The 230,686-nt window shown below is 40.1% G+C and carries 183 protein-coding genes, 1 tRNA gene and 1 pseudogene (1 of these 185 cut by a window edge); 118 read left to right on the plus strand and 67 right to left on the minus strand.

Annotated features, from left to right (window positions below):
* Window positions 1-138: 138 nt before the first annotated feature.
* The 5 genes from ABJV04_RS07290 to ABJV04_RS07310 all read right to left on the minus strand — a co-directional run bounded on the left by ABJV04_RS07290 (window position 139) and on the right by ABJV04_RS07310 (window position 9,658).
* Window positions 139-882, minus strand: a complete 744-nt coding sequence (locus ABJV04_RS07290; protein WP_348490712.1) for an HNH endonuclease — start codon at window positions 880-882, stop codon at window positions 139-141.
* Entirely contained in the window at window positions 879-2,051 is a 1,173-nt protein-coding gene (locus ABJV04_RS07295) for an AAA family ATPase (protein WP_348490713.1), read from the minus strand. The genes ABJV04_RS07290 and ABJV04_RS07295 overlap by 4 nt, the downstream gene beginning before the upstream one ends.
* Before the next feature lie 29 nt (window positions 2,052-2,080).
* On the minus strand, window positions 2,081-3,433 hold the full coding sequence (locus tag ABJV04_RS07300; RefSeq protein WP_348490715.1) for a hypothetical protein: 1,353 nt from the start codon (window positions 3,431-3,433) through the stop codon (window positions 2,081-2,083).
* A gap of 127 nt (window positions 3,434-3,560) precedes the next feature.
* Window positions 3,561-4,415 (minus strand): hypothetical protein, encoded by an 855-nt coding sequence (locus ABJV04_RS07305; protein WP_348490717.1) that lies wholly within the window; start codon window positions 4,413-4,415, stop codon window positions 3,561-3,563.
* A 1,673-nt stretch (window positions 4,416-6,088) separates the two neighbouring features.
* Complete coding sequence (locus ABJV04_RS07310) at window positions 6,089-9,658, minus strand: response regulator (protein WP_348490719.1); 3,570 nt, start codon at window positions 9,656-9,658, stop codon at window positions 6,089-6,091.
* 334 nt (window positions 9,659-9,992) lie between these two features.
* Between ABJV04_RS07310 and ABJV04_RS07315 the strand changes: the two genes are divergently transcribed.
* The 3 genes from ABJV04_RS07315 to ABJV04_RS07325 all read left to right on the plus strand — a co-directional run bounded on the left by ABJV04_RS07315 (window position 9,993) and on the right by ABJV04_RS07325 (window position 13,248).
* Window positions 9,993-11,519, plus strand: a complete 1,527-nt coding sequence (locus ABJV04_RS07315) for a M20/M25/M40 family metallo-hydrolase (protein WP_348490720.1) — start codon at window positions 9,993-9,995, stop codon at window positions 11,517-11,519.
* A 155-nt stretch (window positions 11,520-11,674) separates the two neighbouring features.
* Window positions 11,675-12,607 (plus strand): LpxL/LpxP family Kdo(2)-lipid IV(A) lauroyl/palmitoleoyl acyltransferase, encoded by a 933-nt coding sequence (lpxL, locus tag ABJV04_RS07320; RefSeq protein WP_348490722.1) that lies wholly within the window; start codon window positions 11,675-11,677, stop codon window positions 12,605-12,607.
* Between the two features lie 29 nt (window positions 12,608-12,636).
* Window positions 12,637-13,248 (plus strand): TcpQ domain-containing protein, encoded by a 612-nt coding sequence (locus ABJV04_RS07325; RefSeq protein ID WP_348490724.1) that lies wholly within the window; start codon window positions 12,637-12,639, stop codon window positions 13,246-13,248.
* Window positions 13,249-13,300: 52 nt separating this feature from the next.
* Here ABJV04_RS07325 and glnE read toward each other — a convergent pair whose 3' ends face one another.
* Window positions 13,301-16,177 carry a bifunctional [glutamate--ammonia ligase]-adenylyl-L-tyrosine phosphorylase/[glutamate--ammonia-ligase] adenylyltransferase gene (gene glnE, locus ABJV04_RS07330; protein ID WP_348490726.1) on the minus strand — a complete coding sequence of 959 codons (2,877 nt, stop codon included), beginning with the start codon at window positions 16,175-16,177 and terminating at the stop codon, window positions 13,301-13,303.
* A gap of 177 nt (window positions 16,178-16,354) precedes the next feature.
* Between glnE and ABJV04_RS07335 the strand changes: the two genes are divergently transcribed.
* Complete coding sequence (locus ABJV04_RS07335) at window positions 16,355-17,257, plus strand: DUF350 domain-containing protein (RefSeq protein WP_348490727.1); 903 nt, start codon at window positions 16,355-16,357, stop codon at window positions 17,255-17,257.
* A 34-nt stretch (window positions 17,258-17,291) separates the two neighbouring features.
* Here the strand turns inward: ABJV04_RS07335 and ABJV04_RS07340 are convergent, their stop codons facing one another.
* Entirely contained in the window at window positions 17,292-17,636 is a 345-nt protein-coding gene (locus tag ABJV04_RS07340; RefSeq protein ID WP_348490729.1) for a GIY-YIG nuclease family protein, read from the minus strand.
* An 85-nt stretch (window positions 17,637-17,721) separates the two neighbouring features.
* On the opposite strand from ABJV04_RS07340, the gene ABJV04_RS07345 reads away from it, so the two are divergent.
* Window positions 17,722-18,372 (plus strand): hemolysin III family protein, encoded by a 651-nt coding sequence (locus ABJV04_RS07345; protein WP_348490731.1) that lies wholly within the window; start codon window positions 17,722-17,724, stop codon window positions 18,370-18,372.
* Between the two features lie 65 nt (window positions 18,373-18,437).
* Window positions 18,438-19,865 (plus strand): bifunctional D-glycero-beta-D-manno-heptose-7-phosphate kinase/D-glycero-beta-D-manno-heptose 1-phosphate adenylyltransferase HldE, encoded by a 1,428-nt coding sequence (gene hldE, locus ABJV04_RS07350; RefSeq protein ID WP_348490733.1) that lies wholly within the window; start codon window positions 18,438-18,440, stop codon window positions 19,863-19,865.
* Window positions 19,866-19,913: 48 nt separating this feature from the next.
* On the opposite strand, the gene ABJV04_RS07355 is transcribed toward hldE, so the two are convergent.
* A complete protein-coding gene (locus tag ABJV04_RS07355) occupies window positions 19,914-20,756 on the minus strand; it encodes a mechanosensitive ion channel domain-containing protein (protein WP_348490735.1) in 843 nt (280 codons plus the stop codon).
* Between the two features lie 202 nt (window positions 20,757-20,958).
* Here ABJV04_RS07355 and ABJV04_RS07360 point away from each other — a divergent pair, with 202 nt between their 5' ends.
* A complete protein-coding gene (locus tag ABJV04_RS07360) occupies window positions 20,959-22,050 on the plus strand; it encodes an XrtA/PEP-CTERM system-associated ATPase (RefSeq protein WP_348490736.1) in 1,092 nt (363 codons plus the stop codon).
* A gap of 556 nt (window positions 22,051-22,606) precedes the next feature.
* Here the strand turns inward: ABJV04_RS07360 and ABJV04_RS07365 are convergent.
* Genes ABJV04_RS07365 through ABJV04_RS07380 form a run of 4 tightly spaced genes read right to left on the minus strand, consistent with a single transcriptional unit; the run spans window position 22,607 to window position 27,497 of the window.
* Window positions 22,607-24,226, minus strand: coding sequence for a hypothetical protein (locus ABJV04_RS07365; RefSeq protein WP_348490737.1), 1,620 nt, complete (start codon window positions 24,224-24,226; stop codon window positions 22,607-22,609).
* A gap of 12 nt (window positions 24,227-24,238) precedes the next feature.
* Complete coding sequence (locus ABJV04_RS07370; protein WP_348490739.1) at window positions 24,239-25,210, minus strand: XrtA-associated tyrosine autokinase; 972 nt, start codon at window positions 25,208-25,210, stop codon at window positions 24,239-24,241.
* Complete coding sequence (locus ABJV04_RS07375; protein WP_348490740.1) at window positions 25,207-26,811, minus strand: XrtA system polysaccharide chain length determinant; 1,605 nt, start codon at window positions 26,809-26,811, stop codon at window positions 25,207-25,209. Before ABJV04_RS07375 ends, ABJV04_RS07370 begins: the two co-directional genes overlap by 4 nt.
* A gap of 50 nt (window positions 26,812-26,861) precedes the next feature.
* Window positions 26,862-27,497 carry an XrtA/PEP-CTERM system exopolysaccharide export protein gene (locus tag ABJV04_RS07380; RefSeq protein WP_348490741.1) on the minus strand — a complete coding sequence of 212 codons (636 nt, stop codon included), beginning with the start codon at window positions 27,495-27,497 and terminating at the stop codon, window positions 26,862-26,864.
* A gap of 158 nt (window positions 27,498-27,655) precedes the next feature.
* Between ABJV04_RS07380 and ABJV04_RS07385 the strand changes: the two genes are divergently transcribed.
* The 18 genes from ABJV04_RS07385 (at window position 27,656) to ABJV04_RS07470 (ending at window position 50,136) form a co-directional block, all read left to right on the plus strand.
* Window positions 27,656-29,065: a TIGR03013 family XrtA/PEP-CTERM system glycosyltransferase gene (locus tag ABJV04_RS07385; RefSeq protein WP_348490743.1), complete on the plus strand. Its 1,410-nt coding sequence runs from the start codon at window positions 27,656-27,658 to the stop codon at window positions 29,063-29,065.
* A gap of 28 nt (window positions 29,066-29,093) precedes the next feature.
* Window positions 29,094-29,906, plus strand: coding sequence for an XrtA system polysaccharide deacetylase (locus ABJV04_RS07390; RefSeq protein WP_348491036.1), 813 nt, complete (start codon window positions 29,094-29,096; stop codon window positions 29,904-29,906).
* On the plus strand, window positions 29,907-30,953 hold the full coding sequence (locus ABJV04_RS07395; RefSeq protein WP_348490745.1) for a FemAB family XrtA/PEP-CTERM system-associated protein: 1,047 nt from the start codon (window positions 29,907-29,909) through the stop codon (window positions 30,951-30,953). It abuts the gene before it with no gap.
* Window positions 30,954-30,959: 6 nt separating this feature from the next.
* Window positions 30,960-32,147, plus strand: a complete 1,188-nt coding sequence (locus ABJV04_RS07400) for a TIGR03087 family PEP-CTERM/XrtA system glycosyltransferase (RefSeq protein ID WP_348490747.1) — start codon at window positions 30,960-30,962, stop codon at window positions 32,145-32,147.
* A gap of 2 nt (window positions 32,148-32,149) precedes the next feature.
* Complete coding sequence (gene xrtA, locus ABJV04_RS07405; protein WP_348490748.1) at window positions 32,150-33,604, plus strand: exosortase A; 1,455 nt, start codon at window positions 32,150-32,152, stop codon at window positions 33,602-33,604.
* A gap of 66 nt (window positions 33,605-33,670) precedes the next feature.
* Complete coding sequence (locus ABJV04_RS07410) at window positions 33,671-34,813, plus strand: TIGR03088 family PEP-CTERM/XrtA system glycosyltransferase (RefSeq protein WP_348490750.1); 1,143 nt, start codon at window positions 33,671-33,673, stop codon at window positions 34,811-34,813.
* Window positions 34,814-34,823: 10 nt separating this feature from the next.
* Window positions 34,824-36,722, plus strand: a complete 1,899-nt coding sequence (locus ABJV04_RS07415; protein ID WP_348490752.1) for an XrtA/PEP-CTERM system amidotransferase — start codon at window positions 34,824-34,826, stop codon at window positions 36,720-36,722.
* A 12-nt stretch (window positions 36,723-36,734) separates the two neighbouring features.
* Window positions 36,735-37,931: a TIGR04063 family PEP-CTERM/XrtA system glycosyltransferase gene (locus ABJV04_RS07420; protein WP_348491037.1), complete on the plus strand. Its 1,197-nt coding sequence runs from the start codon at window positions 36,735-36,737 to the stop codon at window positions 37,929-37,931.
* 2 nt (window positions 37,932-37,933) lie between these two features.
* Window positions 37,934-39,142 carry a glycosyltransferase gene (locus ABJV04_RS07425; RefSeq protein WP_348490753.1) on the plus strand — a complete coding sequence of 403 codons (1,209 nt, stop codon included), beginning with the start codon at window positions 37,934-37,936 and terminating at the stop codon, window positions 39,140-39,142.
* 3 nt (window positions 39,143-39,145) lie between these two features.
* Entirely contained in the window at window positions 39,146-40,504 is a 1,359-nt protein-coding gene (locus ABJV04_RS07430; RefSeq protein WP_348490755.1) for an AMP-binding protein, read from the plus strand.
* 79 nt (window positions 40,505-40,583) lie between these two features.
* Window positions 40,584-41,915 carry a putative O-glycosylation ligase, exosortase A system-associated gene (locus ABJV04_RS07435; RefSeq protein ID WP_348490757.1) on the plus strand — a complete coding sequence of 444 codons (1,332 nt, stop codon included), beginning with the start codon at window positions 40,584-40,586 and terminating at the stop codon, window positions 41,913-41,915.
* Window positions 41,916-41,925: 10 nt separating this feature from the next.
* Window positions 41,926-42,624 (plus strand): hypothetical protein, encoded by a 699-nt coding sequence (locus ABJV04_RS07440; RefSeq protein WP_348490759.1) that lies wholly within the window; start codon window positions 41,926-41,928, stop codon window positions 42,622-42,624.
* A 9-nt stretch (window positions 42,625-42,633) separates the two neighbouring features.
* Complete coding sequence (locus tag ABJV04_RS07445) at window positions 42,634-43,626, plus strand: hypothetical protein (RefSeq protein ID WP_348490760.1); 993 nt, start codon at window positions 42,634-42,636, stop codon at window positions 43,624-43,626.
* Window positions 43,619-45,073, plus strand: a complete 1,455-nt coding sequence (locus ABJV04_RS07450) for an oligosaccharide flippase family protein (protein ID WP_348490762.1) — start codon at window positions 43,619-43,621, stop codon at window positions 45,071-45,073. Before ABJV04_RS07445 ends, ABJV04_RS07450 begins: the two co-directional genes overlap by 8 nt.
* Before the next feature lie 32 nt (window positions 45,074-45,105).
* Window positions 45,106-46,857 carry an asparagine synthase C-terminal domain-containing protein gene (locus ABJV04_RS07455; protein WP_348490764.1) on the plus strand — a complete coding sequence of 584 codons (1,752 nt, stop codon included), beginning with the start codon at window positions 45,106-45,108 and terminating at the stop codon, window positions 46,855-46,857.
* On the plus strand, window positions 46,850-47,776 hold the full coding sequence (locus tag ABJV04_RS07460; RefSeq protein ID WP_348490765.1) for a polysaccharide deacetylase family protein: 927 nt from the start codon (window positions 46,850-46,852) through the stop codon (window positions 47,774-47,776). Before ABJV04_RS07455 ends, ABJV04_RS07460 begins: the two co-directional genes overlap by 8 nt.
* A gap of 24 nt (window positions 47,777-47,800) precedes the next feature.
* Window positions 47,801-49,342 (plus strand): hypothetical protein, encoded by a 1,542-nt coding sequence (locus ABJV04_RS07465; protein WP_348490766.1) that lies wholly within the window; start codon window positions 47,801-47,803, stop codon window positions 49,340-49,342.
* Between the two features lie 41 nt (window positions 49,343-49,383).
* The gene (locus tag ABJV04_RS07470; protein WP_348490768.1) at window positions 49,384-50,136 is read left to right on the plus strand and encodes a glycosyltransferase family 2 protein; all 753 of its coding nucleotides are present in this window, start codon (window positions 49,384-49,386) and stop codon (window positions 50,134-50,136) included.
* A gap of 60 nt (window positions 50,137-50,196) precedes the next feature.
* On the opposite strand, the gene ABJV04_RS07475 is transcribed toward ABJV04_RS07470, so the two are convergent.
* The 10 genes from ABJV04_RS07475 to ABJV04_RS07520 all read right to left on the minus strand — a co-directional run bounded on the left by ABJV04_RS07475 (window position 50,197) and on the right by ABJV04_RS07520 (window position 61,535).
* Window positions 50,197-51,369, minus strand: a complete 1,173-nt coding sequence (locus tag ABJV04_RS07475) for a glycosyltransferase (protein WP_348490769.1) — start codon at window positions 51,367-51,369, stop codon at window positions 50,197-50,199.
* A gap of 26 nt (window positions 51,370-51,395) precedes the next feature.
* Complete coding sequence (locus ABJV04_RS07480; RefSeq protein WP_348490770.1) at window positions 51,396-52,577, minus strand: polysaccharide pyruvyl transferase family protein; 1,182 nt, start codon at window positions 52,575-52,577, stop codon at window positions 51,396-51,398.
* 1 nt (window position 52,578) lies between these two features.
* Window positions 52,579-53,373: a nitroreductase family protein gene (locus ABJV04_RS07485; RefSeq protein ID WP_348490772.1), complete on the minus strand. Its 795-nt coding sequence runs from the start codon at window positions 53,371-53,373 to the stop codon at window positions 52,579-52,581.
* A gap of 289 nt (window positions 53,374-53,662) precedes the next feature.
* On the minus strand, window positions 53,663-54,961 hold the full coding sequence (locus ABJV04_RS07490) for a flippase (protein ID WP_348490773.1): 1,299 nt from the start codon (window positions 54,959-54,961) through the stop codon (window positions 53,663-53,665).
* Between the two features lie 28 nt (window positions 54,962-54,989).
* Window positions 54,990-56,063, minus strand: a complete 1,074-nt coding sequence (locus ABJV04_RS07495; protein ID WP_348490774.1) for a hypothetical protein — start codon at window positions 56,061-56,063, stop codon at window positions 54,990-54,992.
* Between the two features lie 86 nt (window positions 56,064-56,149).
* A complete protein-coding gene (locus ABJV04_RS07500) occupies window positions 56,150-57,376 on the minus strand; it encodes a glycosyltransferase family 4 protein (protein ID WP_348490776.1) in 1,227 nt (408 codons plus the stop codon).
* Window positions 57,373-58,338 (minus strand): glycosyltransferase family 2 protein, encoded by a 966-nt coding sequence (locus ABJV04_RS07505; protein WP_348490778.1) that lies wholly within the window; start codon window positions 58,336-58,338, stop codon window positions 57,373-57,375. Before ABJV04_RS07505 ends, ABJV04_RS07500 begins: the two co-directional genes overlap by 4 nt.
* Window positions 58,339-58,393: 55 nt before the next feature.
* Window positions 58,394-59,347 carry a glycosyltransferase family 2 protein gene (locus ABJV04_RS07510; protein WP_348490780.1) on the minus strand — a complete coding sequence of 318 codons (954 nt, stop codon included), beginning with the start codon at window positions 59,345-59,347 and terminating at the stop codon, window positions 58,394-58,396.
* A gap of 10 nt (window positions 59,348-59,357) precedes the next feature.
* Window positions 59,358-60,380, minus strand: a complete 1,023-nt coding sequence (locus ABJV04_RS07515; protein ID WP_348490782.1) for a GNAT family N-acetyltransferase — start codon at window positions 60,378-60,380, stop codon at window positions 59,358-59,360.
* 9 nt (window positions 60,381-60,389) lie between these two features.
* Window positions 60,390-61,535, minus strand: coding sequence for a DegT/DnrJ/EryC1/StrS aminotransferase family protein (locus ABJV04_RS07520; protein WP_348490784.1), 1,146 nt, complete (start codon window positions 61,533-61,535; stop codon window positions 60,390-60,392).
* A gap of 251 nt (window positions 61,536-61,786) precedes the next feature.
* Between ABJV04_RS07520 and ABJV04_RS07525 the strand changes: the two genes are divergently transcribed.
* The 3 genes from ABJV04_RS07525 (at window position 61,787) to ABJV04_RS07535 (ending at window position 65,637) form a co-directional block, all read left to right on the plus strand.
* Window positions 61,787-62,578: a hypothetical protein gene (locus ABJV04_RS07525; RefSeq protein ID WP_348490785.1), complete on the plus strand. Its 792-nt coding sequence runs from the start codon at window positions 61,787-61,789 to the stop codon at window positions 62,576-62,578.
* A 2-nt stretch (window positions 62,579-62,580) separates the two neighbouring features.
* Window positions 62,581-63,429 (plus strand): hydrolase 1, exosortase A system-associated, encoded by an 849-nt coding sequence (locus tag ABJV04_RS07530; RefSeq protein ID WP_348490787.1) that lies wholly within the window; start codon window positions 62,581-62,583, stop codon window positions 63,427-63,429.
* Window positions 63,430-63,519: 90 nt separating this feature from the next.
* Entirely contained in the window at window positions 63,520-65,637 is a 2,118-nt protein-coding gene (locus ABJV04_RS07535; RefSeq protein ID WP_348490788.1) for a PQQ-dependent sugar dehydrogenase, read from the plus strand.
* Window positions 65,638-65,736: 99 nt separating this feature from the next.
* Here ABJV04_RS07535 and fghA read toward each other — a convergent pair whose 3' ends face one another.
* Genes fghA through ABJV04_RS07550 form a run of 3 tightly spaced genes read right to left on the minus strand, consistent with a single transcriptional unit; the run spans window position 65,737 to window position 68,156 of the window.
* On the minus strand, window positions 65,737-66,591 hold the full coding sequence (fghA, locus tag ABJV04_RS07540) for an S-formylglutathione hydrolase (RefSeq protein ID WP_348490789.1): 855 nt from the start codon (window positions 66,589-66,591) through the stop codon (window positions 65,737-65,739).
* Window positions 66,591-67,709 (minus strand): S-(hydroxymethyl)glutathione dehydrogenase/class III alcohol dehydrogenase, encoded by a 1,119-nt coding sequence (locus tag ABJV04_RS07545; protein WP_348490791.1) that lies wholly within the window; start codon window positions 67,707-67,709, stop codon window positions 66,591-66,593. Before ABJV04_RS07545 ends, fghA begins: the two co-directional genes overlap by 1 nt.
* 39 nt (window positions 67,710-67,748) lie before the next feature.
* Window positions 67,749-68,156, minus strand: coding sequence for a hypothetical protein (locus ABJV04_RS07550; RefSeq protein ID WP_348490792.1), 408 nt, complete (start codon window positions 68,154-68,156; stop codon window positions 67,749-67,751).
* Between the two features lie 372 nt (window positions 68,157-68,528).
* Between ABJV04_RS07550 and ABJV04_RS07555 the strand changes: the two genes are divergently transcribed.
* Together ABJV04_RS07555 and ABJV04_RS07560 are read left to right on the plus strand one after the other, a co-directional pair.
* Window positions 68,529-69,146 carry a hypothetical protein gene (locus ABJV04_RS07555; RefSeq protein ID WP_348490793.1) on the plus strand — a complete coding sequence of 206 codons (618 nt, stop codon included), beginning with the start codon at window positions 68,529-68,531 and terminating at the stop codon, window positions 69,144-69,146.
* A gap of 88 nt (window positions 69,147-69,234) precedes the next feature.
* Entirely contained in the window at window positions 69,235-69,492 is a 258-nt protein-coding gene (locus tag ABJV04_RS07560) for a DUF3081 domain-containing protein (RefSeq protein ID WP_348490795.1), read from the plus strand.
* Window positions 69,493-69,527: 35 nt separating this feature from the next.
* On the opposite strand, the gene ABJV04_RS07565 is transcribed toward ABJV04_RS07560, so the two are convergent.
* Complete coding sequence (locus tag ABJV04_RS07565) at window positions 69,528-70,103, minus strand: GspH/FimT family pseudopilin (RefSeq protein WP_348490797.1); 576 nt, start codon at window positions 70,101-70,103, stop codon at window positions 69,528-69,530.
* 227 nt (window positions 70,104-70,330) lie between these two features.
* Here ABJV04_RS07565 and nadE point away from each other — a divergent pair, with 227 nt between their 5' ends.
* Together nadE and ABJV04_RS07575 are read left to right on the plus strand one after the other, a co-directional pair.
* On the plus strand, window positions 70,331-71,161 hold the full coding sequence (gene nadE, locus ABJV04_RS07570; protein WP_348490799.1) for an ammonia-dependent NAD(+) synthetase: 831 nt from the start codon (window positions 70,331-70,333) through the stop codon (window positions 71,159-71,161).
* A 228-nt stretch (window positions 71,162-71,389) separates the two neighbouring features.
* Window positions 71,390-71,728 carry a P-II family nitrogen regulator gene (locus ABJV04_RS07575; RefSeq protein ID WP_348490800.1) on the plus strand — a complete coding sequence of 113 codons (339 nt, stop codon included), beginning with the start codon at window positions 71,390-71,392 and terminating at the stop codon, window positions 71,726-71,728.
* Between the two features lie 67 nt (window positions 71,729-71,795).
* Here the strand turns inward: ABJV04_RS07575 and ABJV04_RS07580 are convergent, their stop codons facing one another.
* A complete protein-coding gene (locus tag ABJV04_RS07580) occupies window positions 71,796-72,281 on the minus strand; it encodes a peptidylprolyl isomerase (RefSeq protein ID WP_348490802.1) in 486 nt (161 codons plus the stop codon).
* Window positions 72,282-72,325: 44 nt separating this feature from the next.
* Window positions 72,326-73,273 carry a tRNA-modifying protein YgfZ gene (gene ygfZ / locus ABJV04_RS07585; protein WP_348490803.1) on the minus strand — a complete coding sequence of 316 codons (948 nt, stop codon included), beginning with the start codon at window positions 73,271-73,273 and terminating at the stop codon, window positions 72,326-72,328.
* A 194-nt stretch (window positions 73,274-73,467) separates the two neighbouring features.
* Between ygfZ and ABJV04_RS07590 the strand changes: the two genes are divergently transcribed.
* From ABJV04_RS07590 to ABJV04_RS07600, 3 genes are all read left to right on the plus strand, one after another.
* Window positions 73,468-73,719 carry a succinate dehydrogenase assembly factor 2 gene (locus tag ABJV04_RS07590; protein ID WP_348490805.1) on the plus strand — a complete coding sequence of 84 codons (252 nt, stop codon included), beginning with the start codon at window positions 73,468-73,470 and terminating at the stop codon, window positions 73,717-73,719.
* A 25-nt stretch (window positions 73,720-73,744) separates the two neighbouring features.
* The gene (locus ABJV04_RS07595) at window positions 73,745-74,152 is read left to right on the plus strand and encodes a protein YgfX (RefSeq protein ID WP_348490806.1); all 408 of its coding nucleotides are present in this window, start codon (window positions 73,745-73,747) and stop codon (window positions 74,150-74,152) included.
* Window positions 74,153-74,238: 86 nt separating this feature from the next.
* Window positions 74,239-75,078 (plus strand): MaoC/PaaZ C-terminal domain-containing protein, encoded by an 840-nt coding sequence (locus ABJV04_RS07600; RefSeq protein WP_348490808.1) that lies wholly within the window; start codon window positions 74,239-74,241, stop codon window positions 75,076-75,078.
* Window positions 75,079-75,148: 70 nt separating this feature from the next.
* Here the strand turns inward: ABJV04_RS07600 and nadB are convergent, their stop codons facing one another.
* Window positions 75,149-76,771 (minus strand): L-aspartate oxidase, encoded by a 1,623-nt coding sequence (gene nadB / locus ABJV04_RS07605; RefSeq protein ID WP_348490810.1) that lies wholly within the window; start codon window positions 76,769-76,771, stop codon window positions 75,149-75,151.
* Window positions 76,772-76,954: 183 nt separating this feature from the next.
* On the opposite strand from nadB, the gene rpoE reads away from it, so the two are divergent.
* The 10 genes from rpoE (at window position 76,955) to ABJV04_RS07655 (ending at window position 85,734) form a co-directional block, all read left to right on the plus strand.
* On the plus strand, window positions 76,955-77,533 hold the full coding sequence (gene rpoE, locus ABJV04_RS07610) for an RNA polymerase sigma factor RpoE (protein WP_348490812.1): 579 nt from the start codon (window positions 76,955-76,957) through the stop codon (window positions 77,531-77,533).
* Between the two features lie 57 nt (window positions 77,534-77,590).
* Window positions 77,591-78,214: an RseA family anti-sigma factor gene (locus ABJV04_RS07615; protein ID WP_348490813.1), complete on the plus strand. Its 624-nt coding sequence runs from the start codon at window positions 77,591-77,593 to the stop codon at window positions 78,212-78,214.
* Entirely contained in the window at window positions 78,195-79,193 is a 999-nt protein-coding gene (locus ABJV04_RS07620; RefSeq protein ID WP_348490815.1) for a MucB/RseB C-terminal domain-containing protein, read from the plus strand. The genes ABJV04_RS07615 and ABJV04_RS07620 overlap by 20 nt, the downstream gene beginning before the upstream one ends.
* Before the next feature lies 1 nt (window position 79,194).
* Window positions 79,195-79,671, plus strand: coding sequence for a SoxR reducing system RseC family protein (locus ABJV04_RS07625; protein WP_348490817.1), 477 nt, complete (start codon window positions 79,195-79,197; stop codon window positions 79,669-79,671).
* Window positions 79,672-79,957: 286 nt separating this feature from the next.
* A complete protein-coding gene (gene lepA, locus ABJV04_RS07630) occupies window positions 79,958-81,754 on the plus strand; it encodes a translation elongation factor 4 (protein WP_348490819.1) in 1,797 nt (598 codons plus the stop codon).
* Window positions 81,755-82,651 (plus strand): signal peptidase I, encoded by an 897-nt coding sequence (gene lepB, locus ABJV04_RS07635; protein WP_348490820.1) that lies wholly within the window; start codon window positions 81,755-81,757, stop codon window positions 82,649-82,651.
* Window positions 82,652-83,329, plus strand: a complete 678-nt coding sequence (rnc, locus tag ABJV04_RS07640; RefSeq protein WP_348490822.1) for a ribonuclease III — start codon at window positions 82,652-82,654, stop codon at window positions 83,327-83,329.
* Between the two features lie 23 nt (window positions 83,330-83,352).
* Entirely contained in the window at window positions 83,353-84,234 is an 882-nt protein-coding gene (gene era, locus ABJV04_RS07645; protein ID WP_348491039.1) for a GTPase Era, read from the plus strand.
* Between the two features lie 47 nt (window positions 84,235-84,281).
* Window positions 84,282-84,947, plus strand: a complete 666-nt coding sequence (gene pdxH / locus ABJV04_RS07650) for a pyridoxamine 5'-phosphate oxidase (protein ID WP_348490824.1) — start codon at window positions 84,282-84,284, stop codon at window positions 84,945-84,947.
* Between the two features lie 16 nt (window positions 84,948-84,963).
* On the plus strand, window positions 84,964-85,734 hold the full coding sequence (locus ABJV04_RS07655; RefSeq protein ID WP_348490825.1) for a TatD family hydrolase: 771 nt from the start codon (window positions 84,964-84,966) through the stop codon (window positions 85,732-85,734).
* Between the two features lie 41 nt (window positions 85,735-85,775).
* Here the strand turns inward: ABJV04_RS07655 and ABJV04_RS07660 are convergent, their stop codons facing one another.
* Window positions 85,776-86,390 (minus strand): AhpA/YtjB family protein, encoded by a 615-nt coding sequence (locus tag ABJV04_RS07660; RefSeq protein ID WP_348490827.1) that lies wholly within the window; start codon window positions 86,388-86,390, stop codon window positions 85,776-85,778.
* Window positions 86,391-86,563: 173 nt separating this feature from the next.
* Here ABJV04_RS07660 and serB point away from each other — a divergent pair, with 173 nt between their 5' ends.
* The 10 genes from serB (at window position 86,564) to fdx (ending at window position 94,727) form a co-directional block, all read left to right on the plus strand.
* On the plus strand, window positions 86,564-87,568 hold the full coding sequence (serB, locus tag ABJV04_RS07665) for a phosphoserine phosphatase SerB (RefSeq protein ID WP_348490829.1): 1,005 nt from the start codon (window positions 86,564-86,566) through the stop codon (window positions 87,566-87,568).
* Window positions 87,569-87,667: 99 nt separating this feature from the next.
* Window positions 87,668-88,432: a tRNA (cytosine(32)/uridine(32)-2'-O)-methyltransferase TrmJ gene (gene trmJ / locus ABJV04_RS07670; protein WP_348490831.1), complete on the plus strand. Its 765-nt coding sequence runs from the start codon at window positions 87,668-87,670 to the stop codon at window positions 88,430-88,432.
* A 19-nt stretch (window positions 88,433-88,451) separates the two neighbouring features.
* Complete coding sequence (gene cysE / locus ABJV04_RS07675) at window positions 88,452-89,261, plus strand: serine O-acetyltransferase (RefSeq protein WP_348490833.1); 810 nt, start codon at window positions 88,452-88,454, stop codon at window positions 89,259-89,261.
* A 106-nt stretch (window positions 89,262-89,367) separates the two neighbouring features.
* A complete protein-coding gene (gene iscR / locus ABJV04_RS07680) occupies window positions 89,368-89,856 on the plus strand; it encodes a Fe-S cluster assembly transcriptional regulator IscR (RefSeq protein ID WP_348490835.1) in 489 nt (162 codons plus the stop codon).
* A gap of 12 nt (window positions 89,857-89,868) precedes the next feature.
* Window positions 89,869-91,092 carry an IscS subfamily cysteine desulfurase gene (locus ABJV04_RS07685; RefSeq protein ID WP_348490837.1) on the plus strand — a complete coding sequence of 408 codons (1,224 nt, stop codon included), beginning with the start codon at window positions 89,869-89,871 and terminating at the stop codon, window positions 91,090-91,092.
* A gap of 59 nt (window positions 91,093-91,151) precedes the next feature.
* A complete protein-coding gene (gene iscU / locus ABJV04_RS07690; protein ID WP_216048147.1) occupies window positions 91,152-91,538 on the plus strand; it encodes a Fe-S cluster assembly scaffold IscU in 387 nt (128 codons plus the stop codon).
* 24 nt (window positions 91,539-91,562) lie between these two features.
* Window positions 91,563-91,886, plus strand: a complete 324-nt coding sequence (iscA, locus tag ABJV04_RS07695; protein WP_348490839.1) for an iron-sulfur cluster assembly protein IscA — start codon at window positions 91,563-91,565, stop codon at window positions 91,884-91,886.
* 53 nt (window positions 91,887-91,939) lie between these two features.
* Window positions 91,940-92,467 (plus strand): co-chaperone HscB, encoded by a 528-nt coding sequence (gene hscB, locus ABJV04_RS07700; protein ID WP_348490841.1) that lies wholly within the window; start codon window positions 91,940-91,942, stop codon window positions 92,465-92,467.
* 46 nt (window positions 92,468-92,513) lie between these two features.
* On the plus strand, window positions 92,514-94,379 hold the full coding sequence (hscA, locus tag ABJV04_RS07705) for a Fe-S protein assembly chaperone HscA (protein ID WP_348490842.1): 1,866 nt from the start codon (window positions 92,514-92,516) through the stop codon (window positions 94,377-94,379).
* A gap of 9 nt (window positions 94,380-94,388) precedes the next feature.
* Complete coding sequence (gene fdx, locus ABJV04_RS07710; protein WP_348490844.1) at window positions 94,389-94,727, plus strand: ISC system 2Fe-2S type ferredoxin; 339 nt, start codon at window positions 94,389-94,391, stop codon at window positions 94,725-94,727.
* 94 nt (window positions 94,728-94,821) lie between these two features.
* Here the strand turns inward: fdx and ABJV04_RS07715 are convergent, their stop codons facing one another.
* On the minus strand, window positions 94,822-96,708 hold the full coding sequence (locus ABJV04_RS07715; protein ID WP_348490846.1) for a choice-of-anchor I family protein: 1,887 nt from the start codon (window positions 96,706-96,708) through the stop codon (window positions 94,822-94,824).
* Window positions 96,709-97,007: 299 nt separating this feature from the next.
* Here ABJV04_RS07715 and ndk point away from each other — a divergent pair, with 299 nt between their 5' ends.
* The 9 genes from ndk (at window position 97,008) to der (ending at window position 106,975) form a co-directional block, all read left to right on the plus strand.
* Window positions 97,008-97,439: a nucleoside-diphosphate kinase gene (ndk, locus tag ABJV04_RS07720; RefSeq protein ID WP_303470406.1), complete on the plus strand. Its 432-nt coding sequence runs from the start codon at window positions 97,008-97,010 to the stop codon at window positions 97,437-97,439.
* A gap of 105 nt (window positions 97,440-97,544) precedes the next feature.
* Window positions 97,545-98,681 carry a bifunctional tRNA (adenosine(37)-C2)-methyltransferase TrmG/ribosomal RNA large subunit methyltransferase RlmN gene (locus ABJV04_RS07725; RefSeq protein ID WP_348490848.1) on the plus strand — a complete coding sequence of 379 codons (1,137 nt, stop codon included), beginning with the start codon at window positions 97,545-97,547 and terminating at the stop codon, window positions 98,679-98,681.
* Window positions 98,682-98,748: 67 nt separating this feature from the next.
* The gene (gene pilW / locus ABJV04_RS07730; protein WP_348490849.1) at window positions 98,749-99,996 is read left to right on the plus strand and encodes a type IV pilus biogenesis/stability protein PilW; all 1,248 of its coding nucleotides are present in this window, start codon (window positions 98,749-98,751) and stop codon (window positions 99,994-99,996) included.
* A complete protein-coding gene (locus ABJV04_RS07735) occupies window positions 99,993-100,928 on the plus strand; it encodes a RodZ domain-containing protein (protein WP_348490850.1) in 936 nt (311 codons plus the stop codon). Before pilW ends, ABJV04_RS07735 begins: the two co-directional genes overlap by 4 nt.
* Before the next feature lie 14 nt (window positions 100,929-100,942).
* Window positions 100,943-102,061, plus strand: a complete 1,119-nt coding sequence (ispG, locus tag ABJV04_RS07740) for a flavodoxin-dependent (E)-4-hydroxy-3-methylbut-2-enyl-diphosphate synthase (RefSeq protein ID WP_348490852.1) — start codon at window positions 100,943-100,945, stop codon at window positions 102,059-102,061.
* Window positions 102,062-102,175: 114 nt separating this feature from the next.
* Window positions 102,176-103,456, plus strand: a complete 1,281-nt coding sequence (gene hisS / locus ABJV04_RS07745; RefSeq protein WP_348490853.1) for a histidine--tRNA ligase — start codon at window positions 102,176-102,178, stop codon at window positions 103,454-103,456.
* 44 nt (window positions 103,457-103,500) lie between these two features.
* Entirely contained in the window at window positions 103,501-104,115 is a 615-nt protein-coding gene (locus ABJV04_RS07750) for a tetratricopeptide repeat protein (protein WP_348490855.1), read from the plus strand.
* Window positions 104,116-104,122: 7 nt separating this feature from the next.
* Entirely contained in the window at window positions 104,123-105,361 is a 1,239-nt protein-coding gene (gene bamB / locus ABJV04_RS07755) for an outer membrane protein assembly factor BamB (protein ID WP_348491040.1), read from the plus strand.
* A 168-nt stretch (window positions 105,362-105,529) separates the two neighbouring features.
* Entirely contained in the window at window positions 105,530-106,975 is a 1,446-nt protein-coding gene (gene der / locus ABJV04_RS07760; RefSeq protein ID WP_348490857.1) for a ribosome biogenesis GTPase Der, read from the plus strand.
* Between the two features lie 72 nt (window positions 106,976-107,047).
* On the opposite strand, the gene xseA is transcribed toward der, so the two are convergent.
* Window positions 107,048-108,391 carry an exodeoxyribonuclease VII large subunit gene (gene xseA, locus ABJV04_RS07765; protein ID WP_348490859.1) on the minus strand — a complete coding sequence of 448 codons (1,344 nt, stop codon included), beginning with the start codon at window positions 108,389-108,391 and terminating at the stop codon, window positions 107,048-107,050.
* Window positions 108,392-108,679: 288 nt separating this feature from the next.
* Between xseA and guaB the strand changes: the two genes are divergently transcribed.
* Together guaB and guaA are read left to right on the plus strand one after the other, a co-directional pair.
* A complete protein-coding gene (guaB, locus tag ABJV04_RS07770; protein ID WP_348490861.1) occupies window positions 108,680-110,149 on the plus strand; it encodes an IMP dehydrogenase in 1,470 nt (489 codons plus the stop codon).
* 75 nt (window positions 110,150-110,224) lie between these two features.
* Window positions 110,225-111,802: a glutamine-hydrolyzing GMP synthase gene (gene guaA, locus ABJV04_RS07775; protein ID WP_348490862.1), complete on the plus strand. Its 1,578-nt coding sequence runs from the start codon at window positions 110,225-110,227 to the stop codon at window positions 111,800-111,802.
* A gap of 265 nt (window positions 111,803-112,067) precedes the next feature.
* Here the strand turns inward: guaA and ABJV04_RS07780 are convergent, their stop codons facing one another.
* The 4 genes from ABJV04_RS07780 to ABJV04_RS07795 all read right to left on the minus strand — a co-directional run bounded on the left by ABJV04_RS07780 (window position 112,068) and on the right by ABJV04_RS07795 (window position 115,506).
* Window positions 112,068-113,243: an MFS transporter gene (locus tag ABJV04_RS07780; protein ID WP_348490864.1), complete on the minus strand. Its 1,176-nt coding sequence runs from the start codon at window positions 113,241-113,243 to the stop codon at window positions 112,068-112,070.
* Between the two features lie 85 nt (window positions 113,244-113,328).
* Window positions 113,329-114,591, minus strand: a complete 1,263-nt coding sequence (locus tag ABJV04_RS07785; protein ID WP_348490865.1) for an NAD(P)-binding domain-containing protein — start codon at window positions 114,589-114,591, stop codon at window positions 113,329-113,331.
* Between the two features lie 55 nt (window positions 114,592-114,646).
* Complete coding sequence (locus ABJV04_RS07790; protein ID WP_348490867.1) at window positions 114,647-115,093, minus strand: MarR family transcriptional regulator; 447 nt, start codon at window positions 115,091-115,093, stop codon at window positions 114,647-114,649.
* 176 nt (window positions 115,094-115,269) lie between these two features.
* Entirely contained in the window at window positions 115,270-115,506 is a 237-nt protein-coding gene (locus ABJV04_RS07795; protein WP_348490868.1) for a hypothetical protein, read from the minus strand.
* Between the two features lie 201 nt (window positions 115,507-115,707).
* Between ABJV04_RS07795 and tadA the strand changes: the two genes are divergently transcribed.
* On the plus strand, window positions 115,708-116,238 hold the full coding sequence (gene tadA, locus ABJV04_RS07800) for a tRNA adenosine(34) deaminase TadA (RefSeq protein ID WP_348490869.1): 531 nt from the start codon (window positions 115,708-115,710) through the stop codon (window positions 116,236-116,238).
* 180 nt (window positions 116,239-116,418) lie between these two features.
* On the opposite strand, the gene ABJV04_RS07805 is transcribed toward tadA, so the two are convergent.
* Together ABJV04_RS07805 and mltF are read right to left on the minus strand one after the other, a co-directional pair.
* Entirely contained in the window at window positions 116,419-116,571 is a 153-nt protein-coding gene (locus tag ABJV04_RS07805) for a hypothetical protein (protein WP_348490871.1), read from the minus strand.
* A 190-nt stretch (window positions 116,572-116,761) separates the two neighbouring features.
* Window positions 116,762-118,159, minus strand: coding sequence for a membrane-bound lytic murein transglycosylase MltF (gene mltF, locus ABJV04_RS07810; protein ID WP_348490873.1), 1,398 nt, complete (start codon window positions 118,157-118,159; stop codon window positions 116,762-116,764).
* A 220-nt stretch (window positions 118,160-118,379) separates the two neighbouring features.
* Between mltF and purL the strand changes: the two genes are divergently transcribed.
* Both purL and ABJV04_RS07820 read left to right on the plus strand, forming a co-directional pair.
* Entirely contained in the window at window positions 118,380-122,285 is a 3,906-nt protein-coding gene (gene purL, locus ABJV04_RS07815) for a phosphoribosylformylglycinamidine synthase (RefSeq protein ID WP_348490875.1), read from the plus strand.
* A gap of 259 nt (window positions 122,286-122,544) precedes the next feature.
* Window positions 122,545-122,679, plus strand: coding sequence for a hypothetical protein (locus ABJV04_RS07820; RefSeq protein WP_348490877.1), 135 nt, complete (start codon window positions 122,545-122,547; stop codon window positions 122,677-122,679).
* Between the two features lie 423 nt (window positions 122,680-123,102).
* On the opposite strand, the gene ABJV04_RS07825 is transcribed toward ABJV04_RS07820, so the two are convergent.
* From ABJV04_RS07825 to ABJV04_RS07850, 6 genes are read right to left on the minus strand one after another with little or no spacing between them, the layout of a single operon-like run.
* Entirely contained in the window at window positions 123,103-123,954 is an 852-nt protein-coding gene (locus tag ABJV04_RS07825; protein WP_348490878.1) for a fumarylacetoacetate hydrolase family protein, read from the minus strand.
* Between the two features lie 57 nt (window positions 123,955-124,011).
* Window positions 124,012-124,788: a glucose 1-dehydrogenase gene (locus tag ABJV04_RS07830; protein WP_348490880.1), complete on the minus strand. Its 777-nt coding sequence runs from the start codon at window positions 124,786-124,788 to the stop codon at window positions 124,012-124,014.
* A 37-nt stretch (window positions 124,789-124,825) separates the two neighbouring features.
* The gene (locus tag ABJV04_RS07835; RefSeq protein WP_348490882.1) at window positions 124,826-125,662 is read right to left on the minus strand and encodes an amidohydrolase family protein; all 837 of its coding nucleotides are present in this window, start codon (window positions 125,660-125,662) and stop codon (window positions 124,826-124,828) included.
* The gene (locus ABJV04_RS07840; protein ID WP_348490883.1) at window positions 125,652-126,722 is read right to left on the minus strand and encodes an aldo/keto reductase; all 1,071 of its coding nucleotides are present in this window, start codon (window positions 126,720-126,722) and stop codon (window positions 125,652-125,654) included. Before ABJV04_RS07840 ends, ABJV04_RS07835 begins: the two co-directional genes overlap by 11 nt.
* A 4-nt stretch (window positions 126,723-126,726) precedes the next feature.
* On the minus strand, window positions 126,727-127,878 hold the full coding sequence (locus ABJV04_RS07845) for an alpha-hydroxy acid oxidase (RefSeq protein WP_348490885.1): 1,152 nt from the start codon (window positions 127,876-127,878) through the stop codon (window positions 126,727-126,729).
* A complete protein-coding gene (locus ABJV04_RS07850) occupies window positions 127,878-129,224 on the minus strand; it encodes an L-fuconate dehydratase (RefSeq protein WP_348490886.1) in 1,347 nt (448 codons plus the stop codon). Before ABJV04_RS07850 ends, ABJV04_RS07845 begins: the two co-directional genes overlap by 1 nt.
* Window positions 129,225-129,645: 421 nt before the next feature.
* Between ABJV04_RS07850 and ABJV04_RS07855 the strand changes: the two genes are divergently transcribed.
* Together ABJV04_RS07855 and ABJV04_RS07860 are read left to right on the plus strand one after the other, a co-directional pair.
* Window positions 129,646-132,411 carry a TonB-dependent receptor gene (locus ABJV04_RS07855; RefSeq protein ID WP_348490888.1) on the plus strand — a complete coding sequence of 922 codons (2,766 nt, stop codon included), beginning with the start codon at window positions 129,646-129,648 and terminating at the stop codon, window positions 132,409-132,411.
* Window positions 132,412-132,478: 67 nt separating this feature from the next.
* Window positions 132,479-134,377: an arylsulfatase gene (locus ABJV04_RS07860; RefSeq protein WP_348490890.1), complete on the plus strand. Its 1,899-nt coding sequence runs from the start codon at window positions 132,479-132,481 to the stop codon at window positions 134,375-134,377.
* 580 nt (window positions 134,378-134,957) lie between these two features.
* Here the strand turns inward: ABJV04_RS07860 and ABJV04_RS07865 are convergent.
* Window positions 134,958-136,535, minus strand: a complete 1,578-nt coding sequence (locus ABJV04_RS07865; protein ID WP_348490891.1) for an arylsulfatase — start codon at window positions 136,533-136,535, stop codon at window positions 134,958-134,960.
* Between the two features lie 491 nt (window positions 136,536-137,026).
* Between ABJV04_RS07865 and ABJV04_RS07870 the strand changes: the two genes are divergently transcribed.
* The 6 genes from ABJV04_RS07870 (at window position 137,027) to ABJV04_RS07895 (ending at window position 145,163) form a co-directional block, all read left to right on the plus strand.
* The gene (locus ABJV04_RS07870) at window positions 137,027-137,302 is read left to right on the plus strand and encodes a hypothetical protein (protein WP_348490892.1); all 276 of its coding nucleotides are present in this window, start codon (window positions 137,027-137,029) and stop codon (window positions 137,300-137,302) included.
* Between the two features lie 92 nt (window positions 137,303-137,394).
* Window positions 137,395-138,798 (plus strand): sulfatase-like hydrolase/transferase, encoded by a 1,404-nt coding sequence (locus ABJV04_RS07875; protein WP_348490894.1) that lies wholly within the window; start codon window positions 137,395-137,397, stop codon window positions 138,796-138,798.
* 129 nt (window positions 138,799-138,927) lie between these two features.
* On the plus strand, window positions 138,928-140,829 hold the full coding sequence (locus tag ABJV04_RS07880) for an alpha-L-fucosidase (protein WP_348490895.1): 1,902 nt from the start codon (window positions 138,928-138,930) through the stop codon (window positions 140,827-140,829).
* A 9-nt stretch (window positions 140,830-140,838) separates the two neighbouring features.
* Entirely contained in the window at window positions 140,839-142,710 is a 1,872-nt protein-coding gene (locus ABJV04_RS07885) for a sulfatase (RefSeq protein WP_348490897.1), read from the plus strand.
* A gap of 154 nt (window positions 142,711-142,864) precedes the next feature.
* Window positions 142,865-144,505 carry a sulfatase-like hydrolase/transferase gene (locus ABJV04_RS07890; protein WP_348490899.1) on the plus strand — a complete coding sequence of 547 codons (1,641 nt, stop codon included), beginning with the start codon at window positions 142,865-142,867 and terminating at the stop codon, window positions 144,503-144,505.
* Between the two features lie 274 nt (window positions 144,506-144,779).
* Window positions 144,780-145,163: a hypothetical protein gene (locus tag ABJV04_RS07895; protein ID WP_348490900.1), complete on the plus strand. Its 384-nt coding sequence runs from the start codon at window positions 144,780-144,782 to the stop codon at window positions 145,161-145,163.
* A gap of 45 nt (window positions 145,164-145,208) precedes the next feature.
* Here ABJV04_RS07895 and ABJV04_RS07900 read toward each other — a convergent pair whose 3' ends face one another.
* The 4 genes from ABJV04_RS07900 to ABJV04_RS07915 all read right to left on the minus strand — a co-directional run bounded on the left by ABJV04_RS07900 (window position 145,209) and on the right by ABJV04_RS07915 (window position 153,388).
* Window positions 145,209-147,665, minus strand: a complete 2,457-nt coding sequence (locus ABJV04_RS07900; RefSeq protein ID WP_348490901.1) for a LamG domain-containing protein — start codon at window positions 147,663-147,665, stop codon at window positions 145,209-145,211.
* 252 nt (window positions 147,666-147,917) lie between these two features.
* Window positions 147,918-148,544, minus strand: a complete 627-nt coding sequence (locus ABJV04_RS07905) for a PEP-CTERM sorting domain-containing protein (RefSeq protein WP_348490903.1) — start codon at window positions 148,542-148,544, stop codon at window positions 147,918-147,920.
* 95 nt (window positions 148,545-148,639) lie between these two features.
* Window positions 148,640-151,024 carry a LamG-like jellyroll fold domain-containing protein gene (locus ABJV04_RS07910; protein ID WP_348490904.1) on the minus strand — a complete coding sequence of 795 codons (2,385 nt, stop codon included), beginning with the start codon at window positions 151,022-151,024 and terminating at the stop codon, window positions 148,640-148,642.
* A gap of 726 nt (window positions 151,025-151,750) precedes the next feature.
* The gene (locus tag ABJV04_RS07915) at window positions 151,751-153,388 is read right to left on the minus strand and encodes an arylsulfatase (RefSeq protein WP_348490906.1); all 1,638 of its coding nucleotides are present in this window, start codon (window positions 153,386-153,388) and stop codon (window positions 151,751-151,753) included.
* Window positions 153,389-153,804: 416 nt separating this feature from the next.
* On the opposite strand from ABJV04_RS07915, the gene ABJV04_RS07920 reads away from it, so the two are divergent.
* The 4 genes from ABJV04_RS07920 (at window position 153,805) to ABJV04_RS07935 (ending at window position 161,501) form a co-directional block, all read left to right on the plus strand.
* Entirely contained in the window at window positions 153,805-155,184 is a 1,380-nt protein-coding gene (locus tag ABJV04_RS07920; protein ID WP_348490907.1) for a sulfatase-like hydrolase/transferase, read from the plus strand.
* Between the two features lie 662 nt (window positions 155,185-155,846).
* A complete protein-coding gene (locus ABJV04_RS07925; RefSeq protein ID WP_348490909.1) occupies window positions 155,847-157,700 on the plus strand; it encodes a sulfatase in 1,854 nt (617 codons plus the stop codon).
* 87 nt (window positions 157,701-157,787) lie between these two features.
* On the plus strand, window positions 157,788-159,629 hold the full coding sequence (locus ABJV04_RS07930) for a sulfatase (protein ID WP_348490910.1): 1,842 nt from the start codon (window positions 157,788-157,790) through the stop codon (window positions 159,627-159,629).
* 297 nt (window positions 159,630-159,926) lie between these two features.
* Complete coding sequence (locus tag ABJV04_RS07935) at window positions 159,927-161,501, plus strand: alpha-L-fucosidase (protein ID WP_348490912.1); 1,575 nt, start codon at window positions 159,927-159,929, stop codon at window positions 161,499-161,501.
* Between the two features lie 53 nt (window positions 161,502-161,554).
* Here the strand turns inward: ABJV04_RS07935 and ABJV04_RS07940 are convergent, their stop codons facing one another.
* A complete protein-coding gene (locus ABJV04_RS07940) occupies window positions 161,555-162,337 on the minus strand; it encodes an IclR family transcriptional regulator (RefSeq protein ID WP_348490914.1) in 783 nt (260 codons plus the stop codon).
* A gap of 333 nt (window positions 162,338-162,670) precedes the next feature.
* On the opposite strand from ABJV04_RS07940, the gene ABJV04_RS07945 reads away from it, so the two are divergent.
* The 6 genes from ABJV04_RS07945 (at window position 162,671) to ABJV04_RS07970 (ending at window position 173,656) form a co-directional block, all read left to right on the plus strand.
* Window positions 162,671-165,439 carry a TonB-dependent receptor gene (locus tag ABJV04_RS07945; protein ID WP_348490915.1) on the plus strand — a complete coding sequence of 923 codons (2,769 nt, stop codon included), beginning with the start codon at window positions 162,671-162,673 and terminating at the stop codon, window positions 165,437-165,439.
* A 63-nt stretch (window positions 165,440-165,502) separates the two neighbouring features.
* A complete protein-coding gene (locus tag ABJV04_RS07950; protein WP_348490917.1) occupies window positions 165,503-167,920 on the plus strand; it encodes a VCBS domain-containing protein in 2,418 nt (805 codons plus the stop codon).
* Between the two features lie 121 nt (window positions 167,921-168,041).
* A complete protein-coding gene (locus ABJV04_RS07955; protein ID WP_348490918.1) occupies window positions 168,042-169,961 on the plus strand; it encodes a sulfatase in 1,920 nt (639 codons plus the stop codon).
* 348 nt (window positions 169,962-170,309) lie between these two features.
* Window positions 170,310-171,797: a sulfatase-like hydrolase/transferase gene (locus ABJV04_RS07960; protein WP_348490919.1), complete on the plus strand. Its 1,488-nt coding sequence runs from the start codon at window positions 170,310-170,312 to the stop codon at window positions 171,795-171,797.
* Window positions 171,798-171,799: 2 nt separating this feature from the next.
* A complete protein-coding gene (locus tag ABJV04_RS07965; protein ID WP_348490921.1) occupies window positions 171,800-173,281 on the plus strand; it encodes an arylsulfatase in 1,482 nt (493 codons plus the stop codon).
* 117 nt (window positions 173,282-173,398) lie between these two features.
* Entirely contained in the window at window positions 173,399-173,656 is a 258-nt protein-coding gene (locus tag ABJV04_RS07970; RefSeq protein ID WP_348490922.1) for a hypothetical protein, read from the plus strand.
* A gap of 27 nt (window positions 173,657-173,683) precedes the next feature.
* Here the strand turns inward: ABJV04_RS07970 and ABJV04_RS07975 are convergent.
* The 3 genes and pseudogenes from ABJV04_RS07975 to ABJV04_RS07985 all read right to left on the minus strand — a co-directional run.
* Window positions 173,684-173,758 (minus strand): annotated as a pseudogene (locus ABJV04_RS07975) (type II toxin-antitoxin system prevent-host-death family antitoxin); the annotation flags it as partial.
* A complete protein-coding gene (locus ABJV04_RS07980) occupies window positions 173,755-174,240 on the minus strand; it encodes a sulfatase-like hydrolase/transferase (protein ID WP_348491042.1) in 486 nt (161 codons plus the stop codon). The gene ABJV04_RS07980 and the pseudogene ABJV04_RS07975, both read right to left, overlap by 4 nt.
* Before the next feature lie 12 nt (window positions 174,241-174,252).
* Window positions 174,253-174,453, minus strand: a complete 201-nt coding sequence (locus tag ABJV04_RS07985; protein WP_348490923.1) for a hypothetical protein — start codon at window positions 174,451-174,453, stop codon at window positions 174,253-174,255.
* Window positions 174,454-174,779: 326 nt separating this feature from the next.
* Here ABJV04_RS07985 and ABJV04_RS07990 point away from each other — a divergent pair, with 326 nt between their 5' ends.
* Together ABJV04_RS07990 and ABJV04_RS07995 are read left to right on the plus strand one after the other, a co-directional pair.
* The gene (locus tag ABJV04_RS07990) at window positions 174,780-177,527 is read left to right on the plus strand and encodes a TonB-dependent receptor (RefSeq protein ID WP_348490925.1); all 2,748 of its coding nucleotides are present in this window, start codon (window positions 174,780-174,782) and stop codon (window positions 177,525-177,527) included.
* A gap of 104 nt (window positions 177,528-177,631) precedes the next feature.
* The gene (locus ABJV04_RS07995; protein ID WP_348490927.1) at window positions 177,632-179,029 is read left to right on the plus strand and encodes a Gfo/Idh/MocA family oxidoreductase; all 1,398 of its coding nucleotides are present in this window, start codon (window positions 177,632-177,634) and stop codon (window positions 179,027-179,029) included.
* Window positions 179,030-179,675: 646 nt separating this feature from the next.
* Here ABJV04_RS07995 and ABJV04_RS08000 read toward each other — a convergent pair.
* A complete protein-coding gene (locus ABJV04_RS08000; RefSeq protein WP_348490929.1) occupies window positions 179,676-179,975 on the minus strand; it encodes a sulfatase-like hydrolase/transferase in 300 nt (99 codons plus the stop codon).
* A gap of 10 nt (window positions 179,976-179,985) precedes the next feature.
* Window positions 179,986-180,456, minus strand: a complete 471-nt coding sequence (locus tag ABJV04_RS08005) for a sulfatase-like hydrolase/transferase (protein WP_348490931.1) — start codon at window positions 180,454-180,456, stop codon at window positions 179,986-179,988.
* Window positions 180,457-180,661: 205 nt separating this feature from the next.
* Between ABJV04_RS08005 and ABJV04_RS08010 the strand changes: the two genes are divergently transcribed.
* From ABJV04_RS08010 to ABJV04_RS08040, 7 genes are all read left to right on the plus strand, one after another.
* Window positions 180,662-182,287, plus strand: coding sequence for an arylsulfatase (locus ABJV04_RS08010; RefSeq protein ID WP_348490933.1), 1,626 nt, complete (start codon window positions 180,662-180,664; stop codon window positions 182,285-182,287).
* 330 nt (window positions 182,288-182,617) lie between these two features.
* Window positions 182,618-185,053 (plus strand): hypothetical protein, encoded by a 2,436-nt coding sequence (locus tag ABJV04_RS08015; RefSeq protein ID WP_348490934.1) that lies wholly within the window; start codon window positions 182,618-182,620, stop codon window positions 185,051-185,053.
* A 96-nt stretch (window positions 185,054-185,149) separates the two neighbouring features.
* The gene (locus ABJV04_RS08020; protein ID WP_348490936.1) at window positions 185,150-187,633 is read left to right on the plus strand and encodes a hypothetical protein; all 2,484 of its coding nucleotides are present in this window, start codon (window positions 185,150-185,152) and stop codon (window positions 187,631-187,633) included.
* A gap of 20 nt (window positions 187,634-187,653) precedes the next feature.
* Window positions 187,654-189,555 carry a sulfatase gene (locus tag ABJV04_RS08025; RefSeq protein ID WP_348490938.1) on the plus strand — a complete coding sequence of 634 codons (1,902 nt, stop codon included), beginning with the start codon at window positions 187,654-187,656 and terminating at the stop codon, window positions 189,553-189,555.
* Window positions 189,556-189,604: 49 nt separating this feature from the next.
* Window positions 189,605-189,796, plus strand: a complete 192-nt coding sequence (locus ABJV04_RS08030) for a hypothetical protein (protein ID WP_348490939.1) — start codon at window positions 189,605-189,607, stop codon at window positions 189,794-189,796.
* A 324-nt stretch (window positions 189,797-190,120) separates the two neighbouring features.
* Window positions 190,121-190,429: an EF-hand domain-containing protein gene (locus ABJV04_RS08035; protein WP_348490941.1), complete on the plus strand. Its 309-nt coding sequence runs from the start codon at window positions 190,121-190,123 to the stop codon at window positions 190,427-190,429.
* A gap of 97 nt (window positions 190,430-190,526) precedes the next feature.
* Window positions 190,527-191,999 (plus strand): hypothetical protein, encoded by a 1,473-nt coding sequence (locus tag ABJV04_RS08040; RefSeq protein WP_348490943.1) that lies wholly within the window; start codon window positions 190,527-190,529, stop codon window positions 191,997-191,999.
* A gap of 397 nt (window positions 192,000-192,396) precedes the next feature.
* Here ABJV04_RS08040 and ABJV04_RS08045 read toward each other — a convergent pair whose 3' ends face one another.
* From ABJV04_RS08045 to ABJV04_RS08060, 4 genes are all read right to left on the minus strand, one after another.
* Window positions 192,397-194,784 (minus strand): PDZ domain-containing protein, encoded by a 2,388-nt coding sequence (locus ABJV04_RS08045; RefSeq protein ID WP_348490945.1) that lies wholly within the window; start codon window positions 194,782-194,784, stop codon window positions 192,397-192,399.
* 143 nt (window positions 194,785-194,927) lie between these two features.
* The gene (locus ABJV04_RS08050; protein WP_348490946.1) at window positions 194,928-196,439 is read right to left on the minus strand and encodes a sulfatase-like hydrolase/transferase; all 1,512 of its coding nucleotides are present in this window, start codon (window positions 196,437-196,439) and stop codon (window positions 194,928-194,930) included.
* Window positions 196,440-196,582: 143 nt separating this feature from the next.
* The gene (locus tag ABJV04_RS08055; RefSeq protein ID WP_348490948.1) at window positions 196,583-198,409 is read right to left on the minus strand and encodes an alpha-L-fucosidase; all 1,827 of its coding nucleotides are present in this window, start codon (window positions 198,407-198,409) and stop codon (window positions 196,583-196,585) included.
* 50 nt (window positions 198,410-198,459) lie between these two features.
* The gene (locus ABJV04_RS08060; protein ID WP_348490950.1) at window positions 198,460-199,998 is read right to left on the minus strand and encodes a sulfatase-like hydrolase/transferase; all 1,539 of its coding nucleotides are present in this window, start codon (window positions 199,996-199,998) and stop codon (window positions 198,460-198,462) included.
* A gap of 525 nt (window positions 199,999-200,523) precedes the next feature.
* On the opposite strand from ABJV04_RS08060, the gene ABJV04_RS08065 reads away from it, so the two are divergent.
* The 5 genes from ABJV04_RS08065 to ABJV04_RS08085 all read left to right on the plus strand — a co-directional run bounded on the left by ABJV04_RS08065 (window position 200,524) and on the right by ABJV04_RS08085 (window position 206,252).
* Window positions 200,524-201,723: a putative glycoside hydrolase gene (locus ABJV04_RS08065; protein ID WP_348490951.1), complete on the plus strand. Its 1,200-nt coding sequence runs from the start codon at window positions 200,524-200,526 to the stop codon at window positions 201,721-201,723.
* An 18-nt stretch (window positions 201,724-201,741) separates the two neighbouring features.
* Complete coding sequence (locus ABJV04_RS08070) at window positions 201,742-203,106, plus strand: acetylxylan esterase (protein WP_348490953.1); 1,365 nt, start codon at window positions 201,742-201,744, stop codon at window positions 203,104-203,106.
* A 236-nt stretch (window positions 203,107-203,342) separates the two neighbouring features.
* Window positions 203,343-204,140, plus strand: coding sequence for an IclR family transcriptional regulator (locus ABJV04_RS08075; protein WP_348490954.1), 798 nt, complete (start codon window positions 203,343-203,345; stop codon window positions 204,138-204,140).
* Between the two features lie 289 nt (window positions 204,141-204,429).
* Window positions 204,430-205,854, plus strand: coding sequence for an L-fucose:H+ symporter permease (gene fucP / locus ABJV04_RS08080; RefSeq protein ID WP_348490956.1), 1,425 nt, complete (start codon window positions 204,430-204,432; stop codon window positions 205,852-205,854).
* A gap of 47 nt (window positions 205,855-205,901) precedes the next feature.
* Complete coding sequence (locus ABJV04_RS08085) at window positions 205,902-206,252, plus strand: L-rhamnose mutarotase (protein WP_348490958.1); 351 nt, start codon at window positions 205,902-205,904, stop codon at window positions 206,250-206,252.
* 146 nt (window positions 206,253-206,398) lie between these two features.
* Here ABJV04_RS08085 and smrA read toward each other — a convergent pair whose 3' ends face one another.
* Window positions 206,399-206,983, minus strand: a complete 585-nt coding sequence (gene smrA, locus ABJV04_RS08090) for a DNA endonuclease SmrA (RefSeq protein WP_348490960.1) — start codon at window positions 206,981-206,983, stop codon at window positions 206,399-206,401.
* A gap of 116 nt (window positions 206,984-207,099) precedes the next feature.
* Between smrA and ABJV04_RS08095 the strand changes: the two genes are divergently transcribed.
* Entirely contained in the window at window positions 207,100-208,983 is a 1,884-nt protein-coding gene (locus ABJV04_RS08095; RefSeq protein WP_348490961.1) for a M1 family metallopeptidase, read from the plus strand.
* Between the two features lie 73 nt (window positions 208,984-209,056).
* Here ABJV04_RS08095 and ABJV04_RS08100 read toward each other — a convergent pair whose 3' ends face one another.
* Entirely contained in the window at window positions 209,057-209,671 is a 615-nt protein-coding gene (locus tag ABJV04_RS08100) for a MarC family protein (RefSeq protein ID WP_348490963.1), read from the minus strand.
* Window positions 209,672-210,062: 391 nt separating this feature from the next.
* Here ABJV04_RS08100 and ABJV04_RS08105 point away from each other — a divergent pair, with 391 nt between their 5' ends.
* Window positions 210,063-211,889 (plus strand): sodium:proton antiporter, encoded by a 1,827-nt coding sequence (locus tag ABJV04_RS08105; protein WP_348490964.1) that lies wholly within the window; start codon window positions 210,063-210,065, stop codon window positions 211,887-211,889.
* A gap of 398 nt (window positions 211,890-212,287) precedes the next feature.
* On the plus strand, window positions 212,288-212,737 hold the full coding sequence (locus ABJV04_RS08110) for a response regulator (protein ID WP_348490966.1): 450 nt from the start codon (window positions 212,288-212,290) through the stop codon (window positions 212,735-212,737).
* Window positions 212,738-212,809: 72 nt separating this feature from the next.
* On the opposite strand, the gene ABJV04_RS08115 is transcribed toward ABJV04_RS08110, so the two are convergent.
* Together ABJV04_RS08115 and ABJV04_RS08120 are read right to left on the minus strand one after the other, a co-directional pair.
* Window positions 212,810-212,886 (minus strand) — tRNA-Arg (locus ABJV04_RS08115).
* A gap of 165 nt (window positions 212,887-213,051) precedes the next feature.
* Window positions 213,052-214,230 carry a flagellar assembly protein T N-terminal domain-containing protein gene (locus tag ABJV04_RS08120; RefSeq protein ID WP_348490968.1) on the minus strand — a complete coding sequence of 393 codons (1,179 nt, stop codon included), beginning with the start codon at window positions 214,228-214,230 and terminating at the stop codon, window positions 213,052-213,054.
* A 417-nt stretch (window positions 214,231-214,647) separates the two neighbouring features.
* Here ABJV04_RS08120 and ABJV04_RS08125 point away from each other — a divergent pair, with 417 nt between their 5' ends.
* Window positions 214,648-215,112, plus strand: coding sequence for a flagellar biosynthesis protein FlgP (locus ABJV04_RS08125; protein WP_348490969.1), 465 nt, complete (start codon window positions 214,648-214,650; stop codon window positions 215,110-215,112).
* 108 nt (window positions 215,113-215,220) lie between these two features.
* Here the strand turns inward: ABJV04_RS08125 and ABJV04_RS08130 are convergent, their stop codons facing one another.
* The 3 genes from ABJV04_RS08130 to flgA all read right to left on the minus strand — a co-directional run bounded on the left by ABJV04_RS08130 (window position 215,221) and on the right by flgA (window position 216,909).
* On the minus strand, window positions 215,221-215,646 hold the full coding sequence (locus tag ABJV04_RS08130) for a flagellar protein FlgN (RefSeq protein WP_348490970.1): 426 nt from the start codon (window positions 215,644-215,646) through the stop codon (window positions 215,221-215,223).
* A gap of 48 nt (window positions 215,647-215,694) precedes the next feature.
* Entirely contained in the window at window positions 215,695-216,027 is a 333-nt protein-coding gene (gene flgM, locus ABJV04_RS08135; RefSeq protein ID WP_348490972.1) for a flagellar biosynthesis anti-sigma factor FlgM, read from the minus strand.
* Between the two features lie 150 nt (window positions 216,028-216,177).
* Window positions 216,178-216,909 (minus strand): flagellar basal body P-ring formation chaperone FlgA, encoded by a 732-nt coding sequence (gene flgA, locus ABJV04_RS08140; RefSeq protein ID WP_348490973.1) that lies wholly within the window; start codon window positions 216,907-216,909, stop codon window positions 216,178-216,180.
* 170 nt (window positions 216,910-217,079) lie between these two features.
* On the opposite strand from flgA, the gene ABJV04_RS08145 reads away from it, so the two are divergent.
* The 13 genes from ABJV04_RS08145 (at window position 217,080) to flgL (ending at window position 229,921) form a co-directional block, all read left to right on the plus strand.
* The gene (locus ABJV04_RS08145; protein ID WP_348490974.1) at window positions 217,080-218,006 is read left to right on the plus strand and encodes a chemotaxis protein CheV; all 927 of its coding nucleotides are present in this window, start codon (window positions 217,080-217,082) and stop codon (window positions 218,004-218,006) included.
* 28 nt (window positions 218,007-218,034) lie between these two features.
* A complete protein-coding gene (locus ABJV04_RS08150; protein ID WP_348490976.1) occupies window positions 218,035-218,871 on the plus strand; it encodes a protein-glutamate O-methyltransferase CheR in 837 nt (278 codons plus the stop codon).
* A gap of 105 nt (window positions 218,872-218,976) precedes the next feature.
* Window positions 218,977-219,381 carry a flagellar basal body rod protein FlgB gene (gene flgB / locus ABJV04_RS08155; RefSeq protein ID WP_348490977.1) on the plus strand — a complete coding sequence of 135 codons (405 nt, stop codon included), beginning with the start codon at window positions 218,977-218,979 and terminating at the stop codon, window positions 219,379-219,381.
* Window positions 219,378-219,800, plus strand: coding sequence for a flagellar basal body rod protein FlgC (gene flgC / locus ABJV04_RS08160; protein WP_348490979.1), 423 nt, complete (start codon window positions 219,378-219,380; stop codon window positions 219,798-219,800). The genes flgB and flgC overlap by 4 nt, the downstream gene beginning before the upstream one ends.
* 26 nt (window positions 219,801-219,826) lie before the next feature.
* The gene (locus ABJV04_RS08165; RefSeq protein WP_348490980.1) at window positions 219,827-220,513 is read left to right on the plus strand and encodes a flagellar hook assembly protein FlgD; all 687 of its coding nucleotides are present in this window, start codon (window positions 219,827-219,829) and stop codon (window positions 220,511-220,513) included.
* A gap of 39 nt (window positions 220,514-220,552) precedes the next feature.
* Window positions 220,553-221,935, plus strand: a complete 1,383-nt coding sequence (gene flgE / locus ABJV04_RS08170; protein ID WP_348490982.1) for a flagellar hook protein FlgE — start codon at window positions 220,553-220,555, stop codon at window positions 221,933-221,935.
* Window positions 221,936-222,115: 180 nt separating this feature from the next.
* The gene (locus ABJV04_RS08175; protein ID WP_348490984.1) at window positions 222,116-222,859 is read left to right on the plus strand and encodes a flagellar basal body rod protein FlgF; all 744 of its coding nucleotides are present in this window, start codon (window positions 222,116-222,118) and stop codon (window positions 222,857-222,859) included.
* Between the two features lie 29 nt (window positions 222,860-222,888).
* Complete coding sequence (gene flgG / locus ABJV04_RS08180; RefSeq protein WP_348490985.1) at window positions 222,889-223,677, plus strand: flagellar basal-body rod protein FlgG; 789 nt, start codon at window positions 222,889-222,891, stop codon at window positions 223,675-223,677.
* An 11-nt stretch (window positions 223,678-223,688) separates the two neighbouring features.
* Entirely contained in the window at window positions 223,689-224,378 is a 690-nt protein-coding gene (flgH, locus tag ABJV04_RS08185; protein WP_348490987.1) for a flagellar basal body L-ring protein FlgH, read from the plus strand.
* Window positions 224,378-225,502: a flagellar basal body P-ring protein FlgI gene (locus ABJV04_RS08190; protein ID WP_348490988.1), complete on the plus strand. Its 1,125-nt coding sequence runs from the start codon at window positions 224,378-224,380 to the stop codon at window positions 225,500-225,502. The genes flgH and ABJV04_RS08190 overlap by 1 nt, the downstream gene beginning before the upstream one ends.
* Window positions 225,503-225,527: 25 nt before the next feature.
* Entirely contained in the window at window positions 225,528-226,565 is a 1,038-nt protein-coding gene (flgJ, locus tag ABJV04_RS08195; RefSeq protein WP_348490990.1) for a flagellar assembly peptidoglycan hydrolase FlgJ, read from the plus strand.
* Window positions 226,566-226,589: 24 nt separating this feature from the next.
* Complete coding sequence (gene flgK / locus ABJV04_RS08200) at window positions 226,590-228,686, plus strand: flagellar hook-associated protein FlgK (protein ID WP_348490992.1); 2,097 nt, start codon at window positions 226,590-226,592, stop codon at window positions 228,684-228,686.
* An 8-nt stretch (window positions 228,687-228,694) separates the two neighbouring features.
* Window positions 228,695-229,921, plus strand: coding sequence for a flagellar hook-associated protein FlgL (gene flgL / locus ABJV04_RS08205; protein ID WP_348490994.1), 1,227 nt, complete (start codon window positions 228,695-228,697; stop codon window positions 229,919-229,921).
* 7 nt (window positions 229,922-229,928) lie between these two features.
* Here the strand turns inward: flgL and ABJV04_RS08210 are convergent, their stop codons facing one another.
* Window positions 229,929-230,686 carry the 3' portion of a hypothetical protein gene (locus ABJV04_RS08210; protein ID WP_348490995.1) on the minus strand. The gene runs 172 nt beyond the window's last position, so only the last 758 of its 930 coding nucleotides appear in the window; the start codon falls outside the window, past its right edge — the gene reads right to left on this strand; its stop codon occupies window positions 229,929-229,931.

Below are 230,686 nucleotides of genomic sequence, written 5' to 3' on the forward strand. Positions count from 1 at the left end.
TATGTGTTTGCTGTAGGCGATTGCCTAATAGTCACAAAGACAGATGAAGTAAACCGCTTAGCTCAGAGATTTGGATTGATCTGAAAGAAAGATCAAAAGCACACTAATACCTATTGACTAACCTGAGGCTCATATGTGTTAAGCGCATCTGAGTGCCAAGCTCTGTGCGATTGTATGTAAGTCTTCTAAATCTTCGCTCCATAAGCCATCAATCTTCATGGTATCTATAAGCGCAAGAAAATTAGAATCAGTCAACACAACGGTTGCAGTCGTAGCGGCATAGATTGCGCTAGGTTGACACTCTAAAAGAATACCCTCTAAAAGGCTAATCAGCCGATTTTTAGACTGAGTTCGTTCATTAGACTTAAAAGTACGATACCTTTCCCAAGCGACTTCGATTGAATCGGCAGCTTGGCTTCCGATTTCAAATCGCTTCAGAACAAGTCTTTCTTGGTTATTTAGTCCGACCACATCAATACTATCTCGTCCAATTTGAGTTAATCCTCTCATACGAAATAGCCTGATAGCTAAATGTTCTCTTGGGTCTTGCAGGTAAGGATTTAATATCGGGTCAGAAATAACATTGTGAGTGCTCTTAGAGCCATTGCACTTCTTACATGATGGCAGTAGATTTTCCCACTCAACCACTTTATCTGGATTATGTTTTTTGTCCTCAAAGTGTTCAACTTCCATATATTTACTTTCTTCGGTTAAGTCACATTCGCAATAAGAACATTTACCATAACTTGAAGTAAGAAGCTGTTTTTTTATTGGGTCAGCGTTCCACACACTCGAACCAGATTTTTTGAACTCTTCAATTAGCTCTTTTACTTTTTCGGAGGTGAGAAACTTAGGCTTTGGGGATCTTTCTAACTTGATCATGAATTACCCTTTACCGCTGCCAATTGGAACTTTAGTAGCTTTCTGAGATGGTTTTCAGGATGAAGTAAAAGTTCAATCTCTTGAAAAGCCCTTTGTGATCTATCATAGTCATCGTTGTCTATTGCTGATTCAAATTCTGACATAAGTTCGTAGTAGCTATCTGTGCGAGTATCTGACATACCCATAACATCAACTAAAATTTCTTCAACAGTCCAGCCTTGGTAGCCATATTTAGTCTGTGATAGATCTTTTCGAAAAACTTTCCCATTGTCTGTAGCTAAAGCGATAATTTCTGTTGGTTTGGCACCTTGAAGTATGTGGGGGCTGTGAGTTGAGGTTATGAATTGAGCTTTGGGAAAAACACTTAATAAAATTTCCGCAATTTTCCCTTGCCACTCAGGGTGCAGATGAAGCTCAAGCTCATCGATTAGGATTACACCATCAAAGTCTTTAGCATTAATGCAAGGCTCCTTAAACCTTAATTCAATTTCCTTAATTATCCCGAATATAATTGATAGGCAAGATTTGAAACCAGAAGACAAATACTCATAATATATTTCACCATTAGGAGTATGAATCATAATCTCGTTAGAAGACGCCAAAACTTTACTAAATGAAAAGTCGTCATTTAAAAGTGAAAAGCTTATCTTAGCCAGTTCCAAATTGTTTAGTTGCTGCTCTGTCAAAGTATCTTCGTGCGCCGAATACAAATACCTATTAACGAACCAGTTCTTAACTTCATTGACATCAACGCCATTCATCGCCTCTTGGTACGAAGTGTCTCTATTTTTAATAGCATCTTTTCGTACAGCATCTAAAGACTGATACCCAAAGGTTCTAGTGACTTTTAGGGAAATAAGTTTCGGAGAATGATCTAGCAGACCTCTCATTGTTGAAGGCTTATTAGGATCGAAGTCTACTACGGAAATATTTGATGGCGTATCCACCCCGTCGATTTCAACAATAGACTTAACACTACCATTTTCCGAAGATACGTTTCTTTTAAGTATGTTGGATCTGTTAAAAGAAAATAAATGCGCAACGCATTCAAGCAAAGTTGTTTTCCCAATCCCATTTGGTCCACAAATAAAATTCATACTTTCATTGAAATCAATATCTAGGATTTCTATGCCGCCTATCCCTCTAATTTCAATTGATTTCACCTTCATGTCTATTTCCTAAATTAAGTGGAGTATCGCTATTTTTTGGCGCTTGTGCCGTCCGCGTTACTTGACTTGTTAAGCCTTGTATTTACTTTAATTGAAATATTTCTTCCCAATTCATTATTCGTAGTAGTAGCAGAAGATGACATGCCCTTTGCTACCACTTTTTTATTTAACCAACCTCCATATTTAATAAGGTATTCACTCTCATACAGGACATTGGAAACTGCAATTGCTCGATTGGTAGAAAGTAAAATGTTGTTTTTATATGCGTCAACATCATCTTCCGAGTTTTTCCATTCTCTACTTGCGGAACCAATAATTTCAATAGATTCAATGAGTTCATCATTCTTTATTAATGTTGGCAATATTTCTTTAAAGGTTCCTTCCAATACAGCATTGAACCGTTCAGATACCTTATACTCGCCAACCCCATACAATCCATAAGAGTGATTGAATGTAAAGACCATGGAGTCGGGGTTAAACCCTACTTTAAGTTCATCCAACAACGTTGAATGTAGTGACAATATATCCTTAGATAAATCAGAGAACTCTGCTTTTTTCGAATCTTTTTTCACAATAACTGACTCGGAAGGCAAGTTAAAAATTGTACTTTTTTCTCCGTATGATATTTGCAGGTAACTAAATTCGCCAACCCCTTGAAATAGTATGTTTACATTATCCAGACGGATGAATTCGTTGCCGACCGGAATAATTACATGTTTTTTTGAATCAATCTTGTTTATAGCATCAGAAACTATATCTCTGTATTTATGATCCACATAGGCTGTTACTGCTGTTTCTCTAATACCCAAATACTTCATTGATGCGCTGACTGAATTCTTGAAAAAACCCTTTATGACTACAAAAGGAACAATGAACAACATTAAGAAGGTGACAACATAGAATAGCTTTTTAGGTGCTTCATCTCTTTCCTCAAGCAAAGCAGAAAGTATAAAGCCATTCATTAATAAAGCAGCACACCAAGAAACAACTAACATAAAGTCTATCTGTTTCCAGCTAAACTCTATGTCGCTAATAAAAAAAGCTATCAAGGTAATTAAAATTACAAATGAACCAAAAATGTAAATGGAGGAATACCCCTTGAAATCATTAATCTTGGGTAACGGAGCAAATTTCTTTAAAAATAGATACAAAGGCGTGTAGAGCGTATAACCCACTGACGTGAAAACGAAATTAGCTAAAGTACATACGAAGCCAAACACAAGTGTCGACCAAATAAAAAATAGTCCGTCACCAATTTGAATGTTTTTGGGGTAAAAGCCAATGCTCGTGCAGTAGATTAATACTATTACCGCCCCTACAGCAATGCTAGCTTTTGCGACTAGGCTAGAAATGCTATTTGCCAATTCAACTTTTTTTTCCATGTTCTACTACAGTTCCAATTTAGTTAATTAGGGTTTAACGCCTTGCTAAGAGGCGAGTAATAATTGGTTAAAATGTGTAGCGAAGCGGAACTGAGCCAACTGTTACGAGTCCTGCTTGAGCAACTTGTTAGCAGTTTTTACAACTTTCCTGTTGCTTGTTATATTCCGCAATCTTCGCTTCATCTGCTTTACGCTGAGCCTCACGGTCTTTAGATGTGTAAGTATTAACGTGTAATTTTTTAGATGAAGAGTTAGTCATTCTTTCAAATTGTTCTCTGAGCTTCTTTAAATCTTCAGCCATTTTATGCAGAGGATCGCCGCCTCCAATTTCTGTAATTCCTTTTAATTCTGCAAAATCAATGGTTAACTCATTGGAATAGTTATTACCTTCAACATCGGTATAAGAAACAACTACTTCGAAAAATGGAGTGAAAATATCATCACCTTCTAGTTTTCCTTTTAGCTCAAAAAGATTAAACAAAAAGCTATTTACTTTTTGACTAATTCCTAGCGAGTGCATGCCGTTAGAAAATATATGAAGCTTTAAAAAATGATCTACGATTACATTTTCACCTTCGCGAATTTGAGCTCCGTTTTTATCGATAAACTTGAAATTTACATTTCGAGCAATGCCTTTTCCTAGGTTGCTCACATTAATCATCATCAAATTAAATGATATATCACTATTTTTAAGAGTTACTGCAACACTAGGTCGAATATTTTCTTTTCTAAGGGAATTAACTTGCTCTATTTGGGCTTCCCTTAAGTACCAAGTTTCTTTAGCTAAGATGAATGTTAAAACAGCTATAGCAACAGTAGCTAAAGCAGATACCCATGACGATAATGAGTCAGCAGTTAGAAATGAGGATAATTGAATTTGGCTACCTGCCACCATTCCAAGTATGAAAATTAGCGGAGCACTTACAAGCCCAATAACTGATACTAGAGGAATCAAACTTCTCTCATTTTTCCGTTTACTCATAGCTATCCTTAAACTGCTAACGCTTATTATCGAGCATGTCGTATATGCAATTGCTCGTTTTGTTTTTAATTGCTGTCAATTACGGCTCTTACCTTTTGATTTAATTAAGTATTTACTACCTTCATTCCCTCAAAATAATAAGAGATCCAAAAAGCAAAAGGAGACCTGACTTTAACGCGACTTTTATGCTTCCTATTAAAAACTATGTGAAGAATATTTTCCATAGTTAAATTATTAACTTATCGATTTTATGAAAAGCAAAGTGAGACTTGAAGAATTTACATAATAGGAAGCAATCTTAGCATTAATTTAGAATATGTATTATTACTGTATATAAATGCAGTTGTATTTGCAGTGGGTAATATTATGTCAAAGTCACCTTTTTATAGAATCTATTCGAATTATTTTACGGACCAAAAGGTATAGCATAAAAACTGAAAAGGCTTACCTTCATTGGATTAGGCTATTTATTTCAACGGTAAGCGTGATCCTAAAGATATTGGTGAATTAGAGGTTGATCAGTTTTTATCACAACTTGCTATAGCGTTAAAAGTCTCGCCAACCACTTAAAATCAAGCCTTGTGTGCCTTGATTTTTATGTATGCCCTCATCACCTTCATCAAACAGGGGGTCGAAAGGCCCTAAAGAAAGCAGTGCAAGAATTACTAGGGCATGATGATGTAAAAACTACGCAAATTTACACTCACGCTTTAGGTAAGCATAAATCTGGAGCAATAAGTCCAATGGATGCGAGATGAAATATCAAAAGTTGTTGCACTCCGCTTCAGCGACACTCTACGACCGACCGCTTTTAGGCTCAAAGCTGACAGTCAGAGAGCTTATGCACAACGACTGCAAATGGCTGTCACTCAACTTTCAGCTGAATATGTACTATCCCCGTAAACAAAAAAGCTTTACGTGAGAGAATTAGAGAAGATAACCTGTAGTTTGTTGCCAGACTACATATTGGCTTTCAAGAGTAAGTAAACTTGAAGAGTAGTTAATTCTTGAACGAGATTCTCGTTTCGAGTGACGATTGCCACATTACTCCTCCTTAAACTAATTAGCCCTAAATTGAGGGGTAAGATTAAAGCTATTTTATTTGTGCGATATCTCGTACATGACTGTAAGTCTTAAGCGGAATAAACCCCTAGAGTAATGCTTACCATTTATTTAACTATATGAATATATTGAATTAATTTTCATAATGTAGACTTTAGTATAATGGCTTACAAAAAAAGCGTGCTCGGGGTACTGGTACAAACTTTTAATTCCTTTATCTTATATCTCGTCACAGGGAAATACGACGGGTCAGGAAGACTTAAGGATAGCCAAAGGGACACTTTCAATGGATGAAAGTAAATGTTCAAGGTGAACATTAAGTAAAGGACAACATACACAGGGATAGTTAAGGAAGAACAGGGACAATCTTAAGGAAGAGAAATACTGTAAGTAAGGATGTACAGTTATTTAAGGATTCATGGAAAGGGACTCACTCAGGGAGAGTGACTCACTTAAGGATGAGCGAGATTAGAAGGAAAGGGGTGTATATGGATGTTGACCGGGATGGTTTAATAGCGAAGGATAGCTGAGAGGGATTCTCAAAATTTCTAAGGTGTGTCTAATTTATTAGACACACCTTTTTTATTTGTAGCGTGTTTAAACTCTAAGATTTAATGTAGTTTATTGTGCCACTGAAGCAAACCCTGTTTTAATTCTTCAATAACTATGGGTTTACTAAGGTAGCCATCCATTCCAGCATCTAAACATCTCTCTTTATCCCCCTTCATCGCATTTGCCGTTAATGCAATAATTGGAATATTTGGATCAAACTTACCCCCTTTATGAGCGCGAATTATTCTGCTGGCTTCATAACCATCCATAACGGGCATTTGGCAGTCCATCAAAACAATATCAAAGGCTGTGGATGCGCGCGTTAGATGTTCTATAGCCTCTAATCCGTTATTTGCTACTTCTGTTATACACTCTAAATTATTAAGCATTTCATTGGCTACAGTCTGATTAATTTGATTGTCCTCAACTAACAATATGCGTGGCTTTCCAATTAAATTATGACTGGCATTGTGGCGTGTTATAAGCTCATAGTCTTGGTGCGATTTTTGTTCTTTTTCACTTTTATGATTAGCTATTTGGCTTATTGCCGAGAATAAATCGTCGTTTTTAATGGGTTTATGGAAAAACGCATCAAAACCAATACTTTTGAATTTCTGAGCATCTCCCCGCTTTGCAACTGATGTCATCAAAATCATATTTAAATATGCGAATCTTTCGTCACTCTTGATTGCTTTTCCTAATTCCATACCATTTATGCCTGGCATATCAGCATCGATAATTGCAATATCTATATTGTTTTTCATTTCACAGTGTTTACGCAGTAACTTTAACGCTTCAGGAGAATTCTTCGCTTGCATCACTGTTATATTTTCAGAAACTAGAATAGATGATAAAACTTCTCTATTGGTTTGATTATCGTCTACTACCAATACACTCAGGTTGGCTAAATTAGCACAAGATAAGTCGTAATTTTGGTCGCTGTGATCATTTTTAGCGGGCTCAAACTCGAGGGTAAACCAAAACTCGGAACCTTTTTGCCATTCGCTGTTAACGCCTATTTCTCCAGATAATAATTCAACAAGTTCTTTGGCGATGGATAAGCCTAAACCTGTACCACCAAATTTACGGGTGGTAGATGCATCTACTTGGCTAAACTTATGGAATAACTGCTGTTGCTTCTCTTGTGAAATTCCAATTCCAGAATCGACGACACAAAATATTAGTTTGTTTTCGCTAAGCAAGTTTACTTTAATGACTATTTCGCCTTTTTGGGTAAATTTGATAGCGTTACTTGTAAGATTGGTCAGTATTTGTCTTATTCTTCCAGGATCACCTTGAATCCATCTTGGTACATTCGGGTGCATAGAAAATATAAGTTCTAACTGTTTTTCTTGAGCTCGGATGGAGAAGCTTTCAACAAATTTATTTAGCATCTCATGTAAATCAAACTCAATAACTTCAATTTCTAATTTGCCAGCTTCAATCTTTGAAAAATCTAAAATATCATTAATCAAGGTCAGTAAAATGTGTCCGCTGTTTTGCGCAAGCTCTGCATACTTCAGCTGTTGTTCCGACAAAGGCGTATTTAGCAATAGATCATTCATTCCAATAATGCCGTTTATCGGTGTTCGAATCTCATGGCTCATGTTTGCTAAGAAATCACTTTTGGCCTGACTGGCAACTTTAGCCTTTTCTTCAGCCTCTTTAAGCTCCGTTATGTCTTGGAAAGCGCCACGCAGTATCACATCCCCATTTTGGTTATGTTCTCTAAAGCCAAATGATTTAACCCATATTTTATTGTTTTTTGCTGTGACAAATGGCAACTGGAAATTGAATGGAATATTATTTATGGTCGCTTCGCTTAATGCATCTTTAACTTTTTGTCGATGTTCAGGTAGGTAAAAGTTAATTGCATTTTCGACATCAACTTTGCTACCAATAGGAAGCTCGTGGATACGGTAAACCTCATCAGACCAATATACATCGTTAGTGCTCATATTTACTTCCCAAGCACCCAACTTAGCAACTCTTCCAGTCGCCCTTAATAACGACGCGCTTCGTTCTTTTTCCTCTTCAATATGCTTAAATTCAGAAATATCACGTCCAATTAGCAAAAATCCTTCAACGTCTTTATCTGCATTCATCACCGCCGTTACCGCTAACTGGATTGGAATTGTCTTGCCATTTTTGTTTACAAATTGAGTTTCATATTCATCAGCAATACCCTGTCTGGCTGAGTAGGTTATAGACTCTATACCTGGAGGAATAAGGGTACCTATTTTTTTACTGAGCTGCTTAGCGTGGTCATTCAAAGCTTCTGGAGTGAAAAATAACTCTGGTCTCAACCGGCCCACTACTTCTTGACGATCGTACTCCAACGTTTTCTCTGCAAAACTATTGTAAGTAATAATGTGGCCAGTTAAGTCTGTGGACATAACAATTAGGTTTGCGCTATTTAAAATAGCTTCCTGCATATTGCTGTAATTTACTAACTCTAGCTCTTGTTGTTTGGGTTTTGAAATATCTGTGGCAACAACAATAATTCGTTCAACGGCATTATTTTCCTTTATGGGTTTTATATTTGCACGTAACCAAACCGTCTGTTTTTGCTTATTGTAATGAATCAACTCATAGCTATAACTTTTACCTTCTGCAATCGCTAGTTTGATTTCCTGTACTGTTGAGGTGTCTGTCTTAGGACCAAAAAGAAAGTTCCTTGGTGATTGACCTTTAATTTCTTCCAGTGAGTATCCACTTAATTTAACAAAAGCGGGATTTACCCACTCAATAATCATATTAGCGTTGCACACCATGATTGCATTTTCAGCTTCTTGAACAATAGTCGCTAGAAATTCGTTTTCCGCTTTACTTTCTAATAACTTTTGCTGTGTTTCATATTGTTCCGTTAAGTCAATATTGATGCCGGTAAACTTCAAGGCGTTATTATCAGCTGTTTGAATAACTTGCCCAAAACTTTGGATGTATTTGTTACTACCCGAAGATGTTTTGATCCTAAACTCGGCTTCGTATTTGCAATTTAAGGCATCTGCTTGCTGAAATTCGTTGATTGCCATTTCACGATCTTCGGGATGAATAAATGAAAACCAATCTTGCAAATCGGTAGAGTAATGCTCTGCATTCACACCATACAAGCGGCACATCTGTTCGTCCCATATAACTTTCTGCGATGAGAAGTCATATTGCCAAACGCCAATACCAGATTGTTTGGCTACCTCGTACCTAGCTAATAAATTGTTGACAACGGTTTGTGCCGATACTAACTTTTTAGCTGGACTAAAAGAGATGATCCATCCTTCAAATTGCTCTTTTGGTAATTGATCGATTACAGCAGTGACATAATGGATGGCAAACGTGGGTGTGGAAATAGCGATTGGCTCACCCGCATTTAATTCTGTATGAACCCTGGGCAGGCGAGTGTTAGCTGTTTGTTCAAAAAACTCATCAAAGATAGATTTGCTATGATTTAAGGTGAAGAGATCGCAAACCTGTTTTCCTATTAACGAGGGGGTATCAACATCGAATAGTTGCCCAGCAGCATGGTTTGAGTTTGCGATCTTACCTTCTAAATCACAAACTATCATTGCGATGGAACTTTGCTCATATAAGGATTGAGCAACAGCCTGGTTCCAATTGTCTTGTTTTGCCACGATCAAATATCCTAATAATAGAGTTCTCTACCTCTTATAAGTATAGATAAATAACTCTTTTTATACGGTCAATTTTATAACTTCCGTAAACCACTAAATAAGCTAAAAGCGGAAACATGTTTAGCTCAAACTGCATTAGTACTTAGATCTGCTAATTTATTGAAAACACCGAACTATGGCAAATCGAATTACAGCAAGCATATTGGCTTAAAGTTTGCCTTAAAAAAACAGAAACTTTGCAATCCACCTAAATTTAGTTAAATAAGTTGAAAAAAAGGTCGGATTGCGTCAAATAAGTGCATCTCAATACAGTCAGATAGCAAAAAGGATCAAAATGACAACTAAAGCCAGTGGAAACTTTACCCAATTTTTAAGCCTACTCCTTGTTTGTATATCAATGACGGTAGTTGCGAAAAGCGAGTTTGATGTTTTAGTTGATAAAAACTTCAAGGAAACAATTTTATTGCATAAAGAACTGGTCAGTATTCCCAATTTACCTGCGAATACCGAACAAATGCTTGAAAATATCCACTGGGCAGAAAATCAATACAAAACCTTGGACTTCCAAACGACATTGTTAGAAAGCGATTCTTTGCCAATTCTGATGGCCGAAAAGGTTTTTGATCCGAATTATAAAACTATCTTGTTTTACTTCCATATTGATGGACAACCTGTATATCCAAAAGCTTGGGAACAAGCTGATCCATTTATTCCTGAGTTAAAAGAAAAAGATGCTAACGGAGAATGGCATACAATCGATTGGCAAAAGCTAGATGATAAAATTGATGATGAGTGGCGTATTTTTGCACGGGCTGCTGCGGATGATAAAGCCCCTATAACAATGTTTATAACCGCACTTAAAACCCTTAGGCTGAGAGGGGAGCAACCTAAAATAAACGTTAAAGTGATTTTCGATCCTGAGGAGGAATATGGATCTGCGGGGTTGAAGTCAACCTTAACTAAATACAAACAGCGTTATAAGGCAGACTATTTTATTGTGATGGATGGGCCTGCCCATGATTCCAACAAACCAACGGTCACTTTTGGATGTAGAGGTATAGTCAGTGCAAGTATCACTACATTTGGTGCTAAATCACCGCAACATAGCGGACATTTTGGCAATTTTTCTCCTAATCCGGTGTTTGGCTTAGCTAATATTTTATCTTCGATGAAAGATGAACAGGGCAGGGTGTTGATTGAAGATTATTATGAAGGAATTTCATTTAATCCAAAAACACAAAAACTACTCGACTCTGTCCCATTTAAAAGTGAAGAAGTTAATCGTCAGTTAGGCATACATTCTGCTGAAAAAGTAGGTGCAAACTATCAACAAGCTTTGCAATATCCGTCATTAAATGTACGTCAAATCGGTACATCATGGAAAGGAGAGGGCCTTAAAACGGTTATTCCAGAATTTGCTACTGCAAACCTAGATATTCGGTTAGTGCCTGAAACAAGTGCCAAAGTGCAATTAGGTAAAATTAAAAAACACATCGAAGGATTAAGCTATTACGTCATTGACAAGGAACCTAGTGACGCTGAGCGCCGTCAATATAAACATATCGTTAAATTCAACGGGTCAAATGGCTTAAGTGCATTTCGAACGGATCCTGAATCGCATTTTGGACTACAAGTACGAGCAAGCCTAGCTAATGGGCTAGGGGAGGAACCTGTTGTTATTCGGATGATGGGCGGTACAGTGCCAATTGTACCGATAATCAATGCTTTGAATATTCCAACGGTTATTGTACCTATGGTGAATATGGACAATAACCAACACAGCCCAAATGAAAATATTCGTATCGGTAATATTCGCCAAGGTATTCATATCTCATTGTCTTTATTAAACTCAACTTTCTAGCATTTATTGAGGTGATAAAGTCACCTCATTGCTCATTTTCTTTAATTCATTTAGCGAGTTTGACTTTAGGTTTAACGCACTTTTACAGTGACATTATTGGCAACTGTGTCGTTTGTTAATTACAATAGCGAAAATTTCTTATTAGAGGTTAACGCTTGTCAAACGCTCGGGTTAAAGCCCCACCATTTAAAATGTCTTTCTTATTGCCTCAATATTGGCCTGTTTGGTTGAGTGTCGGTCTACTTTATAGCATTTCATGGCTACCTTACCGATTGCAGTTAGTTATCGGTAAAGGCCTCAGCTTTTTATTAAAAGTATTCGGTAAGAAGCGTGTTGCTGTTGCCAAGCGTAACCTAGAACTGTGTTTTCCTGAAAAAACTGAAGCCCAGCGGGAAGCGTTATTAGCAAAAAATATTGAGTATGCTGGAATGGCTGTTCTTGAGTCTAGCATGGGCTGGTGGTGGCCAGATTGGCGGGTTAGACGTCATTCAGAAATTGAGGGTTATGAACACGTTCAAGCGATATTAGATAAAGGCAAAGGGGTTTTTGGTTTAGCCATTCATAATATGAATTTGGAACTTGGCTGTCGAATTGCAGGTCTAAAAAATCCATCAGTGGCATTTTATCGCAAACATAATAATGCGTTGATGGAATACATGCAGTATCACGGTAGAGCTCGTTCTAATAAGTACATGATCCATAAACGCAATGCTAAAGGGTTAATCAAGGCATTAAATCAAAAGGAAGTGTGTTTTTATTTACCGGATCAAGACTATGGGCGTCAATTTAGTGAATTTGTACCTTTTTTTGCAGTACAAGAAGTGGCTTCAACTAAAGGAACCATGTTGTTTGCTAAGAACTCTAATAGTGAGATGGTGTTTATTGTTTCAGTGCGCACTCAAGACGGTTACAAAGTTAAATTTGTACCAGGTCTTAATCATTTTCCGTCTGGAGACGATAAACAAGATATAGCTAGAATAAATCAAAAAATTGAAGAGTTAGTTAATATCGCTCCTGAGCAATATCTTTGGATGCATAAGAGGTTCAAAACTCGTCCTAATGAGGATGAACCTTCACTTTATGATTAACCATTCAATTGCGAAATGAGGCTCTTAAAATGAGCAAAAGAACATCTAACTTTTTATTTTGGGCGAAGCACATTGGCTTAGCCATAGCGTTGATTATTATTGCGGCCATCGTCTTAAACCTGCAACGTTTTAATATGTCGAGCCCAAAGCCTGAGGGGCAATCGGAACAAAAAAGTGTATCTCAGGGTATGACGGATTTCTATGCTGCGTATAGAATGTCATCTTCCAAACCCTTTGAAGACGACATCGGTGATTTTGTTCTACCTGTTAACCCTCCCAAAGAGCCATTAGAGCAACGTTTGCGGAAAATGGTAAGTATTCAAAGTAATATTAATTCTAGATGGGTAGGAGAGCATAAGTATCGGAGCTTCCGCGCGGGTAGTACGCTTCGAGAAGCTATCACAAATTATGCCCAATCAGAGGGGATGCAAGTATTATGGGAGTTGGATAAAGACTTTATTATCAAAAGTCAGTTTCAATTGGACGATACCATTACAGGTTCTGTGGCAGAAATCGCCAGTGCAGTGAATGGCAGTTTCGAGGGTGAAGTGAAAGCCTATATTTGTCCTAAACAACGTTCAATGATTGTCACTCAAGAAATCAATGACTATGTTCGTAAGAATTGTTATTTACTTGAGTAACCATCTCATACAAATAGGCTTTACGGTTTAAACTGTTAACCTAAACCAGCAATTAAGTGGGCTGATTAAAGGTTGCGTCCCAAATCGCTTTTACGTTTTTTTGGTGCTCTGAATACTGACTTTTATCAACTAAATTGTCTTTTTCTAATAGGGTTAATCGGTGTGAGCGGTTACGGTAATCTAAATAAGCCTCTGTTAGTTGAGCCTTATCATCAGCACTAATGCAGTTAGCAACACACAACTGTTCTAGTAGTCGAATATTATCTGACCAATCTACCATCTTAGGAAAATGTTGCGCATTTTTCAGGACCCAAAACTGCACTAAAAACTCTATATCCGCCATTGCCCCAGCATCTTGCTTAACATCTAACCAGTTTTCGTTTCCTTTGTTTAAATGATCACGCATTTTTTGCCGCATGTTTGCAACATCTTGTTGTAGGGTATTGATATCTCTGGAGCGGCACAAAATATCCCGTCTGATGGCCTCAATGCGTTGGGTGAAATCTGGACTTCCAATAACCACTCTTGCACGCACTAGAGCTTGATGCTCCCAGGTCCAAGCTTCTTGTAATTGATATTGTTCAAAACCATTTACATGGCATACTAATAGACCCGCGTTGCCCGAGGGGCGCAAGCGCATATCTATTTCATACAATTGACCTGATGGGGTTTTGGTCATAAATAAATGCATAATACGTTGCGCAAGTTTGGTATAAAACTGGTTTGCTTCAATGGATTTTTTTCCATTTGTCATGGTTTGTGAATCACATTCGTGGACAAATACTAAATCTAGATCTGAACCATAACCGAGCTCTATTCCGCCTAGTTTTCCGTAGCCGATAACGGCAAATTTTTTGTCTTGCTCAGAACTGCCTTCAGGAATACCGTATTTTTCCTTCATTTGATCCCAAGCCATATTCACCACTTCACGGATAATTGCTTCGGCCAAAAACGTTAGGTGATCACTAACTTTCATTATCGGTAAAACACCGGTAACATCTGCAGCCGCAATTTTAAGTTGCTGAATTTGTTTAAACTGTCTGAGGGTTTCCATTTGTAGCTCAAGATCATCAGGCTCAACACGCAATAATGATTGACGTAATTCATCTGGATAATCGTTTAACTCTGTAGGATGATAGAGCAATACGGGATTGAGCAATTCATCTAACAAAATGGGATACTTGGCTATCTGTTCTGCTATCCATGGACTGGCGTGACATAACCTTACAAGTTGGTGTTGAGCGCCCTGGTTTTCAACGAGTAACTGTAGGTAGGTTGTCCTTCTTATCACGGTCAACAGAATATGCGCAATTCGTTCTAGCAATATTGATAATTCGCTGCCGTCCAAGTTGGTTTGATTTAACGAGATAATATTGGCTAACAACTGCGGGACTAGTGTGTTCAACGCCACTATTGCTTTTGGCGATGGGTGTTTTTTAACGACCTGACTTTTTAGTTCAATGATGTGTTTGGCGAGCAATTCAGCGGTTTCATTAGAGGCTAGTTGAGCAAATAGGTCGGAAATTTCTTGAGGTGTTAGATCTAATTTCCAAGCATCTACAAAGGCACTGATATGAGTGGTTTCTTGGGTCTCACTTTCATTCGGATTATCGCCGATTAACATTTGAAACTGTTGATTGATCCACGCGCTATGTTCATTCAACTGTTGTTGCAACAAAGAATAGTCTTCACAATTCATGACTTTAGCTAAGCGTTCTTGATCTAACGGCGTATCTGGTAATACTTGGGTTTGTTTATCTGCAAATTGTTGTAAGCAATGCTCTACCTTTCGTAAGAACAAATAGCTTTGTCGAAGGTGTACGTATTCGTCCTCAGGCAGTAAATCTAACTCGGTCAGTTGTTCAAGGGTATAGAGTATACTGGGAAATTGTAAACGTGGCTCTCGTCCACCTTTTATTAATTGAAAGCTCTGTGCAATGAATTCCACTTCACGGATCCCACCTGACCCTAGCTTTATATTATTGGTTAAACCTCGGCGTCTGACTTCTTGGTTAATTAAGGATTTCATTTCTCTGAGGGAGTCGATAGCACTGTAATCTAAGTAACGACGATATATAAATGGCTTGAGTATGTTATGTAACTCTTCGGCATATTCAGAATGGTCATTCAGAATACGTGCTTTTACCATGGCATAACGTTCCCACTCACGACCTTGTTCTTGATAATAATCTTCAAAGGCGGCCATATGCATGACCAGTGGACCACTTTCACCTAAAGGGCGCAGTCTCATATCAACACGGAACACCTGACCTTGTTGATTTGTATGATGTAAAGCGTGGATCAGGCGTTGTGCCAGGCGGCTGAAAAATTGTTGATGCTCTAAGGTTTTTTTACCGTTTACGATTTCACCTTTGCTTGGGTAGCAAAAAATCAGGTCGATATCAGAAGAAAAGTTAAGTTCTTTACCGCCAAGTTTGCCCATGCCTAAAATTAACAGAGGTTGGGGGCCGAACTCACCCATAGGCGTACCGTAACGTTGACACAGGTTTTCATAAAGCCAAAAGTAGGCACCATTTATAAGTGCATCAGCTAATTCAGAAGTGTGTATTAACGAGTGCTCAATTGATTGTAAGTTTAATAAGTCCAGTGCTGCGATAGCGACCATATGTTGTTTCCGAAATATCCGCAAACAATCCAACAACTCAGCCTCTGTTGAAACTTTCTCAAGTTGCGCACTTAACTCTGCTTGGTAATTAATTGTTTGTGTTGGATTTTCTAGGGTATCTAGCAAAGCAGGGAGTTTTAACGGATCTGATAGTAAGGTATCACGTATGAAGTCACTCAATCCTAATAGCTGTTTTAATTGGGTTTTGATCCCTTCTGGTTGGGTTTCCACTGATGAGATTTCAGATAATTGCAGCCAGTATTTATCAGCAGTTTTATTGAGTATTGAAAAAGAAGTATTCATAGTGATATTAACCAAATTTGAGTCGTCTTGCGTGATCTTAAACAACAATGCTATATCATGTGTCGGTACAATCAATAGGTTAAATCAATTCGTTGTTAAATCTGAACTTTTAATTTGTTTTTAGCGTTTAACTGTTAATATTAACTTTAGAATACCTGAAGTTTGGAAGGCTTATTTATGCAAGATTTGGTGAATTTGGTGCCGTTGTTACCTGAAACTTGGTTTTACCTTGGCATTGATATTTGCATTGCCATTTGTTTGCTATTTGCATTGCGTTTAATGTCAGGGCGAATGGCGTCGGTTAGTACAACGGAAGAATTGGGGTCTCAGGATAATATCGCTTTTGGCATCAGTGTTGCTGGACGTATGTTAGCGCTTTGTCTTGTATTATCAGCAGCGGCAGCAAGTTCCGATACTAATGGCTTTGAAGAAGCCGCAATGAGTATGTTGTTATACGGTTTAGTTGGTATCTTTTTGATAAAAATTGGCCGGATATTACACGACAAGATTATTCTAAATCGCATTAACAAAGAAGCGATGATTAAAGATCGTAACACCAGCGTTGCCATAGTTGACGCTGCCAGTTCCGTTTCTACCGCTCTGATAGTCAGCAATGTTATGTTGTGGGTCATAGGTACTGATTTGAATGCATTATTCGCCGTCATATCAGGGTTTATTGTCACCCAAGCCATTTTATTATTGAGAACAAGAATTTATGAACGGCGCTTTTTAGCGTTAAGCCAAAGTAATACATTCCAACAAACCATTGCCAAGGGCCAATTGGCAGTTGCTATTCAACATTCAGGAAATTTACTTGCCACGGCAATAGTGGTTTCTGCTAGCAGCAGTCTTTTAATTTATAGCCCTCAAGGTTATGTCAGTAATTTAACTGGTTGGCTCATTGTGGGAATGGGATTGACTTTAATGTTGCTTGTTTTGGTGATAGTGGCTAAGAAGATCATTTTAGCCGGATTAAATTTAGCCCAAGAGGTAGAGCAGCAGCATAATATTGGTGTAGCTAGCATTGAAATGGTGCTTAGTGTAGGTATTGCGTTAATTGTTAGTGGCTTATTTACTTAATTCCATAGAAGCAATATTACGTTTTCTGATTGGACTATTTTGCGATTCTATCAGTTACTTCTAGTTGTAGGTTATTAAGTTGGGTTGGCTCAATTTTTATGGGGTTTGTGGGGAGGTTTTGCTGACCTTGGATAATCTTTAACTTTGTCGCTTTCGTTTGTTTCTTGAACCAATATTCGGATTTTAGAGCCGATGACTGATCTTCCATTATTGCAGCAAATTTCAATTTTAGGGGACCTTTTCCTCTAAGTGCTTTAGCACAACGTTTTGAGTTGCTAGCATGTTCATAAAAGCGTCGTGCTAAATCAGTACAAATTCCACAATAGGTCATTCCTAGGCGGTTTTCGAGAACGTAAATAAACCATTTTGTGTCAGCCATATAACCCCTATTTAGCTTTTTCAGTGTACAAGTGTACGCTCAGTGGGTAGACTTAAATACCCATTAATTTTGTGCAGAATCTAAAGTGAAACCCGTCCAACAAGTTAATACTTCCAATCAGGCTTATTCCGTTGAAGAAGAAGTCATGAATGTCGTCAGTCACGGTCTTGGCTTAATTTTCGCTGTGATTGGCCTAGTATATCTTGTCTTACGAAGTGACACAGTTACATCTATCACTTCAACTGCTGTTTATGGCGCTAGTTTAACCATTATGTTTTTGTCTTCCACCATTTATCATTGGGTGAGAGGTTCTCACGCTAAACAATTTTTTAAGTTGTTAGATCATAGTGCCATCTATTTACTGATAGCGGGCACTTACACGCCTATTTTGGCAGTGAGCATTGGTGGCTGGATCGGTTGGGTGTCTTTAAGCGTTATCTGGGCAATCGCAATATTTGGGGTGGTTTTTAAGTGTTTTGTACGCCACCGGTTCCCTAGAGTGTCTGTGATCACCTATTTGGTAATGGGCTGGTTGTCGATTATTTTAATTTACCCGTTATATCAGAGTTTGCCTGCCTACGGTTTATTGTTGTTGGTTGCTGGTGGTCTGTTTTTTAGTATTGGGGTGATTTTCTATGTTAAAAAACACTTAGCGTTTACCCATGCGATTTGGCATCTATTTGTCATCGCGGGTTGTGCTTGTCATTATTTCGCAATTTACTATTTTGTTATTTAGATTAAAGCATTTCCGTCTAACTTCAGTATAATTCAGGTAATTCATTTTAAGTACGGAATAGGTTTATGCTGTTACCTGATTTTTCACAATGTCGCATCCTAGTCGTGGGCGATGTCATGCTCGACCGATATTGGACTGGTCCTACAGGACGGATTTCACCAGAAGCGCCAGTGCCTGTAGTGGCAATACGCGATATCGAAGATAGACCTGGCGGAGCTGCAAACGTTGCAATGAATGTGGCCGCGTTGGGGGCAAAGGTGACATTGCTAGGAATGACAGGACAGGATGAGTCAGCACAGATTTTGCAGCGCTCGTTGAACTCATTGGGGGTTCTGTGTGATTTTTGCCAAATATCTGAATTTGATACTATTACCAAACTTCGCGTTTTAAGCCGAAACCAACAGTTAATTCGTCTGGATTTTGAAAAGAACTTTGCACAAGTCGATAAAACCCCATTACAAGAACGTTTTATTCAGCACCTTGAAAACGCAGACCTTGTTATCTTATCCGATTATGCCAAAGGAGCATTGAGCGACGTAAAAAACCTCATAGAGCTGGCTAAAAAGCATAATGTTCCAGTGGTTGTTGATCCTAAAGGGGATGATTTCAAAAAGTATTCTGGAGCAACCTTATTAACACCCAACATGGGGGAGTTCGAAGCTATAGTGGGCCCGTGTAATGATGAAAGTGTGTTAGTGGAAAAAGCTCAGCAATTGATCACTAACCTGGACTTAGATGCATTTTTACTGACACGTTCAGAAAATGGCATGACGTTACTGCAATCCGCTCAAGATGAAACTCACTTCCCCGCTAAAGCGAAGGAAGTGTATGACGTTACTGGCGCCGGCGATACTGTCATTTCAACTTTGTCAGTAGCGATTGCTGCAGGTTGTAGTTTTTCAGAAGCAAGTTTTCTAGCCAATACCGCAGCTAGTATTGTTGTTGGTAAGTTAGGAACATCCACAGTGAGTAGCTCAGAATTACGTCAAGCCGTGGAGAAAGTTGAGCATTATGGTCGAGGCGTAATGACACAACAACAGCTTTCTATTGCCGTTCAAAGCGCTAAACGGGGAGGCGATAAAATCGTTATGACCAATGGCTGCTTTGATATTCTCCATGCAGGTCATGTTTCATATTTAGAAAACGCAGCATCACTCGGTGATAAGTTAATTGTTGCCGTAAACTCCGATGAATCTGTTCGCGCGTTAAAAGGCTCAGGTAGACCAGTAAACAATGTTAATCGTCGCATGTCAGTTTTAGCTGGCTTAGCATCGGTATATTGGGTGGTTGAGTTTAATGAAGATACTCCGGAGCGATTGATTAGTGAATTGTTACCTGATGTACTCGTTAAAGGAGGCGACTATAAGGTTTCTGAAATTGCTGGTGGTAAACAAGTTATTGCCAACGGTGGGGAAGTGAAAGTGCTTAATTTTGAAGATGGTGTATCGACAACAAGTATTATTAATACCATTGTAAAATCTACGGATACTTAGTTAAGTATCCGTAAATTGTTAGTGTAGGTTTAAATCGCACTCATTATTTTATTTGGCTTGGAATAAATGCACGTCCCTTTGTGGGAAAGGAATGGTGATATCGTTCTCATCAAACGCGTATTTCACTTTTTCATGTAATCCGAAATGTACAGGCCAATAATCTTCACTTTTAACCCAACAACGGGTCAAAATATTTATCGAGCTATCAGCATGTGCAGATACATAAATCTCCATTTCTGGATCAGTTAAAATACGTTCGTCCGAGCTTATTACATCTTTTAATATCTGTTTTACTTTGCCAATATCATCATCGTAGCTGATCCCAAAAGTGACATCTACACGGCGATTTTCTTCACAAAACAAGTTTGTAACGCAACCATTAGACAGCAATGAATTAGGGATAACCACTCTTCTATTATCCAAAGTCAGCATAATAGTATTAAAAATTTGTATCTCTTTAACTGTTCCTAAATAACCCTGAGCTTCAATCACATCCCCAGACTTAAAAGGTTTAAATAATAATATCAGCACCCCGCCAGCGAAATTAGCTAAGCTGCCTTGAAGCGCAAGCCCTATAGCTAGACCAGCTGCGCCAAGCATGGCGATTAATGATGCTGTTTCCACTCCTATCATGGATGCAAATACTATTATCAACATTAATTTAAGAGTGACACTTATTATGCTGTGTAAAAACTTATTTAATGTTTCATCAACTTTAGCGCCAGCTAATGCTCTATCAATTCCTTTTAAAATGATGCCAATGACCCAAAAACCGACAACTAATACCACCAAGGCTAGTATGAGCTTTGGTCCGTAGGTCATCGATAACTCTATTCCTGTCTCAGTGATCATATCAATCGTATCTGAGCCATTTTGTATAGTTTCGTCCATTTTCTGTACCGTTTGATATTTTAATGAATCAAAAGTATGGCAAAATTTATGAACAAACGCTTAAGTTTTATTTTCATATATTGAAATTGGCCTAAGCACACTCAGAAATCTAGTCAATTTGTATAAAAAATTTGCGACTTGCAGCGCACCCCGCTAAGCTACTCACCTCAAATATAATCAGTATCTCAGGTAATTTTGCACTATGTATGAAAATTATTATGGACTCACGTCAAAGCCTTTCCAACTGACACCAGACCCGAGCTTCTTTTTTGCTAGTAAATGGCATAAAAGAGCGATGTCTTACCTTCAGTACGGCTTGTCGCAAGCAGAAGGATTTATCGTAATTACCGGAGATATTGGCACAGGTAAAACGACAATCGCTAATAGCCTTCTCGATAACATTGAAGATGATATTGTGGCAGCGCAAATTGTTACGCCAAAGTTATCTCCAGATGAATTGGTCAAAATGGTTGCCAGCAAATTCGAAGTCGGCACCCTAAACAAAACCAAGGCTGATATTCTTAAAGACTTGGAAGCGTACCTGTTTGATTTGCATAAATTGGGCAAACGGGCGTTATTAATTGTGGACGAGGCACAAAACTTACCTTTAGAAACCATTGAAGAGTTGCGCATGCTTTCGAACTTTCAGCAGCAAGGTAAACCACTATTACAGAGCTTTTTACTTGGTCAGGAAGAACTTCAGCCAATATTACGCGCTCCCAATATGGAGCAGTTTCGCCAGCGTATAGTAGCCTCATGTCACCTGGCACCTTTAAACGAAGGTGAGTGCAGAGAATATATCGAATATCGTTTAAAGCATGCTGGCTTGGAAAATGAGTCGTTATTCGCAGATGGTGCGTTCGACAAAATCTACCAATTTACTAATGGTGTGCCACGACGAATCAATACTCTAATGGATCGCATTCTGCTGTACGGTTTTTTAGAAGAGTTAACGTTATTAGATGAAAGCGCGGTTGATACTGTTACAGCTGAAGTAGCAGATGAAATGTTTCGACCAGAGGAGGGGACAGGTGCAACGCCTTTGCCCGCAGCGGGACAACCTCAACCTAAGGTTAATACTACTGAGCCGCAAACCGACGGTGGTGCAGATGTCATGTCAGAATTGACACCCGATGGCAGGGTTAAAGATGTGCAATATTACAAAACCATGCTGAATGAATTAACGGATGCATTAGACGACGCTATTAGCCATAAAATAAAGTTAACTCGCTATATAGACAATTTATTAAAGAAAAAATATAAAACCTATGTTCGCCTAAAATCTGATGATTAAAAACTAGACCTTAAATTAACACTAATTAATTGAATTAATTAACAAATTAGTTGAAACTAAGAGTAAGTTAGAAATAACAGTTAAATTAATTGGTTGAAAAATGAACTAATTGTGTGTATAGATCTCTAATAGCACAAGAGTATATATTTTACCGGAGTTTAAGGGGGAGTTATGAGACCGTTAAAAAGTTCAGGTAGTAGCGAAAGCAGATTTCATGAGCAATTCAGGAATAGAAGAAAAGCCTATTTTCACGGCAAATATAATAGAGAAATATTTACCGTGTTAATTGCTATATCTATTCTAAGTTGGATTTTGGATAGTGCTAAGGTTATTTAAAGCTGGTCTAATTCAGAAAGGTTTGTTAACTAACATATAATTTGCTAACAATTTTTCCGTGTTAAAAGCTAATGCATAACCAATGGCTATTAGCTGCTAATTTTGGTTCTTATCCCTATTGCTATCTCTTCACTCAAATATAAATCTGCAAGCTGTGTGAGCATCCATCTTTAAATGTTTTCATTTTAAACCTGCAGAATCAAATCAACGAAACTGCCATTTAAAATAATGTATAAACTACTTCGAAGGTGATACGGTCGGAGTCGTAATCTCTATTTTCTACAGGAGAACGACGAGTGGTATGTTGATAGCCTATTGTCGCGTTAAGATCGCGATTTAGCTTCCTAGTGTAATTAAGTGTTGCTGTAAAAACGTCATCATTGTCAGCACTTAATCTATCATCGTCTACGGTATTATCATAACTCGTAATTATAATAGAGCCGCTGAGGCTGGTTTTTCGATTTATTTGTAAACTTGAATCTAGGGATATTGTTTGTGTTTTTTGTTCTCTTGAGCCATCAATGTATTCTGTATTTGTATTTCTATACGTTAGGCTACTTTGTACTTTCCGAAAACTGTATCCAATATTGGTAGATAAGCTTTTTCTTATTATGTCGGACTCTGTAATATCAGGAATGATAAAATTAAAGTTAGAAAACTCTTCGCCTGGCTGCAGAACATAATCTATGGTTGCGGGTTGGAAACATTGAAGAATTTGGTCAGCACCAATAGGGCATACAAACGAACCTGTGACTGTATCTCCCGCAACTAAACGAGTATAGTTAGTAATGTTTTCTTCGTATGTTACTTGTGTTTGAAATTTTCTAATTTTATGAGTTAGATTTAAGTTTCCACTCTCCCCATAAAAACGTCTGCCATATTCACCAGCTATTGATGTACGAGAGGTAAAACGCCAATCAAATTTCAAACCTAAAAAGTTTTCTGATTCATCTTCATTTTCAGTAGAGCGATTGTAAGTTACATCTATAAAGCGTTGAGCAGACTGATACCACGACAACCCCACTCCATAACTGGTATAATTAAAATCACTGCTTACGTCAGAACCTCCACTTTCACTGCTCAATTCATTTCTTTCATTTTGCCCAGTAAAAACTAAGCTGAATTCATTTATTAAGCCTATACGAAAGTCTCCACTATATAGCTCCGACCTAGAATCATTAAAGCCTGAACCTAAAGTTTCATTATACGTACCGGATATATTCCAGTTAACACGTTTAACTTCATCACCTGAGTAAATTTGCGAAGTGACTGAAGTATTACTAGTGTCTAAATCACTATCTAAAAAAACCTGTCTATCACTTTTAACCTTAGAATAACTGCCTTCTACGGCCATTCTCACCCAGTCTCCTTGGGACAAACTAAAGTTAAATCCTGCCGAGTTGGTTTGTGTCTTTGAAAGCTCCTGACTACCATATAATTCATCGTTTACTAGTGCGTTTCCTGCGATAGTGTTGCGATACGACTGTGATCCTCTTGCCGTAAACGAAAGCACGTTATCAATAGCTGTGAGTCTGCCGTTGTAATTGAAACTAGTGAAGTTGTAATTTTGATCTAGGTTTAAATCTGTCGAGTCGCTGCTTGCATTGTTACTGACTTGCAGATATCGAACCGTAGCTGCCCCTTGAATTTTGTTGGCTTCGTAAGTCGCCCCCAAAGAGGGTTCAAAGGTGAATATATCAGAATCCCGTCGACTGAAGGCTTCTGAGTCAGATGAGTGTCTCACGTACGAAGAAGTAACATCAGAATTAAATTTGAGTTCGGCATTTGCTAATGATGAAAGTATTAGCGTTCCGGATGCAAAAACATAAACTAGTCTCAAAATTCTTCCCTACTACTTTTTATCGTCACTACCATAGTAATAACCGTAATATCCAGCGCCATCACTATTATTTTGCTTAGACTTGTTAAGTACAAATCCTTTTGCCATATCAGGATTTAGATGCTCAACAGCTTGGGATACTCTGTTTAACGAAGTTTTACCTTCTTGAACTACTACAACAGCCTGTCCGGCTAGGTTAGCCAAAATTGCAGTTTCATTAATACCCAATAGAGGAGGGCTATCAATGATTACAACACGGTCTGGGTAGCGGTTAGCAAACTCGCTAACAGACTCCAGCATTTTCTCACTGGCTAACAGTTCAGTTGACAGGTGGTGAGATTTTCCGGCAGGGATTATCCTAAGGGTATCTAAACTAGTGTGATGAATTACATCTGACAAATCATCTACTTCACCTAATAAGTATTCCATCAGGCCACTCTCGAAAGGTTGGTCAATGGTTTTCATAACACTAGGTCTTAAAACATCAGCATCCACTAACAAAACTGTCTTATCTTGCTCCAGAGCGATACTTAAGGCTAAATTAATAGCGGTGAAGGTTTTACCCTCATTTGGATTCGGACTGGTAACCATGACAATATTGGCGTTGCTCAAGGTTTTAGATAAAGGCCCAAACGCATTACTAAGAACTTTTCGTTTTATTGCCCGATATTCCTCGTTGATGGTGTTTCTACCCATATTCGAGACAAAACCTTCTTTTTGGATATGGGTCAAAGGAATAAACTTTTCTTTAGATGTTTCGTAAGAGAGCGTTTCTGGCTCTTCTGTTGAAATCACCGGCTCTTGTTTAACCTTTACTTGAGTTTCCATTCCACTAGGTTCGGGTTTTGTTACTTTCGCTGGCGTATCTGCACCACTGTCAGCAATTTCTTGTGCTTTTTCTTGCGCAGCTTCCAAAGTAGACTTCTCTGAACTTTCAGCCTTCAATTGCTTATTCTTTTGCAGTGCCTTTTCTATAGTACTCATATTAAATTCCCCAAAAGATAAATAGGCAATCTACCGTAGACAATATCGGCATAGACTAAACCAACGAAAATCAAAAATAATGCGAGACTAGATGCGCTGAATACCAACATTCTGCGTCTATCTACTTTAGCTATGGCCTTCGCATCAATATGAGATACTTTACCAAATACAGGAATACCAAAATTGCTTACCAGTTGACTTGGGCTTAATACAACAGGGTTGATCTGACTAACTAAAAATGCAATTCCAAGACCAGTACCAAATCCTACAAATAAAATCATTGAATAAAACAGAACACGATTAGGTCCAGACGGTTTAGTCGGTAAGGTGGGCGGATCTATGACTCTAAATTGCACATCATCGGATGTCGCTTCAGCCTTACGAGACAATTCTGCTTGCTCGCGTCTGCTAATTAACTCTAAATATTTTTCTTTAGTGATTTGGTAATCACGGTTTAGGCCCTGAGCTTCAGCTTCAATTTGTGGTACTAAATCCACAATTTTTTCTAACTCTGCTATTTTTGCTCTAATATTATCAGCCCTTACATTTAACTGTGATAATTGGCCTTCATACTGAGCAACAGACAGCTTTAACTCTTGATAAACAGGGTTTTGATTAATATTTCCAAATTGACTATATGAGCCAGTTTCTTCTGCAACGTCGCTTAAACTTTTAATATGAGCTTCACGCTCATCATATAAGTTTTCAAGTAAGTTTTTAGTTTTAACAACTTCGGGATGAATTTCCGTATATTGGATAAGTAGATCATCGATACTGCTTTCCAGTGCGGCAATACGATTATCATATTTTGTCGATATGGACGGAGCGACTCGTGAGTCTGGAGCAGCTAAACCGAAAACTGGAGCCTCACCAATCATTTGTGCTTTTGCGGCTTCTAATTGGGAGGTTAGTTCAAGAATACGTAATTCAGTTGATTGCAACTCACCGATTTGACGTTGCAATTGACTGTAATAATCGCGGCTTGAACCTGGAGCTCGGTCTATTCGACTGACCTTAAAGGCAGCTAATCGCTGTTCCGCCTCTTCAAGGCGCTGTTCGTATTCTTCAATTTGTCGGTTAATGAATTCTTCTGCGGAGTCACTACTCTGTCTATTGTTACCTAAGGAGTTTTCAACAAATTCATTAAGGGTAATTTGCACAATTTTCTGTGCTAGTTCAGGAGATTGAGAATTATATCTAATATTGTAAATATTCTGCTCAGCAGTACTGTTGAGCTTAATATCTCTACGCATGTTGTTTATTAGATCGTCCATTTCGGCTTGCGTGGTGACGGTAATATCTAAATCCGCTTCCCTTGCAATTTTTTCTAAATTGGGACGACTTAATAACGTTCGAGCGACAAGATTAACCTGCTCACTGGGATTGTTATAAACAGCTAAGCCTCTTAAAAGAGGACGCAACAAACTACTAGTGTCAACAAATAAACGTGCTGATGAAGCATATTGGTCTGGTAAATTAGCCACATATGCCCAACCGAGAGGGCATATTAGCCAAGTTGATATAATGATATAGCGTTTCTTTATCCAAACACCTTTAACATAGGTTTGGATTTGATCTATCGCTTCCTGAATTCCTAACATAGATACGTCTTCTTACCTTTAAATTATTAATTATTGCTAAGTGTCAAAGCCTAAAACCAAGCTTCTGGAATAATTAATATGTCACCGGGAAGTATGTCTACATTGTCTGAAATATTCCCTTCTTTGACCAGTGAGTCTAATCTCACTGAAAATTCCTTTTGTTCACCGTTAACGACTCTAATTAGTTTTGCACCGTCGCCATCTGCAAACTCAGTTAAACCACCAACCTGAATCATTAAATCTAATAATGTCATGTCTTCTGAGTAACTTATTGCTCTAGGTGATGAAGCTTCACCTACCACTCTAACTTGTTCGCTAAAAGGGCCGTTAAAGCCACTAACGCTCACTGTCACGATAGGATCTCGAATATATTTACCTAACTCTTGCTCTAAATCTCGCGCTAAAGCTGTTGGGGTTTTACCTGAAACGGGGATGTCTTCAACCAAAGATGTAGTAATCATACCATCTGGACGCACTAAAAATGATCCGGATACATCAGGGTTACGCCATACAAAGATTGAAAGGTTATCTCCTGGACCAATCAAATAGCTGTAGTCATCGATATTAGTGGTTAAAGATGCTCTTGTTGTTGCCTGAGGCAACGAACTGCCTGAGCTAGTACATGCATTTATTGCCGTAAATGCAGCTGCTGCAATCAGTAACTGAGCTATTCTACTTGCTTTCATATTATGTCTTTCCTATCCAAACAGAAACAAATGTAGCAAATCAGCCATTTACCCGAGCGTTTTAATCTCTATAATAGCTGACCAGAAAAGTTAGTCTATCTCAAATAATTCGTTTAGCATATGATAAATTTATCAAATAAATCCATAGGTAAGAGCTAATGGCAGCGACCAACAAACAAAATAAAAGGTCCAATGCTCTTGTTATAGCAGAAGCAGTGATCGTTTCATACTCAGCTTACTTAGCAAACTTTTTAGTTGTAAGTATTCTGGAAGTCGAGTCCCCGAGCTTTTTGAAGCTAGCGGCCAATATCTCTCTCATGACTTTTTTGGTCTTGGTGTCATCCCTTTCTGTTGGATTGTATGAAGCTAAATTAAGAGAAACCTTCCGCGGCATAATCAGACGGATTTTTGTCAGTTTAGCCTTGACGTATTTCGTGGTCGAGGTCATCACCAGTACCTTTATGGAAGAACTAAGGATGCACCCTTACTTCTTACCAGTCGCTTCAGGTGTGGTAATTCTATCTTTGGTGACATTTCGTTATTTTACAAATCGATTGGGACTATTAGGGCTAGGGCGGACTCGAATTGTGGTAATCGGTGCTGGTGAAAGAGCCTCTATTATTGAGAAGCGTATGCGTCGTGATGTCGATAGATTAGGCTTCGAATTATTAGGCTTTATTCCAATTCCAGGAGATAACCGCGAGGACGGTATTCGTAACGAGCGCCTAGTACACGTAAAAATTGACGATAATTTTCGTAACTACGTCATCGACAATGAAATAGATGAAATTATTATCGCTTGTGATCAGCGCAGAGGTACGCTGCCGATTGAAGTGCTATTTGATTGTAGGCTGCGTGGAGTAGAAATTACCGACTTACTTGATTTCATGGAACGGGAAACAGGTCAGATAGTAGTGAACCTGATGTATCCTAGTTGGGTGGTGTATTCAAACGGGTTCAATTCTCAAAACTATTTAAGAGATATTCTTGAATATGGCATTAATGCTTTTGTTGCTGTTTTTGTAATGCTGTTTACTTGGCCATTTATGCTGTTAACCGCCGTTATTATCTATTTGGATGATGGAAGACGAACAGGCACCTCGGTTTTCTATAAACAAGAACGTGTAGGTTTAAATGGCAAACTGTTTAAAATTATTAAGTTTCGCAGTATGCGTCCTGATGCTGAGAAAGACGGCGCGAAATGGGCGTCGGCAAATGATAACCGGGTAACTCGCATAGGTGCGTTTATACGTAAGTATCGTATTGATGAATTACCTCAGTTAATTAATGTGCTAAAAGGTGAAATGGCTTTCATTGGTCCGCGCCCAGAAAGACCACAGTTCGTTGAGCAATTAATCAGGGAAATTCCCTATTACAACCAGCGTCATAACGTGAAACCCGGTTTAGCGGGTTGGGCTCAACTTAATTATCCTTATGGTGCAAGTGTCGAAGATTCAATGGAAAAATTGAAATTTGACCTTTATTGCGTAAAACATCAAAGTTTGTTGTTAGATATGCTTATTTTTATCCGAACAGTTGAAGTAGTCTTGTTCGGAAAGGGACGATGAAGTGGTAAAAAATACAGCTCTAAATGCAATGACAGTTGATGTTGAAGATTTTTTTCACGTTTCTGCATTCGATTCAATTATCAAGCCAGAGGATTGGGATCAATACAAACCCCGTGTTGATGCTAATACCCGAAGATTGCTCGATGTGTTTGCTAAAGCTGATGTGAAATCGACATTTTTTGTGCTTGGCTGGGTTGCTGAACTTTACCCTCAACTTATAAAAGATATTCATGCCCAAGGTCATGAGATCGCCAGCCATGGATATGCGCATAGAAGAGCTTATCAGCAGACTCGTGAAGAATTAACGGCTGATATAATCCGCTCTAAAACCCATTTAGAAGATTTAATTGGTGAACCTGTTATTGGTTATCGTGCGCCAAGTTTTTCCATTGGTTACGACAACGAGTGGGCATTTGAAGTACTGGCAGAGCTTAAGTTTAAATATAGTTCTAGTACTTATCCGGTTAAACACGATTTGTATGGTACCCCTGACTGGCCGAGATTTGCCTATCAACGTCCAGAAAATATTATTGAGATTCCTATTCCAACCTTGAAACTAATGGGAAAGCAGGTTCCAATCGGTGGCGGTGGTTATTTTCGTTTATATCCTTATAAGATGACGCGAATGTTAGTTAACCGTTATTTGAATCAGGAAAAACAGCCTTATTCTTTTTATTTTCATCCTTGGGAAATTGATGGTGAGCAGCCTCGGTTGACTAACGCACCCTTAAAGTCGCGTTTTAGACACTATATAAATTTAGATAAAACTGAGGCAAAATTAGAGCGATTATTGGCTGATTTTAATTGGTCAACTATGAAAGATGTATATGGAGTAGCATAAGTGACGGACAACTACCAACTCTGTAGGTTAGGTGATGGCGCGCAAGAGTCGCAAAAATGGGACGATTTTGTAGATAGTATTGATACCGGCACTTTTTTCCACTTAACCGGTTGGAAGCGAGTGATTGAGTCAGTTTACGGCCATTCTTGTCATTATCTTTATGCCACATTAAACAATAATATTGTTGGTGTTCTTCCTTTAGTTGAACAGAAAAGTTTACTTTTTGGTCATGCTCTAATTTCTACCCCCTTTTGTGTTTACGGTGGTGTCGCGTCTAACTCAGATGATGCTACTTTGTTTTTAGAAAATGAAGCTATCGCCCTTGCCCATAAGTTGGGCGTTGACTATTTAGAAATGCGCTATCCATTTACGCGCAATAACCCAGAGTTGACTGAAAAATGTGCTCACTCTTCTTTTGGCTGGGAAATTGCTGATACACCAGAGGCAATTTTAGCTGGTATTAAAAAGAAGCAGAGAGCGGTGGTTAGGCACTCACTGAAAAATGAGCTTAATTTTCGGATCGAAGAAGATACCAAAACAGCCTACGATGTCTATTCTGAAAGTGTACGAAATCTAGGTACGCCAGTCTTTCCCAAAAAATACTTTGCATCATTAAAACAAGAGTTTGGTGATAATTGCGATGTATTAACCGTGGAAAAAGATCAAAAAGCGGTCTCATCGGTTCTCAGTTTTTATTACAAGAATCAAGTGCTACCTTTTTACGGTGGCGGATTATTTGATGCTAGAGCGTTAAAAAGCAATGACTTCATGTATTATCAGTTGATGTGTCATGCTCAAGAGAACAAGGAATGCACTTATTTCGACTTTGGTCGAAGTAAAGATGATTCTGGCGCATTCAAATACAAACGAACGTGGGGAATGGAGCCGGTCGCCCTGCATTATCAATTCCATTTGGTGAAAGCTGAAGCTTTACCTAATTTAAGTCCTAATAATCCTAAGTATCAGTTCTTTATCAAAATGTGGCAAAAGCTACCCGTTTGGTTAAGCCGACGTATCGGTCCCTTTCTATCCAAATTTTTGGGATAGAAGTGAATGACTAAGCCACCACTGCTGTTTTTGTGTCACCGTATTCCTTTTCCGCCCAACAAAGGTGACAAAATTCGATCGTTCAATATGCTCAAGGTATTAAGCCAACGGTTCGATATTTACTTAGGCAGTTTCGTTGATGACCCCTATGATTGGCAGTATGCGTCTAAGTTAGATAAATATTGCAAACAGGTGTTTTTACTCGGTCAAAATAAAACATGGTCTAAAGTAAAAGGACTAACGGCTTTTCTAACGGGGAAGTCCATTTCTGAACCCTATTATGCTAATGCTAAAATGCAACAATGGGTTGATAAAACCCTTCATCAACAAACCATTACTCAGGTATTTATATATTCTTCAGTGATGGCAATGTTCACCTCTGCTCATCATAAAACCATTCATCAAGTTGTTGATTATGTGGATGTCGACTCCGATAAATGGCGACAATACGCAGAAAATAAGTCTGGTATTGGCAGATGGGTTTACAATCGCGAACATCATAAATTACAAGCATTTGAAACTCAGGTATGTGAGCGCTCGCAACATGCTTTATTTGTATCTGATCCGGAAGCTGAATTATTCAAACAACAACTGCCTGCTAATCAATATAGAAAAGTTCAGGGCTTGTTAAATGGCGTTGATGTCGATTACTTTTCACCAAACTCAGAGATGGAAACAATCTCAGCGCAAATTGATGTGGTGTTCACTGGTGCAATGGATTATTGGGCCAACGTAGATGCAGTAATGTGGTTTGCTAAACATGTATGGCCTAGCATCCGAACACAATATCCTGAAGCCAATTTTTATGTGGTTGGGGGAAATCCAACTGCCCAAGTTCTAGCTTTAAACAATATAGATGGAATCGTGGTTACAGGTCGAGTGAAAGATGTTAGACCTTATATTCGTAACGCTAAAGTCTCTGTGGCCCCATTACAGATTGCCAGAGGTATTCAAAATAAAGTCTTAGAAGCGTTAGCAATGGCAAAACCTGTTGTTGCAACAAATATGGCGATTGAAGGCATTGATGCTAAGAATACGCATATAAAAGTGACTGATGATGCGGAGCAGTTTTGTTCAGCAGTTTGTTATTATTTAGAGTCGACAACTGAAGTGCCTGAGAGCCGTCAGTGGATTATGGACAATTTACAGTGGACTGCCACTATGAGCAAGTTACCTGCATTATTTAAGGTTTAATTATGACATTTTGGAAAAGTAGCATCTTCAAATATTTAATATCGATATTTATAGTCTGGGGGGCTGTTTTCTACGACAGCATAGCGTCAACTGTTGCCATCTGGACTCGCTCTGAAACTTTTACCCATTGTTTTATTATCCTGCCTATTTGTATCTACTTGATTAAACTCAAATGGACTAAATTAAACAACGCTAGTCTTCAACCATCATATATATCGTTAATCTTTGTTGTCGGGACTCTGTTTGTTTGGCTGTTTGGCAGTATGGCCCAGGTGTTAGTGATAGAGCAGTTAGCCAGTTTTGCTATGTTGCCTATGATGATTTGGTGCGTGATGGGTAACCAAGTTGCCCGAATAATGTTGTTTACATCGTTTTTCTGGTTATTCAGTGTGCCTGCTGGCGAGTTCTTAATTCCGCAATTACAGGAATTGACTGCAGATATAACTGTATTTGCGATTCAACTAACGGGTATCCCCGTTTTCCGCGAAGGGCTTTATATTGCTATTCCAGGTGGATTATTTGAAGTCGCTGTAGCTTGCTCGGGAATTCGTTATTTAATTGCGTCATTTACCTTAGGTACGTTGTTTGCGTATTTGAATTATAACGGCATTAAAAAACGCGCAATTTTTATCTTGTTTTCTATCTTCTTACCACTAATTGCTAATGGCATTCGAGCATACGGTATAGTTATGATTGCTCATCTGTCAGATATGGAGTACGCCACAGGTGTTGACCATCTTATTTACGGATGGTTATTTTTTGGCTTGGTGATTTTAATTATGTTTACGGTTGGTGGACGCTGGGCGGATCCTTTGCCGAAAGCTGAAAAATTAGAAAATGAATTTGGGCCTAAATACCCAGTTTCCTCAATTATTAAACCAGTAGGCGTATTAGTTGTTATTTTATCGCTGAGCATTACTTATAAGTCAGCTTTCGAAAATCCTGTGAGCCCTGTTAACCCTGACTTTGCTAAAGCTTTTAATTTAAAAGGAACAAGTAGCAATGCCACTTGGCTGCCAATTTTTCATAACCCAACGAGTGTCTACCGTGGCAGCAAAGATGGCGTTGAGTTTTATATAGCCTATTACAATGCAAATATTCAGGGACAAGAACTGATTAACGGCCGCAATAAGCTGTATAACATCGAGCAATGGTCAATTGTATCTGAAGATAGTAATCCAACTTATCGTTCAATGCAGATAATTGATAACTATGGAAATAAACGTTTATTAACCTATACCTATGTTTCTCCGTGGCGGGTGACACATAAATCCTTAGAGATTAAATTGGTACAGGCAATCCAAGCATTGTTAGGGCAGGCACAAAATGGTTATTTAATTGTGTTGTCAGTACCAGATAGTAAAAAAGAACAAACTAAGCAGGCGTTGGAAGAAATGTCTAAAGACATCTTTAGCGGTGATCTGCAATCAATACTGAGTGAAAGTAAAGGTGGATAAAACAAACTTCCACTGTACGCAAGGTTGACCAAAAGCAAATAGCATTAAGTGGGGAATAACGCCGATATGGATTTCAAGAAAACGCACATCATGCATATCATTTACCGGTTTGATACTGGTGGATTAGAAAATGGCGTGGTAAACCTGATAAACCGTTTAGATTCGCAAAAGTATCAGCATACTATTGTGACCTTAAAAGGTTATTCAGAGCTTTTTTGTCAGCGTATTGAAACCCAAAACGTTCAATTTTTTGATTTGGCCAAAAAAGATGGTAATGACATTAGTATCTTTTTTAAATTGCGTAAATTATTAAAACAACTCAAGCCAGATATCTTACATACCCGTAATACTGCAACTATTGAAAATCAATTAGTGGGATGGTGGTGCCGTGTGCCTTACCGTATACACGGTGAACACGGTTGGGATGTGAATGATATGCATGGTCAAAACAAAAAATATCAGATGCTTAGACGCTTTATGAAAACCTATATTCATAAATATGTGGCGTTATCTACCGAAGCCTTTGATTATCTGCGGGACACCATAGGTGTTTACGTTGGTGACATCAAACATATTTGTAACGGCGTAGATATTGATAAGTTTAGCCCTAAACAAGCTGATTTTAGCTTATATCCCGACAATTTCGTTACCGACAATATGCTGGTTTTTGGTACGGTTGGGCGTTTGGCTGAAGTCAAAAATCAACCCTTTTTAGTTGAAGCCTTTATTCGTTTAACCACACAGTTTCCCGAGCACAAAGATCGCCTTCGTTTAATCATTGTTGGTGATGGTGTGTTACTAGAAAAAATGCAAGCACGGGTAAATGAAGCCAAGTTGTCAGCACAGGTTTGGTTCGCTGGAAATCGTTCCGATGTGGCGCAATTGATGAACTGTATGGATATTTTTGTATTGCCTTCTTTAGCCGAGGGGATTTCTAACACCATACTTGAGGCATCGGCAAGCGGCTTACCTGTAATTGCGACCAATGTGGGCGGTAACCCTGAGTTGATTGCCACACAGATACAAAGCGGCCATTTAGTTGAAGTGAATAACGTCAACGAACTGGTTGAGGCAATGAGTCAATATGTTACTTCACCTGACTTAAAGCAAAAAAACAGCCTATTGGTAAGAAACCATTGCGTGGAAAACTTTAGTATAGATACAATGGTAGAGAAATATAATGAGCTTTATCAAACCTTTAGTAATTAAGGATTAACAAATGTGCGGAATAGCCGGTATTTTTCACCTATCAGATCAATCCCGTATTGATGCAGATTTGATTGCAAAGATGAATGATCGTCAAATTCATCGAGGACCCGATGCGGGGGACTATTTTTTCGACCCCGGTGTAGCCCTAGCACACAGACGCCTTTCGATTATTGATTTAGAAGGTAGCCCTCAGCCTATGTTAAGCGCTGATAAGCGGGCCTGTGTTGTGTTTAACGGTGAAATATATAACTTTAAAGAGTTACATAAAGAGCTTTCTGCAAAAGGTTATACATTCAATACCCACGGCGATACTGAAACTATTCTAAACGCTTGGTTAGAGTGGGGTGAAGATTGTGTGCACAAATTAAGAGGGATGTTTGCTTTTGCTATATGGGATCGGCAAAAAGAGTGTTTGTTTATTGCCCGTGATCGTCTAGGTATCAAACCATTTTTCTATAGTTTATTGCCCAGTGGCGAATTTATATTTGGTTCTGAATTAAAAGTCATTACCGCTCATCCTGCTTTTAATCGTGACCTTAGAAATACCACAATTGAAGACTATTTCAGCTTAGGGTACGTGCCTGAACCGAATACCATTTATCAAAATGCATTTAAGTTATCCCCAGGTCACACATTGATGCTGCATAAAGGTGATAAAGGTATAGCAGAACCGAAAGAATATTGGGATGTGCCACTTAATTATGAGCAGCCTATTGATCCAAAAGAAATAGACGAACAACTTATTGAGCGCCTAAAAGAAGCCGTCGATATTCGTATGGTAGCCGATGTGCCCTTAGGTTCATTTTTATCTGGTGGCGTAGATTCAAGTGCCGTGGTTGCTATGATGTCTCAGTTGCAATCGGATCCTGTCAATACTTGTGCCATCGGGTTTGATGTTAAAGAATTCAATGAAACAGAATATGCACAGTCAGTTGCAGACCGTTATCAAACTAACCATCGTGTTGAGGTGGTGGGGCAAGATGACTTCGACCTAGTCGATCAATTAGCCCATTTATACGATGAGCCCTACGCAGATAGTTCAGCCATTCCCACTTTTCGAGTCTGTGAACTTGCTAGAAAGCACGTCACTGTGGCGTTATCAGGTGATGGCGGTGATGAACTCTTTGCTGGTTATAGTCGCTACCGAATGCATCAGGGCGAAGAAAAAATCCGTAATTTATTACCCTTAGGATTACGCAAGCCAATCTTTGGTCCTTTAGGAAAGTTGTACCCTAAAGCTGATTGGGCACCTAAGTTTTTGCGCGCTAAAACTACCTTCCAGTCTATGGCTATGGATACCGTCGAAGGGTATCACAACACCATGAGTATTCTGCGTACGGGTGATAGAGCCAAGTTGTTTTCCGAAGATTATAAACGCAGCCTTAACGGCTATACCTCGCTGGAAATTTTTAGAAAATACGGTGACAAAGTTAAACATCTGGATGAAACCAAAATAGCCCAATATATAGATATGAAAACCTATTTGGTTGGGGATATTTTAACTAAAGTGGATAGGGCATCTATGGCCCATTCTTTAGAAGTCCGTGTGCCTATTATCGATCACAAATTTGTTGAATGGGCGTTTAATGTTCCCACCAATAAAAACCTTGCCAATGGGGTAGGGAAGCTGTCTTTTAAAAAGGCATTAGAACCTCATCTTCCCCACGATGTTCTTTATCGTAAAAAAATGGGATTTGCTGTGCCTTTAGCTAATTGGTTCAGAGGGCCTCTAAAAGAGCGACTCTATGAAGGTGTGCTATCTAAACAGATGACAGAGTCAGGTTATTTCAACAAATCTCAATTACAACGATTGATTAATGATCATATTTCAGGGCGACGAGACAACAGTGCGTCATTATGGACATTAATGATGTTTGAGTCGTTTTTACGTCAACAAAAGGCGCAGTAAGTCGTGAAAATAATGCACATTTTGGATCATTCTATTCCCTTGCATAGCGGATATACTTTTCGTACTCGCTCTATCTTGAATCAACAGCGTGCACGAGGCTGGGAAACCTGTCACGTCACGAGTGCAAAACAGGGTGTATGTGAAGCCGCTATTGAGGAAGTTGATGGTCTGAAGTTTTATCGAACAACTCCTCCTGATAGCCTTGCCAGTAAATTGCCGGTATTGAATCAATTGTCCTTAGTTAACCCGTTGCGGGATCGAATTTTAGAAGCGATTGAAATCGAAAAGCCTGATATTTTGCATGCTCATTCTCCAGCCCTAAACGGCTTGGCGGCAATCAAAGCGGCTAAAAAAACCGGCTTACCTTTAGTCTATGAAATTCGCGCATTTTGGGAAGATGCTGCCGTTGACCACGGTACCTGTAAAGAAGGGGATTTACGCTACCGCCTGACCCAAAAAATGGAAACTCACGTGGTACACAAAGCAGATGCTGTGACCACTATTTGTGAGGGACTTCGACAAGATCTGCTTGGTCGTGGCATTGCAGACAGCAAGATTACCGTTATACCAAATGCAGTGAATATTGAACAATTCAATATTATTACTCAGCGTAATCAATCCTTAGAAAAACAGTACAATTTGCATGACAAAGTGGTGTTAGGTTTTCTAGGATCTTTTTATGGTTATGAAGGCTTAGAGTTAATCGTTTCAGCTTTGCCCAAAATTCTTAAATCCATACCCAATGCCGTCTTTTTATTAGTCGGTGGCGGTCCTCAAGAACAGAATTTAAAAAATCAGATCAAGCAACTTGGTTTGCAAGATCATGTCATTATGCCCGGTCGCGTTCCCCATTCTGAAGTGGACAAATATTACAGTCTGGTAGATTTACTTATTTATCCTCGTAAGCCTATGCGTTTAACCGAACTAGTAACGCCCCTCAAGCCCTTGGAGGCTATGGCGCAAGGTAAACTGGTTCTGGCGTCTGATGTAGGTGGACACAAAGAACTTATTGAAGACGGTAAAACAGGTTGGTTGTTTGACAGTGGCAATATTGATGAATTAGCAAGTACCGCAGTGAAGGTGCTATCGAATCGAGGTTCTTGGCCTGAAATGGTTGAAAATGGTCGCAATTTTGTGATGCAAGTACGCAACTGGAAAAATTCCGTGGCAAATTATCAGTCCATCTATGAAAATTTACTGAGTAAATAGTCATGAAACGCCTTCGAATTGTCGTATTGAGTTCATTATTTCCTAACTCAGTACGAGCACAATCAGGTTTGTTTGTACGCGAAAGAATGTTTCGTGTAGCAGAGTATGCTGACATTGAAGTGATAAGCCCTGTTCCTTGGTTTCCTGGACAAGGTTTGATTAGGTTATTCAAACCTAATTATCGTCCTATGCCGGAAAAAAAGGAGATTCAACAGGGGATAACCGTTCATTTTCCCCGATTTTTATCTATTCCTAAGTTTTTTCGAAAGTTAGACGGTGCGATGATGGCGCGAGCGGCTTATAAAGTCGCTAAGCAATTAGAGCAACAGCAAACAATTGATATTCTTGATAGTCACTTTACGTATCCCGATGGTTTAGCTGCCACCAAAGTTGGCCATCGCCTAAATAAAAAAGTGACAATTACTCTACGTGGCACCGAGTTGTCTCATAGTAAAGATCCAGAAAAACTGAAGTTAATGTTACAAGCTTGGCAGGATGCCGACCACATGATTTGTGTGGCTAATTCATTGAAGCAACTTGCGGTCTCATTAGGGGCGCAAAAAGATAAATTCACTGTCGTGGGAAATGGCGTTGATACTCATAAGTTTTCGGCTATCGCGCCTAATCAGGCTCGACAACAAATGGGAATTGATGAAGATGCCAAGGTGCTGATTACGGTAGGTGGTTTAGTTAGGCGAAAAGGCTTCCACCGTGTCATTGACTGTCTTCCTGAATTATTAAAACGCTATCCTAAGCTTGTATATTTAATTGTTGGCGGCGCGAGTGCCGAGGGCAATATTGAAGCTGAACTGCGTGCTCAAGTTAAAAGCTTGAATTTAGAGGAGCATGTTAAGTTTTTAGGCTCTCTATCACAAGATAAACTCAGCGCCCCATTATCGTCTGCTGATTTGTTTGTACTTTCAACCGCCAATGAGGGATGGGCAAATGTTATTCTTGAAAGTATGGCCTGTGGTACGCCTGTTGTTGCTAGTGATGTAGGCGGTAATAGCGAAGTGATAAACAGTGACGATGTTGGCGAGATTGTACCATTTGATGACCATCCCGCATTGTTCGCGTCATTAAACAAAGGCTTAAACAAAGAGTGGGAGCGTCAGGCTATAATTGACTATGCCCAACAAAATCATTGGGACACCAGAATGGCTAAAATTATGGATATTTATAACAATTTAGTAAGTTCAAGGGAGCATTAGTGGATGTCTGGTCTATATACTCAAATCGTCTCAAAATTACTTTTTCCCTTACATGAAAGGCTTAAGAAGCACGATACCGTAAAAATTCGCAAGTCTTTAGAAAAGTCTCAATGGTTGGATCCAGAAACATTAAAGCAGCAGCAGTCACTTCGTTTGCAAAAATTCATGCAAACAGTCTACAAAAATGTGCCTTATTACCGTCAATTGTTTGATTCAGCGAACATCAGCCCTAATGACATCACCTGCGCTGAAGATTTAGTTAAGTTGCCATTTTTAGACAAAAGTAAGATTTCTGCTAACTTTGACCAACTAAAATCAGATGCAGCTGGCCCGTTAGCCCGGTTTAATACTGGTGGCTCAAGCGGCCAACCGCTAATATTTCTATTGGGTAATGAACGTGTGTCTCACGATGTCGCTGAAAAATGGCGTGCTACGCGCTGGTGGGATGTCGATATCGGTGATAAAGAAATCGTCGCTTGGGGCTCTCCCATTGAGCTAGGAGCGCAAGATAAAGTGCGCTTGATCCGCGACGGCCTGTTTCGTTCCGAATTAATTCCCGCATTTGATATGACAGAACAAAAGCTGTTGTCATTTTTGAAAACCATTCGAGATACTAAACCTAAAATGTTATTTGGTTATCCATCTGTATTTGATTTGTTGGCTAAAACTGCCAAACAGCAGGGTATGGAAATGAACAATTTAGGTATCAAGGTGGCTTTTGTTACGTCAGAAAGATTGTATCCATACCAACGAGAGAGTATTGAAGAGGTGTTTGGTTGCCCTGTAGCTAACGGCTATGGAGGCAGAGATGCTGGGTTTATTGCTCATCAATGCCCAGAAGGGGGCATGCACCTGTCTTACGAAGACATAGTGGTGGAGATTGTCGATACCCATGGTAATCCCCTTCCGCCTGGCCAATCGGGTGAAATTGTTGTGACACATATGGGCACATCTGAATTTCCATTTATTCGTTATCGTACCGGTGATATTGCTGTTATGTCGGATAAAAAATGTGCCTGCGGTCGTGGCCTACCAATGCTAGAATCTATCGAAGGGCGCAGCACAGATTTTGTCGTCGCGGCAGATGGCACGATTTTACATGGGCTTTCACTGATTTATATTTTACGAGATATAAAAAGTATTGAAGCTTTTAAAATCGTTCAGGAAACTAAGCAACATACCCACGTACAAGTAGTCTCAAAAACGGGTGAAGTTGATAAACAGACACAGAATATTATTGTTACTGGGATTCAAGCAAGACTTGGAGAAGAGGTATCTGTTACTGTAGAATCTTTAACCGAAATTGCACCGGAAAAATCGGGCAAATATCGATATGTCATAAGTAAAGTGAGCGTAACATGATAGATAGTTTGTATCTTATGGCTGATATTGCAGCTATTTGTTATATGTTTTGGTGGTCCAGCATGCAGGACGATGATTAATGCGTGATCTGCTCCTTGTTGGCTTCCTTTTTGTTGCCATTTATTACAGTTTTAAACGTCCTTATATAGGTACGGCTGCATGGGTGTGGATTGCTCTAACAGCGCCTGCAAAATGGGCTTTCGGTTTTTCCAGTCACTTTCGTTTGAATTTAACCATAGTGGTTATCACCGCGCTTTCATACATCATCGTCCAAAAATATAAACAATGGAAATTTAATGGACTAACCTTTTGGATGTTGATTTTTGCAATATGGACATTAATTTCTACTGCAACAAATCAAACCTCTTACTCCGCTTATGTTTGGGATTACTGGAATCAATTTATAAAAGTCATTTTACTGTTTTTATTTATTACGTTGACTATTTATAAAAGATTACATTTTAACACTATGGTTTGGGCTATAGTTTTGGCTATTTCCTCTTTTGCTGCAATGGAAGCCGTAAAATTCATGTTATCTGGAGGTAGTCATAGAATCGTCGGTAAAGCCGGTATTATACGGGATAGAAATGACCTGGCGGTTGCTATTAATATGTGTATTCCACTGGTTATTTATTTAATCTCAGTGACTGAGAATTTTTTAATAAAACGTGGTTTGAAAATCATTTTAGTACTAAACATATTGGCTATTATCGGAACATATTCTCGAGGCGGGTTTATTGGTTTAGTTATTCTAGGCGCGGCATTCTGGTGGACGTCTAAACGCAAGGTGCTATACGGTGTTGTTGCAGCAATCATTATCCCGTTATTTTTTGCATTTGCGCCAGGGGAGTGGAAAGAGCGACAAAATACTGTGTCCACAGCAGCAAGTGAAGATGGCTCGTTTATTGGTCGGTTGTGGGCTTGGAAAATTTCCACTCTGATTGCACTTGATTACCCAATGACTGGTGGGGGCTTCCACGCAGTTAAAAACCAACCACTTTGGCGCTACTACGCACCTATGACGCCACATTTTGGTCCAATTGAAACGCCTCCTATTCCACCTACTCTCGGAGCGAAGGCGGCTCATAATATTTACATGCAGGTGTTAGGTGACCATGGTTTTGGCGGCTTATTTATTTTTATGATGATACTATTAGGTACCCTCAGGCTTAATTTTAAAAATAAAAAGTGGGCCGAACAAAACGAGCAGGTTTGGTTAGTTAATTTAAGTAAAGCTCTAACGCTCACGCTTGTTGGTTATTGTATTACCGGCGGGAATGTGAGTTTGGCTTACTTTGATTTATTTTATACCATAGTGGGTATAGTGTGTGCGATTTCTATTCATATTGTGAATCCCAAGAAAGTGATAGAAAATCATGCTCTTGGAAGACAACCTATTAAGCAAATATAAGAAGTTAACTATGGTTAAAATTAATTTATTGAAAACCTCACTGACATATTCAGTACTTTTTACTTTGTTATCCTTTGGAGCAATAGGTGATGCTTTTGCTAAATCTGATTGTATGGAAATGAAATGGCGAAGAGGTAAGCCATTCGATTATTATGCAGCAGAGACGCGGCAAAGCACAGGGACTTATCGAGGCGGTTTACTATATTTGGTAGAGTCTGCACATTTCCCTAGAAAAGTTAGGCGTCTTACCGAAGGAAACACGGGTAAACAACCTGGTGATTTATTATTTGTTTTAGGTTCAATTCCCAATCACCCTGCAGCCTTAGACGCGTATGCTAGGTATGAATATCAATGGGAGAATTCTCGCTCATTTAAGGCCAACCTAAATACAGGTGCACCTAAATATGAGGCAGGTTGCTTTTTCGAACGAGCAGCTAAAATTTACCCTGGTCAAGCTTCAACATATTTAACGTGGGGAATTTATCATTACCGTCGTGGTGAACACCAAAGCGCATTAGAAAAGTTTTTGGAAGCTGACAAACTATCACCAGGTTCAGCAGAAACAAAATATAATGTTGGGCTAGCGTATGCTGAAGTAAATGATATTGCTAATGCAAAAAAATATGCTGAGGCGGCTTACAAATTAGGTTACCCCTTACCGGGTCTAAAAATGAAAATTGCAGAGCTAGAAAAAGCTAAAAATAACTAGGAGTTTAGGGTGTCTAAGAAGCTGATGTTGTCTGGCGGTTGCCTACGCCCGAATGGGTTTGAGTTAGGGGAAGGTAAATATTATGGAAAAGCCAGTTTAGTATTATTAGATTTAGAATCTGGTGAGTTTTCTCAACTTCTAACGAAAACCGAAGGTGGTGAGAACTATCCTGATGAGCATCCAAATTTACAATTTACAGCAGGATGTGTTGATGGGGATAAATTATGGTTACCCACTGATACAGAGGTTCACTGTTACCAGTTACCTGAATTAACGCTTTTATCTGTTTATTCTCACCCTTGTTTTCATAACATTCATTCTGTGCATGTGTTAGATGGTGATCTCGTGGTTACCTCTACAGGTTTAGATAATGTCGTGGTTATGGATATAACCAATGGTGAAATTAAGTCAATTTTAAATACGGAAGGTAAAGACCCTTGGCACCGATTTGATAAAAATGTTGACTACAGGCTAGTACATTCCACAAGGCCCCATGATAGTCATCCTAATTTTGTTTTTAAAATCGGGCATGATCTCTGGGCAACGCGCTGTCCTCAAGAAGACGCTGTTAATTTAAATAAGCCTACTGAGATTATCGATATCAGTTTAGGTGGCGAAGTAAGCGTTCATGATGGCATATGGTGGGATAATAAGATCGTGTTTACACGGGTCGATGGTTATCTTGTTTTTAGTGACCCAAAATCGAAAAAGACACTGGATACTTTTGACCCATTCGGTGGTGCACTAAATCGTCCAATGGGATGGTGCCGTGGATTGCATATTGATGGCGATATTTTTTACATAGGTTACTCTAAATTACGAAAAACTAATTTGAAATCTAAAATTAAGTTTTTAACCAAAGGTAATTTTAAATATTCGTCCGGTAATAATTCGCTAATCGTTGCTTTGAATATCCGAACTAAAAAAGTTGAAAAAATTTACTCAACCCCAGAAGGCTTAATAGACGCAATCTACGGTATTTTGCCGTTCAATTATGACTGAGCAAGTAAAGACCAATACACTTTTTAGTATCATCTGGTCAATTCTTTCTAAATGGGGCTCCAAGCTCATTGGTATGGTAAGTACATTTGTACTTGCCAGGCTTCTTACACCTGCTGATTTCGGAATAATAGCGATGGCCACTATCGTCGTTGCATTGTTGGAATCACTAACCCAAGCAGGGTTAAATCTCTATATTTTAAGATATAAAGAACATGATAATCGTGTTTTTAACGCAGCTTGGACTGTAGGCATAATTCAATCTTTTGTCATTGCCGTACCATTGGTTGTACTTGCCCCTTTTATCGCTGATTTCTATAGCCAGCCAGTATTAACCGATGTGATTTATTGTTTAGCTTTAGTTCGAGTGATTCAGGGGTTGAATAATTTCGGGATTATCATTGCGCAAAAGGAAATGAACTTTAAGGTCGATTTTGTTCTGACCATTTGGACGCGGTTAAGTTACCTTGCGGCTACTATCGGCTTTGCTTGGTATTTGCAGAGTTTTTGGGCATTAGTCATTGGTCAATTAGTGTCGTCAATTATTGGCTGTTTATTAAGTTACTTTATACACCCTTTTAGACCTAAGCTGAGTTTGTATAACTGGCAGGATATGCTCAAATATTCTAAAGCTACTGTACCACTTAGTATCGCTAGGTATATTAACAACCAAGCTGATGTCGCTATCGTCGGTCGCGTCGCTTCCGCTCAATTCTTAGGTGTTTATCACATTGCGGTAAATCTCGCGGGGCTATTCACAAAAGAGCTTTTGATGCCTGTAATCCGCGGGTTGATTCCTAATTTATCGGTGTTGAGAGAAAGTGCAAACTTTAAAGATATTTTATTGATTACGTTTGCAGCTGCGGTGTATGTCTTTTTGCCCGTTGGGATAGGTTTATCCCTTGTGGCAGAAGAGTTTGTCCCTGTTTTTTTAGGGGACAAGTGGCTCGCCGCCATTCCCATGCTTCAATGGTTTAGCTTATACGCTATGATTGGCGGTATAATGATGTTTTTTAGTGAACAATTTTTGGTCATGATGGAGAAGGAAGTTGTTTCTAACCGTTTGATGTGGGCCCGAAATGTTATTTTAATCACCACTATTCTAATTACACTTGTGTATTTAGATGTTTCTCATTTGCCTAAAATGTTGTTTTTCAGCGTACTTTTGGCGCTGCCAATGGTTTTAGTGAGCATTAGTCGTGAATTAGAGATATCGTTGCAACGTATTTTAGGTAGTTGGTGGCCTGCTTTAACTGGTGCAGTTGTCATGTTTGTTGTATTGACGTTTTTCCCACAACTCCATTGGCCCTTGTTTTTTGTTTTACTGCTGAAAGTCGCCATTGGAGGGATTTGTTATTTGGCCACCATCATATTGCTTTTTGTGGTGCGGGGAAGACCAGAAAATACTCTTGAAAGCCTAGTAATAAATAAAGCTTTTGGTTATAAATAAATTTGTTTTGTACTTAGAAAGGATAAATCAGCGTGCAATTAGCCGATTGGTATCAGATAACCGATAACAGCGAGTTAAAGCTGTTTGTTCATCATCATAAACAGACAAGTGCTTACACTTCTGAAGAAGGAAGCATAATTGTTCATGGTTATGTACTGCTAAACGGACGTCGAGTAGAGCCGAAATCGGTGCAAGATGCATATCTTACGAGTGCTTCATTAACTGATTTTTATCAACAACTATCAGGTCAGTTTTGGATAGTGATTAGTAGAAAGGGCTTGCCTGCAATTGTTTTGACTGACCATCTAGCCACTAAGCCTTGTTTTTACTATCAGTCGGGAAACCAGCTTTTTATTAGTGATTCGTTGCGTGCAATAAAGGCTATCGACACTGTAACATTACAGATAAGCAAACAAGCTTTATATAACTATATCTATTTTCACTGTATTCCAGCACCGAAAACCGTTTACCAAGGCGCATTTAAAATGGAACCGGGTAAAGCGGTATATTTTGGAGTGGATGGTGTCGTAAATAGTGAATTACTTTATTGCCCTGAGTTTGCCTCACAAATTGACGATCCTAACGGTGCTTTAAAAACATGTTTAAGTACTATTGAAACCGCAGTTGAGTCTCATTCTAGCGACAATGTAGGGGCTTTTTTAAGTGGTGGATTGGATAGTTCCACAGTGGCTGGAATGTTGGCAAAAATTCAGGGTAGAAAAGAACAGCCTGAAAAAGCCAAAACCTTTTCCATAGGTTTTGAAGTGCCCGGATACGACGAAACTGAATATGCTCTTATCACGGCTAAACACTTCGACACAGATCATGAGGTATTGTATTTAAAACCGGAAGAAGCAGCTAAAGAATTTGTTAAAGTTGCCCAATATTTTGATGAGCCATTTGGTAACTCCTCGGCGATGGCTGCATATTTTTGTGCAACATTTGCAAAAAACCAAGGAATTGATGTTTTGTTGGCGGGAGACGGTGGTGATGAGTTCTTTGCCGGAAACGAGCGCTATGCAAAACAAAAAGTATTTGAACACTATACTAAGTTGCCAACATGGTTAGCGAATAGTTTGGATGCCTTATTGAATAACGGGGTAACCCGTAAATTACCGTTATTTAAGAAAGTAGCAAGTTATATTGCCCAGGCAAAAGTGGCTTTACCAGGTCGGCTACAAACTCATAATTTTGTGAATCAATTAGGTAATGACGCTATTTTTACTCGGGGAATTCTTGACGAAGTCGATGTTGAACAACCTGCGCAACAATTAATGAGTCGTTTTAAAGATTGTAAAAGTGAGCACCCAGTTGATGGTATGTTATATCTAGATTGGAAGTTTACCCTTGCTGATAATGACTTGGTTAAAGTTAATAAAATGTGTGAGCTTGCTGGTGTTGAAGTACGTTATCCATTGATAGATAAAAATATAGTCGATTTCAGTTGCACTATTCCTGCAGATCTTAAATTACCTGGAAATAAATTACGCGACTTTTATAAAAAGACCTGTAAAGGGTTTCTACCCGATGAAACACTTAATAAAAGCAAACATGGTTTCGGTTTGCCCTTTGGTGTTTGGATGAATGAAAACCAAACATTAAAAGATTTGACCATAAACGCACTAAACAGTTTTAAAAAACGAAATATTGTTAAACAAAGTCTAGTGGAGCAGGCTCTGGAGTCCCATGGGAGCGTCCACGCCGGTTACTTTGGCGAGCTGATTTGGATCATGGTGGTGTTAGAGTTGTGGTTGCAAAAAGAAGCTGAGGATTTTCGTGCATAGTATTTTAGGGGCGGTAAACAAATTAATTGGTGGTAACAAGCTCAGTATTTTGATCTATCATCAGGTTTTAGAACAGTTCGATCCAATGCGTCCCTATGAAGTTACCGCTGATATTTTTAATTGGCATATGCAACTGATATCCAAGCACTTTTCGCCTATTAGTTTATCTGAAGCCGCTGACCACATAAAAAACAATACTCTGCCTAAACGAGCCATATGTGTCACTTTCGATGATGGATATTTGAATAACCTCACTGTTGCCCAGCCTATTTTAGCAAAGTACAAAATTCCAGCTACTGTTTATGTAGCCACAGCCTTTACTGAAGGCGCAGATATGTGGAATGACAGGGTGTTGGATTTATTTAAAGACGCTAACTTAACTAGTTTAATTATTGAGAATAAATCGGTGCTGTTAGGTGATTGGGATAATCGTAATCGATTAGCTGAAGAGCAATTGATGCGGCTAAAGTACCTGTCGATTGAAGAGCGTCTTGCCGGTGTTCAACAACTTTATGATGACAACAACTTACCAGATCCAACTCCTCGGATGATGAATGCACAGCAAATCAAACAACTTTCTGAGACTGGTGTTGAAATTGGTGGACATACAGTTAACCATCCTATCCTCAAAGTACTTTCTAAAGAGCTACAGTTTGAAGAAATAAATCGCTGTAAAGCACAGTTAGAGGGATGGACTGGTAAAGCTGTAAAACATTTTGCTTATCCTAATGGCTCCTATGGCAAAGACTTAACCGATGAAACTGTACAGCTAGTTAAAGACGCGGGCTATGAAACCGCTGTAGTGACAGATTGGGGGACATCAAGTTATGGGGACGACTTACACCGATTAAAGCGCTTTACTCCTTGGGATACCTCACCACTTAAGTTTCATGCGCGGTTACTCAAGTCGAGATTATAATAAATAAAATGTTGAATAAAAATTATGGATAATTCCCCTCAGTTAAAAAAAATTGAAATAGTTAACTTTCTTTTTGTTGTTATTGCTGTGATTGCATATGCAGCATTTGCAACTAATTTCACTTTTGATTTTTTCCAGCCGCAATTTCTATGGCGGGCCTATAACTTTTATACATTGGCAATTATTGATGGTCGCTTAGATATACCTGCTTTTAGTATTGGACAAGAAGGTAATTACATCGATTCGAAAGTCTACATGTATTACGGGATGCTTCCCACGTTGCCTAGGCTTATACTGAGCCCCTTTATTGACCTTCAGTCCACACCACTTTCTACCTTGGTAGTTTTTCTGTTTTCGACGTTTGGGCAGGTGATTTTACATTTTAGTATATGGAAACGATTTGTTAAGTTTGGTGATTTTTCAATTACCAATCTGATTATGGTGTTTGGACTTTTATGTGTTCTTTGGTTCGGTTCAGGCACATTTATTATTTTACAGAATTCAGTGATATACCATGAGCCCTACGCTGCAGCATTGTGTTTGAGTAACATATTTTTAGGTTTATTAATCAAAGACAACTTTTTTATAGATTCACAAAAAAACTATAGTTTTGTAAAGTATGCAGTGGTTGCTGGCTTATGTGTTCATACTCGAATGCCAACTGCGTTAGCCTTGTATAGTGTAACTTGCTTCTTAATGCTAATTTGTATTTTAAGAACGATGCAAAGTGAGGGAGTGAAACAAAATTATATACTAAATATTGTAACTACCGCTTTCCGTAATCATACAGTTTCGCTCTTGATAATGTTTGCTTTTGGTCTAAGTGTATTGCTAATAAACTACTTGAAGTTTGGTGATGCCATAGAGTTCATGGGTCACAATTATGGTTACAACTTTTTAGAAGGGTTCACGGAGAGGCGTTGTCCAGTTCTGCCTGTAGGGGAGTTTGCTAAGGCTTTCAGAATCATTCCAAATCTCTATGTTTATTTTACCGCCGACATGGAAACCTATAAATATTTAAGGTTGAATTTAGAAACGGGTTTCGGAAGAATTGAAGATCCGGTTGTTCCGATTTATCAGTTGTGGTCACTATCTTGTCTTTGTTATTTGATTGTTTTAGTGCAAGGGATTGTAAAAAGTAGAAAAGGTAACCCTTTATTACTGATCGGAATACTTTTATTGAGTTCGATTGGCGCATTTTTCCAATTAACCTATCCAACTATTGCTCACCGTTATATTACAGAGTTTTGGCCACCTTTGGCCCTAGCAACCATTATAGTGGTCTATGTCAATGCAATCGAAGGGAAACGTTACAATAAAGGTGTTCTAGCGCTTATGGCGTTTTTAGGCGCTTTCGGCATACTAAATATGTTGAATCTAAGCCTGACTAATCGTTATTACTTGGAAGATGGTCCTGTGTTTAATCATAATGATTATCACTATTCTGACTCAGATAATGCGTTCTTATCTGAATTAACAGAGGATAAAATTGAACAGTTCATGATTCAATATCACAAAGATAAAGAAGCAGCATGTGCGAAGTATTTAGTTGAAGGAGCACAATAAATGTTAATTCACTCAATTAACTTTTCATGGGCGTTAATTTGATGACCCAATATTTACCTAAAATTTCTGTTGTAACAGCTGTATATAACGGTGAAAAATATGTTGAACACTGCATAAAAAGTATTGTTGAACAAACATATAGTAATATTGAATATGTATTTATTGATGGGGGATCTTCTGACAATACGCTAAATATTGCTAACAAATACGCCGATAAAATAGATATTTTAGTCTCTGAACCTGATAACGGTATCTCTGATGCAATGAACAAAGGCATCAAAGCCTGTACCGGTGACTACATTATCGTTATTCACTCAGATGATTACCTTTATGAGCCTGAAACAATTAGTCGATTGGTTTCTCAAATGGAAGAGTCTGATGATGTAGTGCTATGCAATGTTAAATATGGCAGAAATAACTCTACATTAATTGCTCGTCCTTTAAGTTGGAAAACTAATTTCAAAGGTGTTCACCATCAGGGCTCTGTGTGTAAGCGAGCTTTGTTTGAAAAATACGGACATTTTGATGAAACTTTTAAAATTTGCATGGATTACGATTTCTTTCTCAGAATTTATAGAAAAGGAATACGCTCTAAAACAGTCAATATCACTTTGTCTTTTATGCGAGATACAGGAGTTAGCTCCCAACAAGATTGGCAGTCTTTAAAAGCCCGATTCGATGAAGAGAGGAGGGTACAGGCCACTAACCCATCAACCCTACTAAATACGTTTATTCATAAATTATATTGGCTTGTTTATCTTCCGTATAGACGACTCAAATATTTAATTAACTAATTGTTTAGTAATTTGTTTATTGAATATCAGTCACAAAGAGTGTTGAAGCTTAGTGAAAAATTAGCCTGAGGTAATCTCTACATATTTAGATTCGTATAATTTTGCTATGGTTTCTAGACTAAATTTATTTTTAGCGTTGAGGCTTAATTTTTCAGGCGACTTTTGTGCACTTAAATCAAGTTTTGAAACACCATCCCAAATAAAACCACCTTCTGTTGCTAATATCAACTCTTCAGGAGCACCTCCTGCGAGGGTGATAACTGGGGTTCCACAGGACAAGGATTCAACAATTGTTTTACCAAAACCCTCTTGAATAGAACACATTAAAAAGTAATCAGCGATGTTGTAGAGTTTAGCTAAGGAGGGCTCATCTTGAAATCCAACAAGTTGAATATTCTCAACATCTAAACCACTGGTTAATGTTTCAGCGTTTTGTCCAAAAATAATAAAATAGAACTCATCTGAATGTAATTTGATAAATTCACGCACGAAGCCCGGACCTTTATAGGTATCCATTACATCTTGAGCCCCAGTAAGTATAATTTTTTTGGTGGTTTTAATATTAAACTTCTTTTTTAAACTCTCTATAGCAGCGATATCATTTATGACAGTAAATTCGGAAACATCTACTGAATTATAAATAGTATCAATTGATGAGTTATTTAAAATGGTGCTAGATAAAGCTTCAGTCTTTAGCCAATCAGATATGGCTATGAATTGGATATTCTTAAAAGCTAATTGTTTTTTTAAAAGAAGGGAGTTAGAAATATCTGTCTCTGAATTCGATTTTAACTTCGGGCAATACCCACACACTTTTTTATAACCGATACAGTCCAGGGAGTAATGGCATCCTCCCGTAAACGGCCACATGTCCCTTAACGTCCAAACTAGCTTCGTTTGAGTTTTTAAGTACCCTATAAAATCAATATTTATTGAGTAATTTACCCAGTGTAAATTGACTATATCGTAGTCACTAAAGTTAATATGTTTGAAACAATTAAACGGGTCTTTGCCGACACTGAATATTTCATCACTTTTGTCATTATATCGACTTAGGTCAAGGGTGTTTTTTTTACGATTTATCGAATATTTAACTTTATCAAGAAAACTCAATTCTATTAAATTTTCTATGTTCTCTAGAGTGTTGTTATTACCGCATAGGTGAGATTCTACGCCAATATCAAGTAAACCTTTATGTAAGCGCAAAGCTCCTTTTGAGGCTCCGCCAGACAACTTTCCAGATGTTAAGTGGAGTACTTTCACCGGGAGTTGCCTTGCAACACCTCTACAACGTCTGCCCACATATGTTTATTGATATCTTTCTGCTTTTCGAAATTGGTTTTAACAATATTTCGTTTTAAAAGATTTTGATTTTCATCCGCAAGAATATTGATTAATGAAGATAGCTCTTTTTCCCCATGTTGCTCTGAAATTAAAAACTCGCTTAATCCAAAATCACTTAACAATTCAGCATATTTATGAGACCAGCCTATAGATATAACGGGTACATCGTTGGATAAGGCTGCAACTAAACCATGAAATCTTGAACCTACAACAAATTGCATAGTGCTTAACATTGATTTCAATTCCCAAGGATCATCGATTTGAAGCACTTGAATTTCATCTGCTCTTTCTAATAGCGCTTTTTGGGCAACCTTAATATCTTCTCCAGCTTGGTCGTGAATAACAAAAATCGGGTCTAAGCCTTTATCAATACAAGTATCAATAGTCATATTTAAATACTGAACGTAGTTTTCTTTCCAGAACTCACTTCCTTGATCTAGCATTCGCATATTAGGGATTATTGCTACTTTATTGCTTACTATCTGACTTTCGCTACTATTTGCTTTTACAAATAGCGTTATATCAGGCGCTTTTTTTACTACATCTGTGTTATTGGTTATTTCTAAAAGATGTTTAAATGAGGAGGAGTCTCTAGCATAAATTAAATTTGCGTTATTAATGATTTTTTCAATTGCATTGATTATTTGAGGTTGAGTAAAAGTTCCAAATGCTTGTGGAAGCATAACGACCTTCTTACCTTTTTGGCGATAATAACCAGCTAGCTTAGCGAAGTCTTCGCTTGGTTTATAACCCCATTGGTCTGTGTACGCAAAACCCGCAACATCAATTACTCCATCAATCTTATTTAAAGTAAATACATCCTTAAACAAGAATGGAAAAGCTGACGCCACAGCAGCTATGATTCGCTGTATAAAAAGACCAATAGTAAATCGTTTAGAGCCCATCCACCCGCGTTTAAATAAAAGTTTTTTTAAGTTTAGGGAGTCTAATTGCTGGTCGTTGCCAACACATCCATCGACAACAAAAGTAACATTGGGAATTCGTTGCTCTAGCTGTTTTATGCATGTGACGAGCATCTTCATCGCGCCTTTATTTTGAAATTGGCCACCGTGAATTTCGAAAATCATTTTGGACATCTTAGTTATACTTCCTTAATTGACTTAGAGACTTTTTATGAGAAAAGGGGACTTTCTCGTTTTTGTCGGGATAGCCAACAGCTATACACATGATAACTCTTTCGTCTCCATCTAGGTCAAGGGCCTTGCTCATTTGCTTTTCCCGCTCTGGTACATCTGGCCAATTTATAGCACAGCTACTCAATCCTAAAGTTTCTAGAGCAAATAAAAAAGACATACTTGCTAAGGATGCATCAATATATATCACGTGTCTGTCACGTTCATCAAAATAAGCACGCAGTTGACCAATCACGGCAATAAATACAGGAAAGTTATGACTGAACCCTGCGGTACCACCGGGAATGTTAGATACTTCTTGAACTAAGGATGGGTCGTCAAAAATATGAAACCTAAAAGGTTGACGGTTACAAGCACTTGGTGATTGCGAAGAAGCCAAAATCGCTTGATCAATAAGCTCTCTAGGCACAGCTCTATCCTCAAACCATCGAACAGAGCGTCTTCTAAGGCTTAGATTTTCAAATTGCTCGAAACTAGGGATATCGTTGGAAAAGTCTCTAACATATGGAATCTTGTCAGTAATTTTGAGATTTTTGGTCTTAATGGTAACGTCAAATAAACGTTTTGCTTCATCAATGACGGGATCATTTTTCACGGCTAAAAAATAGGTCATTAGGACATCGCAAAACCAGTTGAGTTCATCAGCCTCCGTCTCAGGGTTTTCAGTAACAACTTTGTGCAAGAAGTCGACAGTTTCGGTTATATAGTCTTTTGCAAATATGGGTCTACGTGGTTTCATTATAAGACCCTTCTCAATCCGGTGCACATTTCGGCGAAGTAGGGTTAATCCTGCAGTGCCATGTCTTATATCATTGGCATACCGCTTTTTTCCATGCAAAACCGAGTAATGTTCTCTGTCAAATGCGCGAGAGAATAAAAAATAATAAGTAGTAGAAAGAAACATGTTTTTACTACATTGGAAAGCAATGGCTTCTTTTAATTCCCCAAGTTTCGTAAATATAGACTGTATTAAAGTAATTATTGGACGGGGCAAAATACTCTTGATCAACTTTAAACTCATTACAGTCCTACTTTTTTTTATTGATGAGGCTTAAACAATGCTTTGGAAATACGAAAGGCGCGCATGTCATGATAATGGCTATTTTAACTGTTTTTTTAGTGAAAAAGAATGAAAACCAACTTGCTATAGCAAGTGATATGATTGTCGCCCAAGCGGCCCCAATCCCTCCGTATTGAGGTATTAGTATTAGGTTTAGAAGAATATTGACTATAGCGCCAGTTCCTTGAGTCACTAATGAGAAGTACAAAAGATCTTCGATGATTAACCACTTACTCAATAGTGCTCTCATATAGACAAAAACACCCCCCCAAACATGAACAGCTAGAATTGATGCTGACGCATCATACTCTGTCCCGTACAGTATTTTTATAAGGTAAGTAGCTATTAAGGTAACAACAATCGCAACGCTAATGCCCAACCAGCACAAACCGCCAAGAAATATCGCTAAGGTTTTGTTATATGCAGTGAAGCTTGCTTGTTTACGCTCAATTAGGAATGGGAAAAATGCTGTAACAATGGCAACAGGAAGAAAGTAAGACATCTCTGAAAAGCGAACCGCTACTGAGTAAATCCCCACTTCAGATTTTGTTGCGATTGTGCCAAGCATAACCTGATCTATTTTCATATATAAAGCTGCTGCGAGCCCAGAAAAAATTAACCACCAGCATTTTTTAATTATTTGTTTTCCGTAGGCATAGGAAGGCTGCCATTTAAAATGACATTGGTAAATCTTCGCCAACAAATAATAAAGTAGGTAGCCAACTATTAACTCAGTGGCTTGAACTAGCAAAAGCAAGTTTAATGATTCAAACTTTATGACTACTGTGACTTTTAAAATACTAAACAGTAGTAAGGTTAAAACTCTTGTAATTGCTACTGGGCGATTGTTTTTCTTCGACTCAAACCAGAAATTAAAAATATCGAATGCGGAGAAGGTATAAGAAAAAAGTAGTAAAACGAATAGCACAAGGTAACGTTCATCAATCCAGTTGAATAAGACCGCTGAGGCTACACCAACTATAAATGTGAATATCGAAGCTAATAATCGAATCGATAATGCAGTAGATAGTATTTCATTGGTTTTATCGGTAAGACTAACCAATTCTTTGGTTAAAACTGAGTTTAAACCGAATTGCATAAGCGGGAGGAAAATATAGACGGCTGATATTAGAAAACTAAACACTCCAAAATACTCTGGCCCTAAGTATCTAGCCAGAAATATACTAGTGATTAATCCAATGGGTAAACTAATTAACTTTTCAATAATTAGCCAATTAGCATTATAAAAATAAGTTGTTAGCTTCATGCTGAAAAGTGAGTTAAGTGATTCAAAATTAGTGGATTCTCTCTAGTTTTTTTTGCAAACGTTTTGCTAAATACAGCCAGTCATACTTTTTACTATTTTGCCTAACAGATGAAGATGGCATATCTAGTGCTTTTTCTAGATCACTGGCATAAATATTCATATCAAAGGATGATTCGTAACCAGACGATATATTACGTACCGTTTTATTCATTGGTGTGTAAATGTAATTTGCTTCACATCCTTCATATTCCATTAATTTGCTTGGAAAACAATACTTCGTAAATTCATCATGTCGATTTGGAATTAACATTATATCAGCAGAATTAATGAGCAACGGTATTTGAGTCATTGCCATTTTCCCTAAAAATAAAACATTGCTTCGGTCTACGAACTCTGGGACTGAGGAATTACTTGCTACTACGAATAAGCAGTTCTCAAATTTAGGTGATTTAAATAAATACTCAAGATTGCTATTTACTCTTTGATCAAGAGAGCCTGCAAAACCTATGACTTTAGCGTCTAATGGTATATTTAGTTGTTGTCTAGATAAAACTTTATCCATTTTAGTGAAAATTGTAGGGTCGTAACCATTTATATTTACGTGTCTTTTAGTTGTTTTATTTTTATCTAATTTTGCCAGTTCTGCTGTTACATAGATGCAAAGCATCGCTGATTTCCTAATGTACTTATCAACTAAAGTTATTGGAAAAAGTAACTTGGGATAGTACGTATCGTAATTATCCAATACTTCATAAATAATTTTTTTCTTGAATATATTTAGAAATATCATGGAAATAAATGCGACTATTGGACCATTAGTAAACCAATAAATATCAGGTTTTTGATCACCTAAAAATATTTTTAATAGACTTCGGCTTTTGAATAGTTTTAAAGGATGAGCACTTAATACACATAATTTTTTATCGTCAGAAATGTAGCATTTTGTACTTTTATAGTTAATTAATAGCAATTTAACGTCTACACCTAGTGCAGAGAATGCTTCTTGTATTTTATAACTGCGATATTGGCTATTTTGAGAAATATCCATATTAGATGAAAAGCAATTTCCAACTAAAAGTATGCGCTTATATTTATTAGCCATTAACTAAATTACCTTAAATTGAATACATCCACATTTTTATGGTAAACAGTAAGTTCGATAAGTGTTCCATGCATTTAAATAGTTTGTTAATCATCTACTTTGTCGCTATTTATTGAGCTAATAAATTTATCTGCAACATGTTCTACTAAATAATTTTCATTAGCGAATTTTCGTGCGTTTTGAATAATGTTAGCAACGTCGTCTTGGTGAAATAATACATTTTCTATGGCTTTGGCTAAATCTTCTGCATTATTTGGTTCACACAGCCAACCTGTTTTACCTGGCTGAACGGCATCAGGTATACCGCCACTTTTAGTACCAATAACTGCGCATTCAGCAAGCATCGCCTCTACAAAAGTGAGACCTTGAGCTTCTATCCAACCTGAAGAACTTTGTTTAGATGGGCCAATAAAAACATCAGAAGATTTGAAGTAAGTGTATATTTGGTTGCTATCAACCCATCCTTCAAACTGAACATGTTGAGTTAATTGATGCTCGTCAACTAAGTCTAAGAATTTTTGTTTATCATGTCCTTCGCCAGCGACTATCAGGCGTATATCCAAACCTTTATCGACTAATAGTTTAGTCGCTAAAATAGCGTCTCCAACGCCCTTTTCTTCACTCAACCTACCTACGAACAAAACTAATTTTTGTTTTGGTGATTGACGTAACTTAGCTTGAAGCTTTTTGACATCTTCGATTTCGATTGGAGGTAAAGGTAATATCCCTGTAGGCAATCGGAATAATTTATCGTTAATATTCGGCGCTAAATCTAGTACTTTCTGTTCAGTTACGCTGCTATTTACACTTACGTAATTTGCTTGTTTAATCGCGAACGTTTTTACTTTTTTCATTATGCCGCTATTTAAAGCAAAAACGTCACCGCCATGCACAGTAGCTACATGTTTAGTGCGAGTTAAAATAGCAACAATAGAGCATAAAAAGCTCTGAGGGACTAGCCAATGTGAATTGATAACTTCCGGTCGCCAGAGCAAGGTTTGCACTAAGATACTTAACCATTCAAACATCAATAAGAAAGGAAGTTTATATTTATTAGTGGAATTCTTTTCTAAATTACCTAAAGCACCACCTTGGTAACAAACTGTCTGAGCTGATTGGGGAAGTAAGTATTGAAAACGTCTAATTTCTACGTTATCTAAAGTTTCTTTTTTTAAAGCGCCTTCGAAATGTGGAGCGATCACTCTTACCTGATGACCTTTTTCAACCAACTGTTTCGCAAAGTTATGTACAAAAGGTGTTGTACTATCCCCTTTCCATCTGGGGTAGTTCGAGCTAACGACTAATATTTTCACTTTTTATCTTTCGTTTGATCGTTAATTTCGAGCTCAAGACGTCTAACTTTTTCCAAAGTTTGCTCAACCAATTGTCGATTAAAGTTTATGAGATCAGCTAACAACGCAATTAAGAACGTTATAAAACCTAAAATGGTTAAAGCACCACCTAAAATTAACGATTGGATGTGTCCGCTACCATCACCGGTAAAATAAAAGTACAAAAAGCGAATGATCGGAATTATACCTAATACGGATAAGGTGACCGCTATAATAAAAAACACCTTTAATGGCTGATACATGGTGTACATACGTACAATAGTCGTCAACTGTCGCTCGATAAACTTGGGGATACTGGTAAATAAGCGGGACTCGCGAGTTTTTTCGTTCGTATCAACAGGAACAGATGTTACGGCCATATGTTTTTTGCCAGCTTGAATCAGCGCTTCAATGGTATAACTAAATGGTGAAACAATATTAAGTTGTAAGGCTGCTTCGCGGCTATATGCGCGAAAACCACTGACGGCATCGGGGACATCTACGCCTGAGAGCTGTCTAACCACAAAACTTCCTAGGCGCTGAAGGAATTTTTTGAAACCAGAAAAATGATCGATTTGCCCTGTACGACGATCACCCACTACAACATCTGATGTTCCATCTAGTATAGGCTGAATTAATTTGGGAATATCCCAACCTGCATATTGATTATCACCGTCGGTGTTAACAATAATATCTGCCCCTCGCTTAAGACATTCATCGATACCTTTGCGAAATGTTCGAGCCAAACCTCTGTTATTTTTATTAATAACGATGTGATCTACGCCAAGTTCTTTAGCAACTTCGATGGTTCGATCTTTGGAACCATCATCAATTATCATGATTTCTACCTGATCAACCCCTTCAATTGTTTTAGGAATATCGTGAAAAGTTGCAGGTAAAGTGTGCTCTTCGTTGTAGCAGGGAATTTGTACTATTAGTTTCAAAGTTTATTCCTAATACTAATTATTGTAACCGTCGCAGTGAAAATTGACTGAAACATTAATTCAATCGTTTTAATAAAGTGTCTCGAAAAGGTTTATTTTGCGTAAAGTGCTTATATAGCAGCTTTAAAGCTGAGAGTTTAAGTCTTTTCAGCATAGATTGTAAGTTGCCGATGTATGCTTTACGGTTGTCATACAGCATATTTTTTACGATTTTACGGTTTGCATCTGTCATGTTTATGTTATGAAGCAAAAAGTACCGATAATTTATTTCATCAAACAACCTTTCGCACATATGTTTACTACCCCATTTAGCCCCAGAAAATAGATTTATACCTTCGCCATATTTTACCGTAATGGAGTTTGTAAACGTAATTTTTTGGGCATGCTCTAGTATTGATAACCACATTAAATAATCTTCGCCAGCAAATTTAAACTTTTCATCAAAACGTAAATGAGGCGTTTTCGTGAACCGGTAAAATACGGTGGATGTACCAATAATATTTGCTGTTGTAGTTTGTAGAACCATGTCGCCAATGTACTCGTGAATATTGTCATCAACAACAACTGGGTGTTGAGAAGGATCAATATAGCCTGCTCTTTCAAAGGCTCCTATTGTTACTCCCATGTGGGTGAAATTAGAAAAGTGAAAATCGCTTCCCAAATCCAGCCCTTTTAGGGACAGTTCTACATGTTGAGGTTGCCAAAAGTCATCAGGATCTAGAAAAGCGACATACTCGCTGTTATCAGTAACTGCATCTAACCCCACATTTCTAGCTCGTGATACTCCCGCATTATTTTGTTCAATTAGGATGATTTTTTGGTAAAAATCCGAATTTGACTTAAACGCATCTATTTCAGGCTTAGCGGGGGTAGGGGACCCATCATCAACAACAATAATATTTGCAATTCGCGACACTGCAGTTTGGGCTTCAATACCTTTCAAAGCATTGCTTAGCAGCCCTTTGCTTCTTTGATAAAATGGGATAATTATCGATACTGAGTTATTCATAGTTAATAAATTACTTTTTCACTTTTTTAATTAGGTTTATGGCACTTTTAAGCAATTTATTCGGGAAATAGGTGACATGCTCTATTTCTCTTAATGTCGAATCTAACCGCTTGTGCCATTCCATCGCTTTTCCGTAAAACTCGATATTGTTAATGCCTTCAAGTTCTCGTTGTTGAGAATAGTGTTTAATCATTTCAATTTTAAGCATTAACGCCGGAGATTGTTTATTAAATTGCTCGTTGTAGGTGGTTTTCAAAATAATTAAGCAATCATCTTGCTGTATACACAAATCCACAGCGACTATTTCATCGTTAATTAAATAGTACCAACAACAGGCTTTGTTATTTTCAGCTAAGCTGCCCAAGGCTTGTTGATAAAATTTCCCTTGGGTGTTGTCAGGGGATATGGCCGTGCCTTCTTCACCTTTCCAGCCACTACTTTCTAATTCACCGTATTTAATAATTGCTTGTTTAACCTCAGCAGGCTTAGTAACTTTCTGCCAAGATAATGTATCTTCTGCTCGGGCGGCGCGATTAATTACTTTGTTGTAATTTTGCCGCATATTTTTGCCCAGAGATTGAAAATACTTGTCAAAATCTTCAGGAATGGGACGGTTCCCAGAAGTAATGTAAGGCATGATTTCAAATTCGTCTGCTGGGGTAAACTGGCTATATTTTGAATCCATTTGCAGCATATCTAACATCGCCACGTTACCGGGAAGGGCACTGCATAACGACTTCATCACGCTACTACTGATTTGTGGTTCTCGATGTAAGAATAATCCAAGCGGACATTGCGAGGGCATAGCTGTTGCCCAACGACCTTTACCATGGGGCTTAAAGAAGCCTGCGAATTGCAATTCATCGTTTGCATACGCTACAACTAATTTTTCATTTCCATCAAAAAAGTGAGCAATGAGTCCTTGTACGAATTCAGGCTCAAAAAACGCTAGATTCATGGTTTTACGATTGAGATCTGCCCAAGCTTTTTGATGGGTAGAAAATTCAGAACAACTTAAAACTGACCAATTCATTAAACTATCCTAGGGGCGTAATTGATTAAAAGTGTCGACAATAAAATTTAACTGACTAGTAGAAAGTTGCTGGTGACAAGGTATCTGGATCAGTCGAGATCGGTAATCTTGACTTACACTGCAGTCACTAACCGCAACTTCTTCCCAACGGAGAATTTGAATGCCTTTTTTACGCAAATCAAAAAAGTATTTTTCGTCTTGTAATAAAAACGGAATGACATAAGGAATGTCTTCATTTTCTAATTGCTGGAATAAAGCATTACCTACTTCTGGATTATCAATGTTTTTCACAATGAATTCGAAATTATCTCGTCTTTGTTTTCGAATATCCGTTAAATTGCTGTGGCAAAAAATGGTTTTAGTGTGCCTATAACTAGCAGAGGCTAAATCGATTGGCTGAAAATAGCGCAAATGCATGTCTTCTTCAGACGGGTCTGCATTGTGCTGGGTAGGTTCCACTTCAGTCTTTTTAAATAGCGCTTTTATTTTTGCCACTCGTTGCGGTATACCAACAATAAATGCACAGGCTTTAGCTTCTTCAACCCAACCAACATGGGTTAATTCAGCTTCATATTTATGTTTTAGATAAAGTGCACCACCGTCAATGGTGGGCAGTATCTTGTTAATGCTACATATACTCGCACTAACATCTGGAACTTGCTTGCCGGAGTCTGCAAAATGATCTACAAATCGAAACAACGAGTGAGCACAATCTTCAATAATTTCTACCGGCTGGCTGTGTAAAAATTGAATAACGTCATTGTTATTTTGACCGAATCCAAAATACCTGACAACTACGCAGTGGGTCACATCGCCTGACGAAATTTCTTTCTCTAATAGATTAAGATCTATGGATAAATCCGATCGCACGGGATAAAAACGGATTTCGTAATCTAACCAAATGAAAGGTTCGACTAGCGCAGGACAATGATAAGCAGGGATCAAAATGACGTTTTTACGATTTTCTTTTCTAAGCGCGGTCCCTGCGATACCTATGGCACCACGACCATTTCGAGTAAAAATGGTTTCCCTCACATCTCCTTTGGTGTGTTGAGCTATATCTAAATCGCTCAACCTAAATTTAGGAGTCGCTGTGACGCTAGGAGTTGGAAATTGACTTGCATCGGCAAGGGGTTTTAAAAATTTTACTGCCATGTGATTCCGCTTAACTATGCCTGATATCGCTTTTCTTCATGAAAAACAGAGAATTCCTAAGCTTATGCTAAGGTATGTTCGGCAAAATTGCTATATTGTTGATTGAAGTATGGGGAAAGTGATAAAAAAGTATTATTCTTGAAGATGTGTTTGGGCTGTTCATTGGAGTTTTTTTATCATCTAGGTGCCTTTTCATATGGAGTAAGATATTATTATCTTTGTTAAAAAACATGTACCTATAGGAAGCAAAAGTGATCAAAGGTTATTTCCTACCTAGTGCCGAAGGTAACTTGTTTGTTAGTCAATACGGACAAACAAATCCACAAAAAACAGTTTTACTGCTTCCATCTATTTTCGAAGAGCTAAACCTGAGTCGAGCGATAATCACCAAACAAGCGTTATTTTTAGCTAAACAGGGATATTGCGTATTTGCATTAGATTATCTTGGTACCGGCGACAGTGAAAAAGATATTGAACACGTCAATGTCTCGATTTGGCGCGATAATATTATTACCCTGGCTCATTGGTTAAAATCTAAAGATATCGATAGCATTGACCTCTGGGGAGTACGTTTTGGCGGGTTGATGGCCTTAACATCATGGGAAAGCATCGAAGCAATCTTATCCATTAAGCACATTCTGTTGTGGAAACCCGTTATGAAGGGTAAGCAGTTTATGACTCAGTTTTTACGTTTAAAGCAGGCCAATTCAATGATGCAGGGGGAGCAAAAAGTAAATTGGCGTGAACGAATTCTGTCAGGCACTAACGTTGAGGTAGCTGGTTACGAAATTACTGCAGACTTGCTGGCATCCATCGATGGCATAGAGGTCTCTAAATCATTAGCCCTGACGTGCCCATTAACTTGGTTTGAATTGGCAACTGAATCAATCACGCCAGCGGTATCGATACAGACTAAAAATTGGGATCCACAGCTTCTCAAAATAGCCTGTTTTGAGGGTTCTGCATTCTGGCAAATACCAGAAATATTCGAACAAAGTCAGTTGCACACACCCACTCTGAACGCCTTGCAGGGAGAATTATGATTATGCCTGAATCTATTGAGTCAGCAGTGGTGTTTAACAGTAATGGTGCTGAATTGATGGGGATACTACACCGTCCAACACAAGCCGTTAAAACTGCCGTACTTATTGTTGTTGGAGGGCCTCAATATCGTGTAGGCAGTCATCGACAATTTGTACAGCTTTCTCGGGCTTTAGCTAAAGAAAACATAGCTTCATTGCGCTTTGATTACACCGGCATGGGTGATAGCGAAGGAGACAAAAAATCCTTTGAGAACATCAGTGATGATATTCATGCTGCTTGTGATCTACTTTGTGACGAGCTCGGTATAGATTCCATTGTTATATGGGGACTTTGTGATGCAGCCTCGGCTGCGCTGATATATGTTCCGCAAGACAAACGAGTTAAAGGTTTATTTTTATTAAACCCTTGGCTGAGAAGTGATGCTGCCATGGGCAAAACCATGCTGAAATACTATTATGTGCAGCGTTTACTTTCGAAAGAGTTTTGGTCTAAATTAATTCGCGGTAAAGTGAATGTGGCTAATAGCATCGGTGATGCAAAAGGTTTTGTGAGCGATAGTGTTTCTAGCCAAGATAATCAACAGCAAAGTTATCAAGCTCAAATGCAAAAAGGTTTGCAAACATTCTCGGGCAAGGTTTGTTTAGTTTTAAGTGGTGTCGATTTGACCGCAAAGGAATTTGAACAGCAAACGCTGAATAACAAAGCGTGGAAAAAGTTGAAAAGTAGCGATAGCACGGTTCACCGAATTGCTAAAGCAGACCATACTTTTTCAAGCAAAGCGTTTAAACAAGAAGTCGAAAAATACACCATTGCATTCGTCAAAAACAACGAATTTTCTGGAATTGGGTAGAAGGGCGCTTTTAATATTGTTAGATTGCTGCTGCAGCCTAACTACCTGCTACAACGCCTTTTAGATTTAAAAAATTTTATAGGATTGAATGTGTCAAACACTAGTCGTCAGTATTTTATTTTAAGCACAGTCGTACAGCTTATTTTAGTCGCCTTAACCGTATCGTTAAGTTTTAGCTTTACTAAGCACTTTGAAATAATTCCAGATAGTATTTTACATTTGCCCGATGTCTACGTAAGTCATGGGGACATGCTGCAAATAGTGAAAATATTTGTCATTACCTATGCTATTCAGATAGGTCTAGCGTGCTGGCGAAACGGCAGTAGTGCTTTTTCAAGTGCTAAACGTTTTGCAAATGAATACATTTGGTTCTTATATGCTTATACAACTGCATCGCTGTATTTATTTCTTGCTACCACTATCAATTATGATCCTCAACTAATTGCAGCTATCGGTTTGTTTGCAACTGTTTTCTATCTTATTGCATTTATGTTGATTAATAGCCTGCTATTTGGCGGCACAATTTTAGGCAGTTTAGGAACAGGGATTGCAGCCACCTTCAAACGAGTGTTCAGTGTTACAGGCATCTTAGCCCTAATATACTTTTTGGTTCCCCTTGCGATGGGAAAAGCATTCACTTCCGACCGAGATATTGCTAATGCAATTACCCAAGTCCGTATTTGGTTCAACCCTGTTGAGACCTCGGATTGGGGGTTCAAGAATTACTTACCTAAGCTCAAGTTTGCGCAGCCTGTTTTAGTGCGCGAGGGACCTGAAAATGACGGCACGGTTTATGTGTTAGAGCGAGGCGGTAAAATCAAAAAGATATCCCCATTAACTTCTGAAAATGCACAGGTAGTGGTGAATGTGTCAGAATTCATGGGTGAAGTGGAAATGGAGAATGGCGCTATTGGTTTCGATTTTCATCCTAATTTTGCCAACCAGAACGAACCTAAACCTTATTTATACCTGTATTACACAGATACACGGGAAGAAAATATTCAACACAATAGAATTTCTCGGTTTGAAATTACGTCACCGGACGCTTTGGTAAACACGGCTTCAGAAACTATTTTATTTGATTTAATTCGTAATGATTCAGGGTTTCACAATGGTGGTGCTTTAGAGTTTGGAGCTGATGGATTTCTATATATTGGATTGGGAGAAGGTGTGCATCCACCTGAAGCGAAAACCTCTTCGCAGGTTTTACGCTCTGGGATTTTACGTATTGATGTAGATATGGATCCTCAAAAAAGTCAGCCTATTAGTCAGCCTATGGAATATGGTGTAGTACAAAATTACTATATTCCTAAGGATAATCCGTTTTTAGATAAAGACGACATACGTAATGAATATTATGCGTTAGGTTTACGCAATCCCTTTCGATTCAAGTTCGATCCTCTAACAAACGATCTTTGGTTAGGTGATGTAGGCTCTACTATTTGGGAAGAAGTAAACAAAATTGAAGCCGGTAAACACTACCAGTTTCCAGTGATAGAAGGGCGCAGCAAAAGTGGTGTAGATGCATGGGAAGAATTAGATATTCCTCAACAAGGTCCTGTTTATACCTATGAACATAATGCCTACGACAGAGCGGTAATTGGCGGCATTGTTAATCGTTCTGATATGTATCCAGAATTAAAAGATAAGTATGTTTTTGCAGATAATTATTCAGCCAAAGTATTTGTGATGGACTCGGATAAAGCTCAAGTTGAAAGCGTTAAATTGATAGCCAGAGCCAATCAATATGCGCAACGAGGAATCAGTTCAGTGGTGCAATTGAGCGGTGGAGAAATACTGGTTACAACGTTAGGGGCAGCATCTGAACCTAGCGGAGAAGTATTGCAATTAGTTCATGCTGATCAAGCGAATGTTTTTCGAGAAGAAGTAGATAACACACCAGAGGGTTATGACCAAACTGCCACTGCCGGCTTGTTTGCGGTTAACTGCGCCCGTTGTCATGGAGTGAAAGGGGATGGAAAAGGACCTGATGCAGCGCTGTTAGGTGTTCCAATGCCAGATTTCACATCCCCTTTGTATCATCACAATACTGATACCTCAGCAATAAAATCTATTATTGTTGAAGGTGGTGGAGCGGTTGGTAAAAGTCCGCTTATGCCGCCGTGGGGAGGATTCTTAAAACCAAAAGAAATAGATCACCTGGTGACTTATTTAGAAACTTTGCCAGACCAACATCATCAACATTAGCCATTAGATGTGCGCGTTTAAAAACAAAAATCCCCTGTAAAACAGGGGATTTTTTATTAATAAGCACCTTTGGAAAACTAAAGGCATTGATTTTGTGAGTTAATCCGTAGCAGTTAAAAATTTATGGTGAAAACGCAAATGTTCTTCAATAAAACTAGCAATAAAAAAGTAACTATGATCATACCCAGAATGGTAATTCACTATGGCGGGGTACTTTAGTTTTTGAGCGAGTTCGTCAAATGGTTTGGTCAATTTCTGACTTTGATAAAAATCATCGTTCAACCCTTGGTCAATTAATATGGGAATTTGCAAAAATTGACCTTGCTGCTGCAGTAATTTACAAGCGTCATATTGTTCCCATTCACTCACATCATCCCCTAAATAGGCATGCAATGCTTTTTTACCCCAAGGACAATCTAACGGGTTTACAATAGGTGCAAATGCAGAAATAGATGTGTATTTCTGGATATTTGATAAACCTATTGTTAGTGCGCCATGCCCTCCCATAGAATGTCCAGCAAGTGCGACTTTAGGGATGCAATTAAACGATTGGTTTATTAGGTCGGGCAACTCATCAACAATGTAATCATACATATAATAATGGCTATTCCAAGGGGGCTGAGTTGCATTGACATAAAACCCAGCTCCTTGGCCTAAATCGTAACCGTCGTCATCAGCAACATTGTCTCCTCTGGGGCTAGTATCAGAGCATACGATAATGAGACCTAGTTCAGCCGCAACTCTTGCCGCGCCGGCTTTGGTTACGAAGTTTTCATCCGTACAAGTCAGCCCGCTTAACCAATATACCACTGGGAGCGGCTTGTTTTGCTCAACTTGCGGTGGGACAAAAACACTGACGTTCATTTCACAATTAAGCACCTTTGACTGGTGTTTAAAGCGCTGTTGCTGACCACCAAAGCTTTTAACTGAAGAGGTGAGTTCCAAGACAGACATCAGTAATGTACTACCGATCTAATGGATTTACCTTCATGCATTAGGTCGAAGGCCTGATTAATATCTTCCAAGCCCATAGTATGGGTAATGAAGGTGTCGAGTTCGAATTCACCATCCATGTACCTCTGTACATAATCTGGTAATTGGCTGCGACCTTTCACACCACCAAAGGCGGTGCCACGCCAAACTCTGCCAGTAACAAGTTGAAAAGGGCGTGTGGAGATTTCTTGGCCCGCGCCTGCTACACCAATTATCACCGACTCTCCCCAACCTTTGTGGCAACACTCTAGTGCGGAGCGCATAACATTGACGTTACCGATACATTCAAATGAATATTCAACACCACCGTCTGTCATGTCTACGATGACTTCTTGAATAGGCTTATCGTAATCTTTTGGATTAATCACGTCTGTTGCGCCAAGTTGTTTGGCTATTTCAAATTTATCTTCATTAATATCAATGGCGATAATGCGACCGGCTTTGGCCATTCTGGCACCAATGAGCACCGACAGGCCAATTCCGCCTAATCCGAACACGGCAACAGTGTCGCCTTCTTGCACTTTTGCGGCATTTGTAACCGCACCCATACCTGTAGTGACTCCACACCCTAATAAACACACTTTTTCCAAAGGGGCTTCTTTAGGGATTTTAGCCAACGCAATTTCGGGGACCACTGTGTGTTCAGCAAAAGTGGAAGTGCCCATATAATGATAAATTGGCTTACCGTCTTTAGAAAAACGTGTACTGCCATCGGGCATTAAGCCTTGGCCTTGGGTTGCCCGTATCGCCTGACATAAATTGGTTTTACCAGAAAGGCAATATTTGCACTTGCCACATTCAGCGGTATACAAAGGAATAACATGATCGCCTACTTCAACTAAGGTCACACCTTCACCCACAGCTTCAACAATTCCTGCACCTTCATGACCTAAAATCGCTGGGAAAAGACCTTCAGGATCATCTCCTGACAAAGTGTATGCATCAGTGTGACAAACACCTGTGGCGACTATTTTCACTAGCACTTCCCCTTTTTGCGGGGGCATTAAATCAACTTCTTCGATGCTAAGCGGTTTGCCTGCTTCCCAAGCTACGGCGGCGCGTGTCTTAATGGTTTGCATATTTATATCCTTTATTTAGGCTAGTGGCTTTAATTTGCATTACTGGCATTCTCCAATAAATCCAATGGAACGTTCAAGCCATTTAATTTGTTCAATTGTATATCCATGCGGGCACATTTGATTAGATTCAAGCTCAGTTTCTAATCGTTGAATTGCAATGTCTTCCAATTTGAGACGAGTCTCATTGTTTATAGAGAATCGCGAAACTTGAGCACTTTTCGATGCAACCCCGGTCTTTGCAATCAGACTGTTTTGTTGGCGACGAACCAACTCAGAAGGCGGTAAATACCAAATCAAAACAAACTCGAAGCCAGCACTATCATGTGTCATTTGTTTGTCGAAAACGTGACGAATTTGAAGTTGCGAATCGTCATTGGCAACGCAGCCTGTTAAGCAGGCAAGAGCAATCCATATTGTGCATTTTAGTGTAGAAAAAACTATTTTCAAAAGTGTAAACCCGCCAATCAATATCTTATTTTACGATTTTCATAACGAACGTGTCGGTTTACCCCTTGGTAAACTAAGCACATTCTATAGTCTTATCTATTCGGAAAAGTGGAAGCTAGTTCTTAACATCGCCTCTTTCGCAATGCAGACAAATATTTACTTATCTAGAATATACAGCATGTGGCTGCTAATTTTACTTTATTTGTTGGATAGATTAAAACCTAGCTTGAGTCGATTTTGCCTGAAAAAATAAGCACATCCTTAAAAAATTGGGGTAACATTAGGTTTCAAATTAGCTTGGTTTTTTACCAATCAAGCTAAATTAATGTATACAGTCTCACTGTGTTTTTAGCTCAATTTGAAGGATTATGTGTGAAAATCTCTCGTTGTCTTTTTATTACCTCTTCATTAATTCTAAGCGGTCATGCTGTTGCAACAGACAATATGTATGGTGTTACGACTCTGGGATACGGCAAAACCGACCTAGAATCCACTAGCGCCAGTACAATCAGTTACAAATTAGCTGTGGGCTACCAGTTTGCTGAACAATGGTATGCAGAATTTGGATTCCATCAGCTTTCGGACCAGTCTCAAGTTGAGCAAATGCCCACCACCATAGATGGCCTTAATTCGACTGAGTTTGGGCTTAATGCTGAAGCATTGGGCATTTCTGTACTTGGAAAAGCGACTAACAATTATGGTGAGCTCTATTATCGATTAGGGATTTTGAACGTGGATATCGAAGGTCAAAATCTATCTTCAGGGGAGGGTTGCGAATTTGGCGCGGCAACCCCATTTAGTTTAAGTAGCGAAGAAAGTTTCACCTTGTGTGAGTTTGATGAAGGTGTGGCTGCTGGGCAAATTGGTATAGGCTTCGATTTTTATCTTGGGGTTAACTTACTATTACGCACGGAAGTTGAACATATTCGTGGCGAGCACGGTTTCGAACATAATGGGGCTTATATCGGCTTACGTTACAATTTCAATTAAGTTAAGGTACGTTAAAGCGTTTAGGTGCAGTTTCCAGCTTGCACTATAGGTATGTTTTTAAATGTATTTGCAGAATACGGAGGTTTATATGAAAAATGAATTAGACAGTCGTTTTATTTTAAATGTGTTTGAAAAAATCCGTGATAAAGGCGAGGCAGTAAAAGGTGGATATCTTTTTCAAGGTGTTAAAGCCTATACAGACCATGATGGTTATACAGTCTTTCTAGAAGATGCATTGGTTAGTTTACGTTTTGGTTTCCACAATCAATACCATTTTGATTATGAAAAAGCCGAACACTTAGAGCAGTTTGAAAAAAAATTAAAAGCGATAAGCGAAATAGAGTGATTAGCGCTGAAATAAACATTCAGCGCAGTTAAAGCTTAGCTACAACTTAACGCGCTACCAGTGATACTTTCATGAACGCCGTCTTTGTCTGAGTCTTGACTTATTTTAACTCTACCCTGTGGGGTAACCGCAAGTTGCCGTGCGTAAGTGGCCTCTTTACCATCGTGACAAATGAGTATTGTAGATAGTGCATTAGCCGAGCCATTGGGGTTAAATTGAATGGCTTGGGCCGGGCCAGTAACGTAATTATTATTGGAAGTAAGTGAGGTGGCCACCAAAAGATCTTCATCGTCCCCTCTAGATCCATTACCATCTTCATCACCAAACACCATTTTTACTTGACTCCAATTGGTCGTACAGGTCGCAAAATCTGTAGTGGGGCATACGATTGTGGTAAGTTGCTCATCCACGGCGTTAGCCCTAGCAAACTGAATTACGCCACTGATTTCATTCACTTCTGATACAATACGGTTTTTGATAATGATCCCTTGGGCAGAAGGAACGGCGATAGTTAACACTATGCCAACTAAGGCAATGCCAATCATTAATTCGACAAGTGTAACGCCTTTTTGTAAAGTATTGGACATCAAAGAGATGTTTACGCTTTTCAAAGATACTCCATATGTTATTAGCTTATTTACTGAACTGAAAATAACCTGATTAGACAGTACAATAACGTATTTAAACTACTTTTAGGTATACAATTACACATCAAAGTATCTGAGAATATTTAATTTTAAAGGCATAACGTTTATTTCAAAAACGATTGCCAAACTAAGTTTAACCGTTCGTTACTGAACGTCGTACCCAGCCTAACAACCTAAAAACGAGAACTGAGATGCACAAAAAAGCCATTTTAGAAGAAATGCACGTACTTCCAGAAATTAATCCGCAAAAAGAAGTAGAAAGACGAGTCGCATTTATTCAGAACCAACTTACGCTTTCTGGAATGAAAACGTTAGTGTTGGGGATCAGTGGGGGGATTGACTCTTGCACTTTAGGTCGATTAGCACAGTTGGCTGTTGATGGATTGAATAAACAGTCTAACGGTGGATATCAGTTTGTTGCTGTGCGTTTGCCATACAGTGTTCAGGCCGACGAAGAAGATGCGCAAATCAGTATCGATTTTATACAGCCAAGTCATGCGGTTAGTGTAAATATTCAACCAGGCGCAGATGCAATTCACGATCAAACATGTGGTTCATTAGCCGCAGCTGGGTTACTGCCCGATGATGCCCACAAACAAGATTTTGTGAAAGGGAATGTAAAAGCACGCTCACGAATGGTTGTACAGTATGAGATTGCCGGAATGATGGATGGGCTAGTGCTTGGCACCGATCATTCTGCTGAAAACATTACGGGGTTCTACACCAAATATGGTGATGGTGCATGTGATCTAGTTCCTCTATTTGGTTTAAACAAACGTCAAGTTAGACAAATCGCCGCTCACCTTGGTGCGCCTGATAAAATTGTTTATAAAGCACCAACCGCTGATTTAGAAACATTGTCACCCCAAAAGGCAGATGAACAAGCTTTGGGCATGACCTATGACCAGATAGATGACTTTCTGGAAGGTAAAGAGGTTTCACAAGATGTAGAGCTAAAACTCATCGAAATATTCACCAAGACTCAGCACAAAAGGGTACCTATACCGACGCTTTATGATTAAGGATGATTTGCTAGTTAAAGAAGTAAGCAACAATGAGTACGACTTTTTAAAAAACTTAGGGATCTTTATCCGGATAGGGTAATTGCAGATGGTATATTTTATTAACCTGATGTAAATTAAATGTAAATATAAGTGGCAGCTAGAATGTAAGGTTGTTACTACGACTAAAAGTAACAACTTAAATGCTCTGAAATAGGCATGAAGTAAGCTAGACCCTAAGGATATTTGATGAAAAAAGTCGAAGCAATTATTAAACCTTTCAAAATGGAAGATGTGCGTTCAGCGCTTTCAGGCATAGGGGTTACGGGTATGACAGTCACCGAAGTCAAAGGCTTTGGTCGACAAAAAGGACATTCAGAGTTATATCGCGGCGCAGAGTATCACATTGGTTTTCTGCCAAAGCATAAAATAGAAGTTATCGTTGCCGATGACATGGTTGATCGGGTGATTGAAGTGATAATGGATAACGCGCGAACGGGGAAAATTGGTGATGGCAAAATTTTTGTTTCAACTATCGACCGAGCGATTCGAATCCGTACCGGTGAAGAAAACGAAGAAGCCGTTTAGTCTCACTGATATACGGAAAATCAACCTTAATAGCTGATTTTCCGTTCTAGGGAATCTTCGTTAGCTCTTAATGATGATGACCACAACCGCCTTCGGCATGTGGATGGCCATGGGCTATTTCATCATCCGTTGCTTCTCTTACTTCTAGAATTTCAACGTCAAAATTCAGTGGCACACCAGAAAGAGGGTGATTGCCATCGATCACAACCTCATCATCAGTTTCATCAATTACCATGACGGATTGCTCACCATTGTCCGTTGTCGCTCTAAACGTCATACCAACTTCAACTTCCATTCCTTCAAACATGGTTTTTGGTACCATTTGTACAAGTTCATCATGACGTTCACCATAAGCTAGTTCAGGCGGCACATCGAGAGCAAACTTATCGCCTTTTTGGCGACCTTCTAAGGCATCTTCTAAGCCTTTAATAAGGTATTGGCTACCTTGCATGTAGATCATTGGTTCACCGTCTCGAGATGAATCAATTTGCGTTCCATCTTGGGTTTTTACGGTAAAGTGCATTGTCACAATGGCATTTTCTGAAATTAGCATAAAACGTTATTCTCTATATTGTTTGGTTAATCACACCGGATAAATTAATCAAGGCTGTAGGGTAAAGGCGCTACCGTAAATAGTTGCTCTGGGTTCTCTTTGGATCTAAATATTTGCTCTGCTGTTGTATCATTTGGCAGTATGGCTAATACGCAGGTGCCAGTTTCTAACGAGGCGCTACGCAATACAGTACCACTTCGTCGCCAGTTATCTCCCATTTTAGCCTCTAAAATATCACCTGCAAGTAAGGAAGAGCTATTGTCTGATTTTAGAATGAAGGCGGCTCTTTTGTTTTTACCTAGATATTTAGTGCGGGCAACAACTTCTTGCCCCATGTAACAACCTTTATCAAAGCTGATGGCCTGAAGTGCTTGCAAATTCATCATTTGCGGGACAAATTGCTCTGAGGTGGCCCCTTGAATGTTTGCTAAACCACTTAATATATCCGCGGCTTCCCAATACGCTTCTGCCATTTTTGATGTTGTTAGTTGTTGATTCAATTGCTGCGCTAGAGCGGGTTTAGCTAACACTAGATAACGTGTAAAAGGCGCATCGAAGCGAATAACTTTACCATCTTCATTCGAGATAACCTGCAAATGTTCAGTTGGGAGTTGTTCGAAGATACCTTCTAATGATTGTTCTGATTCTGCGCCACTTAACGCAAAATACTGCCAGTTAGCTGTAGTGTCGTTGAATTCTACTTTAGAAAACACGCCATATTTTTTTAGCTCAGCCAATGATGCAGGGATACTTTCGCGATGACACAGTAAATCTACTCCCTCAGGAGTTTTGATGGCGTGAAAAATATTCCAGGTTTTGCCTTTAAAATCACAATGGCAACCAAGTTGTATCTTTTCTTCGCCTAATGAATCCATGTCGTTGGTGACTTTTCCTTGCAGATAACTGACTGCTTCTTCCCCTTCGACGGAAATAATCCCTAGGTTAGTTAATTCACCATAAAAACTGTCTGGTGTTGAAAAACTAGACTGCATATTCGCTAATACCTTGTTAATCTATCTATCATGACCACTATAATGGGGTTTTGCGACTCAGATGCAAGTGTCTCGTGAATTTGTCTGAGATTTTTTAGCATAATCAGAATACAATTAGCCTCGGCTAATTATTCAATAATGCGTTGACTAAAATAGCTATCCCATAATGTTTAATATTTTTACCTGGAGCCAGGATGTTTGATAAAAAAAGATTGTCTAGATTGAAGTGGGCGTGTCGACGAGGCATGCTTGAACTTGACGTCCTTTTTATGCCGTTTGTTGATGAAGCGTTTGAGGATTTGGATGAATCTCAACAATTGGTCTTTGAACGTTTACTCACCAGTGATGATCCTGACCTGTTTGCTTGGTTTATGGGGCATCAAGAATGCGAAGATCCCGAGCTTGCGCAAATGGTCGAGTATATTTTGAGCCGTGTCAAAGTATAGGATCAGCATTGCAAAAAGCCGTCTAATGCTTTGTTTACAAATCAGTTGGATTAGCTTTTTAATAATGACCTTTTGGCTGTGGAAAGAGTCCGTTATTCCAGGCCAATTGTTATTACAAAGTGGTTGCAGTCTTCTCACCTTAATATTCGGTCTTGGCTGGATATTCAAACTGAAGCAAAAGTATTCTCCAAGTGTAATGAGCTTAACCCCCACAGGGGAAGTTAATTGGTTGCAAGGTGCTCATCACGGATATTGTAAACTTAGCCATCAAAGTAAAATTTGTGGTGCTTTTATCTGTTTGTTCTTCGAAAAAACGGTGTTTGATAACCAACCACGTTTTTTGTGGTTAGCAAAAGATCAAGTTTCTGAACAAGATTTCAGACGTCTTTGTCGAATTATATTGCGATGCCAGCAGCAGCCAATGGATTGTTAACGGCCTCGTATACTTGTACTCCCTTTTGGATAATGGCCGTTAAGGTATTACTAGTCCGATTTTGGTCAAAAAGGATTAAGGTGTTTATGCTGGATTTTTTAAGAGCAGGTCTAAAAAGAAATCACCCTTTAGTGTTCGACTCAGCTCTGTTGCCTAGACTGGACCTGAATATTCGACAAAAAATTAATGAAGTCGATGGGGCTAAAATCAAGGCATATCACAATGTTGTTCAATGGCAAGAGACCCAGCACGATGACATTCATCCGTGCTTTTTACATTTGTATGCTTTCAAGCAACATATGCAATTAATGCTCAATGAGCAGTTTCCGTTCGCATTGTTAGGCATTGTTCATTTAAGCAATCAAATCGAAGTGTTAATGCCGTTAGACCGCTCCAGTGAATTAGAACTTGAAAGTAAGCTTGTTAGTTTCGAGCGACATGTAAAAGGTATTAGTTTTAAAATTGAGTCTACATTTTATCAGCATCAGCAAGTGATATGGCAGTCTGTAAGTGAGCTATTAGCCGTTAATAAGTCATGTTTTACTGGCAAGTCCCAATCTTCACCCTATCAATTTGATACTAACTTAGATTTTATGAGTCAATGGCATTGTGATACCGGTATAGGTCGTCGTTACGGCAAAGTATCTGGTGACCTTAATCCCATACACTTGAGTCAAACTAGCGCCAAATTATTCGGCTTTAAATCTGCTATTGCACACGGAATGTGGAGTAAGGCAAGAAGTGTGTCTGAGTTCCAACAGCAAATTTCTGATAGGTTTTTTGTGAAGGTTAACTTTTTGAAGCCTTTATTTTTGCCGTCGGATGTGATTTTGTGGAGGGCGTCTAACAGCGCTTCTGAAACACAATTTGTGCTTACCAGTGAAGATAAACAAATTTGTCACTGCAAAGGACAGATAAGGCTTTAGTAGGACTTCGAGTTAACGTTTAGAGCAGGGGAGATGGAAATCTCCCTTGCTCACAAATAACCTAGGGCGTTTACGAGTCAAGCCGTTGAGATGGCGAACTGCTGCGGCCACTAAGTACTGTGACTTCAGCTTTATCAAGGGTATCTGGATAATCAAGATTATAGTGTAAACCACGACTTTCTTTACGTTTCATTGCACAACGTACGATGAGTTCAGCCACTGTAACTAAGTTTCTTAATTCCAATATGTTGTTGCAAACACGAAAGTTAGCATAGTACTCGTGAATTTCCTGTTGCAATAACTCTATTCTGCGCAACGCTCTTTCTAATCGTTTATTGGTGCGCACTATGCCAACATAATCCCACATAAATAGGCGTAGCTCATGCCAGTTATGTTGTATCACGACCTCTTCATCTGAATCACCCACTTGGCTTTCATCCCAAGGTGGAATTGATTGTTCGAAAGTTGGTCTATCAGATTTGGCTAAAATATCATTCGCTGCTGCATGGGCAAACACAACACATTCCAATAATGAATTGCTGGCCATGCGGTTAGCACCATGCAACCCTGTGTACGCTACTTCACCTATGGCATACAAGTTATCTAAATCTGTCTTAGCGTTAAAATCGGTTTTTACTCCACCACAACTATAGTGGGCAGCTGGCACTACGGGAATAGGGTGGCGTGTAATATCAATGCCAAGGGAGCGACATTTACGATAAATATTTGGGAAATGCTTAACAATGAAATCGGCAGATTTATGACTAATGTCCAAATACATACAGTCTTTTCCAAGACGCTTCATTTCAAAATCGATTGCGCGGGCAACAATATCTCGCGGCGCTAAATCACCTCTAGGGTCAAATTTATGCATAAATTTACTGCCATCAGCGTGGCATAAAAATGCACCTTCTCCACGTAATGCTTCGGTGATTAGGAAGTTTTTGGCTTCTGGATGAAACAGACAGGTTGGGTGAAATTGATTAAATTCCATATTCGCTACTGAACAACCAGCGCGCCACGCCATTGCAATGCCATCGCCACTGGAAACATCCGGATTTGAGGTGTACTGATAAACTTTGCTTGCTCCGCCAGTTGCCAAAGCAGTAAATCGACTGCGTATAAGTTCTACGTGTTCTTTTTTGCGGTTCCAAACATAGGCACCTAAACACTGATTTGGCGCATCTTCGTGACGCACTAAATCAATGGCATTATATCGTTCAAATAGGTGAATATTAGGATGTTGCATCACCGCTTCTTGTAAAGAGGTTTGAACTGCGAAGCCTGTGGCATCGGCTGCATGTAAAATTCTGCGGTGACTGTGTCCGCCTTCTCTGGTTAGGTGGTAGCGGGAGTTACCTTGTTCATCTTTTTCTTGATCAAAGGGAACGCCATAATTGATAAGCCATTCCATACAGGACTTTGCTTGATTAGCTGTAAAGCGAACGGCTTGTTCTTCGCATAGGCCTGCGCCGGCTTCAAGGGTATCTTTAACATGTGACTCAATAGAGTCTTGTTCATCAAAAACCGCGGCGATCCCACCCTGAGCATATCGAGTGGATCCCTCTGATAAGGTACTTTTACTTAGCACGATGACGTTATATTTTTCAGCTAACTTCAATGCTAATGAAAGACCTGCTGCGCCACTTCCAATAATCAAAACGTCACAACGATGTTCAACAGTAGAGCTCATATAGTATAATAGCCAATTGGAATGAATTTGCAGACCCTATCAGAATTGACAGCTTGTGAAAATAAGCCTTTTAATAGAAAGTTTGTAATAATTTAATTTAAATCGAACTTTTCGCAAAACGTACAGTCTATATTTGTGCTTGCGAGAGCCGTGGTAGTATTTGTATTAGGAGTGATGGCTCGAATGAGCGAGCAGATAACGGATCAACAAATTGTTGAAAAAGTACAACGCGGAGATAAAAACGCGTTTGGTTTGTTGGTAACTAAGTATCAACACAAAGTCGCGCATTTGGTATCACGTTATGTGAAAAACTCAGGTGATGTAGCAGATGTGACCCAAGAAGCTTTTATTAAAGCTTATAAGGCTTTACCTAATTTTCGCGGTGACAGTGCCTTTTACACTTGGCTTTACAGAATTGCGGTTAATAGTGCAAAGAATTATTTAGTTTCGCAGGGGAGAAAGCCTCCTGCCAGTGATGTGGATGCAGAAGAAGCAGATTATTATGACGGAAGTGACGCGTTAAAGGAACAAAACTCCCCTGAACGTAGTCTGATGTCAGAAGAGCTTGAAAAAGTGTTATTTGATGCACTTGATAAATTGCCCGAAGATTTACGCATGGCTATTACATTACGTGAATTGGAAGGGTTGAGCTATGAAGACATAGCAAATGTGATGGACTGCCCTGTAGGGACAGTACGTTCAAGAATTTTTAGAGCGAGAGAGGCGATAGATAAAGTCTTAAACCCGCTCTTAGAAAGATAAATAAATGACATTTGTAAAAAAATGTTGAAGAATGAAGCGTTAATTCAGGAACCTTTTATGACGCATAAGCATGAAAATTTGTCCGCATTTGTTGACGGTGAGAGTCAAGACGATAACTTTGTCTCCGATATCCTCAATGATGATGAAATGGCTGCTAAGTGGCAGCGTTATCACATTATTCGTCAATCTATGCGTAAAGAAATGCCAATAAGCGCGGATTTTGATGTAAGCGCATCTATTGCGGCTGCATTGGAGTCTGAACCCGCTATATTAGCTCCTAAGCGCACTTGGCGTGATCTACCGGTTATCAGTAATGTGGTACCTTTAGTTCGCTCTGGTGGTCAATTAGCGATAGCCGCCTCTGTTGCAGTTGCAGTAGTTGTTGGTGTTCAACAATTGAATCAAGATGAGCAACAGGTGTTCAACCCAGCTCCAGCTTCATACCCTGGTATCCAAGGTGGATTATCACCAGTTAGCCTAGAGCAAACACAGGTGACACCAGCGGTAAGTGTTCGTGACCATCAACGTCGTATCAACGCGTTTATCAACGACCACATGGAGCAAGTTTTGCTAAAAGATAGCCAACGTTATCTTGAAGACGAAAGTGCTTTGGTAGATGAAGTTAAATCTGAAGCTAATCAACCAGAAGTAAACCAAGAACGTGAGAAACTTCCTGAATAAATACTTTCTGCAGCTCAATTATCTTTGGGCTGCATTACTCTTTTTTAGTTGTATCAAATTGGCTAGTGCGCAGGTTGGATTAATACAAGATCCAAACGTGTTAATGTGGCTAGACAAAATGGCGAACGCTAAAACCCAGCTCAATTACACAGTTTCATTTGTTTTATCCAAACCAGGATCGGATCCTCAGCCTTACCTTTGGCGTCATGGCGTGAATGAACATGGCATTGAAATGGAGCAGCTCGATCAATTAAATGGTCCAGGACGCGAAGTTGTGAGGGTAGGGGATAAAGTCAGTTATTTTGAGTCTCACCGTGCACCCTATAGTTTGGCTTCAGGTTACATTATTGGTCCTATGCCGAATGTGTTGCTAACAGATCCTAAATCACTTTTGAGTTCCTACGACTTTGTCATCATCGGAAAGAGCCGGATCTCTGGTAAAATTGCTCAACAAATTCGGATGATAAGTAAAGATAAAAGCCGTTATGGATATAACCTTTGGTTAGATCAGGAAACGGGCTTACCGTTAAAAATTAATGTAATGGAATTGAACGGTCAAAAAGTTGAACAAATTCAAGTTACTGAATTAAACGTAACGGAACAACCTGATCCTTATTTCGCTAAATTAGAAGCGGCAACAATGCCAGCTGTTATTCAATTAGAAGCAACTGAGGAAGTAGAGAAGCTGTGGCAAGTTGATTATGTCCCTGTGGGCATGAAACAGATAAAACATAGTGTGCGCCAATTACCTGATAATGCAGGATCTTTAGAATATTTAATGTTAAGCGATGGCTTGGTTGATATCTCTGTGTATATGCAACAAGCCACTGCGTCTGCAGCAGAAAGCGACATAGTCGCTCGCTTTGGTTCAGATATTTATTTTTCAAGAAAGCAGGGGCCAGTTCTGGTCACGGTAATTGGAAAAATTCCCGCTAATACCGCAAATTCTATCGCCGCTTCAGTAACTAAGGTGCAATAACGTGATTGAAGAGATTGGGGTTATTACCGCAGTGGATAAAGATCATATTTGGGTTGAAACCGAAATTAAATCTACCTGCGGTGGTTGTCAGGCGCAAGATAACTGCGGCACCGGCGTGGTTGCTAAAGCGTTTACCCCAAAAAAAGAGCAATTAATTTTACGCTGTCATCACAGCGCCAAAGTTGGTCAAAAAGTTAAGCTTGGGGTTGCAGAAAACCAGCTGTTGACGGCTTCTGCAATGATATATTTATTGCCACTGTTGGTGATGATTGTTACTGCGTTAAGTGCACAATATTTGTTACCTTTAATTGATTTACAACATGAACTCTGGATTGTTGGAGCTGCTTTTTTTACCACATTTATCACGTTTAAATTTCTTAAAAAGTACGCAAATCAACCGAATAAGAATCGATTCCAACCTAAGCTATTGGCTATTTTACCCGCTCAAGATGACTCTTTAGTCGTTAACTCTAAATAATCTGTTCAATTATCAACGATGCTATCCAGCTGGCCAGTCGGAGGGAATGTTTTTGCAATAACGCCTACGACCCCGTCAATACGAAATTTGCGCCACGATAAGTGAGGAGCTAACCTTAAAAATCGTTTTATTAACAAGTATTAAATCAATTGTCTGAGTATTCGTCAGAACATTATCGCAATGTGCTCCAGAACACTGTAAAATCCCCGCCAAATTATTTTTTATTCGTTCCTGCGTCATCACTTTTGATAGCAAGGGCACTAGCTGTAGGTAACAGTCTTAAACTATGCAACATAAGCACATTCGTAACTTTTCCATAATAGCCCATATTGATCATGGTAAATCGACTCTTTCAGATCGACTTATTCAACATTGTGGCGGTTTGACCCAACGTGAGATGTCTGAGCAAGTCTTAGACTCGATGGACATTGAGCGTGAGCGCGGGATTACGATTAAAGCCCAAAGTGTCACCCTAAATTACACTGCCAAAGATGGTGAAACTTATCAGTTGAATTTCATTGATACACCAGGGCATGTTGACTTTACCTATGAAGTGTCACGTTCTTTAGCTGCATGTGAAGGGGCCTTGTTAGTCGTTGATGCAGGACAAGGTGTTGAAGCGCAAACCTTAGCCAACTGTTATACCGCCATCGATTTAGATATGGAAGTGGTTCCAGTTTTGAATAAAATTGACCTTCCACAAGCCGAACCTGACCGTGTTGCCGAAGAAATTGAAGACATAGTCGGTATCGATGCCATTGATGCGGTGCGTTGTTCTGCTAAAACCGGAATTGGAATCGAAGATGTTTTAGAAGTGATTGTTCGTCAAGTTCCTCCTCCTGAAGGCGATCCTGACGCACCTTTAAAAGCACTTATTGTCGACTCTTGGTTCGACAACTACCAAGGAGTGGTTTCCTTAGTACGAGTGATGGAAGGAACTCTCAACGCCAAAGATAAAATACAAATCATGTCAAATGGTGCAGTACACCAAGCGGATAATGTGGGTATCTTTACACCTAAACAAACCAAAACCGGTGAGCTTAAAACCGGTGAAGTGGGTTATGTCATTGCCGGTATTAAAGATATTCAAGGGGCGCCGGTTGGCGATACTATTACGTTAGCAAAAGCGCCTGCTGAAACTGCACTTCCGGGTTTTCAAAAAATTAAGCCGCAAGTGTATGCAGGTTTATTCCCGGTCAGCTCTGATGAATACGAAGATTTCCGCGATGCGTTAGCAAAACTTACCTTAAACGATGCATCGTTGTTTTATGAGCCAGAAAGCTCTTCTGCACTGGGCTTTGGATTCCGAATTGGATTCTTAGGTATGTTGCACATGGAAATCATCCAAGAGCGTTTGGAAAGAGAATACGACTTAGATTTGATCACTACTGCGCCAACCGTGGTGTATGAAGTAGAAACCACTAAAGGTGAATTACTCAAAGTAGACAACCCGTCCAAATTACCTCCTATAAATGACATTGCTGAAATTCGTGAGCCTATTGTCGAAGCCCACATCTTGGTACCACAAGACTATTTAGGTAATGTAATTACACTGTGTATCGAAAAACGTGGTGTACAAACTAATATGACCTACCACGGTAAGCAGGTTGCAGTGGTTTATGAATTACCAATGGCTGAAGTTGTCATGGACTTTTTCGACCGTTTGAAATCAACTAGCCGCGGTTTTGCTTCTCTGGATTATAACTTTATTAAGTTTAATGCTGCTGACATGGTGCGTTTAGATATCTTGATTAATGGAGAGCGAGTAGACGCCCTTGCGGTTATTACCCATAAGGATAACGCTCAAGGTCGTGGTCGTGATTTAGTCGAAAAATTGCGGGAATTAATCCCCAGACAAATGTTCGATATTGCGATTCAAGCCGCTATTGGAAATCATGTTATTGCCAGAAGTACTATAAAGCAGCTTCGTAAAAACGTAATTGCAAAATGTTATGGTGGTGACGTGAGTCGTAAGAAAAAGCTGCTACAGAAGCAGAAAGAAGGTAAAAAACGTATGAAACAAGTGGGTAATGTTGAGTTACCGCAGGATGCATTTTTAGCCGTACTCAAGGTAGGAAAATAAATGGCCAATTACTTTTCATTATTTCTAGTTTTTATAACAGTAGCATCAGGTTTGATTTGGTTAATCGATGCCAAGGTGTTCGCGCCAAAACGTCGGCAGAAAGTAATTGCTGCTAACGGCGGCAACGCTTTACCCGAGGGTACCGAACTACCTATTCCTTATGTAGTGGATACTGCACAGCAAATTTTTCCGGTAATTGCATTTGTATTGGTTTTACGTTCTTTTTTATATGAACCATTTCAGATCCCATCAGGTTCAATGATGCCAACTTTATTAGTGGGCGATTTTATTCTGGTAGAAAAGTTTTCTTATGGTTTAAAAGATCCTGTCACTCGCACTAAGTTTTTTGAAACGGGTGAGCCAGAGCGTGGCGATGTCGTTGTTTTTAAATATCCAGAAAATACTAAGTTAGATTATATTAAACGAGTCGTTGGGTTACCTGGCGATACTATTAGTTATTCGTCTAAAGATCTGTATATCAAACCTGCATGTCCTTCAAGGCAAGGTTGTTTGCCAGAGTACAAAGTAGAAAGAGACTTTTTGGGACAATATAACTATCAAGGTTATCAGATTAATAAATTTAGTGAAAAATTGGGCGATGTGAATCATGAGATCCTTATTTTCCCAAGAAGATTAGATGATATTAGTCGTTACCATGAGCAGCCAGGTACCAAAATTGGTGAATGGGTAGTGCCACAAGGACATTATTTTGTTATGGGCGATAACCGTGACAATAGTGAAGATGGCCGCTTTTGGGGATTTGTTTCAGACGATCATTTAGTCGGTAAAGCGGTTGCTATTTGGATTAGTTTTGAATTTGAACGTGTTCCTGAAGATATATTGCCAACGTGGATACCTACAGGTGTGCGATTTGAGCGTGTGGGTGGCATTGAATAAATGGCGCTAAACCCATCCTACAAAAAATTATATAAACGCATTGGTTACCAATTTTTAGATGCAGATAATCTAACCTTGGCACTGACTCATCGCAGTTATAAAAATGTTCACAATGAACGTTTGGAATATTTGGGTGATGCAGTCTTAGGGCTGGTGGTCGCGGAAGAGTTGTTCAAACGTTTTCCAATGCAACCCGAAGGTAAACTCACTAGAATGCGAGCGACTTTAGTAAAAGGGGAAACCCTAGCTGAAGTCGGCAGAGAGTTTGAGCTAGGGGACATTCTATTACTTGGCTCAGGAGAGCTAAAAAGTGGCGGTTATCGACGCAGCTCAATACTTGCTGATGCCGTTGAAGCGATCATTGGTGCAATTTATTTAGAATCAGGTTTAGATTGCTGTAAGCAGTTGATTTTGAATTGGTTCGCTTCGCGATTTAATGATTTAGATCCCACTGCACACCCCAAAGACAATAAAACTCAATTGCAGGAATTTCTCCAAGGCCGTAAGTTGCCTTTGCCAGAATACGAAGTAGTGGAAGTGCTTGGTAAAGATCATGACCAAATATTCGTGGTTAACTGTTCGGTTGAAGGCTTATCGGAAAAAGTGTCGGGTCGAGGTAGTTCACGTCGAAAAGCAGAGCAAGAAGCAGCCAAACAGGTATTGGAGAAATTAACGTGACAGAGGCAAAAACATTTTGTGGCATGGTTGCCATCGTAGGTCGTCCTAATGTTGGAAAATCAACGCTACTGAATAAGCTGTTGGGGCAAAAAGTGAGTATCACTTCTAGAAAGCCCCAGACTACACGTCACCGAATCATGGGAATCGATACAGAAGGTCATCACCAAGCTATTTTTGTTGATACGCCGGGATTACACGTGGAAGAAAAGCGTGCAATCAATAAACTCATGAATCGTGCTGCATCAAGTTCTCTAGCAGAAGTCGGACTGGTTTTGTTCTTAGTTGAAGGCACAAAGTGGACCGATGATGATCAAATGGTACTGACTAAGGTTAAGCAGTCCGGATTGCCCTGTTGGTTGTTAATCAACAAAAGTGACAACGTAAAAGATAAAACCCAATTGATGACACATATGCAATGGCTTCAGGAGCAACATGATTTTGAAAAAATCATGCCGGTTTCCGCTAAGTTAGGGCGCAATGTCGAAGAACTTCGGGAAATGGTCCATTACACCTTGCCAGAAAGTGAGTTTTATTTTCCTGAGGATTACATAACCGATAGATCAAGTCGGTTTATGGCAGCTGAAATTGTACGTGAAAAGCTCATGCGCTTTACCGGTGACGAATTACCTTATTCTGTGACAGTTGAAATTGAACAATTTTTGCTTGCTGAGAATGGCGTATATCGAATCAATGGCTTGATTTTAGTCGAGCGTGAGACGCAAAAGCGCATGGTAATAGGTAAGGGCGGTCAACGACTAAAAACTATCGGCGCAGAGGCAAGAAAAGATCTAGAAAGTTTGTTCGAAAACAAAGTGTTTTTGGAGCTTTGGGTTAAAGTTAAGTCAGGCTGGGCAGATGACGAACGTGCCCTTAGAAGCCTGGGTTACGGAGATAACAATTATTAAACGCGCCTATCATTATGAGCGTGAGTGAATTAACAAAGGTGAGTGAGATGGCAAATATCCATGGTCTGCGAAGAAATTACAACCTGGGTGAGTTACGTCAAGAGGATCTCGATTCAAACCCAATAAACCAATTTAACCATTGGCTCAAACAGGTTATTGATTCGGACTCACCAGATCCAACGGCCATGACCGTGGCCACAGTATCTCCTGATGGTCAGCCGTCTCAACGAATTGTGTTGCTCAAAGATGTCGATGACAGAGGTTTTGTATTCTACACAAACTTAGGTAGTCGAAAAGCAACAGAGTTGGCCAATAACCCTAAAGTATCCCTGCATTTTCCATGGTATTTTATGGAGCGACAAGTCAAAGTCTGTGGTACTGCTCAGCCCCTTAGTACTGCTGAAGTGGCCAAGTACTTTCTCTCTCGACCGAAGGAAAGTCAGCTAGCTGCATGGGCATCGAAACAAAGCCAACCCATCTCTACTCGTCAAATGTTAATGAGTAAATTTGATGAAGTGAAAAAGAAATTCTCTGCAGGGGAAATTCCCCTTCCTAAGTTTTGGGGTGGCTACCGTGTTGTTCCCCATGAAATCGAGTTCTGGCAGGGGGGAGAGCATCGTCTGCACAATCGCTTTGTTTATACCTTAGGGGATACACAACAAACAGCAGATTCGAATAGTCAGAACTGGCAAATACAACGTTTAATGCCTTAATGGAAGACTGGCTGTAATGATTGATAGCCACTGCCATTTAGATTTTGATGCCTTTGATATAGATAGAAATGAGGTGCTAAATCGTTGTTCACAACTGGGTATTAAAAAAATTATCATCCCAGGGACTCAAGCTAGCCGCTGGCAGTCCCTTATTGAACTGTGTGAAAGCTCATCAATGTTAGAGTATGGATTAGGCATACATCCATATTTTATTAACCAAAGTGAACAAGCCCATATTGATAACCTGATTACTTTAATTGAGCAGCATTCAATGGTCAGAGCGATTGGGGAGATTGGTCTCGACTTTCATGATACTGACCAGCACAACGAAAACAAACAACAAGACTTCTTTACTCAGCAACTCACTATAGCCAAGCATTACAAACTACCTGTTATTGTCCATCACCGCCGTTCACACAATGAAATTATTCGCACCTTAAAGCAGCAAAAATTTCAGCAGTCAGGGGTGATACACGCTTTTTCTGGCAGTTATCAGCAAGCTAAAAGTTATTTAGATTTGGGCTTCAAACTGGGGTTTGGTGGCGTTATTACCTACCCCAGAGCTGGCAAGACCAGAGATGTCCTAAAACAGCTCCCACTGAGTGCAATTGTATTGGAAACTGATGCACCGGACATGCCCATTTGCGGCAAGCAAGGACAACGGAATAGCCCAGAGTATTTACCTGAAATAGCGCAGCATATTGCCGTTATTAAGAATGTTGGCGTTGAAGAGGTGATTGAACAGACTAGCGTTAACAGTTGCGAGCTCTTTGCTTTGAATGACTAGACAAAAACACCAGGGCCTAGCTTTGTGAGTTTTTGATTCCCTTAGGTTCTGTTGGATTTGCTTACTTTTTCATAATGCCGAAAGCGCAATTTATAGTAAGCTCGAGTGAGCAATAACCCCACCAAACCCGCTACCAACATTAGCATCAAAAGCTGTTTATAAATTTGATTCTGATATTCTAGGTGGTAGAGCATTACTTGTTGTTTATCTAGTAACAATCTTACGTAACCTAACAATTTATCTTCTAAAAAAACTTCTTCCACAAACACTAAAGGAAATTCATCTTCAATTAGATAACTTGCTAGTACAGAAGCATTTTGCTCATTACTTTCAACCACTTCACCTAAACGGTTATAAACTGAAACCCCTGCGACATGCTGGTCTTGAGATAATAAATTGATATACCGAAGAATTTTATCATTTTGCTGTTCTTGTAAATGGGGAGCAATAATATCGGCTGTGAATTTGGCCAAGCTGCGACCTAGTTGTGACGATTGATTGTTGTGCCAATTTTGTGACTGTTCGGTATTTAACAACCATATGTTCACACAAATAGCTGCCGCTACCACTAATAAGGTGAGGTTCGCTACTCGTTTGAAAATTGAGTAATTGCTGGGGACTTTTTGGGCTGAATCAGCCAATCCGAACTTTGTCATATCCATGGCGTAGACAATAAGACAATTTGCCACGTTTGCCAATATTAGTTGTTGTTTTATTTATTAATTTGAACTCAGTTAGTTAATTGTTCTAAGTCATAGGGATATCTTATTGCGTCACCTATTGAAATCGGTAAAATCCCTGTCCTAATTAATAATCCGGTGGGTTAATTGTGCTTTCGACCAAATTATCAAACGAAGAATGGCTATCGGCCAAATATTTGACCAATCTTCACCATAAAAATGTGAGTTTCACCTTATCTGACGAACAGCAAATTGAATTAGCTGAGAGCAGCGAGATCTGTACACAACAACTTATCCTTTTTTCAGAGAGTTTGAATTTGGAAAAGTTGTATCAAGTGCAAACTGCATTGGCGGATGTGATAAATATTTTGGTATTTCAACCAGGCTACGAAGGAAATAGCGGTTGCGTTTATGAAGCAGAAGTGGAAGTTACAAGTTCTGCAGACTTAGCGGCTGTTATCGAATCCGCTGCTGTGAAGTTTCAAGTGGATATTAGTTTCCTGAAACAACGTCCCACGCTAGCTGAGCCAGGTTTGTTATTGATGGATATGGATAGCACAGTCATCGGTATTGAATGCATTGATGAAATTGCAAAGCTGGCAGGGGTTGGCAAGCAAGTATCAGAAGTGACTGAATTAGCCATGCAAGGTAAGCTTGATTTTGCGCAAAGCTTGAATAGCCGTGTAGCGTGTTTAAAAGGAGCCAATGAATCTATTCTTAAACAGGTACGCGATGGAGTTCCAATTAACCCTGGGATCAGCCGTTTGTTAGCTAAACTTAAAAAAGCTAACTGGAAACTGGCTATAGCGTCAGGAGGCTTTACCTTCTTTGCTGATTATTTAGCAGAACGTTTGAATTTAGATTATGCCATTTCCAATCAACTCGAGATTGTCGACGGTAAGTTAACGGGCAAGGTAGACGGGGAAATTATTGGTGCTCAAAGTAAAGCCGATACCCTGAACCTATTGGCACAGCGCTATCAAATTGATGCTTCACAAACCATTGCTTTAGGTGATGGCGCCAATGATTTGGTAATGATGGAGCAGGCAGCATTGGGTGTGGCTTATCATGCTAAACCCGTTGTTCGTCAGCAAGCTGATGCAGCTCTAAGATTCTGTGCTGCTGATGGGCTGTTAGCCTTGTTGAAGAGTTAGCCTTGAGAATAAAGTAATCTGTTAATCCATTAACTTAACAGACGTTTAGAACTTACTTTGATCCCTTTAATACATCGTGACCAACAAAAGAAAATAATTATGTCTAACTCTGAAAATACCGCCGCTAACCTTGACACTTCGCTACTGGCGAATGTGCGAATTGTGTTGGTGAATACATCTCATACTGGCAATATCGGTTCTACCGCTAGAGCTATGAAAACCATGGGGTTAAGTCAATTAGTTTTAGTTGATCCTATCGATAAGCCCGATGGCAAAGCGAGCGCTCTTGCAGCAGGAGCGGGTGATGTATTAGCTAATGCAAAAATAGTCTCTACCCTTGAAGAAGCCGTGCAAGACTGTGGTTTAGTGGTGGGCACAAGTGCCCGTTCAAGAACCTTGCCTTGGCCAATGCTTGAGCCAAGAGAGTGCGGCGAAAAGCTCATTGGCGAAGTGCAGAAATACCCAGTAGCCTTGGTTTTTGGACGTGAGAATAATGGCCTAAGTAATGAGGAATTGCAGCAATGTCATTTCCATGTATGTATTCCTGCTAATCCAGAGTATAGCTCTCTCAACTTAGCCGCGGCAGTGCAAACCCTGTGTTACGAAATTAGAATGGCTTTTTTAAATCAGTCACGTATTAAAAGTGAACCAAATGAATACCCTTTGGCTGATGACCTAGAGCGTTTTTATAGTCATTTGGAACAAACCCTTTCAAAAACGAATTTCATCATTCCCCAACATCCCGGTATGGTGATGACCAAATTAAGACGTCTGTTTAATCGTGCCCGTCCCGAAACCCAAGAACTGAATATTTTAAGGGGTATTTTGGCTTCAGTGGATAAATCGATTAAAGCCAAAGATTAGGAAATCTCTAAGTAAAACTATGTTTGAGCGAATAAAAGAAGATATTCAAAGTGTATTTCATCGCGATCCAGCAGCACGTACAACCTTTGAAGTACTGACTAACTATCCGGGTTTGCACGCAATCTGGTTGCATCGTCTCGCTCATAAATTATGGAAATCTAATTGGTTGTGGCTTGCACGCAGCATTTCAACATTTTCACGCTGGTTGACGGGCATAGAAATCCATCCAGGAGCCACACTAGGACGTCGTTTTTTTATTGACCACGGTATGGGAGTAGTCATTGGTGAGACGGCAGAGATTGGTAACGATGTCACCCTATATCATAGTGTTACTTTAGGCGGAACAAGCTGGAACGGTGGAAAACGCCATCCTACCTTAGAAGACAATGTGGTGGTGGGAGCGGGCGCTAAAGTCCTTGGACCTATTACTATGCATAAAGGCGCAAAAGTTGGCTCTAACTCAGTGGTGGTTAAAGATGTACCCGAAAATGCCACAGTAATCGGTATTCCTGGCAGAATAGTCGTACAAAAACAGCAAAAAGATCAGGATAAACATCAGCGCCGTGATAAAATCGCGCGCAAATATGGCTTTGATGCTTACGCGGTCGCCCCAGATAACCCAGATCCCGTGGCGAATGCCATTGGTGTTATGTTAGATCATGTGCATTTGATTGACACCAAAGTGGAAGAAATGTGTAAAGAAATTAATAAAATGGGCGGCACTGTGTGTGGAGATTCATTACCTTCTATTAATTTAGATAACTTTCAAGACTCTGATCTTGTTGATGATTTTCAAAAAGAAAAGGATGCATTTGATCCATCCATCTAAACATTACTTTTTCTAAGTAATACCTGACTAAATTACTAGGTCTAATACTTGACTAAATTAGTCAGGTATGTGAAAATTCACAGTATCTTGTTAACTGGTATTTTCTATGAAACTAACTTCCAAAGGCCGATATGCCGTAACTGCTATGTTAGATGTTGCATTACATTCTCGTAGAGGGCCGGTCTCGTTAGCCGATATTTCGGAGCGTCAGGAAATTTCATTGTCATATTTAGAGCAATTGTTTTCGCGCTTAAGAAAAGAAAATCTTGTACAAAGTGTTCGTGGACCAGGCGGTGGCTACAAATTAGGTCGTGTACCTGAAGAAATCGCAGTAGGTGAAGTTATACGTGCTGTAGACGAATCAGTGGATGCAACACGATGCCAAGGCAATTCAGATTGCCAAGGCGGAGAGCGATGCCTTACTCATAGCCTGTGGCATGATTTAAGTGAGCGAATCAGTCAATTCCTGAACAATATTACGTTAGGTGAACTTATGGACAAACAAGACGTAAAAACGGTTGCAGGAAGACAAGACAGAACTAAACAACTTAATACTGTTGTTGCAAATGAAATTGAAATTAGCTTGCAACTATAAGTGGAGCCAAAAATGAGCAATATTAATTTACCTATCTACTTGGATTATTCGGCAACCACTCCGGTTGACCCTCGTGTAGCCCAGAAAATGATGGAATGTTTAACCCTTGAAGGGAATTTCGGTAATCCGGCCTCTCGGTCCCATAAATATGGATGGATTGCTGAAGAAGCCATCGACTTGGCTAGAAATCAAATTGCTGAATTGGTGAATGCTGATCCGCGCGAAATTGTATTCACTTCAGGTGCTACAGAGTCAAATAACTTAGCTATCAAAGGTGCGGCTCACTTTTATAGTAAAAAAGGTAAGCACATTATTACCCTTAAAACTGAACACAAAGCAGTGTTAGATACCTGTCGTCAGTTAGAGCGTGAAGGGTTTGAAGTAACTTACATGGATCCAAAACCAAATGGTCTGTTGGATTTAGAAGAGTTTAAGGCAAATTTACGTCCTGATACTGTATTGGTCAGTGTTATGCACGTGAATAATGAAATCGGGGTGATTCAGGATATTCAACAAATTGGTGAAATTTGTCGAGAAAACAAAACCTTGTTTCATGTAGATGCCGCCCAAAGTGCAGGTAAAATTGAAATTGATTTACAGGCATTGAAAGTCGATTTAATGTCGTTTTCAGCTCACAAAATATATGGTCCAAAAGGCATAGGCGCTTTGTATGTTCGTCGTAAGCCTCGGGTAAGAATTGAAGCCCAAATGCATGGCGGTGGACACGAACGTGGTATGCGTTCAGGTACCTTGGCGACTCATCAAATCGTGGGTATGGGTGAAGCTTTCCGTATTGCTAAAGAAGAAATGGTTGAAGAAAATGCGCGCATTTTGAAACTGCGTGACCGTTTGTGGAATGGTTTAAAAGACATCGAAGAAGTTTATTTAAACGGTGACCTTGAACAGCGTATTACAGGTAACTTAAATGTGAGTTTTGCCTATGTTGAAGGTGAGTCATTAATTATGGCGCTTAAAGATATGGCCGTGTCTTCTGGTTCAGCTTGTACGTCAGCAAGTTTAGAGCCGTCTTATGTGCTTCGAGCATTGGGACTAAACGATGAGTTAGCTCACAGCTCTATTCGATTCAGCATTGGTAGATTTACCACTGAAGAAGAAATTGATCACGTGGTTAGTGTGGTGCAAAACGCCATTGATAAACTACGTGAAATGTCACCGCTTTGGGATATGTTTAAAGACGGTGTGGATCTGACTAAAGTTGAATGGGTTCACCACTAGTTGGTGAATCGTTTAAATTGGAATTAACGCGAGAAATCGTAATTTAAGAGGTAAGTAACATGGCTTACAGTGAAAAAGTAATCGATCATTACGAAAATCCACGCAACGTTGGTGGATTTGATAAAAACGACCCAACTATTGCTACTGGAATGGTGGGTGCGCCTGCCTGTGGTGATGTGATGAAATTGCAACTTAAAGTAGGTGAAAACGGTTTAATCGAAGACGCCAAATTTAAAACTTATGGTTGTGGTTCTGCTATCGCATCAAGCTCATTGGTAACAGAATGGGTTAAAGGTAAGACTTTAGATGAAGCTGTAACCATTAAAAATACAGACATCGCTGAAGAGCTTGCTTTACCGCCGGTAAAAATCCACTGTTCTATTTTAGCGGAAGATGCAATTAAAGCCGCTGTGGAAGATTACAAATCTAAGCATTCTAAAGCTTAATACACGAAGTGATAGGAGCCAGTTTTGGGAATTAAAGTGTCAGACGCCGCTGCAAAGCGAGCTAGAACATTCTTAGAAAGCCGTGGAAAAGGAGTTGGTTTGCGCCTTGGTGTAAAAACGACTGGTTGTTCCGGCCTCGCTTATGTTTTGGAGTTTGTCGACGAACTAAATGCTGATGATGAAGTATTTGAAGACAATGGTGTTAAAATTATCATTGATGGAAAAAGCTTGGTTTATCTTGACGGTACAGAACTAGACTTCGCGAAAGAAGGGCTTAATGAAGGATTTTTATTCAATAACCCGAATGCGAACGGTGAATGTGGTTGCGGCGAAAGCTTTAATGTTTAGAGCGTTTATTCTCAACTTTTGTACTAATCAATTGATAGAAAGAAAATAAAGCTATGAATTTCTTTACGCTTTTTGGTCTTCCAGAAACATATCATATTGATACCGTTAAATTAGCCAACGTTTATCAATCGTTGGCTAAAGTGACCCACCCAGATAGATTTTCCAATGCGGGTGGTCAAGAAAAACTCATGGCCGTGCAAAAGAATGCACAGGTCAATGACGGGTATCAAATTCTCAAAAATCCTCTATCTCGCGCTGAACATATGTTGGAACTTCGAGGGATTTCGCTGCAACATGAAACCCAAACAATGCAAGATTCAGCATTTTTAATGCAACAAATGGAATGGCGCGAACAATTATCCGAAATTGAAACTGCCGGCGACCCCGAGCAAGTTTTAGAAGCTTTGGATGAAGACGTTGCGATACATACCAAGCAGCATTTTAAGGCGTTACAAGAATTACTCGATCAACAAACAGACGACGCGAATAATCTAGCCGCAGCTGAAGTCAGAAAACTAAAGTTTTTGAATAAGTTACATAAAGAAATTGAACTGAAAGAAGATGCGTTGTTTGACGATTAGCGCGACTGCGATTCACTAAACATTAAAAAGCGAGTTAGAATCAATTATGGCATTATTGCAAATTGCTGAGCCGGGTCAGGCGGCTGCACCACATCAACGTAAACTAGCCGTTGGAATTGATCTGGGGACCACCAATTCTTTAGTTGCCACTGTACGCAGTGGTTCTGCCGAAACATTACCAGATCAATTAGGACAACACATTTTACCTTCGGTTGTTCAGTACACCAACGATGGAATTGTCGTCGGTGAGCAAGCCAAACTTTCAGCAAACTTAGATCCAGCCAACACCATAATATCCATCAAGCGTTTGATGGGAAGAAGCTTACAAGATATTCAAAGTCAGTATGCAAATTTACCCTATGAATTTGTTCCTAATAATGAGCAGGTATCTATCCAAGTACCTGGCGCGACAGTTAATCCTATCCAAGTTTCAGCGCAAATATTAGCTAATTTAAAAGCCCGTGCCGAAGACTCCTTAGGTGATGAGCTAACAGGGGCAGTGGTAACCGTGCCCGCTTATTTTGATGATGCCCAAAGGCAAGGTACAAAAGACGCAGCACAATTGGCTGGTTTACACGTTTTACGCTTATTAAATGAACCTACCGCTGCCGCAATCGCCTATGGTTTAGATTCCGGGCAAGAAGGTGTGATCGCCATCTATGATCTAGGTGGCGGTACCTTTGATATTTCTATTTTGCGTTTATCAAAAGGTGTCTTTGAGGTTTTAGCCACTGGTGGCGATACGGCATTGGGCGGCGACGATTTCGACCAACTGTTGTTTGAACATATTTGTCAGCAAGCAAACTTGCCTAAGGATATATCCAAAGGATTAAGGCGTCGTTTACTTGATGATGCGAAACAAGCGAAAGAAGCCCTAAGCAACGACTCGGCGGTTGATATTGAATTTAGTGATGATAATGGGGAGTCCCATCAAGTTGTCATAAGTTGTATGACGTTCGAGGCATTAATTGAACCCTTGATTAAAAAGTCATTGCGCGCTTGTAAGCGAGCAGTCAAAGATGCGGAAATCGACATCGATGAAGTACTGCAAGTTGTGATGGTCGGCGGCTCAACTCGTGTGCCTATGGTTCGACATAAAGTGGGTGAGTTTTTTGGTAAAACGCCTTTAACCTCTATCGATCCAGACAAAGTCGTTGCCATAGGTGCTGCTATTCAGGCAGATATTTTAGCTGGCAACAAACCTGATAGCGAAATGTTGTTATTAGATGTGTTACCCCTTTCTTTGGGGATAGAAACTATGGGTGGATTGACGGAAAAAATCGTTGCTAGGAATACCACCATACCCGTTGCAAAAGCGCAGGAATTTACTACCTTCAAAGACGGTCAAACGGCGATGATGGTGCATGTATTACAAGGAGAGCGAGAGTTAGTGAAAGATTGCCGCTCCTTGGCTAAATTTAACCTAACAGGCATTCCGTCAATGACTGCTGGTGCGGCGCATATTCGGGTAACTTTCCAGGTAGATGCCGATGGTTTACTAAATGTAACTGCCATGGAAAAGTCCACGGGTGTTAAGGCGGAGATTCAAGTTAAACCCTCATACGGTCTCAAAGACGAAGAAGTAGCAGAAATGCTCAAAGATTCAATGCAATATGCCAAACAAGACATGCAAGCTAGAATGCTGAAAGAGCAGCAAGTGGAAGCGACTAGGGTTGCTGAAACTCTGAATAGCGCACTGCAAAAAGACGGTGACGAACTGCTAAGTGAAGAAGAAAACGCAGCAATTAATAGTGCATTGTCTTATATGCTCAAACTGGCCCAAGGTGAGGATATTGAAGCCATTAAACAGGCCATAGAAAAAGTCGACAGCATTAGTCAAGCATTTGCCGCTAGACGAATGGACAAGTCAATTAATCAAGCACTGACTGGTCATTCAGTTAACGATATTTAAGGAGCAGTAATGCCACAAATTATATTTTTACCCCACGCAGAATTGTGTCCAGATGGCGCTGTTTTAGAAGGCGACAAAGGAACCTCAGTTTTAGATGTTGCCCTGAAAAATGGCATTGGAATTGAACATGCTTGTGAAAAAGTTTGTGCATGCACCACTTGCCATGTGCTTATCCGAGAAGGATTAGATTCATTAGGTGAAGCTGATGATCTAGAAGAAGATATGTTAGATAAAGCTTGGGGTCTTGAACCTGAATCTCGTTTAGGCTGTCAGGCTGTTATCCAAGATGAAGATTTGGTTGTAGAAATACCTAAATACACAGTTAATCAGGTTAGTGAAGGGCATTAATTTCACTCGCTAGATTTACAGCAAAAACCCGGAATTCAATTCCGGGTTTTTTCGTTTTAAAGGCTGCCAACGACAGCCATTATTTTTAGGGGCTTTATATTTCAGTGACTTGGTAAACCGTTACTGTTCCACTGACTTCATTGCCGATAATTAATAAGGCGTTGCCATTTGGACTTTGTTCGGCGGACACAAACTTGATGCTCTCTGGACCAAGGTCGCCAGATTCGGCTACCTCAGAACAGTCCATGCCTTCGGCTGTATCACATGGATTATCCAAATCGTCATCTAATTCAAAATCAGTGTCAAAATCACGGTTATTGTAATGGGCAACAAACGCCACGTTGAATGGGTTAGTAACATCGTAGGTGAATAAGTCACCGGAGCGCTCTAAACCAATAAACGCATAAGTACGTCCATTTATTTCGCCCACAGCTATAGCTTCAGGCTCACCACCTTTATCATCGGAGCGATTATCTCCTTTGTTTTCAGTATGGGCGCTATTAAAATCATCACCCAAAATAGCAGCTGAGATTTTTTCGAAGTCATCACCCGAGTCGAAGACTTGATTGACATTTTGGTCCCAAATTGAAAACGAACGGCCGCCATAAGCATAAAGAGCTTCGTACACACCATCTTGGTTTGCATCACCCAATACTGTGGTGACTTTTAGACGACCTAAACCATCATCTGCACCACTGGCGTCATAGATTGCTTGTAGCTCATCGGACAGCAACATATTCATCTCATCAGGATCAACGATATCTTCTACACGCACTTCTTCAGAGTATTCGTCCCAATCCCGTGAGTCACCTTCATTTGCCGATAAAATAAAAGTCGCGCCATTCCATTGGTAACTGGCGATGGTGTCGGGTTGGTACATGCCATATAAACCCGCTACGCTGCTGAAACTTGGCAATTCATCTTTGTTAGTGAAGTCTAATTCAAATTGGCTCCAATCTTTAAAGCCCAATGCTTTGACTTCGATGGTCATATCATCTAAATCGATAATGCCAATTCCATTCGCTTCTTGTAAGGAAACATAAGCCGTTTTGCCATCGTCACTTATGGTTATGTACTCGGGCTCTATATCTTGAGCCACGGTCGTACCTTCTGGACTTGAGAACTTGATGCCCATAGCACTAAGTAGCGCCCTGCGTTCTGCATCGGTATCGAAGTCTTCTTCATCTAAGGTATCATTTGAAAACACCATATCTGTGGATAAATTGATGACGTCAGCCACATCTGCGGGCACTCCATCTGCAATATTAACCACTGAGATACTGCCTTCAGGATCTACTGCATAATCTGTGTCTGGCTCACCTTCGTTGGCAACGAGGACTAGACTGCCATCTTCACTGAATGTCACCATGTCCGGCAGCGCGCCTGCTAAAACGGCTTTGACAAAGCTAGCCTGGCCTAGGGCATCTAAGCTATAAAACAATATCGCTCCGTTATCTGTTTTGGATTCACCTTCTACTGCAAGGGCCAACATATCACCGTTTATGGCAACAGAGTTCGCTACACCAAGTGCGACGGTTTGCTCAACCCCGTCAGTATCTTTAACGGTGACACTACTAGGGAAGGTGAAAGCTTGTGAGGTTAAACTGCTATCTGTAATCGGATTGCCTACAGCTGCGGTCGGCAAACTACCTAGGGATATCACTTCAACTTGGTTTAGTGCGGCATTAATGGCAAAGGCGGATTGAGAACTTGCATGGAATTGCACAATTTCTGCAGCACTCTTACCGTATATCTCTTCGCCGCCGGCTGAAAATCTGCCAACTACTTCAATGGCTAATTCACGGGGTAAGCTTTGACCGTCTAGTCCGTCAGAACCATCAGTTCCATCTATACCTGCGGTACCTTGGGCACCTGTTGCGCCATCTTGACCATCTTCACCATCAAGAGTACATCCACCTAAAGCGGTTACTACCGCTAATGCAACTAGACCTAGTTTTAATTTTTTTAGCTGATCTTTCATTATTATTCCAAGTTAGACATCTGTGTTTAAAATCAGCCGATTACCTTAAGAGTTGGAAATTAAATATTTGCGACACTTGTGTGAAGTAATTGTGACGATTTACCACGGGATTGCCCAAACCGTTCTGTTTTGTAAGGCTTTTTGGGTAGTTTTTTGCAGCACTGTTGATCTTTTGTTACAGCTTAAATAAAAATATTTAATCAAATTGTCAGATAAATTAGTCATTGAGGGCAAAGTTGCATATAATCCGCGCGGAAATTTTAGCAAATACTTTTTTATATGTAATCGGAGACCTGTCAATGGCCTTAGAACGTACTTTTTCAATCATCAAACCAGACGCTGTAGCAAAAAATGTTATCGGTGCGATCTATAATCGTTTCGAGTCAGCGGGTTTACGCATCGTTGCTTCAAAAATGGTGCACTTAAGCAAAGAACAAGCAGAAGGTTTTTACGCTGAACATAGTGAGCGTCCTTTCTTTAATGCTTTGGTATCTTTCATGACATCTGGCCCAGTTATGGTTCAGGTTTTAGAAGGTGAAAACGCAGTTTTACGTCATCGTGAAATCATGGGTGCAACTAACCCAGCAGAAGCATTAGCTGGTACTTTACGTGCTGATTATGCTGCTTCTATCGACGAAAATGCAGTTCACGGTTCTGACGCAACAGAATCAGCTGCTCGCGAAATTGCATACTTCTTCTCTGACGAAGAAATCTGCCCACGCACTCGATAAGCTAATTGCTTTATTCAAAAGGGGAGCTTTGCTCCCCTTTTGTCGTAGTAAAGTTAGCTTATAAAATGTACAATCTAGTTAGTTTGAATTGAGGTTATTTGTTTTATGTCTGTAGTCCATCAAGTGGCTAAAACCAATTTGTTAGATTTTAATCGTCAAGGTATGCGAGAGTTTTTTGCGTCCATGGGCGAGAAACCATTTCGTGCCGATCAAATGATGAAATGGATTTATCAGCAAGGTGAAACAGACTTTGAAAAAATGACGAACCTGAATAAATCCTTGCGGGCGAAATTGATTGAACGCTGTGAAATACGCGCACCAGAAATTGCTTACCAGCAAAATGCCACTGATGGCACTATTAAGTTCGCGTTAAAATTAGAAGGCGGTCAGGAAGTTGAAACGGTTTGGATACCTGATGGAGACCGCGCAACCTTATGCGTATCTTCTCAAGTAGGCTGTGCGTTAGAATGTACATTTTGTTCCACCGCTCAACAAGGTTTCAACCGTAACTTGACTGTAGCTGAGATTATCGGGCAAGTTTGGCGGGTAGCGATCACCATAGGTTTATCCAAAGATACGGCTAAACGACCTATTACCAATGTGGTGATGATGGGCATGGGTGAGCCACTGTTGAATTTAAAACATGTGGTACCAGCAATGGAAATTATGTTAGATGACCTTGGTTTTGGTCTATCTAAACGTAGGGTGACATTAAGCACTTCCGGTGTCGTTCCAGCACTTGATAAGTTAGGTGATATGATTGACGTGGCATTAGCCATATCCTTACATGCACCAACCAATGATTTACGAGACGAAATTGTACCGGTTAATAAGAAGTATCCCATTGAAGAGTTTTTAGCGGGTGTGCGACGTTATTTGGCGAAGTCGAATGCGAATCAAGGTAAAGTAACCGTGGAGTATGTCATGCTAAATGGCATTAACGACAGTACTGACCAAGCTCACTTGTTAGCTAAAGTGCTGAAAGAAACCCCATGTAAAATTAACCTGATACCCTTTAATCCTTACCCTGGGTCGCCTTATACCTGCTCAAGTAATTCTCGAATTGATCGTTTTGCTAAAGTGTTGATGGAATACGGCATAACGGTAGTGGTTCGCCGTACACGTGGCGATGATATCGATGCCGCTTGTGGCCAATTAGTCGGGGACGTTGTTGATCGCACTAAGCGTATGTTGAAAAAACAGCAAAAAGGTCAACAAATTTCAGTAAAAATGGCTAACTAGTTGGATTAGTACCTAACAAGCAGTTAGCATAGGTCAATCTACATAATCCCTAACGTAAGTGAGTTATATGCGTAGTTTTTTGATTATCGCAATGATATTTCTCTCCGCTTGTGTAAGCGAGCCTTTGCCAGAAGGTTTTAAAGCAAGTGATGATTTTGATCCAATCGCAGCGGCAAAAAATAGAATTTCATTGGGTTTAACTTACCTAAAAAATGGCAACTTCAGCCAAGCTAAGTTTAATTTAGATAAAGCCCTAAAATTTGCTCCTCGTCTTGCTGATGCGCATTTTAGTATGGCCTATTATTATCAACAGGTGGATGAAAATGAGTTAGCCGATGAGGCCTACCAAAAAGCCTTAGACTTTGATCCTAAAAATCCAGATATCGCAAACTCCTACGGTGCATTTTTATGTGAAAATGGCCAGTACGAAGAAGCCAAAACCTATTTTCTGAAAGCCGTTAATAGCACGAACTATATTTCCACTGCAGAAACGTATGAAAACCTAGCTTTGTGTAGTCAGAGTCAAGGAGAAATAGACGATGCCCTCACTTATTTACAAAGCTCACTAAACCATCAACCTTCCCGAGCTAAAACGTTGAAGTTATTAGTTGAATTGCAAATGCAACAACAACAATGGGAAGAGGCTAAACTAAACTTACGTCGCTTGGAGAAAACCTCTAGAGTGACCCCTGATACTTTGTGGATGTCGATTATTATCGAACAGGCGTTAAATAATGATGACGTAGCTAAAGGCTATGGCGACATGTTAATTGGTATGTACCCAGCGCACCCTAATACGGTAAAATATATCCAAAATAGACAAAACCTAGCCAATTTAGTGGCCCCCAAAAAGGTCGCTAAAAAATTGACTCCTGAGACCAGCAAAACAAAAAGTAATAGCAATCAGGATACGCTTACAGAGCAACTAAACACTAATCAAAATGTTGAAGTTGACTCTCAAACGCAAACATTAAAAGCAACCACTATGGTTGAACAAAACAAACAAGCCCCTGTGGTGGAAGATTATCCGGTTGACGATTCTCAGGTTCAAGATGACCTCAAAAAAAGCAAGAAAGTCGAGTCGGAACAAGAGGTAGTGGCACAACTAGAACAACAAGAGTCTTTAGAGACTAACCAAGACGCGGTGCAGAAATACCATATTGTAAGCAAAGGCGAAAATTTATATCGTATTTCTTTGAAGTATAATGTCAAAATGCAGCGCCTGATAGATTGGAATAATCTCTCTGATGGCGCATCTATATACGTAGGAAAAAAGTTGATAGTGATTGACCCCCAAGCGGTAGAAAATAAATGACAGTAGAACAGCAAGAACAACCCGTAAATGTGAAAGGACCTGGTGCGATTCTAAAGGAAGCGCGGGAAAAGTTAGGCCTAAAATCTTTGGATATTGCCAATAAATTACACCTTAAAGTGAATATTATTGAATCAATTGAATCAGATGAATACGACCCCAAAATCTCCATGACATTTACCAAGGGGTATTTGAAGCTATATGCAAAACAAGTAAATGTGGATGAACAGGTTATTGTTGAAGCATTTGCGTCTCAAACTGAAATAGAAAAAGAACCCGCTAAATTACAAAGTTTTTCAAAGCGTGTAGCTAAACAAGCCAGTGACGACCGATTAATGTTAATTACTTACGGTATTATCGCTGCGCTACTAGCTTTAGTCGTGATTTGGTGGTTACAACAAGACTCTTCTGATAATACAAATATCGAAACTACTCAGCTTGCGGAGCCTATTGCAGAACAAGTGGCGACAGATGTATCAACTGAAGATAACCTGCCTGATAGCGCCCTAGAGACAGAACTTTCTGAAGAACCTACAGCCGATGATTTGATTATTAGTGCCCAAATTAGCGAAGAAGTTGACGATGCCTCTGAGCAAAATGAAATCAACGAAGATGATGTTGTTGTTGCTGACCTTGCGCAACAAGCTGATGTTGAAATAGCGACGGACGAGCCGCAAAATCCGGCGAACCAAATAGAATTGGTATTTGAATTTTCTGACAATTGCTGGATGAACCTTAAAGATGCGACGGGTGAAGCCATTGCATATGGTGTTAAAAAGCAAGGTCGGGTGATGACTGTTTCTGGGGTTGCACCTTTCGAGGTTACTTTAGGTGCGCCAAGTGTTGTACAGATTCGTTATGATGGCGTGTTAGTTGATATGTCGCGTTTTGAAGCGGGCAAGTCAGCTAAATTCTCATTGCCATTTGCTTCATAGGTTAAGGTACTTATATGTTTTCTGAATCTCCCATAAAACGTCGTAAATCGACCCGTATTAACGTTGGCAATGTTCCCATTGGCGACGGTGCACCTATTGCCGTGCAATCAATGACCAATACGCACACCACAGATGTTGATGCCACAGTGGCACAAATTAATCGTATCGTTGCAGTGGGTGGCGAAATCGTTAGAGTATCGGTGCCTACCATGGATGCGGCTGAAGCATTTAAACTCATCAAAGAACAAGTGAATGTGCCGCTGATTGCCGACATTCATTTTGATTATCGTATTGCCTTAAAAGTGGCAGAATACGGTGTAGATTGCTTACGTATTAATCCTGGTAATATCGGTAGTATGGAGCGTGTTCGTTCTGTGGTCGACTGCGCTAGAGATAAGAATATTCCTATTCGTATTGGCGTAAATGGCGGCTCTTTGGAAAAAGAGTTGCAAGAAAAATACGGAGAACCAACACCAGAAGCACTAGTTGAGTCTGCCATGCGTCATGTGGATATTTTAGATAAGCTGAACTTTGATCAATTTAAAGTCAGTGTAAAAGCCTCTGATGTGTTTTTGGCCGTGGGCGCATATCGCGAATTAGCGAAAAAGATTGATCAACCTTTGCATTTAGGGATCACCGAGGCGGGTGGATTCCGTTCTGGTGCGGTGAAAAGCTCAGTTGGTTTGGGGATGTTATTAGCCGAGGGGATTGGTGATACCATTCGTATCTCACTGGCGGCAGATCCTATCGAAGAAATAAAAGTTGGCTTCGATATCTTGAAGTCCCTGCGGATCCGTTCCAGAGGCATAAACTTTATTGCTTGTCCAAGTTGCTCACGCCAAGAGTTTGATGTGATTGCTACGGTAAATGCCCTCGAGCAAAGAGTGGAAGATATTTTAACGCCCATGGATGTATCAATTATTGGTTGTGTAGTAAATGGCCCTGGTGAAGCTGAAGTGTCCGATTTAGGGCTAACAGGTGCCCGCAACATGAGTGGTTTTTATTTGGATGGACAACGTCAAAAAGAACGCTTATCAAATGATGATTTAGTTGATCAATTAGAGAAACGAATTAGAGCAAAGGCGTCACAACTTGACGCCAGTCGAAAAATTGATGTGAAGCAGGTAGGTTAAATATTTTTAGCACTTGTAACACCACTATCAAAGCCCCTATAATACGGGGCTTTTTTATTAGGGTATTGGCAAATTGAGAGCCAATACAGAATCGAATTTCAGAGTACGTATTTAGTGACAAAACAAATTCAAGCAGTTCGCGGGATGAATGATTGCTTACCCGCTGATTCAGGTATTTGGCAATGGGTAGAAAATAAAATTCGCAGTGTTGTTAGCTCATACGGCTATCAAGAGTTGCGCACTCCCATTGTAGAAAGTACCGACTTATTCAAGCGCTCCATCGGTGAAGTAACTGATATCGTTGAAAAAGAGATGTACACTTTTGAAGATCGCAATGGTGACAGCTTAACTCTTCGTCCAGAAAACACCGCAAGTTGTGTTCGCGCGGGCAATCAACATGGTCTTATCTACAACCAACAGCAACGTATTTGGTATATGGGGCCTATGTTCCGGCACGAGCGCCCGCAAAAGGGACGTTACCGTCAGTTTCATCAATTTGGTATTGAGACCTTTGGACTTGAAGGCCCGGATATTGATGTTGAAGTGATTCTACTAAGTGCTCGCCTTTGGAAAGCCTTCGGAATCAGTGATCAAGTTACTTTGGAATTAAATTCATTAGGTTCGAATCAAGCCAGAGCCAATTACCGTGATGCCTTAGTCGAGTACTTAACGGCACGTAAATCTCAGTTAGATGAGGACAGTTTACGCCGTTTGGAGTCAAATCCACTGCGAGTATTAGACAGCAAGAATCCTGATGTTCAGGCGGCTATCAAAGATGCGCCAACCTTACTAGAGTATTTGGATGACGAGTCTAAAGTGCATTTCGAGACCCTGTGCTCGAAGTTAACGGATATGGGAATTGATTATCGAATTAATCCTCGTTTGGTTCGCGGTTTAGATTATTATAACCGTACCGTTTTTGAGTGGGTTACTGACAGTCTAGGTGCACAAGGTACAGTGTGTGCTGGAGGTCGTTATGATGGCTTAATTGAGCAATTAGGTGGTAAACCTAGTTCGGCTGTAGGCTTCGCAATGGGCATCGAGCGACTAGTTTTGATGTTACAAACATTAGAGTTAACCTCAGATGTTCCTGATCCCGTTGATATTTATGTGACCGCACTTGGTGATTCTACGGAACTTTACGCCATGAAATTGTCTGAGCAATTGAGAGATTCCTCTCCACAGCTTCGAGTGCAATTACATTGTGGTGGCGGAAACTTAAAAAAACAGATGAAACGCGCTGACAAGAGCGGTGCACCAATAGTGTTAGTGATTGGTGAAAACGAAATGAATGAACATAAAGTAGTGGTTAAATATCTGCGTGAAGACATTCCGCAGGTAACACTAGCCAGTGCTGAATTGGACACAGTTTTAGCTCAATATTTTACAAAATAAGATAAAGTACAATTACCTATTACAGTTTGTACGAGGAAAATTAAATGGAAGAGTTTGCAACAGAAGAACAACAAGTCGAAGCGATTAAGCGTTTTTGGCGTGAGAATGGCTTGGCAATTGCGGTTGGCGTAGTGTTAGGTGTAGGTGGTTTGTATGGTTGGAGATATTACAACGATACACAAATTGCAGCAAAAGAAGCGGCATCAATATCTTACGAACAATTAAGCACTACGTTAACTTCTGAAAATACGCAAAAAGCAGAAGCTTTTGTTGAAAGTAACGAAGGTGGATATTCTATTTTAACCGCCTTGCAGTTGGCTAAAATAGCCGTTGACAGTGGTGAATTAGAAAAAGCTGTCGACCATTTAAAATTTGCAGCAAACAATGCTCAAGACGCAGCACTAAAAAGCGTTGCTAATTTGCGCTTGGCAAGAGTACAGAATTCGTTAAATCAATTCGATCAAGCTTTAGCAAGTTTAGATTTAGTGACTCAACCTGCCTTCATTGCTCAAGTAGAAGAAATTAAAGGCGATATCTACTTCAACCAATCTAATTTTGACGCTGCCAAAGAAGCTTACACGGCGTCGTTAGAAGCGAATGCCGGTAATCAGCCAGTTAAAATGAAGTTAGATAATTTAGCGGTTGTTATAAATGGGTAATATCAGTATGGGTTTAAGTTGGATTAAAGTGGTTACATTTGTAAGTGTAATGACACTAGCAGGTTGTTCAACTATTTCTGGCTGGTTCATGGACGACGAAGAAATTGAAATCCGCACCCTAAAACCAATTGATGCTAAGTTTACTGCTACCCAGCTTTGGTCAAAAGATCTTACTGGGGGAATCGATAAATTCTATTCAAGATTACGTCCAGCGGTTGCCTATGACAAAGTCTTTGCAGCAAGTCGACAAGGTACTGTTGCAGCCTTCGAACTAGAATCAGGTAAGCAGGTTTGGAAGCGTGATTTTGCCGAATACCCTAACGATAGCTGGTACAGTTTCATCACCAATTTATGGTCTGATGGTGTCACGGCTAAAATTTCCGGCGGTCTCACGGTTATATACGAAACTGTGTTTTTGGGCTCTGAAAACGGCGAAGTTTATGCGTTAGATGCAAACACTGGTGAAACCAAATGGGTTACCCAAGTTCGCGGTGAAATTATTGCCTCTCCCGCCGTTGATGAAAACGTAGTCTTGGTTAATACCGGTTCAGGAACTCTTTTTGCGCTAGATGCCAATACTGGCGAACAAATGTGGATGTTTGAATCTGATGTGCCAGCATTGAGCTTAAGAGGTATTTCTGCCCCTGTCGCTGTAAATGGCGGTGCGTTAGTTGGTACTGCTACTGGTAAGTTGGTTGTGAACATTCTAGGTAGTGGCCAAACTGCTTGGGAACAAACCATTTCAGCTCCCTCAGGAGCAACGGAGTTGGAACGTATCGTTGATATCGATAGCCAACCCTTAGTTGTTGGACCCAACGTTTATGTTATTTCCTTTGATGGGACCTTAGCTGCTGTCGAGTTGCGCAGTGGAAGAATTATTTGGAAACGCGAATATAATTCCTACCGACGTTTAGGTATTGATGGCAATAGCCTATTTGTGACTGACAAGAATAGTAATATCTATGCCATCGACAGACGTAATGGCGTTGAGTTGTGGAGTCAAGGCGGCCTTAAAAAACGCAATCTTACATCACCTGAACCTATCGGCAAATACATGGTAGTAGGTGATAAGTATGGTTATTTACATTGGTTAGATAAAACCGATGGCACCATAGTGTCGCGTATGGATGTAGGTGGTGATGATGTAGATGAAGGGATTTATGTCGCCCCAGTTGCTTTTGGCGATAAAATTTATACCCAGACCAGAGATGGTGAACTAGTTGCCATTGAAGTCCCTATAATCTAATTAACTTTTGTTGATTTGACTTCATCGATTGTGTAAGTTCAAAGATATTAACTAGCAAGGAATAGGTTGCTAGCAAGAAACTGGACTTCATAGCCTAAGTACAAACTAATAACGGCTCAACTATCTAATTTAGATACTTGAGCCGTAACTTTTTATTGGAATGAAAATATGTTACCTGTCATCGCTCTCGTTGGTCGCCCTAACGTGGGAAAATCTACTCTATTTAATCGACTAACCAATAGTCGAGATGCCTTGGTTGCTGACTATCCAGGATTAACTCGTGACCGTAAATATGGTCAAGCCAAATATGAAGGCTTACAGTTTATAGTGGTAGATACCGGCGGTATCAGTGGTGATGAGCAGGGTATTGATGCAGAGATGGCCGAGCAATCCTTGTTAGCCATAGATGAAGCCCATGTGGTGTTGTTTTTGGTGGATGCTAGAGCTGGTTTAACACCTGCCGATATTGGTATTGCTAATCATTTGCGTAAACAAGAAAAAACCGTTTATGTGGTCGCTAACAAAGTGGATGGCATTGACGGTGACAGTGAAACTGCAGAGTTCTATTCTTTAGGGTTAGGTGATGTTTCACAAGTAGCAGCGGCTCACGGTCGAGGGGTTACTCAACTCCTTGAAAAGTCGTTAAAGCCCATTGAAAAGCTGTATCCTGATATGCACATCCCCGAAGTTGCTCGCGATGATGATGGGGAAAATGCAGAAGCTGAATTACTTCGTTTACAAAGCTTACCCATCAAGCTGGCAATTGTCGGCAAACCTAACGTGGGTAAGTCCACATTAACTAACCGCATTTTAGGTGAAGAACGGGTTGTGGTATTTGATATGCCAGGTACTACCCGAGACAGTATTTTCATTCCAATGGAGCGAGACGATCGCGAATATGTATTGATTGATACTGCCGGGGTTAGAAAGCGTAAAAAAGTGTCTGATGCGGTAGAAAAGTTCTCCATCATTAAAACCTTACAAGCCATTGAAGAGGCTAATGTTGTTTTATTGTGTATCGACGCCAGAGAAGGTATTGCTGATCAAGACTTGAGCTTACTTGGCTTTGTACTCAATGCAGGGCGCTCGTTGGTGATAGCGGTAAATAAGTGGGATGGTTTATCGAAAGATGTTAAGGACGATATTAAACGAGAATTAGACCGTCGTTTAGGTTTTGTCGACTTTGCCAGAATTCACTTTATCTCTGCATTACATGGCACTGGAGTAGGGCACTTATTCGAATCTGTGCAAGAAGCTTACGCATCTGCAACTAAACGTATCAACACCTCTATGCTGACCCGCATTATGGAAATGGCTCAAGAAGATCATCAGCCGCCTATGGTTCGTGGTCGCAGAGTGAAAATGAAATATGCCCATGCTGGAGGATATAACCCACCGGTGATCATTATTCACGGTAACCAAGTTGAAGATTTACCATCAGCCTATAAACGCTATATGATGAATTACTATCGTAAATCTCTACAAACCATGGGAACACCAATTCGGGTCGAGTTCAAAGAGGGTGCTAATCCATTTGAAGGTAAAACCAACAAACTTACCCTATCACAACAGCGCAAACGTAAACGTTTAATGACCCATCACAAAAAGCCTTAATGGCTTCAATATTTGAATTTGTCAGTCACAGATAGTCAAAAAGCACTGTCTGTGACTGTTGCTTTTTCCCTGCTAGTTTTTACCTATAACTTTGCTACTAACTGAACCATCATGAAACTGAGTGGTAATCTCATCATTTGGTTGTAATTGCGCACTGCTTTTGACAATTTCATTGTCTTTATAGGTAATGCTATAGCCGCGGGATAGGGTTGAAAGCGGGCTGACACTATCTAGCAACTCAGACGCTTTGGCTAATTGAAGTTGTTTATTTACCAACAGGTTGGTTGTGGACTTTTTCAATTGTTTAATCAGGTTTTGGTTCGTTTCCGTTAACCTTTCCAATCGATTTATAGGTGAACGATTATGCAATCGTTGGGTTATGCCATTTACACTGTTCGCGCTTTCTTCTAACCTGCGTTTCATTCGATGGGTCAGTAATATTTGCATCTGATCTAAATGTTGCGTTTGTTGCTTGATTCGGTTTTCTGGGTGCAGGGCTTTTAACTGCTGGCTAGCGATTTGCGATCTGTGCTTGTGAAATTGAGTTTGACCGACCATGCTTCGATGCAGTCGAGACTTTAGGCTCTGTAAGCTTTGCAGCACTTCTAACATGTCAGTACTGACCAACTCAGCCGCCGCTGAGGGAGTGGGAGCGCGAACGTCGGCAACAAAGTCAGCGATGGTTACATCCACTTCATGACCTACGGCACTAATGGTTGGGATCCCACATGAAAAGAGCCGACGAGCGACCGTCTCATCGTTAAAGCACCATAAATCCTCTAAAGAACCACCACCACGACCTATCACTAGTACGTCTATTTCATTACGTTGAACGGCTTTGTCTATGGCTTGGCACAGCTGATATGGGGCTAACTCCCCTTGTACTTGTGATGGGTAAACAATCACTGAAATTAGAGGGTTACGGCGCTTTAATACGGTTAATATGTCGTGCAGTGCCGCCCCTGTGGCAGAGGTGATGACCCCTACACGTTGAATGGTCTCTGGCAATGACTTTTTGTGTTCAGTAGAAAATAGACCTTCTGCGGCCAGTTTGACTTTAAGCATTTCAAATTGTTGTTTTAATTGCCCTTCGCCTTCAGGCTCCATGAAATCAACAATAATCTGATAATCTCCACGGGCTTCATATAAACCCACTGAAGCACGAACCAATATTTTGTCACCCTCTTTAGGACGCACTTTAATCCGTGAATTTGCACCACGAAACATCGCTGCTTTTACTTGAGAGCGAGCATCTTTTAGGGTGAAGTACCAATGCCCAGACGCTGCTGCGACAAAATTTGATATCTCTGCAGACAACCAAATTTGACCAATTTGAGACTCTAACACAGAGCGCGCAAGTCGATTTAATTGGCTAACAGTAAAGATATTTTTGGAGGGATTAGATTGGTTTGGCATAAAATCCTTAACGATAATGCTGAATTGCTTTCACTCCAGCTACTTATAATATTCTTAAGCATTGAGCTTCACTAAAAATAAACACAACAGTAAAGTTTTGCACCTATTTTTACTACGTTTTAATGGCACTATTTTGAGTAGAATGGGAGATAATGCAAATAAATCTATACGTTAACCAGATTAACCGCAAAAACTTTTGAAATTTTACTACAAATTCAGTTTACCTGATAACGCAAAACCGCTACAATCACGCCGCAATTAAAACCCGCTAAATATAGGTGTAATTGCATGTTGAGGATTGCTAAAGAAGCCCTGACTTTTGATGATGTACTCTTAGTTCCTGGGCACTCCACTGTGTTACCTCACACTGCCGATCTGCGCACCAGATTAACCAGCAGTGTATCATTGAATATCCCATTAATCTCTGCCGCCATGGATACAGTTTCTGAGGCACGGTTAGCTATTGCCCTTGCTCAAGAAGGCGGAATGGGATTCATCCACAAAAATATGGCCATTGAAGAGCAGGCCAACCATGTTCGTGCCGTTAAAAAGTACGAAAGTGGTGTGGTATCTGACCCTGTAACGGTAAGTTCACAAGCCACTCTAGGTGAAATCAATGCACTGAGTAAACATCATGGTTTCTCAGGTTTTCCAGTGGTTGATGACGATAATAACCTTATCGGCATTGTAACTGGCCGTGACTTACGTTTCGAAAATAAACTTGATCAACCAGTATCTAGCGTAATGACACCCAAGGAACGCTTAGTAACAGTGCCTGAAGGTGCTGCATCTGATGAAGTTTTAGAGTTGATGCATGAACACCGAGTTGAAAAAATTCTGGTTGTAGATGATGCATTCAAACTCAAAGGCATGATCACGGTTAAAGATTTCCAAAAAGCAGAAAATAAACCGAATGCGTGTAAAGATGAGTTAGGTCGTTTGCGAGTCGGTGCAGCCGTTGGCGTAGGACCAGGTACGGAAGACCGTATTCAAGCCTTAGTCGAAGCTGGTGTGGATGTGTTATTGATTGATACATCTCATGGTCATTCACAAGGTGTGCTTGATCGTGTCGCAACCACTCGTAAAACATTTCCTGATTTACAAATTATTGCTGGTAATGTGGCAACCGCTGATGGTGCATTAGCCTTAGCTGACGCAGGCGTTAATGCGGTGAAAGTAGGTATCGGACCTGGTTCAATATGTACTACACGAATTGTTACCGGTTGTGGTGTTCCACAAATCACTGCAGTTGCAGACGCAGTAGAAGCCCTTGAGGGAAGAGACATACCGGTAATTGCTGACGGTGGTATTCGTTTTTCTGGGGATATTGCCAAAGCATTAGTGGCCGGTGCAAGTTGTGTCATGGTGGGTAGTATGCTGGCTGGAACTGAAGAAGCGCCAGGGGAAGTAGAGTTGTACCAAGGACGTTATTATAAGTCTTATCGCGGTATGGGCTCACTTGGCGCAATGAATCAAAGTCATGGTTCTTCTGACCGTTATTTCCAAGATACTAAATCGGAAGAAAAAATGGTGCCAGAGGGGATTGAAGGTCGTGTTGCTTATAAAGGCCCAATTTCCAATATTATCCATCAACAAATGGGTGGCTTGCGCTCAGCAATGGGACTCACTGGTAGTGCTACCATTGACATTTTGCGCACTAAACCACAATTTGTGAAGGTAACAGCTGCAGGTATGGGTGAATCCCATGTGCATGATGTTAGCATCACTAAAGAAGCACCTAATTACCGCTTAGGTTAAGCTAACGATTCGTTCAATCTTAGGTATTGGCTTTCTGCCAATACCTGCTTTTATATTATTAACACGAGACTTTCCATGACCACTAATATTCATGATCAACGTATTTTAATTCTTGATTTTGGTTCTCAATATACCCAACTTATTGCCCGCCGCGTCCGTGAAATCGGCGTATATTGTGAGCTTTGGGCGTGGGACGTAAGCGAAGAGCAAATTAGAGAATTTAATCCCAATGGGATTATTCTATCTGGTGGTCCAGAGTCCGTTACTGAAGCTAATTCGCCTCGCGCACCTGAGTATGTATTCGAAGCCGGTGTCCCAGTATTTGGTATTTGTTACGGTATGCAAACCATGGCGGCCCAATTGGGTGGAAAGGTACTAGGTTCAGATAAACGTGAATTTGGTTATGCCCAAGTTGAAGTGATTGACAATATTCCGTTGTTAGCAAATATTGAAGATCATATTGGCAGTAACGGCAATGGTTTGTTGGATGTTTGGATGAGCCATGGTGACAAGGTGTTAGAAATACCTGAAGGTTTTGTCACCGGAGCACAAACTCCAAGTTGTCCCCATGCGGCAATGTTTGATGTATCTCGTCAATTTTACGGTGTGCAATTTCACCCTGAAGTAACCCATACTCGTCAGGGTATGCGTATTTTATCTCACTTTGTGATGGATATTTGTGGTTGCCAAAAGTTATGGACTGCGGCGAGTATTATTGAAGATGCCGTTGAACGTATTAAACGAAAAGTAGGCGATGACCAAGTTATTCTTGGCTTATCCGGTGGTGTTGATTCCTCGGTTACGGCAATGTTGTTACATCAAGCCATTGGTAAAAACCTCACCTGTGTGTTTGTTGATAACGGTTTGTTACGTCTCAATGAAGGTGAGCAGGTAATGGAAATGTTTGGTGATCACTTTGGTCTAAACATTATCAAAGTTGATGCTGAACCCCGCTTTTTAGCTGCTCTTGAAGGGGAAGACGATCCGGAAGCGAAACGGAAAATCATTGGTCGTGAGTTTGTTGCAGTGTTCGATGAAGAATCGAAAAAACTAAGTAATGCAAAGTGGCTTGCTCAAGGCACCATTTATCCTGATGTCATCGAATCTGCAGGCTCAGCAACCGGTAAAGCACATGTTATCAAGTCGCACCATAATGTGGGTGGTTTACCCGATGACATGGAAATGGGGTTAGTGGAACCTTTGCGTGAATTATTTAAAGATGAAGTACGTAAAATTGGTCTAGAGCTGGGCTTACCTTACGACATGTTATATCGTCATCCTTTCCCTGGTCCAGGTCTAGGGGTGCGAGTGTTAGGCGAAGTGAAAAAAGAGTATTGTGATTTACTACGCCGAGCAGATGCTATTTTTATTGAAGAGCTTCATAACGCCGATTTGTATCATAAAGTCAGTCAGGCCTTTACCGTATTTTTACCAGTACGTTCCGTCGGTGTAATGGGCGATGCTCGAAAGTATGATTGGGTGGTCTCATTGCGTGCAGTTGAAACCATTGATTTTATGACTGCCCATTGGGCGCATTTACCTTATGAGTTTTTAGGTAAGGTCTCTAATCGTATTATTAACGAAATTGATGGCATTTCTCGTGTGGTTTACGATATTTCAGGAAAACCCCCTGCAACCATTGAATGGGAGTAAAAGCTAAGGTCAGTAACATCTGACAATAGTTAGCACTACCAGAATAAACCTCAAAGCCCAGCGTTCGCGTTGGGCTTTTTGTTTGTGTAAGAGACAAACCTGATTATTGAGCTAGTTATTGAGTTTGACTAGGTAGATGCAACCGTTCCATAGGTTACAGACCAATTGGCCCAGAGAAGTATTGGGCAACTCAAACATATATCCGCTGCAGGAGAGGTCGAAATTTTATTTTTCCATAGACACTCGCCGCCTAACGTTTCATACATTACCTTTGTCGATCTAGTCTGTGCATTGCCCAAAGCCCAATAACCGGCCCCGGGAGTAACCACCATACTACCCACAACCCTTGCCATTGCCATAGCGCTGTAGTCAAGGCTATGGATGGAATGGTCAAAGCAAAGCCTATCGCATTTAACATGGCCAAGGTTGAACCGATTCGCTCTCTTGGCGCTGTTTCAGCGGCCAGAGCCGATAGCTGAGGAGAGTCCGCAATGACTGTTAGGCCCCAGATAGCCAGCAACGCTAACATTATTTCGGGGGACAAAAAGGTGACCAGTGGATAAACCAAACAGATAAGCCCCGAGGACCCCAGAGCCAAGCGCGCCACAGACAGGCTTCCTAAACGTCTGCTTAGTGCCCCACCGCCCACACAACCCAATAGGCCAAGGGCGATGATGCTAAATGATAACAAAGGGGTTGAGAAACCCTGTATATCGAGACGCCCCATTTCCCGGGATACCATAAATGGGATAAGTGTCCACATTGCATAAAGCTCCCAACTATGACCAAAGTAGCCCATAGCAACTGCGCGGAAACGCGGTTCTTTTAAGGCTGCAAGCCCTTCTCGGAGTCGAACCTTGTTACTTGAGGCTGGTAAGTGTGGGCCATCACCCAAAATGAAGATAACCGCTCCACCTAGCAATGCTAAAGCAGAAGCGCCTAAAAGCGTCCATTCCCAAGGAAGCCCTAAGGTCACGCCGCGCAGAAGATGGGGCAGGGCAGTGCCCAAAGTTAACATCCCTACTAACCATGCCAGAGCGGCTCCAACATATTTAGGTGTCCACCCAATCACTAGCTTCATACCTAGTGGGTAGATACCGGCTAGGCACAGGCCTGTAAAAAAACGTAACAGCAAATCGAATGGCTGATGAGCTGCTACAAACACAAAGCTGGCATTTGCCAGTGCACCGGCTAGGCAGGAAATTGCGAAAATGCGGCTGGCAGGTAATCGGTCAGCCAGACCTGTGGTGGCAATAAATAGCGTGCCAGTAATAAAGCCTGCCTGAACAGTGAGAGTTAACCATCCAAGATATTTTTCAGTTAGCCCAGTATCATGAATGAGAGCCAAGCCCACCCCATTAACTGAGAACCAAAGGGAAGTACCACATAGCTGAGCGAGCACGACAATGAATAACGGATGACTTCGAATAAAGTATGTCATTTCTCTCACCATATCCAACAAAAGAAAAATGCCCTCCAATTAACCTTAAGCCTGTTAATAATGTTAGGAGTAGAGGGTGAGACGCTTATCCTGCGCAGCTTTGTTTAAGACCACAGTTATTATGGGAAAAGGAGGTGTTAACATCAGGAAAATCTTTGAATTCCTGACTAGCTAACATAGACGTTACTGACTTAACCTGTTTATAGCCAGTTTTTAGCAAAAAGGTTGGTGCACGGCCGTAGCTTTTAATGCCAACAATATAAAGCCCCAACTCTGGGTGAGATAGTTCAGCCGAACCGTGCTCAGGGACAGAACCACAACTGTGAAGATTAGGATCAATAAGTGGGCCGAGTTTAACCGGGCTTTGTGTTGCAGGATCAATTGAGGTGCGTAACTCAGATAGCAGTTGAAGGTCGGGGCGAAACCCTGTTGCTGCAATGATCTGATCAACTGGCGGTAGTTCATATGAATGGTTTTTTACAATCAATTTGCCATTTTCAGAGTTGATTTTTTCTATGGCTATATCAGTAAATACCTCGATTTTGCCTGCTTCCAATAGTGTCTGAATATACACTTCGAGTCTTCTACGTTCTTGCAGCTCATCGTTTTCTGGTGAGCGCACAATGTTATCTACGCAAGAGCCGCGTATTCCCCATAAAATACGCATGCCATCCGTTTGTTCAGAGAGTTTGACTAAATCCTGTAATGCGTTAAATGCCGAATGGCCACCACCGATGACAAGTACTGACTTGCCTGCGTACTGTTTACTGCTAGCGCCAAGAATATTAGGCACTCCGTAAGAAATTGATTGTCCCGCGGCAAGCTCTCCAATAGCCGGAATACCATGTGCCCCAAGCCAGTTAGGTGTTTGATAAGTGCCAGAGGCATCGATTACAGCTTGAACAAGGATGTCGCGTTCACCTTCAGCGTCAGAAACACGTACCACGAATGGCGCGCTTTCCCGTCCATTGTTACGCAGAATATCGTGATATTGACGGCTGACGTTTTCAACCCGGGTATTCAAATGCAGGTGCGGAGCAATCGTCTCGTGGGATGCCAAAGGCAGTATATAGCGCTCAAGCAGTTCGCTTCCGGTTGGAAACTCGGTCAGAACCGGTTCGACCCAAGCTTTTTTCTTAAGTAACGAGACCGCTGTGGGATCCATATTGTATGACCAGGGCGAAAACATACGCACATGACCCCATTTCGCTAGGTTGGAACCAGCACAATCACCAGATTCAAAAACAATGGGGGTAAGCCCCGCGTCGAGCAAGTTTACTGCTGCACTCAAACCGATAGGGCCTGCGCCAATGACAGCGATGGGCAAGTTTTCGATAGTGTTATTCATAAATAAACCTCCAAAAAAGTGTTGTTAGTAACAACAATATGGTTAAAAAAATAGTTTAATTGCCGAGTCGGACCCGTGCTGCGACAGTTAGTTTTCCCAAGAGAGCAAGGGCCGCATCGACAACTTCATCAGGGATATCAGATATCATTGATGCCTCTTCTGCGATCAGGCTTTTGTGTATGGTTGCATATAATTCTTGGCCTGCAGGGGTCAGCGACAACTGAACGGCGCGCTGATCAAGGGGATCTAAGGTCTTGAGCGCATAGCCTTTACGTAGTAATGAATCTATTACACGGCTAGTGGTACTTTTATCAAGACACATTTCTTCAGCTAAATCTTTAAGCCTTAAAGGACCACGTTTTACCAGCGTCTCCAACGCATAGCACTGTGCTACCGACACGTTATGACTACATATGCTTTCACGATCACGAAACTGATGGACGCGGATTAGCTGGTTAACCGCTTCGTAAAGTGCTTCTGCGCGCTTGAGTTTTGAATCCATCGGAAAGTCTCTGATTTATGTTGTTAGTAACAACAATATCCTAGAGATCAATTTTCTGCAAGCCTTGGGCTTGTTCAATTACAATTGTATTCTGTTTTTGTCGACTGTAGACAGAGAGTCGTAGCTGATCTGCAAGCTACAAAAAAGGCGATATTCCTATCGCCTTTTAGGGGGGATTAAGCCGCTTTGTTACGGGCTAAGTTGTCAAACTCGCGCTTGAGCACATATTTTTCATCAGTAACAATGGCTTCGAGCACTGCAATTCTTTCCTGCATTGCGGCAAGTCGCTGTTTTAGAGCGTCATTTTCATGCTCAGGTGCAGATACTTGTTTCAGGTCTTTTTTATCTTTCCCTGTTAGTTTAATAATGGTCCAGCAAATGATTGCGATAATGGCGATGGCGGTTAAATTCATAGCGTAGTCTCCTTTGACTGGCATAGTGTTAGCGTATTAGTATGTTTTGCCGTTATAATCTTGTTTTGCATATTCTTAACCAACTTTTATTTTTGTTTAATATCAATTAGTTATGATTTTTGCTGACTGTTGATAAGTATTTATATTAGTTAAAAAAACAACTTTTTGAGCAAATTAACCAATGTTTTGTGTGACCAATAAATGACAACGCTAAATTCGCCAAATGAAATTCAATTACAAGATGAATATTGGATGGATTACGCTCTCACTTTAGCTGACAACGCCTGGGAAATTGGCGAAGTACCCGTAGGTGCGGTGCTGGTTAAGGATAATAAAATAGTTTCCCAAGGTTGGAATCAATCGATTAGTTTAAATGATCCCTCAGCTCATGCTGAAATGATAGCCATTCGAGAAGGGGGGAAGTCGCTAAATAACTATCGCATGTTGGACTGTACCCTCTATGTCACCTTAGAGCCTTGCCCAATGTGTGCTGGTTTGCTTGTGCATTCTCGGATCAAACGTTTAGTTTTTGGCGCAAAGGATTATAAAACAGGCTTCGCAGGTAGTTTAATGAACCTGCTAAACGATGAAAGACTAAATCATCAAATTGAGGTGCAAGGGGATGTTTTGGCTGAACAATGTGCCAGCAAAATATCGGACTTTTTTAAGATGCGACGAGAGCAGAAAAAAGCCCTTAAACAAATAGCGAAAAGCGGCAGTAGTTTAAAGTGATCTCTAGTAAATGTGCCGAACACTAGATCCAATCATTGGTTGTGAGGTTTGTCATTGTGGATAGGGGAATAAACAAAGTGACGAAAATGAATGTGGATTTATAAGTGGACAGTCGTTTGTGAGATATTTACTCGTTATAAAATCAAGCTAAACAACACCGCCGTTTAGCTGAAGCTTTATTTAACTAGCTTCAGCAAAGGACTCTTGTAAGTCAAACTGTTGGAAATTTTGACGTCTATCTAACACTTTTTGATGTACTTTTTTCAACAGTAATCTTCTTCTGCTACTGTTATTGGTCTTCATCTTTTTGGTAAATGTATTTCTTTTTCTCATGGTAACTCCTTAAAGGATTTTTCTCCTATTTCAATTATTAAAACGGGTTAACTAATCTAGACAGCTAACCTCGCCATTAGTTTCAAATTTATTTCAATTGAAACAAATGAATCATGTACACGTGGTTAGCTTGGCATGCAAATGTGACTGCTTTATGACAAGTCAATAAACAGCGAAAACTTCGGATGGTTTAATTTTCTTGCGCTTGAGCTGCGTCTTCAGCTTCATCGAGGGTCTCGGCATCCTGCCCGTCTAGCCAGACTAATGTATCATAATAACGCCTTATGTTGTCAACATAAGTTACAGCTTCGTCACCCCGTGCGTATCCGTAACGGGTAGTTTTATAATATTTTTTCTGACGTAATTGCGGCAAACGTTTCTTTACGTCTATCCACATGTCAGGATTGCCACCTTGTTTTTGAGTCAGTACCCGAGCATCTTCCAGGTGACCTAGTCCTATGTTGTAAGCAGCTAATGCAAACCAAATTCGATCCGGTTCTTGAATGCGAGCGGGGATTCGCGTTAATAAGTTGGCGAAATATTCCGCGCCTCCGCGAATACTTTGTTCGGGATCGAGTCTAGATTCAATGCCCAGATCTTCAGCCGTGGCTAAGGTTAACATCATCATGCCACGCACACCGGTTGGTGATTTGGCGTTTGGATTCCAATGGCTTTCCTGGTAGCTCATAGCAGCTAACAAACGCCAATCTAAACTTTGCGCATGTTGTTCAAACCATTGTCTAAAATTGGGTAAATTGCTTCGTGCAGAGCGGATAAACTCACGCGTATCCACATAGTTAAATTGTCGAACATGACCAAAGTATTTGTCTTCCAATGCCGCCAAAGTGCCATTAGATTGAATTAAACCAAAGTATTCAATCAGCGCTGCCAACAAAGAGTCATCTTGGCTTTTATCTAATGCCCAGGCTACCCCTTGTTCTTTACTGATTGTAAAACCAATGCTTAACTCTGGGTGTCTTCTGCGTAGCACAGCTAAAATATTTGAGTCTACTATGGTGTAGGCAAGTTCGTCGCTTAGCACCATTTCCATTAGTTCTTCTGCGTCTTTGTCGTCCGTTTCCCGCCAAACTAGTTGTGGATGAAATGGTTTGAATTCACGTAATGTTTCAGCATGGCTACTTCCTGCAATAACTAACATTTCTTCGGTTAAATCAGTAGCGCTTCGAGGGCGTTCATTCCCTTGTTTAAACACCACTTTTTGGCTGATGTTTTGATACGCTGGACCAAAACGGAATAAATCTGCACGATCATTGGTGACACTAATCCCTGCCGCGATTAAATCTAAGTGATGATTAGCAAGCTGAGGAAATAGTTCATTCAAGGTGTAGTAGGGGAAGACTTCCAGACGCACGCCAAGATAGTTAGCAAAACCGCTAGCTAATTCATATTCAAAGCCCTCAGGTCCAACAGGACCATTGTAATAGGTTGTCAAACCATAATTGGTTCCAACTTTGAGTACACCTTGGTCTAAGATGCGGGCTAACGTGCTGGATTGTTGCGGTTTTTCACATGCACTGAGTACGAGTAATAGATTCAGTAATAAAAACCGTAAAACTGTCTTCTTCACAGATTCCCTTTAAAAGTGGCTTAATTAGGCCATTGTGACGAAATTGTTTGGATTCATCTAGAGGAATAATGCAATTGACCATTAAAAACTTTCAAATCGAGTGGATTGATGCTTATAAATCGATTGGTTTTACACTATAATTCGCGCCTCAAAACTTCCTAAAAATCGTGAACTTAGCCAGACTAAATGGTCAAGTTCCAGTAACTTTGGTAATAGCCCTATGCTCGTCCTTCGTGGTGCTCCTGCGTTATCTGATTTTCGTGTTGAAAAATTACTTCAACGTTTTACTTCTGCTCAACTTCCCATTACTGAAATTTACGCTGAATATGTACATTTTGCGCAAATTGAATCGGAAATAACCCCACAGCAGAATCAAGTATTATCTCAATTACTCACTTACGGCCCGGCAATTCCTGCCCATGAGCCAGAAGGTGAGCTGATTTTGGTAGTACCAAGACCAGGAACTATTTCACCTTGGTCCTCTAAAGCAACTGATATTGCGCATAATTGTGGATTAAGCGAGGTGAAACGAATAGAGCGAGGCTGTGCATATTATTTAAAATTTGCTGCACAGTTAAATCAAACTCAACATGCCGAGTTACAACAAATTTTACATGATCGTATGACCGAAGCGGTAATGTCTGATTTTGATCAGGTACAAAGTTTGTTCGTGGAAGAGTCTCCCAAGCCATACAGCAGTGTGGATGTGATTGAAGGTGGAAGAGAAGCCTTGAGTACTGCCAATGTAGAAATGGGGTTGGCGCTTGCGGATGATGAAATTGATTATTTGGTGGAAAATTTCCAGCGTTTAGGTCGCAATCCAAACGATATTGAACTTTATATGTTTGCCCAAGCCAACTCAGAGCATTGCCGACATAAAATTTTCAATGCCGATTGGACAATTGATGGTGCTGAGCAGCCTAAATCATTGTTCAAAATGATTAAAAATACCTTTGAGTTAAATCCAGATTATGTGCATTCGGCTTATAGTGACAACGCCGCTGTAATGGAGGGGTGGAAAGCCGGTCGTTTCTTCCCTAACCCAGAATCCCATGAATACGAATATCATCATGAAAATATTGATATTTTGATGAAGGTAGAAACCCACAATCACCCAACCGCTATCTCTCCTTTTTCCGGTGCGGCAACAGGTTCTGGCGGTGAGATCCGTGATGAAGGTGCTACCGGCAGAGGTTCTAAGCCTAAAGCTGGGCTGGTGGGTTTTAGTGTTTCAAACCTCAATATTCCAGGCTATGCGTTGCCTTGGGAAACCGCCTACGGTAAACCAGAGCGAATTGTTAATGCATTAGAAATTATGCAACAAGGTCCATTAGGTGGAGCGGCCTTTAATAACGAATTTGGTCGCCCTAATATTCTCGGCTATTTCCGTACCTATGAGCAACAGGTGAATAGTTTTAATGGCATGGAAGTGCGTGGTTACCATAAACCTATTATGCTAGCCGGTGGACTTGGAAATATTCGTCAATCTCACACTCAAAAGGGTGAGATCACCGTAGGTGCTAAGTTAATTGCCTTAGGTGGACCAGCAATGAACATCGGATTAGGCGGCGGCGCTGCGTCGTCAATGACATCCGGTGAGTCTAATGAAGATTTAGATTTTGCTTCTGTGCAACGGGGTAATCCAGAAATGGAAAGACGTTGTCAGGAAGTGATAGATCGCTGTTGGCAGTTAGGTGACGACAACCCCATTCAGTTTATTCATGATGTGGGCGCTGGTGGGTTATCAAATGCCTTCCCTGAACTTGTTAATGATGGCGGCCGTGGTGGTAAATTTGAGCTTAGAAATGTGCCTAATGACGAACCAGGCATGGCCCCTCATGAAATTTGGTGTAACGAATCTCAAGAACGTTATGTGTTATCTGTAGCGCCAGATAAACTGCCCCTATTTGAATCTATTTGTCGCCGTGAAAGAGCGCCTTTTGCGGTTGTTGGTGAAGCCACTCAAGAGCCACATTTAGCATTACACGACGAACACTTTAACGACTTACCCATAGATTTACCCCTTGATGTATTGTTAGGTAAACCACCCAAAATGCATCGTGATGTGGCATCTAAAACCTCAGTTGGCGATGATTTTAAGGCTGACTCTGTCGACATTAATGAAGCGGCCGTACGTCTTTTACGTTTACCCACGGTGGCAGAAAAAACCTTTTTGATCACCATTGGTGATCGCAGTGTTACCGGTCTCGTTAATCGCGACCAAATGGTAGGTCCGTGGCAAATACCAGTGGCCGATGTTGCTGTTACCGCATCATCCTTCGATAGTTACCAAGGTGAAGCTATGGCTGTGGGTGAACGCACTCCTATTGCTTTATTGAATCACGGTGCGTCAGCGCGAATGGCTGTTGGCGAGTCCTTAACCAATATTGCCGCTGCAGATATTGGTTCACTAAATCGTATCAAATTGTCCGCTAACTGGATGGCAGCAGCAGGACACCCAGGTGAAGATGCCGGTTTGTACGAAGCGGTTAAAGCCGTAGGTGAAGAGCTTTGTCCAGAACTCGGCTTGACCATACCCGTTGGTAAAGATTCCATGTCGATGAAATCCCAATGGCAAGAAGAGCAAGCCGAAGGACAGCAAGATAAATCGGTAACCTCACCGCTATCGTTAATTATTACTGCATTTGGTGCGGTGAAAGATATTCGTAATACCTTGACGCCGCAGTTACGCAGCGACAAAGGTGAATCGGTTTTATTATGTTTAGATTTGGGTGAAGGACGTAATCGCATTGGCGGTTCTTGTTTAGCTCAGGTATACAGCCAGTTGGGTAGTCAAGCCCCTGATGTTTCAAAGCCTAAGCTACTCAAAGGATTTTTTGAGGCTATACAATCTTTAGTCCATCAGAATTTACTATTGGCTTATCATGACAGGTCTGATGGTGGTTTATTCACCACGTTAGTCGAAATGGCCTTTGCTGGACACACAGGTATCGATGTTGAATTAGATAGCCTGAACGGCAATGCACAGTCTGTATTGTTTAACGAAGAACTCGGTGCAGTGGTTCAGGTGACGAAAGCTGACTTGGAGAAAGTAAACCAAGTGCTTAGTCAGCATGGACTTACAGAGGTGACCCATCAGATCGGCACGCTCAACCAATCAGATAGAATAGAAATTAGTTATCAACAACAGAAGGTCATCTCTCAGGAGCGCGGCTACTATCGTTTAATTTGGGCTGAAACCACAGATAAAATGCAGCGTTTACGGGATAACCCTGAATGTGTTGACCAAGAATGGGCAGCCAAGGGTAATCCACAAGATCCAGGTTTGCATTGTGAATTGAGTTACGACATCAATGAAGATGTTGCTGCTCCATATATTTCCAAAGGGCTTAAACCACAAATCGCGATTTTACGTGAGCAAGGTGTTAATTCACAAAACGAAATGGCTGCAGCGTTTAATCGAGCCGGCTTTAATGCCATCGATGTGCATATGAGTGATATTATTGGTCAGAACCTAGGGTTAGATCAGTTTGCCGGATTAGTTGCCTGTGGCGGTTTCTCCTACGGTGATGTGTTAGGTGCAGGTGAGGGCTGGGCTAAGTCCATTCTGTTTAATAACTATGCCCGTGATCAATTTGAACAATTTTTCCATCGTGACGACACCTTTAGTTTAGGGGTTTGTAACGGTTGCCAAATGCTTTCAAACTTAAAGTCACTGATACCAGGTGCCGATTTATGGCCACACTTTGTGACTAACCAATCGGAACGTTTTGAAGCACGGGTTTCCATGTTAGAAGTGCAAGAAAGTAAATCTATTTTCTTTGCTGGCATGCAAGGGTCTCGTTTACCCATAGCGGTATCCCATGGTGAGGGAAGGGCGGAGTTCAAACATACTGGTCATCTTAGACAAGTTCAAAATAATCAGCATGTTGCACTGAAATATGTGGATAACTGGGGCAATGTTACTCAGCAATATCCAGCTAACCCGAATGGCTCACCAGACGGCATTTCAGGGCTTACTTCCAGCGATGGTCGCGCCACTATTATGATGCCGCATCCTGAGCGGGTATTTAGAGCGGTGGCAAACTCTTGGCAAGCAGATGACTGGCAGGAAGATGGTCCTTGGATGAGAATGTTTAGAAATGCACGGGTGTTTGCTGGTTAATTACCCAAAAGCTGGCTGATAAATAATCTTAAAAAGTTGAAAATAAAAGCGCCTAATTTTTTGGGCGCTTTTTTTATTTATGGTAATGGTTCGTTAGATCCTTGATTTAATTAAATAAACCCTTGTCAATTAGAAAAAACGGGTTTAGACTAAAGTCTAATCTAGGTATAGTTATCAGAGATGATCTTTTTACCAAATGGACTTTACATAAACTTACCGACAACAATTACAATTTCAAAATAATAATAAGAGAAATAAAATGAATCGTTCGTCAAAAGGGTTTGGTTTAACTGGTGTTTTTGCCACCGTACTTTTCCTTGTAGTTTTAGCTGTAGTAAGCACCCCCGCAAGTTCACAAACTATTTCTGATCAGAGTAGCATTAGCCAAATTTAGATAGCTTCAAAAATCTTCTGCAGCAACTTCGTTGTTAGCTTCTATGTCATACGTTTTTCAGAAAGTTCTGTAAAAACCTGTCTGCTCGTGTATAAAAACTTAGTCTATTTTTAAATCTAAATTTCCATAAAAATCAATTTATTTCAATATGTTACATATTGGCAATATGATTCAATTCAGCAAGTGAATGGGGGAGTATTGTGTTGTTTTAATGCATAGTGAAGGTAATGACTGAGCTATCAATACTTCTGTGACTGATGTTTTAATTGTGGCTTTATGAACTTCGTAAGCTAGGTTACAAAAGTGTTAGAGAGAATATCTACTTGAGAGAGAGCAATAATCCAACGCCTAAATGCCATTGTGTAAATGCACCTAAGGCGTTGGATTATCGTTGCGTTGACTTAATATTTGCCAACCTTTGGTTTATGGTTTTTTATAGTCAACCACAACCTGTTGTTGTGTTCCAAGGCGTTCAATTCCTAGAGTTATTTTATCACCAGCATTCAAATATACCGGTGGCTTTTGACCCAAACCTACTCCTGGAGGCGTGCCAGTAGAAATGATATCACCAGGTTGCAAACTCATAAATTGGCTTAAATAACTGACAATAAATGCAGGTTTAAAGACCATGGTGCAACTATTGCCGTCTTGGTAACGGCGGCCATTTACTTCTAACCACATGTCTAATTCGTTAGGGTTTCCTACTTCATCACTGGTGACTAACCATGGGCCAATAGGACCGAAAGTATCACAGCCTTTACCTTTATCCCATTGATTGCCACGTTCTAGCTGAAAGCTTCGTTCTGATACGTCATTACACACACAGTAACCCGCGATATGCGCTGGGGCTTCTTCCTCAGTAACATAACTGGCTTCTTTACCAATGACTAATGCTAGTTCTACTTCCCAATCCAATTTAGTACTATTTTTAGGTTTAATGATATCGTCATCTGGCCCACAAATAGCGCTGGTGGCTTTGGTAAATACTTCTGGCTCATCAGGTAGCGGCATACCCGATTCAGCAGCATGATCACTATAGTTAAGACCTATACATATAAACTTGCCCACTTTGCCTACACAAGGGCCAATACGCGCATCTTCAGGCGCTAAAGGCAAGCTACTAAGATCTAAGCCTTTTAGTTTTGCTAAACTTTCTTCACTGAGTGCATGTCCATCAATGTCGTCAACTATGCCTTCAAGACTACGAATTTGATTATTGCTATCTACAATCCCTGGTTTTTCATGTCCGTTTTTGCCAAAGCGTACTAATTTCATTTATTACTCCAATTCATTTTTAACTTTTTCTAATTCTTTATTTGTATTATTTCAGGTTTAGTTATTTAAGGTTACGAAACCACCATCGATGGGGAAGTTAGAGCCGGTGATAAAGGCCGCTTCATCAGAACATAAATAATTTATTAGACCTGCAATTTCTTCTGCATTACCCATGCGTCCAATTGGTTGGCTTTTGGATAATTTATCGAACATTTCATCACGATTATCGGGGTAGTTTTTATCTAAAAAGTTATCCACAAATGGTGTGTGGACTCGACCAGGGGCGATACAATTACAGCGAATACCATCGTTAATGTAGTCCTTAGCAACGGAATATGTCATGGTCAATACCGCGCCTTTGGTCATCGAGTAGGCAAATCTATCTGCGATACCAACCGAGGATGCTACCGATGCTAAATTAATGATCACACCATATTTTCTGGCTTTCATGGCAGGAACAATAGCGGACATTGCGTTGTATACACCTTTAACGTTGACTTGGTATAGCCTGTCTAAGTCTGATTCACTGGTGTTTTCAAGATTTCCAACATGGGCAATACCCGCGTTGTTGATCAAGATATCGATAGCTTGCTCGTCTAGGATAGATTTCGCTACTTGTTGCACATTGGCGTGGTCTGCCACGTTACATTCATGTGCACTTGCTAAACCTTGTTCTGCTTCAATCAGGTTAACGGTTTCCAACGCTGCTTTTTGATCTAAGTCGAGAACAAATACATGGGCTCCAGCAGCAGCTAGACGTAGACATACGCTTCTGCCAATGCCACTTCCGCCGCCAGTTACCAATGCTGTTTTTCCGATTAAATTCTTGTTCATAGTTTGCCCTTTACAATCTCAATAGTGCTAACAGTACCTAGTCTAGGTATTGCAAACGATAAAATTTACTAGCCGTTTTTGACCAAATCTGCTCTTGCTGTTCACTAGTTAGTGAGTCTAGAAAAGCTTCGGTCAAAGCTACCCACTGGGTATAGTCCGTGGCTAGATTAAGTACTGGCCAATCACTTCCCCACATAAGCCGTGAAGCACCAAAGCATTCAAGTAGATGTTGCATGTATGGCACTAACACATCGAAATTGGGGTTATTGCCAGCTTCTGTCACTAAACCCGATAATTTGCAATAGACGTTGGGTCGTTTCGATAAAGCTTTAATATCTTCCGCCCACTGTGCAAACTGTGCTTCAGCGATATTCGGTTTGGCGGCATGATCAATAGCTATTTTCAACTTAGGATATCGATCAACTAAGGTGAGTAATTGCTTTAAATGACGCGGCTTAACTAATGCATCGAAACTTAAATTTAGTTTCATTAAGGCTTCGAATGCAGGGTTAAGCTCCGGTTTCAACATCCAATCATCATCCACGATGTCTTGGATCATGGGTCTTATCCCTTTGAATAAAGGGTTTTTTGATAACCTGACGATATGATAGGGGGCATCTTCGTGTTGCATATCCACCCAGCCCACCACTCCGGCAATGAAGTCGGCATTTTGTGCCAAAGACAACATGTATTTTGTTTCAACCATATCTGGTGCGGCTTGAATAAGTACGGTCTTATCAATGCCTGATTTTTTTAACTCGGGAAGTAAGTCTTCTGGTAAAAAATCCCGATAAATTGCCCCCAGATCTTCTGTTAGCCAATTGTAATGACCCAGTTCACGCTTCCAGAAGTGTTGGTGGCTATCAATACGCATGAGCTAACTCTTCCGTTGATTGGCTTGTGGGGATTGGAGCATTTTGATCTAACAAGTTAGCTGATTTAAGGCTTTGCCAAAACTCATTGGGGATAGCTTGTTTGAACAAACTAATGGTTTTGTCGATTCTGCCAATGTTGCCCAATCCAGGAATCACTGAAACTACACTTGGGTGAGCAAGGGGAAACTGCAAAGCAGCTGCAGCTAGAGTAACTTGGTATTGATCACATAACTCTTCGATTTTGCGCACCCGCTCAATTATTTCTGCTGGGGCAGGAGCATAATTGTAATATGCTGTTCTTTCACCTCTGACACCTGTAGCTAAAATCCCTGAATTATAAGGGCCGCCAATAATAATAGAGGTGTTACGTTCCTGACATTTAGGTAAAAATGTCTGTAATGATTGTTGCTCAAGTAAACTATAACGACCGGCAAGTAAAAAGCAGTCCCAGTCGCCGTGATCCATAGCTTGTTCGCAGACTTGATATTCGTTAACACCTAAACCTATTGCTTTGATAGAGCCTTCACTACGCAACTGATCCATGGCTTTATAGCCACCTTTCATTGCTATAGGAAAGTGTCTGTCGTTGTCGTCACCATGGGTATCTCGGCCAATATCGTGCATATATAGAATATCGATTCTATCCAGTCCAGTACGCTGCAAACTATCTTCAAATGAGCGCATAATACCGTCATAACTGTAGTCGTAGTGTATGTCGAAAGGCATAGGAGACATAAAACCATGTCGCTCTTTGGCATAGCCTGCAGGTTTTAGTATGCGTCCTACTTTAGTGGACAAAACGTAATCTTTACCCTGTAAAGGGCGCAGTGCATCGCCAGTGCGTCTCTCGCTCAGACCTTGGCCATAATGAGGGGCCGTATCAAAATGACGAAAACCTGCCTGCCATGCGGCGCTTAATACTGCTTTAGCATCTTCTTCACTAATGGGTTGATAAAGATTACCCATGGGCGCACAGCCAAAACCTAACGTATCTACCTCAAGTTCAGTGTTGCCAACCCGTCTTTTGGGGATAACAGGGGAGTTGTGCGTAGTATTCATCGGTTTAGTCCTTCACTAAAAACGTCGAAAGATCTGCGACATTTGCGCAGCCCAATTGGTTCATAACTTGTTCAAGTTGAATTTTAAGACAGTTAATAGTGTGTATACCACCTTTATTGCCTAAAGCGCCTACACCATAAACAAAAGGTCGTCCTAAAAAGGTAAAGTCTGCCCCGCATGCTAAAGCCGACGCAATGTTAGTACCTGAACGTAAACCACTATCCATAAATATTTTGATATTCTTGGCATATTTTTCAGCCGCTTTTTGTAGCGGCACTACAGGAGACTCCCCAACGTCTAATTGACGAGCACCATGATTAGACATAACGACTGCATCAGCACCTAGTGTTATGGCAGCCTCAACATCTTCTTGGTTGATCAAGCCTTTTATTACCAAAGGCCCTTTCCAAAAATCGCGAATCGGTTTTAAGCCTTCGATATCGACTCTACCCATAACCGTTTTGTTCATAAATGCCGCCAATTGATCTGTCGGCATATTTTTAGGCATATAAGGTTTGAGCGTCTGCATCTCAGGTTTGCCAGCCAATGCAGTTGCCATTAACCAGTTAGGGCGTGACAACATTTGCACGATGTTAGAGACAGTCATTTTGGGTGGCATAGCCAATCCATTTTTCATGTCTCGTGGTCGGTAACCAAAGGTAGGTACATCAACTGTGACGACTAGCACTTTATAACCAGCATGCTTGATTCTAGACAATAGATCTTCACGAATTTTTTGATCCGTTGGATTATAAAGCTGATACCAAGCTTTGCCTTCAGATATTTCTGCAATGTTCTCCAAGCTTGCTGAAGAAACGGTGCTTAATATGTAAGGCACATTCAAATCGGCAGCGGCCTTGGCCAGAATTTCAGGCGCTTTGGGCCACATTAATCCTTGAAGACCAATAGGCGCAATACCAAAAGGTGCATCGTATTTGTGGCCAAAGAGTTCAACAGACATGTCCGATTTATCAAATTGTTGTAACAATCGACTGCGTAACTGTACTGCTTGAATATCGCTACGGTTGCGTTGTAAGCCAATTTCTTCGTGACAACCGCCTTCCAGGTAATCAAAAGCAAATTTGGGTATTCGAGTCTTAGCTCGCGCTTTTAACGTTGCAACATCAGGCAAAGTGGGATCAAAAAAATCGTTCATTACGAAGCCTGTTTTATAGTCTTATTGTTTAAACGTTTTTGCCACTGTGCGCCAGTAGGGTAGGTGTAATCATCAATGCTTTGCTGATACATTTCGATACTATAGCCTGGTTCAGTTGGTGCAACATACGCCCCGTTTTTAATCACACAAGGATCAATGAAGTGCTCGTGTAAATGGTCGACGAACTCTACAACTCTATCTGTCAAATCAGCAGAAATATGTACATAGTCAATCATTGATAAGTGCTGAACGTATTCACATAAACCTACGCCTCCAGCATGCGGACAAACTGGTTTGCCATATTTAGCTGCTAGCATATAAACGGCTAAAATTTCATTAACACTTGCTAAACGACATGAGTCAATTTGCACTATATCAATGGCGTCATTGGCGATAAATTGTTTGAACATAATTCGGTTGTGGCAGTGCTCACCAGTAGCAACCTGAACATCACCGATGTTTTCTTTGATTTTCTTGTGGCCGAATACATCGTCTGGACTAGTTGGTTCTTCAATAAACCAAGGAGAAACATGAGCTAATTTGTTAACCCAATCAATAGCTTGGTCAACTTCCCATATTTGGTTAGCGTCAATCATTAACTTAACGTCTTCGCCTATTACATCACGGGCGATTTGACAGCGTCTAATATCACTATCTAAATCTTGTCCGACTTTTAATTTTATGTGTTTAAAGCCCTGATCCAACGCTTCTCGGCAAAGTCTTTTGAGTTTCTCATCACTGTAGCCTAACCATCCCGCTGAAGTAGTATATGAAGGATAGCCATTTTCTTCTAGATACTGAATTCGTTCCGCTTTCGAGTCTGCATTAGCGCGCACTATATCTAAGGCTTCATCTCGAGTAAGTGCATCTGAAAGATATCTAAAATCGATACAATTAACGAATTCTTCAGGGCTCATGTCAGCCAATAAACGCCATAAAGGTTTGTTGGCGTGTTTTGCCCACATATCCCAGATTGCATTCATCACACCACCAATGGCCATATGAATAACACCTTTTTCGGGGCCTAACCAGCGCAACTGGCTATCAGAACGTAAACAATCATAGAACTCATTTATATTTTGAATAATTTTATTGAAGTCTTTACCAATAACTAAGTGCTCTAAAGCTTTTATTGCTTCACAACAAATGTCGTTACCACGTCCAATGGTAAAAATTAAGCCGTGGCCTTTATTACCTTTATCAGTGCTGATAGTTAAGTATGCAGCAGAGTAATCAGGGTCTTTATTAATGGCATCAGAGCCATCTAGGGATTCAGATGTTGGGAAACGAATATCGTGGGTTTCCAACGCTATTATCGTATTGGCAGATGGGGTGATTTCGCTCATAATTTCCTCGTGTTTTAAATATGAAATATTAGTTTATAAGTAAAATATAATGGCGACTGTTCGTATTGTCAATCATTTGTTAACAAAATAATTACAGAAATAACGTATTGGTTGTCACAATTTGTCGATAACGTTCAAATTCACAAACCCTTACCAATGTGACTTTTATCCAAGTCAATTAGGCAATCTTCACCTTTATGCCACTAACCGCTTTCTACCTATTAAGGTTATCTCAAGCCTTTTCAGGATTAATCTAATTATACATTAATGTTATATATGAAATCTAATTGTATATTTAAAATATCTTGAACATGTTAAAATTTTGTGTGATTATTTTTGTCGTTTTGTTGGTGAAAGGTTGTTTATTAAGTGAAACGATTACCAATAAGAACAATAAATTTTCATAAAACAGGCACAGAAAATGAAAACACACAACGATTTAAAAACCTTCGCTACAAACAAAATAACTACCGTTTTCCGTAGTTCTTTGTGCAATATTGCTGCTACCTTACTATTACTACCTTGCGCTAATGCTGCTATTGCCCAAAGCAACTCAGTAGACAAACAAAACGACGATACCGAGGTGATTAGTGTCGTTGGTGTTCGTTCAAGTTTGGAAGCCGCACAACAAATAAAACGCACATCCAATACTGTGGTTGAAGCCATTACTGCAGAAGATATTGGTCAGTTTTCTGATGACAGTATTGCGGGTGCTTTACAAAGAATGCCGGGGATTCAGATAGAGCGGGATGATGCAGGAACCGATGGCGATAGAATTTCTATTCGCGGTTTAGGTCCTGAATTTGTTAACTCAACAATTAATGGACGCAGAATCTTATCTTCAGGAAATGAAGCCCGCGGTCTGCGCAAAATGAATTTCAATGTATTTCCTTCCAATATATTAAGCGGTGTTCGGGTTGCAAAAGGGCAAACGGCAGCTCGCCCCGAAAGTGGTCTAGCGGGACAGGTTAACTTGTTGACTTTAAGACCTCTAGATATGAAGCAGTTAGATGCAAACGAAACCTTTGGAATGGTTTCTGTTTCCGGTGATTATAATGATCTCGCTGGAGAGACCGGTAATAAGGTGAACTTATTTGGTGCTTGGAGAAACGAGACAAGTGATTTAGGCGCATTTCTTTCCGTTGTTACGGGTAAAAGTAATACTTCTCGCGATCAGGTTAACCTTAATTATGTTACCAGAGATATTAGAATTAATAACGATAATGTAGCGGGACAGGATGACGTTATAACAGGAGTCAATGTTCCTAATGCTGTCACCTACCGTCCGAACCGAAGCGCGGCAGATAGAACGGCACTATCTACTGGTATTCAATGGTTGCCATCCGATGATGTAGAAGTTGTTTGGGATTTAACCTATACGGAATTTGACAATCAATCACAACGACATAACGGTCAATTTCTATTTGGCGGTATTTGGGCCAATACTGTGTTTGACGAGTCAGCAGTCATAGTTGATGAAAATAATGTGCTGCAATATGCTGATTTTAGCCAAGCAGAGCTTGCCGGTGCTATTAATTATAGAATGCAAGATATGACATTTAACAATGTCACTGAGAATCTAATTACTGGATTAAATGTTGAGTGGGTGACGGGTAAGTTAACGTCTTCTTTTGATGTGTTTATGTCATCGGTTGATTATAAACAAGACCTCAGATTTCCAATATTTCAAATCGGTGCTGATGAGTCTTTAGTTTCATTTGATATGACAAGCGGTCTACCTAACATAGGTTTCGGTCCTGAGTTGTTAGTGCCAGATGAAGCCACTTATATCTTTAGTATCGTGCGCGAAATTGAACTCGATGCAGATAATCACGGTGTTAGTTTAGATTTTAATTATGATCTTGATTCAGAACATTTCTCAGCGGTGAAATTTGGCGTCAACTACGACAAAACTTCAATTCTATCTATTCGCACAGCTGCTGTGGAATATAACCCTGCTGATTTGTCGCCTAACCCAGCGGCACAAATTGCTGACGCAGGCGTAACTGGAGAGGTTCTTTCTGATGAATTACTTACTTCGGCAATGATTGCACCGCGAATTTATCAGATATCTGATTTTTCTGCCGTAGCGGCAATCGACAGTCGTGTATTAACGACAGGCGTAAATGAACTAGGCATCGATCCTGCTGCCTCACATGACAGTGAAGAAACTATAACCGCTCTATATACACAAATCGATCTCGATTCAGAATTGGCGGATATTCCGGTTAATGGGAACTTTGGTGTTCGTGCAGTATTTACCGAAAATACTGCAAGTGCACAAGCAAGAGTCGTTGATACTGATGGAAGTGTGAGTCTTGTGCCAATTACCACTGGCGGTGATTATTGGGAAATATTACCTAGCGTAAACCTAAACTTTTCTCTACAAAATGATTTGGCGTTGCGGTTTGGAGTATCAAAGACTCTTTCAAGACCTGATTATGAAGAAATTGCGCCCATAATGGCAATTACAGTGCCGGATGATCCAACGAGTCCTGGTAATGCTGTAGCTGGAAACCCAGATCTAGATCCTATGACCGCGTGGAATTATGATATTACTTTGGAAAAATATACAGGTAAGAAAGGTGCGTTTATCGCCAGTATTTTTTATAAAGATGTTAGAAACTTCATCATTGACCAATTAGTACAGGGACAAACTATCCCAGGGCAGGGCGATACATTATTTAATTCTACGCTACCGATTAATTTTTCAGATGGCGAAGTGAAAGGCTTAGAGCTTGGATTTTATATGCCTTTAGAAGAAATATTGCCGGAACTTGAGGGTTTTGGTGTTTCGGCTAACTACACTTATGTTGATAGTTCCTTTGATAAAGATGTAGGAGATGCTGGTTTTGGTTTCCCTGGATCATCTAAGAACAACTACAACTTTATGGCATTTTATGAAACAAGCTTGTTTACCGCCCGTGTATCTTACGTTACTCGTTCAGAATTTTTCCGAACATTAGCAGGGGCAGGCTCGCAAACCACAACAGCTCGTTTTACCGGAACGACTGAAGATTTAAGTTTCAATTTGAATGTACGTCCTACTGCCAATTTATCTTTGGCATTTAACGCGTCGAACCTTACTGATGATGTGAGAAGAGATTATGTCGGTGCTGAAACAACCTTCTTGGATGTTTTTGCAGCAGGTCGCTCTTATTCATTGTCTGCTACTTATAAATTCTAAATATAATATAATCCCGTTAAGAGCACGAAGTTTGTGTTCTTAACCCTTTTTAAAGTGAGTCTTTTTAATGAACATTCGATATTTTGCAAAAGGTGTGTTTTTTCTAATTATAGGTGTTGGCTTACAAGCTTGTGGTGCCGAAAAAAAGCCTATGTTAGAAGCAAACAGTGACGCTATTGCAGCTGAGCAACAGTCAAAAGCCCCGAACATTGTGCTGATTATGACAGATGATCAAGGGTTTGGTGACTTGAGTCTTAATCACAATCCGGTGATAAACACTCCTAATATTCAAACTTTGGCAAATCAGTCGACAAGTTTTGAAAATTTTCACGTTGATCCGACCTGCTCACCAACGCGCTCAGCATTATTAACGGGCAAACATTCTATGCGAGCCGGTGTTTGGCATACCGTTATGGGACGTTCGTTTTTAGCGGCAGAACATGTAACTGTAGCCGAAATACTCTCTGATAATGGTTACGACACTGCCTTGTTTGGTAAATGGCATTTGGGCGATAGCTATCCTTTTAGACCGCAAGACCAAGGCTTTCAAACAAGCCTAATCCATGGCGGAGGCGGCGTTGGGCAATCGGGTGATTATTGGGGAAATACCCAATTTGATGATTTCTATTTGCGCAATGGAAAAGTTGAAAAGTTTGATGGTTATGCCACTGATATTTGGTTTGACGAAGCAGAACAGTTTATTCGTCAAAGCAGTAAAACAGATAAGCCTTTCTTTGCTTACATCGCGACCAATGCTCCTCACTCTCCATACAGAGCTAAAGATAAAGATATTCAAGTATATCGTGATCTAGGCTTACCAGAAGAAATTGCACGTTTCTACGCAATGATATCGGTGATTGACACTGGAGTCGGTAAGATTAGAAATGTATTGGATGAATTGAACATTACTGACAATACAATATTTATTTTTATGACTGATAATGGAAGTTCATTCACGCCTGCACGTATCGGCAAAAATCATAATACTATCCACGATTTAACTGCTGAAATTGGTCAACAAGTTGGCCAAGAATGGATATTCAACGGCGGTTTACGAGGCTATAAATCAGAAGTTTACGAAGGCGGTCACAAAGTCCCATTTTATATTCATTATCCTAAAGGCGGCATTGATCAAGGTCGCAAAGTAGATACCTTGGCTGCGCATTTTGATTTATTACCAACACTAATGGAATTGGTCGGTATCGATGCCTCTCAAGCTGCGGATATTGATGGCGTTAGCTTAGTCCCTGTACTTAAAGATAATGGCTCACTTGAACCACGTAAAATAGTAGTGACAAATCAACGGGTCGATCAGCCTAGAATTGGCAGACCTTCTGTTGTAATGGATGGTAATTGGCGTTTTGTTTCTGAATTGGATAAAAACAAAGAAGAGTTATATGACTTAGCATCTGATCCATCTCAACAAGTTAATTTGCTTAACGATGAGCCAGAAAAAGCGGCTGAACTGCGTCAATCTTTACGTGATTGGTGGCAAGACGTTTCAAAAGATGTGGGACCAAGAGTCAGACCTATTGTTGGTAATGCTAACGAAAATCCGGTAAGGCTGAACGCTAATGATTGGATGGAAGCTGAATCTACCAATGTCATTGCTTGGTATCCTGGATTTAAAGCCTTGTTTTTGAAAGAGAAGAAAGAAGGTTGGATTACTCAAGTTGAAAAATTCAAGAGTCTTCCGTGGCACGTTGAGGTCGATAACTCAGGTAGCTATCAAATTTCCTTGTACTTTCATGATAAGCCCGCTCAACAACCGGTTGATCGGAAAAAAGCATTTTTGAAAATTGATGATATTGTTTATGAAACTGATGTAGACAAAGGTGCGGCGGGTGCGCAGTTCACATTGCCCTTGCAGAAAGGACCATTATCGGTTGAAGGTTGGTTTGCGAATGACAAAGATGACGCTGAAAGTCATGTGCCAGCATTTTATGCTTATATGGAAATTTTATAATTAACTGAATAAATTGCTTCACTTCGAAGATGAAGTGGAGCAATTTAACCCTCAATTACTTTCCCTAATCACATTCCATTCTTTTATCTTTAATAATAACGTTAAACATACTTTCATATCTTCCAGCTTCATTCGCATAAGGTGTCTGAAATAGTCACTTTTGGCCCGAAGTTTTAGGGCAAATAAAAGTAGCGAGCTAAATTAAGCTATCTAGTGCCCACCGCCACCTTTTCAACATTTAAATCTGGCCGATGACAATGCCAATCTGTGCACAGAAGTACTGACTTCATCGTAATCTGTCATTGTTGCTAATCATAAGTCGAAGATTTGTAGAAGATAACTGGTACATTTTTAGCCTGCACAATGAGTATTGCATCGGTTTTCATTGATTAAGGGGGGAGGTTGGTTGATTGAGGGGAGCACCTTGGAGCTGGCACATACGGTTATGCGTCTGACCAGCTGCCTGTCACTGTGCTTTTGAATGGTTACAATAATGGTTACTGCACATCAAGGAAACTATCTCACAAGCGCCTAGAGCTGGATATTAGCGATGTGAGATAGTAGGTAGTTGATAATGATGTTATTTATTTAGGCGTGGAGCAGACCAGCCCTGGTTTTTTATTTTTTCTAACTCCTCTCGTAGTTGAAGAGCTTTGTCTGGGTGCGCATCAATTAGGTTAAAACGCTGCTCAGGATCCTTTTGCATGTCGAATAACTGGCCTTTTTTATTATCGTCAGTTTGATAACCATATTTGCGTTGCCAATTTGCATAATTAAATCTTGCTAAATTACCATTTTGATTACCGGAAGAGGCATCAATTAAAGTCCATTTATCCTTACGAATAGCGAACTTACCTGCCGTAGTATTATGCACCATGGTGCCACGGGGACTTACTGATGTTTGTCCTGTCCATAGCTTCATAAGGTTAAAAGAGTCTTGTGCAGCGTTGTCTGGTAAGTTAAAACCGACAATTTCAGCAATGGTTGCCATGATATCCGTTTGCGACACTAATTCATCGGTTTTGCTATTGGCTTTCACACGGTTTGGCCAGCGCACTATCATAGGAACTCTGTGTCCACCTTCATAAGTATCTCGTTTGAGGCCTCGAAAAGGGTAAGAAGACCAGTGATCAAATTTTTCATCCCTAAGATAAGCGTAATTTTCAGGCCCGTTGTCAGAGCTAAAAATAATTAGGGTGTTGTCGGCAATGCCTGCTTTATCAATTGTATCGAGAAGCTTACCAATTGAATCATCAGTTTCAACTATTAGGTCTCCGTAAGGACCTGCTCTAGAAGTATTGTCAAATTCGTCATTAGGAATGATGGGAGCATGAGGAGAAGGATAGGCAAAGTATAAAAAGAAGGGCTGATCATGCTTCGATTTTTCGGTAATAAATTCGATTCCTTTCTGGGTTGTTGTGGGAATGTTATCGTATGGGTTCCAACCCGTTACCATTGGCCCTTCTCGGTAGCGCATTTTGCCTTCTTTGTTTTTCCAAAGTGTGCCATCCACCATAGTGTCAGGTACTTTTGTTACGCGATCATTTTCGATCCAAACATAAGGAGGGAAATTAATAACATTGTCGCCAAAGTAATAATCAAATCCGTGGGCGGTTGGCCCATTCTCTATTGCCTTATTCCAATCAAAGTCTGCAGGTTTTACCCCATCGGAGGGGGCGTCGGCTTTTCGTATAGAGTTCCAATCCCAACCTAAGTGCCATTTTCCGATGGCGCCGGTGGTATATCCTTTTTGTTGAAGCATCTCTGGCAAAGTAAGTTGCTCAGGGTCAAAAACAGAATCGCCGAACGCTTTTACAATGTCGTGGAATTTACGCCAATGGTATTGTCCTGTTAACAAAGCATATCGCGAAGGTGAACAAATTCCTGATGAAGTGTGAGCATCGGTAAAACTTAAGCCTTGGTTGGCTAATTCATCTAAATTGGGAGTGGGTATTTTAGAGCGTTGATTAAAGCTGCCTAGATCGCCGGCCCCCAGATCATCAGCATATAAAATCACAATATTGGGTAATGGATCCGCAATAGGTTGTTCTTCAGTGGCGTTTTTATCTTGTGAACATGCGGTAGTGAGTGTGATTGCGAGGGTTAGCAATCCTTTGAGTAAAACCGGTGTATGATTTTTCCAATTTCTAAACATCATAATGAGATAGTCCTAAAAATTACATTTACATTCATAATTGTTAGATTGTTTATATTTAAATGTAAATTTTATTGATAAATTGAAAAGTAGCATGTTTTACCGTTTTTAACAAAGATTAAACCCTTGCGGCAATTCATTATGTATAGGCTTTTTTTAGCCAAATTATCAACATTGTTAGTGCTTGCAGCTTGTTTATGGAGTGGGTAGGTAAAATTCAATTATGTATATTTTGTTTGTATATAAAATAAGTTTTTACATATGAGATTTAGTTGTGTTAATCTAATGTTATCAAAACTTTTCTAGCTTAAATGAAATAGGTTGTATCAGACGGTGGGCTAAAGTGGAATACAAGTATTGTCTTTTCACATCGCTAGCTTTCAAATCACACTAAAGCTTGATCGTTTAGATGTACTTAAAACTTGAAGTGGTGACAGATAATTTGTCACTTGTTTAAAAGTTCCACTAATAAATAGTTAATAGAGGGTGCCATCATGAAAAATATTTTAAGAATAGCGTTATCAAGTGTAATGGTTACAGCATTATTATTCGCAATCTCCTCAGAGTCACATGCTAAAGAAAGTCGTTTTAGTAAATTTGATGCTAACTCTGACGGCAAAATATCAGTTGATGAGATTGCCGCAAGAATTAAAAAACCTAGCAATGCACCTAAGCGTGTAGCTGCATTAGATGTTGATGGAGACGGCTTCCTTAGTCCAGAGGAATTTTCGACAAAATCTAAGAAAAAGAACAAGAAAAAGAACAAGTAGTCAATAATCGAATTTAAGTGAAAAGGTCATTAATTAAAATAGTGACCTTGAATTAACACTTAACCAGCTGAAAAGATGTAGGGGAATATTTAGTGAACATTAATAAAATGAAGCTCCTTGTTGCACTTGCAGGAATATGTTTCACTTCTGCATCTTTTGCTGCTGAGAAGGTTAACGCTAGAATAAAGCCTGAAAAGCCAAATATTATATTTATTTTTGCCGACGACTTAGGTTGGGGTGATATTAGTAAACACGGTCATCCAGATATTAAAACGCCTAATATTGACCGATTAGCCGATGAAGGCTCAGAGTTTTATCAGTTTAGTGTGTCTAATCCAGTGTGTTCGCCTAGCAGAGCTGCGGTTTTAACCGGGCAATATCCTGCCAGAAATAGCGTTCATCGTCATTTTGCTACTTTCGAACACCACGATAATTTTGCTATGCCTGATTGGCTTGATCAAACTGTTGTCACTATGCCGAGAGTATTGCAGAAAGCGGGATATAAAACCGCCCACTTTGGTAAATGGCATTTAACTAATCGAAATATTAAAGATGCGCCACTGCCAACTGAATACGGATATGACGAGGCCGCAGTATTTAATGGTCCTGGGCCGCAAACTGATACTTTCAAATTATATGATGATGCCACGGATTTTATAAAACGTAATAAAGACGTGCCTTTCTTTATTAATTTGTGGATCCATGAAACACACACGCCTCATTACCCACCAGCGGATTCGATGGCAAAATACACGCATTTGAACGAGCAAGAGCAAGTTTATGCTGCTGTTGTGGATGGTGCTGACCAACGAATTGGAAAAATATTAAACTTGTTAGACGAATTAGCGCTAACAGAAAACACACTCATCGTATTTTCCAGTGACAATGGCCCCGAAGTCACTGGATCGAAAAGTAAACACTTTCATCATAAAGACCCTGACGGAAAAGTCGTGGGTATTGACCCATTAGGAACCTATTTTAGTGTTGGTAAAACAGCAGGATTACGTGGACAAAAGCGTGACACTTACGAGGGTGGACTACGCGTGCCATTTTTAGTGCGTTGGCCTAATAACGTACCTGCAGGACGAGCAGATACTGAGTCGGTTGTTACCGCAGTTGATTTATTGCCTACTTTTGCCGAGGTTGCAGGTGCGGAATTACCTCAAGGTTACCAACCCGATGGTCAAAGCATTCTCCCATTACTCAAGGGCGGAACGTTAAGTCGTGAGAAACCCTTGTTTTGGCAATGGCAATATGGTGAAAAGTCCGGCAAAAAGCCAATGCTAGCAGTCCGCGAAGGGCCCTGGAAACTATTCTATTTTCAACATCAAGAGCATGTCGAATTATACAATGTCATGCGCGACCGCGCTGAAACCATGAATGTTGCTAGTCAGTACCCGGCAATCGTTAACAAGCTGAAGGGCCTAGCTATCGCTTGGAATGAAACATTACCAACGTCGCCCAGTCCATCAACATTCTCGGCATTAAGACAGTAAATTATTGACAATTAAACAGGTTGTTTCAAACCAGTGGTTAGCACTGAATAAGCGACGTTATTTTGGGTTAAAACAATTTAACAATCGTTGAAACGACAAGTACTAAATTTATAAATTATAGGAATACCAATGAAATTAATGAAACAAAAGATCGCGGTCTCAATTGCCAGCGCACTACTTTTTTCTAGCATGGTGACTGTTCCAGCTTATTCTCAAGAAAACAAGGCTGAAGCAACGCAATCTATGGATGAATTGTGGGGCGATAGCGCAATCGATAAAGCTAAGCATGCCAATGCTGAGCGTGGCGAATGGTTTGCACAAGACAAATATTCTATGTTTATTCATTGGGGATTGTTCTCCATACCTGCAGGTGAGTGGAAAGGCAAAACTTACTACGGCATTTCCGAGTGGTTAATGTCCGGTCGAGTGGCTGATATTCCTAAAGATGAGTATAAGCAGCTTGCAGCCGAGTTTAATCCTACTGAGTTTGACGCAGATGCCATTGTGCAATTGGCTGTCGATGCGGGAATGAAAAATATTGTGATTACAGCAAAACACCATGAAGGTTTTGCTATGTATCACTCAAAAAGCAGTACATACGATATTGAAGATGCTAGTCCTTACAAACGTGATCCTTTAAAAGAGCTGGCCGAGGCTTGCGCCGAAGCAGGTATTGGGCTGGGTTTCTATTATTCGCAAATGCAAGATTGGTATGAACAAGGTAGCGCAAGCATTCCATGGTCATCTGAAAAACAACAAGGCGATTTTACTGAATACTTTGAGCGTAAAGTTATCCCTCAAGTAACGGAGTTATTGACTGAATATGGGCCTATTCGTACGGTTTGGTTCGACACTCCTGGCGATATGACAAAGGAACAATCGCAACAGTTGGTTGACTTAACCCGCAGTCTGCAACCCGAAGCAATGATCAATAGTCGTATTGGTAATGGTGTTGGCGACTTTTCTACCTTAGGTGATCACAGCTTATCGCAAGTTAACCACCCAGGTCTTTGGGAAACCATAGATACAACAAACAACAGTTGGGGCGACGCTTGGTACGACAAAAACTGGAAATCGGGGACTGAAATATTACATCGCTTGATTTCAACTGTCGCACGTGGCGGTAACTACATGCTCAATATCGGGCCTAAAGGAAATGGCGAAGTGCCTGAAATGGCAGCAAAAGGATTACGTAGAGCTGGAAAATGGTTGGCTCACAGTGGCGAAACCATTTATGGCGCAAAGGGGTCTCCGTGGGGGCGCGCGCAATCTTGGGGTGATATAACGGTTAAGGGTAACAAGCTATATTTACATATTTTTGACTGGCCTGAGAATGACCAAATTCATTTGGCAGGATTAAAAAATCAGATCACTTCGGCGCATCTATTAAATGCCGAAGAACCTGGCTTTATGGCAAGTTTATTCGCTTCAGATGAAGATGAAGTTACCTATGCTAAACAGGATAACGGTTGGACAAGTTTTACCTTGGCGATGGAAAAACCAGATTCATTAGTGCCAGTAATTGTTGTTGAATTAGATGGAGAGCCTGAAGTAGATAGCACTATTGGTATCGATCCAAGTATTAAAACGACAATTAATTCGGTTTTCGCGAATTGCGATGGTTGTACCAAAAAAGAAATTCGTTGGATGCAAAAATTCGGTGATTGGAATTATGCCAACAACCTATTGAATTGGAAAGATAACGGCAAAGGTGAGTGGAAAGTTGATGTAGCCGAACCAGGTGATTACTTTATTGAAGTTGAATATTCGGCTGATGATATCGTTGATTTTAGCGAGTGGGTATTTTCCTTCAACGGCGAAATTTTAATGATGCAAGCCCTTGATACTGGTGAGCGGAAAAACTCTAAGCGCCAAGGAAAAGGAAAAACCTTGTACCGCTATCGTACCGATGAAGTTGGCGTGGTTAACCTTAAAAAGGGCAAGCAATCTATTACTGTCACACCTAAAGGTAAGGTTGTTGGTGGCGGTATAAACCTTCGTGCTATTCATTTAACCCCAATTGTAGAATAAGGATTTATGATGAAACGAATATTACTTGCATCATTGAGTGTTTCCATGTTGCTGAGCTTGTCATCGTGCTCCTCGGTCGAGACTGCAGTGGAAGACAAATCTGAGCTGATAAAACCCAATGTTATTGTTTTTTACGTGGATGATTTAGGTTGGCAAGATAGCCAACTTAATGATGTCGATGAGCCAACTCCGTGGGAAACGCCTAATATTTTGGCCCTTGCAGAAAAGGGAATGAATTTTACTCAGGCATATTCTTCGGCTCCGACCTGCGCGCCATCTAGAGGAGGATTGTTATCGGGACAGCATCCTGCCAAAACCAACCTTACCCACGTTTTAGGCGCAGGGATCCCAAAGCCTCGAAATAGACGTAGTCAACTTATCGAGCCTTACTACAACGATCACCTAGCCGAGAATATTTTAACTTTGGCTGATGCATTAAAAGCAAACGGTTATAAAACGGGTCATGTGGGTAAGTGGCATTTAGGACATTACGCCAGCAATGCGCCTAAAACTGCTGGCTTCGATTTTTCGTTTGATAAAAGAGGTGTGCACTCTAACAGCAAGCAGCGCCATAAAGATTTTGATAACGCACAGTTTCCTTTGAGTGAAGAAAAGTATCCACCGTTTAGTGATAAAAATCCAGACGGCATCTCTTATCCCCTTGATTTGGTGACTGAAAATGCATTGAACTTTGTACAAGAAAACAAAGATCAGCCGTTCTTCCTGTATTTAGCCCATTGGATGGTGCACACGCCCATTGTTACCAAGAATAAAGCCTTGTTAGAACATTACACAGATAAGCTGGGTATACCTTTTCCAACCAATCCTGATCCGGTAACAACATCAGGTCAAACTAATCCCTATTATGGGGCTATGGTGACAACCGTTGATTGGAGTTTAGGCCGTTTAGTGTCCTTACTCGAACAAACTGATGACCCTCGTAATCCAGGTAAAAAGTTAATCGAGACAACCTATATTTTCCTGTCCTCTGATAACGGCGGAGCAGAGAAGTCTGGACCTGAAATTATCACCGACAACTTGCCGTTAGATATGGGTAAAAAGCATACAGAGGAAGGCGGTATAAGAGTTCCTATGGTCGTGACCGGACCCACAGTTAAAAAGAATGTAAATCATCATGGGATTGTAAATCAGCTTGATTATTATCCAACAATTCTAGCCTTAACTAATTCAACCATTCCTAAAATGGAAAAAGAAAAGTTAAGTGGACTTAATTTATCGCCTGTACTTCAAGACGAAAATAAGCAAGCAACTTTTGATAATGGTGAAGTACGCAAAAACCTGTTTTGGCATTTCCCTCACAATAGTGATGACACCATGCAAAGTGCCATTCGTGAGGGTGATTTTAAGCTAACCTTACATCACTTCGATAATTCATATTCGTTGTATCGCTTATACAAAGACGGTAAGCGTTTTGATATCGAAGAGAAGAACAACCTCATACAATCTCCTGAATATGCGGATATAGTGAAAGAACTATCACAAAACTTGGACCAATTATTAACAGAAAATAATGCAATTTTTCCAAAATTAAATCCCGCTCATGAGGCCAACGGACCAACTCGATTATTGGTGCCTGAGGTAGCTTCAAGTAATTTCAATAAGAAAAGTCGAGTTGCTACGGTTAAATTAGTGACGGGTAAAACTAAGCTAAAAGAAGCTTATTTACTGTTAGAAATCGCTAAGACAAAAGGTAATAAAAAAGGGGGTAAGAAATTTATTACTTATAAAAAAGTACCGGTAGAAATTAATCAACAAGAATTGATGATTTCAGGAGTCATTCCTGAAGAGTATGATGCCTATTTATTTGTGCTTATCGACGATAACAATTTCTTAGTCACAACGGATAAGTATAAATCGTAATTGTTATTTCTATATGGGGCATATGGTTTGACCAATAACCTATGCTCCATACTCTCAAACTAAATTAAGATCCCCATGCTATTTACTTCCTCAGGTTTCCTTAACGCAATCAAGTAAAAAGCAAGCAAGGACTAATAAAAATAAAGGAAAGCGAATGAATCGGAACCCATTGATATATTTAGGTATTTCCTTAGCGCTAGGGATTGTAGGATGCAGCTCAAATAGCGATAGCGAAAATACCCTAAACAAAGATGTCGATTTTCAAACTGCAACAAAACCAAATGTTATTGTCATTTTAGCTGATGATATGCGCTCTGGTGTAACTGGATATGAAGGCCATCCCGTTATACAAACGCCTAATATTGATAACTTAGCTGAAAATGGCACTGTGTTTTCCAAGAGTTTTGCGACCAGCGCAGTTTGCACCCCAAGCCGCACGAGTTTATTAACTGGATTATACGAACGACGTCATGGTATTAACTTCAATTCTAAAAGCAGTATGACGGAAGAAGCGTGGTCGCAAACTTATCCAATGCTTTTGAAAGAAGCGGGTTACTTTGTTGGTTGGATTGGCAAAAACCATACACCAGTAGGCAAAAACGAGGCTGGTAAAATTGGCTATGATAGCGGTGTAATGGATAAAAGCTTTGATTATTGGTATGCCAGTCATGGGCACTTAGGTTTTTATCCAAAAGAGCGAAAAAAACACGCTATTTTTAAAAATGCCCAAGCGGACACACAAGTTGAGATTTTGGAAGAAGGTTTAGATAACTTCATGGAGCCCAACGAAGCATTCAAGGCAGGCTACAATTTCCTTGATAGTAGACCAACGGATAAACCATTTGCGTTGATGATTAATTTTAATGTTCCCCATGGTAACAGTACATCTAGAATGGAGTTGCGTGAGACTGATTTAGATCTTTATAAAACCGCTTACAGAGATCAAATAGATGAAATAAAGCTGCCAGAAACCTATGTTGCACAAAAAGACATAAGATCCCCTAAAATCCCTAAAAACGTATACAACGGCAAATTTAATCGAGGTTATGACTACGTTAAAACGCCAAAAGCATTAAAAGAGCGGAAAATAAGAGAAATGCAGGCTATTTCTGGTATTGATAAGTTAATTGGCAAGTTGTTGATCCATCTTGATGAACAAGGAATAGCGGATAACACTATTATTGTCTTTACCTCTGATCACGGTCTTATGCACGGCCAATTTGGTTTAGGCGGAAAAGTGCATTTATACGAACCGTCTGTAAGAGTGCCGTTAGTGGTTTATGACCCAAGAATTAAGCATAAAAAAGCAAATGAAAGCAATGAGTTGGTAGCACTTGTAGATATCGCTCCTACATTGCTGGATTTAACCAATAATGAGATCCCAAGCGGAATGCAAGGACAGAGTCTAAAGCCCCTTATGCTGGAAAATAGCGCTATAAAAGCCCATAAAGATTGGCGTCAAGAACTGTTCCTTGAAAATATGATGACAATTCAAAATTACCCGCGCATGGAAGGGGTTCGCACTCAGAAGTGGAAATACATTCGCTATTTTGACAAGAAAAAAGATCAGTCGTATGCCAACATGAGCGTTGCTTCCATAAATGGCGAAAAGCCTATTTATGAAGAGTTATTTGATTTAGAAAATGACCCGAATGAGATTGAGAATGTCATTGCTGATCCTAAGAACTCTGAGATTGTTACATTTTTACGGAACAAAAATGCAACATTAGTCAAAGAGTTTCGCGGTGATAAACCATTAGAAACCCACCTTAGTAGAAAAAGGAACAAGCATTAAAGTAATTTGATGCGCGGTAGTTGAAATAAGTACATTTTTAATAAGTAGAAGCTCAGGCCTGATCTGACAGTTACCCTATTTTCAGGGTGGCTTGTTAGCTTAGGCTTGTTTTTTTGGCGAGAAGATAAATTCAAATCCTTAGATTCTGATACTGAATTCGAAACAGCTGACAACACACATCAATCAAACCCATAAACGGTTTTTATCGTTTGTGCTAAAACAAGGCTAACTTACCCGCAATTGCTTGTGGCGTGAGCATTATGGAATATTTAGTATGAATAAATTTATTTTGGCTTTTGGAATATTACCTTACCTTAGCGGGTGCTCTATACTTCAAAGCGGCGCCATGATCGGAGCTTACAACGCAATTGAAGAAAACAATTGCATGTTGGCATATAAAAAACTCAGCAGAGCAGGGAGTTATTCAGAAACTACACCTGCACTCAGAGCTGAAATAACCTACTTGAGAGCAATTTGTTTAGAAAAAGAAAACAGGTACAGAGAAGCTATTGGTCAACACTTATATCTGATAAAAACCTATCCAGAATCTGAATACTCTTATCGATCAAAAAGTAAATTGGTACTACTTAATAAAAACCTAAAGCAAGTAGGTAAGAAGAATAAACCAGTAAGTAAAAAGCCTAAACAAGTCATATAAAGCAAGAAATTGAATAAGGATAAAAAATAGTTGGTTTTTGGCTCATTAAAGACCTGCTTTAGCTTTTATTTCAAATAATTTTAAAGGACGTTGGTGAATTAAAACATCATCCATTTCGCCGATAAAATCTGCGCCAATTTCAACATCCATACTTTTTGATTTAACGGTAAAAGTGTTAATGGTTGTTTGCTCGCCTGCGAGGGTTGTTGACTCTAATACGCCGTCAACGTATAGCTTTGTATTGCTCAGTTGCTTGTCTGGTGAGACAACAGCTATGTGATGCCATTCACCATCATTAAGTTTGGTTGTGCCGCTTAATGTCCCGTTTGTAATGCTTACCCTCAATGCATCATTTTTTAAACGAACAACATACTGTTCACCATCGACAAGGTCTGTATTTCCCCATTTAATGATGGTTCCTTTGCCGTTTGTTGCTCTTATCCACGCCATAACGGTGCGAGGATCGGCTTCGTTTACACCGTTGTAACGGTCGGCAACAACAGAAGCGTTTCCATCAAACGAATAAACTTCGCTGTTACGGCTGCTGTCATACACGCCAACAATAGCGCCATTGTTAGATGATTTTCTTGCATAAATTGAGTTGTCAGTAACGGTGTTACCCGATAACTCATTAAAACGAAGATCGTAAGCCACTTCTAAATCGATATCAGCATCAACCGAGTTTGCAAGGTAATCTATTTCAGTTTCGGCTAAAGCACGATCATGAATAGTGATTTTGTCTATTAGTCCGGTAAATGCACCACCTATTTGCACATTGCTATTTGCTACGGTATTAAATGTAGAAGTATTCCCGCTTAAAGAGACATTTTCTAAGATGCCATTTATATATATTTTAATATTGCCAACGGCATTATCGGGAGCAACAACCGCAATGTGATGCCATTGATCATCGTTAACAGAAGTTGTGCCAACGACGGATGCGTCATTTAAAATTAATCTAAGTTTCCTATCAACTAGGCTTAATCTCCATTGCTCACCAGAGCCAGTATTACCCCATTGGATAATATCACCTATAGTGCCTGTTGTTTTTATCCAAGCCGTTATTGTGCGCGCTTTATTACCTAAAACGCCCACGTAGCTATCTAGCGTCAGGTTATCGTCTTCACTTAAGCTTGCGACGTTCCCTCTAGTCATGTCTTGCACAAATACAGCACCATTAACGGTTACCAAATATTGGTTTACAGAATCATCATAAGTCGTCGTATCATCTGCACCATCTAAATTCAAATGTAGCTGTTTGCCTCGATTAACTTGCATACGCGCCATAAGTTTTGCTTGAGGTTGCGAAATTAACAAAGGCTCGCCACCTGAAATTGAACCTTCATGGCTTAACGCCCAGGTATACGCTCCGTTAGCGTTTAAAGCTCTATTTAGCCAATCACTACCTTTTGCTTCAGAAAATACAACCGTGCCACCGTTCCAACTTTGTTGAAGGGGCATAAACATCTGCCCTACGGCATCGACATCATCTTCTTCAATGGCTGGAAAAACACCATTTGCAGTCGCTTCAATCGCGGTCAACATCGGTAAATTGATATCAGAAGAAGAAACGGTTCGGGTTAGCGGGGTAGGATGTCCACCCGTAAAGTCTTCTGGCACCTCGGGGTTATTTCCCAAGTAGACGTCTTCAGCTAAACCTAGTGCGACCACAGCATCACTATTGCCGGCTCTTGCTGCATCGGGCAATAATCTGTAGTCACCGTATGTGGCGTGATCAAACCACCATCCATCAATAAGATCGCCATAACGTAACGATAATGTTTCTACTATATTGACCAAGGCCAATTGAAAGCTGTGATGAAGACTGGTGGACGGATAATTTACTAATACGTAATCTCTCCATCGATTCATGCTTGCCGAGCAATATACTTGAGTATCAGGATCGGCTGCGACAGGCCGTGTCGATTTACATGCACTGCCGTCTGTTTTATCAACAATAGAATCGTCATAATCCATTGATTTTTCAGCACCGTGTTTCAGCATACCCGGCCCCTGCGTGGCAATGTACGCAATCACTTTAATGCCTTTGGCTTTTAGTCCGAGTGCCAGTTGTTCAAAAAGGTCATCTCCAGGTAAGCTTGAATCATGTAAATTATCAACACTATTTGGCGCGGCATTAGGATTAATCGCTTCAACTTCCGGTACTGGCACAATAAAGCGATCACCGAACGCACCATTCGTCAAATTTACCTGTAACCATGTTAACCCTGGAATCGCGGCTATTTGCTCGACAGCAGGCCTTACTTGATATTCATTTACGTGACTTTCAGGTTGACTGATATCACCGCCAGATATTCTAAAACTAATTCCCCAATTTCCTTGCATCCAGCTAGCTTTAGGTCCTGAGCCACTATCTTCTCCAACAGATGAACCATTATCACCTCCAAGAGTTGAATCGTTGTCAGTATTGGTTTCCGATGAGCTACCGCAAGCCATTAATCCAAGGGTTAGCGCTGTGCAGCAAATTATTCGTAATTTCATATCAGTTCCTTAAACTAAGGTTTTACCACCTACAGTGCTGTCTTCAGACAAATTATTTTTGTTATATATGGTGTATTGACACTTATTTACTATCTTTAACATGTCAATTAATAAGATATGCTATCTAATTGATTGATGGTCTTAGAGGGAGAAATACATCTATTTCTTACAAGTAATGGTCTGGTATCAAAGCAATTTTTAACAGCTTTTTGCATTGAGGTTGATTTGCTCAACCTCAATGTGAAGAGATGATTAGCGTTTAGCAGCAAATTTGCGGCTTGTTATAGCAAGTAAACTTAGGGTAAATATAAGAAGTGTTGAAGGTTCAGGCACTGAAACTACTGGAGCGGCAAATCGTTCGTATCGAATACTATCCCAATAGGCTCTATTGTTTTCACCATATGCAATAAATTCAACGGAAACCAAGTTATCCCACATGGTGGATAGATTAATCTTTCCTAACGACGAGAAGCTTTCCGAGATGCTTGAACCATCTGATAATAGTCCGTTTAGTGTTAAAGATGATACTGCGAAGGAATCATCTAAGTAACCATTTCCAGATTGAAATGATTCTAGGGAAAACAAGTCACCGTTGTCTGTTGCTAATGTAAAGCCAGACTCAAAACCTGAATTTGTCCAAGTCAATAAACTATAGTTTTTCCCTCTAAATATTGGATTCGATACATCAGTTCCAATTCTGTCAGGCGCTAAATATCCTAAACCATCTGAGATCCCTGTAACGATAAAATTTTTCGTTACTAATTCATCAATAGTAAAGTCACTTTCTGCTCCACCGTTGAAGTTAATAATTGCTGCAGACGCCGTACCAGCATTAAGTAGTAGACCAAAAACTAAGGTTTTAAATAATTTGCATTTCATGAGTATTTTCCTAATAAAGTTTAATGTGAAATTTTGGTGGTTAGCTTCTCGTCTAAACAAGTGTTTAAAGAGAAGCTAAGCACTGAATATGTGATTTATTGAAGACCGGCCATGGCTTTTATTTCGAACAACTTTAAGGGCCGTTGGTGGATTAACACATCATCCATTTCACCGATAAAATCTGCTCCAATTTCAACATTCATACTTTTTGATTTAACCGTATATGTGTTAATTGTTGAATGAGTGCCTGCAAAGCTTGTGGGTTCTAATACGCCATCAATGTATAGCTTTGTATTGCTTAGTTGCTCGTCTGGCGAAACAATTGCGATATGATGCCATTCGCTATCATTAAGCTTGGTTGTGCCGGTTAGTCTTCCGCCAGTAATACTGACTCTCAAGGCATCATTTTTCAGACGAATAACATACTGCTCGCCTTTGACAACGTCTGTATTGCCCCATTTAATAATGGTTCCATTCCCATTTGTTGTTTTTATCCATGCCATAACGGTGCGAGGGTCGGCTTCATTGACACCATTGTACCGGTCGGCAACAACAGTAGAGTTTCCATCAAACGAATACACTTCACTGTCACGGCTGTTGTCATACACACCAACCAAAGCGCCATTGTTAGTTGAAGTTCTTTCATAAATTGAATGGTCGGTAACTGTATTACCCGATAGTTCATTAAAACGAAGATCGTAAGCCACTTCTAAATCGATATCTGCATCTACTGAGTTTGCAAGGTAATCTACTTCAGTTTCAACTAAAGCACGGTCATGAATAACGACTTTGTCTATAAGTCCGGTATATGATCCGCCTATTTGAACATCACTATTTGCCACGGTATTAACGTTAGAGGTATTGCCGTTTACTGAAGTGTTTTCTAGGATTCCGTTTACATATATTTTAATATTGTCAACCGCATTATCGGGTGCGACAACTGCAATATGGTGCCATTGATCGTTATTCAGGGATGTAGTGCCAATAACAGTCGCATCACCCAAAATTAATCTAAGTTTTCCACTAACTAAGCGTAATCTCCATTGCTCACCTGGGGCAGCGTTACCCCATTGGATAATATCGCCTTTATTGTCTGTTGTTTTTATCCACGCCGTTGTTGTACGAGCGCTATCACCTAAAACACCGGTGTAGCTATCTATCGTTAGGTTGCTCCCTTCAGTAAAACTCGCAACTGTGCCTCTTGAAGTATCATCAACAAATGTTGCTCCATTCACTGTCGCCGAGTATTGGTTCACTGAATCATCATAGGCAGTTGAACCATCAGCACCTTTTAAGTTCAGGTGTAACTGCTTCCCTCTGTTGATTTGAATGCGTGTCATTAGTTTTACTTGAGGCTGCGAAATTAATAGAGGTTCTCCACCTGAGATTGACCCTTCATGGCTTAAGGCCCAGCTATACGCGCCCTTAGCGTTTAAAGCTCTGTTTAACCAATCTGAACCTTTCGCTTCAGAGAACACTACTGTACCGCCATTCCATGATTGCTGAAGTGGCATAAACATGTGACCTACCGCATCAACATCATCACCGACCGCAGGAAAATAGCCATTTTCAGTGGCTTCAATCGCTGTCAACATCGGTAAATTCGTATCAGAAGACGAAATTGTTCGGGTTAAGGGAGTAGGATGTCCACCCGTGTAGTCCTCTTGGACTTCAGGATTATTTCCCAGATGGACGTCTTCAGCTAAGCCTAATGCAACAACGGCATCACTATTACCGGCTCTTGCTGCATCGGGCAATAACGCGTAGTCGCCATAGGTGGCGTGATCAAACCACCAGCCATCAATAAGAGTGCCATAGCGCAGTGACAATGTTTCGACTATATTAACTAAGGCTAATTGAAAGCTGTGATGGAGGCTAGTTGATGGGTAATTAACTAAGACATAATCTCTCCATCGATTCATACTCGCCGAGCAATATACTTGCGTATCAGCATCTTTTTTGTTGGGTTTAGTTGATTTACAGGCACTACCGTCTGTTTCATCGATAATTGAGGGATCGTAATCCATCGATTTTTCAGCACCATGTTTCAGCATACCTGGCCCCTGTGTGGCAATATAAACAACCACTTTGATGCCTTTCGCTTGTAATCCGAGTGCGATTTGTTCAAAAAGATCTCTTCCTGGTAGGGTAGGATCATATAAATCATTAATGCTATTCGGCGCAGCATTCGGGTTAATTGCTTCAACTTCTGGTACCGGAACAATAAAGCGGTCACCAAAAGCACCATTGGTTAGATTGACTTGTAGCCAAGTTAAACCTGGAATTGAAGCTATTTGTTCAACAGCAGGCCTAACTTGATATTCATTTACATGACTTTCTTGCTGACTAACATCGCCACCCGATATTCTAAAACTAATCCCCCAATTTCCTTGCATCCAATCAGCTTTGGGTTCTGCGTGACTATTACAAGACAATAGTCCCAATGTTAATGCGGCGTAACAAGTCGTTCTAAATTTCATATCAGATCCTCTCGCTAGGGGTCTAGCGACTCAGTAATTAACTTGAATATTAATTCAAATACAAAACAATATTTCATATATAGTATGTTAGTGTTTTTAAATTGTCTATTAATTGTTAAAAATTTATTAATTAAAAGTGTTGGTGTTGATATGAAAGGAAGGGACAACTTGAAAGAAGATGCGCTATTTAAAAGCCTTAAATTGCTTTTAAAATCTCTTATTTGAGTCGATTTGCTAGCATCGTGAAGCAATTTCATTTGCATCTATGACTACAGTTCCCCACGAAAATATGCTTGATTCGATAATCAAACAAAATAAAAATCCTTAGAACTACGAGATCTATTTTTTGTATATGAAGTTAATTTTTATATTCTGAGTTGCTGGTGGAAGCTCTGTTGATTAGCTTTCGGTTTTATGGAGCCTCTTTAAATAAAAGGGTTTACCATGGAGGGAGTAAATAGAGTGCGCTATTGATAATAGCTAGAGAAAATACTAGCAAAGTGCTAGCAACAGAAGATACGAAAATACACTATCTCTATTTAGCAAACAGCATAAAGAGTTGCATAAATACGTTCACATTAGACTAAGGATTTGTGCTAATTAGCACAATTTCTTGCCGTTTGAGATGGTTAAAAATAGGCTGGATATTTGCCTTATCGGAAGGCACAGAGTTACTCTGAGCTTCTTTTTGACATCAAAAGTACAAATATCCATGCCATTTTCTTATTACTTCTTTTTCTTCTTACTTTTAACTTTGCTTTTTTTGTATATGGTAACAGGGACGTCGTTACTGCCAGTCTTTCCGTCTACGCTGTAACCATTATTAACCACTTGTTCTAACTGCTGCTTTAATTGCGCTACAATTTCAGGCTTTTGTTTGTATAAATTGGTAGTTTCTGCGCGATCTGTTTTCATGTTGTACAACTGCATGGGGATGTCGTTTTCGCCACCTTCACTCCAGCCACAAGAACCTTTACATGCTGCGAGTTTCCAATCACCAACGCGCACAGCAAAGTGTCCTGAAACTGATGCATGAATCGCGACGGGGTGGGTTTCCACTTGTGAACCTTTTAAGGCGGGTAATATTGAGAAACTATCCACCGCAACATCATTTGGTAGATCTACCTTTAATATCTCCGCGCTTGTTGCAAATAAACTGTTATGAACCACCGTTTTATCGTATGTCGTTCCGGGTTTGACGTGACCCGGCCAGCGCACAATATAAGGTACTCTGTGTCCACCTTCCCACAAGTCCGCTTTCACGCCGCGCAAGTCCGCGGTTGGCTGATGACCCGCAGCTAGTAGCTCCTCGATTCTTGCACTGGGAGATGTGCCATTGTCTGTTGTAAAAATAACAATGGTGTTATCTGTAAGTTCCGCTTTGTCTAAGGCCTGTAATATACGTTCAACGGAGTTGTTGGTTTCCATCACAAAGTCAGCGTATTTATTAATTCCGCTTTTGCCAACCCAGTTCTTACTGGGTACAACAGGACTATGGGGAGCACTAAAGGGTACATATAAGAAGAAAGGAGCCTTTTTTCTTGCTGGATCAGATACGTAGTTCACTGCTTTTTCGGTGATGCGATTTAACATTTCATCGGTATTTTCTAAATTATAGGTAACCTCATCTTGTTCGATCCAAGTGCCCATTTGGCGGGCATGATGAAAGCCCCAATATTTGTCAAACCCTCGTTCAATCGGGCCATCAATTATTTTAGTTCCAACAGGAACGGCATCGTAAAATTTACCGCGACTCTTATCAATTTCAGAACCTTTAGGTAGGATATACTTAAAACCAAGGTGCCATTTTCCAGTCATGGCTGTATCGTAGCCTTGGCTTTTTAAAAATTGCGCCACTGTTAGGGTTTTTTCATCTATTAGCGGCTCATCACCCACACTAATGCTGCCATCTGCAAGTACGCTGGTTTTGGCACTTAATACGCCTTTTTGTAAACGAGTTCGCCAAGGATATCGACCTGTTAAAACGCCATATCGTGTGGGTGTACAAACTGCAGAGGCACTGTGAGCATCGGTAAACATCATGCCTTCTTGAGCCAAGCGATCAATCGCAGGTGTATCGATTTTGCTGTTGGGGTTAAACGCAGATACATCACCGTAACCCTGATCGTCACTCATTATAAATATAATGTTTGGCTTGTTTTCATCAGCATAGGAAAAAGTTGGGGTTATTACTGCGCTGGCAGAAAAAATGAATATACAAAGGACTTTTGTAAACTTGGTTGTTAGGGAGTTGGTCAATTTGTTTAAACCTAAATGATATTTTTTAGTGGCCAAAGTATTGTTTGCGAACAAACCCGCTCGAGCACAGAGTATTGGATTCATTGTGTGTTTACCTAATTTCATTGTAATATTATTTCCTAAATGGCGCATTTGTCATTGAAAATAATTTAGTCTCTACACCGTGTTTTAGTTGGTGTCACTTTTTCATATTTACAAATAAAAATGCTGCTTAAATCACCGAACAATTCTACCTTTGTTCAGTAAGTCTGTTTGTGAGTCGCAAACCGCAAAACCTGTCTATGGATTCATTATTAACCAGGCAAGTCTTAAACTCATTGGCAATTTTGGTCGGTCAGTTTTCGTCTGTTCTGGCAATGTTTTTTACAACCAAACACTTTGATAATTGTTAATCAAATGCTGCTTTTTTGTTGTCCCACTGCTTATTTTTAATATAGAATATTGTTTCAAATATAAAACAGCGATTTGGGTTTGTCTAATCATTTAATGGTTTTAGGCAGCTAGCAAGGTGAGGAACAAGAATGAAAAACGTACATTTTTTGGGAGTGGTTTTGTGGGGTTGCCTGTTTCTAGCTCTGATAAGTACTCATGTTTCTGCTACATCAAAACCGAATATTATTGTCGTAATGGCCGATGATATGGGGTGGGGCGATTCAGCTACTTATGGTCATGAAACCATAAAAACCCCTAGCTTGGATAAATTAGCTGCCCAAGGGGTAAAATTTACCCAGGGTTATTCATCAGCAGGGGTTTGTTCACCTGCACGTTCATCAATTTTAACCGGCAGAACTCCCTATCGTAATGGTGTTTGGCGGCATCTTTCCGGAAGACATGAAGCGCATTTACGGGCTAGTGAAATTACCTATCCTAGTTTATTTCAACAAGCCGGATATACCACCGGCCACTTTGGGAAATGGCATCTACTGTCCAAGCATCAATTCAATAATGAGGGTTATCCTCATCCCAATGATCATGGTTTCGACTATTGGTTTGCCACTCAAAATAATGCAGAACCAAGCCATAAAAATCCAAATAACTTTATACGTAACCATAAAGCCGTGGGGGAACTGAAAGGCTATTCCGCGCCTTTAGTGGCAGACGAAGCCATTCGATGGATTGAAACAGGACGAGACGAAAGCAAGCCGTTTATGATGTCCGTTTGGTTTCATGAACCCCATAAGCCAATAGCAACTGATATTAAGTTTTCTGCACTTTACCCTAATGAAAACCCTGTGAATAAGAAGTACTTCGGGAACATAACGCAAATGGATTATGCCTTGGGTAAAATAATGGAGGTACTTGATGAGCAAGGGCTTAGTGACAATACCTTTGTTATCTTTTTGTCTGATAATGGCCCAGTGGTGGGAGTGGGCGGCAATAGTGGCGGTTTAAGAGGCTTGAAACGAAATGATTTTGAAGGCGGTATTCGGGTTCCTTTTGTTGTGCGCTGGCCAGGACATATTCAACCAGGCACGGTGAATGATACACCTATTATAGGATCCGATATTTTTAGTACCGTTTTAGCTATTGCAGATATTCCAGCACCAAGTGATCGCAAAATTGATGGGGTTAACTTTCTACCAGCCTTAGCTGGCAAAGAGCTTCAGCGCAGCACTCCATTATTTTGGCGAACACATGTTTCACCGGCGGAGGATCGTGTGGCCATGCGCATTGGCGATTGGAAGATAGTGGGTAACGATACACTAACTGAATTTATGCTGTTTAACGTGCAAACAGATTGGCAGGAAAAAAATAATCTCGCGTCTAAAATGCCAGAAAAACTAACGGCAATGAAAGCTAGATTACTAGAGACTTGGGAAGACATAAAAACAGACGGACCAAATCAATGGTGGGAAAATGAAAGCAATCCTCCTAGAAAAGGCGCTACGCTCAACTATTAAAAGCAGCGCGAGTCTTAAAATAAACACATCTTATAGATTGTTGACCTTTATATAACTCTTGTCATTGGTTTTTTCTGTTACTTTTCAGTGGTGTTTTTAATTAACCGCAGTGGTTATCAGAAAGGGGCGTAAACAAAGGTTAATAACCATGACTGTCAAACTATTATGGTTAGGCTATTGTGATTGTGTGGGTCTCAAATAGCAGTGTTTTAGAATCACTGTCATTGCAACTCAACGGCTCGAGAAAACTCCAACCATACCCAATCAAATTTTTAATATAAAAGGTATTTTTACCTGTAATTTACAATATTTTTAATATAGAATAACATTTCGAATATAAAACGATGTGTCGTATATGGTTTAGTTTGTTGATTCACAACCGCGAACTATGTTCACTTTTTAGAAGCCGGATATGCGGAAACACTTAACATTGAAGACAGTCGATTATTAAAAAGTCTATGGCAAACAAGGGCTGTAAGATTGAGCTTTCATCAATAGTAGGTGTTTGACGGGTCGTAACGGATGATTCTTTTTATTTAAGGTCGATTGAATAGATAGTTGTTCAGTTAAACCTCTAGGCTGATAAAGCTTAGTTATTCGAGTCAGAGCTATTAACTCGTTCAGAATAATTTTATCAGTCATTATTTTATGTAGGGTGTGTTATGTACAAATTGTTAGGGCTTATTGCTATCGCTATTTTGGGCCAAAGTGTACAAGCGAATGAGGCGATTGGGACCCTCGAAAAGCCCAATATCATTATTTTTTACGTTGACGATTTAGGTTGGCAAGACACCCAATTGAATGATATCGACGAACCTACGCCTTGGGAAACGCCAAATATGTTAGCCTTGGCAAATCGAGGAATGAATTTTAGCCAAGCTTATTCACCTGCACCTACATGTGCGCCCTCCAGAGGTGGTTTATTATCGGGACAGCATCCGGCAAAAACTAACTTTACCCATGTGAGCGGGGCGGGGATCCCTTCGCCGATGAATAAAGACGCTCGGGGAATTCCACCTTATTATAATGATCATTTATCAACTGATACCTTAACGTTGGCAAAAGCACTTAAAGCCAATGGATATAAAACCGGACATGTTGGAAAGTGGCATTTAGGCCACTATGCTAGTAATTCACCCTCAACCTATGGCTTTGATTTTACTTTTGGGGGCAGGGGAGCACACCGGAATTCTAAAAACCGTGCAAAAATATTTGACGATGAAACCTACCCGTTGAGTAAAGAAAAATATCCGCCTTTTAGTGACAAGAATCCACAAGGAATCCCTTATCCACTGGACCTAGTGACAGAAAATGCGCTGGGTTTTGTTAAAGACAACAAAGACGAGCCCTTTTTTCTCTATCTTGCGCACTGGATGGTGCATGTACCTATTATTACTAAAAACCGAGCGCTACTAGAGCATTATACCGATAAATTAGGTATACCTTTTCCTCAGACACCTGATCCAATCACCACTACTGGTCAAACAAATCCATACTATGGTGCCATGGTCACCACTGTTGATTGGAGTTTAGGACGCTTAATCTCATTACTGGAGGCAACCGATGATCCTCGTAATCCAGGTAAAAAATTGATCGACACCACCTATATTTTCTTTTCCTCGGACAATGGTGGCGCAGAAACAAAAACCACGGAAATCATTACTGACAATTACCCTCTGGATAAAGGTAAAAAGCATACAGAGGAAGGCGGCGTTAGGGTGCCTATGGTAGTTGCTGGCCCAACGGTGAAAAGCAATGTTCTATATGATGGGATGGTGAATCAGTTAGATTACTTTCCAACCATTCTTGAGTTAACCGGCTCTACCATTGATAAGCAGCATAAAAGTAAACTCAGTGGCTTGGATTTGTCCCCTGTACTGCAAGGTAATAGCGACATAGTAGTTGATGAAAATGGCGAGCCTAGAAAAAACTTGTTCTGGCATTTCCCCCATTATGGTGATGATTCAATGCGCGGCGCTATTCGAGAAGGTGACTTTAAACTGTATAAGTATTATACAGAAAATCGCTACTCGTTATATCGACTGTATAAGGATGGCGAACGATTTGACCTTGAAGAAGCCAATGATTTAGCTGCTGATCCTCAATACGCTGAAGTCGTTAAAACCTTGTCGACAAATTTGGAACAACTTCTCAACGAAAATAATGCCATTTATCCCCATTTGAATCCGGGTAATAAGAACAATTCGGCAGCTAGAGTTTTGGTTCCTAAAGTCTCTTCAAATAGGTTTGATAAGGCAAAACGTCAAGCTCAAATTAGTTTAGTTGCCGGTAAAAGCGCAGTTAAAGAGGCATATTTACTGGCCGAAATTGCAAAACCGAAGGATGGGAAAAAGCGTGGGAAATTATTCATCACTCACAAGAAATTACCGGTAACAATTGAGCCAGAAAAAAACACGATAACGGCTTATGTACCTGCAGAATACAAAGCTTATGTATTTGTATTAATTGATGAAAATAACTATTTAGTCACCAGCGATAAATACAAGTCGTTGTAAATCACTGTTATTAAAATGCTCAAGGTGTTTCAAAAAGTCTTGGGTTAGTTAATTAAATATCATTCTAGGGTATATCAGGAAAATACTATGTCTAAAATAATTTGGTTCTCTGTTCTTTGTTGCCTAAACGTATCATATGCGTTGGCAACTGAAAGGCCACATAAACCCAATGTACTGTTAATATTAGCGGATGATCTAGGCTGGCAAGACGTAAAAAGTTACGATATTGACGAGCCTTCTCCATTTGAAACTCCCAATATAGATAAACTTGCAAAAGAGGGGGTACTTTTCTGGCAAGGTTACTCGGCAGCAACGACATGTGCGCCTTCAAGAGGTTCGATACTATCGGGCAAACACCCAGTTCGAATCAAAAGAACGGCGGTTAGAGGTGGGCATCCTCCTATGCCGTATAACAACTCATCGGCTTTAATCAGTCCATGGCAAGCGGGTCATTTACCGACTTCAGAAGTCACGATAGCTGAATTGTTACAATCCAACGGATATAGAACAGGTCACTCAGGTAAGTGGCATGTGGGCGTTCCTGGCACAGATATTCCTTTGCCTACTTCGCAAGGATTTGAATTTTCTAAGCATGGCTTTGGTGCACACCAAAAAATGAAGAACCGTACAAAAGGGTTTGCAACAACGTCTGCTGACGACCCTTATCGATTAGATGCAAATGGCTTTCCTTTTGATGATATCACTCAGGATGGTCTTGATTTTATGGAGCAATACAAACAAGACCCATTTTTTCTTTTTTACTCGACTCGATTAGTACACACGCCTATACACACAAGAAGTGAAGAGTTACTGCGTAAATATTATAAAAAGCTAGGCGTGGCTTATCCTAAGGAAGGAGATGAATGGAGCGAAGGAGGTCAAAGAAATGCCTATTATGCGGCGATGGTCGAAATGTTCGATTATTATACTGGTTTACTTATCACCTATCTTGAACAAACTGATGATCCAAGATGGCCTGGTCACAAATTGATTGAAAATACTTATATCATTTTTACTTCAGACAACGGTGGTATGGAGAGCCTTAGAGGGGAAGTTATTACCGACAACTACCCTTTAGATAAGGGTAAAATAAATGCGAAAGAAGGCGGGGTTCGAGTACCCTTTATTATCAAGGGACCAAAAGTTGCTGCTAACAAAGAGTCTGACGTTATGGTTAACGGTGTAGATTTTTACCCTACCATTCTTAGTTGGACTGATACAAAATTACCTGAAGGCCAAATACTCGACGGTGCTGATTTATCAATTCTGTTAGAAAAAGCGCCAAACGATCCTACATTGGTTACCGACCCGTGGACAGGTAAGACACGTGATACTATGTTTTGGCATTTTCCCAACAGTTCTATGCAATCTACGATTCGTATTGGAGATTACAAACTAGTCCGACAATACACTCCAACCGAGGAAAAAGCATCATTAGAGCTTTATCAACTGTACGAAAATGGTTCGGAACGTGTGGATATAGAAGAGTCGCAGAACCTAGTCAAAAAAATGCCTGAGAAAGCACAGGAAATGAATCGGATATTAGAACAGCGTTTACAAAAACTAAACGGCCGTTTTCCTTTCTCAAACCCTAAAGCTAAGTTCCCTTCACCGAACCAAAATAAAGTAGCTAGTGTTAAAAAGCATGGGTTTGATAACAATACTGTCTGGTTAACATACAAGAACAATGGCGCAAATATTGTAAATGCGGAATTACTGTACACAAAAAATGGCGGTACTCGAGGCGAAGTTTGGGTACCCCTAACTATGCAGGTTGACGGTGATAAAGTGTCTGTAAACTTGCCTAAAGGAACAACCCATTATGTGTTTAATTTGATGGATGAAAATAATTTTTTAATAAGTTACCCAGAGTTAGGTTACTTAAAAGAAACAAAAATATTTTCGCCAAAAGCTATTGCAGTTAAGTAATCTCGACTTGTTACATAAGTGCAGGTGGTTGAATTGAACTAGAGAATAGTTTTGATGGGATGAATCTGGCATGAAAGGTATGTTGTACAGATTCATCGAAGTGATAAAAACGAACCTTTCAGGTTCGTTTTTTATTTCATATCGCCAGAATAAACTTAATGTGGATGGTTGCGCAAAAGGCTTTGTGCCTCTTAATGGCGTTTAAGTGGGTCTTACCCATGTATAACAAGGGATATGCCCTTGACCATTGGATACAGCAAGTTCCTTATGAAAATCGAATACCTTAATGGAGTTCAAATGACGTATTGTAAAGTTGTACGCAAAGTAGCGTACTTGGGCATCACTGTGTTCTGCTGTTTTAGTGCCTTAAGTGGTTGCACTCAACAGCTAAACGAAAAACCAACTATTTCTCCCAAAGAGAATAAGACAATTGCACCTAATTGGCAGTCGATGGCTGAGAACTATCAAGTACCAGAATGGTTTGTGGATGGCAAAATCGGTATCTGGACACATTGGGGTATCCCTTCTTCAATAGATGAAAATAGGCCCCATGATGGTTCTCATTATGGTAGAAGAATGTACGGTACTGAGGGGTTTATTACTCCCTCTAAAAACCCCGAACGAGATAAGCAAACCACAGCTAAGTTAACTCAATGGCATACCGAACGTTATGGACACCCATCTGAGTTCGGTTATGAAAAATTAATACCGTCTTTTAAAGCGGAAAATTGGGCCCCTGATGGTCTGGTTAAATTCTTTAAAGAAAATGGTGCTCGTTTCATCATGCCGGTGGCCACTCATCATGATAATTTCGATATGTACGACTCATCTCATCCATGGAACGCAGTGGATATGGGACCAAAACGAGATACCATTCAAGAATGGAAAAATGCAGCCACTAAATACGGCCTTAAATTTGGCGTATCGACACATTTGTATTGGGCTCCACGTTTTTTTAATGCTGCTCGACAATATCAAAAACCCAATACATTAGAGTGGCAACTTTTTGCAATGGACTACCATCCCACTGAATTTGCATCCCAGAAATCCTGGAACAAACACTGGTTTGAACGCAGTTGGGAGTTAATAGAAAAATACGATCCAGATATGTTTAATAACGACTCACCATACCCTGATGATGAATTTGCAGAGGTCTCGGGAGCGGCATTGTTTTCTGATTTTCTGAATCGTGACTTACGGGAAAATAATGGTACTCAAACCACGGTTCTTTCATTCAAAAATGCAAATATGGATAAAGCCGCTTTTACCTACAACCTTGAGCGAGGCATGTTTGGCGAAATTCAACCTCATCCTTGGATGTGGGCCACAGATATCTCTGGTAACTGGTTTTATCGAAAAAACTTAATGACTAAGATGAGCATACCTGTGTTGCTTGGGAATGCCGTTGATGCCATAAGTAAAAATGGAGTGGTCATGATGAATGTAGCATTGCGTGGCGACGGCACCTTGCCAGAAGAGCAGGCCGCTTATATTCGTGCATTTGGTGACTGGATAAAAATCAATGGAGAAGGCATTTATGGCACCCGACCTTGGAAAGTCTTTGGAGAGGGTCCTTTAAAGATAGTGTCAAAACGGACGGGAGAAAACTTAAGCGCGTTTTCTGCACAAGACATTCGCTTTACCCATAAAAACAATAGTCTATTTGCCTTTGTATTGGCACCGCCTAATAAACCTATTCACATTAAAACACTGAAGACTGATGGGGTACTGAGTAGGAATATTCAGCGCATATCTATACTTGGTGCCAACGAGAGTGTGAATTGGTCTAGAAGTGAAGAGGGTTTAACTATTTGGTTGCCTAAAGCACTACCGGAACAACCTGTGATTGGATTTAAGATTGTACTGAATTAAGGTAATGACATATGTTTGGCGTGTTAGTTTAAAACGCGCCAAACAAATACTGACTAAAACCCGCTATAGGTTTGTGCTAGTTCAGACAGCTCCGCAGCAGCTTCTCGAACATAAGATTCTGTTTCAGTAAGGCTTAAGGAGATCCCTTTTTCGACAATGTAAGGTACGGTAATACAGGCAATTACTTCCTTAGTTTTGCCTAGGAAAATTGGGAAGGACAAATCGATTAAACCAGACACAATGGGACTTTGAGATCTAGCATGACCTTTACTTAAAATCCTACCTATCAATTCTTCACATTCTTCACGATTAAAATCGTTATCTGATTTTTCGAATTTATTCAGGGATTCTTCCCGTGCTTTTTCTGGCATATAAGAAAGTAAAACTCTTCCAGAGCCGGTTTTATATAAGTCAAGGTGATGGCCGACTCGTACTGATAAACCGACAATGGCGGGACTTTGTACTCTTGCTATAACCACCATATGTTGCTGGTTGGCAACCGCGATATGGCAAGATTGTTTAATATCCCCGGATAGCTTGTGCATCACTGGAAATGCAGCCTCCACTAAGGTACCAACGGGAGGCACTTTCATACCTAAATCAAATAATTTATTTGTTATATGAAACGAGTCGCTTCCTTCGTTTCTGGATAAGTAGCCTCTATGTTCTAGTGCCGAAATCATTCTATATATTTCGCTTTTAGAGCGCTCTAATGTTGTTGAGATTTTGGCAAGTGACATCGGCTCTTTCACTTCCGCCAAAAGTTCTAGTATTTCGAAACCTTTTTCTAGGGCGGGAGCAGAATAACTGCGTTTCTTTTTCTCTTTCTCTTCCATTTGAAGAACAACCTCTAATTTATTTTGTATATAATATATTGTTTCATATTCCGTTAATGGTCAACTATCATTGTCATTTCTCAGTTTAAATTGTTAACGAAAGATTAACTACTTTGCCAAAATTCGAATCATAGGTCTGTTATCAAAAAGCGTATTTCAATTATTTAAAGTGTAAAAATCCATTATTTGTTAAATAAATGCTTCTCTAAACCCCTTCCTAACGTGTTGTTAATTAAATGTTTTATTTTTATTGCTGAATTATCTAAAAAAAATAACAAAAAAGACTGTTTTAAATGTGAAACATTGTTTACCATGTAAACATTAAGTAAATGAATGAACAAAGTTTATACAGGGGAACGCATGATGTCTTTGAATTTTCATAATAAGAATAAGCTAGCAATTGCCATATCAATGGCTGTTTTTTCAACAGGCGTGTTGAATACAAGCCTCGCTGCAGCTCAAGAGTCTCAAAAAAATGCTGAACAGCCAAGTGAAGTTGAAGTAATTGAAGTCCAGGGAATCTATGGTAGTTTAAAAGATGCCGCCCAAATAAAACGTTACGCGGATACCGTTGTTGATGCCGTTACGTCTGAAGATATTGGTGAGTTTTCTGACGACTCTATTGCTGGCGCTATTCAACGAATCCCAGGTGTTCAAATTGAAACGGATGATGCAGGTACGGATGGAGACCGGGTTTCGATTCGTGGTCTAGGACCAGAGTTCGTAAACTCGACTATTAACGGCCGCCGATTATTATCATCAGGTAACGAAGGTAAAAATTTACGTAAAATGAATTTTAATGCCTTTCCACCAAGTGTCCTATCAGGCGTTAGAGTGGTTAAAGGTTCTACTGCTAGTCGTCCTGAAAGCGGTTTAGCTGGCCAAGTCGATTTACAAACGATGAAACCTTTGGATCTTAGAAAATTAAGAAAAAAGGATATGTTTACGTCGGTTGGTGTTCGTACTGATATAAATGATATTGATGAAGAACCAGGAATTCGTTTTAACATAATTAGTGCATTTCGCAATGACGACAGTGATTTAGGCGGATACGTAGCGCTAGAAGCTAGTGATGAGCATAAATCGCGAGACCAAATGAGAATAAATTGGGGTGACAATTACTCAATTACTCAGGAAGTAAACGGTGAAAGTGAAACGGTAACAGCTAGAGCACCAAAAAATGTAACCTTCAATCCCATTCGTGAAACGCCAAGTCGTTTAGCGATTGCCACAGGTATTCAATATCAGCCAAATGCAGATATAGATATCAATTGGGATTTCATGTACTCCAACTACAATAACGAATCCACTCGTAATCAGTTTCAAATTAATATGAATCAAAATAAAGTGTGGAGCAACCCTGTATATGACCAATCTGAAGCAGGTAATCCTGGGATCGTTGTAGATGAGAATGGCACGGTTCGTTACGCTAATCTTGCTCAGTCAAATGTAGGTGCGGGTAGTGTGGCCGCCAGAACCACGGCAACCAAATACGATAATGAAACAACAAATTTAGTTACCGGTATCAATGTTGATTGGATATTTAGTTATGCTTTAAAAGGTAATTTTGACGCTTATTTATCGACACTCGATTACGAACAAGATCTACGTTTTGTTCGATTCGAAAAAGATTTAGACCCTAGTACGTTTATTTATGACGGAACGGGTAGCATAGCTTCGATAACGGCGCCAGATGCAGATATTCTTGAAGGTTATGAGTACTCCAGAGCAAGTATCAGACAGATTGCCGCTGAAGGTGAGAACTTTGGATTAACAGCAGATTTTGAATACGCATTTGACAATAATGACTTACTCTCATCGGTCTATTTTGGGGCTCACTTTGATAGAACAGATATCGATTCAAAGCGCTCTAATAGTGGCGCTTTAACCGATTTTGGCGATGAGATGTTAGGCGCTGCATTGATTGGCGATCGCTTACCTGAAGAGTTCATAGAGGGGGAAAATATTTCACCCTCTAGTTATCTGGTTCCACTTTATTCATCAGCCGTCACTATTGACCCAAGAATTGAAAGTTATAGTTGGGATGAGATTGGAGTTGATCCGGATCAGTCTTATGAAATGACAGAAGATATTTTTGCAATTTATGGCCAAGCCAATTTATACACAGAAGTATTTGGTTTGCCGTTAACCGGTAACGTGGGTATGCGTGCTGTTTATACAGATAATGAAGCAACTGCCCTGCAGGAAGTAGAAACTGAAAGTGGTGAAGTTACAGAAGGCTTAGTTACGACTCAAAGCGATTACTGGGAATATCTACCTAGTCTGAATTTAAATCTTGCTTTAAACGATGAAATGTCATTACGTTTAGGACTATCAAGAACAATGTCGCGTCCTGATTATCAAGATATCGCACCGATTAATAGAATCAAACTTGATATTGATGGAGATGATAATTCTGCAGTTATTGGCAACCCATCTTTGAACCCTATGACATCAGAGAATCTTGATGTTACGTTTGAATACTATTCGAAATATGATAGTGCATTCATATTAAGTGGCTTTTACAAAGAAATTGATGATTTCATCATCAAAGATACCTTGGTGGATCAAACTTTCGCGGGTTATGACGGCCTTTGGGAACTAACAACCAATATCAACTATTCAGATGGTACAGCCGAAGGGGTTGAGATCGGGTTATTGCAACCACTTGAAAAATTAGTGCCTGCATTGGCTGGTTTTGGTTTTTCTGTGAACTACACCTATGTTGATTCTAAGTTTGATAGAGAAAACGTGGGTGATGCTGGCTTTGGTTTTCCAGGTTCGTCCAAAGATAACTTTAACTTTGTTGGCTTTTACGAAGCCGATTGGTACAAAGTTAGAGTTGCCTACACCTATCGCGGATCGTTCTTTCGCTCTTTGGGAGGAACAGGTTCACAATCAAGCACTTCACGCTTTAGTGGCGAACAAGAAAAGCTAAACGTAAATGTTAGCTTTAAACCGATAAAAAATTTGTCGGTTAAGTTAAGTGCAAATAACGTAACTGATGATAAACGTCGTGATTTTTATGGCGATGAATCTACTTTCCTAGATTATTTTGATCGAGGAAGAACCTACTCTGCTTCATTAAAATATAATTTTTAGTGTTTTCTCAAGGTCTTTTATAAAACAAAATTATAATTAAAAAACAATAGTTTAGGGTAAAAAATGAACAATTTGAAAAATGTTTTTACGGTATCAGCACTTGCTTTAGCATTAACTGCTTGTGGTTCAGACTCTGACCACCAACTCAATGTAGAAGGTGGAGTCTCCATATCAGGTGAGACGACTTCGGGTCAAACCTTAACTGCACAAGTTCGTGATGTGAACGGTGTTAATGAGTCTGCGGTATCTTATCAATGGTTGTCAGCTGGTGTAGCAATACCTGGGGCGACGTCTAATAGTTATGTATTGGCCGATAGTGATATTGATAGCACTATTACGGTCACTGCGAACTATACCGATAATGATAGTTTTGATGAATCCGTTGTGTCAGCAGCCACTGAGGTGATCAAACCAATTATCTTAAATGTTGAAGGGGTTGTTGAAATTACCGGTACTGTGGAGTCTGGACAGGAGTTGACTGCTGTTATCACTGATGATAACGGCTTGTCACTACAAGGTGTCAGTTACGCTTGGCTAGCAGGCACAGATTCTATCGGCACCGATGCGCCGACAGTTACGCTAACTAACGATGAAGTGGGTAAAACGGTTACTGTGACGGTTACCTATGTTGATAATGACGGATTCGCGGAAGATGTAACCTCTGAAGCTACGACCAGCGTAGCGCCAACTCCACCTACAGATGCTGAGTTTTCAGGTGATTTGAGTGTTACAGTCACCTCTAATGAGGCTGAACCTGTTACCGGTACGGCGATTGTTACAGACCTTAATGAAGGGGAGAGTTCGTTCGAAGAGTTGAGTGATATAACAACAACTTACGGTATGTTTAGCATTACATCCAGCGGTGCTTGGACCTATACTTTAGATACCAGCAATGCAACGGTTGCAGGGCTGACGAGTACGGGTGATGATTTAGTCGATACGATTATGCTCAGTTCCTTTGATGGGACGGTAACTCCACTACTTATCACTATTACCGGTGCAGAACTAGTTGCAAATAATATACTAACAATTGCTGGTGTAGGACAAGTAAGAGTCCAAGTATCCGATACTGAAGCACAGGAAACTGATGCTGGAATAAGTACAAATAACGGAAAGCTTACCGTTGAGTCAGGTACATACAAATTTAGATTTAACGCTCAAGACGTTGATCCTGGAGGCTTTATAGCTTTATTTGGAGGAAAAAGTAACACCCCTAGACCCGTTGTGGAATTAAGGTTCGATGAAGGTAAACTGTTTGTAGACAATAACATAACTGATGACCTAATAGAGCTTGTACAGACCTATGTTGAGGGTGACTGGAATGATGTAGAAATAACTTGGGATACAGCACTGGCAACAGATACTATTGCCCCAATAGTTACTCTATCTATTAATGGTGAACCAGTAAGGTCAGTAGATGGCACTACAATTACAGCAGATACATTTGATTCTTTTACAAATAATCAAACGGATCTCAAAAATGGTATTAATATGGTAAAAATGAACATGTTAACGAATGCAGACGACGCCGTATTTCAGCTAGATGATATACAAATGATTAATAATCATGTTGATGCAGCGCCCACAGTCATTTTTGATGCCGATTTTGAAGACTTGTCTGCTGGTGATTCAGCTCCGGAACCTACTGATGAGGTACCGACTGGAGATTCTATATTTAATGCTAGTACAGATAATGCAATTGTTGAAACTGTGTTAGAAGGTGCGGAAGGTGCAGAAGTTGTTGCCAATAATGTTGTTAAAATGTCGGATACCAATATAGATACAAGTACGGGCGATACAGGTAACTTCTTTGGTCAAATAAATCCTATAGTTGCTGGCACACCACTCCAAAATGGAAAAATGACGTTTTCATTCAAAGTTGAGAAAAGTGCAACTAATTTCGACGATAACCCATCTTTCGCGGGACTTCAAAGCTCACGTGTAACCTTGTCTGGTGATGGTAATGCTAGATCATCATTACTTGAATTATATTTTGATGTACTTGGTGACAGCAATGAAAGTACCGAAGGTGTGATTGGTCTTCGTAACGATAATAAAACTTTGTTGCTTGACCAAACCTTTACTGTTGGTGATTGGGTTGATGTTGCAATAACATGGACTGGTGATGGTACAGTTACACCTACTCTAAATATATCAATCGATGGCGAAGTTGTGACTACTTCAGATGCATCGTTAACAATAACAGATGGTTCATTTACTTCGCTTAGTCAAGTTTCTGATAACGTATTAGGTGGTATGTACGGTGCTTCATTGAAATTAAGTGCAGGTGCTAATCCTGTAGTTGGTGCTGCTTTTTATGTTGATGACGTAAACATATATTCTGATGTAGCCGGCACTGTGTCAGTGTTCAGCGACGACTTTGAAGGTTTCGCTGAAGGAACTTATATTGATGGCGATGATGTTACTTATAAATCCAATTCAAATGATGCGGTTATCGTTACTGAGATGGTTCAGCCGTAGTTGTAAGTAGGTCCGATATTAGATTTTGTAACGTTTAATAAGAATTAAATAGCGCTATTTTTTATAGCGCTATTTTTATTTTAAATCTGATTATTTCTATAGCGTTTATGGAAAATATACAATGAAAACAAACAAAGTGCTCTTAACCCTTATTTCACTAACATTTTTTACCTCTAACTACGCAAGTAGTAATGAAAATAGTGATTTAATAAAGCCTAATGTCGTTATATTTTATGCAGATGACTTAGGTTGGCAGGATACAACATTAAATGATTTGGATGATCCAGTTGTTTGGGAAACTCCTAATATTGCAGCATTAGCAAAAGACGCGATTAATTTCTCTAACGCGTATTCTCCTGCTCCAACTTGTGGACCTTCTCGCGCTGCTCTATTAAGCGGTTTGCATCCGGCTAAAACAAACATAACCAATGTGGTTGGAGGGGAAGTTCCTAAGGCGAAAAAATCGGAAAAATACATTACCGCCTACTTTCCAAGTGGCCTGATGCCAGAGCATTTTACTATAGCTGAAGCATTAAAAATGAATGGCTACAGAACCGGCCATGTCGGCAAATGGCATCTTGGAAAGCTTCAGATCCAAAGTTCTAAAAATCAAGGTTTTGATTTTGTTAATGAGTCAAGAGGCGCACACCAAGGACCTAAAGGCGCGAATAACCGCGTAAACTATTTTGCGACCCATGATAAAAATGATAAATATCGTTTAAGTGACGAAAAGTATTACCCGTTCACAAAACAATCGCCTGAGGGAATTTCATATCCAACCGACGAAGTGACTGAAAGTGCGCTTGAATTTATGAGCAAAAACAAAGACGAACCTTTCTTTTTATACATGGCTCATTGGATGGTTCACTACCCAATTCACACTAAAAATCGAGAATTATTACAATATTATTCTGATAAATTGGGTATGGATTTTCCTACCGAAGATGTTGATATGACAAAGGGTGGACAAAACAACCCTTACTTTGGTGCGATGGTTACCACGCTAGATTGGAGTTTAGGACGTGTTGTTGATTTTTTAAAGAAAACTGACGACCCTAGAAATCCAGGGAAAAAATTATACGATACAACCTACATTTTTTTCTCATCTGACAATGGCGGTGCTGAAAAGCGTAGATTCGAAGTGATGTCTGATAATGCACCTTTGGATAAAGGCAAAAAATATACTCAAGAAGGTGGTATTAGAGTACCTATGCTGATTTCGGGACCAAATATTGGTAAAGGAAGAACAAAAGATGTGTTAATTAACCAGTTAGATTTCTTTCCTACACTGTTAAATCTTACTAAGAGTAAAATTCCAGAAAAATATAGCTCGGACTTAGATGGTTTAGATATTTCAGGTGTCTTAATCAATAATGACAATGACGTCAAAGATAGTAACGGTGATCCTAGAGAAGAGTTATGGTGGCATTACCCATTTGGTCTCGATTCTACCCAACAGTCTGCAATAAGATCAGGAGACTTTAAATTATATAAAAACTTTTTGAGCGGTGATTACCTGCTTTATCGGCTTTATAAAGATGGTAAACGAAACGACCTAGAAGAAATGCATAATATCGCTAAACAAGAACCTGAAGTTGTTAAAGACTTATCTCAACGATTAGAGAAATATCTAAAAGATTATGATGCAAAATACCCTTATAAAGATCCTACTAGATTCAATGATAAAGAGCATAAACAACAAGTAGCCCTTATTCCGAGTATTGTTAATGATAATTTTGATGCTAAGTCTCGCCAGGTTTCAGTGACATTAGCTAAGGGTAACACTGATGTTGTTGAGAGCTATGCCCTTATTAAAATATCTGACGAGGCTAAAGCAGATAAAAAAGCGAAGAAAAACAAAAAAGGTAAAAAAGGTAAGAAAAGTAAAGTTGCTTCCACGTATGTAAAAGTACCGGTAACTGTTACTGAGAATAAATTAGGTTACACCTATACGGTGCCTAAAGAGGCGCAAGAGTATGGTCTGATTTTAATTGATGAAAATCGTTTTATGGTAAAAAGTAAATTTCATCGATTAAATTAACCTGAATGTGTAATTCGTTTTCTTAAAAACCACTGCTAAGCAGTGGTTTTTTTTGCATCTCAGAAAAGCTGATAAGTATTTATTATTGAATAAAAACAATGCTTCGGGCACAGAGTGACAAGGAATAGTGGTTATTTATGGTCAGAACCTATGACTTAGATAATGCTAGGTGTAAATGACTCTCTGTGGGTTTTGGCGTAGCCAATATGATGACTTTCTCGCTATCTAGTTTTTATTTAATTAATCAAATATAAAATATTATTTCAAATATGATTTGATTATGTTAATCTTTTGTTATTAATCTCTCCCTAATGATTTAGGTGAAATCTTCCCAACGAGAAGTCAATAATGGATAAATTTAACCTTACTAAACGAGTAATTAGTCACAGCCAAAAAAACAGTGTGGCCTTTAAGCTATTGAGGTCCGTAAGAGTTTTTGGGGCTGTTAGCTTCATCAGCTTTGGTCTGGCAGCTTGTGGTGTCACGAACACTTCAAGTCATGGAACTGATTCGTCAGAGGCCGTGCTAGTAAAGCAACCTAACATCATTTATATCTTTGCAGATGATTGGGGATGGGGAGATCTAAGTGTTCATGGAAATAAACAGGTCAAGACTCCCAATATTGATAAATTAGCTGCAGAAGGAACGGATTTTTATCAGTTTTCAGTGAGCAGCCCAGTGTGCTCTCCAAGCCGCGCAGCAGTTATGACGGGGCAGTTTCCGTCAAGAAATAACGTTAATCAACATTTTGCAACTATTGAGCATCACCAGCGTGCTGGCATGCCTGATTGGCTTGACCCAACAGTTGAAATGCTGCCGCGCACTCTCAAAAATGCGGGCTATGCCACTGGCCATTTCGGTAAATGGCATTTAACTAATGTTCAAATTGAAGATGCGCCATTGCCAAGCGAATATGGTTATGACGAATACGCTGCATTTAATTTACCTGGCTACAATATGCCGCCTTCCGAGACAGCCACACGGGCCATTGATTTTATTAAACGCCATAAAGATCAGCCATTTTTTGTCAACCTGTGGATACATGAGACTCACACGCCCCATTACCCAGAGCCTGCGTTAATGAAAGAATATGGGCACTTAAATGAACAAGACATGTTGTACTCAGCCATTATTGCTGCTGGAGACCGTGATGTCGGGAGAATTATGGCGTTACTTAAAGAGCTGGGTATTGATGATAATACCTTGGTCATCTTTAGCTCAGATAACGGTCCGGAAGTTACCGGAGAAAGAAAGTTCATGGATGATGATTCAACCGGCCCAGGTTTTGGAACCTATTATTCTGTGGGAAAAACTTTAGGATTAAAAGGCGCAAAACGTTCGTTATATGCTGGTGGCGTGCGGGTTCCTTTTATTGCTCGTTGGCCAGGTGTTGTGCCTGCTGGCGCTATCGATAAAACCTCGGTGTTAAATGCGGTTGATTTACTTCCTACCTTTGCTGCCCTTGCTGGTGCTGAATTACCCGCAGAGTTTGTGTCTGATGGAGAAAACATTCGTTTGGCACTAGAAGGAGAAACCTTCGAACGAAGTAAAACCTTATATTGGGTTTGGCCGCCGGGTAAAGCAAGTAAGAGCACCGCCACTGCTAACTGGCCAAATTACGGTATACAAAAAGGGGATTGGAAACTGTTAGTTAATGACAGTCTTGGTGTTGAGGAGTTATACCAAGTAAAACAAGACTGGTATGAAAAAACCAATGTTGCTGCTTTACACCCTAAGGTGGTAGCAGAGCTTCGTGCTGAAATACTGAGCTTACAACAACAGTTTCCGGAAACTGTCCCAGCCCATGTTAAATCGACATTGCGTGGTCAACAATAATCATGGCTATTAATAAATTACCCTTGAATACAGCTGGTAGTCAGTTCATTACCCTTATTGTCACTATGATGCTTGCACTTGTGTACGGTGACGCATTTGCTAATAGCTTAGCAACACAGCCCAAAACACAACCTAATATCGTGCTCATCTTTGCTGATGATATGGGATATGGCGATATCCAGGCTTATAATCCTGAAAGTAAAATTGCCACGCCTAATCTAAATAAAATGGCTGAAGAGGGCGTTTCTTTTAGCGATGCACATTCATCTTCAGCCGTATGCACTCCATCTCGTTATTCATTATTAACTGGCAGATACGCATGGCGTACCCATTTAAAACGGGGTGTGCTGCGAGGTCATTCACCGGCTCTCATTGAATCTGACCGAACCACCATAGCCTCTATGTTAAAGTCGCAAGGGTATAAAACGCTAGCGGTGGGAAAATGGCATCTGGGTATAGGTTATGCGGAAACCGATTACTGGAGTCAGTTGACTCGGGGTCCTAACTCCGTTGGCTTTGACTATTTTTATGGGATACCGGCTTCTTTGGATATGGAACCCTATGTGTTCATCGAGAATGAGAGCTTAGCGACTCCATTAACTGGAAAAATTGTTGAGGCGAGCCAATTTCGCCGCAGTGATGGAGAAGGATTTTGGCGAAAAGGGTTAATTGGCGATGGTTTTGATCACCAAAGTGTTTTACCCACTCTCACCCAAAAAGCCCTAGAACAAATTCAATTAGCGTCGAAATCAGCCGACAACAAACCTTTCTTTTTATACTATGCGCTACCTGCACCACACACACCTTGGTTGCCAAGTAAAGCCTCCCAAGGGAAGTCTGGCGCTGGCCATTACGGAGATTTTGTAATGGATGTGGATAATCTGGTAGGGCAGATTAATGCTGAACTTGATCATCTAGGCATTGCCGAAAATACCATTGTTATTTATTCCTCAGATAACGGTGCCCATTGGACTGAAACTGACAAGCAAAAATATCAACACTACGCCAATGGTAAATTGCGTGGTCAAAAAGCGGATATTCACGAAGGTGGACACAGAGTGCCTTTAATCATTAATTGGCCGAATAAATTTGTGGCAGGAAAAGTAAGCTCATCGCTAGTGGTGCTGAATGATTTGTTGGCTACAGTGGCTTCTATTACAGGTGCAAATGTTGAGGAGCTTGCAAGTGTAGACAGTGTCGATTTTTCTTCTGAATTAGTGTCAGAACAAGCAACAGATTACGATCGTGGTGCCGTTATCCATCACTCACACAGAGGTATGTTTGCTATTCGAAAAGGTGATTGGAAACTTGTGGAAGGTCAGGGTAGTGGCGGTTTCACTCGAGTTAAACCAGACGGTCAAGCAATGCAGTTATATAACCTGAAAGAAGACCCAGCTGAAACCACTAATCTATTTGAAAAACACCCTGAAATTGCTAAACAATTGTTGGCAGAACTTGAGAAAATTAGAAGTCGTTCCTATTGAATATGCTTAGCCCTTTGCAATGTAAAAAAGTTCTATATTTGAAACTGCAAGGCATCATATGTTAAAAATATTTCTATTTTCAATGGCTATGCTACCGATGCGATTTCACCTGAACGGGTGGCAACGTGGAAAAATCCAGAAGGCGGATTTGTACATGCTTTATATCGTGCTCGCTGGGGCGGCATGCACTATTGGATTGAAGATAATGAGCTAAATCGCGTAGCGCTATTTCCTCATGAGGGGGCCGCTTTATATTTTGGGGAGAGTGTGGTTGTAGAAGGGCACTTTAGCGTTTCAAGTTCACAAGGGCGACGATTAAGGCTGACGAAAATTAAATCCGTTCTACAACCGCAAATAGTGACTGATATTGATTAAAAAATCTGCTCGAAACCGACTGTTTTAGTCATCCAATGACAATACGACAGTTTCTTCACCGTTACGCCAAGTGATGACCCTTGTATCTGCATCGTTTATCACGCCATCAAAAACGGCTTATCTTCTTTAGCATAACCATCTAATAGATTAATCGCTTGGTTAGTTAGACGTTCAGTTAAATATTCGCCTTCTTCTCCATCACTTAAACGAGGGTTTTTATGAGGTGAAAAATAACCCCGTGGACTGCCTGCAGAATAACCGCCAACATTGACGTTAAAGCCATGACTTTCTGGCCAATATTTTTCTTCGTCACCTAAATGCCATTTTCCTAAAAAGGCGGTTGAATAACCATTTTCTTTGAAGGTTTCTGCCAATGTTTGTTCTTCTAAGGCTAAATAACTTTTTATTGGAGCAGGAATGAAGTTTCCTGCTCGACGTTTACGATTGTTATGTATGAAAAAGTCAGTGCTATCCACTCTTGATGGATGCAGCCCTGTCATCAAGGCATAATGCGATGGGCTGCACACAGGATTGGCGGCATAACCATTAATAAATTTTGTTCCACTTAACGCTAATTGATCAATATTGGGGGTTTCCTAAAAAGAATTTTGGTTATAAGCCTTAATGTCCGAATAACCTAGATCATCGACCAGTATAAACACCACATTACTGGGTTTGTTAGTTTCGATAAGCGCATCAGGGCTATCGGTATTTTGTGCTGTTGCACTAGACTCTACTTGCTCACTGCAACCCATCAGTAAATAGCCTATGACAATCGATACGATCATTTTTTTCATGTTTATTCCTTTTACTTGACAAATTTCTGCAGGGCCTAAGGCCGTATTGACCTGCTGATTTTGTTCCCTCCCTTCATTGTAGAGTGACAATGACTGACAAAACGTTTATGTGCACAGACCTATCTCAATAATGTGTAGAGTGTAAGATAATTAAACGCTATACACTTCGCCTCGCTACAGATGTCTTTTAGGATAGTTTTGCAAATAAACATTTTGCAAATGTTAAAATAATGTGACATTCTCTGATTTTCTTTATAAATGCAACAATGGTTTATATATAAAACAAGCGCTATTGCACTTAATCTGAGAATATAGGCACACTTCACATGAAAAATAACATTAATAATAAACGGTTTAACCCAAACAAACTCTCATCTGTCATTAAGTGTACGCTAGGAATTGCGGCGATTGCAGCTTTGCAACTTCCATTAGCGACTGGCGCTGTGGCACAGGAACAAAATAATGACGAAAGCAGCGGAGCAAAAGAACCTGAAGTTATTACTGTATCGGGAGTACGCAGTAGTTTAGATGCAGCCCGTGACATAAAACGCTTTGCTAACACCGTTGTTGATGCAATTTCTGCTGAAGACATAGGGCAGTTTACTGATGACAGTATTGCTCAGGCTATTCAACGCATTCCTGGCGTACAAATTGAAACAGATGACGCCGGAACTGATGGTGATCGCGTGTCTATTCGTGGCTTAGGCCCTGAATTCGTGAACTCAACAATTAATGGTCGTGTTTTGTTATCTTCAGGTAATGAAGCGCGGAGTTTACGTAAAATGAATTTTAACGTATTTCCACCTAGTGTGTTGTCTGGTGTTGAAGTGTCGAAGGGGCAAACGGCTACTCGCCCTGAAAGTGGTTTGGCTGGCCAAGTAAATTTACAAACCTTACGTCCCTTGGATGTTAAGAGTTTAGAATCAGGAGATGTTACTGGTAAAGTTTCTTTACGCTATGAATACGAAGATCTGGTTGGCGGTACAGGAACGCGCCTAAACGGCCTAGTAATGGGAAAAAATGATGAAGGTAATTTAGGTGGTTATGTTGGATTAGTAACATCTAAATCAGAACAGAATCGCGATCAAGTACGCTTAAATAGAGTGTCAAGAAATATACGTGTTGATAACGATGGTGATGGTGTTCAAGATGAAATCTTCAATGGTATTGATGTTCCTTCGTCATTGAGTATGAACCCTATTCGTAGTGAGCCAGAAAGGACTGCAATAGCGGCTGGTGTACAATATAGAAACGATAGCAATCTAGAGATTGTTTGGGATATGATGTATTCCCAATATGATAATAAGTCTCATAGAAATCAAGCTCAATTAATATTTACCCCCAGTTGGGCGGCAACTGTGTTTGATGGCAACAACGTTGAAATAAATGATCAAAATTTGCTGACAGCTATAGACTACAATAATTATACTGCTGGTGGCGCAGTAAATGGACGTGTAGCGTCAATGAAGTTTGACAACAATACCGAAAACCTCATTACTGGCCTTAATTTTGATTGGCAACTTGAACGCACTAATGTCAATTTAGATTTTTATTACTCTGAAGTAGATTATGCGCAAGATTTACGTTTTAGCCGCATGCAAAAGTCTTTAGATAAATCAACTATTAATATGACCTTGGACGGCGAAGTACCTATTGTTAATATTGAGGGCTTTAATGATCCAGAAGGCTACGTATATCTTCATTCAATTGTGCGTGAAATCGAACTAACAGGCGAAAACTTCGGCGTGACTTTATCTTTATCAACTGACATTGATAGTGATTTCATTAGTTCTGTAGATTACGGCGCAAGCTATTCAACTACCGATATAGATTCGGCGCGTTCAACCGCTCCATCGCAAAATGCCCCAGAGTTATCTGCTGCAGTGGTAGCTAATGCCTTAACAGACGAAATCACTCCTGATGACTTTTTGAGTGACGTTGGTTTTGAACCTTCAAGATGGCTTCAGTTCGATTTAGCCGATGTAGGCGCTATTCATCCCTATGTAACCGAAACAACATTTGACGATATAGGCTTTGATCCAGAAGCTTCTCATCGCAGCAAAGAAGATATTATCTCTTTTTGGGGACAAGCGAATTTTGACTCTGAAATAGGTGATATCTCGTATCGTGGTAATGTTGGACTTCGTGCAGTATTAACTGATCATTCAGCTACTGCAGGCGTAGTTGTAGACGGAGCGCCGGCTGTAGATCAAACAACTGGAGGCGATTATTGGGAGTATTTACCTAGCGTGAACGTTAACTTCGCTTTAACCGATGAATTAGCCTTACGTGTGGGTTTCTCTAAAACACTTAGTAGACCTGATTACGAAGATGTAGCACCTATTATCAATGTGAACGAGCCTGAGGAAGGGGAAGAGGATGTAATTGGTAGTGCTAGATCAGGTAATGTTAATTTGAATCCTATGACAGCGTACAACTATGACATTACTCTAGAGCACTATAATGAGTACGATGGCGCTGCTGTATTGAGTTTTTTCTATAAGGACGTGAGTAATTTTATTATTGACGACACCTTGAATGAAGTGAGCATTGATGGTTTTGATGGCTTCTTTAATTTAACAACGCCTGTTAACTTTTCTGATGGCGAAGCGAGTGGTGTTGAAGTGGGTATTTACCAGCCGTTCGATAAGTTAATCCCAGCTCTAGAAGGCTTTGGTGTTTCAGCTAATTATACTTATGTAGATAGTTCTTTTGACGTTGATGTCGGTGATTCTGGCTTTGGCTTTCCCGGTTCTTCGCAGGATAATTTCAATTTTATAGGCTTTTACGAAACTGAATTATATACGATAAGATTAGCATATACATATCGTGGTGATTTCTTTAGAAGCCTTGCTGGAACAGGTGCACAAACTGATACAGCTAGGTTTACAACTGCCAGCGAATCATTGGATATGAATATATCGTACCGTCCTACAAAGACTTTTATGCTGCAGTTCAATGCGAGTAATTTGACTAAAGACAATCGTCGTGACTTTGTTGGTTATGAAGAAAACTTCTTAGATTACTTCGAGCGCGGTCGTCAATATGCGTTAACCGCAACTTATAAATTTTAATTAAGGTTAGTTATACCCCTAAGCACTTTATTTATGCTTAGGGAAATTTTTATTTGTACAGAATATAAAAATAAGCATGCATAAAAGGAACGGAGACACATTTAATGAAACAATCTAGACGAGTGTTTTTAAAATCAATAAGTATGTTGGCGGCAAGCACTGCACTTCCATTAAGTTCTTTTGCCTTTGGTAAAGGAAATGAAAAGCTAAAAGTGACCTTAGTAGGTACTGGATTCCGAGGGAATAGTTTTTGGGGAAGACGTTTAGTGGGCAAGTATAGTGATATCCTAGAGTTTGTTGGTTTATGTGACAAAAACCCTGGTAGGCTGGCTTATGCCAAAGAATTCATTGGCGCAAAATGTCCTACTTTCACTAATTATGTCAAAATGATAAAAGAGACCAAGCCCGACTTGGTAATTGTTTGTACCAACGATTCAAATCATCATGATTTTATCATCAAGGGCTTAGAAATGGGCTGCGATGTACTCACTGAGAAACCTTTAACAATTGATGAGGATAAGTGTCAGGCTATTTTAGATGCAGAGCGTAAATCTGATAAAAAGCTTATTGTTGGCTTTAATTACCGTTGGAGTCCATATACCACTAGAATAAAGGAACTGCTTAGAGAAGATACTATTGGCAAAATCACTTCTGTGGATTTTAATTACTATTTGAATACAAGTCATGGCGCTTCATACTTTAGACGGTGGCACGGTTTGAAAGAAGAAGGTGGTACTTTATTAGTGCATAAATCAACCCATCATTTTGATTTGATGAACTGGTGGTTAGATTCAGAGCCTGAAGAAGTTTTTGCCTATGGCGATTTAGAATTCTACGGTGCTAATGGTCCTTTCAGAGGCAAAAATTGCAGAGAATGTAACTTTAAAGATAAGTGCGATTTTTATTGGGATATTAGCAAAAGTAAGCGAATGACCGATTTGTATGTTAATCATGAACAACACGATGGCTATATTCGAGACAATTGCTTATATAGACCAGAAATAAACATTTACGACAAAATGTCTGCACAAGTTAAATATGCTAATAACGTGGTGATGAACTATTCATTAACTACCTATTCGCCATTTGAAGGCTACAGAGTGTCATTTAATGGTACTAAAGGGCGCATAGAGGCTTGGAGAAAAATTCCTTATCTTCAAAAGGCTCATATAGACCAAGAGAATTTGCACAAAGAAGAAATGGACCAACACAATGATGCAATGATTCAAGAGCCGCTTATTATTCATAAACTATGGAACGAGCATGAAACTGAAGTTGTAAGCTCTGAAAGAGGAGGGCACGGCGGCGGAGATGGTCGATTGCAAGATAATATTTTTGTAAACGCTAATACTAAAGATGAGTTTGATAGGTCGGCTGGTGTACGAGATGGTGCTATGTCTATTTTAATTGGTATTGCGGCAAGAAAAAGTATTGAGTCTGGGAAGCCAATTCAAATTAAAGACTTAACAAGCCTTGTACCAAAAGCAAAAAGGTCGGTTTAAATTCTACACATCACCCACATTGGATATCAAATATAATCTAAGTGCTTGTATAGTTTGCAATCTAATTGATTCAATGTAACATCACAAACCATTGTAAGTAGGCTGTAATTTAGCTGCTTTAGCCATAAAAAAAGCCGACACAATGTGTGGGCCAAAAAATTGCTCAATGGTTGTGAACCTTTGAAAATACGAAAAAATTAACTGCTTACTTCGTATAGAACGTATTATAGCTATTGGTTAAAAGGAAAGAAAACAGCGGGGATTAGTCCAGAACTGACACCCGTGAAAAATATTAAATCGTCGAGGTTGTCAATTTTATTCCGACGTTGACAAATTTTGCTCGATTCACAATGTGAGTCGAAATGGCGCTGTGAATGATACCGGTAACCGGATTACTAAGACTTTGCCTAATTCGCTAGGATATCTGACCAATAGCAATCGTAAAAGCATAGGCAGGCTGAAAACCCTTTGACGAGTTGGATAACCCAAATCAAGTTTGGGATGACGAGGATTTTCTTGGGGCAGCAATAGGTCAGAAAAGGCCGATAAAAGGTATGGTAGTAAGTTACGCATTCCCGCTTTTAGAGCCAAACGACTAAATACATTTAACTATATTAAATTAAAATAACGACTTGGTTTTTATGTTCTAATAATTAAGGGTCAGACCTCTCATCGGTGGATTTGGTTCATTTTCCCACCATTCGTTTGGTCCACCAGATGTACCACCAACACTTGTTACTGGCCCATTATCAGACGTAAACATAATCAAGGTGTTATCACTCAAACCTTTTTTATCTAATTCTTTCATCAATTCGCCAAGGACGTAATCCACTTGACTTATATTGCTAAAGTACTCCTTATGTTTATCACTTTCATTTGGGTAAAGTTCTGAAAACTTAATATCAGTCGCGATGGGTTTATGTGGTTCATGAAACCACATCGACATAATAAATGACTTACTTTTCTCTCTGCTCTCTTCTAACCATCTGATTGGGGTTTTTATGACTAGGGATAGCATTATTTTGTGTAGCAAACCAATAGTCAAAGCCATGATCACCTGGGGCAGGATAGTCGCCTTTGTTAAATTGATTTTTAGATAGCAGATGCCACTTTCCAAAATGCGCTGTTGTATAACCCGCCTCTTTAAAAAGTGTTGGATAGGTTATTTCACTCCTACGTAAATGAGCTTTGTGATGACCAGATAAATGACGCCATACGCCATTACGGTATGGTGTTCTGCCGATTAGAATTGACGACCGTGCTGGAGAGCAAACACCTGCAGATGAATATCCATGGGTAAACTTAGCTCCTTGAGAAGCAAGCTTATCTAAATGTGGCGTTTTGATTTTAATGTGTCCATAAGTTGCTGAATCTCCCCAGCCCATATCATCTGCCATTACGACGATAATATTTGGTTTGGATGTCACATCATCAAAGGCAAACCCCGCGAAATGTCATGCATATAAGATAACCCCTGAAATATAAAATTTTTTCATATAGCTCTTCCTAAATAACGAGATACGTAACGTTTATATATTAATATTTTTACATTAATGTCACATGTGGTACATTGTTGTATATATGAAACATTTATGATGTGAAATAGTAATGAAAGTACCTAAGAGGAAGAAATTGTTAAAGAAGGTCACTTTACTTTGTTCTGCACTCGCTTTGTCTACCTCGGTATATGCCGAAATTAGTAAGCCTAACATTGTATATATTTTAGCTGACGATATGGGCTACGGTGACATTCAGGCTATCGCACCGCAAGGTAAAATACCCACTAAGAATCTTGATCGAATCGCTGAAAAAGGCATTGCTTTTACCCAAGCTTATACGGGTTCGTCTATTTGTACACCTACACGATATGGCCTTATGACAGGACGGTATCCATGGCGTGAAAAAGTCGGACTTGCCGCAAATTATGGTTCTCGCATAATGTCAAAGGGGCAAGAAACCGTAGCTAGCTTTTTGCGTAACCAAGGTTATAAAACCTTGATGGTAGGAAAGTGGCATTTAGGCACCAGTTGGACCATGAAAGACGGTTCAGTTATGGAGTCGCGAACCAGCATGACTCATAAAGCCAACCTAACCCAAGATCAGCAAATAGACTTTAACGCACCTTTTTATGGTGGACCAACAGATCATGGATTCGATACTTGGTTTGGTATTGCCGGTAGCTTAGATTTTGCACCTTATGTTTATCTTATCAATAACAAAGCCACTAAAATACCAACTGAACGTTTAACTGGTAAGAATCGCTTCGGTCACCGCACTGGTTTTGCTGATCCTGAGCTTCAACCCACTCAAGTATTGGGAGAATTTACAAAACGTGCCGTCGCGTTAATTGAACAGCAAAATAAAGATGAACCCTTCTTTTTATATATGCCACTTAATGCACCCCACTCTCCAGTTGTGCCATCTAAAGCATTTCAGGGATTGAGTAAACTAGGCCCCAATGCTGATTTTCGAATGGAAATTGATTGGACTGTTGGACAAGTACTTGATGCATTAGCAAAACAAGGATTGTCAGAGAATACCATGGTCATATTCACGGCCGATAATGGTTCTTATCCAGGTGCAACAATTGAGCTTAACAAAGTAGGTCATGATACTCACGACGGGCGACGTGGCGAAAAAGCCACTTTGTTTGAAGGTGGTCATCGTGTGCCATTTTTAGTCAAATGGCCTAAAGGTATTAAGGGTAAGTTAAACCGTCGAGAACACGCTAATATTACCCTTGAAGATTTTGTTGCCACGACAGCGGATATTCTAGGTCAACCAACACCAAGTTACGCCGTTGATAGCGTTAGCTTTTTGCCGCAATTACAAAACAAACAAACGCCGGCTAAACAACGAGAGGTTATTGTTAGTAGTTTACATAATATTTTAATTGCCCGAGATAACGAGTGGAAATTGACCTATAAATCTTTACCTGAAATGGCCGAGATCAGACAAGGTAATCAAAAAAATATTAAAAAACTTAGAGAAGGTTATTTCACCCCTAAAAGTACCGAACCATGGTATCAACATGTCACTCTTTTTAATCTAAAGGAAGACCAAAGTGAGAGGGTTAATGTCGCCCAGCAAAACCCTGATGTGGTTGTTCGTTTGCATGCAGCTGTGCAAAAATCCATAAGGGACCAGCGCTCAAACGAAGGGGCACCAAAACCCCAAATTAACTGGAAAGTTAACCACGGCATAGACGCAGATCAACAACGTCGTTTAACGATACTTGATAACTTTTTATCACGGTAGAAAAACAAGAGTTGATAGTATTTATTAAACCACACTGATGACATACGCCCATGGTCGCAACTAGGGAACCATGGGTTGCAATAAATCTGCGGCTTATATCCATCATTTTATGCTTTTTGTGCTGACCTTGATTTGTGGCATTAACCTTAGTAAGTAATTTTTAAATAAATCGTTTCATATGTTAAACAATGTTTGAAATATTGTTATCGCTGCTATAATATCCATATGTAAAATAATCATCCATTTTTAATTATTTAATCGAATGAATAAGTGAGTGGAACTAGCAAGTAGGGAAGTACCTTGGTTAATTATCAGTCTATAAAAAATAAAATGAAAATCATTAAAACTGCGCATGTTAAATCGATTATGTTGTTAGTAGGCGGTGTGCTTTTAGCATCTTGCTCAAACAATGGTGAAGAGGTTACTGCCACTCAAATGGCTGCACCCAAAGTTGCAGTGAACATTGATTACCAATCTTTTTTGTCGCAACAGGATCTTGTTTGGGATCGCATTCCAAATAAATGGACTGTGGCGCCTTATACTGGCAACGGTAACGTCGGTTTTTTATTCTATCAAGCTGAAAATGAGGCCAAAAATGTCATTTCCATACACACTGGAAGGCATGATTATTACGACCATCGCTTACCTTACAAAGGTGAGGAAATGTTATGGATTTATCGAGGCAGGCTGCCATTAGGTCATTTCAACCTTACCTCTAAAGGTGATATTCAGAAAGTTGACCTTAGACTTGGTTTATATGATGCAGAGCTAACCGGTGAAATTACCACCACCCTTGGATCTTATGCGGTTAAAGGCATCACCCACAGTGAAGAAGATATTATCTATTTTGAAACTGACGCTAAAGGTGATGAATCAATTACCATTAGTTGGCATCCGGATGAACCCTATCCCCCTGTAAAAGGCTTTTTTGATCGAGGCAGAGGACCAAAATCCGACCTTTGGGATCGCATGCGTAATGCGCCTATGCCTATGCCGCCCAAAGCGACATTGTTCAAAGAAGATGAAATGAATTTTAGTTTTCAACCTTTATACCAACACCGAGGTGAAACCACGGTGGGTTGGGAAGTGCTAGGAAAAGAGTCGGGCAAACAATATTTATCCGCCAGTATTCATCATAGTTTTCCTGAAAAAAACAGTCATGAAATAGTCAAAGAAAATCTAAACTCAGCTCGTAAAATGTTGCAGGAAAATACCTTTTTCGAGACCCATCAACAGTGGTGGCATAATTATTATCCACAAAGCTTTTTAACTATAGGTGAGCCCGAAAAAGAAGCGTTTTATTGGATTCAAATGTATAAGTTGGCGTCGGCCAGTCGTGGTGATGGTCCTATCCTTGACCTGATGGGACCTTGGTACAACGATACTTTTTGGCCAATGGTGTGGGGTGATCTAAATGTTCAGCTAATCTATTGGACACACTTAACCGCAAATCGCATGGAGTTAGGTGAATCCTTAGTTAACAATATAGATAAGTATCACGATAATTTAACGGGTAATGTGCCAAAACATTGGAAAGACAGCGCCGCTGTTGGTGCCTTATTTCCTCAAGACATGGTGTCAACCAATGGCGGTAAAGTCCCTGACATGTTGGCGTGGTTGTTACACGACTATTGGTTGCACTACACTTATTTAGGTGATGCACAAAAGTTACGTGATGGTTTATTTCCAATCTTACGAAAAACCGGTAACAGTTATCTAAATTATTTAAAAGACAATGCGTTGGTGTCTGAGGATGGCACTATTCATATCAAACATAGTTGGTCACCTGAGTATAAACCAGGTCGTGGCCAGGATATTAACTTCACAATTGGCTTGTTGCGCTGGACATTCGAGACCTTAATTGAGCTGGATGAAGCTAACAATTTAAATGATCCTTTAGCTACTAAATGGAAACACGTGCTAGACAATTTGGTACCTTTTCAGGTAGACGAAAATGGCTTGCGAATAGGTAAAGATATTCCATTTGATAAACCCCATCGTCATTATTCTCACTTGCTTCCTATTTACCCTCTAGGACAATTGAATGTGGAAAATAAAGATGATGCTAAGTTAGCTCGAACCTCTGTTGATCATTGGTTAGATGTGACTATGTATAGCAACAAAAAAGCCGATGCTATGAAAGTGACAGGGTATACAGCAACTGGCGCAAGTTCGATTTACGCTACCCTTGGTGACGGTGAAAAAGCTTATAAATATTTAGACTTTTTCATTAATCATAAAAATGTTTCACCCACAACTATGTACGCTGAGGTGAAAACGCAACCGGTAATTGAAAGCCCGCTATCTTATGCAACTTCAGTTCACGATATGTTGTTACAGAGTTGGGGTGGCAAAATAAGAGTGTTTCCTGCGGTGCCTAAACACTGGGAAGACATGGCGTTTCATCAACTGCGAACCCAAGGTGCATTTTTGGTGACAGCTAAAAAGTCTGAAGGTAAAACACAGTTTGTAGAGTTGCAAAGTTTGGTTGGCACTCCGTTAGTGATTAACCCTGATATTACTAATCCAATTATTTACATTGATGGTAAGTTGGCTGATAACAGCCTTGTTAGACAAGGTGAAAATGGCTTTCTTCATATTGCACTTGCTAAGGGCGAACGTGTGCTATTGATGTCGCCACACATATCGCAAACAGATTTGTTTATTCGTTCTGAAGATATTGAAAAGTCTCAGCAAAATCTATTTGGTTTAAACCAAAAGACAACACGTTTACCGTCTCATAAATTTTATTATGGGAATAAATAACCTGCAGCTAAGCAAGTTGTTGCAACAACTGGTTTGAACCAAGCGCTATTGTTTTAGCGCTTGGTTCTATTTTACTGACTGTTTCAGGAATAACCAATGAAACTTTTATTTACCTTTTTTTTGTGTCTAATGTTAGTTGCGTGCATTGGTGCAAATCAAAGTAATATCAGCTCACAACAATTAGATGTTTCTTTGGATCCGGTTACACCAGATAGTAGTGCATATCCAGCTGCATTAATGTGGAAAAATGGTGTGCCGTATCTAAATGTCTCTCGTCCAGAAGACAGCTATTTACGAGGGTTTAATGAAGAAAAAACAAAGTTAGTTTGGCAAGCTGGTAAGAACCAAATTGAAGTGAACCCTGTTCAAATGCAATTCCACTTCGCTAACACAGATAAAGGGGAAACAGGGATATTATCGTTTGTTGTGTTGACCACATCAGGCCAGAAATACTCATTGAGATTACAATTACCACCTCAACTTAATCATGCTTTTCCTATTCGTTTAGTTGAGACAGGCAACTGGTTTCAACATCTAACATTTCATGAGTTTTCGTTAGTGCCGAATAATAACGTCGATAAAATTGTTAATATTCAAGGTCAGTTAGATTGGAAAGCTTGGCACAATTCTGGCTCTATATCCTTAACACTTAAGCCCACTGAACAGATTGAAATTAGCACTATAAAACCAATGTGGTATAACAATACCCAAGCTAAAGATACTGTTATTACACATAAAAACCAGAAAGTCTTGAACTTAGTAATGGCTTATAACTTGACTGTAAATCAACAGGTGCAGTGGTTTAATTTAGACGAAAAGCCAATTAACGATATCGAAGTTATCTCAAAATTATCAACGGTCTCATTTGCAGCGGCCAATAATGCATGGGAGATAAAGCTACCTGAAATAGGTGGAAGAAAGCATGGAAGTAAAACCTCAACTGAAGCTTTAAATAAAAGAACAATAAACGATTTTTCACTCATCAATGATAGTGCCATTGAACAAACGGTAAATTTACGATTTATACACCCTAACCATGCAAAAATCGGTTTTGTGCCTATTTTGCGTGACACAAATGGCATTCAAACAGGTTGGCCCATTCAGGTAAGTAAAAACTGGCATGTTCGTGCTGGCCAACCTCGACTAGAGAATGATGGTGCTTGGATCCATTCATCTATTAGCTTAAAAGTACCAGCAAATAGTCGTCATGAATTCACCTATGAAATAGTGCATGCTAATTGGAATGGTGTACCTGCAGCATCTGTGGCACAACTTAGTCTAGTAGGCTGGGGTGGCAATGGTTTTTGGTTACAATCAGCCTTAGGTAATTGGAGTGAACACTTTTGTTTTCAACCAGGACGAGCGCTGCGTCGTTCGATGATCACCGATATCAGGCCACTTTTCCAAAAAGGGATGAAAAACAAAAGTAAGAATAATGGTTATGAGTGGACCAGCAATATTGGCGGTGGTGACATAGGTTTATTGCATGACGAAAACGGACGTTATATTCAATGGAAACAAGCAAAAACAGAATTTCATTCCTTGGGGCCTATTTTATCTGAAGTATCAGTAACCGAAATCACAGCTGATGATTCAGCAACACTACGCAGTACTTTTATGATGCCTCGCAGCGATGATTTAAATCGTAATTATATTAAGCTCGAATTTGAAGTGCTCAAGCCATTAGCTATTTCGCGTTTTGCATTATTTCAATTTGGTAATGATTATTATGCATCAGGGCGTTCTACCTCTGTGATCTACGGGCGTGGTAATAAAGTCAACGAACCTTCACAAATGTTAAGGCCTTTGCAAAGTACCCAAATAGTCAAAAGTGCTTCTGTCCCTTGGCTTGGAAATGCGCCTTGGGCCATGTTGCCAGCTAAGTTCAATCCTAATGATTTACGTATAGGCTATGGTAATCGAGCAGTGGTTCTTCGTGATTTTAGCGCCACCATTAATGGTGAGAAGCTAAATAATGCCTGGCTACACTCTTTCGAAGTTAGTGACAATAACTCTGCAGGCAATGTGAATATTGAATTAGGAATTGATCCACAAATAACACAATTAATGCCGGGGGATATTATCAATGCCACGGTTGAAGTCCTAGCGTTACCTGCTAGTGCTAACTTTTACGTTGGAAAAGATGCCAACATCAAAGAAATTATAAAGGGTACAAATGGAATACAAGCCTTAACCATCAATGAGGCGGTTAAGAACCAAGTTACCATTATCAGAGCTAATGGTGCGAATGTGGAGTCAACACTACCTGAAATAACTTACGCCGAAGCGATACAAGGATTTAGTGTTTCAGGTGGGCAAGGATGGTACCCCATTAAAGTGATTGGATTGCCGCGGCCTACAAGCGTTTACTGGGCCGAAAAGGTTAACACTGGTTATGAGCCACTGGGGAGCAGCTTCGACGAAGAAAAAGAAGCTCAGTGGAATTGGCAAGCTGATAACAATACTTGGAACAGCGTATTAAGCCTGCGCTCGTTAAAAAAACATGAACAAATTCGACGTTTTAAATTAATACCAAGACCCGCATTAGAAGATGAAGAAACGATACTTTTATCAAAATAAACTGATTTGAGAATACTATTATGATAACCATTAAAAAAATCGCACTTTTCAGTGCAGTCTTAATTTCAGGTTGCACCACCGTGCATGAAGAGACTGTGCATCAGCGCCCTGAAAAACCCAATGTAATTTTACTGCTGACTGACGATCTTGGTTGGCAGGATGTGAAAATTTATGACATTGATGAGCCGTCGCCATTCGAAACACCAAACATAGATGCACTAGCAGGTAAGGGGACTATGTTTTGGCAGGGTTATTCGCCAGCACCGTCTTGCGCACCTAGTCGTGGTGCCATTATGACAGGGGCGCATCCAGCCCGCACTCAATACACCCATGTTATCGGTGGCACACCGCCAGCGCCGTTTCATAAAACTGCTCATCGCATGATGCCACCTTGGTATAGCGGACGTGTATCAACAGATTATGTTTCACTGCCGCAAGCACTCAAGGCTAATGGTTACACTACAGGGCATAGTGGTAAGTGGCACATGGCTAGAACTTACCCTGAGCCAGAGGATCTTGGCTTTGATTGGACGCGGACTAATCAAGGCACTACTAGACGGATGAAACCACATAGATTAACGGGGTTTGCGACGAACAATCCCAAAGATCCGTATCGTCTTGATGAAAACGGATTTGCTACCCACCAACTGAGTGAAGATGCATTAACCTTTGTGCGCGAAAATAAAGCTGACCCATTTTTTCTTTATTATGCCACTAAGCTAGTGCATGCGCCTATTCATACACGCAGCGAACGTTTGCTTAACAAATATGTGAAAAAAATGGGTGTTGAATTACCGGATAACCCGCAAGAATGGAAGGGTGAGGGACAAACAAACCCTTTTTATGCTGCTATGGTTGAGGAGCTTGATTATTACGTTGGACAAATGTTCGACTATTTAGATAATACAGAAGATCCCCGTTGGCCTGGGCATAAACTGAGTGAAAACACCTATATTATCTTTACTTCGGATAACGGTGGTATGGAAAACATGCCGGGTGAAAAGATCGCCGAAAATTACCCATTGGATCGGGGTAAAATCTCTGCCATGGAAGGGGGGACACGAGTGCCTCTGATTATTGTTGGTCCCGGTATTAAAGCTGGCGTACAGACCGATGTTATGGCCTCCGGTCTTGATTTTTATCCGACTATTCTTTCGTGGACAAATACACAGGAGCCGGAAGGTAGTCAGTTTGACGGTAGCGATCTTAGCGATTTACTAGCGATTGATCCAACTGATCCACAACTGGTGAAACAACAAGATGGGCAGGTACGCGACACTCTTTTGTGGCACTTTCCGAACGCTTTGGCGCTGGAGAGTACGATTCGAATCGGCGACTATAAGTTGGTGCGTAACTATGATCATCTAGATCCTAAAAATGACGAGTTAGAGCTGTATCAACTTTATAAAACTGAGGGTGGAAAGCAAATTCGTGTAGACATCGAAGAAGCCAATAATTTAGCCACCAAGATGCCTGATAAGGCGCAGGCGATGTATGCGAAGTTGACCGAGAAGTTAGAAGCCATGGATGCGAGTTACCCTTATTATAATCCGCATTATAGTGACTCACTCCCAAATAAAGAAACAGTACCAACGGTATTGTCTCACCAAAGAAATGGCAATGTGGTTGAATATCGTTATCAAGAAAATGGTGCGAAGCTGGCACGAGCGCAACTGATGTATACATTAAATGGCGGCGCTAAAAAGGAGGAATGGTTCCGCATGCCTGCTCAGGTCTTACCGGGCAATAAAGTGACTGCCACCTTGCCCGAAGGGACAACCCACTATCTGATCAACTTAATCGATGGGAACAATTTCCTCGTGAGTTATCCATACGTGAAAAAATCATCACGGGGTAATAACTTGCCGTCGAAAGTGGCGCCGTCTGTTGAGGAAAACTTGAAAAAGAAGAAAAAGAAATAATCTAAAGGAATAAATGTTTAAAAGCCTATTGAAAAATAGGCTTTTTTATTTGAATGCTGTTTTGAACAGTAATCGCTATATTTTATTACGCCCCATCACTCACATGGCTGGTACTTGGCCCATCATTACCGATCCAGAAGAGCTGCGCCGTAATAAGAGCGTGGTGTTACAAGAAAGCATGCTTTTTTCTGGCACCAGTAAAGACAATATTTGCCAGAGCCTACCACAAGTTTACGAGTAAACCACGTTACAAGCAGCAGAGTTTGCAGGTGTTACTGCCTTTACTAGCGAATTACCAGAGGGGTATCACTCATTTAATTCAAATATAAAATGTATTTTTACATACACCTTGATTTTATGTTAACCTGATGTTACTAAATTGCAATGTCGCTGTAGAACGTTATTCGTTTAGTACTTGAAAAGTGAAAGAAAGAGTTTTTCGAGTTTCATCTGAGTTGCTTAATGCGCACATTGTGAATGGATCGTTAAATGTTAAACGAAGAAGTTTATGGCAACAATTGGATTGACGCTGACAAATAAACTTCCATGAAAAAGAGGTGTAATTTTGAAAAATTTATTAAAAACAGTGGTTGCTACAGCATTTGTAACAACATTATTTGCATGTTCAACAACTTCAACAACCTCAAATACTAAACAAGACCGATTTAGCAAAGTAGATGCTAATTCTGATGGTCGCGTAACCGTCGAGGAATTTTCGTCTAGTATTAAAAAGCCTAAAAATGGACCAAAGCGTTTCGTCCAACTCGATGTTGATAAAAACGGCTACCTTAATAGAACCGAACTTGAGGCCGAAAGAAAGAACAAGAAAAACAAGAAAAACAAGAAAAACAAGAAAGACAAGAAAGAAAATTAATTGAATCATTTGGTAAAAATGCCGTTATATCAACAGACAATATTGTGATGACTGATAAAATTATTATTTACATTAGGGCTGAAATGGAAAAAGAATTATGATGTTTTTAATTAAGCTAATAAGCATTATAACAACCCTATGTTGTTTCTCTTCATCGCTTGTCTTTGCCCATGATATTTTTAAGGCCGATGAATATTATACTGCGAAAAATTTTAAACTCGCAAAAGCTAGCTATTCGGATGCGGCAAAAGTAGGTAACCCTTTTGCGTACTATCGGCTTGCTAATATGTATTTCAAAGGCTTAGGGACCGATAAAGATGCGTTCAAAGCACTTATATATCTTTCATTCGCGGCCGAGTACGACTTTCATGATTCAAAATCGTTAGTAGAGAAAATATTAAGTAACATGGCTACTCAAGAAAGGCTAAACATTCAAAAATTTCTGAATAAGTTACTAAGTGAAAAAGGTAAAAAATACATCAGTAAAAAATATTTGCCTGAACTTGCTGCAAACAATTTGGCAAACAAGATTACCTTTGGCGGAAAGGCGCAATTAGGATTAGACGATTTTGAATTAGACCTTGCTGACAATGACTTGCTAGATGATTCTGATTACGAAATGGGCGGTGACAGTGAAGACTCGTTCGATATGGATTTCAGTTTCACGACGACGTCTAGCGAGCCCTTTGTCATTATCGATTTTGACCTTGCGCCTGACGGCTCTGTTCGAAATATTGTAGAAGTGCAGCGCGATGGGCGTGCCACAACTTTGCTCGATCAATTCTCTCGGTATTCTTTAGCTAAGCCTACAATTCAACACCAAAACGTTGAGTTTGTTGCTAGAGTCAATTTAGGTATTGCTAGTTACGATAAACTCACTTTGCGTAGAAAAAACGCGCAAATGTACCTATCGCTGCTTCGCCAGAGTGAAAAACTCAAGGCGAGTTCTAGCTTAACAGACCGTTTTCAATATGCGCAGCTATTGCAATATTTTAGTTGGTTAGAGCAGTATGAAGGAGAAGCAAACGAACGCCTTAAAAGCTTGGCCGAAGATGGCCTTCCTGACGCTATGTATGAATACGGCCTTAAGCTTTATCGAGAACAGGATGATATTGAACAAGCCATTGATTGGATTGCGCAAGCCAGTACTTATGGTTTGGCGAAAGCAGAATCTCGCTTAGGTAAATTATTAATTAGTAGCCCTTGGGTGCAGAAAGACGAAACGAAAGCCTTGTTTTGGTTAGAGTCTGCAGCGAAGAAAGATGATATTTCGGCTACCTTAAAGGCTGCAGAATTGAGACTATTTGCTCAAGATAAAGCATTACGCAACTTTTCTTTGGCACTAGAATATCTAACAAAAATAGGCGAGCAACAAAAATGGAATCCAGAATACTACTATTTACTTTCACAAGCATATCGTTTTGGTGAACAGCGTAATTTCCAACAAGTTATTCAATACTTAAAACGGGCAATAAGCATGGGAGAGAGAGTCAACTGGGACATTGAGCCATGGCAAACGCTGTTAGCACAACTCACCATTGGGAAAGTGTTTATTAGTGATGAAAGTTAAGAAAATTTCAATACAATATCGAGCTGTTATTTTGGCACTGTAGTCGTCGCCGAGGACCAGTAACTGTGCGGTAATTAGCCCAAGAAAATACTAAAATATCGGCGGGTTATCGCTACTCATCTCATATTCCAGACAATTTTGGCGAAGACAGCTCCCCGTGTGCTAGCCATTGTTCTTCTATAGATTTCCGTAATTGCGGTTTGGAATAAACACCTAGGGCGTAGTAAACACAACATGATGATCCATATAGGTGCGTCAAATGGGTGAGTAACACGCTGACAAACCATTACTCGCCAACATTTCCTTGATACTCGGTCATAATAGATTTTTAGTTGCACCTGTGCCACGTTGGTAAATAGAACAGACCATTTGATAGTATGACAAGAGTTAATTTCATTTATTGAAGCTGCTTCTTTTTAGGGCTTGATACTCTTTTCAACTGCAGATCTTTATCCATTTGGAGCATCAACTCGATGACTTGCTGATTGCGCACCAATTTAAGGTTGAGGAGATCCGCAGGCGTACGTTTCAAGGTTTGATTTAATTGACGTAACTTAGAAACTGATTGGCCATTAACATTCTGAATAACATCGCCTGCTAATAACCCCGCTTTAGAAGCTTTGCTATCTTTTGGCACTGTTTTTATCACAACTCCACCTGCTTGTTTACTGACGCCAAAAGCAGAAAAGTCATTACCGGAAAGGTTTACTAAACTGGCCCCCATCCATGTACCTGTAAACGATGGTTGTGCTTTACGTTTGGTTTTTACCGGAGCGCTAAGGTTCGGGGTTCGAGCTATAGCACGTAAAGATGCCTTTTTGACGCCAAATTGATCCATCGGAAAATTCTTAAAACCGATCTTCAACGCAGGGGAGTTAGGCTTCACACGGAAGTCTCCGTTTTTCGGGTCGACAAACATTGGATCGCCAAAGGCTGAGTTTTTATCCCAACTTAGGTTGTCAGAAACCGACATTACTTTTTCTTTGCTTTCGCCATAGAAGTTTTTATCTACCATAACTTGATCAACAAAGGGATGAGTCATTCGAGCAGGCTTGTGCCGAGACATGAAAATGTTGTTGTAAACTTTATCACCACTTTGGTTATACCAAACATGTGGGTGCAAACCACTGTGAACCGCAATGTTATTCCAGGCGTGGCGGCGAAAACCTTCACGCAATTTTAACCCTCCAGCTAACATCACATTATTATAGATATCGTAATTTGAGGAACCGTCATCTAAGTCAATATCCCAGCCGTGATCACTGCGCCAGCGACTATTACGGATGGTGGTCGTTTCGACTGCGTCCAAAAATGGTAAGTCGGGAGCTTCATCAATCGCTTGTTGTGATGTGGCTTGGTCGCTGCGCCAGTATCGGTCACGTCCCCAAGAATTAAACGAACCGTGGTCGTGTGTTTCTAGCACGGTGTCAAACACATCAACGCGCTCAATTAAATGCCCACCCCACGTACCGTCACCAATATTGATTCCCGCTCTAGTTGTATCGTAAATTGAAACATCGCGAACCGTGATACCTTTTGCCATAGAAATCTGCACACCAGCAGGCTGACGTTCTACACTGCCTATCTTGTGGATAAGACAATCTTCCACAGTTGAATTAGCTGGATAGTTATTGGTTTTTGGCCCTGGAGTCCGGTCAATTTTAGACAAGTCATTTGTTTGCTTATATTCAAATAAAGGATTACGCACGGCATCAGGATCACCAACAAAGGCTACACCACTGGCCCCCGTATCATGAATATGACACCCTTTAATCAATACGTTACGGTTATAGTTGTTGACGAAAATAGCATTACCACCGACCTGATCGAATTCGGTATCTAAAATATGAATGTTTTCAGTGCCCGTAAGAAGGAATGCGCCACCGCGATAGATTGTCCAATCTGAACGCAGCAAAGGCTCCTTAGTTTTCATGAAAGTGCGAGACGCATGACGTACAACAAAACCTTGTAGGGTAATATGTTTTACTGGGTTTAATTCAGTGCCCTTAAACTCTACAAGATGACTCAGGCGTACCACTTCTACCTTAGCTGTATTTAGATTTATCCCTTTGGCTGGTTTAAAATAAAGTTTATTTTTTGGAGCATCATGAAACCATTCGCCTGGTGCATCAAGTTCTTCGAATATATTTTCAACCATTCGAAAGTCTTTATGCATGCCCAGTTGACGGTTATTTTGCCAACCACCTTCATAAGTTATTTCGTTATTGCTTTTCTTGCCTGTGATTTGATAATGGTATCCGCCCCATTGTGAACGATGCATTGCGTGAATATAACCACCCCTAGGATCGGCCCAGTTTGCCGCCCGTTCTGCAGAAAAAGCATCGGCCGCATATCCTTGATAGGCTGCTGTTTTTTTGCTCGAATCATAATTTGGGTATCGTGCCATACGCTGGTTTTGACCATCAATAAAAAGTTGATCAATGTTTAAACCTACAGGTGTATCGGTTTGGAAAATACCATTTTTATAAGCAGACCAAGTCAGCTTCAATTTTGTACCACCACTTAACACCGCTAGCCCTTCATGCTCTGCTTTGTAAATAATGGGATATCGCTCACTACCAGAGTCCGCCGGTTCAAAAATCAATGTCTCGGGCAAATAATAAACGCCATCAGCAACATGTACTGTTACCGCTTCTTTTCCTGCAAAAGACTGAGCGAGTTGTTTGGCTTTAGCTATTGACGCAAGTGGTTTGCCTTGTCGCCCGCTGTTGTTATCCGTTCCTGTTGGTGCAACATAGATCTCAGCAGCATGGACACTAGACATGCAACTAAAAATACATAGTATTATTGGTGCTATAGCAGATTTATAAACTGCGCTTTTGTGAGTGTTAAAGGGGTTTATCAAGTATTTAGTAGGCATTAAACGTTCCTATCAATATATTTTGCAATTGGTGTCTACTCGCTGCATTACTGAAGAGCTTGTGCATAAAGTTGTGCCGCCTTTTTCCGCATTTCTGCTAAAGTCGATTTGTAATTTGGATCAGATACGAGGTTGTTTTGTTCATCAGGGTCATTTGCTAGCTCGTAAAGCTCCTCAATTACTGGCGTATGTTCGAAATACTCAAAATACTGATACTGTTTTGTTCGTATCCCACGGCTACGATAAGAGCGATTGTTTTTTATAACTTCATTATTCTTGGCTTCAACCTGCTTTCCTTTGGTTCTTAACAGCTCCTGAATAAAAAAGTTTTCTGTCAAAACGCCTTCCCGCCATTTTGTCATGTCTTGCTTACCCTCCATGAGTGGACTTAAGTCATAACCTTTCATTACCGGCGGTATGTCTAAGCCTGCCAAAGACAAAATCGTGGGGGCAATATCTGCAGACGAAACCATGGCATCAATCCTACGACCATGGTTTTCTTTAGAGGCTCTTCCATCAAATACAATCAGTGGTTGTTTAATGGCTTCATCGTATTGAATCGCTTTGTCGTAAAGCCCACGTGAACCGTGGTAACGTCCGTTGTCACTGGTGTAAATGATGATTGTGTTATCTAGTAGGTCAAGCTCTTCTAATTTAGCGACTAAACGACGAACTTGCTCATCTACACTATAACTCTGCACTGCAAAGCGTCGAGCAAGTGTTTGGTAAAGTTCCGGCGTGGATGTCCGTTGCATGTGAAGGTAGGTGCTGCGGCTATAATCCAATACTTTAGGCAACTGGTCATTTTTGCCTTCTACCCAATTAGCAGGTACCTGCATTTTCTTGTCTTTAAACAGTTCAACATGTGGACCATACATGTCAGTATCACGGTCATTCTTGACCGCATCGAAACTGACTGAAAGGCTAAAAGGTTGACCCTTCGGCTGCGTTTCTAAAAACCGGATCATTGCATCCCCTTTAATCAACGTTCGCTCTTTAGGGTTACGATCCTTACGATAGATATGAGCTAGCTTTTTATCACTTTTAGGAAAGTGGGGGCCTTTTTTACTTGTTGTTGAAATACCTGCATAAAAGTCAAAGTGGTCGGCAACGGTTTCGGGTAATGCTTCTAAGCTAACGCCAAACTTACCAACAAATCCTGTGCGATAGCCTGCTGCTTTCATCAACGCTGGATAGCTTTGGGCAAACTCTGTTGCGGGTAATGTGCGATTATAAGGGTAGGTGAAACCTACACGATGATCTGAAAAATAACGTCCGGTGAAAATCGTCGTTCTACTTGGCATGCAAATAGCTACAGCATGATAAGCATTGTCAAAACTAATTCCTTGAGCGGCAAGCTTATCAATATTGGGAGTAATTGCATCTTTACTACCATAGCTACCTATAGTGTCCCAACGCTGATCGTCCGTCATTAAAAACACAATATTAGGAGGAAGGTCTGTTTTAGTTGATGGGGTAGGAGTAACAGCCAATAAAGCTGTTGATTGCGAGAGAAATAATATCAAAAATGAAATATTGAAGAAATTAAATTTTTTCAAAATGAAAGCTCCTTACGTTCGTATATGTCACTACGGGATAACGCTTTTTCATTTGTTATCAGCTCAATTGTTGATCTATGTTTTCTGTCTAAAAACAAAGGCGTTAATTAAACACCTCTTGTCGATGTGTAGCTCAATTAGGGTTATTTGAAAATGATCTCTACAGCAAATCCATTTTCAGCCTTTTGCCAATCACGGGCATCGATAACAAGGGCGTGATCAGTTTGCTTCCAAGATAGTTTTTGAGTACTTCCGAGCAATCTAACCGCGTCTATATGTCCGCTGCCTTTGCCCAAAGAAAGTATTTCTATATTGTCCTGTGGCGGCATTAACGATATTGCATATACTTTGTTTTGTTTTGCCGTAAACCAAAAATCTCTATGGGTGAATTGACGGTTAAAGCCTGATTTTGCGCGATGACCGGTTCCCGATAATAAGGTTTCGTTTGCGCCTTCATAACTGATGTCCCAGCGTGTTGTGCCAAATATGGCATCGCTATTGGTTCCTATCCATTGACCCATCTCCGTTAGGCGTTGGGCACTTTGGTGGGGAATTTTGCCCTTTCCATCTGGCCCAATATTCAGCAAATAATTACCACCTTTGGATAGAATATCGATAAAATAATAAAGCAGTTCTTTGGTGCTTTTCCAATCGTCGTCATAAGCTTTAAAGCCCCAAGAGTTGTTGGTGGTGCCAACCGTTTCCCACTGCTTTTCCATCTTTTCGGATGCGGAGGGAATGACATTATCGCCAGCATCAAGGTAGTCACCAAATTGATAACCAACACGACGACTCACTAACACATTGGGATTGATATCGTAGACTAATTTGTAAAACTCAAAAGCTTGCTTTTCGGTAATGAAACCATCGCCATCAAACCAAATTAACCGTAGTTTAGGCAATAAGGTGAGTAATTCTTTAATTTGCGGGTAAGCTTTGTTGCTTAAGTACTCTGCATGGGTATTCGAACTAGGATCCCATAGGTTCTTTCCTTGTGCATGGGTATAAATTCCTAATTTGTCGTTTTGTTTTTTAACGTTTGCGTAGTTGCCATCTGTCCCGTCAAACCAATCGTTGCCATGGGAATAGTAGATACCAAACTCGATGCCCTCTGATAGACAAGCATCATACAACTCTTTGATTAGATCGCCTTGATAGGGCGTTGCATCAACAATATCGTAATCGGACACTGCTGAGTCGTAAAGGGCAAAGCCATCGTGATGCTTAGAGGTAATAACGAGGTATTTCATACCAGCTTTCTTGGCCAGTTGCGCAAAATTTTGCGCAAAGGATTTGTCAGGGTTAAAAGTACTCGCCAGTTGTTGATATTCTGCGCGAGGTATTCTGAAGGTCGACATTAGCCACTCTGCAACACGAGGACCTGGATAGGGGGAGTCTTCTATCTTCGTGCCTTTCCAAATGCCACCGGCTTGTGAATACAACCCCCAATGAATAAACATGCCAAAGCGTGCATCTTTAAACCAACCCAATGCCTGTTGTTTTTCCGGTGACTGGTGCATATTCAGCCATTGATTGTAGTACTTTCCGGTACCTATTGGGTTAGAGCGGTGGGGAACAATTCTAATTTGTTTGACGTTAATTGAAGTAGATAATGATAGCGGGTAGTGGGTTTGAGCCTGCAAGGTTATTGGATCGCTAAACTCATAAACATAGCCAGATTCTATGGTGTATTTTAGCTGCAACTTTTCGTGCAGTTTTTGGCCGTTAACCTCTATATTGCTGACAGCCGCTTCTACAATATCATTGCTTACTAATTGCAGTACAAATTTGCCTTTGTGCTTAGCAAGGAAGGATAAATCATCAAGATTTTTAGTTGAATTAATGTCGAGCACAACCCAATTTTGTTGCGGATAATTACGCTCTTTTTTACCCGAAACACTGCAACCAACGAACCCTAAAATTAGGCTACTGAGCAAAATACAACGAAATATCCTATTGATAATTAACATTTCAATTTCTTATTAGCCGACTAAATAAAGGTGAAGGTGTATATGCATTCTTAGTAAAGTTCTTTTACCAATGTTTGAGCTCGGTCTCGATAGTATTCAAGCTCCTTTGCATATTTAGGATCATTAGCAAGGTTAGTTAGTTCGTTAGGATCCGAAACGATATCAAACAACTCTTCATAAATGGGTTCTTCATTGGTAGTAAAAGACCGCGCCGGTAAATATTTCATTCTGTCTTGTTTTTTACTAAACGAGCGAATGTATTTAAATTTCTTATCACGCACACCCTCTTGTCGTGGGTAGCCTTGGTCGGTAAACAAGTTTTCAAGAAAAATATCTTGTCTCCATGGCGATTCTGTTTTTGTTCCTTCTATCAATGGAACTAGACTTTCACCTTGATAAGAAGAAGGGACATTTGCACCAGCCATATCTAAAAGCGTTGCCACGATATCTTGCCCAACCACTAATTCATCGATGTGCTTACCTTGAGTATTAGCGTCAAAAAACGGAGAGTAGATAATAAGAGGAACGTGCACAGACTCGTCATACAAAATGGTTTTTCCACCTAGTCCGTGTTCACCTAATAACAAGCCATTATCTGAAGCAAAAACGATGATGGTATTTTGATCTTCACCCATTCTCTTTAACTGTTGACGCAGTTCACCGACAAATAGGTCCATGGCATATACCGCACGCGCCATTTTTAATTTGTCGTTTAACAATTTTTTCTTATTACTAGTGACATAATATTTCATTAAGTCACGGGTACCATAAACCTCTTTCGGCAAACTAATAGGAACAGGATAGCCAGCTGGTAGCTCTATTTCATCGATTTTATCTTGAAATAGGGTTTTATAAATTAATGGATCACTTTCTAGGCTGCCCATGGTGCCGATGCTGGATGCATGGGGTAGATTAAAGTTAATCCATGCTGCAAAAGGCTTTTTAGGATCCCTAGGTTGAATGCTATTTTTAATTGAAGGATGGGCATTTTCATAAAAGTAGTCAAAGTCTTTGTTTTGAGATAAATAAGCTTTAGTGGCCTCCATTAAGCCTTCAACTTGTGTTTTGTTTTTTAAGTTTGAGAAGGCTTTAAACTTAGGTTTGAAGTGAAAGCCCAAATGGCCATTCCCAAAGTATGCAAAATCGATATTTTCACGTAAAGGCGTGTCGTTTTTATCTGCTATTTTCGTATGATGCTTGCCAATAAAAGCAGTGGAGTAACCTTGCTTTTTAAGCTGCATTAACCAACTGTTATCAAAAACCTCTTTTGTAATAACGTTATGAGACCGAGTGTGGAAACCAATTTTGTTTTTTCGCTCCCATTGACCAGTGAACATGTTTGCTCTGCTTGGTCCACAAATAGGGCTGGTAATGAAGGCGTTATCGAAGAAAACCCCTTCTTTAGCCAATTGGTCAATATGTTCGGTTGGCGATAGAGGATCGCCAGTCATGGTCAGTGAATTAAAGCGTTGGTCATCGGTAAAAATGAAAATAATATTTGGTTGTTTGTTTACAGTATCCACCGTTTGCAATCCATCTGGCTGCGAGGATAGGGCAAACGCCGATGTATTAACTGTAAGTAGTGACACAAAAGATAAACACTTTAAGAGCTGGACAGTGTTTAGACGCATTGTAATTACCTCTTGCATATTAGTGATGTTCAGGCTGGTTTGGGTTGCCACTCTTATTATAATTGAAAGCTAAAAGTATCTGCTATGCCCAATGGAAAGGATTGACTCTTTCAGATAAATTCTATTTAGATTCTAAAAAGTTGCTATATTTTAAATATAAAACAATAAATTGTATTTAAAATATATTGTAATGTTACTTTTTTGTCAATTATTTGTTTTATTTCTCCATTTTTTAGTCATTAGTTTGTGTATGGATTTTATATACTTAATTAGATTTCAAATATGAAATTAAATTGAGTATGTGAAATATATCGTGTATGTTAATTTTTTGTATAACAAATTAGCCAATAAGTAGGTTTATCAGAGCGGCTACTGTTAATAGTCGTTTAATAAATGTCATCTACCTAGCGTATTTGTATACCACTACATCAGGTATTCATAGCAAACGAGTTATGCGCATTGGTTTCTAAATATAGGTCACAAATGAACACTAAAATATCAACTTTAATCGGCCTTGTGTTGACAGCAACATTGTTAACTAGCCTGGCTCCTGAAGGAATTGCTGCTAATTTATCGGACAAGAGTCCACCGTCGCAGGTTAATAGCGCTTACCCCGAATTTAATTGGGACACAGTTCCTGTTTATGCTCATTTTGGACGCACTAATGGCGCACTCAGTCATCAAGAAAACCAGTTTATTGCTAGTCATTACGACTTTGTCACACTAGAAAAAGGCCATGCAATAAAGAAATATGGTAGTTCCGAAAAAGGCATTATTGCCGGAGCGAAAGCACTAAAACAGCTCAACCCAAATATGAAAGTACTTTTTTATTGGAATGGTTTACTTGATTATTCTTTATACGATGCCCATGAGAATTTTTCAAAGATTAAAGACGGTGCTATTAAAAACAAAGACGGTGAACTAGATCTTAAACGCGATTATTTGAAAAAGTACGATTTATCTAACCCACAGGTACGTAATTGGTGGGTAAATGTTGCCAACGATGCCATTGAAGAGGGTAACTTAGATGGCGTATTTATTGACGCTTTACCACAAATTTCAATTCGCCCCGAGGCAACCGCGAAACGCCTTGGGGAGGAACGTTTTAAGGCAATCGAAGCAGGTGTCATCACCTTGTTAGATCAAACCACTGCTAAACTTGGAGCGGATAAGCTTCTTATTTATAACGGCATCCGTTCGATTCCCCAAGGCTGGGAAGATGGTGGTTTACGTTACCTTCCCCATACCAACGGAGTCATTACCGAACACTTTAATCAGTTCCAAAGTCGTTCAAAGGAAATGATCCAATTGGATATGGAGCGCATGATGGAAGCCGCAAATGCAGGCAAAATTGTTATTTTTAAAGCTTGGCCTGGATTTAACTTTACTGAGCGTCAGATGATGAAAAAGTCAGAAGAAGAGTTATATGAATTAGCTAAAAAAGCCATTGATTTCCCTCTGGCGTGCTTTTTAGTGGTTGCTCAGCGCTACTCATACTTTAATTACACTTGGGGTTACCGAGCCCACCATGGTGCACTTAAGTGGTACCCAGAATTTGATCGTAAGCTAGGTGCGCCATTAAACTATGGGAAAAAAACCGGCTGGACTTATTCTAGAGAGTTCGAACATGCTTCGGTAACTGTGAATATAGAAACGAAAGAAAGCACGATTAAATGGCATTAATTTGATATCTGTAGAGTTATGAATAAATTTACATTTTTACCCATTATAATTTTATCTATCGGCCTGCTAAACGGGTGTGCGTTGCCCGTTTCGGAGCAGGTTACAACTAAGCCAGTCAAATCTAAACCGCTCAAATCTAAACCGCTCAAAATAAGGCAGCAAATAGAGGCGCACTTTTCTCAGTTAGCAGCTGACAATGAGGTGAAAGTGCTATCTTCAGAACGTCGAGAAGATGGGATGACTGAACTATATATAGCAGGAGAGCCAATTACCACTGCAAGTGGCGTTACTCAGCCGACTCAGATTTTTGCTCTTTATAATCTACCCAAAGTTCCGTTATTAACCGCAACGGGTAAAATTCCTGCCATGGTTTTAGTTCATGGCGGCGGAGGCACGGCATTTAAAGAATGGGTTGAAAAGTGGAATGAAGCAGGGTTTGCGGCAATTTCCATTGCCGTGGAAGGACAAACTGACATTCCAGTAGATGACCTTCAAAGCGCAAAAGTAAAAGACACCTTGAGGTGGCAGAAACATCAAAGTTCGGGTCCCTCCAGACAAGGAATTTATGCTGATTTTGATAAACCGTTAGATGAACAGTGGATGTTTCATGCGGTCTCAGCAGTGATCCGTGCCAAGCACTTTTTAGCATCCCAGGTTGATATTGATAAACAACATATTGGTTTAACTGGCATTTCTTGGGGGGGAGTCATTACCTCAACGGTTTTGGGGTTTGACAATAGCTTCGACTTTTCAATTCCTATTTACGGTTGTGGATTTTTAGACAGCATGCAGAATCAATATCAAAGCGCACTAATTGCTAATGCGGCATATAAGGATATATGGGAGCCAGGGCATCGAATTGCTAATTATTTACAACCTTCTCTTTGGTTAACGTGGCGCGACGATAAACATTTCGCTTTAGACGCTCAGGCTCGTTCTTATGCACAATTAACCGGTGATTATTCTGTAAGTATTAAGCCGGGAATTAGACATGGACATCGGCCAGGTTGGAATCAAGCTGAATCATACTTTTTTGCCAAACATGTAGTGCGTCAAGGCCATGTTTGGGCTAAATCCCTTGCAGTCAAAAAGCTCGAGTCGGGCCAAGTACAAGCAGAATTTCTCGTTAATTTAGCCGAAAACGATTACCAAATTACAAAAGCAACAATTCACTATACAAAAGACAAAGGTCATACAGGAAGTGCCAAATGGTTGCAGACTGATGCTTCGGTTGTGACATCAAAAACACAGCCAGGGCGTATTATTGTAACCTCTGGAGTAGTAATGCCTAATGATGTGCAGCATTGGTTCGTTAATTTGGCCGTACGAATACATGAAGAAGACCAAATATTTACAGTGAGCAGCACTTTATATTCAGACTAATTAAAAATAGTTTTTAGAGCTTGAAGGTGATGGACTTAATCACTTTGTTATTTTGTTATTTCGGACGTTGGTGTTAGGTAATAATAGTAAGCTTTATGATTAGTTTAACTAATCAGCTATTTTATTAGTAAAATGCGTATTATAAAGGTTTGTATAAAAACAAACTTGTTCTATTAAAAAGTGTAAAGCATTATGCTGCACTGAAAATATTTCGAAAGATTAAACAGGGATCAAAAATGCCAAAACCCACGGATAAAGCAGAACAATCTAAACGCAAAACTTACAGTGCGCCAGCACTTGAAAAAGGCTTAGATATTCTGGAACTGTTGGCCAACCAGGCCGAAGGTATGAATATTGGTGAAATCACCAAAACACTTAACAGATCAGTGGGTGAGTTATTTAGGATGTTGGTTGTGTTGGAACAACGTGGCTATGTGTCGCTGCAGCCTGGTAGTGATAGATACATGCTAACATTGAAAATGTTTGGTTTAGCACATCGTTTTCCCCCTGTTAAACGCTTAACCAGTGTCGCTGCACCGGTATTGCAACGCCTATCTTACGCAATAGAACAATCATGTCATTTGGTTATATATTATGAAGGTAAAGGTCATGTAGTGGTTCAGCAAGATTCACCTTCTGAAAGAGTCTTCAGCGTGCGCTTAGGTGCCGAAGCCCCCTTGATGAATACTTGTTCTGGTCATCTGTTGTTGGCCTTTGCAGACCAACATACCCGGGAACAAATGCTTAGCCGAATCCCGGCTCATCACTCTACAGATCGTGATTTTAATCTGGATAAAATGGTGAGAAAAGTACTGAGTCAGGGGTATGAGTGTATTTATAGCGCCCAGGCTCAGGGCATTCAAGATATTGGTTATCCGGTTTTTGACTATCAAGACCAAGCTGTAGCCGCTTTAATCGTTCCTTTCTTTGAGTACCTCGATGGTTCACACCAAACTAATGTCGACGAGGCCCACAAATTAATCAAACAAGCCGCTCTTGAGATTTCCGCCGCTTTAGGATTTGACGCTTCATAATCAGTATTTGAGTAACTAATTTCTTTTATGGCAAGAATTTCTTAAAACAGAAAGGCTTATTTTTGGTTTGCATATAAAATAATATTTTAAATGTGAAATAATTCTTGCCCTTGTTATCACTTTGTGAGAATCTTTAGACGATTTTGTAAAAGCGCGTATTCGCTTTTTATTTACATAAAATACGTCTTGGGTAAAACGCAAAGGTTCTATTTTGCTTCACCTTAGTCTATGAATTTTAGAGGCAACTCAATCACTGTCTTTCATTTAAATTAATTGAGGTGGAGAAAAAATGACATTGCGAGCCGAAGCAGTTAATTCACAAATAGAGTTAGAAGAGACCACCAAATCTCAGCCGCGCATAGTCGGTGAGGGCATGTTAGTGCCTTTTATACTTGTTGCCATGCTTTTTCCGTTGTGGGGGTTTGCTAATGACGTGACCAACCCACTTGTTAAAGCCTTTAAAGATATTTTCTTAATTACCAATGCTCAAAGCAGTATGGTGCAGTTTGCCTTTTATCTTGGCTACGGCATCATGGCCGTTCCAGCGGCGATATTTATTCGTAAATACTCCTACAAATCCGGGATATTATTAGGACTTGCGCTCTACGCTATTGGCGCTTTGTTGTTTATTCCTGCTAGTGTGCAACAAGAATTTAACTTCTTTCTCGCTGCACTATGTATCTTAACCTGCGGATTAGCATTGCTTGAAACCACTGCTAACCCTTATATTTTATCCATGGGCGATCCGGCCACAGCCACTCGTCGCCTTAATTTAGCTCAAGCATTTAATCCAATTGGTTCGCTAACCGGTATGTTTGTCGCATCCACTGTTATCTTAAATAAATTGCAGGTAGAAGAATTCCGCGCCGCAGAACGTGCTGAGCATCCAGAATATGCTGAAATGTTACCTAGTGTGGTTGATGGCAAATTAACCACCGCATTAACTGAATTTGCACAAAATCAGCCGGTTGCCCATCAAGCAATGCAATCTGCCGATTTAATAACCGTTAGAGGCCCTTATATTGCCATCGCTGTGGTGGTTGGCATTTTGTTTTTAGTGTTTCTATTTAATAAGTTACCTCGCACTATTTCTCATGATAAGCCACTAACCATCAAAGAGTTAGGGGCCACTTTTGGGCGCTTGTTCACCAATGGACGATACATTGAAGGGGTGATAGCACAGGCTTTTTATGTGGGCGCACAAATTATGTGTTGGACCTTCATTATTCACTACGGTATGACGGCGGTTGGTCTGACTGCGGCAGAGGCTCAAGGTTACAATATTGTGGCAATGTCGTTGTTTTTAATTAGTCGCTTTGTATGTACATTTTTATTGGGTTTTATTCGCCCTGGACCTTTATTAATGTTGCTGGCCTTAGGCGGAATCACACTGTCTTTAGGCACTATATTTTTAGGCGGAATGTTAGGGTTATGGTGCTTGATTGGTATTTCAGTTTGTATGTCACTGATGTTTCCTACAATTTACGGTATTGCCCTAAAAGATTTAGGTGATGACGCAAGTTTAGGCTCTGCTGGTTTGGTTATGGCTATTGTTGGCGGTGCGTTAATGCCACCTTTACAAGCTGCGATGATCGATGCTGCACCTATTATCGGTGACATCCCATCAGTAAAAACCTCCTTTTTATTACCCCTAATATGTTTTGTGGTTATTAGCCTATATGGTTATCGCGCACATAACGTTTATAAAGCCTAAGAGGGAAAAAAGGGTGTTTAACAATTTGTTTTTAGGAGCACCAATTTATGGATAATCAACGTTATTGTCTTTGTCTTGAATTACAGGATGATGATGAATTGATTCGCTTATATGAAGAGTACCATCAACCCGGTGCTGTATGGCCTGAGGTGCTTGAGAGTATACGTGCATCCGGTATTGAAAACATGCAAATTTTTCGACTTGATACGCATTTAGTGATGGTGTTGGACGTTAAGCCGGGCTTTAGCTTCGAGGCTAAAGCTAAGTTAGACAGTGAAAATCCCAAAGTGCAGGAATGGGAAAGGTTGATGGAACGTTTTCAGAAAGTGGACAGCCAACAGCAAAACGCTAAATGGCAACCTATGCAAAACATATTTGATCTGCAAAAAAATGATTGATTAATGGTGACCATACTCAGCTAAGGTAGCCTTTACCTACCTTAGCTTTACTTCTGCAGTTTTACCTTTCTACTGCATTTTTACTTTACAACTGCATTTTGTACACACTCTTCGCAAAATATCATTAAGCTAGGCTTGTTAACCTGTTATTTTTTACGATGTAATTCTCGATTAGTCGCTTTGTCTGTTTCACTCTTTTTCAGCAGCACATACACGGATGCTGAACCGCCATGGTATTTTTGCGCGGTATGGAATGCTAAAACCTGCGGCATTTGTTGCAACCACTTATACACGTAACTTTTCAAAAACGCTGGAAACGGTTGGCTGTTCAAACCTATTCCGTGTTTAATCAATAATGTTCGAATTCCTTTTTGCTGAGATTGAATGATGGTCTCAAACAATGTTTGTCGCGCTTGTTCAAATTTGTACTGCTGTAAATTTAGCACCGAATCGATTTTATATTTTCCCAAACGTAAATTTTTGAATACACCTTCCTGTACACCGGGCTTTTTGTAAATAAGGTGATCATAGGGATCCAGAGGCTCTACGTGCTCGGTGCTTAAATAATTCTGGGCTAAATTTAAATCTCGTTGCAATGCCTCGCGTTTCAAGCTTTGAGCGAGGGTTGGCTTTGCTTTTAAGGATACGACTTTATCTTGCTTAGGAAGTGGTTTGACATCTTGCATAGCATCCATAAACGTCGAAATTTCTTCGTTATATTGTCTAGACATCTCAACCCCTTTTGAAAAATATGCTTTTAGTTAACCTACAGATAATTTGCGGCCTTTGATTTCGGTTCTAACTAGTTTTATGTCACAATTAGCGAAAAAGTTCACTAGGAAAATATATGAAAAGTATTCGCTATCTTGCGTTTTTATGGGTAACCACGTTGTTAGCCTGCTCTAACCCGGAACAACCTTCTGAAACCAAAGTACAACAAACACCAAAACAAACGCAAATAGACAATGCTAAAGATTATCATTCTTTTGCTAATCCCGATGTTGTGAAAGTTTCACATATCGATTTAGACCTAACTGCTGACTTTGACAAACATCAGCTTATTGGCACGGCAACCCTAACGTATCAAAAAGTCGATGAGCAAGGTAAAACCCTCATTTTGGACACCCGCGGTTTAAGCATTTTAGAGGTGATGGCAGGCAATACGCCGGTTGATTTTGAACTGCAAGAAGAAGATGCAAACCTAGGGTCCGCTTTGCATATTAGCTTGCCAGCACAAGGCAATCAGGTAACTGTTCGTTATCACACTGCAGAAGATGCCTCTGGCGCGCAGTGGTTGACACCTGAGCAAACAGCCGGTAAACAATATCCGTTTTTGTTCACCCAAGCACAAGCTGTACATGCTCGCAGCTTTATTCCATTGCAAGACTCTCCCCAGGTGAGAGTGACTTATACCGCAACCATTCGTACCCCTAAAGAGCTACTTGCGGTGATGAGTGCTGCCAATGATCCAGACACTGAGCGTGATGGTGTGTATGAATTTAATATGCCTCAACCCATTCCTTCTTATTTGATAGCGTTGGCCATTGGTGATTTGCACTTTAAGGCTATGGGGGAACGTACTGGAGTTTACGCTGAGCCATCTATTCTTGATGCTGCCGCCAAAGAGTTTGAAGATACTGAAAGTATGTTAGAAGCAACAGAAAAGACTTACGGCCCATACAGTTGGGATCGTTATGACTTATTGATTTTACCACCCTCATTTCCATTTGGTGGAATGGAAAATCCGCGCATTTCATTCATAACTCCAACGGTTATTGCTGGAGACAAGAGTTTAGTTTCACTAATTGCCCATGAATTGGCTCACAGTTGGTCTGGTAACACAGTGACAAACGCTACTTGGCGTGACCTGTGGTTAAATGAAGGTTTCACTACCTATTTAACCTATCGCATTATGGAAATGATCTACGGTACTGACCGCTACAATATGGAAGCAGTATTGGGATACCAAGATTTACAAGCTGATATTGCCTCGTTACCCGATAACGATGAAATTTTGGCGATAGACTTGCGTGGACGTAATCCTGACGATGTGTTCTCAAATATCCCTTATGAAAAGGGCGCATTATTTCTTCGTGAAATAGAGCAAAAAATAGGTCGTGATAACTTCGATCAGTTTCTGCTTGAATACTTCAACCATTTTGCATTTAAAAGTATCACAACTGACCAATTTATTAGCTACCTTGATAAAACGTTATTGACGACCTATGCAGATGTTCTAGACAAAGAAAGGGTTCATCAATGGATTTTCGAACCTGGAATTCCTGATGGCGCGCCTGTTCCTGAGTCAGATGCATTTAGTAAGGTTGATAACGCTCGCAATGCTTGGTTAGCAGGAAGTTTAACGGCAGAGCAGGTGGATACCCAAGGTTGGACTGTCCATCAGTGGTTGTATTTCTTAAACAATATGCCAGATGAGCTAAGTGAAAAACAATTAGATGAGCTGGACACTGCGTTTCAACTCACAGCCAGTAAGAACAATGAAATTGCTCACAGTTGGCTATTAATTGCGGTAAAAAATGAATATAAACCTGCTTACGACAGACTCTATAGTTACTTGGTTGGAATAGGTCGTAACAAGTTAGTGAAACCGCTTTACAGAGAGTTGGCGAAAACACCAGAAGGTAAAGTTTTTGCAAAACGTGCTTTTGAAGAGGCGAAACCTGGTTACCATCCTCTTACCGTACATGTGAACGAAAAGTTTGTGGAATAGCAGAGTTTACGATTAAATTTTCAATTAGAAAGGGAGCTTAACCAGCTCCCTTTTTTGATCCCTTTAAATGCACTTACGAAAAGCTGCTTATCCATTTTTCAATGGACAAGGCTTCGATTACAAATTCAACTGAAAGAGCCGCTAAAATCATACCCATTATACGGGTGAGAATAGAAGCGCCGCCTGACCCAATAATACGCAGTATACGTCCTGATAATAACAATAATCCAAGGGTGATAAGCAAAATACTTAACATCACTAATGTGGTGGTAATTTGTTGGTTGATTGGGTGAGTATAATTGTCGGTTAACAAAATAACGGCCAAAATCGCCCCCGGAGATGCAGTAGCAGGAATGGCGAGGGGGAAGACTGCCATATTGTGTTCTCTATCCATCTCTTTGCGCGGCGAGTTGTCATCAAAAATCATTTTAATTCCAAATAGGAATAAAATGATGCCGCCAGCTACTTTGAACGACAACAAACTAATGCCCATGGCCGTCAGAATTATTTGGCCGACAACAATTGCTCCAACAAGAACCAAACTAGAATAAATAATAGTTTTAAAAGCTGTTTTGCGACGCTCTGATGGAGAAAGGCTAGCGGTTAATCCAGCAAAAAGCGCCATTGTGCCTATGGGATCTATGGTTGCCCAAAGTATTAAAAAGTCATTTATTATTTGTTCCATCATGTTTTGTTTTTTTCTCGTTGAATTTATCAATTGATAAAGGGTTAGGTACTGCAGTTTGCTCAAAGTTTAAAAGAGCAGATTAAAAAGGCTATTTTAAAGGAGGTGTTTTTCCAATGTACTTAGCCGTCAAGTTTTGCAAGGTAATTTGCAATGAGAATTCACGGATGTGTGTAAACTTTTTTACCTGAGTTGACGTAACTAAAATGCCGACAAGTTTGATTGTATCGAAGCTTAGTAACCTGTATAAAAGTGAATTGCTGTCTATGTGGGGGCTGTTGAATAATTTACAACATGGTTTAGCCTCCATTTAATGATTCTATTACTCAATACTGCTTTTTCATGCAGTAGCGCAAACTATCGAAAAGTGTAACTAACAAATTAAGGAATGTATTTGATTGATATTACTGCTGGACTAGTTTTGGTTGGATTATTATCCATCTTTTGTCAATATTTTGCCTATCGCATAAAATTACCTGCAATCTTACCTCTTCTTATAGTGGGTATTATTGTTGGTCCTGCGACCGGTATCATAAATGCTGACCAAATATTTGGTGACTTGTTATTTCCCGTAGTGTCACTTTCTGTCGCAATTATTCTGTTCGAAGGGGCTTTAACACTTCGCTTTGAAGATTTACGTGGTCATGGTTCCATGGTTCGTAATTTGTGTACATCAGGGGCTATTTTGACTTGGTGTTTAGTCGCTGTAATCACTCACCTTGTGTTAGATATGTCTTGGGAAATGGCCTTTTTGTTTGGTGCCATTGTGACGGTGACCGGGCCAACGGTAATTGTCCCCATGCTTCGCACCGTGCGGCCAAGCAACAAATTAGCTAACATTCTTAGATGGGAAGGTATCATTATTGATCCCATAGGCGCATTGTTAGCTGTATTGGTTTATGAATATATAATTTCTACGCAAGATGCACTGAGTCATACTTTGTGGGCATTTAGTCTCACAGTGATTATTGGCTTGGGCGTTGGCGCAATTATGGGGTATTTACTCGGCCTCGCCCTGCGACGAAACATTATTCCTCATTATTTGCGCAACACCGCAGTGTTAACCTTAATGTTAGGCGCATTTGCCGGTTCGAATATGATAGCCCATGAGTCAGGCTTGCTTACTGTCACAATTATGGGCATGTGGCTGGCAAATATGCGAGATGTAGATGTTGATGACATTTTAGAGTTTAAAGAAACCTTAAGTGTGTTATTGATCTCTGGTTTATTCATTTTATTAGCCTCTCGAATTCAGTTGGATTCACTGTTACATGTCGGCTGGGGAGCAATCATTGTTTTATTGGCGATTATGTTTATCGTCAGACCCATTTCGGTTATGGTTTCGTCCCTAAAAACCGGACTTAACTGGCGAGAACAAGCGTTTTTGAGCTGGGTAGCACCAAGGGGCATAGTCGCAGCTGCAGTATCTGCATTATTTTCGTTGAAGTTAGAAGCCCTTGATTATGCGCAAATAGAAATATTGGTACCCCTGGTCTTTTTAGTGATTATTTCTACCGTAGTGGTGCAAAGTCTTACTGCAGTTCATGTAGCTCAATGGCTCGGAATTCGTGCTCCTAAACCAAATGGTTATCTGATATTCGGTGGTGGAGCGTTTTGTCGGATGTTTGCCAAAGAGTTAATGGACAACGATATTAATGTTTGTGTGGCTGATACTAACTGGGATGCCATCCGCTCCGCTAGAATGGAAAACATTCCCACTTACTTCGGCAATCCAATGTCAGAACATGCATCACGAACATTAGATTTATCCCTATTTGGTCGAGTGCTGGTGATGTCACCCTATCGCCAACTCAATCCCATGGTGACGTTTCATTTTGAAGATGAGTTGGGTAAAGGTACGGTTTTAGGTTTGAGCAATAATGAACAACAGCAAAGACCTAGCCATCAAATATCTGAATCATACGCCAAAAAACTGGGATTATTCGATGATGGGATCACCTATGGAAAACTCGCAAGTTGGGTGGCAAAAGGCGCTAAAATTAAAACTACTCGTTTAACCGAGAGTTTTTCAATGGACGATTATTTACAAGAATATGAAGGGAATGTGTTAGTGCTATGTGCATTTGATAGTCATAATAAACTGCGAATGCTGACCAACAAAAAATCTGTTGATCCCAAAGCTGGGTGGCGAATAATGAGTTTAGTCATTCCAAAGGAAACGGATTCTGAATTAGTCACTAAATCTAACGAAGAAAAATAATCTAGATGGAACAGTCACTAAACAATCATAACGTTGAAATAAAGTGGCTAATCAAGACTCTGCCGCTTGTTTTTTTGAGGATTAAATTTGCCTGTTTAAGGTTGTGGAAACGCCCTTAAACAGGCTCTAAGATTACTATCTATAGTTGCTACTTCAACTGAATCGCAAGGCTATCCTCAAGTTTTGTGTCTTAGTTGGGGCGTATGTGTCTTAACAAATGCAACTGCCATAAAAAAGGAGCGAGCGATTAAGATTTACACCAGCAATTATCAACAATCCAGTCTTCTATATCCTCTGCATGCTGGTGGTTTTTAACGTTACTAACCAACACTAGCTTGTGGTATATTCACGGTGAAAAACAATTATAAAGACCTTAGTCAAGGAAACGGGTTTCAATCATGAATGATATGAGTTTAGTTGCTAAAAATCTTCGGGCGGTTAATCATATTCTAGTCGCTGAAGATGACTTAGATGATCAAGAATTGATCCGTGATGCCTTAACTGAAAATAAACTGGCAATTGAAAAAATTAAGTTCGCTCAAGATGGCGAAGAGCTTATTTCTTTACTTAACAGCGCCGAAGTTTTACCAAGTTTGATACTGCTAGATTTAAACATGCCTCGTAAATCAGGAAGAGAGGCTTTGGAAGAGATTAAACGAGACCCGAAACTCAAACATATTCCAGTGATAATATTTACTACTTCGGATTCAGAAATCGACATCAAAGAGTGTTATTTTTTAGGCAGCAATGCGTATTTAACCAAACCAAACAACTACGTCGATTTGGTGGAGCTAATGAAAGATCTTATTAATTTCTGGTTCTGCCAAGCGCAAATTATCGTCGATTAATCCCGCTATTTTAAGCTTCAATAATAACCTTCAAGCAAGGTTAAAGCCTTCAATTGTAATGTCCTAGTTCGATGGCGTCTCCTAGAGGATTCGAACCTCTGGCCTACCCCTTAGGAGGGGGTCGCTCTATCCAGCTGAGCTAAGGAGACATTTGTGAAATTTTAAAGGGGCCAAGACTATACTAAAAGAGCCAGTGTAAAAACAAGTATTGGTGCTTCAGTTTTTAAGGATAAATTGACTTACGCAATGGCAAACAACCCTTTCTAATTTCACCCCAACGCCTTCATTGCAGCACATCCTACCTCGAGTATGAATTAGAGTTTGGATACAAAATCATTGGCTTGGATACTCGCCAATAAGCTACCGTCTTTTGATACAGCAACTGCTGAGTCAGGGGAAACACTAACAATTTTAACGAGGGTTGGATGTAGGTTGAACTGAGTAAAGGTTTTTCCTTGTGGATCAATTATTTGTTGTAACTGAAAAAGTGTGAACTCATCACCTTTGAGGATCCCTTGATTGCTACCAATATCCAAAGTGAGTTGTTCGCCTCTGACTTGAATAATACGTCCGTAGGTGGGGGCACAGGCGAGCTTTTCATCGACATTGATGGCAATATCCTGCATAACCGCTGATATTGCTGTTCCAAATGGGCTTTGCCATAACTGGTTGCTATTTATGTCAACACTTTGGTGAGTATCAAAATCCCATGGTGCATCGGCGTTATAGGATTTCTGCCACATCAATGAGCCTGTATAGCCGTCCAAAAGAGCGACTTGGTAACTAAAATTCCTAGTTGGTAAATTGTTATTCCATAGCTGCCACTTAGATGTTTTAGGGTTAGATACACTGATGTCTTTAACCGTGGCGGTTAATACATATTGAGCGTTTGACTGCTTTGCCAACGTCATCGCATCATTTATCAAGGTAATAGGCTGCGAAGTGTAATAGAAAGGTAGAATAGTTTGAATGCTCGATTGCTGCGCGAAGTCTTCGAAATTTTGTTGCAGTATTTCTGGCAAAATAGTACCAATCTCAAAAATATTGCCGGTAGTTGCTTGCTCTCTATTGTCGATGGGATGCCAGGTAGTGACGATGCTTTTAGGGTATTCTGATGATTGACATACATTATTATTGGCAAATATATCTGCCCGCAAAGACACAGTAAGGTAGCCGTCTTTCAACACTTCATCTATGAGCTCAATACTATTTACTTCACCGCTGGCGCGAATAGTTAAGTCATCATTTTGCAAAACCCCGTTTGCCATCTTTTGTACGCTGTGAACCGATGCGCCAGCAAATAACAAAACTTGTTTAATTGCATCTTGGGTCGCATTTTGCCGCGCTAACTCTATATTGCCGTTTCTTATTGCCGCTTGGCCGCTAGACTCGAACCAGGCTGCCGAGGATAAACCAGAGAATAGTACTGAGGATAATACACAAAAGAATGTGATTAACTTAACAGAGAAAAGTTGACGATGTGCTGATTTCATTCACAAATTATCCAATAAGAACTTAAAATTAAAACGCTTAGCAGGTGATACCTTGCTTGCTTAGTCATTACTAAGCTATGAACTCTCAATAGTCATGGCAATTTGCAGTATCTTTATGCTTCACTATGGGTTTATGTACCCTTAGTTATGCATCTTTTGTACCTATTTTGTTAAGTTGCTTAGTCAGAATCTCGGCTACATTGCACTTCAACATGCATCTTTTTTATGTGATTGTAAATTTGTGTTCTAAAGGAACAAAAATTGCAGTAAAAAATATTATAGAGAGTAGGTTCTCTAATAAATAGTAGAGAATAAAGAATTGAGAGTGAACTTGATAACGGTATTTATTGAGTTTGAATATTAGCAAGAAAATGATTTAGCTAAAAAGTACAGTTAAAAAAATTACTGAGAAAAAATATGAAATTACTTTATACCATTGCAGTTGTAGGATGCATGTTCGGTGTCGTAGGGTGTCAAAACCTTATCGATAAACAGGTAGAGTGGGAGACCATCGAACCAGAGACATATCCCGTGATCCGTTCTATTGGGTATGCACCTATAGACGCTCAACGTGGAAGTGATAGATCTGCTAAAGTCCTAATGGCGGTTAAAGCGTCGAAACTGGATGCGTATCGCGAATTGACCGAGCAAGTGTATGGACAAAAAATTGACGGTGAGCAATCATTAGCTAATTTAGTGCTTACAGATACGCAGTTGATGGCTAGTGTTCAAGGTGTTATTCGCGGTGCCCGAGTCGTTAAAAGTTATCCCATTGGAAACGACTCCTACGCCACTGAATTGGAACTCGATTTTAGTTTAGTGCATGACCTATATTTAAGTACGGCTAAACCGAAGCAAGTCAAAAAAGTCCGCTACTATTGAGCTTAACCCTCTGTGAGCTAATTCAAACGATGAACTAACCTAATCAGGTTAGTTTCATTTGGTCGGATAAATTAAGGGCTGTCTGCCTAGCTAATTCAAAAAAAGAATCTAAGCCGTTACACTCTTGCCAGATGAGCCGCCTTTGGGTTTGCCGCTTTTGTCGTATGTCATGGTTTCTTTTGCACGGGACTCTAATAATAAACTGCGCAGATGTTGTAGACGCAACTGACCTTGTTCTACTGCTTTTTGATTGATCTCTGTTCTGAATTTACATTGAGATAAAGACTGATTAATTTTATCAAACAAATCTTTAATCTCTTGTTCAGCTGCCCAATCGGGATGTTTTTCAACTTGTTGTTCGATGGTTTTGTCGGTAACGGCAATGGCTTCTAATAATGCAGATTTGTCATTAATAACAGTCGTTAACGATTCAGCATCTCTGGTGCCGATCAAATGAAGTTCAGACTCAAGTAACACTGTCAGTGAGTCAAGTTGTTGTTTTTGCTTTTCTAGGAGGGTAATTAGGTTATTCATTTAGCTTTACTTTTATTGTGAGAAGCTAAACCAATCTGGCATTAAATTCTAATCTTTAATGCCAAATACTTGAGCTTCGAGTTTGCTAATTTTTTGCGCTAAAACATCAGGATTAACGCGATACTCACCATTCTGGATGGCTTTTTTCAATTTGTCGACCTTTTCCTGATTAACCGGAGTGTCAGTTGATTTCTTTTGCACTTGGCTAAGCTGCTGTGCAGATTGGGTCAAGGATACAGAATCCTGCCTTGGAGCTGCCGCAGACTTTGATTGTTGCGCTGCAGATTGCGCAGTCGCTTGATTCTGAGATTGTTGTTGATTCAACCTCTGATTCTCAAGTTGTGGCTTTTGATTTCCACTGTTTACATTGTTAATTGCCATAATGACCTCGAATACCTAATTTACCTCACTTATCTTATCGGCCGTAACTTTACGATCTTTAGTGAAATTTGGAAATAAACTAAATATTTTTCAGATAAGTTCAAACAGTCGCTATTACGCTGTAATAATCGACAGTTTACGCTAAATATATTATATCTGCACAACTACTTGATGGGTATTTATAACCTGTGCATGTACGACTCTTTTCGATTTACTGTTCTTGACTGCAATGGTATCGCCCAAATTGCCATCTTGTTGAGCAATTCCCTTAGTTTTTATACTGACTCCACCCGTATTAGCAGTAATCAGAATACTGTCTCCTTTGCACACAAAACACAGTTGACCGGGAACCACGGGTTGACCAGGACGACTACGCTTCTTCATACGTGCGCCTACAACCGTATTTATCTGGGAAAAAGTGCTGGTGCGTATAAGGTTTTTATCTAACATTACAACTCTGACATCATCTTCGTTTAAAACCGTACCGGGGCTGACAGAGGTTGTAAGTACTACCACAGGCTGAACACGTGTAGCTTTTACCATCATATAAAGATACCAATTGGTTTCTTCACAACTAGCTCTTACTGTTATATTACTTTGCGCCAAGGCTTCTTTACTTGCAGAAATGGTGAATGGCACAGGGCAGTGAGGGATGACGATTCGTTCATCCAAAGGCATTGCTTTTATGGTTAAATTATCATCACTTACTTGTGTATATTGTTTCAACTCAGTTTTGACGTAGTTTTCCACTGCGTGACTTAGTTGTTGTTTGGACGTATCAATATCACTAGACTGTGCAGCAAATGCATTATCTAGAGCCGAAGTAACAATGAAAATAACACTAAGTAATTTAGTCGTTGTATGTTTTGTCGATATTTTCATGTTCAGGTGCCGCCGTTTTGTCTATGCTTATTAATTCATTAAGCAAACAAAGATAAGCGTCAAAATTCAGTCACAAAAACCTGTTTTGGCGCTACTATTAGTTAAACTTGCTTTTTCTGATAGGGATAACGCAACAATTGTGCCTATTTTAAATTTTATTGGGGTGGTATATGTCGGGAATTCTTGACTCAGTTAATCAACGAACGCAAATAGTTGGTCAAAATCGGCTTGAGTTATTGTTATTCAGGTTAAACCGCAGACAACGATTTGGCATTAATGTGTTCAAAGTTCGTGAAGTACTGCAATGCCCGCAATTAACGTCAATACCTAGACAAAACCCACTTATTAGAGGCGTGGCTCATGTTCGAGGTCAAACAATATCAGTGATTGATCTAAGCATGGCAACCGGTGGTAAAAAAATAGAAAATATCAGTAGTGCCTTTATTATTATTGCCGAATACAATCGTTCTGTGCAGGGGTTTTTAGTGGGCTCCGTTGAGCGTATTATTAATACCAATTGGGACGCTATTATGCCTCCTCCCCAAGGTACCGGAAAAGCCAGCTATTTGACGGCTGTAACCGAAGTTGATGATGAGCTCATTGAAATTCTTGACGTCGAAAAAATTCTTAATGAAATATCACCTCTAAAAACTGAAGTGAGTGAAGATTTAGCTGCCGATTTAAATATGTCGGATTCTCCTGCAAATGATAAAATCATTTTTATCGCAGATGATTCCGCGGTAGCGAGGAGTCAAGTTAAAAAAGCGCTTACGGCGTTGGGATTGAATATTGAAGTGGCTAAAAACGGACTTGAAGCCCTTAATCGTTTGAAAGAAATTGCAGCAGAAACCGGCGATGTTACCGATAAAGTAGGGGTGTTGGTGTCTGATATAGAGATGCCAGAAATGGATGGCTATACCCTAACAGCGGAGATCAAACACACTCCAGAGCTGAGTAAGCTTAAAGTCGTTTTGCATACATCCTTAAGCGGTGTTTTTAATCAAGCAATGGTGCAAAAGGTGGGGGCAGATGATTTTATCGCTAAATTCCACCCCGATGAATTAGCTTCTGCTGTGCAAAAGTGGTTTAACAAATAAAGCGTTACTATACGACGGAAGTTAATATTTGAAATTAGATCAATTAACGCCTCATGAACTTTCAGAGTTTGCTCATTTTTTAGAGCGTCAGTGCGGTATTGTATTAAATGAGCAAAAAGGCTATCTGGTTTATAGTCGCCTTGGTTCATTAGTTCGTCAGGAAAACCTAACGAGCATTTCTGAACTCCTTAATATCATTTATAAAAGCAATTCCAGCAAAATGCGTGAAAAGGTGGTTGACGCAATGACCACTAATGAAACCTTATGGTTTCGTGACAAGTACCCCTTTGAAATTCTAAGTCAAACATTACTAAGCCAGTTTGCTAATGCGAACCGCAAAGTAAGAATTTGGAGCGCTGCCTGTTCTTCTGGACAAGAGCCCTATTCCATAGCGATGTGCATTCATGAATACAAAAGGAAACACCCTAGGGCGTTTCCATATGGAGTGGAGATAGTCGCTACAGATATATCAACCCAAATGCTCGAAAGAGCTAAAACAGGTAAGTTTGATAGTATTTCAATTAGCAGGGGGTTAGCCGAAGAGCGTAAAAACAGGTTTTTTAGGGCCGTAGACAATAACCATATGCAATTGGGCAAAGAGATTGTTTCTATGGTGAATTTCCGTCCTCAGAATCTGTTAAACAGTTATTCTGCCTTGGGACGTTTTGACGTGGTTTTCTGTCGAAATGTGCTTATTTATTTTTCCTTAGACAACAAGCGGAAAATACTGCAACAAATTGCCGCTTGCCTGCAAAACGATGGAGTTTTATTTCTCGGAGCATCAGAATCCATCGCAGGTTTAAACCAACTGTTTAGCTTGGAACGTAATAATCCAGGTATCTTCTATATTAAAAAAAGCATTTAATACAACACCTTACACTTTTCTTCCCCGTCACTTACGAATCTAGATAATTGTCTTGGCATAGCCCTTGCTAAATTTTTCTCAAGCGAGTTTTAAGTTGAGAACAGTATGGCAATTAGTCTTGATAAATTAACCGGGTTTCATAGCCGAGCAATGCAGGTTAGAACCGATACCATGGAAGTAATTTCAGGTAACTTAGCAAACGCTAATACTCCTGGTTACAAAGCGCGTGGCGTTGATTTTCAAAAGGCCATGCAATCGGCCAATCAAGATCGGCAGCAAAATATGACCCGTACTCACGAAAAGCATTTCGAAGGGGCAATGCAGTCTCAAGCAAGTATTGAGTTTCGAGTTCCATTGCAGCCTGATACCGGCGACGGTAATACCGTAGAAGTACAAGCTGAACGTAATGCTTTTTTGGAAAACGGTATGCGTTATCAAGCAAGCATACAATTTTTGAATGGCAAGATTAAAGGTATGAAGAAAGCATTAGCTGGAGGGCAAAGCGGATGAGTTTATTTAGGGTTATGGACATTGCTAGCACTGGCATGAGTGCCGAAAGTGTTCGGTTAAATACAACTGCCAGTAATATTGCCAACGCAAATAGCGTTAGCAGTAGTTATGACGCAACTTACAAGGCTCGCCATCCAGTTTTCGCAGCTGAGATGCAACGAGCGACAGAAGCACAGTCACAAGGCTCAGGTGTGCAAGTACTTGGCATAGTAGAAAGTCAAAAGCCACTACAGATCGAATACAGCCCAGGCCACCCAATGGCAGACAGCAATGGCTATATTTACAAGCCAAATGTGAATGTGGTTGAGGAAATGGCAGACATGATGTCAGCATCAAAATCGTATGAAACTAATGTTCAGTTGGCAGACACTACCAAACGTATATTTAGACGTGTGTTGCAACTTGGTCAGGGTCAATAAATCACTGATTTAGTGAGGAAAGTAACGTGGAAATATCAAAAACAACAGGATTAGACGCTAACCTGTATGTACAAGAAGAAACCGTGCCAATTGATGATGGCAGTAATGAAAGGTTAAGTCAGGAAGACTTTTTCTCTCTACTTACCGAGCAGTTGGCGAATCAAGATCCCACTAAACCTGTGGACAATGATCAGATGGTATCGCAAATGACTAGCTTCAGTATCTCTGAAGGCATAGATTCATTGAATACAAAATTTACTGAGTTTGCTACTAGCATGTCTTCAAATCAAGCGCTGCAAGCATCAAGCCTTATAGGTCAAGATGTTTTATTGCAAGGTAATGTTGGACATTTGAGTGATACCAGTACCGGGGTGACCGGCGTGGTGATAACCGATCAAACTACTCAAGATTTACAAATTACCATTGAGTCTGCATCCGGTGAGTTAATTAAAACTATAGATGCGGGTACCCAGTCAGCTGGAAATATTGAGTTTACATGGGATGGTAAAGATGCAAACGGCAATGATTTGCCAGCTGGCAATTACGCTGTTTATGCACAAGGTTCGCAAAACGGGGAATCAATAACTTTACCCACTGCAGTCAACAGACATGTGGATAGCGTCAGCTTTGCGAGTAACAATCAAGGTGTCATTTTAAATTTGGATGGCGAAACAAGTGTCAATTTGAGTGATGTCATTCAAATCGGTGGTTAATTAAAAATGTTAGCCCTTTAGTTTAGGAGAGAATAAACGATGTCTTTTAACATAGCATTAAGCGGTGTTTCAGCTGCTCAAAAAGATCTAGATGTCACTGCAAATAACATTGCAAACGTAAATACTGTTGGTTTTAAAGAATCGCGAGCTGAATTCGGTGACGTCTATGCTTCGTCGCTATTGGCAGCCGGAAATACAAAAGTTGGCGACGGTGTTCTAACCCAAGATGTTGCTCAGCAATTTTCTCAAGGTAGTCTTCAGTTTACCAATACTGCACTGGACCTGGCGATTACTGGAAATGGTTTTTTTGCCACTACTCCTGAAATAACTTCTCGTGATTTCTCATTTACTCGAGCAGGGCAGTTCAAGCTTGATCAAGATAACTTTGTGGTTAATTCTAACGGTGATAACTTAATGGGCTTTCCAGTCAACGCTGATGGTACGTCTTCATCTGTGGCGTTGAGCACAACTGTTCCGGTGAGAATTCCAGACTCTTCAGGCTCACCACAACAAACCACCGAAGTTGCCCCTCGCTTTAATTTACCAGCAGGTGATGATGCTAAAGATATAACACTTTTTGATCCGGACGATCCACTTACGTATAACGCAGCTACGTCTATTACTGTTTATGACTCGCTTGGTGATAGCCATGTCATGACCTATTATTTTATGAAAGATTCTGCAGCAACCAATGAATGGGTAGTTGTTAACTATGTTGATGACACTGCTATTGATACCGCAGGTGATACTGAAAATGTAGCTGGTACAGATCCGAATAACATTGCAGGTTCAGTATCCTTAGGAGCTGATGCGGTCTCTGGATTTAGAATGCAGTTTAGTAGCGGCGGTGATTTTATTGGTATTCAAAATGGTGATGGTACTCCTGTTGCCACCGGCGATGTGACGACTGTTCAGTTAGGTAACCCGCCGTTGACAAACGGTTCTGATGCAACTCAGACGATTACAACAAACTTCGCACTTGAAGTTGGTAGTGCAACGGCAGATGAACCGACACAGTTTGCGTCTTCTTTTGAAGTAACCTCATTAGAACAAGATGGACTTGCTGTAGGTCGACTTACCGGAATTGATATCGGTCCAGATGGGTTGGTTCGTGCTACATTCTCAAATGGTACCTCAGAACCTGTTGTCCGTGTTGCTCTGGCTCGTTTTGCTAACGAACAAGGGTTGACGCAACAAAGTAGTACCCAATGGAAAGAGAGTATTTTATCTGGAGAAGCCCTTGCTGGTGAAGCGACTACGGGTACCTTTGGAGATATAAATTCCTCAGCACTTGAACAAGCGAATGTGAATTTGACCACGGAGTTGATTGATATGATTATTGCTCAACGTAACTTCCAAGCTAACTCACGGGCCCTTGAGGTAAATAACCAACTTAACCAAACTATCTTAAATATCCGATAACTTGGTTTGAGATATACAATACCGCTCCAATAAGAGCGGTATTTTTTTGTTTAATTTCAACTAGATACCCACTAACCATATACATCTAAGAAATCAAGCTCGTTTAATTCCTATTTTTTGTTCCGATGGCATCTTTATTGCAACTCTTTAGGTTACGTTAACCAGAGTCAATAAGTTGTCATGGATAAATTACTCTATATTTCAGCCAGCGGAGCCAGCCAAGACCTATTGGGCACGGCCGTGCGCGCCAACAATTTAGCGAATGCGCAAACCAACGGTTTTAAAGCCATGTTGGAAAATGCGAGAGCCATGCCGGCATACGGCGAAGGTTTGCCGACTCGGGTATTTTCAATGACAGAATCCCCCTTCAATAATTATGAGGGTGGCGCAATGATCCAAACCGATCGCGAATTAGACGTAGCGATTCAAGGTGATGGTTGGCTTAGCGTAATTGATGCCCAGGGCAACGAAGCTTATACCCGCGCAGGTAGTCTGCAATTAGGGCCAGATGGCGGTCTTGAAGATGCCAGTGGAAATTCAGTGTTAGGTGACGCTGGTGGCATATTTTTGCCCATTCCACTTTCGAATATCAATATTGCTAACGATGGGACTATTTCCGTTCGTCCACAGGGAGCCCCTGAAACGGTATTGGAAGAAGTGGGCAGGTTAAAGTTAGTAAATCCCAACGTTGCAGATATGAAACGTGGTGAAGATGGTTTATTTCGTCTGAAAAATGGTCAAGAAGCCAATGAAGATATAAACGTACGACTTCGTACCGGAATGGTAGAAGGCAGTAACGTAAATGCCATTGACGAAATGGTAAATATGATCAGCCTGCAGCGCCACTACGAGTTACAAGTGAAGATGATGAAAAAGGCCGACACCTTAGATATGCGCGGCAATCAATTACTCAGAATAATTTAGAACTAAACATTAAATAGCGGAGGTGAATTATGCACCCAGCACTTTGGATAAGTAAAACAGGGCTCGATGCAGCTCAAACAGATGTATCGGTCATATCCAATAACTTGGCTAACGCCAGTACAGTGGGTTTTAAAAAGGATAGAGCGATCTTTGAAGATTTACTCTATCAAAATATCAATCAACCAGGCGGCCGTTCTTCTGCGGATACTGAGTTGCCATCAGGATTAATGTTAGGTGCAGGTAGTAAAGTTGTTGCTACCCAAAAATCTCATACCCAGGGCAATATGTTGACCACTGATAATGCCTTAGATATGTCAATCCAGGGGCAAGGGTTTTTCGAAATCCTACAACCTGATGGCACTATTGCATATACCCGAAACGGGCAATTTACCTTAGATGATCAAGGACAAATTGTTACACCTGGCGCTGGTTTTTTATTACAACCAAACATTACGATCCCAGAAGATGCTCAGCAAATAACCATTTCTCAAGATGGTGAAATTTCAGCTTCTATTCGTGGTCAAGCAGATCCAACCGTATTGGGACAACTCAGTTTATCGAATTTTATAAACCCAACGGGTCTACAACCTATTGGCCAAAATTTGTATGTTGAAACTGCGGTAAGCGGAGCTCCGATCCAAGGCGTGCCAGGACTTGAAGGTATAGGCACCGTTGTTCAAGGGGCGTTAGAAACTTCAAATGTAAACGTGACTGAAGAATTGGTTAACTTAATTGAAAGTCAAAGATTGTATGAAATGAACTCCAAAGTGATTTCATCTGTTGACCAAATGTTAGGTCAGGTGATTCAGCAACTATAGTAGGCTTAATTATGACTAGGTTAACTTTTTTTCTTTTAACTATGACTGCATTGGTTCTTACGGGTTGCGTAAGTGCACCTATTGCTGGTCCTTCTCCTAATGATCCAAGTTACGCACCAGTCATCCCTGATATGCCTCGCCAAAAGCTGAGTAAAGATGGGGCTATTTTTCAGGCTGATATGGCGAATAGCATCTATTCGGATGTTAAAGCCAGACGTATCGGCGATATTATTACTGTGAATCTGCAAGAAAATACCAGCGCCACTAAATCTGCAGGTACGACAACGTCTAAAGAAACCGATGTGAGTGTTGATAGTATCATCGGCTTAGGTGGAGAAGCGGTAAATATCGGCGGTCAAAGTATCCAATTGGGTGTTGGTGCTGGTAATGATTTCACCGGCGATGCTCAGGCAAACCAAAGTAATAATTTAAGCGGTAATATTTCTGTCACTGTTATACAAGTTTTGCCCAATCAAAACTTAGTCGTTCGCGGTGAGAAGTGGTTAACCCTGAATAATGGTGATGAATACATTCGCTTAACGGGGGTCGTTCGCCCGGCGGATATTAGTCCCACCAATGAAATCGTTTCAACCAAAATTGCCAATGCCCGAATTCAATACAGTGGTACAGGCACCTTTGCCAATGCGCAAAAACAAGGTTGGTTAAATAAGTTCTTTTCCTCACAGTGGTGGCCATTTTAATGAAAAATTCACGGTTAAAATCATCACTAATTTATGTGGTAATGCTGACATTGATGAGTCCTTTTGCTCAAGCACAAAGGATCAAAGACTTGGCTTCCATACAAGGGGTTCGGAGTAACCAATTAGTGGGGTATGGCTTAGTTGTCGGTTTACCTGGAACGGGTGAGCAAAGTCCATTTACCGAACAAAGTTTCCGGACCATGTTAAGTAATTTTGGAATTAGCTTGTCTTCAACGGTGAAACCCAAAATCAAAAACGTGGCAGCTGTGGCGGTTCACGCAGAACTCCCTGCGTTTATGAAGCCGGGACAAACTATCGATGTCACTGTTTCCTCTGTGGGTGAAGCGGCCAGCTTACGTGGTGGTACTTTATTACAAACCTTTCTGAAAGGCTTAGACGGAAAAGTCTATGCTGTAGCCCAAGGCAGTTTAGTGGTGAGTGGTTTTGGCGCAGAAGGCGCAGATGGCTCTAAAATCGTCTCGAATACACCTACCGTAGGACGCATCGTCAATGGCGCGCTAGTTGAAAGAGCGGTTCCCAGTGGTCTGATGCAAAATGATTTTTTAACCCTGAATTTAAATTATCCTGATTTTTCCACCGCCAAATCTTTGGCGGACACCATTAATCAACGCTTAGGTGCTGATCCTGAAATGGGCTACATGATCGCTACTCCCATTGATGCTGCATCGGTGAGAGTCTCAGCGCCAAGGGATGTGGGTCAGCGAGTGAGCTTCGTTGCCACTTTAGAAAACTTCACCTTTACGCCTGCTGACGCGCCGGCCAAAGTTATTATTAACAGTCGAACCGGCACAATTGTGATCGGTAAAGATGTGCGTTTATTGCCCGCAGCCATTACCCATGGTGGGCTCACCGTGACTATTTCTGAATATCAGACGGTTTCGCAACCCAACGCACTTGCTCAAGGGCAAACGGCGGTCACTAATCAATCAATAGTTGACGTCAGTTTAGATGATAGCCGTATGTTTAAATTTGACCCTGGAGTGAGTTTAGATGAGTTAGTTCGCGCAGTTAATGAAGTAGGGGCTGCCCCTGGTGACTTAATGGCGATTCTTGAAGCTTTACAACAAGCAGGCGCCTTACAAGGCGAGCTTATTGTTATTTAACTGCTTGTGAATCAGTGAATTTATTATGGAAATGAACAACCACATTGATCAACAACTTGAAATGTCGCGCAATGTCCATGATTTCAAGGGCATCGATACTTTGCGTCAGGCTGCTCAAAGTGGTGATAAACAAGCATTAGACGAAGCGGCTAAACAATTTGAAGCGATATTTGTACAAATGATGCTCAAATCAATGCGTAAAGCTCAAGATGCTTTGGCTGATAAAGACAGCCCGTTCAATTCTCAGCAAGTTAAGTTTTATCGTGACATGCATGATCAACAGTTAGCCGTGGATTTGTCATCTCGAGGCGGAGTAGGGATTGCTGAATTGATAGTTCAGCAACTTAGTCCCGGTGAAAACGGTTTTATGCCGGCCAGTGCCGTTCGCGATAACGCAAATTTGTTTAACTTGGTCCGTCAAAGCGCCAAAGAATATGCACCCGTCAGTAGTGACCAAAGCGCTTTACAATCTAACCAAATCACATCGCAACAAAGCTCAGCCATGCAAAAGGAGCTAATGCAAGACGCTCCTAAGCAAAATGCTACTAAACAAAGTGCTTTCGCATCACCGTCTGAGTTTATGCAAACGTTGTTGCCTCATGCAGAAAAAATCGCCGAAAAAATAGGCATAGATCCAAAAGCGTTATTGGCTCAGGCTGCTGTAGAAACTGGGTGGGGGCAATATATGATCCATACTGGTAGTGGTCAAAACACCCACAATTTATTTGGTATTAAGGCGGATAATCGCTGGCAAGGTGAAACCACGGCGATCAATACCGTTGAATTTGACCAAGGTGTGGCTAAACAACAAAAGGCTCAATTTAGAACCTATGACTCTTTTGCCGATGGCTTAAAAGATTATGTTTCTTTTGTATCTGACAACCCAAGATACCAACAAGCATTAGAAAACGTGAATGACCCTAAAGCCTATTTCAGTGCCTTACAAACTGCTGGATACGCTACCGATCCTCAATATGCCAATAAAATATTGTCGGTATTAAATAGTGATACGTTCAAATCAGCGTTATCCGCACTAGCATTTGGAAAACAAAATGGGCAATAACAGTTTTTCGCGGGAGTTAAAAATATGATCAGAGCTGCCGATTTATACACTATCGCGACCAGTGGGGTTAGAGCTAGTAATCAATTGCTTGCCACCACCAGTAACAATATCGCCAACGTTAATTCCGAAGGTTATGTTAGAGAACAAACCACTTTTGAAAGCCAATTAGTTGGTGGCGTTGGCCGCGGCACCACCGAACGGGTTTTAGATACCTTTGCGCAAAACCAACTGCGCCGAGACACCACTCAGGCCAGTGAGTTTGAAACTTATTTTCAACGCTCAAGTGTGTTAGATGATATTTTTGCTAGTGAAGCAAACAGTGTATCAAGCAGTATGAGTCGTTTTTTCAGTTCGTTACAGACCGCCACTGATGAGCCCACCAATATGGCCGCCAGACAGTTAGTGTTAGGTGAAGCCAATGCGCTTGTGGGACAGGTCAGTACCTTGTCGCAATTTATGGACAACAAAGAAAAAGAGCTTAATTTAGAGTTAGAGTCCTCCATTGATACTGCTAATCAATTGATCGAAACTATCGCAGAGCTTAACAAAAATATCCGAATTGCCGAAGGTAACAACTTATTTGATGAGCCTGGAGTGCTCAAGAATCAGCGCGATAACGCCATTTTGCAATTAGCCGAGATTATGTCCATTGAAACCCGAGATAACGGTAACGGTGACGGTTCAGTGATGGTAAACCTCACCTCTGGTGAATCTTTAGTGCTGGAAGATGGCTCGTTTAATTTGTTCCAACTTAGCGGTGATCCTGATCCAGACTATCGAAATTTGTATTTAGCCAGTACGGGAAAACCCACGACGCTCAAACTTCCCGAGCAAAACTTAGGTGGTCAATTAGGCGGTTTATTTCGTTATCGGGACGAGGTTTTAGCTGAAGGTCAGCGGGAACTCGGACAAATTTCAATGGCCTTAACCAGCGCTATCAATCAGCAGAATCGTTTGGGGATGGACTATGATGAACAACTTGGCGGTAATATCTTTTCTACCCCTGAATTTCAAGGGCTAAACTATTCGGCCAACTCTGATCTATCGTTAACAATGAACGCTAGAATGACTGAAGATGGCGCGAGCAAAATTACCGCGGCTGATTATCTAGTGGAAATCACTGGGACAACGCCAGGCAGTCCAGACACTGTTGATATTAGCGTCACCTTAGTCAATCCAGATGGTTCATATGTGACTGATATTGATGGAAATACATTATCGCAAACCTATACGGGTATCGAAGCACAAGCGGGTACATTTACCGAAGTACTGGGTGGTCTTGAAATAGAGATCCCCAATGGCGACAGTTATGCTGTAGGGGATAGATATTTATTTCAACCCACTAAAAGCACCGCACAATCAATCGAAGTTATCATGACACGCCCCGAGGATATTGCTTTAGCCTCACCATTTCGTGTCGATAGTAATTTGGATAATTTAGGGGATGCACAGTTAACGGCATCCTCAATTACCAATACCTTTGTTGATAGTACGTTGACCGATCCCATGGCATCTGCTTTTGACGGCAGTGGCGGTTTTGTTGCGGGTAGCCCTGCGAGTCTTGTGTTTAATAGTGAATCCGAGTTTGAAATTTTCGATGAAGCCGGTGTGTCGTTGGTCGTGGTTTCTGGGGTTACTGACTACAATAATATAATGGAACAAGCGGCAAGTGATGCCGGTTGGCCATTTTCAGCGTTGGCCGATTTTCCCGGCTATGATTTTAGTTTACAAGGAACGCCTGTTGCTGGTGACCAGTTTACCATTGCATACAATACCGATGGTGTGGATGATAACCGTAATGGTCTAAAGTTAGCCGGCTTACAAGATGTGGATATCATGCAGCAAAACAATAATGGTGGTGGAAATTTGATTACATTCCACGAGTCCTACGCCAATATTGTTAGTGACATTGGGGCTAAGACGGCCTCAGCAAATATATCCATGCAGGCAGCTCAAGCTATGCAGACTCAGTCCAGCGATTGGTTTCAGTCAGTTTCTGGGGTTAATTTAGATGAAGAAGCGGCAAATTTAATCCGCTTCCAACAGACCTATGCGGCGGCGGCTAGAATATTAACTACCGCAAGCGAATTATTTGACACCATTTATAGTGCTACAAGGTAAATTGTACTATGGCTAGAATATCCACAAATCAGTTGTATGACCGCAGTATTAATACAATCACGCAAAATCAGGGAACCTTGTCTGATGTTCAACAACAACTCTCTTCGGGGAAAAAGTTGTTGCGCCCATCGGATGATCCTGTAGGGGCTGCACAAGTTGTTAGGCTCACAGAAGATTTAGACAAAATTACCCAATATAAGCGTAATAATGATTTACTGACCAATTCATTGCAGCAAGAAGAGGTTGTTCTTAGCAATATTAACGATGCACTGGATAAAGCGCGTCAATTAATGATTCAATCAGGCAATGGTGTTTACGACGAGTCTGACTTAGAAGCCATCGGAATTGAAATAGGCGCTATTCGAGACGAAGTATTCAGTTTGATGAATACGCAAAACTCCAATGGCGAATATATTTTTGCTGGATATCAATCGCAAACCGAAGCGTTTACCTATAATCCATCAGCAACAGGCGAAAAATATACTTTTTCTGGTGATGATGGTGTGAAGCAAATCCAAGTATCAGATGCACTCAATATTCAAGCGAACAGCTCTGGAAAGACTGTATTTGAAAATGTTTTAGCTAGACTCAATTTTACGGTTTCAGGAGACAGTGGACTAGAATCAATTTCATCCGTTATTACTGAACAGGCTGCCTTCGACAAATTTCATGAAAATAATTACGATGCAGTCACACCAGCTAATAATCAGTTTCAAGCGACTATCATTGCTGGCAACCAAGTTCAGATTGATAATGTAGGTACTGGAGAAACCATTGGCACGGTCAATTTCACCTCTGGTGAACCTTTCGTTTTCAACGGTATTGAATTTAATGTTGAAGGGAGTGTAGGGGATACCTTTGATTTTGAATTAAACAAGCCAGAAAAAAATAATATAGCTGAAACGTTAAATAACTTTTATGTGGCCCTTAATGCTGGTGATTTAAGTGATAAGGAACTTAGTGAGGCAATTGCCGACGCATTGATTGGTATAGATAACGGTTCTAAGTCGTTAGCCAATGCAACCTCATCTTTGGGCGGCCGTTTGAATGTTGCCGAGTCAGTTTACGAATCAAATTTGGATCTTGAAATAGCCAATAAAACAGCTCGGGCAAATATTGAAGATGTGGATTATGCCGAAGCAATATCTGAATTAAGTAAACAAGAAACCGCTTTGCAAGCTGCCCAAGCTACTTTTTCAAGAGTAACTGGGCTAACCCTGTTCGATTACATCTAAATTTATTTTACAGATCGAGATGGGTTAAATATATGTGGCTTTGGTTATCAATGTGACTGGAGTAATAACTAATATATATTCCTTGCTCACTTTTTATCATCCCTGCATAACTGCAATCGCCACCTGAAGGTAACACAATTTGTAGTGTTAACTTTTTCGTTTCTATGTCAATTTTCCAAAGTGCAGTTTTGAATTTTCCAGCTAGCCAAGCTCTGCCACAAATTAAAATCGTATTTGCATCGACTTGCAAAATCACAGGCGCACCAATGTACTGTTTTAAATCAAACCATTGCCACGCTGTGTAAGGTGGTTTTGCAACTCCCCATTGAGCAGTGAAAGTGTCAGCATCTCTGCGAACCACTGCATAGGCATTACCGTTTTGGCTAAAACACAAATCACTTTCATTAGGATAGCCGAGGCCATTACTGGCTAAACTAAGTGCGTCAGTTTTAAAACACTCAAAAGTGCGTAACGGGTTGCCTTTATACAGATTAAGTTGTTGTTGAGCTCGTTTGTAGGCAAACCCATAGGCTTGTTCATCTTGCCAACGAATGCGCCAAAGCCACCAGTTCTTTTCTGCAAACCAATGATGCGAGGACCAGCTTAACCCATCTTGAGAAAACCAACATAGTGAACGGCTATGCAACCATTTGCCTTTTTTATCGTAACAGCGAGCGTAGGCGTTCATCAGTAATTTACCATCGGGCATGACGGTTAATTTAGGATCTCGCAAATCACAGTTCGCCATTTTCACACTCACGCTGT

The sequence above is a fragment of the Aliiglaciecola sp. genome (genome assembly GCF_039982535.1).
Taxonomy (GTDB): Bacteria; Pseudomonadota; Gammaproteobacteria; order Enterobacterales; family Alteromonadaceae; genus Aliiglaciecola.

Excerpts from the sequence above, each read along its gene's own strand:
- ABJV04_RS07655 (WP_348490825.1), top strand. The coding sequence starts at position 84,964 with ATGATTGATAGCCACTGCCATTTAGATTTTGATGCCTTTGATATAGAT.
- ABJV04_RS07520 (WP_348490784.1), bottom strand. The coding sequence starts at position 61,535 with ATGGCAGTAAAATTTTTAAAACCCCTTGCCGATGCAAGTCAATTTCCA.
- ABJV04_RS07325 (WP_348490724.1), top strand. The coding sequence starts at position 12,637 with ATGAGCAAAAGAACATCTAACTTTTTATTTTGGGCGAAGCACATTGGC.
- ABJV04_RS07385 (WP_348490743.1), top strand. The coding sequence starts at position 27,656 with ATGGCAGCGACCAACAAACAAAATAAAAGGTCCAATGCTCTTGTTATA.
- ABJV04_RS07615 (WP_348490813.1), top strand. The coding sequence starts at position 77,591 with ATGACGCATAAGCATGAAAATTTGTCCGCATTTGTTGACGGTGAGAGT.
- ABJV04_RS07850 (WP_348490886.1), bottom strand. The coding sequence starts at position 129,224 with ATGAGCGAAATCACCCCATCTGCCAATACGATAATAGCGTTGGAAACC.
- pilW (WP_348490849.1), top strand. The coding sequence starts at position 98,749 with ATGCGTAGTTTTTTGATTATCGCAATGATATTTCTCTCCGCTTGTGTA.
- ABJV04_RS07860 (WP_348490890.1), top strand. The coding sequence starts at position 132,479 with ATGAACATTCGATATTTTGCAAAAGGTGTGTTTTTTCTAATTATAGGT.
- hscB (WP_348490841.1), top strand. The coding sequence starts at position 91,940 with ATGAATTTCTTTACGCTTTTTGGTCTTCCAGAAACATATCATATTGAT.
- ABJV04_RS08175 (WP_348490984.1), top strand. The coding sequence starts at position 222,116 with ATGGATAAATTACTCTATATTTCAGCCAGCGGAGCCAGCCAAGACCTA.
- ABJV04_RS07495 (WP_348490774.1), bottom strand. The coding sequence starts at position 56,063 with ATGGCTAATAAATATAAGCGCATACTTTTAGTTGGAAATTGCTTTTCA.
- xrtA (WP_348490748.1), top strand. The coding sequence starts at position 32,150 with ATGACATTTTGGAAAAGTAGCATCTTCAAATATTTAATATCGATATTT.
- iscU (WP_216048147.1), top strand. The coding sequence starts at position 91,152 with ATGGCTTACAGTGAAAAAGTAATCGATCATTACGAAAATCCACGCAAC.
- ABJV04_RS07825 (WP_348490878.1), bottom strand. The coding sequence starts at position 123,954 with ATGAAATTAGTACGCTTTGGCAAAAACGGACATGAAAAACCAGGGATT.
- ABJV04_RS07580 (WP_348490802.1), bottom strand. The coding sequence starts at position 72,281 with ATGCTAATTTCAGAAAATGCCATTGTGACAATGCACTTTACCGTAAAA.
- flgC (WP_348490979.1), top strand. The coding sequence starts at position 219,378 with ATGAGTTTATTTAGGGTTATGGACATTGCTAGCACTGGCATGAGTGCC.
- ABJV04_RS08130 (WP_348490970.1), bottom strand. The coding sequence starts at position 215,646 with ATGAATAACCTAATTACCCTCCTAGAAAAGCAAAAACAACAACTTGAC.
- ygfZ (WP_348490803.1), bottom strand. The coding sequence starts at position 73,273 with ATGCAGTCTAGTTTTTCAACACCAGACAGTTTTTATGGTGAATTAACT.
- ABJV04_RS07425 (WP_348490753.1), top strand. The coding sequence starts at position 37,934 with ATGAAACGCCTTCGAATTGTCGTATTGAGTTCATTATTTCCTAACTCA.
- ABJV04_RS07930 (WP_348490910.1), top strand. The coding sequence starts at position 157,788 with ATGTCTAAAATAATTTGGTTCTCTGTTCTTTGTTGCCTAAACGTATCA.
- fucP (WP_348490956.1), top strand. The coding sequence starts at position 204,430 with ATGACATTGCGAGCCGAAGCAGTTAATTCACAAATAGAGTTAGAAGAG.
- ndk (WP_303470406.1), top strand. The coding sequence starts at position 97,008 with ATGGCCTTAGAACGTACTTTTTCAATCATCAAACCAGACGCTGTAGCA.
- ABJV04_RS07465 (WP_348490766.1), top strand. The coding sequence starts at position 47,801 with ATGGATAATTCCCCTCAGTTAAAAAAAATTGAAATAGTTAACTTTCTT.
- bamB (WP_348491040.1), top strand. The coding sequence starts at position 104,123 with ATGGGTTTAAGTTGGATTAAAGTGGTTACATTTGTAAGTGTAATGACA.
- nadE (WP_348490799.1), top strand. The coding sequence starts at position 70,331 with ATGCACAAAAAAGCCATTTTAGAAGAAATGCACGTACTTCCAGAAATT.
- ABJV04_RS07390 (WP_348491036.1), top strand. The coding sequence starts at position 29,094 with ATGACAGTTGATGTTGAAGATTTTTTTCACGTTTCTGCATTCGATTCA.
- era (WP_348491039.1), top strand. The coding sequence starts at position 83,353 with ATGGTTGCCATCGTAGGTCGTCCTAATGTTGGAAAATCAACGCTACTG.
- ABJV04_RS07920 (WP_348490907.1), top strand. The coding sequence starts at position 153,805 with ATGAAAAACGTACATTTTTTGGGAGTGGTTTTGTGGGGTTGCCTGTTT.
- ABJV04_RS07530 (WP_348490787.1), top strand. The coding sequence starts at position 62,581 with ATGCCTGAATCTATTGAGTCAGCAGTGGTGTTTAACAGTAATGGTGCT.
- ABJV04_RS08040 (WP_348490943.1), top strand. The coding sequence starts at position 190,527 with ATGATGTTTTTAATTAAGCTAATAAGCATTATAACAACCCTATGTTGT.
- ABJV04_RS08085 (WP_348490958.1), top strand. The coding sequence starts at position 205,902 with ATGGATAATCAACGTTATTGTCTTTGTCTTGAATTACAGGATGATGAT.
- ABJV04_RS07430 (WP_348490755.1), top strand. The coding sequence starts at position 39,146 with ATGTCTGGTCTATATACTCAAATCGTCTCAAAATTACTTTTTCCCTTA.
- ABJV04_RS08000 (WP_348490929.1), bottom strand. The coding sequence starts at position 179,975 with ATGTCGATGTGGTTTCATGAACCACATAAACCCATCGCGACTGATATT.
- guaB (WP_348490861.1), top strand. The coding sequence starts at position 108,680 with ATGTTGAGGATTGCTAAAGAAGCCCTGACTTTTGATGATGTACTCTTA.
- ABJV04_RS07785 (WP_348490865.1), bottom strand. The coding sequence starts at position 114,591 with ATGAATAACACTATCGAAAACTTGCCCATCGCTGTCATTGGCGCAGGC.
- ABJV04_RS07790 (WP_348490867.1), bottom strand. The coding sequence starts at position 115,093 with ATGGATTCAAAACTCAAGCGCGCAGAAGCACTTTACGAAGCGGTTAAC.
- ABJV04_RS08065 (WP_348490951.1), top strand. The coding sequence starts at position 200,524 with ATGAACACTAAAATATCAACTTTAATCGGCCTTGTGTTGACAGCAACA.
- ABJV04_RS07820 (WP_348490877.1), top strand. The coding sequence starts at position 122,545 with ATGAATCGTTCGTCAAAAGGGTTTGGTTTAACTGGTGTTTTTGCCACC.
- glnE (WP_348490726.1), bottom strand. The coding sequence starts at position 16,177 with ATGAATACTTCTTTTTCAATACTCAATAAAACTGCTGATAAATACTGG.
- nadB (WP_348490810.1), bottom strand. The coding sequence starts at position 76,771 with ATGAGCTCTACTGTTGAACATCGTTGTGACGTTTTGATTATTGGAAGT.
- ABJV04_RS07995 (WP_348490927.1), top strand. The coding sequence starts at position 177,632 with ATGAAACAATCTAGACGAGTGTTTTTAAAATCAATAAGTATGTTGGCG.
- ABJV04_RS08145 (WP_348490974.1), top strand. The coding sequence starts at position 217,080 with ATGTCGGGAATTCTTGACTCAGTTAATCAACGAACGCAAATAGTTGGT.
- ABJV04_RS08125 (WP_348490969.1), top strand. The coding sequence starts at position 214,648 with ATGAAATTACTTTATACCATTGCAGTTGTAGGATGCATGTTCGGTGTC.
- ABJV04_RS07400 (WP_348490747.1), top strand. The coding sequence starts at position 30,960 with ATGACTAAGCCACCACTGCTGTTTTTGTGTCACCGTATTCCTTTTCCG.
- smrA (WP_348490960.1), bottom strand. The coding sequence starts at position 206,983 with ATGTCTAGACAATATAACGAAGAAATTTCGACGTTTATGGATGCTATG.
- ABJV04_RS07910 (WP_348490904.1), bottom strand. The coding sequence starts at position 151,024 with ATGAAATTTAGAACGACTTGTTACGCCGCATTAACATTGGGACTATTG.
- ABJV04_RS07335 (WP_348490727.1), top strand. The coding sequence starts at position 16,355 with ATGCAAGATTTGGTGAATTTGGTGCCGTTGTTACCTGAAACTTGGTTT.
- ABJV04_RS07370 (WP_348490739.1), bottom strand. The coding sequence starts at position 25,210 with ATGAGTACTATAGAAAAGGCACTGCAAAAGAATAAGCAATTGAAGGCT.
- ABJV04_RS07715 (WP_348490846.1), bottom strand. The coding sequence starts at position 96,708 with ATGAAAGATCAGCTAAAAAAATTAAAACTAGGTCTAGTTGCATTAGCG.
- ABJV04_RS08100 (WP_348490963.1), bottom strand. The coding sequence starts at position 209,671 with ATGATGGAACAAATAATAAATGACTTTTTAATACTTTGGGCAACCATA.
- ABJV04_RS07725 (WP_348490848.1), top strand. The coding sequence starts at position 97,545 with ATGTCTGTAGTCCATCAAGTGGCTAAAACCAATTTGTTAGATTTTAAT.
- ABJV04_RS07510 (WP_348490780.1), bottom strand. The coding sequence starts at position 59,347 with ATGAATAACTCAGTATCGATAATTATCCCATTTTATCAAAGAAGCAAA.
- ABJV04_RS07940 (WP_348490914.1), bottom strand. The coding sequence starts at position 162,337 with ATGGAAGAGAAAGAGAAAAAGAAACGCAGTTATTCTGCTCCCGCCCTA.
- ABJV04_RS07440 (WP_348490759.1), top strand. The coding sequence starts at position 41,926 with ATGGTTAAAATTAATTTATTGAAAACCTCACTGACATATTCAGTACTT.
- rnc (WP_348490822.1), top strand. The coding sequence starts at position 82,652 with ATGGCGCTAAACCCATCCTACAAAAAATTATATAAACGCATTGGTTAC.
- ABJV04_RS07830 (WP_348490880.1), bottom strand. The coding sequence starts at position 124,788 with ATGAACAAGAATTTAATCGGAAAAACAGCATTGGTAACTGGCGGCGGA.
- ABJV04_RS08075 (WP_348490954.1), top strand. The coding sequence starts at position 203,343 with ATGCCAAAACCCACGGATAAAGCAGAACAATCTAAACGCAAAACTTAC.
- purL (WP_348490875.1), top strand. The coding sequence starts at position 118,380 with ATGCTCGTCCTTCGTGGTGCTCCTGCGTTATCTGATTTTCGTGTTGAA.
- ABJV04_RS07375 (WP_348490740.1), bottom strand. The coding sequence starts at position 26,811 with ATGTTAGGAATTCAGGAAGCGATAGATCAAATCCAAACCTATGTTAAA.
- ABJV04_RS07560 (WP_348490795.1), top strand. The coding sequence starts at position 69,235 with ATGAAAAATGAATTAGACAGTCGTTTTATTTTAAATGTGTTTGAAAAA.
- ABJV04_RS07575 (WP_348490800.1), top strand. The coding sequence starts at position 71,390 with ATGAAAAAAGTCGAAGCAATTATTAAACCTTTCAAAATGGAAGATGTG.
- ABJV04_RS07870 (WP_348490892.1), top strand. The coding sequence starts at position 137,027 with ATGAAAAATATTTTAAGAATAGCGTTATCAAGTGTAATGGTTACAGCA.
- cysE (WP_348490833.1), top strand. The coding sequence starts at position 88,452 with ATGTTTGAGCGAATAAAAGAAGATATTCAAAGTGTATTTCATCGCGAT.
- ABJV04_RS07805 (WP_348490871.1), bottom strand. The coding sequence starts at position 116,571 with ATGAGAAAAAGAAATACATTTACCAAAAAGATGAAGACCAATAACAGT.
- guaA (WP_348490862.1), top strand. The coding sequence starts at position 110,225 with ATGACCACTAATATTCATGATCAACGTATTTTAATTCTTGATTTTGGT.
- tadA (WP_348490869.1), top strand. The coding sequence starts at position 115,708 with ATGACAACGCTAAATTCGCCAAATGAAATTCAATTACAAGATGAATAT.
- ABJV04_RS07965 (WP_348490921.1), top strand. The coding sequence starts at position 171,800 with ATGGCTATTAATAAATTACCCTTGAATACAGCTGGTAGTCAGTTCATT.
- ABJV04_RS08045 (WP_348490945.1), bottom strand. The coding sequence starts at position 194,784 with ATGTCTAGTGTCCATGCTGCTGAGATCTATGTTGCACCAACAGGAACG.
- ABJV04_RS07515 (WP_348490782.1), bottom strand. The coding sequence starts at position 60,380 with ATGAATTGGTCAGTTTTAAGTTGTTCTGAATTTTCTACCCATCAAAAA.
- ABJV04_RS07410 (WP_348490750.1), top strand. The coding sequence starts at position 33,671 with ATGGATTTCAAGAAAACGCACATCATGCATATCATTTACCGGTTTGAT.
- flgJ (WP_348490990.1), top strand. The coding sequence starts at position 225,528 with ATGGAAATGAACAACCACATTGATCAACAACTTGAAATGTCGCGCAAT.
- ABJV04_RS07895 (WP_348490900.1), top strand. The coding sequence starts at position 144,780 with ATGAATAAATTTATTTTGGCTTTTGGAATATTACCTTACCTTAGCGGG.
- ABJV04_RS07900 (WP_348490901.1), bottom strand. The coding sequence starts at position 147,665 with ATGAAATTACGAATAATTTGCTGCACAGCGCTAACCCTTGGATTAATG.
- pdxH (WP_348490824.1), top strand. The coding sequence starts at position 84,282 with ATGGCAAATATCCATGGTCTGCGAAGAAATTACAACCTGGGTGAGTTA.
- ABJV04_RS07435 (WP_348490757.1), top strand. The coding sequence starts at position 40,584 with ATGCGTGATCTGCTCCTTGTTGGCTTCCTTTTTGTTGCCATTTATTAC.
- ABJV04_RS07315 (WP_348490720.1), top strand. The coding sequence starts at position 9,993 with ATGACAACTAAAGCCAGTGGAAACTTTACCCAATTTTTAAGCCTACTC.
- ispG (WP_348490852.1), top strand. The coding sequence starts at position 100,943 with ATGTTTTCTGAATCTCCCATAAAACGTCGTAAATCGACCCGTATTAAC.
- rpoE (WP_348490812.1), top strand. The coding sequence starts at position 76,955 with ATGAGCGAGCAGATAACGGATCAACAAATTGTTGAAAAAGTACAACGC.
- ABJV04_RS07795 (WP_348490868.1), bottom strand. The coding sequence starts at position 115,506 with ATGAATTTAACCGCCATCGCCATTATCGCAATCATTTGCTGGACCATT.
- ABJV04_RS07845 (WP_348490885.1), bottom strand. The coding sequence starts at position 127,878 with ATGAACGATTTTTTTGATCCCACTTTGCCTGATGTTGCAACGTTAAAA.
- hscA (WP_348490842.1), top strand. The coding sequence starts at position 92,514 with ATGGCATTATTGCAAATTGCTGAGCCGGGTCAGGCGGCTGCACCACAT.
- der (WP_348490857.1), top strand. The coding sequence starts at position 105,530 with ATGTTACCTGTCATCGCTCTCGTTGGTCGCCCTAACGTGGGAAAATCT.
- flgA (WP_348490973.1), bottom strand. The coding sequence starts at position 216,909 with ATGAAAATATCGACAAAACATACAACGACTAAATTACTTAGTGTTATT.
- ABJV04_RS07420 (WP_348491037.1), top strand. The coding sequence starts at position 36,735 with ATGCACATTTTGGATCATTCTATTCCCTTGCATAGCGGATATACTTTT.
- ABJV04_RS07750 (WP_348490855.1), top strand. The coding sequence starts at position 103,501 with ATGGAAGAGTTTGCAACAGAAGAACAACAAGTCGAAGCGATTAAGCGT.
- ABJV04_RS07360 (WP_348490736.1), top strand. The coding sequence starts at position 20,959 with ATGTATGAAAATTATTATGGACTCACGTCAAAGCCTTTCCAACTGACA.
- ABJV04_RS08120 (WP_348490968.1), bottom strand. The coding sequence starts at position 214,230 with ATGAAATCAGCACATCGTCAACTTTTCTCTGTTAAGTTAATCACATTC.
- ABJV04_RS07955 (WP_348490918.1), top strand. The coding sequence starts at position 168,042 with ATGAAAACAAACAAAGTGCTCTTAACCCTTATTTCACTAACATTTTTT.
- hldE (WP_348490733.1), top strand. The coding sequence starts at position 18,438 with ATGCTGTTACCTGATTTTTCACAATGTCGCATCCTAGTCGTGGGCGAT.
- ABJV04_RS08070 (WP_348490953.1), top strand. The coding sequence starts at position 201,742 with ATGAATAAATTTACATTTTTACCCATTATAATTTTATCTATCGGCCTG.
- ABJV04_RS07295 (WP_348490713.1), bottom strand. The coding sequence starts at position 2,051 with ATGAAGGTGAAATCAATTGAAATTAGAGGGATAGGCGGCATAGAAATC.
- flgM (WP_348490972.1), bottom strand. The coding sequence starts at position 216,027 with ATGGCAATTAACAATGTAAACAGTGGAAATCAAAAGCCACAACTTGAG.
- ABJV04_RS07290 (WP_348490712.1), bottom strand. The coding sequence starts at position 882 with ATGATCAAGTTAGAAAGATCCCCAAAGCCTAAGTTTCTCACCTCCGAA.
- flgH (WP_348490987.1), top strand. The coding sequence starts at position 223,689 with ATGACTAGGTTAACTTTTTTTCTTTTAACTATGACTGCATTGGTTCTT.
- ABJV04_RS07905 (WP_348490903.1), bottom strand. The coding sequence starts at position 148,544 with ATGAAATGCAAATTATTTAAAACCTTAGTTTTTGGTCTACTACTTAAT.
- ABJV04_RS07415 (WP_348490752.1), top strand. The coding sequence starts at position 34,824 with ATGTGCGGAATAGCCGGTATTTTTCACCTATCAGATCAATCCCGTATT.
- ABJV04_RS08025 (WP_348490938.1), top strand. The coding sequence starts at position 187,654 with ATGATAACCATTAAAAAAATCGCACTTTTCAGTGCAGTCTTAATTTCA.
- xseA (WP_348490859.1), bottom strand. The coding sequence starts at position 108,391 with ATGCCAAACCAATCTAATCCCTCCAAAAATATCTTTACTGTTAGCCAA.
- ABJV04_RS07595 (WP_348490806.1), top strand. The coding sequence starts at position 73,745 with ATGCTTTGTTTACAAATCAGTTGGATTAGCTTTTTAATAATGACCTTT.
- fdx (WP_348490844.1), top strand. The coding sequence starts at position 94,389 with ATGCCACAAATTATATTTTTACCCCACGCAGAATTGTGTCCAGATGGC.
- ABJV04_RS07485 (WP_348490772.1), bottom strand. The coding sequence starts at position 53,373 with ATGAAACCACGTAGACCCATATTTGCAAAAGACTATATAACCGAAACT.
- ABJV04_RS07340 (WP_348490729.1), bottom strand. The coding sequence starts at position 17,636 with ATGGCTGACACAAAATGGTTTATTTACGTTCTCGAAAACCGCCTAGGA.
- ABJV04_RS07840 (WP_348490883.1), bottom strand. The coding sequence starts at position 126,722 with ATGAATACTACGCACAACTCCCCTGTTATCCCCAAAAGACGGGTTGGC.
- flgG (WP_348490985.1), top strand. The coding sequence starts at position 222,889 with ATGCACCCAGCACTTTGGATAAGTAAAACAGGGCTCGATGCAGCTCAA.
- ABJV04_RS07545 (WP_348490791.1), bottom strand. The coding sequence starts at position 67,709 with ATGCAAACCATTAAGACACGCGCCGCCGTAGCTTGGGAAGCAGGCAAA.
- ABJV04_RS07380 (WP_348490741.1), bottom strand. The coding sequence starts at position 27,497 with ATGAAAGCAAGTAGAATAGCTCAGTTACTGATTGCAGCAGCTGCATTT.
- ABJV04_RS08055 (WP_348490948.1), bottom strand. The coding sequence starts at position 198,409 with ATGTTAATTATCAATAGGATATTTCGTTGTATTTTGCTCAGTAGCCTA.
- ABJV04_RS07935 (WP_348490912.1), top strand. The coding sequence starts at position 159,927 with ATGACGTATTGTAAAGTTGTACGCAAAGTAGCGTACTTGGGCATCACT.
- ABJV04_RS07450 (WP_348490762.1), top strand. The coding sequence starts at position 43,619 with ATGACTGAGCAAGTAAAGACCAATACACTTTTTAGTATCATCTGGTCA.
- fghA (WP_348490789.1), bottom strand. The coding sequence starts at position 66,591 with ATGTCTGTCTTGGAACTCACCTCTTCAGTTAAAAGCTTTGGTGGTCAG.
- ABJV04_RS07305 (WP_348490717.1), bottom strand. The coding sequence starts at position 4,415 with ATGAGTAAACGGAAAAATGAGAGAAGTTTGATTCCTCTAGTATCAGTT.
- ABJV04_RS07915 (WP_348490906.1), bottom strand. The coding sequence starts at position 153,388 with ATGAAATTAGGTAAACACACAATGAATCCAATACTCTGTGCTCGAGCG.
- ABJV04_RS07600 (WP_348490808.1), top strand. The coding sequence starts at position 74,239 with ATGCTGGATTTTTTAAGAGCAGGTCTAAAAAGAAATCACCCTTTAGTG.
- ABJV04_RS07355 (WP_348490735.1), bottom strand. The coding sequence starts at position 20,756 with ATGGACGAAACTATACAAAATGGCTCAGATACGATTGATATGATCACT.
- lepA (WP_348490819.1), top strand. The coding sequence starts at position 79,958 with ATGCAACATAAGCACATTCGTAACTTTTCCATAATAGCCCATATTGAT.
- ABJV04_RS07660 (WP_348490827.1), bottom strand. The coding sequence starts at position 86,390 with ATGACAAAGTTCGGATTGGCTGATTCAGCCCAAAAAGTCCCCAGCAAT.
- flgE (WP_348490982.1), top strand. The coding sequence starts at position 220,553 with ATGTCTTTTAACATAGCATTAAGCGGTGTTTCAGCTGCTCAAAAAGAT.
- iscR (WP_348490835.1), top strand. The coding sequence starts at position 89,368 with ATGAAACTAACTTCCAAAGGCCGATATGCCGTAACTGCTATGTTAGAT.
- ABJV04_RS07985 (WP_348490923.1), bottom strand. The coding sequence starts at position 174,453 with ATGAAAAAAATGATCGTATCGATTGTCATAGGCTATTTACTGATGGGT.
- ABJV04_RS07835 (WP_348490882.1), bottom strand. The coding sequence starts at position 125,662 with ATGCGTATTGATAGCCACCAACACTTCTGGAAGCGTGAACTGGGTCAT.
- ABJV04_RS07300 (WP_348490715.1), bottom strand. The coding sequence starts at position 3,433 with ATGGAAAAAAAAGTTGAATTGGCAAATAGCATTTCTAGCCTAGTCGCA.
- ABJV04_RS07685 (WP_348490837.1), top strand. The coding sequence starts at position 89,869 with ATGAGCAATATTAATTTACCTATCTACTTGGATTATTCGGCAACCACT.
- ABJV04_RS08015 (WP_348490934.1), top strand. The coding sequence starts at position 182,618 with ATGAAAATCATTAAAACTGCGCATGTTAAATCGATTATGTTGTTAGTA.
- flgB (WP_348490977.1), top strand. The coding sequence starts at position 218,977 with ATGGCAATTAGTCTTGATAAATTAACCGGGTTTCATAGCCGAGCAATG.
- trmJ (WP_348490831.1), top strand. The coding sequence starts at position 87,668 with ATGTCTAACTCTGAAAATACCGCCGCTAACCTTGACACTTCGCTACTG.
- flgK (WP_348490992.1), top strand. The coding sequence starts at position 226,590 with ATGATCAGAGCTGCCGATTTATACACTATCGCGACCAGTGGGGTTAGA.
- ABJV04_RS08020 (WP_348490936.1), top strand. The coding sequence starts at position 185,150 with ATGAAACTTTTATTTACCTTTTTTTTGTGTCTAATGTTAGTTGCGTGC.
- ABJV04_RS07950 (WP_348490917.1), top strand. The coding sequence starts at position 165,503 with ATGAACAATTTGAAAAATGTTTTTACGGTATCAGCACTTGCTTTAGCA.
- ABJV04_RS07490 (WP_348490773.1), bottom strand. The coding sequence starts at position 54,961 with ATGAAGCTAACAACTTATTTTTATAATGCTAATTGGCTAATTATTGAA.
- ABJV04_RS07780 (WP_348490864.1), bottom strand. The coding sequence starts at position 113,243 with ATGACATACTTTATTCGAAGTCATCCGTTATTCATTGTCGTGCTCGCT.
- ABJV04_RS07865 (WP_348490891.1), bottom strand. The coding sequence starts at position 136,535 with ATGATGTTTAGAAATTGGAAAAATCATACACCGGTTTTACTCAAAGGA.
- ABJV04_RS07480 (WP_348490770.1), bottom strand. The coding sequence starts at position 52,577 with ATGTCCAAAATGATTTTCGAAATTCACGGTGGCCAATTTCAAAATAAA.
- ABJV04_RS07590 (WP_348490805.1), top strand. The coding sequence starts at position 73,468 with ATGTTTGATAAAAAAAGATTGTCTAGATTGAAGTGGGCGTGTCGACGA.
- flgL (WP_348490994.1), top strand. The coding sequence starts at position 228,695 with ATGGCTAGAATATCCACAAATCAGTTGTATGACCGCAGTATTAATACA.
- ABJV04_RS07925 (WP_348490909.1), top strand. The coding sequence starts at position 155,847 with ATGTACAAATTGTTAGGGCTTATTGCTATCGCTATTTTGGGCCAAAGT.
- ABJV04_RS07855 (WP_348490888.1), top strand. The coding sequence starts at position 129,646 with ATGAAAACACACAACGATTTAAAAACCTTCGCTACAAACAAAATAACT.
- ABJV04_RS08110 (WP_348490966.1), top strand. The coding sequence starts at position 212,288 with ATGAATGATATGAGTTTAGTTGCTAAAAATCTTCGGGCGGTTAATCAT.
- ABJV04_RS07885 (WP_348490897.1), top strand. The coding sequence starts at position 140,839 with ATGAAACGAATATTACTTGCATCATTGAGTGTTTCCATGTTGCTGAGC.
- ABJV04_RS07945 (WP_348490915.1), top strand. The coding sequence starts at position 162,671 with ATGAACAAAGTTTATACAGGGGAACGCATGATGTCTTTGAATTTTCAT.
- ABJV04_RS07470 (WP_348490768.1), top strand. The coding sequence starts at position 49,384 with ATGACCCAATATTTACCTAAAATTTCTGTTGTAACAGCTGTATATAAC.
- ABJV04_RS07990 (WP_348490925.1), top strand. The coding sequence starts at position 174,780 with ATGAAAAATAACATTAATAATAAACGGTTTAACCCAAACAAACTCTCA.
- ABJV04_RS07735 (WP_348490850.1), top strand. The coding sequence starts at position 99,993 with ATGACAGTAGAACAGCAAGAACAACCCGTAAATGTGAAAGGACCTGGT.
- ABJV04_RS07890 (WP_348490899.1), top strand. The coding sequence starts at position 142,865 with ATGAATCGGAACCCATTGATATATTTAGGTATTTCCTTAGCGCTAGGG.
- ABJV04_RS07960 (WP_348490919.1), top strand. The coding sequence starts at position 170,310 with ATGGATAAATTTAACCTTACTAAACGAGTAATTAGTCACAGCCAAAAA.
- lepB (WP_348490820.1), top strand. The coding sequence starts at position 81,755 with ATGGCCAATTACTTTTCATTATTTCTAGTTTTTATAACAGTAGCATCA.
- ABJV04_RS08095 (WP_348490961.1), top strand. The coding sequence starts at position 207,100 with ATGAAAAGTATTCGCTATCTTGCGTTTTTATGGGTAACCACGTTGTTA.
- ABJV04_RS08190 (WP_348490988.1), top strand. The coding sequence starts at position 224,378 with ATGAAAAATTCACGGTTAAAATCATCACTAATTTATGTGGTAATGCTG.
- ABJV04_RS07880 (WP_348490895.1), top strand. The coding sequence starts at position 138,928 with ATGAAATTAATGAAACAAAAGATCGCGGTCTCAATTGCCAGCGCACTA.